This window comes from Sphingomonas aracearum (genome assembly GCF_003345355.1).
In the GTDB taxonomy this organism is placed as follows: Bacteria; Pseudomonadota; Alphaproteobacteria; order Sphingomonadales; family Sphingomonadaceae; genus Sphingomonas; species Sphingomonas aracearum.
In genome coordinates this window covers 779,589-1,003,077 of record NZ_QQNB01000002.1, presented here as the reverse complement: position 1 = coordinate 1,003,077, position 223,489 = coordinate 779,589, and the positions used below count along the sequence as shown (strand labels likewise).

221 protein-coding genes, 3 tRNA genes and 4 pseudogenes (2 of these 228 only partly in view) are annotated in these 223,489 nt (G+C 68.9%); 112 read left to right on the top strand and 116 right to left on the bottom strand.

Translation table 11 applies throughout. The features are described from left to right. Both DVW87_RS12110 and DVW87_RS12105 read left to right on the top strand, forming a co-directional pair. On the top strand, positions 1-570 hold the 3' portion of the coding sequence (locus tag DVW87_RS12110; protein WP_114687995.1) for a FecR domain-containing protein. The gene continues 1,824 nt to the left of window position 1, outside the view; only the last 570 of its 2,394 coding nucleotides appear in the window; the start codon falls outside the window, past its left edge; its stop codon occupies positions 568-570. 118 nt (positions 571-688) lie between these two features. Next, positions 689-2,983 carry a putative bifunctional diguanylate cyclase/phosphodiesterase gene (locus DVW87_RS12105; protein WP_114687994.1) on the top strand — a complete coding sequence of 765 codons (2,295 nt, stop codon included), beginning with the start codon at positions 689-691 and terminating at the stop codon, positions 2,981-2,983. Positions 2,984-3,194: 211 nt separating this feature from the next. Here DVW87_RS12105 and DVW87_RS12100 read toward each other — a convergent pair whose 3' ends face one another. Then, entirely contained in the window at positions 3,195-3,797 is a 603-nt protein-coding gene (locus tag DVW87_RS12100; RefSeq protein ID WP_181814817.1) for a TetR/AcrR family transcriptional regulator, read from the bottom strand. Between the two features lie 108 nt (positions 3,798-3,905). Between DVW87_RS12100 and DVW87_RS12095 the strand changes: the two genes are divergently transcribed. The 4 genes from DVW87_RS12095 to DVW87_RS12080 are packed head-to-tail and all read left to right on the top strand — an operon-like array spanning position 3,906 to position 10,289. Continuing rightward, on the top strand, positions 3,906-5,165 hold the full coding sequence (locus DVW87_RS12095) for an efflux RND transporter periplasmic adaptor subunit (protein WP_114687992.1): 1,260 nt from the start codon (positions 3,906-3,908) through the stop codon (positions 5,163-5,165). Between the two features lie 6 nt (positions 5,166-5,171). Then, complete coding sequence (locus DVW87_RS12090; protein WP_114687991.1) at positions 5,172-8,369, top strand: efflux RND transporter permease subunit; 3,198 nt, start codon at positions 5,172-5,174, stop codon at positions 8,367-8,369. Positions 8,370-8,374: 5 nt separating this feature from the next. Next, positions 8,375-9,919 (top strand): efflux transporter outer membrane subunit, encoded by a 1,545-nt coding sequence (locus tag DVW87_RS12085; RefSeq protein WP_114687990.1) that lies wholly within the window; start codon positions 8,375-8,377, stop codon positions 9,917-9,919. 58 nt (positions 9,920-9,977) lie between these two features. Beyond that, the gene (locus DVW87_RS12080) at positions 9,978-10,289 is read left to right on the top strand and encodes a hypothetical protein (protein WP_114687989.1); all 312 of its coding nucleotides are present in this window, start codon (positions 9,978-9,980) and stop codon (positions 10,287-10,289) included. Between the two features lie 48 nt (positions 10,290-10,337). On the opposite strand, the gene DVW87_RS12075 is transcribed toward DVW87_RS12080, so the two are convergent. The 4 genes from DVW87_RS12075 to hisC form a co-directional block, all read right to left on the bottom strand. Beyond that, complete coding sequence (locus tag DVW87_RS12075) at positions 10,338-11,582, bottom strand: serine hydrolase domain-containing protein (RefSeq protein ID WP_181814816.1); 1,245 nt, start codon at positions 11,580-11,582, stop codon at positions 10,338-10,340. An 83-nt stretch (positions 11,583-11,665) separates the two neighbouring features. Continuing rightward, positions 11,666-12,826: an alpha-hydroxy-acid oxidizing protein gene (locus tag DVW87_RS12070; RefSeq protein ID WP_114687987.1), complete on the bottom strand. Its 1,161-nt coding sequence runs from the start codon at positions 12,824-12,826 to the stop codon at positions 11,666-11,668. A gap of 165 nt (positions 12,827-12,991) precedes the next feature. Then, positions 12,992-13,900: a prephenate/arogenate dehydrogenase family protein gene (locus DVW87_RS12065; RefSeq protein ID WP_114687986.1), complete on the bottom strand. Its 909-nt coding sequence runs from the start codon at positions 13,898-13,900 to the stop codon at positions 12,992-12,994. Next, positions 13,900-14,997: a histidinol-phosphate transaminase gene (gene hisC, locus DVW87_RS12060; RefSeq protein ID WP_114687985.1), complete on the bottom strand. Its 1,098-nt coding sequence runs from the start codon at positions 14,995-14,997 to the stop codon at positions 13,900-13,902. Before hisC ends, DVW87_RS12065 begins: the two co-directional genes overlap by 1 nt. A 78-nt stretch (positions 14,998-15,075) precedes the next feature. Between hisC and DVW87_RS12055 the strand changes: the two genes are divergently transcribed. Beyond that, complete coding sequence (locus DVW87_RS12055; RefSeq protein ID WP_114687984.1) at positions 15,076-16,638, top strand: flavin monoamine oxidase family protein; 1,563 nt, start codon at positions 15,076-15,078, stop codon at positions 16,636-16,638. A gap of 23 nt (positions 16,639-16,661) precedes the next feature. On the opposite strand, the gene DVW87_RS12050 is transcribed toward DVW87_RS12055, so the two are convergent. Further along, positions 16,662-17,489 (bottom strand): WecB/TagA/CpsF family glycosyltransferase, encoded by an 828-nt coding sequence (locus DVW87_RS12050; protein WP_114687983.1) that lies wholly within the window; start codon positions 17,487-17,489, stop codon positions 16,662-16,664. A 530-nt stretch (positions 17,490-18,019) separates the two neighbouring features. On the opposite strand from DVW87_RS12050, the gene metX reads away from it, so the two are divergent. Together metX and metW are read left to right on the top strand one after the other, a co-directional pair. Next, complete coding sequence (gene metX / locus DVW87_RS12045) at positions 18,020-19,129, top strand: homoserine O-acetyltransferase MetX (protein WP_114687982.1); 1,110 nt, start codon at positions 18,020-18,022, stop codon at positions 19,127-19,129. Then, entirely contained in the window at positions 19,126-19,713 is a 588-nt protein-coding gene (gene metW / locus DVW87_RS12040; RefSeq protein WP_114687981.1) for a methionine biosynthesis protein MetW, read from the top strand. Before metX ends, metW begins: the two co-directional genes overlap by 4 nt. A 14-nt stretch (positions 19,714-19,727) precedes the next feature. On the opposite strand, the gene DVW87_RS12035 is transcribed toward metW, so the two are convergent. From DVW87_RS12035 to DVW87_RS11945, 19 genes are all read right to left on the bottom strand, one after another. Continuing rightward, positions 19,728-20,312, bottom strand: coding sequence for a response regulator (locus tag DVW87_RS12035; RefSeq protein WP_114687980.1), 585 nt, complete (start codon positions 20,310-20,312; stop codon positions 19,728-19,730). A gap of 64 nt (positions 20,313-20,376) precedes the next feature. Continuing rightward, entirely contained in the window at positions 20,377-20,778 is a 402-nt protein-coding gene (gene fliS / locus DVW87_RS12030) for a flagellar export chaperone FliS (protein ID WP_181814838.1), read from the bottom strand. 2 nt (positions 20,779-20,780) lie between these two features. Next, on the bottom strand, positions 20,781-22,250 hold the full coding sequence (gene fliD / locus DVW87_RS12025; protein ID WP_114687978.1) for a flagellar filament capping protein FliD: 1,470 nt from the start codon (positions 22,248-22,250) through the stop codon (positions 20,781-20,783). A 42-nt stretch (positions 22,251-22,292) separates the two neighbouring features. Beyond that, positions 22,293-23,420, bottom strand: a complete 1,128-nt coding sequence (locus DVW87_RS12020) for an EscU/YscU/HrcU family type III secretion system export apparatus switch protein (RefSeq protein ID WP_114687977.1) — start codon at positions 23,418-23,420, stop codon at positions 22,293-22,295. Then, positions 23,420-24,199 carry a flagellar biosynthetic protein FliR gene (gene fliR, locus DVW87_RS12015; protein WP_114687976.1) on the bottom strand — a complete coding sequence of 260 codons (780 nt, stop codon included), beginning with the start codon at positions 24,197-24,199 and terminating at the stop codon, positions 23,420-23,422. The genes DVW87_RS12020 and fliR overlap by 1 nt, the downstream gene beginning before the upstream one ends. 175 nt (positions 24,200-24,374) lie before the next feature. Further along, positions 24,375-24,644, bottom strand: coding sequence for a flagellar biosynthesis protein FliQ (gene fliQ, locus DVW87_RS12010; protein WP_114687975.1), 270 nt, complete (start codon positions 24,642-24,644; stop codon positions 24,375-24,377). A gap of 128 nt (positions 24,645-24,772) precedes the next feature. Then, positions 24,773-25,546: a flagellar type III secretion system pore protein FliP gene (gene fliP / locus DVW87_RS12005; RefSeq protein ID WP_239017901.1), complete on the bottom strand. Its 774-nt coding sequence runs from the start codon at positions 25,544-25,546 to the stop codon at positions 24,773-24,775. An 86-nt stretch (positions 25,547-25,632) separates the two neighbouring features. After that, positions 25,633-25,890: a flagellar biosynthetic protein FliO gene (locus DVW87_RS12000; RefSeq protein WP_114687973.1), complete on the bottom strand. Its 258-nt coding sequence runs from the start codon at positions 25,888-25,890 to the stop codon at positions 25,633-25,635. Between the two features lie 6 nt (positions 25,891-25,896). Next, on the bottom strand, positions 25,897-26,187 hold the full coding sequence (gene fliN / locus DVW87_RS11995) for a flagellar motor switch protein FliN (protein WP_114687972.1): 291 nt from the start codon (positions 26,185-26,187) through the stop codon (positions 25,897-25,899). Next, positions 26,184-27,128, bottom strand: coding sequence for a flagellar motor switch protein FliM (locus DVW87_RS11990; protein WP_114687971.1), 945 nt, complete (start codon positions 27,126-27,128; stop codon positions 26,184-26,186). Before DVW87_RS11990 ends, fliN begins: the two co-directional genes overlap by 4 nt. Positions 27,129-27,131: 3 nt before the next feature. After that, positions 27,132-27,428: a flagellar basal body-associated FliL family protein gene (locus DVW87_RS18625; protein WP_420822343.1), complete on the bottom strand. Its 297-nt coding sequence runs from the start codon at positions 27,426-27,428 to the stop codon at positions 27,132-27,134. Positions 27,429-27,756: 328 nt separating this feature from the next. Further along, positions 27,757-30,111, bottom strand: a complete 2,355-nt coding sequence (locus DVW87_RS11980; protein ID WP_114687969.1) for a flagellar hook-length control protein FliK — start codon at positions 30,109-30,111, stop codon at positions 27,757-27,759. A 34-nt stretch (positions 30,112-30,145) separates the two neighbouring features. After that, complete coding sequence (locus DVW87_RS11975) at positions 30,146-30,565, bottom strand: hypothetical protein (RefSeq protein ID WP_114687968.1); 420 nt, start codon at positions 30,563-30,565, stop codon at positions 30,146-30,148. Beyond that, positions 30,558-31,898: a FliI/YscN family ATPase gene (locus tag DVW87_RS11970; RefSeq protein WP_420822337.1), complete on the bottom strand. Its 1,341-nt coding sequence runs from the start codon at positions 31,896-31,898 to the stop codon at positions 30,558-30,560. The genes DVW87_RS11975 and DVW87_RS11970 overlap by 8 nt, the downstream gene beginning before the upstream one ends. Continuing rightward, positions 31,895-32,647: a FliH/SctL family protein gene (locus DVW87_RS11965; RefSeq protein WP_114687967.1), complete on the bottom strand. Its 753-nt coding sequence runs from the start codon at positions 32,645-32,647 to the stop codon at positions 31,895-31,897. Before DVW87_RS11965 ends, DVW87_RS11970 begins: the two co-directional genes overlap by 4 nt. Beyond that, entirely contained in the window at positions 32,640-33,653 is a 1,014-nt protein-coding gene (fliG, locus tag DVW87_RS11960) for a flagellar motor switch protein FliG (RefSeq protein WP_114687966.1), read from the bottom strand. The genes DVW87_RS11965 and fliG overlap by 8 nt, the downstream gene beginning before the upstream one ends. 1 nt (position 33,654) lies before the next feature. Beyond that, the gene (fliF, locus tag DVW87_RS11955) at positions 33,655-35,394 is read right to left on the bottom strand and encodes a flagellar basal-body MS-ring/collar protein FliF (protein ID WP_114687965.1); all 1,740 of its coding nucleotides are present in this window, start codon (positions 35,392-35,394) and stop codon (positions 33,655-33,657) included. A gap of 6 nt (positions 35,395-35,400) precedes the next feature. Beyond that, a complete protein-coding gene (gene fliE, locus DVW87_RS11950; RefSeq protein WP_114687964.1) occupies positions 35,401-35,772 on the bottom strand; it encodes a flagellar hook-basal body complex protein FliE in 372 nt (123 codons plus the stop codon). Beyond that, positions 35,769-37,043: a sigma-54 interaction domain-containing protein gene (locus DVW87_RS11945; protein ID WP_114687963.1), complete on the bottom strand. Its 1,275-nt coding sequence runs from the start codon at positions 37,041-37,043 to the stop codon at positions 35,769-35,771. Before DVW87_RS11945 ends, fliE begins: the two co-directional genes overlap by 4 nt. A gap of 259 nt (positions 37,044-37,302) precedes the next feature. Between DVW87_RS11945 and DVW87_RS11940 the strand changes: the two are divergent. The 4 genes and pseudogenes from DVW87_RS11940 to DVW87_RS11930 all read left to right on the top strand — a co-directional run. Further along, positions 37,303-38,637, top strand: a pseudogene (locus DVW87_RS11940) (flagellin N-terminal helical domain-containing protein); the annotation flags it as partial. A gap of 117 nt (positions 38,638-38,754) precedes the next feature. Continuing rightward, a pseudogene (locus DVW87_RS18330) lies at positions 38,755-39,033 on the top strand (flagellin); the annotation flags it as partial. Positions 39,034-39,174: 141 nt separating this feature from the next. After that, the gene (locus DVW87_RS11935) at positions 39,175-39,351 is read left to right on the top strand and encodes a DUF4169 family protein (protein WP_114687961.1); all 177 of its coding nucleotides are present in this window, start codon (positions 39,175-39,177) and stop codon (positions 39,349-39,351) included. A 64-nt stretch (positions 39,352-39,415) separates the two neighbouring features. Beyond that, positions 39,416-39,640 carry a hypothetical protein gene (locus DVW87_RS11930; RefSeq protein ID WP_114687960.1) on the top strand — a complete coding sequence of 75 codons (225 nt, stop codon included), beginning with the start codon at positions 39,416-39,418 and terminating at the stop codon, positions 39,638-39,640. 190 nt (positions 39,641-39,830) lie between these two features. Here DVW87_RS11930 and DVW87_RS11925 read toward each other — a convergent pair whose 3' ends face one another. The 8 genes from DVW87_RS11925 to DVW87_RS11890 all read right to left on the bottom strand — a co-directional run bounded on the left by DVW87_RS11925 (position 39,831) and on the right by DVW87_RS11890 (position 46,083). Beyond that, entirely contained in the window at positions 39,831-40,574 is a 744-nt protein-coding gene (locus DVW87_RS11925; protein WP_114687959.1) for a sigma-70 family RNA polymerase sigma factor, read from the bottom strand. After that, positions 40,571-42,661, bottom strand: coding sequence for a flagellar biosynthesis protein FlhA (gene flhA / locus DVW87_RS11920; RefSeq protein WP_114687958.1), 2,091 nt, complete (start codon positions 42,659-42,661; stop codon positions 40,571-40,573). Before flhA ends, DVW87_RS11925 begins: the two co-directional genes overlap by 4 nt. Positions 42,662-42,664: 3 nt before the next feature. After that, positions 42,665-43,522, bottom strand: coding sequence for a lytic transglycosylase domain-containing protein (locus tag DVW87_RS11915; protein ID WP_114687957.1), 858 nt, complete (start codon positions 43,520-43,522; stop codon positions 42,665-42,667). Positions 43,523-43,690: 168 nt separating this feature from the next. After that, positions 43,691-44,002, bottom strand: coding sequence for a flagellar protein FlgN (locus DVW87_RS11910; RefSeq protein ID WP_114687956.1), 312 nt, complete (start codon positions 44,000-44,002; stop codon positions 43,691-43,693). Then, entirely contained in the window at positions 43,989-44,294 is a 306-nt protein-coding gene (flgM, locus tag DVW87_RS11905) for a flagellar biosynthesis anti-sigma factor FlgM (protein WP_114687955.1), read from the bottom strand. The genes DVW87_RS11910 and flgM overlap by 14 nt, the downstream gene beginning before the upstream one ends. Before the next feature lie 72 nt (positions 44,295-44,366). Next, entirely contained in the window at positions 44,367-44,891 is a 525-nt protein-coding gene (locus DVW87_RS11900; RefSeq protein ID WP_114687954.1) for a flagella basal body P-ring formation protein FlgA, read from the bottom strand. Next, positions 44,888-45,427: a flagellar motor protein MotB gene (locus tag DVW87_RS11895; protein ID WP_239017868.1), complete on the bottom strand. Its 540-nt coding sequence runs from the start codon at positions 45,425-45,427 to the stop codon at positions 44,888-44,890. Before DVW87_RS11895 ends, DVW87_RS11900 begins: the two co-directional genes overlap by 4 nt. After that, positions 45,424-46,083 carry a motility protein A gene (locus DVW87_RS11890; RefSeq protein WP_114687952.1) on the bottom strand — a complete coding sequence of 220 codons (660 nt, stop codon included), beginning with the start codon at positions 46,081-46,083 and terminating at the stop codon, positions 45,424-45,426. Before DVW87_RS11890 ends, DVW87_RS11895 begins: the two co-directional genes overlap by 4 nt. A gap of 386 nt (positions 46,084-46,469) precedes the next feature. On the opposite strand from DVW87_RS11890, the gene flgB reads away from it, so the two are divergent. The 13 genes from flgB to DVW87_RS11825 all read left to right on the top strand — a co-directional run bounded on the left by flgB (position 46,470) and on the right by DVW87_RS11825 (position 57,635). Next, the gene (gene flgB, locus DVW87_RS11885) at positions 46,470-46,817 is read left to right on the top strand and encodes a flagellar basal body rod protein FlgB (protein WP_114687951.1); all 348 of its coding nucleotides are present in this window, start codon (positions 46,470-46,472) and stop codon (positions 46,815-46,817) included. A 2-nt stretch (positions 46,818-46,819) separates the two neighbouring features. Next, positions 46,820-47,227: a flagellar basal body rod protein FlgC gene (gene flgC, locus DVW87_RS11880; RefSeq protein ID WP_114687950.1), complete on the top strand. Its 408-nt coding sequence runs from the start codon at positions 46,820-46,822 to the stop codon at positions 47,225-47,227. Positions 47,228-47,230: 3 nt separating this feature from the next. Next, complete coding sequence (locus tag DVW87_RS11875; RefSeq protein ID WP_114687949.1) at positions 47,231-47,920, top strand: flagellar hook assembly protein FlgD; 690 nt, start codon at positions 47,231-47,233, stop codon at positions 47,918-47,920. A gap of 24 nt (positions 47,921-47,944) precedes the next feature. Next, a complete protein-coding gene (locus DVW87_RS11870; protein ID WP_114687948.1) occupies positions 47,945-49,204 on the top strand; it encodes a flagellar hook protein FlgE in 1,260 nt (419 codons plus the stop codon). A gap of 160 nt (positions 49,205-49,364) precedes the next feature. Next, on the top strand, positions 49,365-50,108 hold the full coding sequence (gene flgF, locus DVW87_RS11865; protein ID WP_114687947.1) for a flagellar basal-body rod protein FlgF: 744 nt from the start codon (positions 49,365-49,367) through the stop codon (positions 50,106-50,108). A 12-nt stretch (positions 50,109-50,120) separates the two neighbouring features. Further along, complete coding sequence (gene flgG / locus DVW87_RS11860; RefSeq protein ID WP_114687946.1) at positions 50,121-50,909, top strand: flagellar basal-body rod protein FlgG; 789 nt, start codon at positions 50,121-50,123, stop codon at positions 50,907-50,909. Further along, positions 50,909-51,616 carry a flagellar basal body L-ring protein FlgH gene (locus tag DVW87_RS11855; RefSeq protein ID WP_420822336.1) on the top strand — a complete coding sequence of 236 codons (708 nt, stop codon included), beginning with the start codon at positions 50,909-50,911 and terminating at the stop codon, positions 51,614-51,616. The genes flgG and DVW87_RS11855 overlap by 1 nt, the downstream gene beginning before the upstream one ends. A gap of 197 nt (positions 51,617-51,813) precedes the next feature. Continuing rightward, a complete protein-coding gene (locus DVW87_RS11850) occupies positions 51,814-52,917 on the top strand; it encodes a flagellar basal body P-ring protein FlgI (RefSeq protein ID WP_114687945.1) in 1,104 nt (367 codons plus the stop codon). Then, positions 52,914-53,249, top strand: coding sequence for a rod-binding protein (locus tag DVW87_RS18105; RefSeq protein ID WP_181814815.1), 336 nt, complete (start codon positions 52,914-52,916; stop codon positions 53,247-53,249). The genes DVW87_RS11850 and DVW87_RS18105 overlap by 4 nt, the downstream gene beginning before the upstream one ends. Further along, positions 53,246-54,610 carry a flagellar hook-associated protein FlgK gene (flgK, locus tag DVW87_RS11840; protein ID WP_114687944.1) on the top strand — a complete coding sequence of 455 codons (1,365 nt, stop codon included), beginning with the start codon at positions 53,246-53,248 and terminating at the stop codon, positions 54,608-54,610. Before DVW87_RS18105 ends, flgK begins: the two co-directional genes overlap by 4 nt. An 8-nt stretch (positions 54,611-54,618) precedes the next feature. Continuing rightward, positions 54,619-55,530, top strand: a complete 912-nt coding sequence (flgL, locus tag DVW87_RS11835) for a flagellar hook-associated protein FlgL (RefSeq protein ID WP_114687943.1) — start codon at positions 54,619-54,621, stop codon at positions 55,528-55,530. Positions 55,531-55,614: 84 nt separating this feature from the next. Beyond that, a complete protein-coding gene (gene motA, locus DVW87_RS11830; protein WP_114687942.1) occupies positions 55,615-56,478 on the top strand; it encodes a flagellar motor stator protein MotA in 864 nt (287 codons plus the stop codon). A gap of 245 nt (positions 56,479-56,723) precedes the next feature. After that, a complete protein-coding gene (locus tag DVW87_RS11825; protein ID WP_114687941.1) occupies positions 56,724-57,635 on the top strand; it encodes a flagellar motor protein MotB in 912 nt (303 codons plus the stop codon). A gap of 57 nt (positions 57,636-57,692) precedes the next feature. Here DVW87_RS11825 and DVW87_RS11820 read toward each other — a convergent pair whose 3' ends face one another. Both DVW87_RS11820 and DVW87_RS11815 read right to left on the bottom strand, forming a co-directional pair. Then, entirely contained in the window at positions 57,693-57,941 is a 249-nt protein-coding gene (locus DVW87_RS11820; RefSeq protein WP_114687940.1) for a ribbon-helix-helix domain-containing protein, read from the bottom strand. Beyond that, positions 57,938-58,609 (bottom strand): winged helix-turn-helix transcriptional regulator, encoded by a 672-nt coding sequence (locus DVW87_RS11815; protein WP_114687939.1) that lies wholly within the window; start codon positions 58,607-58,609, stop codon positions 57,938-57,940. The genes DVW87_RS11820 and DVW87_RS11815 overlap by 4 nt, the downstream gene beginning before the upstream one ends. Positions 58,610-58,685: 76 nt before the next feature. Between DVW87_RS11815 and DVW87_RS11810 the strand changes: the two genes are divergently transcribed. The 5 genes from DVW87_RS11810 to DVW87_RS11790 are packed head-to-tail and all read left to right on the top strand — an operon-like array spanning position 58,686 to position 61,202. Next, positions 58,686-59,096: a VOC family protein gene (locus DVW87_RS11810; protein WP_114687938.1), complete on the top strand. Its 411-nt coding sequence runs from the start codon at positions 58,686-58,688 to the stop codon at positions 59,094-59,096. A gap of 20 nt (positions 59,097-59,116) precedes the next feature. Continuing rightward, the gene (locus tag DVW87_RS11805; protein WP_114687937.1) at positions 59,117-59,470 is read left to right on the top strand and encodes a DUF1428 domain-containing protein; all 354 of its coding nucleotides are present in this window, start codon (positions 59,117-59,119) and stop codon (positions 59,468-59,470) included. A 12-nt stretch (positions 59,471-59,482) separates the two neighbouring features. Then, entirely contained in the window at positions 59,483-60,262 is a 780-nt protein-coding gene (locus DVW87_RS11800) for a VOC family protein (RefSeq protein ID WP_114687936.1), read from the top strand. Beyond that, positions 60,259-60,747, top strand: coding sequence for a VOC family protein (locus DVW87_RS11795; RefSeq protein WP_114687935.1), 489 nt, complete (start codon positions 60,259-60,261; stop codon positions 60,745-60,747). Before DVW87_RS11800 ends, DVW87_RS11795 begins: the two co-directional genes overlap by 4 nt. After that, the gene (locus tag DVW87_RS11790) at positions 60,744-61,202 is read left to right on the top strand and encodes an SRPBCC family protein (RefSeq protein WP_114687934.1); all 459 of its coding nucleotides are present in this window, start codon (positions 60,744-60,746) and stop codon (positions 61,200-61,202) included. Before DVW87_RS11795 ends, DVW87_RS11790 begins: the two co-directional genes overlap by 4 nt. An 80-nt stretch (positions 61,203-61,282) precedes the next feature. On the opposite strand, the gene DVW87_RS11785 is transcribed toward DVW87_RS11790, so the two are convergent. Then, entirely contained in the window at positions 61,283-61,426 is a 144-nt protein-coding gene (locus DVW87_RS11785; protein WP_114687933.1) for a lmo0937 family membrane protein, read from the bottom strand. Positions 61,427-61,483: 57 nt separating this feature from the next. Then, a complete protein-coding gene (locus tag DVW87_RS11780) occupies positions 61,484-61,771 on the bottom strand; it encodes a hypothetical protein (protein WP_114687932.1) in 288 nt (95 codons plus the stop codon). 162 nt (positions 61,772-61,933) lie between these two features. Between DVW87_RS11780 and DVW87_RS11775 the strand changes: the two genes are divergently transcribed. Both DVW87_RS11775 and gyrB read left to right on the top strand, forming a co-directional pair. Next, entirely contained in the window at positions 61,934-62,686 is a 753-nt protein-coding gene (locus tag DVW87_RS11775; protein ID WP_114687931.1) for an OmpA family protein, read from the top strand. A gap of 142 nt (positions 62,687-62,828) precedes the next feature. Then, complete coding sequence (gyrB, locus tag DVW87_RS11770; RefSeq protein ID WP_114687930.1) at positions 62,829-65,321, top strand: DNA topoisomerase (ATP-hydrolyzing) subunit B; 2,493 nt, start codon at positions 62,829-62,831, stop codon at positions 65,319-65,321. Positions 65,322-65,359: 38 nt separating this feature from the next. Here the strand turns inward: gyrB and DVW87_RS11765 are convergent, their stop codons facing one another. The 8 genes from DVW87_RS11765 to DVW87_RS11730 form a co-directional block, all read right to left on the bottom strand. Next, positions 65,360-65,761 carry an acyl-CoA thioesterase gene (locus DVW87_RS11765; RefSeq protein WP_114687929.1) on the bottom strand — a complete coding sequence of 134 codons (402 nt, stop codon included), beginning with the start codon at positions 65,759-65,761 and terminating at the stop codon, positions 65,360-65,362. Beyond that, positions 65,758-67,815, bottom strand: coding sequence for a S9 family peptidase (locus DVW87_RS11760; RefSeq protein ID WP_114687928.1), 2,058 nt, complete (start codon positions 67,813-67,815; stop codon positions 65,758-65,760). Before DVW87_RS11760 ends, DVW87_RS11765 begins: the two co-directional genes overlap by 4 nt. Positions 67,816-67,919: 104 nt before the next feature. Beyond that, positions 67,920-69,452 carry a sensor histidine kinase gene (locus DVW87_RS11755; protein WP_239017867.1) on the bottom strand — a complete coding sequence of 511 codons (1,533 nt, stop codon included), beginning with the start codon at positions 69,450-69,452 and terminating at the stop codon, positions 67,920-67,922. 9 nt (positions 69,453-69,461) lie between these two features. Further along, on the bottom strand, positions 69,462-70,025 hold the full coding sequence (gene ssb, locus DVW87_RS11750; protein WP_114687927.1) for a single-stranded DNA-binding protein: 564 nt from the start codon (positions 70,023-70,025) through the stop codon (positions 69,462-69,464). Between the two features lie 12 nt (positions 70,026-70,037). Continuing rightward, positions 70,038-71,897 (bottom strand): ferrous iron transporter B, encoded by a 1,860-nt coding sequence (feoB, locus tag DVW87_RS11745; protein WP_114687926.1) that lies wholly within the window; start codon positions 71,895-71,897, stop codon positions 70,038-70,040. A gap of 4 nt (positions 71,898-71,901) precedes the next feature. Further along, positions 71,902-72,150 carry a FeoA family protein gene (locus DVW87_RS11740; protein WP_114687925.1) on the bottom strand — a complete coding sequence of 83 codons (249 nt, stop codon included), beginning with the start codon at positions 72,148-72,150 and terminating at the stop codon, positions 71,902-71,904. A gap of 60 nt (positions 72,151-72,210) precedes the next feature. Next, positions 72,211-72,870, bottom strand: coding sequence for a COQ9 family protein (locus DVW87_RS11735; protein ID WP_114687924.1), 660 nt, complete (start codon positions 72,868-72,870; stop codon positions 72,211-72,213). Continuing rightward, on the bottom strand, positions 72,870-73,793 hold the full coding sequence (locus tag DVW87_RS11730) for a DMT family transporter (protein WP_114687923.1): 924 nt from the start codon (positions 73,791-73,793) through the stop codon (positions 72,870-72,872). The genes DVW87_RS11735 and DVW87_RS11730 overlap by 1 nt, the downstream gene beginning before the upstream one ends. Before the next feature lie 49 nt (positions 73,794-73,842). Here DVW87_RS11730 and DVW87_RS11725 point away from each other — a divergent pair, with 49 nt between their 5' ends. Beyond that, positions 73,843-74,913 (top strand): alkene reductase, encoded by a 1,071-nt coding sequence (locus DVW87_RS11725; RefSeq protein ID WP_114687922.1) that lies wholly within the window; start codon positions 73,843-73,845, stop codon positions 74,911-74,913. Positions 74,914-74,960: 47 nt separating this feature from the next. On the opposite strand, the gene ribH is transcribed toward DVW87_RS11725, so the two are convergent. The 7 genes from ribH to gltX all read right to left on the bottom strand — a co-directional run bounded on the left by ribH (position 74,961) and on the right by gltX (position 80,959). After that, complete coding sequence (ribH, locus tag DVW87_RS11720; protein ID WP_114687921.1) at positions 74,961-75,380, bottom strand: 6,7-dimethyl-8-ribityllumazine synthase; 420 nt, start codon at positions 75,378-75,380, stop codon at positions 74,961-74,963. Positions 75,381-75,482: 102 nt separating this feature from the next. Then, on the bottom strand, positions 75,483-76,763 hold the full coding sequence (gene ribB / locus DVW87_RS11715) for a 3,4-dihydroxy-2-butanone-4-phosphate synthase (protein ID WP_114687920.1): 1,281 nt from the start codon (positions 76,761-76,763) through the stop codon (positions 75,483-75,485). 44 nt (positions 76,764-76,807) lie between these two features. Beyond that, a complete protein-coding gene (locus tag DVW87_RS11710) occupies positions 76,808-77,416 on the bottom strand; it encodes a riboflavin synthase (RefSeq protein ID WP_114687919.1) in 609 nt (202 codons plus the stop codon). Between the two features lie 4 nt (positions 77,417-77,420). Then, positions 77,421-78,404, bottom strand: coding sequence for a bifunctional diaminohydroxyphosphoribosylaminopyrimidine deaminase/5-amino-6-(5-phosphoribosylamino)uracil reductase RibD (gene ribD, locus DVW87_RS11705; protein ID WP_338056378.1), 984 nt, complete (start codon positions 78,402-78,404; stop codon positions 77,421-77,423). Continuing rightward, entirely contained in the window at positions 78,392-78,739 is a 348-nt protein-coding gene (locus tag DVW87_RS11700; RefSeq protein ID WP_114687918.1) for a hypothetical protein, read from the bottom strand. The genes ribD and DVW87_RS11700 overlap by 13 nt, the downstream gene beginning before the upstream one ends. 91 nt (positions 78,740-78,830) lie before the next feature. Then, positions 78,831-79,517: an energy transducer TonB gene (locus tag DVW87_RS11695; protein ID WP_114687917.1), complete on the bottom strand. Its 687-nt coding sequence runs from the start codon at positions 79,515-79,517 to the stop codon at positions 78,831-78,833. Positions 79,518-79,633: 116 nt separating this feature from the next. Then, complete coding sequence (gene gltX / locus DVW87_RS11690) at positions 79,634-80,959, bottom strand: glutamate--tRNA ligase (RefSeq protein ID WP_114687916.1); 1,326 nt, start codon at positions 80,957-80,959, stop codon at positions 79,634-79,636. Between the two features lie 127 nt (positions 80,960-81,086). On the opposite strand from gltX, the gene DVW87_RS11685 reads away from it, so the two are divergent. Beyond that, on the top strand, positions 81,087-82,016 hold the full coding sequence (locus DVW87_RS11685) for a ribose-phosphate pyrophosphokinase (protein ID WP_114687915.1): 930 nt from the start codon (positions 81,087-81,089) through the stop codon (positions 82,014-82,016). Positions 82,017-82,229: 213 nt separating this feature from the next. Here the strand turns inward: DVW87_RS11685 and DVW87_RS11680 are convergent, their stop codons facing one another. Beyond that, positions 82,230-82,550 carry a PilZ domain-containing protein gene (locus DVW87_RS11680; protein ID WP_239017866.1) on the bottom strand — a complete coding sequence of 107 codons (321 nt, stop codon included), beginning with the start codon at positions 82,548-82,550 and terminating at the stop codon, positions 82,230-82,232. Positions 82,551-82,914: 364 nt separating this feature from the next. Here DVW87_RS11680 and sucC point away from each other — a divergent pair, with 364 nt between their 5' ends. The 4 genes from sucC (at position 82,915) to DVW87_RS11660 (ending at position 86,158) form a co-directional block, all read left to right on the top strand. Next, positions 82,915-84,114 carry an ADP-forming succinate--CoA ligase subunit beta gene (gene sucC / locus DVW87_RS11675; protein WP_114687913.1) on the top strand — a complete coding sequence of 400 codons (1,200 nt, stop codon included), beginning with the start codon at positions 82,915-82,917 and terminating at the stop codon, positions 84,112-84,114. Positions 84,115-84,302: 188 nt separating this feature from the next. After that, positions 84,303-85,049: an electron transfer flavoprotein subunit beta/FixA family protein gene (locus DVW87_RS11670; protein ID WP_114687912.1), complete on the top strand. Its 747-nt coding sequence runs from the start codon at positions 84,303-84,305 to the stop codon at positions 85,047-85,049. Next, positions 85,046-85,981: an electron transfer flavoprotein subunit alpha/FixB family protein gene (locus tag DVW87_RS11665; protein ID WP_114687911.1), complete on the top strand. Its 936-nt coding sequence runs from the start codon at positions 85,046-85,048 to the stop codon at positions 85,979-85,981. The genes DVW87_RS11670 and DVW87_RS11665 overlap by 4 nt, the downstream gene beginning before the upstream one ends. Positions 85,982-86,084: 103 nt before the next feature. Further along, positions 86,085-86,158: transfer RNA gene (locus DVW87_RS11660), tRNA-Gly, on the top strand. A gap of 474 nt (positions 86,159-86,632) precedes the next feature. On the opposite strand, the gene DVW87_RS11655 is transcribed toward DVW87_RS11660, so the two are convergent. Continuing rightward, positions 86,633-86,719 (bottom strand) — tRNA-Tyr (locus DVW87_RS11655). 144 nt (positions 86,720-86,863) lie between these two features. On the opposite strand from DVW87_RS11655, the gene DVW87_RS11650 reads away from it, so the two are divergent. The 3 genes from DVW87_RS11650 (at position 86,864) to DVW87_RS11640 (ending at position 90,114) form a co-directional block, all read left to right on the top strand. Then, complete coding sequence (locus DVW87_RS11650) at positions 86,864-88,486, top strand: M20/M25/M40 family metallo-hydrolase (RefSeq protein ID WP_114687910.1); 1,623 nt, start codon at positions 86,864-86,866, stop codon at positions 88,484-88,486. A 138-nt stretch (positions 88,487-88,624) separates the two neighbouring features. Continuing rightward, complete coding sequence (gene rlmB / locus DVW87_RS11645) at positions 88,625-89,377, top strand: 23S rRNA (guanosine(2251)-2'-O)-methyltransferase RlmB (protein ID WP_114687909.1); 753 nt, start codon at positions 88,625-88,627, stop codon at positions 89,375-89,377. Further along, positions 89,374-90,114 (top strand): hypothetical protein, encoded by a 741-nt coding sequence (locus DVW87_RS11640; RefSeq protein ID WP_114687908.1) that lies wholly within the window; start codon positions 89,374-89,376, stop codon positions 90,112-90,114. Before rlmB ends, DVW87_RS11640 begins: the two co-directional genes overlap by 4 nt. Before the next feature lie 48 nt (positions 90,115-90,162). On the opposite strand, the pseudogene DVW87_RS11635 reads toward DVW87_RS11640, so the two are convergent. After that, positions 90,163-91,185: pseudogene (locus tag DVW87_RS11635) on the bottom strand (glycoside hydrolase family 43 protein); the annotation flags it as partial. A gap of 62 nt (positions 91,186-91,247) precedes the next feature. Between DVW87_RS11635 and DVW87_RS11630 the strand changes: the two are divergent. Then, on the top strand, positions 91,248-91,472 hold the full coding sequence (locus tag DVW87_RS11630; protein ID WP_114687906.1) for a hypothetical protein: 225 nt from the start codon (positions 91,248-91,250) through the stop codon (positions 91,470-91,472). Here DVW87_RS11630 and DVW87_RS11625 read toward each other — a convergent pair. After that, on the bottom strand, positions 91,469-91,786 hold the full coding sequence (locus DVW87_RS11625) for a 2Fe-2S iron-sulfur cluster-binding protein (protein ID WP_114687905.1): 318 nt from the start codon (positions 91,784-91,786) through the stop codon (positions 91,469-91,471). The genes DVW87_RS11630 and DVW87_RS11625 overlap by 4 nt on opposite strands. Positions 91,787-91,849: 63 nt before the next feature. On the opposite strand from DVW87_RS11625, the gene DVW87_RS11620 reads away from it, so the two are divergent. The 4 genes from DVW87_RS11620 to DVW87_RS11605 all read left to right on the top strand — a co-directional run bounded on the left by DVW87_RS11620 (position 91,850) and on the right by DVW87_RS11605 (position 95,337). After that, positions 91,850-92,482, top strand: a complete 633-nt coding sequence (locus tag DVW87_RS11620; RefSeq protein WP_114687904.1) for a DNA-3-methyladenine glycosylase family protein — start codon at positions 91,850-91,852, stop codon at positions 92,480-92,482. 61 nt (positions 92,483-92,543) lie between these two features. Beyond that, positions 92,544-93,083: a ferritin-like domain-containing protein gene (locus DVW87_RS11615; RefSeq protein WP_239017865.1), complete on the top strand. Its 540-nt coding sequence runs from the start codon at positions 92,544-92,546 to the stop codon at positions 93,081-93,083. A gap of 123 nt (positions 93,084-93,206) precedes the next feature. Next, on the top strand, positions 93,207-94,565 hold the full coding sequence (locus DVW87_RS11610; protein WP_114687903.1) for an Nramp family divalent metal transporter: 1,359 nt from the start codon (positions 93,207-93,209) through the stop codon (positions 94,563-94,565). A 55-nt stretch (positions 94,566-94,620) separates the two neighbouring features. Beyond that, on the top strand, positions 94,621-95,337 hold the full coding sequence (locus DVW87_RS11605; protein WP_114687902.1) for a cytochrome b: 717 nt from the start codon (positions 94,621-94,623) through the stop codon (positions 95,335-95,337). Positions 95,338-95,391: 54 nt separating this feature from the next. On the opposite strand, the gene acs is transcribed toward DVW87_RS11605, so the two are convergent. After that, positions 95,392-97,329, bottom strand: a complete 1,938-nt coding sequence (gene acs, locus DVW87_RS11600) for an acetate--CoA ligase (protein ID WP_114687901.1) — start codon at positions 97,327-97,329, stop codon at positions 95,392-95,394. Between the two features lie 104 nt (positions 97,330-97,433). On the opposite strand from acs, the gene DVW87_RS11595 reads away from it, so the two are divergent. Both DVW87_RS11595 and DVW87_RS18100 read left to right on the top strand, forming a co-directional pair. Beyond that, complete coding sequence (locus DVW87_RS11595; RefSeq protein WP_114687900.1) at positions 97,434-98,213, top strand: enoyl-CoA hydratase-related protein; 780 nt, start codon at positions 97,434-97,436, stop codon at positions 98,211-98,213. Positions 98,214-98,259: 46 nt separating this feature from the next. Beyond that, positions 98,260-98,430, top strand: a complete 171-nt coding sequence (locus DVW87_RS18100) for a hypothetical protein (protein ID WP_181814814.1) — start codon at positions 98,260-98,262, stop codon at positions 98,428-98,430. A 105-nt stretch (positions 98,431-98,535) separates the two neighbouring features. On the opposite strand, the gene DVW87_RS11590 is transcribed toward DVW87_RS18100, so the two are convergent. Further along, positions 98,536-98,922, bottom strand: a complete 387-nt coding sequence (locus DVW87_RS11590) for a hypothetical protein (RefSeq protein WP_114687899.1) — start codon at positions 98,920-98,922, stop codon at positions 98,536-98,538. Between the two features lie 51 nt (positions 98,923-98,973). Then, a complete protein-coding gene (locus tag DVW87_RS11585; RefSeq protein ID WP_114687898.1) occupies positions 98,974-99,363 on the bottom strand; it encodes a hypothetical protein in 390 nt (129 codons plus the stop codon). Between the two features lie 115 nt (positions 99,364-99,478). On the opposite strand from DVW87_RS11585, the gene DVW87_RS11580 reads away from it, so the two are divergent. Next, positions 99,479-99,718, top strand: coding sequence for a hypothetical protein (locus DVW87_RS11580; protein ID WP_114687897.1), 240 nt, complete (start codon positions 99,479-99,481; stop codon positions 99,716-99,718). A 46-nt stretch (positions 99,719-99,764) separates the two neighbouring features. On the opposite strand, the gene aguB is transcribed toward DVW87_RS11580, so the two are convergent. The 5 genes from aguB to rpsD all read right to left on the bottom strand — a co-directional run bounded on the left by aguB (position 99,765) and on the right by rpsD (position 106,313). Next, positions 99,765-100,625 carry an N-carbamoylputrescine amidase gene (aguB, locus tag DVW87_RS11575; protein WP_114687896.1) on the bottom strand — a complete coding sequence of 287 codons (861 nt, stop codon included), beginning with the start codon at positions 100,623-100,625 and terminating at the stop codon, positions 99,765-99,767. Positions 100,626-100,658: 33 nt separating this feature from the next. After that, positions 100,659-101,549 (bottom strand): NmrA family NAD(P)-binding protein, encoded by an 891-nt coding sequence (locus DVW87_RS11570; RefSeq protein ID WP_114687895.1) that lies wholly within the window; start codon positions 101,547-101,549, stop codon positions 100,659-100,661. Positions 101,550-101,601: 52 nt separating this feature from the next. Then, entirely contained in the window at positions 101,602-102,570 is a 969-nt protein-coding gene (locus tag DVW87_RS11565) for an agmatine deiminase family protein (protein WP_114687894.1), read from the bottom strand. Positions 102,571-102,714: 144 nt separating this feature from the next. Next, positions 102,715-104,343 (bottom strand): M28 family peptidase, encoded by a 1,629-nt coding sequence (locus DVW87_RS11560; RefSeq protein ID WP_114687893.1) that lies wholly within the window; start codon positions 104,341-104,343, stop codon positions 102,715-102,717. Positions 104,344-105,698: 1,355 nt separating this feature from the next. Next, complete coding sequence (rpsD, locus tag DVW87_RS11555) at positions 105,699-106,313, bottom strand: 30S ribosomal protein S4 (RefSeq protein ID WP_114687892.1); 615 nt, start codon at positions 106,311-106,313, stop codon at positions 105,699-105,701. Positions 106,314-106,537: 224 nt separating this feature from the next. On the opposite strand from rpsD, the gene DVW87_RS11550 reads away from it, so the two are divergent. Further along, positions 106,538-106,840, top strand: a complete 303-nt coding sequence (locus DVW87_RS11550) for a chorismate mutase (RefSeq protein WP_114687891.1) — start codon at positions 106,538-106,540, stop codon at positions 106,838-106,840. 59 nt (positions 106,841-106,899) lie between these two features. Here DVW87_RS11550 and DVW87_RS11545 read toward each other — a convergent pair whose 3' ends face one another. The 3 genes from DVW87_RS11545 to DVW87_RS11535 all read right to left on the bottom strand — a co-directional run bounded on the left by DVW87_RS11545 (position 106,900) and on the right by DVW87_RS11535 (position 110,264). Beyond that, entirely contained in the window at positions 106,900-107,379 is a 480-nt protein-coding gene (locus DVW87_RS11545; RefSeq protein ID WP_114688214.1) for a Ros/MucR family transcriptional regulator, read from the bottom strand. Between the two features lie 89 nt (positions 107,380-107,468). Continuing rightward, entirely contained in the window at positions 107,469-109,685 is a 2,217-nt protein-coding gene (locus tag DVW87_RS11540; RefSeq protein WP_114687890.1) for a TonB-dependent receptor, read from the bottom strand. A gap of 108 nt (positions 109,686-109,793) precedes the next feature. Next, positions 109,794-110,264: a hypothetical protein gene (locus DVW87_RS11535; protein WP_147276263.1), complete on the bottom strand. Its 471-nt coding sequence runs from the start codon at positions 110,262-110,264 to the stop codon at positions 109,794-109,796. Positions 110,265-110,431: 167 nt separating this feature from the next. Between DVW87_RS11535 and DVW87_RS11530 the strand changes: the two genes are divergently transcribed. The 5 genes from DVW87_RS11530 to nagA all read left to right on the top strand — a co-directional run bounded on the left by DVW87_RS11530 (position 110,432) and on the right by nagA (position 116,444). Further along, positions 110,432-112,459 (top strand): TonB-dependent receptor, encoded by a 2,028-nt coding sequence (locus DVW87_RS11530; RefSeq protein ID WP_420822335.1) that lies wholly within the window; start codon positions 110,432-110,434, stop codon positions 112,457-112,459. 74 nt (positions 112,460-112,533) lie between these two features. Further along, on the top strand, positions 112,534-113,409 hold the full coding sequence (locus tag DVW87_RS11525; protein WP_114687888.1) for a glucosamine kinase nucleotide-binding domain-containing protein: 876 nt from the start codon (positions 112,534-112,536) through the stop codon (positions 113,407-113,409). Next, positions 113,406-114,293, top strand: coding sequence for an N-acetylmuramic acid 6-phosphate etherase (locus tag DVW87_RS11520; RefSeq protein ID WP_114687887.1), 888 nt, complete (start codon positions 113,406-113,408; stop codon positions 114,291-114,293). The genes DVW87_RS11525 and DVW87_RS11520 overlap by 4 nt, the downstream gene beginning before the upstream one ends. Continuing rightward, a complete protein-coding gene (locus DVW87_RS11515) occupies positions 114,286-115,314 on the top strand; it encodes an SIS domain-containing protein (RefSeq protein WP_114687886.1) in 1,029 nt (342 codons plus the stop codon). Before DVW87_RS11520 ends, DVW87_RS11515 begins: the two co-directional genes overlap by 8 nt. Beyond that, complete coding sequence (gene nagA, locus DVW87_RS11510) at positions 115,311-116,444, top strand: N-acetylglucosamine-6-phosphate deacetylase (RefSeq protein ID WP_114687885.1); 1,134 nt, start codon at positions 115,311-115,313, stop codon at positions 116,442-116,444. The genes DVW87_RS11515 and nagA overlap by 4 nt, the downstream gene beginning before the upstream one ends. 17 nt (positions 116,445-116,461) lie before the next feature. Here the strand turns inward: nagA and DVW87_RS11505 are convergent, their stop codons facing one another. The 3 genes from DVW87_RS11505 to DVW87_RS11495 form a co-directional block, all read right to left on the bottom strand. Next, complete coding sequence (locus DVW87_RS11505; protein WP_114687884.1) at positions 116,462-117,772, bottom strand: porin family protein; 1,311 nt, start codon at positions 117,770-117,772, stop codon at positions 116,462-116,464. Continuing rightward, positions 117,769-119,532, bottom strand: a complete 1,764-nt coding sequence (locus tag DVW87_RS11500) for a HupA family protein (protein WP_114687883.1) — start codon at positions 119,530-119,532, stop codon at positions 117,769-117,771. The genes DVW87_RS11505 and DVW87_RS11500 overlap by 4 nt, the downstream gene beginning before the upstream one ends. Before the next feature lie 73 nt (positions 119,533-119,605). Continuing rightward, positions 119,606-120,994: a helix-turn-helix domain-containing protein gene (locus DVW87_RS11495; RefSeq protein ID WP_181814813.1), complete on the bottom strand. Its 1,389-nt coding sequence runs from the start codon at positions 120,992-120,994 to the stop codon at positions 119,606-119,608. A gap of 99 nt (positions 120,995-121,093) precedes the next feature. On the opposite strand from DVW87_RS11495, the gene DVW87_RS11490 reads away from it, so the two are divergent. The 8 genes from DVW87_RS11490 to DVW87_RS11460 all read left to right on the top strand — a co-directional run bounded on the left by DVW87_RS11490 (position 121,094) and on the right by DVW87_RS11460 (position 129,851). Beyond that, a complete protein-coding gene (locus DVW87_RS11490; RefSeq protein WP_114687881.1) occupies positions 121,094-122,623 on the top strand; it encodes an acyl-CoA carboxylase subunit beta in 1,530 nt (509 codons plus the stop codon). Between the two features lie 96 nt (positions 122,624-122,719). Then, on the top strand, positions 122,720-123,010 hold the full coding sequence (locus tag DVW87_RS11485) for a GIY-YIG nuclease family protein (RefSeq protein WP_114687880.1): 291 nt from the start codon (positions 122,720-122,722) through the stop codon (positions 123,008-123,010). Between the two features lie 117 nt (positions 123,011-123,127). Further along, positions 123,128-123,568, top strand: coding sequence for a methylmalonyl-CoA epimerase (gene mce, locus DVW87_RS11480; RefSeq protein ID WP_114687879.1), 441 nt, complete (start codon positions 123,128-123,130; stop codon positions 123,566-123,568). A gap of 92 nt (positions 123,569-123,660) precedes the next feature. Then, positions 123,661-125,871: a methylmalonyl-CoA mutase gene (gene scpA / locus DVW87_RS11475; protein ID WP_114687878.1), complete on the top strand. Its 2,211-nt coding sequence runs from the start codon at positions 123,661-123,663 to the stop codon at positions 125,869-125,871. Next, a complete protein-coding gene (bioB, locus tag DVW87_RS11470; RefSeq protein ID WP_114687877.1) occupies positions 125,868-126,959 on the top strand; it encodes a biotin synthase BioB in 1,092 nt (363 codons plus the stop codon). The genes scpA and bioB overlap by 4 nt, the downstream gene beginning before the upstream one ends. Positions 126,960-127,089: 130 nt before the next feature. After that, on the top strand, positions 127,090-127,320 hold the full coding sequence (locus tag DVW87_RS17810) for a hypothetical protein (RefSeq protein WP_181814812.1): 231 nt from the start codon (positions 127,090-127,092) through the stop codon (positions 127,318-127,320). Beyond that, positions 127,320-129,386: an acetyl-CoA carboxylase biotin carboxylase subunit gene (locus DVW87_RS11465; protein WP_114687876.1), complete on the top strand. Its 2,067-nt coding sequence runs from the start codon at positions 127,320-127,322 to the stop codon at positions 129,384-129,386. The genes DVW87_RS17810 and DVW87_RS11465 overlap by 1 nt, the downstream gene beginning before the upstream one ends. 54 nt (positions 129,387-129,440) lie before the next feature. Further along, the gene (locus DVW87_RS11460) at positions 129,441-129,851 is read left to right on the top strand and encodes an acyl-CoA thioesterase (RefSeq protein WP_114687875.1); all 411 of its coding nucleotides are present in this window, start codon (positions 129,441-129,443) and stop codon (positions 129,849-129,851) included. 31 nt (positions 129,852-129,882) lie between these two features. Here the strand turns inward: DVW87_RS11460 and DVW87_RS11455 are convergent, their stop codons facing one another. Continuing rightward, positions 129,883-133,059 (bottom strand): PAS domain-containing hybrid sensor histidine kinase/response regulator, encoded by a 3,177-nt coding sequence (locus DVW87_RS11455; protein ID WP_181814811.1) that lies wholly within the window; start codon positions 133,057-133,059, stop codon positions 129,883-129,885. A gap of 209 nt (positions 133,060-133,268) precedes the next feature. Here DVW87_RS11455 and DVW87_RS11450 point away from each other — a divergent pair, with 209 nt between their 5' ends. Further along, positions 133,269-133,754, top strand: coding sequence for a DUF4142 domain-containing protein (locus DVW87_RS11450; RefSeq protein ID WP_239017864.1), 486 nt, complete (start codon positions 133,269-133,271; stop codon positions 133,752-133,754). A gap of 66 nt (positions 133,755-133,820) precedes the next feature. Here DVW87_RS11450 and DVW87_RS11445 read toward each other — a convergent pair whose 3' ends face one another. Next, on the bottom strand, positions 133,821-134,816 hold the full coding sequence (locus DVW87_RS11445) for an SDR family oxidoreductase (RefSeq protein ID WP_114687873.1): 996 nt from the start codon (positions 134,814-134,816) through the stop codon (positions 133,821-133,823). A gap of 63 nt (positions 134,817-134,879) precedes the next feature. On the opposite strand from DVW87_RS11445, the gene DVW87_RS11440 reads away from it, so the two are divergent. From DVW87_RS11440 to DVW87_RS11430, 3 genes are all read left to right on the top strand, one after another. After that, entirely contained in the window at positions 134,880-135,716 is an 837-nt protein-coding gene (locus DVW87_RS11440; protein WP_181814810.1) for an HpcH/HpaI aldolase/citrate lyase family protein, read from the top strand. Between the two features lie 79 nt (positions 135,717-135,795). Beyond that, positions 135,796-136,938 carry a sensor histidine kinase gene (locus DVW87_RS11435; RefSeq protein ID WP_114687872.1) on the top strand — a complete coding sequence of 381 codons (1,143 nt, stop codon included), beginning with the start codon at positions 135,796-135,798 and terminating at the stop codon, positions 136,936-136,938. A 94-nt stretch (positions 136,939-137,032) separates the two neighbouring features. After that, entirely contained in the window at positions 137,033-137,839 is an 807-nt protein-coding gene (locus tag DVW87_RS11430; RefSeq protein WP_114687871.1) for a LytR/AlgR family response regulator transcription factor, read from the top strand. Positions 137,840-137,938: 99 nt separating this feature from the next. On the opposite strand, the pseudogene DVW87_RS18325 reads toward DVW87_RS11430, so the two are convergent. The 4 genes and pseudogenes from DVW87_RS18325 to DVW87_RS11410 form a co-directional block, all read right to left on the bottom strand. Then, positions 137,939-138,934 (bottom strand): annotated as a pseudogene (locus DVW87_RS18325) (acyltransferase family protein); the annotation flags it as partial. 8 nt (positions 138,935-138,942) lie between these two features. Continuing rightward, positions 138,943-139,689 carry a GDSL-type esterase/lipase family protein gene (locus tag DVW87_RS11420; protein ID WP_114687869.1) on the bottom strand — a complete coding sequence of 249 codons (747 nt, stop codon included), beginning with the start codon at positions 139,687-139,689 and terminating at the stop codon, positions 138,943-138,945. 71 nt (positions 139,690-139,760) lie between these two features. Next, a complete protein-coding gene (locus DVW87_RS11415) occupies positions 139,761-140,027 on the bottom strand; it encodes a DUF3297 family protein (protein WP_114687868.1) in 267 nt (88 codons plus the stop codon). A 92-nt stretch (positions 140,028-140,119) separates the two neighbouring features. Then, positions 140,120-140,491 carry a hypothetical protein gene (locus DVW87_RS11410; RefSeq protein WP_114687867.1) on the bottom strand — a complete coding sequence of 124 codons (372 nt, stop codon included), beginning with the start codon at positions 140,489-140,491 and terminating at the stop codon, positions 140,120-140,122. A gap of 236 nt (positions 140,492-140,727) precedes the next feature. On the opposite strand from DVW87_RS11410, the gene dapB reads away from it, so the two are divergent. The 3 genes from dapB to DVW87_RS11395 all read left to right on the top strand — a co-directional run bounded on the left by dapB (position 140,728) and on the right by DVW87_RS11395 (position 142,249). Further along, positions 140,728-141,456 (top strand): 4-hydroxy-tetrahydrodipicolinate reductase, encoded by a 729-nt coding sequence (gene dapB, locus DVW87_RS11405; RefSeq protein ID WP_114687866.1) that lies wholly within the window; start codon positions 140,728-140,730, stop codon positions 141,454-141,456. Further along, the gene (gene nth, locus DVW87_RS11400; RefSeq protein WP_114687865.1) at positions 141,453-142,115 is read left to right on the top strand and encodes an endonuclease III; all 663 of its coding nucleotides are present in this window, start codon (positions 141,453-141,455) and stop codon (positions 142,113-142,115) included. The genes dapB and nth overlap by 4 nt, the downstream gene beginning before the upstream one ends. Positions 142,116-142,172: 57 nt before the next feature. After that, a tRNA-Arg gene (locus DVW87_RS11395) sits at positions 142,173-142,249 on the top strand. 155 nt (positions 142,250-142,404) lie between these two features. On the opposite strand, the gene pnp is transcribed toward DVW87_RS11395, so the two are convergent. From pnp to rimP, 11 genes are all read right to left on the bottom strand, one after another. After that, complete coding sequence (gene pnp, locus DVW87_RS11390; RefSeq protein WP_114687864.1) at positions 142,405-144,741, bottom strand: polyribonucleotide nucleotidyltransferase; 2,337 nt, start codon at positions 144,739-144,741, stop codon at positions 142,405-142,407. A 182-nt stretch (positions 144,742-144,923) separates the two neighbouring features. After that, positions 144,924-145,193 (bottom strand): 30S ribosomal protein S15, encoded by a 270-nt coding sequence (gene rpsO / locus DVW87_RS11385; protein WP_114687863.1) that lies wholly within the window; start codon positions 145,191-145,193, stop codon positions 144,924-144,926. Positions 145,194-145,215: 22 nt separating this feature from the next. After that, positions 145,216-146,109 carry a tRNA pseudouridine(55) synthase TruB gene (gene truB, locus DVW87_RS11380; protein ID WP_114687862.1) on the bottom strand — a complete coding sequence of 298 codons (894 nt, stop codon included), beginning with the start codon at positions 146,107-146,109 and terminating at the stop codon, positions 145,216-145,218. 43 nt (positions 146,110-146,152) lie between these two features. Continuing rightward, a complete protein-coding gene (locus DVW87_RS17805) occupies positions 146,153-146,539 on the bottom strand; it encodes a hypothetical protein (RefSeq protein ID WP_147276261.1) in 387 nt (128 codons plus the stop codon). Between the two features lie 18 nt (positions 146,540-146,557). Continuing rightward, entirely contained in the window at positions 146,558-147,163 is a 606-nt protein-coding gene (locus DVW87_RS11375) for a thymidine kinase (RefSeq protein ID WP_114687861.1), read from the bottom strand. A 15-nt stretch (positions 147,164-147,178) separates the two neighbouring features. After that, entirely contained in the window at positions 147,179-147,571 is a 393-nt protein-coding gene (gene rbfA, locus DVW87_RS11370) for a 30S ribosome-binding factor RbfA (RefSeq protein WP_114687860.1), read from the bottom strand. 51 nt (positions 147,572-147,622) lie between these two features. After that, on the bottom strand, positions 147,623-150,382 hold the full coding sequence (infB, locus tag DVW87_RS11365) for a translation initiation factor IF-2 (RefSeq protein ID WP_114687859.1): 2,760 nt from the start codon (positions 150,380-150,382) through the stop codon (positions 147,623-147,625). Continuing rightward, positions 150,383-151,123: a DUF448 domain-containing protein gene (locus tag DVW87_RS11360; RefSeq protein ID WP_114687858.1), complete on the bottom strand. Its 741-nt coding sequence runs from the start codon at positions 151,121-151,123 to the stop codon at positions 150,383-150,385. It abuts the gene before it with no gap. Continuing rightward, entirely contained in the window at positions 151,104-151,337 is a 234-nt protein-coding gene (locus DVW87_RS11355) for a tautomerase family protein (RefSeq protein WP_114687857.1), read from the bottom strand. The genes DVW87_RS11360 and DVW87_RS11355 overlap by 20 nt, the downstream gene beginning before the upstream one ends. Before the next feature lie 7 nt (positions 151,338-151,344). Beyond that, positions 151,345-152,985, bottom strand: a complete 1,641-nt coding sequence (nusA, locus tag DVW87_RS11350; RefSeq protein ID WP_114687856.1) for a transcription termination factor NusA — start codon at positions 152,983-152,985, stop codon at positions 151,345-151,347. Then, positions 152,985-153,578 carry a ribosome maturation protein RimP gene (rimP, locus tag DVW87_RS11345; protein ID WP_114687855.1) on the bottom strand — a complete coding sequence of 198 codons (594 nt, stop codon included), beginning with the start codon at positions 153,576-153,578 and terminating at the stop codon, positions 152,985-152,987. Before rimP ends, nusA begins: the two co-directional genes overlap by 1 nt. A 174-nt stretch (positions 153,579-153,752) precedes the next feature. On the opposite strand from rimP, the gene DVW87_RS11340 reads away from it, so the two are divergent. Then, positions 153,753-155,006 (top strand): PQQ-dependent sugar dehydrogenase, encoded by a 1,254-nt coding sequence (locus DVW87_RS11340; RefSeq protein ID WP_239017863.1) that lies wholly within the window; start codon positions 153,753-153,755, stop codon positions 155,004-155,006. 49 nt (positions 155,007-155,055) lie between these two features. Beyond that, positions 155,056-155,469, top strand: a complete 414-nt coding sequence (locus tag DVW87_RS11335; protein WP_181814809.1) for a hypothetical protein — start codon at positions 155,056-155,058, stop codon at positions 155,467-155,469. A gap of 116 nt (positions 155,470-155,585) precedes the next feature. Here DVW87_RS11335 and DVW87_RS11330 read toward each other — a convergent pair whose 3' ends face one another. The 4 genes from DVW87_RS11330 to DVW87_RS11315 form a co-directional block, all read right to left on the bottom strand. Next, positions 155,586-156,536 (bottom strand): alpha/beta fold hydrolase, encoded by a 951-nt coding sequence (locus DVW87_RS11330; RefSeq protein ID WP_114687854.1) that lies wholly within the window; start codon positions 156,534-156,536, stop codon positions 155,586-155,588. A gap of 1 nt (position 156,537) precedes the next feature. Continuing rightward, positions 156,538-156,741, bottom strand: coding sequence for a helix-turn-helix transcriptional regulator (locus DVW87_RS11325; RefSeq protein WP_114687853.1), 204 nt, complete (start codon positions 156,739-156,741; stop codon positions 156,538-156,540). Continuing rightward, positions 156,738-157,166 (bottom strand): hypothetical protein, encoded by a 429-nt coding sequence (locus DVW87_RS11320; protein ID WP_114687852.1) that lies wholly within the window; start codon positions 157,164-157,166, stop codon positions 156,738-156,740. Before DVW87_RS11320 ends, DVW87_RS11325 begins: the two co-directional genes overlap by 4 nt. 70 nt (positions 157,167-157,236) lie before the next feature. Next, positions 157,237-158,637 (bottom strand): glutamate ligase domain-containing protein, encoded by a 1,401-nt coding sequence (locus tag DVW87_RS11315; RefSeq protein ID WP_114687851.1) that lies wholly within the window; start codon positions 158,635-158,637, stop codon positions 157,237-157,239. A gap of 183 nt (positions 158,638-158,820) precedes the next feature. Between DVW87_RS11315 and DVW87_RS11310 the strand changes: the two genes are divergently transcribed. From DVW87_RS11310 to DVW87_RS11290, 5 genes are all read left to right on the top strand, one after another. Beyond that, positions 158,821-159,639, top strand: a complete 819-nt coding sequence (locus DVW87_RS11310) for an LD-carboxypeptidase (protein WP_114687850.1) — start codon at positions 158,821-158,823, stop codon at positions 159,637-159,639. Between the two features lie 69 nt (positions 159,640-159,708). Continuing rightward, positions 159,709-161,700, top strand: coding sequence for a threonine--tRNA ligase (thrS, locus tag DVW87_RS11305; protein WP_114688209.1), 1,992 nt, complete (start codon positions 159,709-159,711; stop codon positions 161,698-161,700). A gap of 107 nt (positions 161,701-161,807) precedes the next feature. Beyond that, positions 161,808-162,344 carry a translation initiation factor IF-3 gene (infC, locus tag DVW87_RS11300; RefSeq protein ID WP_114687849.1) on the top strand — a complete coding sequence of 179 codons (537 nt, stop codon included), beginning with the start codon at positions 161,808-161,810 and terminating at the stop codon, positions 162,342-162,344. 254 nt (positions 162,345-162,598) lie between these two features. After that, on the top strand, positions 162,599-165,382 hold the full coding sequence (locus DVW87_RS11295) for a TonB-dependent receptor (protein ID WP_114687848.1): 2,784 nt from the start codon (positions 162,599-162,601) through the stop codon (positions 165,380-165,382). A 208-nt stretch (positions 165,383-165,590) separates the two neighbouring features. After that, positions 165,591-166,085 carry a winged helix DNA-binding protein gene (locus DVW87_RS11290; protein ID WP_114687847.1) on the top strand — a complete coding sequence of 165 codons (495 nt, stop codon included), beginning with the start codon at positions 165,591-165,593 and terminating at the stop codon, positions 166,083-166,085. 40 nt (positions 166,086-166,125) lie between these two features. On the opposite strand, the gene DVW87_RS11285 is transcribed toward DVW87_RS11290, so the two are convergent. Then, entirely contained in the window at positions 166,126-168,867 is a 2,742-nt protein-coding gene (locus DVW87_RS11285) for a [protein-PII] uridylyltransferase (protein ID WP_114687846.1), read from the bottom strand. 56 nt (positions 168,868-168,923) lie between these two features. Next, positions 168,924-171,503 (bottom strand): DNA mismatch repair protein MutS, encoded by a 2,580-nt coding sequence (gene mutS / locus DVW87_RS11280; protein ID WP_114687845.1) that lies wholly within the window; start codon positions 171,501-171,503, stop codon positions 168,924-168,926. Between the two features lie 187 nt (positions 171,504-171,690). On the opposite strand from mutS, the gene DVW87_RS11275 reads away from it, so the two are divergent. Genes DVW87_RS11275 through DVW87_RS11255 form a run of 5 tightly spaced genes read left to right on the top strand, consistent with a single transcriptional unit; the run spans position 171,691 to position 176,416 of the window. Then, on the top strand, positions 171,691-172,644 hold the full coding sequence (locus DVW87_RS11275; RefSeq protein ID WP_181814808.1) for a polysaccharide deacetylase family protein: 954 nt from the start codon (positions 171,691-171,693) through the stop codon (positions 172,642-172,644). Further along, positions 172,641-173,564 (top strand): GNAT family N-acetyltransferase, encoded by a 924-nt coding sequence (locus tag DVW87_RS11270; RefSeq protein WP_239017862.1) that lies wholly within the window; start codon positions 172,641-172,643, stop codon positions 173,562-173,564. Before DVW87_RS11275 ends, DVW87_RS11270 begins: the two co-directional genes overlap by 4 nt. Positions 173,565-173,599: 35 nt before the next feature. Beyond that, positions 173,600-174,226 (top strand): DNA repair protein RecO, encoded by a 627-nt coding sequence (gene recO, locus DVW87_RS11265; protein ID WP_114687844.1) that lies wholly within the window; start codon positions 173,600-173,602, stop codon positions 174,224-174,226. A gap of 49 nt (positions 174,227-174,275) precedes the next feature. Next, a complete protein-coding gene (gene leuB / locus DVW87_RS11260; RefSeq protein WP_114687843.1) occupies positions 174,276-175,319 on the top strand; it encodes a 3-isopropylmalate dehydrogenase in 1,044 nt (347 codons plus the stop codon). Continuing rightward, positions 175,316-176,416, top strand: coding sequence for a glycosyltransferase family 2 protein (locus DVW87_RS11255; RefSeq protein WP_114687842.1), 1,101 nt, complete (start codon positions 175,316-175,318; stop codon positions 176,414-176,416). Before leuB ends, DVW87_RS11255 begins: the two co-directional genes overlap by 4 nt. On the opposite strand, the gene DVW87_RS11250 is transcribed toward DVW87_RS11255, so the two are convergent. Then, positions 176,413-177,723, bottom strand: a complete 1,311-nt coding sequence (locus DVW87_RS11250) for a phospholipid carrier-dependent glycosyltransferase (protein WP_114687841.1) — start codon at positions 177,721-177,723, stop codon at positions 176,413-176,415. The two genes, DVW87_RS11255 and DVW87_RS11250, sit on opposite strands and share 4 nt — an antisense overlap. A gap of 120 nt (positions 177,724-177,843) precedes the next feature. On the opposite strand from DVW87_RS11250, the gene DVW87_RS11245 reads away from it, so the two are divergent. The 9 genes from DVW87_RS11245 (at position 177,844) to DVW87_RS11205 (ending at position 182,693) form a co-directional block, all read left to right on the top strand. Next, entirely contained in the window at positions 177,844-179,049 is a 1,206-nt protein-coding gene (locus DVW87_RS11245; RefSeq protein WP_114687840.1) for a trans-sulfuration enzyme family protein, read from the top strand. Further along, complete coding sequence (gene apaG / locus DVW87_RS11240) at positions 179,046-179,444, top strand: Co2+/Mg2+ efflux protein ApaG (RefSeq protein ID WP_114687839.1); 399 nt, start codon at positions 179,046-179,048, stop codon at positions 179,442-179,444. Before DVW87_RS11245 ends, apaG begins: the two co-directional genes overlap by 4 nt. A gap of 49 nt (positions 179,445-179,493) precedes the next feature. After that, positions 179,494-180,285 (top strand): LysR family transcriptional regulator, encoded by a 792-nt coding sequence (locus DVW87_RS11235; protein WP_114687838.1) that lies wholly within the window; start codon positions 179,494-179,496, stop codon positions 180,283-180,285. Positions 180,286-180,295: 10 nt separating this feature from the next. Next, a complete protein-coding gene (locus DVW87_RS11230; protein ID WP_114687837.1) occupies positions 180,296-180,829 on the top strand; it encodes a GNAT family N-acetyltransferase in 534 nt (177 codons plus the stop codon). Continuing rightward, positions 180,826-181,083, top strand: a complete 258-nt coding sequence (locus DVW87_RS11225; protein ID WP_147276260.1) for a hypothetical protein — start codon at positions 180,826-180,828, stop codon at positions 181,081-181,083. The genes DVW87_RS11230 and DVW87_RS11225 overlap by 4 nt, the downstream gene beginning before the upstream one ends. Before the next feature lie 82 nt (positions 181,084-181,165). Continuing rightward, positions 181,166-181,435, top strand: a complete 270-nt coding sequence (locus DVW87_RS11220; RefSeq protein WP_114687835.1) for a hypothetical protein — start codon at positions 181,166-181,168, stop codon at positions 181,433-181,435. 280 nt (positions 181,436-181,715) lie between these two features. Continuing rightward, positions 181,716-181,925, top strand: coding sequence for a cold-shock protein (locus DVW87_RS11215; RefSeq protein WP_114687834.1), 210 nt, complete (start codon positions 181,716-181,718; stop codon positions 181,923-181,925). Between the two features lie 61 nt (positions 181,926-181,986). After that, entirely contained in the window at positions 181,987-182,181 is a 195-nt protein-coding gene (locus DVW87_RS11210) for a hypothetical protein (RefSeq protein ID WP_114687833.1), read from the top strand. Continuing rightward, positions 182,178-182,693 (top strand): hypothetical protein, encoded by a 516-nt coding sequence (locus tag DVW87_RS11205; protein ID WP_114687832.1) that lies wholly within the window; start codon positions 182,178-182,180, stop codon positions 182,691-182,693. Before DVW87_RS11210 ends, DVW87_RS11205 begins: the two co-directional genes overlap by 4 nt. Before the next feature lie 6 nt (positions 182,694-182,699). Here DVW87_RS11205 and parE read toward each other — a convergent pair whose 3' ends face one another. Both parE and DVW87_RS11195 read right to left on the bottom strand, forming a co-directional pair. After that, on the bottom strand, positions 182,700-184,694 hold the full coding sequence (gene parE, locus DVW87_RS11200; RefSeq protein ID WP_114687831.1) for a DNA topoisomerase IV subunit B: 1,995 nt from the start codon (positions 184,692-184,694) through the stop codon (positions 182,700-182,702). Between the two features lie 301 nt (positions 184,695-184,995). Further along, a complete protein-coding gene (locus DVW87_RS11195) occupies positions 184,996-185,709 on the bottom strand; it encodes a GcrA family cell cycle regulator (protein ID WP_114687830.1) in 714 nt (237 codons plus the stop codon). 62 nt (positions 185,710-185,771) lie between these two features. Between DVW87_RS11195 and DVW87_RS11190 the strand changes: the two genes are divergently transcribed. The 7 genes from DVW87_RS11190 (at position 185,772) to queE (ending at position 192,093) form a co-directional block, all read left to right on the top strand. Continuing rightward, positions 185,772-186,623, top strand: coding sequence for an ABC transporter permease (locus DVW87_RS11190; protein WP_114687829.1), 852 nt, complete (start codon positions 185,772-185,774; stop codon positions 186,621-186,623). Between the two features lie 219 nt (positions 186,624-186,842). Further along, entirely contained in the window at positions 186,843-188,039 is a 1,197-nt protein-coding gene (locus tag DVW87_RS11185) for an aspartate aminotransferase family protein (protein WP_114687828.1), read from the top strand. Positions 188,040-188,180: 141 nt separating this feature from the next. After that, entirely contained in the window at positions 188,181-189,104 is a 924-nt protein-coding gene (gene argF, locus DVW87_RS11180; protein WP_181814807.1) for an ornithine carbamoyltransferase, read from the top strand. A gap of 137 nt (positions 189,105-189,241) precedes the next feature. Beyond that, on the top strand, positions 189,242-190,153 hold the full coding sequence (gene hslO, locus DVW87_RS11175; protein WP_114687827.1) for an Hsp33 family molecular chaperone HslO: 912 nt from the start codon (positions 189,242-189,244) through the stop codon (positions 190,151-190,153). A 69-nt stretch (positions 190,154-190,222) separates the two neighbouring features. After that, entirely contained in the window at positions 190,223-190,615 is a 393-nt protein-coding gene (locus tag DVW87_RS11170) for a DUF3617 domain-containing protein (protein ID WP_114687826.1), read from the top strand. Positions 190,616-190,763: 148 nt separating this feature from the next. Then, positions 190,764-191,456: a 7-cyano-7-deazaguanine synthase QueC gene (gene queC / locus DVW87_RS11165; RefSeq protein WP_114687825.1), complete on the top strand. Its 693-nt coding sequence runs from the start codon at positions 190,764-190,766 to the stop codon at positions 191,454-191,456. 4 nt (positions 191,457-191,460) lie between these two features. Next, positions 191,461-192,093 carry a 7-carboxy-7-deazaguanine synthase gene (queE, locus tag DVW87_RS11160; protein ID WP_114687824.1) on the top strand — a complete coding sequence of 211 codons (633 nt, stop codon included), beginning with the start codon at positions 191,461-191,463 and terminating at the stop codon, positions 192,091-192,093. 98 nt (positions 192,094-192,191) lie between these two features. Here the strand turns inward: queE and DVW87_RS11155 are convergent, their stop codons facing one another. The 3 genes from DVW87_RS11155 to lipB form a co-directional block, all read right to left on the bottom strand. Then, positions 192,192-192,866, bottom strand: a complete 675-nt coding sequence (locus DVW87_RS11155) for a hypothetical protein (protein WP_420822334.1) — start codon at positions 192,864-192,866, stop codon at positions 192,192-192,194. A 205-nt stretch (positions 192,867-193,071) separates the two neighbouring features. Continuing rightward, on the bottom strand, positions 193,072-193,344 hold the full coding sequence (locus tag DVW87_RS11150) for a hypothetical protein (protein WP_114687822.1): 273 nt from the start codon (positions 193,342-193,344) through the stop codon (positions 193,072-193,074). Between the two features lie 87 nt (positions 193,345-193,431). Next, positions 193,432-194,091 (bottom strand): lipoyl(octanoyl) transferase LipB, encoded by a 660-nt coding sequence (gene lipB, locus DVW87_RS11145; protein ID WP_114687821.1) that lies wholly within the window; start codon positions 194,089-194,091, stop codon positions 193,432-193,434. 103 nt (positions 194,092-194,194) lie between these two features. Here lipB and DVW87_RS11140 point away from each other — a divergent pair, with 103 nt between their 5' ends. Both DVW87_RS11140 and DVW87_RS11135 read left to right on the top strand, forming a co-directional pair. Then, positions 194,195-195,013 (top strand): hypothetical protein, encoded by an 819-nt coding sequence (locus DVW87_RS11140; RefSeq protein WP_114687820.1) that lies wholly within the window; start codon positions 194,195-194,197, stop codon positions 195,011-195,013. Continuing rightward, the gene (locus tag DVW87_RS11135; protein ID WP_147276259.1) at positions 195,010-195,753 is read left to right on the top strand and encodes a hypothetical protein; all 744 of its coding nucleotides are present in this window, start codon (positions 195,010-195,012) and stop codon (positions 195,751-195,753) included. The genes DVW87_RS11140 and DVW87_RS11135 overlap by 4 nt, the downstream gene beginning before the upstream one ends. On the opposite strand, the gene DVW87_RS18620 is transcribed toward DVW87_RS11135, so the two are convergent. The 3 genes from DVW87_RS18620 to DVW87_RS11120 all read right to left on the bottom strand — a co-directional run bounded on the left by DVW87_RS18620 (position 195,732) and on the right by DVW87_RS11120 (position 197,403). Beyond that, on the bottom strand, positions 195,732-195,911 hold the full coding sequence (locus DVW87_RS18620; RefSeq protein ID WP_420822333.1) for a hypothetical protein: 180 nt from the start codon (positions 195,909-195,911) through the stop codon (positions 195,732-195,734). The two genes, DVW87_RS11135 and DVW87_RS18620, sit on opposite strands and share 22 nt — an antisense overlap. 141 nt (positions 195,912-196,052) lie before the next feature. Next, on the bottom strand, positions 196,053-196,904 hold the full coding sequence (gene hemF / locus DVW87_RS11125) for an oxygen-dependent coproporphyrinogen oxidase (RefSeq protein ID WP_114687818.1): 852 nt from the start codon (positions 196,902-196,904) through the stop codon (positions 196,053-196,055). Between the two features lie 10 nt (positions 196,905-196,914). Continuing rightward, positions 196,915-197,403, bottom strand: a complete 489-nt coding sequence (locus DVW87_RS11120; RefSeq protein WP_114687817.1) for a tRNA (cytidine(34)-2'-O)-methyltransferase — start codon at positions 197,401-197,403, stop codon at positions 196,915-196,917. 181 nt (positions 197,404-197,584) lie between these two features. On the opposite strand from DVW87_RS11120, the gene petA reads away from it, so the two are divergent. The 4 genes from petA to DVW87_RS11100 all read left to right on the top strand — a co-directional run bounded on the left by petA (position 197,585) and on the right by DVW87_RS11100 (position 201,230). After that, positions 197,585-198,166, top strand: coding sequence for a ubiquinol-cytochrome c reductase iron-sulfur subunit (gene petA / locus DVW87_RS11115; protein ID WP_114687816.1), 582 nt, complete (start codon positions 197,585-197,587; stop codon positions 198,164-198,166). Positions 198,167-198,177: 11 nt separating this feature from the next. Continuing rightward, positions 198,178-199,464, top strand: coding sequence for a cytochrome b (locus DVW87_RS11110; RefSeq protein WP_114687815.1), 1,287 nt, complete (start codon positions 198,178-198,180; stop codon positions 199,462-199,464). A 29-nt stretch (positions 199,465-199,493) separates the two neighbouring features. Then, the gene (locus tag DVW87_RS11105) at positions 199,494-200,336 is read left to right on the top strand and encodes a cytochrome c1 (RefSeq protein ID WP_114687814.1); all 843 of its coding nucleotides are present in this window, start codon (positions 199,494-199,496) and stop codon (positions 200,334-200,336) included. A gap of 207 nt (positions 200,337-200,543) precedes the next feature. Further along, a complete protein-coding gene (locus tag DVW87_RS11100; RefSeq protein ID WP_181814806.1) occupies positions 200,544-201,230 on the top strand; it encodes a peptidase in 687 nt (228 codons plus the stop codon). A gap of 200 nt (positions 201,231-201,430) precedes the next feature. Here DVW87_RS11100 and DVW87_RS11090 read toward each other — a convergent pair whose 3' ends face one another. From DVW87_RS11090 to DVW87_RS11080, 3 genes are all read right to left on the bottom strand, one after another. Then, positions 201,431-202,237, bottom strand: a complete 807-nt coding sequence (locus DVW87_RS11090; protein WP_114687813.1) for an energy transducer TonB — start codon at positions 202,235-202,237, stop codon at positions 201,431-201,433. 156 nt (positions 202,238-202,393) lie between these two features. Continuing rightward, on the bottom strand, positions 202,394-204,709 hold the full coding sequence (clpA, locus tag DVW87_RS11085; RefSeq protein WP_114687812.1) for an ATP-dependent Clp protease ATP-binding subunit ClpA: 2,316 nt from the start codon (positions 204,707-204,709) through the stop codon (positions 202,394-202,396). Between the two features lie 130 nt (positions 204,710-204,839). After that, positions 204,840-205,037, bottom strand: coding sequence for a DUF1192 domain-containing protein (locus tag DVW87_RS11080; RefSeq protein WP_114687811.1), 198 nt, complete (start codon positions 205,035-205,037; stop codon positions 204,840-204,842). 79 nt (positions 205,038-205,116) lie between these two features. Here DVW87_RS11080 and DVW87_RS11075 point away from each other — a divergent pair, with 79 nt between their 5' ends. Continuing rightward, on the top strand, positions 205,117-206,121 hold the full coding sequence (locus DVW87_RS11075; protein ID WP_181814805.1) for an NAD(P)H-quinone oxidoreductase: 1,005 nt from the start codon (positions 205,117-205,119) through the stop codon (positions 206,119-206,121). A 20-nt stretch (positions 206,122-206,141) separates the two neighbouring features. Here the strand turns inward: DVW87_RS11075 and DVW87_RS11070 are convergent, their stop codons facing one another. From DVW87_RS11070 to DVW87_RS11030, 9 genes are all read right to left on the bottom strand, one after another. After that, the gene (locus DVW87_RS11070; protein WP_114687810.1) at positions 206,142-206,849 is read right to left on the bottom strand and encodes a lysophospholipid acyltransferase family protein; all 708 of its coding nucleotides are present in this window, start codon (positions 206,847-206,849) and stop codon (positions 206,142-206,144) included. Between the two features lie 6 nt (positions 206,850-206,855). Next, positions 206,856-207,278 carry a Fur family transcriptional regulator gene (locus DVW87_RS11065; protein ID WP_114687809.1) on the bottom strand — a complete coding sequence of 141 codons (423 nt, stop codon included), beginning with the start codon at positions 207,276-207,278 and terminating at the stop codon, positions 206,856-206,858. 68 nt (positions 207,279-207,346) lie between these two features. Then, the gene (locus DVW87_RS11060; protein ID WP_114687808.1) at positions 207,347-207,757 is read right to left on the bottom strand and encodes a Ros/MucR family transcriptional regulator; all 411 of its coding nucleotides are present in this window, start codon (positions 207,755-207,757) and stop codon (positions 207,347-207,349) included. A gap of 111 nt (positions 207,758-207,868) precedes the next feature. Beyond that, positions 207,869-208,333: a GNAT family N-acetyltransferase gene (locus tag DVW87_RS11055; protein WP_114687807.1), complete on the bottom strand. Its 465-nt coding sequence runs from the start codon at positions 208,331-208,333 to the stop codon at positions 207,869-207,871. Beyond that, positions 208,330-208,962, bottom strand: a complete 633-nt coding sequence (tsaB, locus tag DVW87_RS11050) for a tRNA (adenosine(37)-N6)-threonylcarbamoyltransferase complex dimerization subunit type 1 TsaB (RefSeq protein ID WP_114687806.1) — start codon at positions 208,960-208,962, stop codon at positions 208,330-208,332. The genes DVW87_RS11055 and tsaB overlap by 4 nt, the downstream gene beginning before the upstream one ends. A 28-nt stretch (positions 208,963-208,990) precedes the next feature. Continuing rightward, complete coding sequence (locus tag DVW87_RS11045) at positions 208,991-209,584, bottom strand: malonic semialdehyde reductase (protein WP_114687805.1); 594 nt, start codon at positions 209,582-209,584, stop codon at positions 208,991-208,993. 45 nt (positions 209,585-209,629) lie between these two features. Then, positions 209,630-210,202 (bottom strand): NifU family protein, encoded by a 573-nt coding sequence (locus tag DVW87_RS11040; RefSeq protein ID WP_114688204.1) that lies wholly within the window; start codon positions 210,200-210,202, stop codon positions 209,630-209,632. A 92-nt stretch (positions 210,203-210,294) separates the two neighbouring features. Next, entirely contained in the window at positions 210,295-211,134 is an 840-nt protein-coding gene (locus tag DVW87_RS11035) for a formate/nitrite transporter family protein (RefSeq protein ID WP_114687804.1), read from the bottom strand. Between the two features lie 51 nt (positions 211,135-211,185). Beyond that, positions 211,186-212,058 carry an aspartyl/asparaginyl beta-hydroxylase domain-containing protein gene (locus tag DVW87_RS11030; protein ID WP_239017861.1) on the bottom strand — a complete coding sequence of 291 codons (873 nt, stop codon included), beginning with the start codon at positions 212,056-212,058 and terminating at the stop codon, positions 211,186-211,188. Positions 212,059-212,273: 215 nt separating this feature from the next. Here DVW87_RS11030 and DVW87_RS11025 point away from each other — a divergent pair, with 215 nt between their 5' ends. Next, positions 212,274-215,255: a M16 family metallopeptidase gene (locus DVW87_RS11025; RefSeq protein ID WP_338056376.1), complete on the top strand. Its 2,982-nt coding sequence runs from the start codon at positions 212,274-212,276 to the stop codon at positions 215,253-215,255. A 993-nt stretch (positions 215,256-216,248) separates the two neighbouring features. Further along, positions 216,249-216,611, top strand: coding sequence for a hypothetical protein (locus tag DVW87_RS17800; RefSeq protein WP_147276258.1), 363 nt, complete (start codon positions 216,249-216,251; stop codon positions 216,609-216,611). 194 nt (positions 216,612-216,805) lie between these two features. On the opposite strand, the gene DVW87_RS11020 is transcribed toward DVW87_RS17800, so the two are convergent. Then, positions 216,806-218,587, bottom strand: coding sequence for an AMP-dependent synthetase/ligase (locus DVW87_RS11020; RefSeq protein WP_420822342.1), 1,782 nt, complete (start codon positions 218,585-218,587; stop codon positions 216,806-216,808). A gap of 170 nt (positions 218,588-218,757) precedes the next feature. Between DVW87_RS11020 and DVW87_RS11015 the strand changes: the two genes are divergently transcribed. After that, a complete protein-coding gene (locus DVW87_RS11015) occupies positions 218,758-220,554 on the top strand; it encodes a gamma-glutamyltransferase family protein (protein WP_114687801.1) in 1,797 nt (598 codons plus the stop codon). On the opposite strand, the gene DVW87_RS11010 is transcribed toward DVW87_RS11015, so the two are convergent. Next, positions 220,501-221,529, bottom strand: a complete 1,029-nt coding sequence (locus tag DVW87_RS11010; RefSeq protein ID WP_114687800.1) for a quinone-dependent dihydroorotate dehydrogenase — start codon at positions 221,527-221,529, stop codon at positions 220,501-220,503. The two genes, DVW87_RS11015 and DVW87_RS11010, sit on opposite strands and share 54 nt — an antisense overlap. Before the next feature lie 251 nt (positions 221,530-221,780). Here DVW87_RS11010 and DVW87_RS11005 point away from each other — a divergent pair, with 251 nt between their 5' ends. From DVW87_RS11005 to sufB, 3 genes are all read left to right on the top strand, one after another. Further along, complete coding sequence (locus tag DVW87_RS11005) at positions 221,781-222,638, top strand: helix-turn-helix domain-containing protein (RefSeq protein WP_114687799.1); 858 nt, start codon at positions 221,781-221,783, stop codon at positions 222,636-222,638. Between the two features lie 78 nt (positions 222,639-222,716). Continuing rightward, the gene (locus DVW87_RS11000) at positions 222,717-223,259 is read left to right on the top strand and encodes an RrF2 family transcriptional regulator (protein ID WP_114687798.1); all 543 of its coding nucleotides are present in this window, start codon (positions 222,717-222,719) and stop codon (positions 223,257-223,259) included. A 4-nt stretch (positions 223,260-223,263) separates the two neighbouring features. After that, positions 223,264-223,489: the 5' portion of a Fe-S cluster assembly protein SufB gene (gene sufB, locus DVW87_RS10995; RefSeq protein WP_114687797.1), read on the top strand. 1,247 nt of this gene lie beyond the right edge of the window; only the first 226 of its 1,473 coding nucleotides appear in the window; the start codon lies at positions 223,264-223,266; its stop codon lies off the right edge, out of view.

Sequence of the window (223,489 nt, the reverse complement as noted above, 5' to 3'; positions counted from 1 at the left end):
AAAGATCAGAAGGACGCCGAGAAGGCAGCCGCCGATGCCGCCAAGGGCAACGGCAAGCCGGGCAAGGACGCTGCGGTCGACGGCAACAACGGCAAGGGCAACGACGACAAGGCCGCCGAAGACGCCGCCAAGGCGCAGGAGCAGGCACAGAAGGACGCCGCCAAGGCCGCGGAGGATGCGGCAAAGCAGGCGGCCAAGGATCAGAAGGACGCCGAGAAGGCAGCCGCCGATGCCGCCAAGGGCAACGACAAGCCGGGCAAGGACGCGGCGATCGACGGCAACAACGGCAAGGGCAACGACGACAAGGCCGCCAAGGACGCCGCCAAGGCGCAGGAGCAGGCGCAGAAGGAGGCCGCCAAGGCTGCCGAGGATGCGGCAAAGCAGGCCGCCAAGGACGGGAAGGATGCGGCTAAAGCGGCGGCGGACGCCGGCAAGGACGCGGCCAAACCCGACACGCTCGTGGAAGCGGTTGCCGATACCGTCCGCGGTGTCGGGAAGGGGATAGCCGGCCTCGCAGGAGCAGGTGGCGAGGCCGCTGACGCGATCCTCTCCGGCAAGGGGAAGAGCTGACCGTTCTCGTCGGCGACTTCCGGCCGGCGGAGCGCTGGCGGCGTCGGCGACAGTATTGACACGGCTTTAGGGAAGTTCGTGCCATTCTGACCGCTTCCCCGGACCTTGCGGAGCGGAAATGAAGGTAGCTGTTCGCCCGACGTCGTGGTTGCTGATCGCCAGCACGATCGCCACCCTTTGCCTGCTGCTGGTCGGGGTGGATGGTCCGCTCGACCGCGCGCTGGACCCGTTGCGCATCGTCGCTGCCCCCCATGAGGCAAAGGGCAAGCTTCTGGTCGTCGAGATGGACGCGGAAAGTGCCGCCGCCATCCGCCAGTGGCCTTGGCCGCGCGAGAATTATGCGCAGGTGATCGACCGGCTGCACGCCGCCGGGGCCGCGTCGATCGTCTTCGACGTGGATCTCTCCGCCGCCTCGTCTCCGGCCGGCGACGCTGCCATGGCGGCGGCGATCAAGCGCGCCAATGGTCTGGTCGCGCTGCCGACCTTCGCCCAGCGATCCCGCACCGGCGAGCGCCGCAGCATCGATGCACTGCCGATCGCGATCCTGCGCGAGCATGCCGCTCTCGCCTCCGTCAGCATCGCCCCCGACCGCGACAGCATCATCCGCCAGGCGCCGTTCGGCACCATCACGCAGGGCACGCCGCGGCCGTCCCTTTCCGCGTACATCGCCGGACGCTCGGGAGCGGCGGATACCTTCTTTCCGATCGATTATACCATCAACCCTGCCAGCCTGCCGCGGCTGAGCTTCGTGGCGGTGCGCGACGGGCGCTTCGACCCGCGCCTCGTGCGCGGACGCAACATCCTGATCGGCGGCACGGCCGTGGAGATGGCCGATCGCTACGGCACGCCGCACTGGGGCGTGCTGCCGGGAGTGATCGTCCAGGCGCTCGCCACCGAAACGCTGCTGCGCGGAGTGCCGAGCCAGCCGGGCCCATGGCCCATGCTTCTCCTGGCCGTGGCGCTGGGGTGGCTGATCGCGCGCAGCGGCCGCCCCGCAACCCTCGCTGGCGCGACGCTTGGCGGCGTCCTGCTGCTCTTCGCCGTCGCCGTGGTCCTGCAGAGGAGCGGCGTGGTGGTGCCGCTTGCTCCCGGCCTTCTCCTGCTGCTGCTCGTCTCCGGCGGTCGCGTGGCGCTGCTCGTGCTGGATCGTTTCCGCACGCAGCGCATGGTTGACGAGAGCTCGGGCCTGCCGAACCGAGCGGCACTGCTGGCGGCTCCTGCCGGAAACGAGCGTCCGCAGCTCGCGGTGGTCCGCATCGCCGAGTTCGATCAGCTCGTCGCCGTCCTTGGCGCTCGGCTGGAGGGAGACCTCATCCGGCGGATCGCCGATCGCGTGAGTGTCGCCGCCGGCGGGGCGATGCTTTATCGGCTCGCCGACCGTCTGCTGGCCGTCGAGTTGCCTCCCGTCGGCGATGCCGGGGAGCTGTTTGCGCGGCTGCGCGCGATCATGCTGCAACCGGTGGAGGTGGAGGGGCGGCGCGTTGACGTGATCGTCTCGATCGGGCTGGTGGATGCCGACCCGCGCGACAGGAAAGCCGCCCTCACCAGCGCTGCCCTTGCGGCGGAAGAAGCGGCGCGCGAAGGCGTGTTCTGGCGGGTGGCGGAAGCGGACCAGTCTCAGCTGGAGCGCCAGGTGACCCTGATGGGCGAGCTGGACGACGCTCTCACGAGTGGCGCCATCGAGGTGCACTACCAGCCCAAGCTCCTGCTGTCGGAAAACCGCATCGTCAGCGTCGAGGCGCTGGTCCGGTGGCGACACCCCGAACGCGGCTTCATCGGCCCGGATGCCTTCATCCCGCTGGCCGAGCAGACCGATCGCATCGGTCCGCTGACCGTTCATGTGCTGGAGACGGCCATGCACGACCAGGTGCGGTGGCGCCTGCTCGGCCATGACGTGACCATCGCGGTGAACGTGTCGGCCCGCCTGGTCGCTTCCGCCGATTTCGAGCAGGACGTGCGCGCCATCCTGCGCAAGGATGTCGGCGATCCGTCCCGCATCATCTTCGAGGTGACGGAATCAGCGACGCTGACCGATCCCGAAGCCGCAGTCGCCGCGCTGCACCGCTATCGCGCGCTGGGCATCGGCATCTCCATGGACGATTACGGCACCGGCCAGTCGACGCTGAGCTACCTGCGGCAATTGCCGCTCGCCGAGCTGAAGATCGATCGCAGCTTCGTACAATTCTCGCATCGGAACAGGAACGACGGGCTGATGGTCCGCTCGACGATCGATCTTGCGCATAGCCTGGGGCTGAAGGTGGTGGCCGAGGGGATCGAGGAAGAGGCATGCCTGGCCTTTCTGCGTGAACTCGGCTGCGACTATGCCCAGGGCTATCACATCAGCCGACCGCTGCGCGCCGAGGCGCTCGTCCAACTGTTGAGTGCCCGATCGAACCTCGACCAGGTTGCCTAGAACCGTGATGCAGGCCGCGCACCGCGCCGATCGGCCGTGAGGACGGGGTAATCAGCAAGAGCCTTGGTCCGCTGTCCGCAGGAGTGACGGGCAGCCGATGACTCTCCGGCCCGGCTGAGGCATGCTTTCGTGGCGGGGCGATGTCCTACCATGCCACCGCGCTCGGGAAGGGCCCGCGAGGCTGAGGGCGCCGACCCGTCTCCTGCCCGGGTCATTCGGCCAGCGCGCTGATCCGCTCGTCGATGATCTTGGATACGTAGCGGAACATCGGGTCGTACTTGCGGCCGGGATCAAGCGCGCGTCGCATGGTGATGCCGATGCCCAGCGCCAGGATGAAGTTCATCAGCGCATCCTGTTCTTCCGAGCACTCGCGGTCGGACGTGACCGCGGCAAGCGCGGCGGAGAGGCTTTCGCGAATCCGCACGTCGATGCACCGGTTGAGATCGGCGATTCGCTGGTTGCGGCCGGCTTCCGCGACGATCTCGCTCATCAACCGGCATTCCTCGGCGCTGTCGTCGCTGAAGACGAACCGATCCATCCAGTCCCGAACGGCGGCGAGATCCTTCGCCTCCATCGCCGCGCGCAGCCGATCCTCCTCCAGCCAGGCGGTGACGTCCCGCTCGCAGATCGCGGCGATGATGTCCTCCTTGTTGCTGAAATCACGGTAGATCTGGCCCACCTTGATGCCCGAGGCGGCCGCGATCTGCGCCATGCCGGTCTGGTGAAAACCCTGATCGACGAACAACGAGCGGGCGGTCGCCAGCAGGTGCTCGCGCCGCAGATAGGCCCGCGTCGGCTCGGCGTCTTCGGCCATTTCTTCCTTCTTCCCAGTTCGGGTTGCCATGGCGGCAGCCTCTCCATATAAGCCCGCCACCTATGTGAGTGAGCGATCACTCACAATACCTGTTTACCGGATGGTGGCATGAATAAGATCGCAGTGGCCTTCGGATTGGCGCTGATCGTCGGAGGCTGCGGGGGCAAGGACGCCCAGCAGCAGCAGCAGCAGCAGGCGGCCGCCGGACCGCCGCAGGTGGGCGTGGTCACCGTGCGCGAGGAGCCGGTGACGCTCAGCAACGAGTTGCCGGGCCGCACCAGCGCCTATGAAACGTCCGAAGTGCGCCCGCAGGTGAACGGCATCGTTCTTGCCCGCTTGTTCGCGGAAGGCGATCTGGTGCGCGCGGGCCAGCCGCTCTACCGCATCGATCCTTCTCCCTACCAGGCGCAGGTGGCCAGCGCGCGTGCGGCGCTGGCCCGGGCGCGTGCGTCGATCGCCTCCACGTCCGCTCTGGCGCGCCGCTATGGCGAGCTGGTCCGCATCAACGCGATCTCGCGGCAGGAAGCGGAAAACGCGACCACCGGCGCGCAGCAGGCGCGTGCCGACGTCGCAGCGCAGCAGGCGGCGCTGCGGTCCGCACAGATCGACCTTGCCCGCACGACCATCCGCGCCCCCATTTCGGGCCGCATCGGCCGATCGACCTTCACGACCGGTGCATTGGTGACGGCCGCGCAGACCGAGGCGCTGACCACCATCCAGCGGCTCGATCCGATCTATGTCGACATCCAGCAGTCCAGCGCCGACGTGCTGCGCCTGCGCCAGCAGGTGCTGGCCGGCGACCTGTCGCGCGGTGGCGGCGCGGCGCGGGTGCGCCTGAAGCTGGAGGACGGCAGCACCTATCCCGAGGAAGGCCAGCTGAAGTTCACCGACGTGACGGTTGATCCGACCACGGGCAGCCAGGTGATCCGCGTGGTGTTCCCCAACCGCCGCGGCCTGCTGCTGCCGGGCATGTACGTGCGTGCCGAACTGGTCGAGGGCACGAAGCAGAACGGACTGCTGGTGCCCGGCCGCGCCGTTTCGCGTGATGAAAAGGGCAATCCGACGACCATGGTGGTCGGCAATGACGGCAAGCTCCAGATGCGTCAGCTGACCGCGCCGCGCATGGTGGGGCAGAGCTGGCTGGTCACCGCCGGGCTCAAGCCGGGCGAGAAGGTCGTGATCGAAGGCGCGCAGAACCTGCGCCCGGGTGCGCCGGTCAAGGCCGTGCCGGTGCGCGAGGGCGCGCAGCAGGGCGGCGGCGCCCCGGCGCAGGGCCAGGCTTCGCAGGGGCAGGCACAAGGTCAGGCTCAGGGTCAGGCCCAGGGTCAGGCCCAGGGTCAGGCCCAGTCTCCGGCACAGGCGAAGTAAACCCCCATGTCACGTTACTTTATCGACCGGCCGATCTTCGCCTGGGTCATCGCCATCGTGCTGATGCTGGCGGGTGCCATCGCCATCCGCAGCCTGCCGATCTCGCAGTTCCCGGCGATCGCGCCGCCCACCGTCACGATCAACGCCACCTATCCGGGTGCCGATGCCGAGACGCTGGAACGCACGACAACCCAGATCATCGAGCAACAGCTCAAGGGCATCGACAACCTGCGCTATTTCTCGGCCTCGTCCTCGTCGGCGGGCCGGGTGACGATCACGCTTACCTTCGAACAGGGCACCAATCCTGACATCGCGCAGGTGCAGGTGCAGAACAAGCTGCAGGCGGCCACCTCGCTTCTCCCGCAGGAAGTGCAGCGCCAGGGCGTCACCGTCGCCAAGTCCGCTGCGAGCTTCCTTCTGGTCGCCGCCATCTATTCCGCCGACAACAGCCACACCGCCAACGACCTGTCCGATTATATCGTGGCGCAGGTGCAGGATCCGGTCAGCCGCGTGAACGGCGTGGGCGAACTTCAGGTGTTCGGCACGCAATATGCCATGCGCATCTGGGTCGATCCGCTGAAGCTGCGCAGCTACAACCTCACCGTCGAGGACGTGACGGCCGCCGTGCAGGCGCAGAACGCGCAGGTTTCGGCCGGCCAGATCGGCCAGCTGCCCGCGCCCAAGGAGCAGGAGCTGAACGCCACCGTTTCGGTGCAGACGCGTCTCCAGACGCCGGAGCAGTTCGGCAACATCCGCCTGCGCTCGGTTCAGGGCGGTGCGGTGGTGCGCCTGCGCGACGTGGCGCGGGTGGCGCTGGGCGCCGAGATCTACGGCTTCGACACGCAGTTTAACGGCCATCCGGCGTCCGGCTTCGGCGTGCGCCTGGCCACTGGCGCCAACGCGCTGGACACCGTGGATGCGGTGAAGGCGGAGATCGAGCGGATCGCCAAGGGCTTTCCGTCCGACGTGAAGGTCGTTTACCCGTACGACTCCACCCCGTTCGTCCGCCTGTCGGTCGAGCAGGTGGTGCACACGCTGATCGAAGCGGTGGTGCTCGTCTTCCTTGTCATGTTCCTGTTCCTGCAGAACTGGCGGGCGACGATCATCCCGACCATCGCGGTGCCGGTGGTGCTGCTGGGCACCTTCGCGGTCATGTCCGCGCTGGGCTATTCGATCAACACGCTCACCCTCTTCGGCATGGTGCTGGCGATCGGCCTGCTGGTCGACGACGCGATCGTGGTGGTGGAGAATGTCGAGCGCCTCATCCAGACCGAGCACCTCACGCCAAAAGAAGCGGCCCGCCAGTCGATGGACGAGATCAGCGGCGCGCTGATCGGCATCGGCCTGGTCCTGTCCGCGGTGTTTCTGCCGATGGCGTTCTTCGGTGGATCCACCGGGGTGATCTATCGCCAGTTCTCGATCACCATCGTGTCGTCCATGGTGCTGTCGGTGCTGATCGCGCTGATCCTCACCCCGGCGCTGTGCGCCACCATCCTGAAGGAGCATGATCCCAAGAAGCAGGAAGGCAAGGGCCTGTTCGGGCGCTTCTTCCACTGGTTCAACACCACCTTCGATCGCGGAACCGAGAAGTATGAGGGCGGCGTCAAGCGCACCGCCCGCAGCTGGAAGCGGTCGGCGCTTCTCTACCTCCTGATCGTCGGCATCATGGGCTTTGTGTTCATGCGCCTGCCCAGCGGCTTCCTGCCGGAAGAAGACCAGGGCACGATGATCGCGCTGGTGCAGGCCCCTCCGGGCGCCACCCTGGGGCGCACCCAGAAGGGCCTGGATGTCGTCCGGGATCACTTCCTGAAGGATGAGTCCGCCAACGTCGCCAGCGTGTTCACGATCAGCGGCTTCTCCTTTGCCGGCCAGGGGCAAAGCGCGGGCATGGCCTTCGTCAAGCTGAAGGACTGGGAGGAGCGCAGCGGCGCCGAGAACCGTGCACCGGCCCTGGTCGGCCGGGCGATGGGCGTGTTCTCGCAGTACAAGGATGCCAGCATCTTCGCGCTGGTGCCGCCGGCCGTGCAGGAACTGGGCAACGCGACCGGTTTCGACATGTGGCTGGTGGATACGGGCAATCTCGGCCACGGCGGGCTGCTGGCCGCCCGCAACCAGCTGATGGGCATGGCCATGGGCGACAAGCGCGTGGCGCAGGTCCGTCCGCTCAGCCTGGAGGATGCGCCGCAGCTCAACGTCGATATCGACCAGGACAAGGCGGGTGCGCTGGGGCTGGATATCAGCTCGATCAACAGCGCCATCTCCACCGCCTGGGGCGGCGCCTATGTGAACGACTTCCTGGATCGCGGCCGCACCAAGCGCGTCTACATCCAGGCCGACGAGCCCTATCGTCAGTCGCCGCAGGACGTCAGTGACTTCTATGTCCGCAGCAGCGGCGGGCAGATGGCGCCGTTCAGCGCCTTCTCCACCCTGTCGTGGAAGCAGTCGCCAACGGTGCTGACCCGGTATAACGGGCGACCCGCCATGCAGCTGCAGGGCGCGCCGGGCGAAGGCCTGAGCACGGGTGCGGCGATGCAGGCGATGGAGGAGATGCAGGGCAAGCTGCCGCCGGGCACCTCGCTGGAATGGACCGGCCTGTCGTTCGAGGAACGGCTGTCCGGCGGCCAGGCGCCCGCGCTGTACGGTTTGTCGCTGTTGATCGTGTTCCTCTGCCTTGCCGCGCTGTACGAAAGCTGGTCGGTGCCGATCGCAGTGCTGCTGGTGGTGCCGCTCGGCGTGCTGGGTGCGGTGCTGGCGGCGTGGCTCACCGGGCTGAACAACGACATCTACCTGCAGGTGGGCCTCATCACCACGATCGGCGTGTCGGCGAAGAACGCGATCCTTATCGTCGAGTTCGCGGAAGAACGCGTGCGAGCCGGCATGAACGCCTTCGATGCGGCGGTGGAGGCGGCACGCTTGCGCCTCCGTCCGATCCTGATGACGTCGCTGGCGTTCATCTTCGGCGTGATGCCGCTGGCGATCTCCACCGGCGCCGGCGCCGGCGGCCAGAACGCCATCGGCCGCGCCGTGGTGGGCGGCATGTTCTCGGCCACGGTGCTGGCGATCTTCTTCGTGCCGATGTTCTTCGTGGTCGTGAGCCGATTGTTCGGCCACGGCCGCGAGGACCGGCCGAGCGCCGCCACGGATGCCGCGCCCGATGCCGGCCACACACCCTCCGATCGCGGCACCGCGCCGCAAGGGGCCTGAATACGATGACCAAGCCGATCCTGGCGCTGCTGGCGGGCGCGACGATGCTCGCCGGGTGTAACCTCGCCCCCAAATATGCGCGGCCGCAGGGCGCCGTGCCGGTCGCGCTGCCGGAAGGCGGCACCTATCCGCGCGCCGCGACCGATGCCCCGGACGTGACCGCGATCGGCTGGCGGGACTTCTTCCTCAATCCCCAGCTGCGCCAGGTGATCGAAACGGGCCTGGCCAACAACCGCGACCTGCGGGTGGCGGCCGGCAACGTGCTCCAGGCGCGGGCGCAGTTGCGCACCCAGCGGGCGGCGTTGCTGCCCACGGCGACGGTGAGCGGCAGCGCGACCTACACCAACAACATCGGCGCGGGCGTGGCCGGCGCCGGCGCCGGGGCGGGGGCGGGGGCCGGCACGGGCACCGGAGCCGGTACAGGCACGGGCACGGGCACCGGAACCGGGACCGGAGCCGGCACGGGGACGGGCGCCGGAACCGGCACGACCACCGCGGCCGGTGCGTTGACCGGATCGGGCGATCTGGAGATCTATTCGCTGAACGCGGGCATCTCCGCCTATGAGGTCGACCTGTTCGGGCGCATCCGCAACCTCACGCGCGTCGCACAGGAGCAGGTGTTCGCCAGCGAGGAGGCACAGCGGTCCGTTCGCGTCAGCCTCATCGCCGAGATCGCCACCGCCTGGCTGACCATGGCGTCGGACCAGGAGCAGCTGCGCCTGTCGCGCCAGACGCTGGGCGCGTTCCAGGAGACGTTCCGGCTGACCAGCGAGCAGTTCCGCATCGGCGTCGGCTCCGAACTGGAAGTGCGCCAGGCCGAAACCAATCTCCAGGCGGCGCGCAGCGACATCGCGGCGCTGGAAACCCGCGTCGCGCAGGACCAGAACGCGCTGAACCTGCTCGCCGGCACCACGGTCACGGCCGACCTTCTGCCGGCGGGCTTCGGCACCGAAGCGGTCACGCGCGACGCGCTGCCGGCGAACCTGTCATCGGACGTGCTGCTGCGCCGGCCGGACGTGTTGCAGGCCGAGCATCAGCTGATCGCGCAGAACGCCAATATCGGCGCGGCGCGGGCCGCGTTCTTCCCGACCATCTCGCTGACCGGGCTGGTGGGAACGCTCAGCACGGCCTTGTCCGGGCTCTTCGGCGACGGCAGCTTCACCTATCAGGCGAGCCCCTCCATCGGCCTGCCGATCTTCGATGGCGGGCGTCGGTCGGGCAACCTCGCCTATGCCAGGGCCTCGCAGCAGGTGGCGCTCGCCACCTATGAGCGGTCGATCCAGGTCGCGTTCCGGGAGGTAGCCGATGCGCTGGCGCAGCGCGGGCGTATCGGCGAACAGGTCGGCGCGCAGTCGCAGCGCGCGAACGCCGCCCAGGTCGCCGCCCGGCTTTCGGAAGCGCGGTTCCGGGCCGGGGTGGACTCCTTCTTCACCACGCTGGACGCGCAACGCACCGCCTATGCGGCGCAGCAGCAGCTCGTGACGACCCGGCTGACCCAGGCCAGCAACCTCGTGGAACTCTATCGTTCTCTTGGCGGCGGCCTCAATTGAGCCCATGGTAGGCGGCGAGCGGGGAATACCCCGCCGCGGTCGACCAAAGGAGAGTTGCATGACCTCGACCTACGAAAAGCAGAAGAAGCTGCATTTCGACGTGATGAACGTCGGCCTGCGGGCGCAGGCGACGGCAGTGGGCTTCGTCCAGCTGTGCATCGAACTTCAACGGGCCGGCGTCCTGAACGACGCGGCGCTGGAGCGGATCAAGGGCGCCATCGCCGCCGACGTCTCGCTGGCCGCGCCGCGCGCGATCTCGTGCGAGCGCTACCGTTCGGAGATCAAGGACCGTCTCGATCATCTGTTCGCCGGCGAGCAGGAAGTCGGACCGGCGGATGCGCTCGCCTTCGGGACGACGGCGGACTGCTGAACCGGATCAGCCAAAGCGGGGCGGGCGGTTTCTCCCGCCCGCCGAGGGTCACTTGCGCGGCTTGAGGTCCAGCCAGTCGATCGGCGGCAGGCCGTAGAGCATGTCGAAGAATTCCAGCTGCAGCCGTGACGGCGTCTGCCGCGTGTCGTTCCACAGCATCACGATGCCGCTGCGGTCCTGTGGATCGAACAGGATCAGCGAGCCGTAACCGTCGACGGAGCCGCGATGGCCGACCAGATGGTGCCCGGCATAATCGAAGCTGCGCCAGCCCAGGCCGTAGTGCGCATTGGTCAGCGCGCGATCCATCGCCCCACGCGCGCCGTGCGGCGGCGTCGACACGCGCGGGCGGTGCAGTTCCTCCAGCACGGCAGGGGACAGAACGGTAGGCGCGCCGCCCATCTGCGCCAGCATCCAGCGGGTGAGGTCCTTGATCGACGAGTTCACGCCGCCGGCCGCCGGAATGTTGTAATAGATGTCGTTGTTGTGGATCTCGTGCTTGCCCGGATGGTGCGGCCGCGCCCAGCTCGGCGCGGTTTCCAGGCCCTGGCGGCCGATCGTGGCGCTGGACATGCCCAGCGGTCCGAACAGCAGCCGGTGGGCGGCATCCGCATAGCTGCCGCCGGTCACGCGCCGCACGATCTCCGACGAGGCGTCATAGGCGATGTTCTGATAGGCGTAGCAGGTGCCCGGCTTGCAATAGAGCGGCAGGGTGCCGAGCTGGCTGCGGATCAGCGCCGGATCCTCGCCCGCCTCCAGCCGGTCGTCCCAGGCGTTGCGCACCACGCCCACGCGGTGGGACAGGAGGTTGGCGACGGTCACCCGGCTCCAGTCGCCGGGCAGGGTAAGGCTCGTGCCCATCGACCGGAGCGGCGCTTCGAGCGAGAGCCGCTTCTGCTCGGCCAGTCTGGCGACGAGGGTGGCGGCCACGCCCTTCGAGAGCGATGCCCAGCGGAACACGGTGTCGGGCGTCACCCGATCGCCCGAGCCGGCCTCCGTTTCGCCGAAACCGCCGAGAAAGCGCACCTTGCCGCGCTCCACCGCGCCCACTGCCAGGCCAACGGTGTCCCGATCCTGCATCAACAGCGCGATGCGTTCCTGCAGGCGCTTGTAATCGACGCGCGCGGGCGTGTCCTGCACCACCGGCCCGCCGACGGGCTTGGGCGGCACCATCTGCGTCACGCTGCTGCCCCGGTGCGCAAGGCGCAGCCCGATGGCGAGGGCGATCAGCAGGAGAAGGACGGCAATGGCTGCCCAGAGGACGCGACGGCTGGTCTGCCGGCGCGGGGGGCTCAACGGTGCATGCATTCGTGGGGACACTTCCGGTACGTCTGGGCGGGCTTATGGCGCAGGCGAGGGCTGGCCGCCAGTGCCCTGGATCAAAGGCGGCGCACGCCTTCGCGGCGCAGGTCGGCGATCGTCGGCATGCCGTTCACCGCCATGAACAGGTCCGCCTCCGCCAGGATCGAGCGCAGCACATGGATGGCGCCTGCCGCCCCGTCCAGCGCCAGGCCGTAGACGAACGGGCGGCCGATCCCCACCGCCGCCGCGCCCATCGCCAGCGCCTTGACCACGTCCGTGCCGGACCGCACGCCGGAATCGAACCACACGGGCGTGCTGCCGGCGCCGCGGATCACGTCCGGCAGCATGTCGATCGCCGCAATGCCGCCGTTCGCCTGGCGCCCGCCATGGTTGGAGCAATAGATCGCGTCGGCGCCGAGGTCTGCGGCGCGGGCGGCATCGTCCGGGTGGCAGATGCCCTTGAGGATGATGGGCATGGTCGTGACCGAGCGCAGCCAGGCGATGTCGTCCCACAGCATCGGCCGGCCGAACAGCGCGCCCCACAGCATGATCGCTTCCTGCGGCGCGCTCGCCGGGTCCTTGCCCAGCCGCGCACGGAACACGGGATCGGAGGTGTAGTTGACCAGCACATGCCCGCGAAGCTGCGGAAAGTTGCCGGTGTTCAGGTCGCGGGGGCGGAAGCCGGTGACCCAGGTGTCCAGCGTGACGACGAGGCCGCGATACCCGGCCGCCTCGGCACGACGGACGAGGCTTTCGGCCAGCTCCCTGTCGCGCGGGCAATAGAGCTGAAAGAAGCCGGGCGTCTTGCCGAGGTGCGTCGCCACCTCCTCCAGCGTGTCGTTGCCGAGCGTGGAGACGACCATCGGTACGCCCGTCTGCGCCGATGCCTGTGCGGCGGCGATGTCGCCGTGGCCGTCAGGCGTGGCCATGCCGGTGACGCCGATCGGCGCCAGGAAGATCGGGCTGTCGTACCGGGTGCCGAACAGATCCACCGACAGGTCGCGCGTGCCCGTTTCCACCATCATCCGCGGGACCATGCCCCAATGGTGGAACGCCTCGACATTCTGGTCCTGCGTCCATTCGTCGCCGCAGCCGCCCTGGACATAATGGAGAAGCGAGGGCGCCATCGCCGCGGTGGCGCGCGCTTCCAGCGTTTTCGCATCGACCGGCACCTTCGGCACGATGCCGCGCAGCCCTGCGGCGTAGATCTCGTTCTGATAGGTGCCGAACGCGCTCATTTCCGTCTCTCCACGTACGGCGCTTCTGTGGCGCCGCTGGCTAAGCCTTAGGCAAGTGGGAAGGCGGAAAAAAGGGGGCCGTGTTCCCGCGTAGGCGGGAACCCAGGGCCGCACGGGATGTCTTTCGTGGCTCTGGGCTCCCGCCGGCGCGGGAGCACAACGCGCTCAATCGTGGGCGCGGCCGAAATCGGGCTTGGCGTCGTCCTGGCCCTGCTCGACGATGGAACGGCGGATCGCGCGGGTGCGGGTGAACAGCTCGAACAGTTCGTCGCCCTTGCCCCAGCGGATCGCGCGCTGGAGTGCCGAGAGGTCTTCGGAGAAGCGTTGCAGCATGTCGAGCACCGCTTCACGGTTCGACAGGAACACGTCGCGCCACATGGTGGGATCGCTGGCGGCGATGCGGGTGAAGTCGCGGAAGCCGCCGGCGGAGAATTTGATGACCTCCGACCGGGTCACCTCTTCCAGGTCGCTGGCGGTGCCGACGATCGTATAGGCGATGAGGTGCGGCAGGTGGCTGGTGACGGCGAGGACGCGGTCGTGATGCTCCGGCGCCATGTTCTCCGTCATCGCGCCCAGTCGACGCCAGAACTCGGCCACGCGCTCCACCGCGACCGGGTCCGCCCCGTCGGGCGGGGTGAGGATGCACCAGCGACCGCGGAACAGGCTGGCGAAGCCCGCTTGCGGGCCGCTGTTCTCGGTGCCCGCCACGGGATGCGCCGGGATGACCGTGGCGCCGGGCAGCGCCGCGCCGAGCACCCGCGCGATCTCGGTCTTGGAAGAGCCGACGTCGCTGACGATCGCATCGGACGGCAGGTCGCCGGCGATTTCGGCCGCAACGGCGCCCATCGCGCCCACCGGCACGCACAGCACGACCAGATCGGCGTCGATCACCGCGGTGCCGGCGGAGTCCGCCACGTCGTCGGCCAGGTCGAGCGCGCGGGCGATGTCGCGCACCTCGGGGCTGGCGTCATATCCGGTGATCCGCACCGTCGGCAGATACAGGCGCACCGCGCGCGCCAGGGACGAGCCGATCAGGCCCAGGCCGAGGATCGAGACGCGCGCGAACGGCAGCATCAGGCGGCGCCCGCAAGCTCGCGCAAGGCGGCGATCACGCCGCGGGTTTCTTTCTCGGTGCCGATGGTGATGCGCAGCGCGTCCGGCAGGCCCTGGCCCGGCAGCCAGCGGACGATGTAGCCGGCGTCCATCAGCCCGTGATAGGCGGCCTCGGCCGTCAGCTGGCCGGTGAAACGGACGAGCACGAAGTTCGCCTTGCTGGGCACCGCGACGAGGCCGGCATTGCCGAGCGCGGCGATTTCCCGCTCGAACCAGTCGCGCCAATGCCGATTGTGCGCGCGGGTCGCTTCAACGAAGCCCTCGTCCCCCAGGGCGGCGATGGCCGCGGCCTGGCCAGCGGCGGTGACGTTGAAGGGCGCACGGATGCGGTGCATCGCGTCGATCACCGGGGCAGGGCCATAGCCCCAGCCGATCCGCTCCGCGGCAAGGCCGTGGATCTTGGAAAAGGTGCGGGTGACGAGCACGTTCGCCTCGGTCATGGCAAGCGCGAGGCCGGCATCATCCTCGTCCGGATCGAGATATTCGGCATAGGCCTGGTCGAGCACGAGCAGCACGTCGCTAGGCAGCCCGGCATGGAGCCGGGCAACTTCGGCGCGGGAAAGGAACGTGCCGGTCGGGTTGTTCGGATTGGCCACGAACACCACTCGCGTCTTGTCGGAAACGCAGGCGAGCAGCGCATCGATGTCGGTGCCATGGTCGCGATCCGGCGCGATTACCGGCACGGCCCCGACCCGGCGCGTGGCGATCTCGTACACCGCAAAGCCGTAGCGGACGTGGATGATCTCGTCGCCCGGCCCCGCATAGGCGCCGGCCGCCAGATGCAGCAGTTCGTCCGAGCCGGTGCCGTAGATCACCCGGGCGGGATCGAGATCGTAGCGGGCGGCGATCGCCTCGCGCAGCGCGGCGGCGCTGGCGTCGGGATAGCGCTCCAGCGAACGGGTGGCGCCGTCAAAGGCGGCGCGCGCCGCCGGCGAGGTGCCCAGCGGGTTCTCGTTGGACGAAAGCTTGGCGACCTTGCGCCCGTCGTCCGTGGTGGCGCGGCCGGGAACATAAGGGGCGATTGCCTGGATCCAGGGCTTGGGCTGGGGAGCGGTCATGGCGCGAGGCCATGGCGCGTGGCGTCACGGCTGGCAAGCGGGCAGCGGCCTGCTAAGGGGAGCGCCGGGGGATTTCGCATGCGCGGTGACACGACGATCTGGCAGGCGCTGGCGCGCGCCCGTGCCGAAAATGTGGCGGACGCCGGCGAGCCGCCCGTCCTTCTTGGGGCGGGCGGGCAGACGCGCCGGGCGGTGCTGAAGGCGCTGGCGGCGGTCGGCACGGCGACGGCGATGCCGCGCCACGCCTGGGCGGCGGCGCCGGACGCGCCGGTTGCGATCGTCGGCGGCGGCATCGCCGGGCTGACGGCCTTGTGGACGCTTACCCAGGCGGGGATCGAGGCGCGACTGTACGAGGCGCGTCCCCGGCTGGGCGGGCGCATCTACACGGCGCGGCCGAAAAGCGGCCCGGCGTTCGAGACGGGCGCGCAGTTCGTGAACTCGGACCATGCGGACATGCGCGCGCTGTGCAAGGCGTTCGGCGTCGGCCTGATCGACCGGAAGTCGACCGCCCACCGCACCATGATCCTGGAGAACGGGCGCGAAATCGCCGACGCGCGGCTGGTTTCAGGGATGCGCGGCATCGCGGCGCAGCTGGACGCCGATGCGCAGCGGCTGGACAAGGACTACGCCGGCGTCGCGGCGGAACTCGACCGGCTGAGCTTCGCGACCTATCTCGACCGCTATGCCCGGCTGCTGCCGGAGCCATGGGTGCGCCGCCTGCTGGAAGCGACCGCGCGCACCGAATATGGTGTGGAGCCGCAGCAGGCCTCGGCGATCGAGCTGATCTTCAACCTGCCCACGCTGGAAGGCCGGCGCATCGACGTGCTGAGCCGCAGCGACGAGCGCTACACGATTGCAGGCGGCAGCAGCGCGCTGGTGGAGGCGATGGCAGCCAGGCTGCGGTTGCGCATCGTGACGGGTCGGCGGGTGGCCCGGGTCGATCCGCTGGGCACAGGTGCGCGGCTGGTTTTCGCGGATGGCAGCAGCGTGGGCGCCGCCGACGTGATCGTCACCACACCCGCCTCGGTGACCCGTCGCATCGACTTCCGCATCGCGCTGCCGCCGCTATGGCGCCGGTTCATCGCGGAAGTCGGCCTTGGGCAGAACGGCAAGCTGCAATCGTCGATGGCGACCCGTCCCTGGGATCGCCCGATCGGGCGCGGCGGCGAGCTGTGGCAAACCAATGCGGACGCGCTGATGAGCCAGGGCTGGGACGGCAGCGTCCGGCCGGGCACCGGGAACGTCTGGACCTGGTATCTCGGCGGAGACCAGGTGACGGCGGCCGATGCAGTGGACGCGGGCGTGCTGGCCGGTCGCTTCGCCGCCCATGTCGACGGCGCTGTGCCCGGCATGGTGAAGGCCACGCCCGCCACCGCGCGGCGCAGCGACTGGCACCGCGACCCGAACGCCATGGGGGCGTACGTGAACTTCAGGCCCGGCCAGCTGACCCGCTTCGGCAGCCTCATCTGGACGGAAACCGGCGGCATCGCCTCGCCGCCCTTGCCCTCCGCCCCGGTCCATTTCGCCGGCGAGCACCTGTCCGATGCCTATCCGGGATACATGAACGGTGGCGCGCAGACCGGCAGGCTGGCGGCGGAAGCGGTGATCGCCGCGCGAGCGCCGGCACGGCGGTTCGGCTGAGGCGAGGGCGATCCCGCCGGCCGTCACCGAGGTTCGAGTTCCGGCTCGGCGAAGGGGCTGCGAAACGCCGGCTCCCCGGCGGGGGAGGCGCCTTGCAGGTCGCGGCTCAGCCCCGCCACGAATTGGCCCGCGCCGAGGATGTAGCGGGAGCCCAGCCGGCGCGGCTCCTGCGCCAGCCGGAAAGCCCATTCCAGGCGGGCTCGCTGCAACCACAAGGGGGCTCGCTTCACGACGCCGGCGGTGAAATCCAGGTATGCGCCGACGCACATCACCAGCGCTCCCGTATGCCGGCCGTACCGTTCGGCCCATAATTCCTGATGAGGCTGCCCCATGCCGGCGAGAACGAGATCCGCCTCCGTATCGGCGATGGAGCGCGCGACCGCCAGGCCGTCGCTTTCGGCAAAGAAGCCATGGTGCGTGCCGACGAACAGGTGCCGGGGGTAGCGCTGCTGCAACTTGAATGCGGCGCGCTCGGCCACGCCCGGGCCGCTGCCGAGCAGGAAAACACGCAGGGGCCGCTCCGCCCTCGCCAGCACGGCGCTGGTCAGGTCGGTGCCCTGGAGATTGTCCGGGAACGGCGCGCCGTAGAGGATTTTGCGCGCGATATCGACGCCCACCCCGTCGTTGAGAACCATGGCCCGCCGGAGAGAGGCGGCGAACACGGCATTGGTCCGCGCCAGGTTGACGGTATGTGCATTGCAGAAGGCGATGAAATCGCTTCTCCCGCCTCGCCCCTGGGCGCCAGGGCGCAACAGGTCGTTGATGGCCGCAAGAGCGGCATCGCGTCTGGCGACCTGCACCCTGACAGGGCCGATCAAGCAAGAATCACCGCATTCCGCGAAGTAGGTCATCGCAGTTCGCCCCCTTTTTCGTCCTCCTCGTGATCCCGGCAGCGAAGCACGCGGCGTTCATTGCGCCGTTGAGCTGTAGGCCCCGCCTGATCGGAAACACTCAGACACAATCAATAAAGTTCCGAGGCGGGTCAATTACCACATGGTATTCCTCTAACGGAGGAGCGATACTTCTAAATAATGATGCGGTACCAAGATGTTTAACAATCGCGAACGCGGGTCAGAAACTGCAATAACCTCATTGAATACACAGAACGGGCGAACGGCAATTACGACTGAGGGAGAATAGCGACCTTGTGCGCGTGCGGATTACGCCCTTTTCTCTCTGGCGGATGCCATTGCCCGGTTGCGACAGGGCAGGTTCAGCGGTGCGCTCCTCGGGCGAGCGGATGCATTGCGGCGGCAATCTCGGTACCGACATGGCCTCGACCGGGCTGACCCGCCGGCCCGGCGGGAATGCGCGCCTGCCGCCCCGCTTGAAGCCGCCGCCCGCTTGAACCCGGCGCCGCCGCACCGTAACGGCCCGTCGCATGGACGAACGGTTCGGGCTTGCCCGCCATGTGAGATTGCCCGGGCCGCTGCGCCTCGACGGCGGCGGCGTGCTCGCGCCGGTCGAGATCGCCTACGAGACCTATGGCACGCTGGACTCGGATGGCGGCAACGCCGTCCTGATCTGCCATGCGCTGACCGGCGATCAGCATGTCGCCAGCGCGCATCCGGTGACCGGCAAGGCCGGCTGGTGGACGCGAATGGTCGGGGAAGGCAGGCCGATCGATCCCGCGCGGCACTTCGTCGTCTGCGCCAACGTGCTGGGCGGGTGCATGGGGTCGAGCGGGCCGGCCAGCGTCGACCCGGCCACCGGGCGGCCATATGCCATGCATTTTCCGGTCCTCACCGTGCGCGACATGGTGCGCGCGCAGGCCATGCTGCTCGATCATCTGGGCATCGGCGTGCTGCGCGCGGTGGTCGGCGGATCGATGGGCGGGATGCAGGCGCTCTCCTGGGCGGCGACCTTTCCCGACCGCCTGCGTGCCTGCGTGGTGATCGCGTCGGCCGCGCGCCACAGCGCGCAGAACATCGCCTTTCACGAGGTCGGCCGGCAGGCGGTGATGGCCGATCCGAAATGGCAGGCCGGCGACTATTACGACACGGAGCCGCCCGCGGCGGGGCTGGCGGTGGCGCGCATGGCCGCGCACATCACCTACCTGTCGGAGGCAGGGCTGACCGAGAAGTTCGGCCGGCGATTGCAGGCGCGGGAGGCCAAGTCGTTCGGCTTCGACGCCGACTTCCAGGTGGAAAGCTATCTTCGCCACCAGGGGATCAGCTTTGTCGACCGCTTCGACGCCAACAGCTATCTCTACATCACCCGGGCGATGGACTATTTCGACCTGGCGGAGGAGCATGGCGGACGGCTGGCCAACGCCTTTCGGCCGAGCCGGGCGCGCTTCTGCCTTGTCAGCTTCGACACCGACTGGCTGTATCCCACCGCCGAGTCCCGCGCGATCGTGCATGCGCTGAACGCGGCGGGTGCGCCGGTGAGCTTTGTGGAGCTTTCCAGCCCGTTCGGCCACGACGCGTTCCTGCTGGAGAGCCCGGAGCTGAACCGGGTGGTGGACGGCTTCCTGAGGGCGGGCGAATGAAATTGCGGCCGGACCTGGCGATCATCGCCGACCATGTGCCCGCCGGTGCGCGCGTGCTGGACGTGGGCTGCGGCGATGGCGAGCTGATGGCGGCGTTGCGCGACGAGAAGCAGGTGGACGCGCGCGGGCTGGAGCTCGATCCGGCCAATGTCGCGGCGGCGGTCGGGCGCGGCCTGTCGGTGGTGCAGGGCGATGCGGACCGCGATCTGGCCGACTATCCGGACCAGAGCTTCGATTATGCGATCCTCAGCCAGACGCTGCAGACCGCGCGGCGGCCGGACGTGGTGCTCGACCACCTGCTGCGCATCGGGCGGCGTGGCTTCGTGTCGTTCCCGAACTTCGCGCAATGGCGGGTGCGGTTGTCGCTGTTGTTCGGCGGGCGCATGCCGGTGACGCGGCAGTTGCCGGAACAATGGTATGACACGCCCAACATCCACCATGTCACCGTGGACGATTTCAGGGCCATGGTCGCCGCGCGCGGCATCGCGGTGGAAGGTGCGTGGTTCCTGTCGGGAGAGCGGCGCACGGGCTCCGCGGGCGCGAACCTGCTGGCCGCGCATGCGGTGTTCCTGCTGCGGCGGTAAGCGCCGGGAAAGGCTCAGCCGTGCAGCTGGAGCCGCTCCACTTCCTGGTTGAGGGCATGGATCGAGGCGATCAGCCGCGCGCGATCGGCGCGGGATTCGGCGAGTTCGGTGCGCGTTTCGCCCAGTTCGATGGCACGCGCGGCGATGCGCGCGTCGAGGGCGGCATTGGCGCGCTTCAACTCGGCTATACGCCGCCCGCGGGCAAGCACGCGATCGATCCGCGCGGCGAGCACGTCGAAATCGAACGGCTTGGCGAGGTGATCGTCGGCACCGGCGGCCAGCGCTTCCACGGCGACACCCGGATCGCCGCCGGCGGTCATCATGATGACCGGCAGGTCCGACGTCTCGCGTGCACCGCGGAGCTCGGCCAGCATCTGCATACCCGTCATGCGGGGCATGGCCATGTCGACCAGCACGAGATCGAAGCCGCGTGCCTGGATCCGGGCAAGCGCTTCCGGTCCGTTGTCGCACAGCGCGGTCATGTAGCCGAGATGCGCCAGGCGCTTGCCGATGACGTTCAGCGCGGTGCGGCTGTCGTCCACCGCCAGGATGGTACGCGGCGGCGAGCGGTGCGGATCGGCAGGCTGAGCGCGGGTCATTGGCAGAGCATACCTTGTTGCCGGTGGAGATTTGGTTAACGCGGCGGAAACCACGGATCGGCGGTCAGGCGGCCCGCACCTGGCGCCAGGCGTCGGCGATCTCGGCAAGGTTTTCGGCCGCCGCGCGGAAGGGCGCGGGGTCGTTGCCGATGCTGGCGGCGATCACCTGCCGGCGCGCGCCCGCATACAGGTCGGCCAGCGCCTGCGACACGCTGCCGCCCTTGTCGAAGTCGAGCCCGGCCTCCAGCGCAAAGAGGATGGCGGTGGCGCGCGTGACCTTTTCGCTCTTCAGCCGCGCCTCGCCCCGTTCCGCCGCAATGGCGGCGACCCGCAGGGCGGCGAGCAGTTCGTCGTAAAGCAGCGTGACCAGCCCGGCGCCGTCGCCCGCCTGCGCGGTGCGGCCGACCAGATCGACCTGGCGATAGGTGTCCGCCGGGTTGCGGACGAGGGAGGAGGCGTAGTGCACGATCAATCGTCGTCCGAGTTCCAGGCGGCGATCTGCTGCTCGATATATTTCTGGCTGGCCTGCAGCGCGGATACTCGCGTCTCGGTGGCGGCGAACAGCTTGGTCATGCGCGTGGTGGCGCTGTCCTTCTGCTCGGACAGCTTGGTCTGCTGGTCGGCAAGGTCGCTCTGCTGCTGCGTGTAGCGGGTCACGCTGCCGGCGATGCCGTAGGTGGTGCTGGCGGCGGTGGTGGCGATGGCGGACAGCGCGCCGTTGAGACCGTGGTTGGTCGCGCCCGTTCCGGTGTTGGAGAAGATCTCCTCCACCGCATCGGGATATTGGGCGAGCACGGAGGCGAGCCTGGTCGCGTCCACTTCCAGCGTGCCGTTGCGGTTGGTCTTGACGCCGAGGTCGGAGAGCGTGGTCGGCTCGCCGGGCGTGCCGGCAACCCGTAGCGGCTGGAGCGTGATGCCGCTCAGCGAGCGGCTCATCGCGCGTACGGCCGGATCCTGCTTCAGCGTGCCGTCGACATAGTCGGTCGCCTCGTCGATCACCGCCTTCATCGAATTATAGGTCTCGACGAAGCTGTTCACCGCTTCCTTCAGGCCGTCCACCGGCCGGTCGAAGCCCAGCGTGACGGTGCTGCCCGGCTTTGCCGCGAGCAGATCGATCTTCACGCCGGCAACGAGATCGCTGAAGGAGTTGGTCGCGCGCGTGACGGAAACGCCATCGAGCGTGACCTCCGCATCGCCGGCAACGGTGCCGAGCATGGAGGAGGTCGCGCCCTTGCCGATGTTGACCTGCTCGAGCGGGGAGCCCTCGGCGGCGGTGAGGCTGAAGCCCTTCACCTCGCCCGTGGTGCCCTTCACCATCAGCCGCGCGCCGTTTGCGTCGGTGATGATGCTGGCGGTAACGCCGGCCTTGGCGGCGTTGATCGCATCGGCGACGCCCTGCAACGTTCCGTCGGTCACCTTGATGGTGACGCTCTTCTGGTCGGGATCGGCGGTGAAACCGGTCATCTTGCCGCTGGCGTCCGCACTGGCCGTGCCGAAGCTGAGCGTCAGGTCGCCGGTGCCGATCACCGTGGCCTTGGTCCAGCCGGCGGCGGTGGTGGTCGCGGCCTGGGCGGTGGCGAGCTTGTTGACGGTGATGTTGGCGCTGAGACCGGCGAGCTTGGCGCCGGTCACTGCGCTTGCCTTCAGCACGCTTGTGTCGGAACTCGTCGGTTGCGTGCTCAGCGAGCCGCCGGCGATCAGCGTCTGGAGCGAGGAGGAAAAGCTGGCGATCGAGCTCTTGAGCGTGCCGGCGGTGGAGATCTGTGCGCTGACGGACGCCTGCCTGGTGGTGAGCGCGGCCGTCTTGGCGGCGAATTGCGCGCTGATCAGCTCGGTGGTGAGCGAGGCGTAATCGACGCCGGACCCCGCGCCCAGCGACTTGATGATCGACTGCGCGGCGGTGGACGTCGAGCTGGTCGCAGAAGTGGTGGTGGCCATGGCGCTCCCTTTGATCCGTTAACGGCCGCGGCGGCGCGAGCTTTAGCCCTGCAGCACGCCGTTTTCGTCGAAGCGCGCGGTGTCGGGCACCACCACCTGCGGCGCACGGCCGCCGGCCGCCTGGTTGACGCCAAAGACGAAGGCAAGAACGGCGGCGACGGCCTGGTAGAGGTCGTCGCGGATCTCCTGGTTCTCGCGGCTGGTATAGTAAACGGCGCGGGCGAGCTGCGGATATTCGAGCACCGGCACCGCCATTTCCCTGGCCAGCTCGCGGATGGCGAGCGCGGTTGCGCCGCGGCCCTTGGCGACCACCACCGGCACCTGGTCCGCGCCGCGGTCATAGCGGAGCGCGACGGAGAAGTGCGTCGGGTTGGTAAGCACCACATGCGCGCTTTCCACCGCCGGGCGCATCTTGCGGCCGACGATTTCGCGCTGTTTCTGGCGAATATGCGCCTTGTTCTCCGGCGAGCCTTCGCTTTCCTTGTGCTCGTCGCGGATCTCCTGCTTGGACATGGAGAGCTTCTTGAACAGCTGGAAGATCTGGATCGGTACGTCGAGCCCGGCGAGGAGTACGAGCCCGCCGGCCATGGTGAACAGCACGGTGGTGAAGGTGCCGCCGAGCGCGCCGACCGCGCCGCCGATATCGGCCGCCGCCATGCCGATCACGGTGTGGCTGACGCCCCGCAGCAGGTACCAGCCGATAGCGGCGAGCAGGATCACCTTGGCCAGGCTCTTGCCCAGTTCCACCCAGCCCTGCATCCCGAACACGCGCTTCAGGCCCGAGGCCGGGTTGATGCGCGAGGCCTTGGGAGCGAGCAGCGAGGCGTTGAACTGGAACGAGCCGAGCGCACCCTGGCTGGCCAGCGCCGCCACGATCGCGACAGCGAACAGCGAGAGCATCGCGGGGGCAAGCTTCCACCCCGCCTCGTAGAGCGGGCGGAACGGCTCGAAATCCTCCACGTCGCCGCGGCCGAACGAGAAGCTCGCCGCCATGATCGCCTTGCACGCGCCCATCAGCGAGGAGCCGAACATCGCCAGCCAGCCGCAGCCGGCGAGCGTCACCAGCGCGGTGCCGAAGTCCTTTGACCGGAGGACATTGCCTTCCTTCGCCGCGTCGCGCTTGCGCTTGGCGGTTGGGGCTTCTGTCCGATCCTCCGCTTCCTCCGACATCAGCCGAGCACCAGCGTGCCGGCGGCGGCAAGCGCCTGATCGATGATGACGAGGAGATAGTCGCCCATCGCCGGCATCGCGAGCGCAAGCGCGACGACGCCGACCGCGAGGCTGGCGGGCATGCCGACAGCGAACAGGTTGAGGCTGGGCGCGGCGCGCGAGATCATGCCGACGATGAGGTTGAGGCAGAGGAGCAGGAACCCGACCGGCAGCGCCAGCAGCAGGCCGGCGAGGAAGGTGTAGCCCCCGAACAGGGCGATGTTCTTCACCTGGTCCACCCCCAGCCAGGCGGCGCCGGGGGGCAGGGCGTCATAGCTCTTCACGATCAACTCGACGAGCACGAGGTGCCCGTTCACCGCCAGGAACAGCAGCGTGATGAGCATGGAGAAGAACTGGCCGAGCGCCGGCGTCGAGCGGCCGTTCTGTGGGTCGATCGCGGAGGCAAAGCCGATGCCCATGGAGGTGCCGATCAGCTCGCTCGCCACCATCGGCGCGGCAAAGGCGATCTGGAGCACGAAGCCGAGCGCGAAGCCGACCAGCGCCTCGGCCGCGACCGACAGAAAGGTGGTGAGCGCGAAGATCTGCGCCGGCGGCACGATGCTGTGCGTGCCCAGGACGAGCACGCCGATCGCGCCGGACAGCGATACGCGGACGATCACCGGCATGGTCATGGCGCCGAACACCGGCGCGGCGATGAACGCGGCGCCGATGCGCACCATCACGAAGACCAGGGCCCAAAGCTGGGGCTCGATCGCAAGGCCGGTGCCGAGCGGGGTCATGCCTGCCTGCTAGCCTGCCGTTCGGCCTGAGGAGCCGCTGAGCGGGAGCGAAGTGGCGTCTCGAAGGACGGGTGAGTCGCTTGTCCTTCGAGACGAGCCTTTCCCCGGACCAGGTCCGGGGTCAGTCCCTCCTCAGGGCGAACAGGGCAGGCGGAGGAAAGGCAAGCCAAGTTGCTTACTTCACCAGATCCGGAATGCGCTCGAAGATCGATACCGTGAAGTCGCTGAGCAGGCCCAGGATGAGGCTGCCGAAGATCAGGATCGAAACGGCGACCACCACCAGCTTGGGGACGAACGACAGCGTCTGTTCGTTGATCGAGGTGGCGGCCTGGATCATGCCGGTGATGAGGCCCGCGACGAGCGCCGGCACCAGGATCGGGGCGGCGGCGAGCGCCAGCACCCACATCATCTGGTTGGCCACGGAGAGGAAATAATCGGCGTCCATGTGTCAGGCCCTGATCGTTCCCCGGCAAAGGCCGGGGTCCAGGTGGGAAGTCGGATGCGAGGCGCGGGCGCTCTCCAGGGGACGTCCCCCGATTGGCCCCCGGCCGTCGCCGGGGATCAGGGTGCCGCTCATGAAGCGAAACTGTTGGCAAGAGAGCCCATCGTCAGCGCCCAGCCATCGACCAGCACGAACAGCAGCAGCTTGAACGGCATGGAAATGATCGTCGGGCTCATCATCGCCATGCCGAGGCTCATCAGCACCGTCGCGACGACGAGATCGATGACGATGAAGGGCAGGAACACGAGAAAGCCGATCTGGAACGCGGTCTTCAGCTCGGAGGTGACGAAGGCGGGCAGCAGGACCGAGAACGGAATGTCCTTGGGGGAGGCATAGGGGCCGGACTTGGCGATGTTCGCGAACAGCGACAGGTCCTTGGTGCGCGTCTGCTTGACCATGAAGGCATGCAGCGGGTCGGCGCCGCGCTTGATCATGTCGGTCGCGCCGATCTGGCTGGCGGCATAAGGCTGGATGGCCACGGTGTTGATCTGGTTGATCGTCGGCGCCATCACGAAGAAGGACAGGAACAGCGACAGGCCGATCAGCACCTGATTCGGCGGCGTCTGCTGCAGGCCCAGCGCCTGGCGGACGATCGCCAGCACGATGATGATCCGCGTGAAGCTGGTCATCATCAGCAGGATGCCGGGCAGGATCGTCAGCAGGCCCATGATGATGAGGACCTGCAGCGACAAAGCGAGCGGAGCGTTGCCGCCGCCCAGATCCTTCAGCGCGCGATCCGCGGCGTCGCCCACGCCGGGCGCTGGCACCGCGGCGGGTGCAGCCTGCGCAAAAGCGGGGTGCGCGATCAACAGCGCGAAGAGGATGCCGGCGACGACCAGCAGCAGCTTGCCCCAGCCGAATGGCGGCTTGACGTCATCGTGGGCAAATAGCGGCGTGCCGCCTTCGCGCACCCGGCGGACCTTGACCGAGCTCACTTCGGGTCACTCTTGTCCAGCAGGGTGACGCCGCCGCGCCCGACCGAGACGAGCAGGTTGCGTCCCTCGAACTCCAGCACGGCCAGACGCAGGCCCGGCGAGATCATCATGGTTTCCTTCACCGCCATGGTGCGGTTGGCGGGCTTGCCCGGCATGCGGCTTTCCAGCCGGCGCCAGAGATACAGCGAGCCGATCATCAGGCCGCAGACCAGCGGCAGCAGCACGACGAGCTTCAGGATGTAGGTCCACATCATGGAGGATCAGGCCCGCTTGTCCGGGGACACCAGCTCGGTCATGCGCACACCGAAGCGGTCGCCCACGGTCACCACTTCGCCGCGGCCGATCAGGGTGCCGTTGACGAACACGTCGAGCAGCTCGTTGGCGGCGCGGTCGAGCTCGATCACGCTCGACTCGCCCAGCGCCAGCAGCTCGCGCAGCGTGAGCTGGGTGGAGCCGATCTCCACCGTCAGCTTCACGTCGACATCCTGCAGCAGCCGGAAATTGGCGGCGAGAGCAGAGTCGACCGGAAAGGCACCGGACATGTCGGTCATTGCAGTTCCTCAGGAAGGGTAAGGCTGTTCAGGCGGATGGCGGCCTGGCCGTTGGCGGCGCCAACGGTGCCGCGGCCGAGTTCGTGCGCGCCGACCATCACCGGCACTTCCGCGCCGAAGCTGATCGGGATCACGTCGCCGGGCTTCAGGTCCATCAGCATCGCCAGGCTGACGACCGGCTCGGCGAGGACGGAACGGACGGGAAACTTGACCGTCATCGCCGCGCGGGTGAGCTGGCCGCGCCAGGACGGATCGGTGGCGGCGGGCTTGCTGACGACCTTGCCGGTGAGCGAGGGCGCATGCGGCTTCAGCGCGGCGACCGGATAGAGGATGTCCAGAAACACCGGCTTGGCGGTACCCGCGGCGATGCCGAAGCGGGTGACCACGGTGGCGTCCTCGCCGTCGAAGTCGCCGAGCATGGAGGGGTTCGCCTCCACGCGGCCGGGCACGAAGCGCATCCGCGCGAGCGGCTCCCACGCCTGGCCCAGCGGGGCGGCGATCAGCGCGCCCAGCTTCTCGACCAGCGCCTCGCCGGCCGGCGTGAACTCGGCCGGCAGCGTGGCGGGCACCGCGCCCGTGCCGCCGAAGAACAGGTCCAGGATCTCGTACACGAAGCGGCCGTCCAGCACGCAGAGGCCGTGTTCGCCGTGCGGCGCATCGGCGATCAGCAGCGGCAGCCAGGCGGTCAGTCCTTCGGGCCGTTCGGCGCGGTAATCGGCAAAGCGCTGAACCACCAGCGGCTCGGCCCAGGTCCGCACTTCCCGACGCAGCAGCGGCTCGAACACGCCGCGAACCTGCCGCGCGAGACGCGCCGACAGGTGCTGCAGCGAGTGCAGGTCGCCGAACGGATTCAGGTTCGCCGCGCCCAGCGACACGCTTTCCGCGTGTCTCCGGGGCCGCTCCCTGCGCTCGTTCGCGGTTGGTGAAGGCTCGTTAACCACGCCTCACTGAACAACGAAATTGGTAAAGTAGACGTTACTAATTCCCCCAAAACCCTCTTTTTGCTTCAGCGTGGCGTTGATTGCGGTGGTTAACCGCTTCTGCAGCTGCTCCTTGCCGTTGGAGGAGAACACCTGCTCCTCCGTGGTGTCGCCGAGCGCCAGGAGGACCGCGGAGCGGACCGCGATCTCGTTGGTCTTCAGGTTTTCGATCACCGAATCGTCATAGGGCGTGGAAACGGCGAGCCCGACCTGGACGAAATGCACGCTGTCCTGGAGGTTGGAGGTGAACTCCTTCTCCATCGCGTAATAGTTGGACGCATATTTGTCGCCGCCCGAGCCCGGCGGAGGCGTCCAGTCGCTGCCCGAGCCGCCGCCCTCGCCATGCCCTTCGCCGCCTTCGCCCGCCGCGGCGCGCTTCTGCTCGCTCTTGGGGACGAGCTTGGGGCCATATTCCTCGGCCTCGGCATGGTGGCCGCCGCCAAGGCCGCCCATCGCGAACACGGCGCCGGCCGCGCTGCCGGCGACGAGCACCAGGGCGCCCACGCCGATCAGAACGAACTTCATCGCGCCGCCCTTCTTCTTGGGCGCTTCTTCCTTTGCGTCACTCATGGATGCAGTCCTTCAAGCTTTACGCGACACGCGCGTCGGAGGTTTCGGTGGGGTCTTCGGCCGCCTTCGCGCGGGGCGGGGCGGCGGGAACGGGGGGCGCGGGCCGCTGCGGCGCAGGCTGGCCCTGCTGCTGCGGGTTGGCGGCGGCGCCATTGTCGATGGTGGTGCCGGCAAGCCGCATTCCGCGCGCCTCGGCGATCTCGGCGAGACGGGGCTGGGCTTCGGACAGGAGCTGCGCCGCCTGCGCGGTGTCGGTGCGCAGGTGAACGTGCACCGCGTCGCCCTCGCGGCGAACGGCGATCTCCATGCCGCCGAGCATATCGGGGGATAAACGGATGCGCGTGTCGGACGCATTGGCGAGATCGCGCAACTGCTCGATCCGGTCGACCACCTTGTGGAGGCCGGCATCGCCGCGCGGATCGACCGCCGGCTCGCCGAGGTGGAGCGGAGCGGTGGCGGTGGGCTCCGCCGTCGGCAGAACCGAAGGCGCTGCAACGGTGGCGGTGGCGCCAGGCAGGTCGGCTTGCCCCTGCGCACGATCGGCACGCGCGGCATGAAGCGCCGCCGCGAACACGATCCCTGCGGGGCGAGGCGCGTCGCCGGCGGGCGGAGCGGCGGGGAGCGCCAGGGGTACAAGGGTTGAGGCATCGGCCTTCGCCTGCTCTGCACGCTTCGCCGGCGCTGCGGGCGCTGACGCGGGCATCGGTGTCCCGTCAGGCAATGTCGCGGGCGGCAGTGCATCCCCGGCCGGCGATCCCGACCGCGGCGCTGGTGTCGCTGCCGGCATCACCGGTGCAGGGATTGCAACGCCGCCGCCGGTCCGTTCCGCATACGGGGTCGGCCCGTTCGCGACCGTCGCGGGCGTGATAGCGGCCAGGCCGGCGTCCTGCGCGCGCATCGGCGCTGGAGTGTCGCGGTCGGCCGACTGCGTCGGAACCGTGCTGGCCGGGGTTGAACTCAACCGGGCAAGCGGGATGCCTTCCTCTCGCGCCGGCGGCAGCGTGACGGAGGGAGAGTCGGCCGGCGAGAAGGCGACGTCCGCGGAGGCCGGAGGGATCGGACGCGAGGTAGAGAATGGCGTTGCGGAAACGCGGGCGGTGCCCTTTGCCGGTGCTGTGGGCTGCGGCTCCGCCACCATCGGCTCTGCCGGCGCGGCGATCGGGGAGGGGCCGGACGCCGAGGGCGCAGCTGCGGGAAGCGGGGAGCCGGCGATCGTCTTCAGGGGCGCGTCGCTCGACGCGGGCACGGCCCCGGTGCCGTCCGGAACTTCCGACCCCGTAGCTCGAAGCGGGCGGGCGGGCGCCAGAGACCGAGGCGCAGAGTGCGCCTGCGCCCCAGCCAGGGTCGCAACCGCGGCGGCCGGAGCCGATCGACGCGCAACATTCGGCGCCTGGTCGGAATGGGCAGTGCGTGTCGGTTCAGGGGCAGGCGAGTCGGTCGCTGCGAACTGTTCCGCGAACGGCGGCTGGACGGAACCGGGATCGGGCACGGGCACGCTGGCGAGCGCCGCTTCGGGCGTCGGCTTGTGCTCGCCGGTGGCGGTTCGATGTTCGGCGCGCGCGGCCGGCGCTTCGGCGGAGGTTTCGTCCTTCGCTGCCGGCAGCGCGGAAGCAGCCCGGGCGAAGTCGGCGCCGGAATGTGCCCGCTGGCGAGAAACGGCGGGGTGGAGCCGCTGGCCAGCGGCAGGTTCGGTCGGAACGGCGAGGGGCGGCTCGGCTCCCACGTCGAGAGGAAATGCGACGCCGGAGGCCGGCGCGGACCTCGTGCCGGGCGCGGCGGCTGGCGCGCCGGACGCAGGGACCACATCCACTGCCCCAAGGGAGGGCGGCACGCTCGGGCTTGCGGCGGGTGCCGCCGTCCGGGCGGTCGCCAGGGGAGGCGGAAATTGATTGTCGGTGATGCCGGCGCTGGCCATGTCCACCCGTGCCGCCGGTGCGATCGGCGGGCCAGGCAGGGCGGTATCCTCTCGCATCGCGGTGGCGCATGCGAGCGTCACCGGCGTCGGCGCTGCTGCGCTCGCCGCTTCGCGGTTCGGCACCCGCTCGCCGCGTATCGCAGGAGCAAGGACGGCGGCCGACCGGGCCGCTCCGCTGGGAGCAAGCGGCGGGGTGGCCGCAATTGCCGGCGGTGTGCTGTCGGGAGTTGCGGGCAAAGCGGCAGGAAGGAACGGCAGGGATTTGCCGCTGGCGGCAGGTGCTTGCCGGGCAGGCTCGCCGGCCGGTGCCGCAAACGGCATCACCGAAGCGAGCGGCGTGGCGCCCGTGCCGGCGGTCGAGAGCGCGAGCGAGAACTCGCCCGCCACCGCGAGGGTCGGTGTGGCGGGGGCCGTCTTGCGCGCGGCGGCGTTGGGCAGGATGGACGTCAACTCGATCATGGTTCCCCCTGGGCGCAAGGCGCCCTCCGGGCATTCAGCAAGGATCGTGCCGGATCTTGCGGGTGGGTGGCGCGTCCTCAAGCTTGCGCATCTCGGCGAGCACCGCGTCCTTCTCGGCGCGGGAGAGAAGCTTCTCGATCGCGGTCTGGTCGCGCTTTGCCTCGCGGGTGGCGGCGGAGGCGCGAACCATGCCCGCTTCCGCCTGGCGCACGCGGTTGTCGGCGGCGACGGCGGATTGGTGGAGGCGCTGGCGGAAGTGCGCGGCGGCGATCAGCGACAGGCCGTCCGCGCGGGCATCCGGCACCGGCGAGACGTTGGCGGCCAGCGCGGCGATACGATCGCGCAGCGCCTGTTCGCTGGAGTGCTGCGCATTGGCGCGCGCTTCCTCGGCTTGGGCGAGGCCGAGTTGCAGCGTGCGGACGCGCAGGATGCGGTCGAGCTGCTTCTTATCCACCGAACACGCCGGTCAGCTCGGCAACGGAGTCGGCAAGCGAGACGCGCTCGTCGGGCGCCTGCTTCACGAACTCCATGATCGCCGGGTGGCAGGCCATGGCGGCGTCGATCGCGGGATCGGCCCCGGCGCGATAGGCGCCCATCAGCACGAGATCGCGGTTTTCCTCATAGGTGGCGAGATGCCGCCGCAGCGTCTGCGCGGCACGGGCGTGCTCCTTGGGCACGATGTCGCTCATCACGCGGCTGACCGAGGGGCCGACATCGATCGCGGGATAGACGCCGCGCTCGGCCAGATGGCGGTTCAGCACGATATGGCCGTCCAGGATCGAGCGCGCGCTGTCGACCACGGGGTCGTTGCCGTCGTCGCCGTCCGCCAGCACGGTGTAGATCGCGGTGATCGAGCCGCCGGTGTTCACGTCCACGCCGGCACGCTCGATGATATTGGGCAGCATGGCGATGGCCGATGGCGGATAGCCGCGCGCCGATGCCGGCTCGCCGAGCGCCAGCCCGATCTCGCGCCCGGCATGCGCGACGCGGGTGAGCGAGTCCATGATGAGCAGCACCTTCTTGCCTTCGTTGCGAAAGGCCTCGGCAATGGCGGTCGCCCGCAGCGCGCCGCGGATGCGCAGCACGGGGGAATGATTGGCCGGGACCGCAACAATGACGGAGCGTTTCCGCGCCTCGCCCGCCACCTTGGTTTCGAGAAAGTCGGCAACTTCGCGCGACCGCTCGCCGATCAGGCCGATCACGATCACGTCGGCTTCGGCGGCACGCACGATCATGCCGAGCAGCACCGACTTGCCGACGCCCGAGCCCGCCATGATGCCGATGCGCTGCCCCTGGCCGACCGTGAGCAGGCCGTTGATCGCGCGCACGCCGGTGTCGAGCGGCTCCAGCACGCGCCCGCGATCGAGGGGGGACTGGAGCTTGCCGGCGAGCGGCCAGTGCCCGGCGCCGCGGATCGGCCCCAGTCCGTCGATCGGCTTGCCCGCGCCATCGACCACGCGGCCGAGCATCGCCGCGCCGACCTCCGCCTCGCCGGGCGCGCCGACCGGACGGACGGGGGCGTCGGGCAGCAGCGGAGCAGGGCCGCCCAGGTTCATCAGGATGGTACGGCCGCTGCGGAAGCCGATCACCTCGGCCTCGACGCTACCGTTGACGGCGCCCACCCGGCAGACGGTGCCCACCGGCAGCGACAGGCCGACCGCTTCCATCAGCAGGCCGTCAAAGGAGGACAGCCGGCCGGAAATCTTCGGCCTGGGCGCGAAGTCCAGGCTTTCGAGCGCACCGAGATAGCTGTCGGCGAAGTCGGTCATCATGGAAGCTGCCTTCATCGCGGCATTGCTTGCGGCAGCGCCACGCGGTCGATCGCGTGGGCGAGCTGTTCCAGCCACATGTCCGGACCGTCCTCGACGATGGTGGAGGCGGACTCCAGCACGAAGCTGCCGCGCGCGACATGCGGGTCGCCGGCGGCGAACAGCGTCGCGGGCAGCTTGCCCTCGAGCAGCGCGACATCGTCCGGGTGGACCCGGAGCAGGGCGGATTCGGCATGGTCGGCGAGCAGCTCGGTCGCGGCGTCGATGCGGCCGGCCAGGAGGTCGCCCGATACGCCGACTTCGCCGACCAGGCGGGTGACGAGGTAGAGCACCGTCTGGCGCAGGCCCTTGGCCAGTCCCTCGCGATCAATCCGCGCATCGGTGCCGAGTGCCTTGGCGAGGCCGTCGAGCAGCGCGCGGTCGCGGGCGTGTTCGGCATCCACCGCCGCACGATCGGCGAGCGCGGCGGCGACGCCCTCGGCGAAACCCTCCGCACGAGCAGTGGCGATCGGATCGGTGAACTCGGTCGCGCGCTCCGGATCGGTGGGGTTCCACCCCTCCACCGGATCGGCCTCGCGATCGGCGGGAGCGAAATGCTTCGGCCCCACCGGCTGCGGCGCAAAGGAAACCGGACCGCTCGGCCGAGCACCGGCACGGATGCGCACATCGGCCGCCGCAAATCCTTCGGTCGGGAGCGCGAACGCCTGGGTGAGCGCCTGCGCCGCGGCATCGGCGCGCGCGGAGAAGCCGGCAACGAAATCAGACATAATCGTCTTCGCCGCCGCCCATCATGATGGTGCCGTCCTTGGCCAGGCCGCGCGCGATCTGGATGACCACCTTCTGCGCGTCCAGCACCTCGCTGAGCTTCATCGGCCCGCGGCTTTCCATCTCGTCGCGGATGCCGTCTGCGGCGCGGGCGGACATGCAGCCGAGGAAGCGGTTGCGCGCCGCCTCGTCCACGCCCTTCAGCGCCCGCACCAGGATGTCGCCGTCGATGTTGCGGATCAGCGTGCCCAGGTTCTTGTCGTCGAGCTCCAGCAGGTTCTCGAAGACGAACATCGCTTCCTCGATCTGCCTGGCCACATCGCGGTCGATCTTGAACAGCTTGGGCATCACGCGCTGCTCGGTGGACTTGCGCGCGGCCGACAGGATCTTGGCCGCGTCGCGCGTGCCGCCCAGCGTCATGCCCTGCGCAGGCCCGCGACCGGAGCCGGCGCGCTTGGCCAGCACGGAGCGGAGCAGGTCCATCGCGTCGGGGGTGATCGGGCCCAGGCGGGCGATGCGGTGGAGGATCTCCGGCTGCGTGCCCTCCGGCAGCAGTTCCAGCACCTGCGCCGCGACCGCGGGGTCGAGATTGACGATCAGCACCGCGGCGATCTGCGGATGCTCTTTCTCGATCATCGCGGCGATGTCGGTCGCGTCCAGCCAGTCGAGCAGCTCGATCTGGCAGGCGTCCTCGGCCGGCACGATGCGCGACAGCACGCTGTCCGCCTTGTCCTGGCCGAGCGCGCGGGTCATCACCGCCTCGACCTTCGGCTTGGGGTCGAACGACACGCCGGTGCGCTCGCGGGCGCGGTCGGTGAAATCGTCGAGCACTTCGGCGACTTCATTCTCGGACACGTCGGCGACCTTGAACATCGCCGCGCCGAGCTGTCGCACCTCCTCGGGATCGAGCTTCTGGAGGATGGCCGCGGCCTCCTCCTCGCCGACCAGCATCATCAGCACCGCGGCGCGTTCCACGCCGGTATAGGAGCGCGCGGGGGCGGCGGCCATTTCAGCGGCCCTCCGCGATCATGTCGCGCACGGCGAGCGCGGCGCGGGCGGGATTGTCGCGGGTGAAGCCGCGGACCATGCCGACCCGGTCGTCGAAGTTGCGCGCCTCGACCAGCTGGTCGATCGAGACCGGCGGGCCATCGACGGGGCCAACCACCGTTCCATCGTTGTCGAGCACCACGCCGTTCTCGTCGGTCGCAGCCCCGCCCATCGGCGCGCCGAGCGCAGGCGCCCTGGGCGTCGCGTCGTCCCGCTTCTTCAGCAGCGCCTTGGCGAGCGGCCGCACGCCGAGCAGGAGGACGAGCAGGGCGATGACGATCGCGGTCAGGTTGCGGGCGAGCATCGGCACCCACGCATTGTCGTACCAGGCGGCCTTGGCGCCGTCGTCCGAGGCGCCGGCGAACTTGCGGCTGATAACGGTCACATTGTCGTTGCGGTTCTGGTCGAAGCCGACCGCGGCGCGGACGAGGTTGGTGATCTGCGTGATCTCGGCCTGGCTGCGTGGGCGGGCACCTTCCGGATCGCGCAGCAGCACGGCGACCGACAGGCGCTTCACCGAGCCCGGCGCGACGCGGCTGACCGACACTTCCTTGCCGAGATCGTAGGAGCGGGCGTACTGGTCGGACTGCTTCATCGCGTCCGTCACGGCACCGGCGACCGCACCGGCAGCGGCCTGGGGCGAGCCGGGCGCGGGAGCCGCGCCGGGGGCCGGCGCCGGCTGCGGCGTGGGCGCGGTCACCGTAGCGGCGGGCGGCGGGGTGTTGCTGAGCGCGCCGGGGATGCCGCCGGGCTGCTGTCCCGCGCCGTCCCGGGTCCACTGGCCCTGCTCGGCACGCAGCGCACCCTGCTTGTCGTAGGTTTCCTTGGTCGCCTGCGTCTCGTTGAGGTCGATATCGGCCTGGATCTCGGCGGAGAAGTTGCCCGCCCCGACGAGTGGGGTGAGGAGCTGGTTCAGCTGCTCGCGATACTTGTCCTCCATCTGGCGCTGCAGGCGCAGGCGCTCGTCATTGCCGTCCGCACCCTTGTCGCCGTCGCCCTTGGTGAGCAGGCCGCCCATCTGGTCGACGATGGTGACGGCATCGGGCTTCATCCCCGGCACCGAGGAGGCGACGAGGTTGCGGATGGAAGCGACCTGCGCGTCGGAGAGCGCGCGGCCGGGCTGGAGCTTGACGATGACACTGGCCGAGGGCGCGGCATTGTCGCGCACGAACACGGAGGCCTCCGGCGTGGCGAGATGGACGCGCGCCTCCGCCACGGTGTCGATCTCCTCGATCGAGCGGGCGAGTTCGCTCTCGCGCGCCTGGCGCAGGCGCTCGCCTTCCACCGCGCGGGAAACGCCCATCGGCAGCTGGTCGAGGATCGCGTAGCCGGCGGGCGTCGCCTTGGGCAGGCCCTGGCTGGCGAGCAGCATGCGGGCCTTGGAATAATCCTCGTCGTTGACGGTGAGCGCGCCGGTGCCATTGTCGATGTGCGACGTGATCCCGGCCGCGGTCAGCGCCTGGGTGACGCTCGCCTTGTCGGCGTCCGCCAGTTCGGCGAACAGGGTCTTCTGCGGCGGTGTCGAAAACGCCATCCACGCAAGCGCCGCGGCGGCGACGAGGCCGACGAGCATGACCATGGGCAGCGCGCGGCGAACCGCCGGCTGCGCGAACACGGCCTGGATCTGGCGCAGGGGATTGGCGAACTTCTCCGGCAATTGCGGGAGAGCGGGCGGCGTGGTGGGCGTGAGAGCGTTCGACATGGCGCGTTACACCGGCATGCTCATGATGTCCTTGTAGGCGGACAACAGTTTGTTGCGGACTTGCAGCGTGGCCTCGAACCCTACCGAGGCTTCCTGGCGAGCGAGCATCACCTTGGCGATGTCGATCGTTTCGCCGCGTTCGTAGCTTTCCGACAGGGCGCCGGCCTTGGTCTGCTGCGCGTTGACGCCTTGCAGCGCCTGTTCGAGGCTGGCGGCGAAGCTGGTCGGCTGGGCCTGACCCGTGCCTTGCGGCGCGGAAACGGGGGCGGGATTCGCGGAGGCGCGGGACAGCGCCTCGTTCCGCTCCAGGATCTGCTGGCGCATCTGGAGGATGCGGTCGATCCCCATGCCGCCGCCACCAACTGCGGAAACGCTCATGCCTGAGCCATCCGGTTCTGCGCCGCCCGGGTGATGTCCTCACCCTGTTCGCGCGCCTTGGCGAGGCGATAGCGGAGCGTGCGCTCGGAGATGCCGAGGCGGCGCGCGGTCTCGATGCGGCTGCCGCCACACTCCGCCAGCGTCTCGCGGATCGCCTGGAACTCGTGGATCTGGACGATGTTGCCGAGCGTGGCCTTGGCAACCGGCTGGTCGTTCGCGGGCACCGGCTGGGCGGGGCGATCAAAGACGATATCCTCGGCCTCGATCGTGTCGCCCGCGGCGAACAGGAGCGCGCGCTGGATCACGTTCTCCAGCTCGCGCACATTGCCCGGCCAGTCATGGCGCAGGAGCTTGTCGAGCGCACCCGCCGTCGGCCACGGCACGCTCGTGCGGTTGCCGGCATGGCGCAGGATCATGGTCGCGGCGAGCGCGGGGATGTCCTCGCGCCGCTCGGCGAGCGGCCTGGTGGCGAGCGGAAAGACCGACAGGCGGTAATAAAGGTCGGCGCGGAACCGGCCGGCGGCGACTTCGGCCTGAAGGTCGCGGTTGGCGCAGGCGATCACCCGGACGTCGACCGACACGGGAGTGGAGGCGCCGATCGGGATCACCTCGCGCTCCTGCAGCGCGCGCAGCAGCTTGGCCTGGAGATTGAGCGGCATTTCCGCGATCTCGTCCAGCAGCAAGGTGCCGCCGTGCGCGGCGCGGAAGAAGCCTTCGCCGCCCGACGAGGCGCCGGTGAACGCGCCCTTCTGGTGGCCGAAGAGCAGCGCCTCCAGCATCGTCTCGGGCAGGGCGGCGCAGTTGATGGCGACAAACGGCTTGTCGGCGCGGGCGGAATTCATGTGAATGGCGCGGGCGAGCACTTCCTTGCCGGTGCCGGTCGGCCCGTTGATGAGCACGGTGATGTCCGACCGGGCGACCCGCTCGGCCAGCGCGAACAGAGCGAGGCTCTCCGGGTCCGCGGCGGTGGGCAGGTCGGGCCCGCCGACCAGGGCGCGGACGAAGCCGTTGCCGACCGCCGCATCCGCCGCGCCGAAGGCGACGCGGGCAGGGGCGCCGTCACGGAACGGGGCAAGGGTGCGGCCCTCGCTGCCGAGCAGCACGGTGCGCGCCGGCGCGGTGGCGAGTTCCCCCTCGGCGAGAAGATGGATGTCGCCGGCGGCGGCGCGAGCCTCCGCCCGGTCGCGGACCTGAAACCCCTGCGCACGCAGCGAGGAGACCAGCGCATAGTGGCGGCTGAGCACTTCGGCAGACGGAACGATCGAACGCATGAAACCCCCCTGGTGTGGGAGCCTGATGCGCGGGAGTTGGTAAACGACCCGTTAAACACGTTGCCGGTCGGCAAGATATTTCCGCCTGCGTCGCGCGCGTGCTCCTTTTGCCCGCATCGCGCGCGCGAGGAATGCACCGGGGCGGGGCGCAAAAAGCCGCTAAAGCTCCGGGCCGTCCGGCCGTTACCTGCCCTGACGGCTCTGCTCTTTCGCTGATGGGGGGCGGCGGATCGTCGGATCCTTTACGGAGATCGGACACATGACTGTTATCAACACCAACGTCTCGGCGCTGAAGGCGGCGACTGCGTCGAGCAGCGCCTCCAAGTCGCTGTCGACCGCCATGGAGCGCCTGTCGACCGGCAAGCGCATCAACTCGGCCAAGGACGACGCCGCCGGCCTCGCCATCGCCAGCCGCATGTCCAGCCAGGTGAAGTCCATGGCCGTTGCCGTGCGCAACGCCAATGACGGCATCTCGCTGACGCAGACCGCGGAAGGCGCGCTGGGCGAAGTCACCAACATGCTGAGCCGCATGAAGGAACTGGCGACGCAGTCGGCCAACGGCACGCTGGGCGCCTCCGAGCGCAAGGCGCTGCAGGCGGAAACGGACCAGCTGCTGGGTCAGATCAACGAGATCTCGAAGAACACCAACTTCAACGGCGTGAACCTGCTCGACGGCTCCACCAAGTCGCTGACGCTGCAGACCGGCACCAATGCCGGCGAAACCGTGAAGCTCAACATGTCCAGCATGTCGACGGCGTCGCTGGGCCTGAGCTCCGGCGGTGCAGCGGGTCAGCTGACTACCGGCCGCGTTGATCTGTCCGGGGGCATCACGGCCGGCCAGGTGCAGTTCAATGGCGTCAGCGCCGTAGGCAGCAACGTCACTGCCACCACTGACGACGCTGCCAAGGTGCTCGCCGATGCGATCAACGCCAACAGCGACAAGACGGGCGTGACCGCCAAGGCGTCCAACAACGTGACCACCGGCAAGATCACCGCCGAAACCTTCACTGCCGGTTCGGTGACGGTGAACGGAACGAGCATCGGCGGGGCGAGCTCGGTCGACGAATTGGTCGCCAACATCAACCGCAACAGCGACACGCTGGGCGTCACCGCCACGCTGAACGACGACAAGACCATCACGTTCTCGAACAGCACCGGTGCGGACATCTCGGTAACCGGCTTGACCGGTGCGCCAGTTGGCGCGCAGCAGGGCTTTGTCTCGCTGATGCGTGCGGACGGCAAGAACATCGAGGTCGGCGTGACCGATTTCACGCCGGACGATGGCGACGCCGATACCGCCGCCGCGACCGGGGTTGACGACGTGGATCGTGCGGCCGTGAAGAAGTTCGGCCTGAACATGAGCGATGGTTCGACCTTCTCGGGCACGACCGTGACGGCCGCCGATGCGATCACCGCAGGCAACCTGAAGATCAACGGCGTGACCATCGGGGCAACCACCGGCAAGGGAACCGACGGAACCACCGATCTGACCACCGGCAAGCTGACCGCGGATCAGATGGCTGAGGCGATCAACAAGCTTTCGGACGAAACCAAGGTGAGCGCCACGGTCGATGCCGCTGGTCGCATCACGCTGGCTTCCACCGACGGCTCGCCCGTGCGCCTCGAAGGCACCGATGTCTCCAAGCTGGGCCTTGCCACGCAGGGCGGCACGGCGAACATGGAACAGGGCCTGGACATCACGTCGCAGTCCTCGGCCTCGGCCGCGCTGTCGAAGATCGACGCCGCGCTGGACAAGATCTCGTCGGCCCGCGGTGACCTGGGTGCCATCCAGAACCGCCTGGAAGTGACGGTCAACAACCTGACCACCACCTCCACCAACCTGGACGAGGCGCGCAGCCGCATCGAGGACGCCGACTTCTCGGCCGAGACGACCGCGCTCGCCAAGGCGCAGATCCTGAGCCAGGCATCCACCGCGATGCTCGCCCAGGCGAACCAGACCTCGCAGGGCGTGCTGAAGCTGCTTCAGTAATCCCTCGCGGCTACGTGTAGCCGGTCACGGCACCGCCCCCCATCGAGGTGTCGGGGCCGGACACAAAGGAAGCCCCGGTGGTCGAAAGACCGCCGGGGTTTTCGCTTGTCGAGGCAGGGGTTCGGCGCGCAGGGTGCGGCCATGGCCGAGATCGTCAACCTTCGCCAGGCAAGGAAGCGGCGTGCCCGCACCGAGGCTGCTGCCACCGCCGACGCCAATCGGATCGCCCATGGCCGCAGCAAGGCCGAGCGACAGCGCGCCGAGGCGGCGCGGGAGCGGGCCGACGCCCTGCTGGACGGGGCGAAGCGCGAGGATTGACGGGCCGGGCGGTGCAACGCCGGCCGTGTCACGATCGTTGATGCCCTAGTAGAGGAGAGCGCTCATGCGCGACAACAGCGGGCAGGGCGACGCGAGCACCAACACCGGCGATCCCACGCTGAAGGACAATGAAGGCCGCGGCGGCACCGGCAACCGGCCGGGCGACCAGATCGAGGGCGCCAGCTTCGACATCGGCCAGGACAAGGGCGAGAAGCTGTCGCCGAGCGGCCGCGGCCGCGGCGAGACGACGGCGGGCCAGGGCGAGGCCCCGGTGGACCTGGACGAATGAGGCCGTGCTGCAAGGCGGGCTGACAGGCTTGCTGGCGCACGATCCCGGTTCATCAGCGCCGGACGTGTTTCCGCATCGGCGCCGCCGCACGGTCAGAACCGGATGCGGAACGGTGGAGCCCGGCACCGGGCCGGAGTAAGCTACGACTGGGTCCGCTACGCGCGCTGTCCGGACAGCGCCGGTCGTCGCCTCAACGAACCGCGGCCAGTGCCTTCTTCAGCTTCGCATGGGCGGCGGACTTGATCTGCGAAACGCGTGCCTGGCCGACGCCGAGCACCTGGCCGATTTCCTCGAGGTTGAGCTCCTCGACATAATAAAGCTGCACCACCAGCGCCTCGCGCTCGGGCAGGGCGGCGATCGCGCCGGTCAGGGCGGCACGCAGGTCCCCCTCGGCGAGCTGCTCGAACGCGTCCGGCTCCTCGCTGGCATACCATGGCAGGCTGTCCGAATAGACGTCGTCGATCGCCTCGAAGCGCACCGGCTCGGCCGTGGCATAGTCGCTGCGCAGTTTGTCGAGGGTCACGCCCAGTTTCTCCGCGATCGCCCGGTCGTCGGGCGGGGTTCCGGTGAGTGCGGCCAGGCCGGCGACCGCTTCGGTGTAGAGCTTGCGCCGGCGCATCGCGCCGCGGGTGATCGTCGCCTGCTTGCGCAAGGCGTCGATCATCGATCCGCGCACGCGGGTGGCGAGATAGTGTTCGAACGGCACCTGCCCGCGGTCCTCGAAGCCGTCGGCGGCCTCCAGCAGGGCGACCAGCCCGATCTGCACGAGGTCCTCGACCTCGATCGCATTCGCCATGCTGCCATGGACGTGCCAGGCGATGCGGCGGACGAGCGGCAGGTGCTTCCTCGCCAGCGCGTCGCGGCTCGGCTTTGCGCCGGTGCGGCCGTAGGTGAGCGCGGCGGCGAACGCCTGCGGGTTCGGCTGCGCGGTCATGCGGCGAGCGCCTGGGGCGCGCCGATCACGGCGACGACCTCCACCGCCTTTTCCTCGGGCACTTCGAAGAAGCTCATGACGGGCACGTCGGGCAGGCAGGTGCGCACCAGCTTGCGGATGGCGAGGCGGATGGCAGGCTGCACGACGAGCGCGAAGGGCTTGGCTTCGTTCACCAGCGGCTGCGCGGCCTGGGTCAGCGCATCGACGATGCGGCGGCCGAGATCGGGCTCGATCGCGTGGCGGCGCGAGGGGTCGGAGCGGACCGCCTGGCCGAGCAGGCCCTCCAGTCCGCCTTCCAGCGTCATCACCCGCAGCGGCTCGCGCACGCCGCACAGCTTCTGGATGATGAGGCCGCCGAGCTCGGGGCGGATCAGCTCGATGATCTCCTCGGCATCGGCCGAGCGCTGCGCGGCGACGGCGACCGCTGCGGCGATGCGGCGGAACTCCTTGAGCGGGATGTTCTCGGCGAGCAGGCCCTTTAGCACCTGGGTCAGCGTGGTCAGCGGCAGCGGTTGCGGCGAGAGCGAGGCGACGAGCTGCGGCGAGCGTTCCTTCAGGCCGTCGAGCAGCGCCTGCACCTCGTCCGCGCCGAGCAGTTCGGAGGCATGGCTGCCGAGCTGGTGGTTGAGGTGCGTCGCCATCACCGTGCCGGGATCGACCACCAGATAGCCCATGCCGGTCGCCTCGTCGGCATCGCCCGGCGCGATCCAGGTGGCGGGCAGGCCGAACGTGGGGTCCTGCGCCGTCTTGCCGCGCAACGCCCCGAAGCCCTGACCGGTATCTAGCGCCAGCATCTCGTCGGGCGACACCTGATCCTCGCCGACGATCACGCCGTTGACGAGGATGCGGTAGGTATAGGGCGCGAGATTGATGTCGTCGCGCACGCGCACCTGCGGCAGGACGAAGCCGAGATCCTTGGAGAGCTGGCGCCGCACGCCGGTGATCCGGCCCATCAGCGGCGCGCCGCGGCGTTCGTCCACCAGCGGCACCAGGCCATAGCCGATATCGAGGTTGATCTGCATGCCTTCGCCGACTTCGTCCCAGCCGATGCGCGAAGGATCGACGGGCTCGGCGGGCGCGGCTTCCTCGACCACGACCGGGCGGCGCGCGTTCTGGCGCAGCTTCCAGGCGGTGAAGCCGGCAACCGCGGCGGCGGGCAGGATCACGAGGTGCGGCATGCCGGGCAGCACGCCCATCAGGCCGAGGATGCCGGCAACCGGCGTCCAGGTGCGCGCCGAGCCGAACTGCGTGCCGATCTGGCCGGCGAGGTCCTGGCTGGAGGCGACGCGGGTGACGATCGCGGCGGCGGCGATGGAGAGCATCAGCGACGGGATCTGCGCGACGAGGGCGTCGCCGATCGCCAGCAGCACATAGGTATGCGCGGCATCGCCGATCGTGAGGCCATGGCTGACCGGACCCAGGATCAGGCCGCCGATGATGTTGGCGGCCAGGATCAGCAGGCCGGCGATCGCGTCGCCCTTCACGAACTTGGACGAACCGTCCATCGAGCCGTAGAAGTCGGCCTCGGTGGAGACCTCGATACGGCGCGCCTTGGCTTCATCGGGCGTGATGAGCCCGGCGTTGAGATCGGCGTCGATCGCCATCTGCTTGCCGGGCAGGGCGTCGAGGGTGAAGCGGGCGGACACTTCGGACACGCGGCCGGCGCCCTTGGTCACCACGATCATGTTGATGATGACGAGGATCGCGAACACGAACAGGCCGACGACATAGTCGCCGCCGATCAGGAAGGTGCCGAACGCCTCGATCACATGGCCTGCGGCGCTTTCGCCCTCATGGCCGTGGCCGAGCACCACGCGGGTGGAGGCGACGTTCAGGCCGAGGCGGAACAGGGTGGCGAACAGCAGCACCGTTGGAAAGGCGGAGAAGTCGAGCGGCTTCTGCGCGTTCAGGGCCACCATCAGCACGGCCAGGCTGATCGCGATGTTCATCACGAAGAAGATGTCGAGCAATGCCGTGGGGATCGGCACCGTCATCAGCACCACCAGCAGCAAGGTGGCGGTCGGCAAGGCGGCGGACTTGATCCAGCCGTTTTTCGCAGGCGCGGCGGGGAGGGCGGCAGCGGCCATGGCTTAGCCTCCCATTCCGGCGAGCATCATATAGGCGAGGCGCGCGGTGTCGGGCGTGGGCTTCAGCGGGTTGATCGCGGTGCCGGCCGTGCCGTTCACCCGTTGCAGCATCGCCTGCGCCCAGCTGGACGCGGTGTCGCTGCTTTCGCCATTGCCGGTGACCACGGTGCCGCCGTCGATGTCGAACGCCTGCGTCAATTGTTGGCGGATCGCGTCCACGCCGCTCGCCTGGCCGGAGGCGACACCCGCCCCGGCATCGAGCTTGTTGCCGAAGCGCTCGTAGATTTCGGACAGGGTGCGGGGTTGTCCCCCTGCACCGAAGAAGACGTTGCGGTTGGCGCGAGCGGCGGCGGGGAACAGGCTGGCGCCGGTGCGGTCCGGATTGGCGGCCATGTTCTTGAGGAAACTGCGCGCGCCGCCCAGGCCCAGGAAATGCGCCATGTACAGGTCGGTGCCGGTCGCCTCGCGGCCGAGACTGCCCTCCAGCGCGGCCTTGTTGTCGCCGGCATGTTCGGCGGCCATCAGGCTGGCGGCCTGCGGATCGTTGCGAAGATTGAGGATCGCGCGGCGGGTCGCCGGATCGCTGACCGACATGTGCCCGCCACGACCCTGGTGGATGCTGTCGGCGGCCCAGCCGAGGCCGTGCTCGGCGCCATGCTGCTTGACGACCTTGAGCCAGCTCTGTTCGACGAACTGGTAAAGGCCGCTTGCCGACGATGTGCCGGCCCGCGCGGTGCTGTTCAGCCCGCTCTCGATCTGCGCCTGGCCGAGCAGATAGCTGAAATCGACACCGGTGCGCTGGCTCGCCAGAGCGATGGCCGACTGCACCTGTGCCTTGTTGGAAACTGCGGAAACCGACATGCCTGTCCCGAATGTGCTCGTGTTCGAGCGTCATTCAGCAAGAGGCGTGCCAGTTTGGGATGACTTGTGTCGTCCCCGCGCAGGCGGGGATCCAGACAAACGGGAAGCGCGAGAGCAAGAGACGGCAGCGACTCTGGATTCCTGCCTTCGCGGGAATGACGGGCCTGTTTACGCCACCGCGTAGCCGCCGCGGCCGTAGGACTGGCCGGTGATGCCGGCAAGATTCTGCAGGCGGCGGCGGACGTTTGCCGCCATCAGGTTCACGTAGATGCGGCAGGTTTCGTTCAGCCGGTTCGCCTCGTCGGCCAGCGCGCGCAGATCGGGCTCGGCGGGTTCGTCGCCGAAGCTGGCGATGCGCTCGATGCCGGCGAGCTTCGCCCGGGTCGCCTGCTCCAGCGCGCTGACATCGTTCGCCTTCAGCGCGGCGATCTCCGCATGCAGCGTCTCGATTACGGCGATCAGGGCATCACGCCTGTTCATTCGGGGTCATCCAGTCGATCTTCAGGGCGATCATCGCATCCGCGATCTTGGCGGGGAGGATGGGAAAGGTGCCGTTGGCGATCGCGCGCTTGATCTCCGCGACGCGATCGGTGTTGACCGGCGGCCTAGCGGCCGCAGCGGACGCCTGTGCTGCCACCGTGCTGGCCGCGGCTGCGCTGCCCGTGTCCGCCGGGCTCGCCGTGACGCGGGGCGCCGGCAGCGGAGCATCGACGCGCGACACGGTTGTGCGGTCTGCAGTCAGGACAGGCTTGGTTCCGAGCGGTTCCACCATGTTGCACCCTTGGGCTCTATCGCCACTATGGGGTTTAAACGGCAGCTCTGGCCAAAGCTTTAGCGGAAAAAGTTACCAGCCGGGCAAGGTCGCGCGTCCGCTTTCCACCGCCACCGCCTGCACCGGGGCCTTGGCCGCATCCACGCGCACCAGAAAGCGCGCGCCCGGTGCGGCATCCGCCATGGCGACCCCTTCGCGGGTGATGGAGAAGCTGGCCGCGCCCGCTTCGATGGTGACGGGATCGCCGCGGCGGATCACCGGCTCCGCGCGAACCGGCGCCGCGGCGGCCAAGGCGGGCCGGACGGCGGGCGGCGGCGTGGCGCTGCGCACCGGCACGAACACGCGCCATTGCGGGCCGGTGCAGCTGACCACCACCGCGTCATGCGCGTCGTTGCGCCACGCAAGCGCCAGCGTGGGGCAGGCGGCGAGCTTCAGCCGCGCGTCCACCGTGCTGCGGGCGCCGCCCTCCTCGCCGATCCCGTGGCCGGTAAAGGCGGCAACCGCACGATCGAGCGCGACGGTGTTCTGGTAGCTGCCCGCGGCAAGCGCCGGGGTGCCGGCGGCGAGCAGGAGCGGAAGGGCAGGAAGGCGGATCATGGGTGGCCTCGTTCGGGAACGCCGGCATAGCCGAGCGACAGGGACACGCGGCGGCCCTGCGGCCGGCCGCTGGTGCGGACAAGAAGGCGGTGCGACGGCACGGCCACGGCCAAGGCGACGGCGATGGCGCGCGCCCGGTCGGCGGCAAGCACCGCGGCGCTGCGGGTAAGAGGGTCGACATCGGAAGGGCTGCCGTCGGTCGAGCCGGTCACGGTGAGCAGCACGCGCGGATCGCGCAACGCGGCCTCGGCCCAGGCGACCAGACCATCGGGGCGCGAAGGGAGGGCGGCGCTGCCGGGCGCGAAGTTGAGCATGGCGGCGATGCCCAGCGGCATCGGCTCGCGGGTGGCCGGGGCCGGCGCCGAGACGCCGAACCCGGCCCGCAGGCCACGGGCGAGCGCCTGACGGTCGAGCTGGCGCGACTGGATCAGCACAAAGAAGCCGACCAGCAGCAGGGCAAGATCGGCCAGGGTTATGAGCCAGAGCGGCCGGGCGGGTGCCTCGTCGAAACGGGCCATGTCCATGCGGCCGCTCACGCCGCGAGTTCCGGGCGGGCACGGGGCCGCTCGCGCGCGGCGAGCGACAGGAGCGGGCTCTCGATCCGGCCACGCTCGAACGCTTCCACGCGGGCGCGGCGGCGCAGGCGCGCGGCAAGGGGGGCGAACAGCAGGTTGGCGAGAACGGCACCGTACAAGGTCGCGAGGAGCGCCACCGCCATCGCGCCGCCGATCGCCGCGGGATCGGTCATCGCGGTGAACATGGCGACCAGGCCGACCAGCGTGCCGATCATCCCCATGGCCGGTGCCGCTTCCGCGGCGCCCGACCAGACCTCGACGGCGGCAAGCTGACGCTCGGCACGGGCATCGCGCGCGTGGGAAAGGAGGGCGGCCACTTCGTCCGGCCCGTTTCCGTCGACAATGGCGGCGATCGCCGCGGCGAGGTCGGGATCGGCGATGACGTTGCGGTCGAGCGCGACCACGCCGTGCCGGCGGGCGATGCGGGCGAAGGCGGCGATCTGCTCGATCAGCGGATCGGCGGTGAACGGCGCCGCGGCAAGGCTGCGCAGAGCAACCAGAGCGCGGCCGATATCGGCGAGGCGGTTGCGCAGCAGCGTGGCCGCCACCGTGCCGCCAAGCACGATCGCGCCGGCCGTGGGGTCGAGCAAGGGTCCGAGAAGAGCGGGCAGGGTCATCGTGCGGGCAGGTGTGCAAGGGCCGGGCCAAGTGCGCGGCGTGCGCTGCGTCCGTCTCGGTGGCGTGGTCTGGCGACAAAGGAGTTCGTCACCCCGGCCTTGTGCCGGGGTCCACCGTTCCGAGCATCATGGACGCTGCGTGTGCCGGCGGTGGATGCCGGAACAAGTCCGGCATGACGATTTTGGGAGGGGGCTAAAGGTTCGCGCTCGGCAGCCGTTATCCCTCCTGGCGGCAACCCGCACCGGCAACATGCCCGGCAAGCCTTGCCGGCAGACCGGCAAATCCTTGCCGCTCCTCCGCTTCTCCCCCGTCGAACGCCCGCTACGGCCAAATTGGCACGGGCCTTGCTGTACCTTCCGCATGACCATGTGCGGAGATCGCCCCGGTGCCTGACAACAGCCTTTTCGGCGTCCATGCCGCCGCGCTCGAAGTGCGTTCGCAGCGCATGGGGCTGCTGGCGTCCAACATCGCCAACGCCTCCACGCCCGGCTTCAAGGCCAGGGACCTGGATTTCGGCAAGGCGCTCGCTTCGGTCGAGCAGATGGGGACCGGCGCGAACCTCGGAAGCGCGACCATGTACCGCAATCCGTTCCAGCCCTCGCTCGACGGCAACACGGTGGAGCTCGCCAGCGAGCAGACCGCCTTTGCCGAGAACGCGGTGCAGTATCAGACGACCCTGTCGTTCCTGAACGGCCGCATCGGGCAGATCACCCGCGCGCTGAAGGGAGAATAGCCATGGGCTCCCCGCTCTCCATCTTCCAGGTCTCCGGCCGCGCGATGTCCGCGCAGCTGGTGCGGATGAACACCACCGCCTCCAACCTGGCCAACGCCAACGCGATCACCTCCGACGCGTCCACCGCCTATCGCACGATGAAGCCGGTATTCCGCACGCAGTATGACAACGCGACGGGGCTGGCGACGGTGAACGTGGAGAAGATCGTCACCGCCGGCGAGGAGCCGTCGAAGCTCTACGACCCGTCCAACCCGCTCGCCGACAAGGACGGCAACGTTTGGACCGCCGCCGTGGACGAGAGCCGCGAGCTGGTCGACATGATGGAGACCGCGCGCTCCTACCAGAACAACGTGGAGGTGATGCAGACCGCCAAGTCGCTGATCCTCGATACCCTCAAGATGGGCCGATAAGCGATGAGCAGCACCACCTTCAACGACACGCTGTCCAATCTCGGCATCAAGACGCCGGCGACGAGCGGCACCAAGTCCAACCCCAATCTGGGCAAGACCACCCTCGACCAGTCGGACTTCCTGAAGCTGATGACGGCGCAGCTGAACAACCAGGATCCGTTCGAACCCGTCGACAACACGCAGATGGTCGCGCAGATGGCGCAGTTCTCGCAGGTCGCCGGCATCAGCTCGATGGATTCGACGCTGCAGGCGATCGCCGCCAAGCTGAACGCGACGACGGCCTCCGACGCGCTTTCCTATGTCGGCCGAACCGTGCTGACGCCCGGCACCACCGCCTATCCGCGCACCGCCGGCGGCATTGCCGGGGCGGTGGAGCTCGACGGCGCCGCCACCAGCGTGAAGGTGTCGATCACCGATGCCAACGGCTCGGTGCTGAAGTCGCTGGACCTGGGCGCGCAATCTGCCGGCACCGTCAATTACGACTGGGACGGCAAGACCGACGCCGGCACCGCGGCCGGCGACGGGCCGTACAAGGTTTCGATCGTCGCGCAGAAGGACGGCGCCGCCGTTACCAGCCGCAGCCTCGTCTGGGCACCCGTCGAATCCGTTTCCGCGCCCGCTTCGGGCAGCCCCGTTCTCTCCGTGACCGGCCTGGGCTCGGTCAACATCTCCGACGTCCGCCAGATCGGCTGAACCCTCTCCACAGGAGCAACATCCATGTCCTTCTACACCTCGCTTTCCGGTCTTCAGGTCGCGCAGACCGACATGTCGGCGATCAGCCACAACCTGGCGAACGTCTCGACCAACGGCTTCAAGAAGAGCCGCTCGGAGTTCGCCGACGTGATGGCCTCCACCTTCACCTCCGATCCGCGCCGCCTCACCGGCTCGGGCGCGGTGCTGAAGGAGAATGTGCAGCAGTTCGGCGAGGGCTCGCTGACGACGACCTCCTCGGCGCTGGACCTCGCGGTGTCGGGCGACGGCTTCTTTGCGGTGAAGTCCGCGGGCAACAACGGCACCACCGCCTATACCCGCAACGGCAGCTTCGTGGTGAACGCCGATCGCTACATCGTGGACTCGCAAGGGTCCTACCTGCAGGCGTTCCCGGTGGACGCCAGCGGCAACATCACCGCGACCGGCGCCGACGGCCTGGTGGACGTGCAGATCCCGGAGACCAGCGGAATGCCGGTCGCCACGACCAAGGTGGAGCTGGGCGTGAACCTGGCGACCAGCGCGTCCACGCCGATCGTCTCGTTCAATCGCGCCAACGCGTCGAGCTACAACAACGCCACCTCCACGACGATCTATGACACCAGCGGCAACGCGATGACGATGACGAACTATTACGTTCGCAACTCGGCGGCGGATGCCGGCGGTGCGACCGCGTGGAAGGTCTATTCCTTCGTGGGAGACCAGCAGCTGACCAACGGCGGCGCGAGTGCGATCGACATGACTTTCGATGCGGACGGCAAGATCCTCACCCCCGCGGCCGCGACCGCATTCGACGCGTTCACGCCGGCGGCGACCGGTGTCGCGCAGACGATCACCATGGATTACACCACCTCGCAATCGAAGACCTCGACCTTCTCCGTGCAGAGCCGCACGCAGAACGGCCAGTCGATCGGCCAGCTCTCGGGTCTGGCGGTGGACGAGCAGGGGCTGATCACCGCGAGCTATTCCAACGGCGAGACGCAGAAGCTGGGCAAGGTGGCGCTGGCCAACTTCACCACGCCGACCGGCCTGCGCCAGCAGGGCAACAGCTATTGGGCCTCGACCGGCATCGCCGGCGCGCCGAAATACGGCACCGCCAGCGAGAACGGCTATGGCGCGCTGATGAGCGGCACGATCGAGGGATCAAACGTCGACATCACCGAGGAACTGGTCAACCTGATCGCGGCGCAGCGCAACTTCCAGGCGAACGCCAAGGCGCTGGATACGCAAAGCCAGATCTCGCAGACCATCTTCAACATCCGCAGCTAAGGCTGGCGGGCAAATGACACCCTGACCCGCCCCGTTCGTGCTGAGGAGGTGCTGAGCCGAAGGCGAAGCGCCGTTTCGAAGCACATGCCCTTAGAGACGAGGCTTCGACAAGCTCAGCCTCTCCTCAGGGCGAACGGGGTGGGGAGGTAAGGAAAGAACAATGGACAGGCTGGTCTATACCGCGGCATCGGGCCTCAAGGCGCACATGGCGTCGCAGGCGGCGATCGCGAACAACATCGCCAACGTCAACACGACCGGCTTTCGCGCCGATCGCGTGGTGTTCGATCGCCTGTCGGTCACCGGGCCCGGCTTCGAGGCGCGCGTGCCGGCGTCCGAGCAGGTGATCGACGCGGACCGCAAGGCCGGCGCGATGATGCAGACCGGCCGCCCGCTCGACGTGGCGGTCACCGGCGATGCCTGGATCGCAGTGCAGGCGCCGGACGGCAGCGAAGCGTACACCCGGCGCGGCGACCTTTCGGTCAATGCGTCTGGCGTGCTGGAGACCGGCGACGGTCACCCGGTGATGGGCTCGGGGGGGCCCATCACCCTGCCGCCTTACCAGAAGGTGTCGATCGGCAGCGACGGTTCGGTGTCGATCGTGCCGCAGGGCTCGACCGATGGCGCGGCGCAGGTGATCGACACGATCAAGCTCGTCTCCACCCAGGGGACGGATACGGCCAAGGGGCTCGACAACCTCCTCTACGTCAAGGGCGGCGGCGTGCTGCCGCAGGACATGGAGGCGCAGGTGACCGGCGGTGCGCTGGAGGGCTCCAACGTCGACATGACACAGGCGCTGGTCGACATGATCGAGAACCAGCGCGCCTATGAGGTGCAGGCCAACCTCCTGAAGGAGGCCAAGAACATGGACGAGAGCAGCGCATCCGTGATGCGCATGCCGTCCTAAGGAGTTGAAGCCATGACCACTGCCGCCATGCACATCGCGCGCACCGGGCTGGACGCCCAGGATACGCGCATGCGGGTGATCTCGAACAACCTGGCCAACGTGAACACCACGGGGTTCAAGCGCGACCGCGCCGCATTCGAGACGCTGAGCTATCAGACGATCACCGCGCCGGGCTCGCCCTCCACCTCGGAGAGCAAGTACGCCACCGGCCTGAACCTCGGCACCGGCGTGCGGGTGCAGGGCACTGCGCGGATCGAGACGCAGGGCGCGATGCAGACCACGGGCAACAGCCTGGACCTGGCGCTGGACGGCGACGGCTATTTCCAGGTGCAGCTGCCGGGCGGGCAGCTCGGCTATACCCGCGCGGGCAACTTCTCGCGCTCTGCGGAAGGGCTGCTGGTCACCTCCGAGGGCTATCAGGTGATGCCGGGCATCACCGTGCCGGAGGGCGCGACGTCGATCACCATCGGCAATGACGGCACCGTCTCGGCGACGGTGCCCAACCAGTCGGAAGCAACCGAGATCGGCCAGATCCAGGTGGCGAGCTTCGCCAACGCCGCCGGTCTCCTGTCGAAGGGCGACAATTACCTGACCGAAACCGCGGCCAGCGGCACCGCGAACCTCGGCATCGCCGGGCAGGACGGGCGCGGGCAGATCCGGCAGGGGATGCTGGAGGCATCCAACGTCAACGTCGTCGAGGAGTTGGTCGACATGATCGAGACGCAGCGCGCCTATGAGGTCAATTCCAAGATGATTTCGGCCACCGACGACATGCTCAAATACGTGAACCAGAACCTGTGATGCGCCATCTGACCACCTCCTTCGCGCCGTTCATGAGCGGCTTCGTCGCAGGCTCCATGCTGCTCGCGGCGGCCTTGCCGTCCTCGGCGGATGCCAGCGTGTTCGGCAAGAAGAAGCCGAAGACCGACTACACCGCGGTCATGCCCGCGCCCGTCGCGGCGCCCGCCCCGGCGAACGGCGCGATCTTCCAGGCCGATGCCGGCTATGGCGCGCTCTACGAAGGGCAGCGCGCGCGGCGCGTCGGCGATCCGCTGACCATCGTGCTGGTGGAATCGACCTCGGCGTCGAAGAGCTCGAACTCCAAGCTCAACTCCTCGGGCAGCTTCGGGCTGACGCCGCCGAGCACCGGCCCGTTTAACCTGTTCAAGAACTCGGACGCGAGCGCCAGCGGCAATCGCGGCTTCACCGGCCAGGGCTCGGCCGACCAGTCCAACTCGCTGTCCGGCGAGGTTTCGGTGACGGTGGCTGCGGTCTACCCCAACGGCACCATGCTGGTGCAGGGACAGAAGCGCGTGACGCTGAACCGCGGCGACGAGTTCGTGCAGATCAAGGGCCTGGTGCGCACCGCCGACGTGGACATCAACAATCGCGTGCTCTCCACGCGGGTTGCCGATGCCCAGATCGCCTATACCGGCAAGGGCGACGTGGCACGCGCCGGCCGGCAGGGCTGGCTGAGCCGGTTCTTCCAGGTGGTTTCGCCGTTCTAAATAGCTCCTCGTCCAACCCCGTTCGCCTCGAGTAGCCGTCGAGCTTGTCGAGACGGCGTATCGAGAGGTCGGCCGTAGCGCAGGTCTCTCGATACGGGCTCTCGACAAGCTCGATCCCTGCTCGAGACGAACGGTTTGGGAGATCCTTTCAGCTGCTGGTTTACGCCCCTTTAACCTTGTTCGGGCAGTCTGACCGCATGACCAAGTTCGTCCGCCCCTTGCTCGCCCTCCTCCTCGCGGTGCTCGCCGCCACGCCGGCCCATGCCGATCGCGTGAAGGACCTGGGCGGTTTCCAGGGCATCCGATCGAACCAGTTGACAGGCTATGGCGTCGTCGTCGGCCTGCCGGGCACGGGGGACGACAATCTCGAATATACGGTGCAGAGCCTCAAGGCCGTCGCCTCGCGCTTCGGCCTGCAACTGCCGCCCAACGCCAATCCGGGCATGAAGAACGCCGCGGTGGTGATGGTGACGGCGGACCTGCCGCCGTTCGCCAAGCCCGGCCAGCGGCTCGACATCACCGTCGCCTCCATGGGCAAGGCCAAGAGCTTGCGGGGCGGATCGCTGATCCTCACCCCGCTCCAGGGCGCGGACGGGCAGATCTATGCCATGGCGCAGGGCAACCTTGCGGTCGGCGGCCTCGGCGCGGAAGGGGCGGACGGGTCCAAGATCGTCGTCAACGTGCCTTCCACCGGCCGCATCCCCGAAGGCGCCACCGTGGAACGCGCGGTGCAGACCGGGTTCGAGACCGCGCCCAACCTCACCTTCAATCTTGCCCGCGCCGATTTCACGACCGCGCAGAACGTCGCGAGCGCGATCAATACCCGGCTGGGCCAGGGCACGGCGCAGGCGATCGACGCCGTCTCCATCGCCGTGCGTGCGCCGCAGGGCGCGGACGTGCGCGCCACGTTGATGAGCGAGATCGAGAACCTGTCCGTCACCTCCGCCGAGCCACCGGCGAAAGTGATTGTTAATGCCCGCACGGGAACGGTCGTTATCAACAGCGCGGTTCGGGTCGGTCCGGCCGCGGTGACCCACGGCAAGCTCACCGTGCGCATCGACGAACGCCAGCAGGTGGTCCAGCCCGCGCCTTTCAGCCAGGGCCGGACCGCGCTGGAGCGCAAGTCGGGCGTGTCGGTCGAGGAGGAGAAGCGACCCATGTTCCTGATCCCGGACGCGCCCAAGCTGGCCGATGTGGTGAAGGCGGTGAACGCGATCGGCGCGTCGCCCGCCGACCTCGTCGCCATCCTCGAGGCACTGAAGGAGGCCGGCGCGCTCAAGGCCGAGCTGATCGTGCTGTGAGCGAGGTTCCGGGCCTCCCCTCCGCTGCCTCGACCAGCGGCATTTCGCTCGACACCAGCCGGCTGTCGAACAAGGAGAACCTCGCCAAGGCGGGCAAGCAGTTCGAGACGATCTTCACGTCGATGATGCTGAAGTCGATGCGTCAGGCGAAGCTCGGCGACGAGCTGTTCGACAGCAAGGCACTCGATACCTTTCGCGAGATGCAGGACGGCAAGGTCGCCGCCGCCATGGCCGACCACGCGCCGCTGGGCATCGGCAAGGCGGTGACCGACTTCCTCGCCAGATCGCAATCCGAATTGCAGCCGAACCCGGCCGCGGCGACCGACAAGTGAGCGATCTCCTTTCCATCGGCGCCTCGGGCGTGCGCGCATACCAGACTGCGCTTTCCACCGTGTCCGACAACATCGCGAATGTCGGCACCGAAGGCTATGTCCGCCGCACCGCGACGACCCGGGAGGTGAGCGCCACCGGCATCGGCCTCGCCGCCAAGCCGGTGACGCCGGGCAATGGCGTGGTCGTCTCCGGCATCGCGCGCGCGGCGGACATGTTTCGCGCGGCCGACGTGCGGGCAGCCAGCACCGACCTGTCCAGGACCGCCACCAGCGTCACCTGGATGGGGCGGATCGACGGCGCGCTGACCGGCAACCAGCTTGGCACGCGCATCACCTCGTTCTTCAACGCCGCCACCGCCGTTGCCGCCGACCCGACCGCGTCTGCCCCGCGCAGCGCGATGCTGGAGGCCGGCACCACGGTGGCCAACGCCTTTTCGGCGACCGGCAAGGCGCTGGACCAGCTCACCGTCGAGCTCGACGCCACCGCCGAGGACGCCACCGCACAGGTGGACGCGCTGTCGCAGAAGCTGGCCAGGATCAACGACGGGCTGGCGCGGGCCGCGTCCGGCAGCTCGGCCGCTGCGTCGCTGCTCGACCAGCGGGACAAGGCATTGGAGGACATGAGCGCGCTGGTGGACGTGTCCGCCAGCTTCGACGCGCTGGGCCGCTCGACGGTGAAGATCGGCGGCGCCAACGGCGCGGTGATGGTGGCCGGCCTGGAAGCCGGTCACCTCACCTATGTGCGCGAGGCGGACGGCACCACCAGCTTCGCCGTGCACAAAGCGGGGGAGGTCACGTCTATCAAGCCCGCTGGCGGCGTGCTGGCCGGGGTCGGCGAGGCGGCGACACGGCTGCACGACGCCCGGCGCGACCTGAACGGCGTGGCGGACGGGTTCATGACCGGCGTGAACGCCGTGCAGACGCAGGGCGCGGACGTCTCCGGCGCCGCAGGGCAGCCGTTCTTCGAGCTGGTTCCCGGCGGCACCGCGACCGACTTCCGGCTGAAGCTGACCGATCCCAACGGCATTGCCGCAGCCGGCATGGGCAAGGGGCCGCGCGACAACAGCAACCTGCTCGACATGGATACCGGCCTCGCCGGCGTCCGTGCGAGCGGCGCGTTCGAAACCAGGGTCACCGATCTCGTCGCGGCCAACGCTGCCGCGCTGGCCGGACGGCAATCGGTGGCGGAGGCGCAATCGGCGATCCGCGACGCCGCCGTCGCTGCCCGCGACGGCCAGTCCGGCGTCAACCTCGACAACGAGGCGGTCGACCTCATGCGCTTCCAGCAGGCCTATTCAGCGTCCAGCCGCGTGATCCAGGTTGCGCGCGAAACCTTTCAGACGATCATCGGCATCAATTGAGGACGGCCATGCAGATCAGCACCTCCTCCTTCTACGATCGCTCGACCTCGCTGATGAACAAGCTGTCGGCAAAATCCGACCTTCTTCAGACGCAGATCTCCACGCAGACCAGGCTGCAAGGCGCCGCCGACGACGTGGTCGCCTACAAGCGTCTGGCCGGCATGAAGCAGGCGAGCGCGGACGATCTTGCCTATTCGGCGAACATCAAGCTCGGCCAATCCGTGCTCGCGCAGGCGGACTCGACGCTGGACGGCATGTCCACGCAGCTGCAGCGCGCCAAGGAGCTTGCGGTGCGCGCCGGCAGCGACACGCTGTCCGCCAGTGATCGCAAGGTGATCGCCACCGAGCTCAGGTCCGTGCTGGACGACATGGCGGCGCTGGCGAACACCAGGGACATGCGCGGGCAGCCCTTGTTCGGCGCGGCGACGGGCGACACCGCCGTCACCCAGGCGAGCGATGGCTCCGTCACCTTCACCGGCACCGGCGAGCCCGCCCCGCTGCCGATCGGCAACGGCACGTCTATCCAAGCGACCGACAGCGCCCAACGGGTGTTCGGCTTCACGGGCACGGACGGCACGGCTACCGACGTGTTCGCGACCGTCAAGAGGTTGGCCGACGCGCTGGAGGCGGGCGGCGGCATGACGGAGGCGCCGAAGGCGGCGCAGGACGATTTGTCGCTGGGCCAGACGCAGCTGACCTCCGCCCGCGGCTCGCTGGGCGCGCGGGCGGCGCGGCTGGAGCTCGATGCCGACCAGATGGCCGTGGCGGTGGAGAACCGGGAAGTTGCCCGTTCCGACCTCGAGGATACGGACATCACCTCGGCCATCGCCGAGTTGCAGAAGACGATCACGACGCTGCAGGCGACACAGGCGAGCTTCACCAAACTCTCCTCGCTCTCGCTGTTCGATTACCTCAAGTAGAGGCGCGAGTACCGGCAGGGTTAACCGGATCGAAGGGAAGCCCGGCTAACCCTGCCGCTCGAGAATATCGGGGGTTTCGCGCGTATGTTTCCGATCATCGGCCTTGTGGTCCTGCTGGTGATGATCTTCGGCGGTTTCGTCTTCACCGGCGGCGCGCTCGGCCCCGTCATGGAAGCGATCCCGCACGAGATGATCATCATCGGCGGTGCGGCCGTCGGCGCGCTCATCATCGGCAATTCGGGCAAGGAGCTGAAGGCGCTGGGCGGCGGCCTGGCCAAGGTGTTCAAAGGCCCGAAATACAAGAAGCAGGACTATCTGGACGTCATCTTCCTCGTTTCCAAGCTGATGAAGATGCTGCGCACGGACGGCCCGATCGCGCTGGAGCCGCATGTCGAGGATCCCAAGTCCTCCGCCCTGTTCGCCGAATATCCCAGGCTGCTCGCCGACCATGCCTTGACCAATCTCATCGCCGACACCCTGCGCCTGGTGGTCGTCTCCTCCGGCACGCTGGACGTGCATGCGGTGGAGGAAGTGATGGATGCGGCGATCAAGAACCACCATCACGAGGTCGCGACGCCGCAGGCGATGCTGCAGAACCTGGCCGATGCGCTGCCCGCGCTCGGCATCGTCGCCGCGGTGCTGGGCGTGGTGAAGACCATGGGCTCGATCGACAAGCCGCCCTCGATCCTGGGCGCGATGATCGGCTCGGCGCTGGTCGGCACGTTCATGGGCGTGCTGCTGGCCTACGGCATCGTCGCGCCGCTCGCCAACCGGCTGCAGCAGGTGCTGGATGCGGACGGCGCGATCTATCACACGGTGAAGCAGATCATCATCGCCTCGCTGCACGGGCATCCGCAGCCGCTGGTGATCGAGGCGGCCCGCTCGGGCATCGCGCACAACAACCAGCCCGGCTTCGCCGAGGTGTTCGACGGGCTGCGTGGGCGGTGAGCGTGGCTCCGCAGATGGTGTTCGCGCGAAGCCGCGAAGACGCGAAGATTGTCACGCGCGCAGAGGCGCAGAGGACGCGGAGAGTGCCTCGCCGGATCAGGCTTCCGCGCGTCAGCGCAGGCAGTTCGGAGAGCCGCTGTCGCGGCGGCGTCTACCTTTTGCGGAACACCCCTGCGTCTCTTCGCGATCGAGCCCCCCTTCGCGTCATCGCGCCTTCGCGTGAACCTCTTCGGAGCACCCGATAGATGGCCGGCGCACGCGCTCCCCACGGCTCCAATCAGCCGCCCAAGATCATCATCGTCAAGAAGGTGATCGCCGATGGCCATGGCGGCCATCATGGCGGGGCCTGGAAGGTCGCCTATGCCGATTTCGTGACGGCGATGATGGCGTTCTTCCTGCTGATGTGGCTGCTGGGTGCCACCAGCGAGAAGCAGCGCAAGTCGATCGCCGATTATTTCGCGCCCACGCTGATCGAGTTCAAGCAGAACTCCGCCGGCTCCAACGGGCTGTTCGGCGGTGAATCGATCACCGACAAGGACAATTACCCGCACAAGGCGGCGCAGAGCGGCACGCGCTCGCTGACCATCCCGGCGGACTCCACCGGGGGAACACAGGTCGGCACCGGGCAGAAGGGCACGCTGAAGGACAAGGCCGCGATGCAGGCGGCGGACCAGCAGAATTTCGAGAAGATGAAGCGCACGCTGACCAGGGCGATGGCGCAGAGCCCGCAGCTGAAGAAGCTGGCGCAGCATATCCGCTTCCTGCGCACCCGCGACGGGCTGCGCATCGACCTGATCGACGATGCGGATTATTCGATGTTCGCGCTGGGCACCACGCAACTGGTGCCGGAGGCATCGAGGCTGATCGGCATGATCGCGGAGTCGATCAAGGGTACGGAGAACCCGATCATGATCCGCGGACACACCGATGCGCTCGGCTACGGCAACCCGCTGGAATACAATAACTGGATGCTGTCCTCCGGCCGTGCCGAGGCGACGCGCCGGCGGTTGTTCGACGGAGGCGTGCCTGAACGCCGCTTCTACCGGATCGAGGGCGTCGCCGACCGCGAGCCGATCATCGCCAAGAACCCGACCGATCCGCGCAACCGCCGCGTCGCGATCACCTTGCTCTATCGCGGGGGCGCATTCGGGGAATAGCCCCGGACCTCGTGCCCCGGCGGAGGCCGGAACCCTCGCGTTCGTCGCGGAACAGCTTCATGGAGCGTTTCTCACGAACAGCCAGGTGCGCAGCGCGCTGGCGAGGTTGGGCGGGTCCGCCTCCACGATGCGCAAGGCATCGATCTGCGCAATCAGCGCACTGAGCGGCAGGCGGTGCACGCCCGCCGCCTGCTCCAGCGCGGTCCAGAAGACGGGTTCCAGGCTGATCGAGGTCTGGTGCCCGGCGATCGTCACCGATCGTTTGACCGGGCCGGCAAAGCCCTGCGGCGGGGGCGCGATGGTCATGGCGTGGCGATCTTCGCGGGCAGCGGAAACAGCGTGCGGAAGCGATCGAACAGCGCCTTGTCGCCGTCGACCGTCAGCAATCCTTCGGCGGGCGCGCCGCCATAGATCACCGCGGCAAACGCGGTTGTGGCGCCCGTCAGGCGCAGGTCGGCCGCGGAAACGATGCCCCGCTCCACCGCGATCCCCCGTGCGTCCACTCTCGCCACGAACGGCTCGCCGGTGACCTCCAGCGAAACCGTCATCGGCCGCTCGGCGGCGGCGTGGCGATCGATCATGGTGCGGAAAGACATCATCAGGGAGGCGGGCGACAGCGGCAGGCTGGGATCATGCGCGGGGCTGCGCACCGCCCAGCGACCGAGCTCCTGGATCGCCGTCTCGCTCTGGTAGCCCCATTCCGTCAGTTCGTAGACCTGCACGTTGGCCGGGGAGGGCAGGCGGCGCTTCGAGAGGATGCCGGCACGCTCCAGCCCGTCCAGCCGCTGCGTCAGCACGTTGGCGGAGATGCCCGACAGGCCCGCCTTGATCTCGCCAAAGCGTCGTGCGCCGAACATCAGCTCGCGCACGATCAGCAGCGACCAGCGTTCGCCCACCAATTCCATGGCCAGCGCCGTGCCGCAGGCATCGTCATACCAGCGCTTGGGGTTACTACTCACTTTATCTAACTTCATCGTTGCTTTAGCTAACTACTGGCGACACGCTTTGCAAGTGAGCCGAATCGAACGGCCGCCCCACGGGAGAGAAAGCATGAGCAAGCAAGTCTTTGTCAGCCTGCCGGTCACCGATGTCGCGCGATCCACCGCCTTCTACGAAGCGATCGGCTTCACGAAGAACGCCGCCTTCTCCAATGAGCAGGCGTCGGCGCTGCAATGGTCGGACACCTTCAGCGTGATGGTGGCCAGCCACGATTTCTACGCCACGCTGACCCCCAAGCAGATCGTTGATCCGCGCACGTCCAGCCAGGCGCTGTTCGCGCTTGCCATGGACAGCCGCGAGGCGGTCGATGCGATCAGCGCGGCGGCGGTCGCGGCGGGCGGGCGCGAGGCGCACGGTGCCGAGGACGAGGGCTTCCTGTACAGCCGGGGCTTCGAGGATCCGGACGGCCATGGCTGGGGCCCGATGTTCATGGACATGTCTGCAGCAAGCGAAGCGGCCTGATCCGGGCAGGGAGAAACCGCATGACCTATGTGGACGGGTTCCTGGCGCCGGTGCGCGCGGGCGTGAGCAAGGAGGAGTATCTCGGCTTCGCGGCCAGGGCTGCGCCGGTATTCCGCGAGCATGGCGCCCTGCGCGTGGTGGAATGCTGGAGCGACGATGTGCCGCACGGCACCGTTACCGACTTCTTCCGCGCAGTGGCGGCGGAGGAGGGCGAGCAGGTCGTCTTCTCCTGGATCGAATGGCCGGACAAGCAGGCGCGCGATGCCGGCATGGCAAAGGCGATGGAGGATCCGCGCATGCAGCCGGACGGCCCCATGCCGTTCGAAGGCAAGCGGCTGATCTATGGCGGGTTCGCCGCCATCCTGGACGCCTGAGGGGGAGTTGAGATGAACGGAATGCCGATCTGGTACGAGCTGATGACCCCGGACGTGGACGCGGCCAAGGCGTTCTACGGTGCAGTGGTCGGGTGGACGTTCACGCCGTTCGCGGTGCCGGGCGAGGGGATGGAGTACACCATTGTCGAGGTGGACGGGCAGGGCGTCGCGGGCATGATGCCGCGTCCGGCCGAGGCGCCGATCCCCGCCGGCTGGTACGCCTATTTCCATGTCGAGGACCTGGACGCCAAGGCAGGGGAGGTGACGGCGGCGGGTGGGAAGGTGCACATGCCCGCCAGCGACATCCCGAACGTCGGCCGTATCGCGCTGGTCGAGGATGCGCAGGGCGTTGCCTTCTACCTGATGCGGCCCAGCCCGCCACCGGGGATCGAGGGCGTGGAGAACACCGCTTTCTCCGAAACCCTGCCCGGCCGTGTCGCCTGGAACGAGCTGGTGACCACCGACAGCAAGGCCGCGCTCGGCTTCTACGGCGACCTGCTCGGCTGGACCTCCACCGAAGCGATGCCGATGGGGCCGATGGGCGACTACAGCTTCGTGGATTGCGGCATCACCAGGCTGGGCGCGATGATGGACCAGGCGAGCCCCGACCAGCCGAAACGCTGGGGTTTCTATTTCTCCATACCGGACGTGGACGCTGCCGCCACGCAGGTGGCCGAACTCGGCGGCACGGTGCTGATGGGGCCCATGGAAGTGCCCGGTGGACAGCGGATCGTCGTGGCGACCGATCCGCAGGGCTGTCCCGTCGGCTTCGTGTCGGGGGAACGGCCATGAGCAAGCTGATGACCTGCCTGTGGTTCGACAGGGGCGAGGCGCGCCGTGCCGCGGAATTCTATGCCGCGACCTTCCCCGACAGCCATGTCGGCGACGGCGAAGCGGCGGCGCTCGACTATCCGTCCGGCATGGCCGGCGACGAGATCACGGTGGAGTTCACCGTCTGCGGCCAGCCGTTCCTGGGCCTGAACGGCGGCCCCGGCATCACCGCCAACGAAGCGGTGAGCTTTCAGGTGTTCACCGACGATCAGGCCGAGACCGACCGCTACTGGGACGCGATCGTCGGCAATGGCGGGGCGGAGTCCGATTGCGGCTGGTGCCGCGACCGCTGGGGCTTCAGCTGGCAGATCGTGCCACGCGCGCTGATGGCCGGCATGACCGACCCTGACGGCGAGGCTGCCGCGCGGGTGATGCAGGCGATGATGACCATGCGCCGGATCGACATCGCCGCGATCGAGGCGGCACGGAAGGGAGCGGCGGCATGACCTACGAACTGGCGATCGAGCGGTTGATGGATGCGCCGGTCGGGGCGGTATGGCGGGCCTTTGCCGACCATCTCGGCGAATGCTGGTGCCCCCGGCCATGGCGGGCGGAGATCGTCGCGCAGGAGCTCCGTCCCGGCGGGCGTTCGGCGATGGTGATGCACGGGCCGGATGGCGAGAAGATGCCGCAGGAAGGCGTCTATCTGGAGGTGGTGCCGGACCGCCGCGTGGTGTTCACCGACGCGTTCGCCAGCGGCTGGGTGCCGCAGGGACCGTTCATGGTCGGCTTCCTGGAACTCACGCCCGAAGGGGAGCGGACGCGCTATCGCGCCGGTGCGCGGCACTGGACGGCCGAAGCGTGCGACCAGCACAAGGCGATGGGCTTCGAGGCGGGCTGGGGCGCCGTCGCCGCGCAGTGCGAGGAAGTGGCCCGCCGGCTGGCCGAATCGGGCACCTAGCCCGACCGAGGCCGCGGCCCCCCGCTCCGCGCAGGAGCGCCGGGCCGCGGCATCTCACTGCGCGGGTACGCCGCCCGCGACTAGACCCGTCGACCGCGGAACAGCTGCACCAGGCCGACGATGACGGCGATCACCAGCAGGATATGGATCAGCCCCGCACCGATTTGCAGCGAAAAGCCGAGCAGCCAAAGGATCAGCAGAATAGCGACAATCGTCCACAACATAATAAGCCTCCTTCTCCCAAGGTTCGCTCAACGCGTTCGTGTCGGCAGCGTTCCGATCTAGCGCGAGGAAGGATGCGGCTCGCTGCCGTCGTCCTCGGCGGCGGACAGGCGGCTGTCGCGCTCGGCGCCCGCGCGGCCGGCGTCCACGCCGGTATCGATCGGCGCGTTGGGGCTGGTGCCGGCCACCGCGCGGGCGGCCAGCGGATCGGCGGCGTCCGCGCCGCCCAGGCCGCCGCCGCCGGCATCGTCGCGATCCGCGTCGTGAAGTACCGAGGCGGCGGTTTCCCGGTCCTGCGCATCGTCGGGCAGCGTGTCGGGGGCGCTGTTCGGGTCGGTGTCGGGCATCGCAACTCTCCTTTGCCCTACAACGCGGAAGGGCGCCGGCGCGATCCGGCACATGGCACCGCCGGCTGAATTGCGGCTGACGAAGCGGCTCAGCGGGCGTTCAAGCGGACGGCGGCACCTGGTGTCGCAGCGGGCGGGTGGGCGTGTTGCAAGGAGTGACGTATGCTGAGATTCGCTATGGTTGCCGCCGCCGGGATCGCACTGGCCGGACCCGCGATGGCGCAGGACCGCTGGGACTGGAGCGGCGGCCGGCCCGGCGACCGCGCGACGTATCGGCTTGCAGGAGCGGGCGTGCCGCGGCTGTTCCCCGAACTGCGCGGATCGTTGCGCGGGCGCGCCTTTGTGCTGCGCAACTTCGACTTCAACGATGACGGCCGCATCTCGCCACGCGAGGCGGAGGCCGCGAACCGCGCCTTTGCCGATGTCGCTGGCCCGCGCCGTGACCGGTTCGACTGGCGCTCGCGCGACGTGGTCGTCGTGGAGGAGGTCCGCGGCGGCTGGGATCGCGGCGCGATGCGCGGCTATGGCTTCCGCGACACCGCGCAGGGCGCGCGCATGGTGCTGCAGGACGATGTGCTGTTCGCCACCGACAGCGACGTGCTGCGTCCCGGCGCGATCGACCGGCTGCGGCCGCTGGCCGGGTATCTGAAGGCCAATCCCGGCGTCCGGGTCGCGATCGACGGCTATACCGACTCTCGCGGCACCGACGCGCACAACCAGGACCTGTCCGAACGGCGTGCGGCGGCGGTGCGCAGTGCTTTCGACGCGATGGGCGTGACCCGCGCGCGCTTCCGCGTCACCGGACATGGCGAGGCGAACCCGGTGGCGAGCAACGCAACGGCGGCCGGCATGCGCCAGAACCGGCGCGTGGAGGTAACCCTGCTCGGACAGCGCGCCAGCGCGTTTCGCGGCTGACGCGGTCCGGCCCCGGGCGGAGCGCCACTTCGCCGGGCCTGCCGCATCCGACGTCACGGGAGACGGCTCCCGTGACGTCCTCCCGCGCCGAAAGCGGCCATTTCGCTTTCGTTACAGGCCGTCGCTGCCTATATGCTGATCCATGGCAAACGACCCCAACACGAACGATTACGGCGCCGATTCCATCAAGGTGCTGAAGGGCCTGGATGCGGTGCGCAAGCGGCCGGGCATGTATATCGGCGACACCGACGACGGCTCGGGCCTGCACCACATGGTGTTCGAAGTGTCCGACAACGCGATCGACGAGGCTTTGGCCGGCCATTGCGACCGCATCGAGATCACGCTGAACCCCGACGGCTCGGTCTCCGTCGAGGATAACGGGCGCGGCATCCCGACCGGCATCCACTCGGAGGAAGGCGTGTCCGCCGCCGAGGTCATCATGACCCAGCTGCACGCGGGCGGCAAGTTCGAGAACACCAGCGACGACAATGCCTACAAGGTTTCGGGTGGCCTGCACGGCGTGGGCGTGTCGGTGGTCAATGCATTGTCCGAGTGGCTGGACCTCAACATCTGGCGCGACGGCGAGGAGCATTACATGCGCTTCCGGCACGGCGATGCCGAAGCGCCGCTGAAGGTGATCGGCCCGGCGGAAGGCAAGAAGGGCACGCGCGTGACCTTCCTCGCCAGCCCCGAGACGTTCAAGATCACCGAATATGATTTCGACAAGCTGGAGCACCGCTACCGTGAGCTGGCGTTCCTGAACTCGGGCGTGCGCCTGTTCCTCACCGATGCCCGGCACGAGGAGCCGAAAACGGTGGAGCTGTTCTACGAGGGCGGGATCGCCGCCTTCGTGAAGTATCTCGATCGCAACAAGGTGCCGCTGATGCCGGAGCCGGTGGCGATCACCGGCACGCGCGACGACGTGACCATCGACGTCGCGCTGGAGTGGAACGACTCCTACTACGAAAACGTGCTGTGCTTCACCAACAACATCCCGCAGCGCGATGGCGGCACGCACCTGGCCGCCTTCCGCGCGGCGCTGACCCGCACGCTGAACAATTATGCGGACAAGAGCGGGCTCCTGAAGAAGGAAAAGGTGACGCTGACCGGCGACGACATGCGCGAAGGCCTGTCGGCGATCGTCTCGGTCAAGCTGCCCGATCCGAAGTTCAGCTCGCAGACCAAGGACAAGCTCGTCTCCTCCGAGGTGCGCCAGCCGCTGGAAAGCCTGATGGCGGACAAGCTGGCCGAGTGGCTGGAAGAGAATCCGGCGCATGGCCGCGCGATCGTCGCCAAGGTGATCGACGCCGCCGCCGCGCGCGAAGCCGCCAAGAAGGCCCGAGAGCTGACCCGGCGCAAGGGCGTGATGGATATCGCGTCGCTGCCCGGCAAGCTGGCCGACTGCCAGGAGCGGGACCCCGCCAAGTCCGAACTGTTCCTGGTGGAGGGTGACTCGGCAGGCGGGTCCGCCAAGCAGGGCCGCGACCGGCATTTTCAGGCGATCCTGCCGCTGCGGGGCAAGATCCTGAACGTGGAGCGGGCGCGCTTCGACCGCATGCTCGGCAGCCGCGAGATCGGCACGCTGATCCAGGCGATGGGCACCGGCATTGGCCGCGACGACTTCAAGCTGGACAAGCTGCGCTACCACAAGGTCGTCATCATGACGGACGCCGACGTGGACGGCGCGCATATCCGCACGCTGCTGCTGACGTTCTTCTACCGCCAGATGCCCGAGATCATCGAGGCCGGGCACCTCTACATCGCGCAGCCGCCGCTCTACAAGGCGACGCGCGGGCGGTCGGAAGTGTACCTCAAGGACGATGCCGCGCTGGACGACTATCTGGTCGAGAACGGCGTCGGCGCGTCCGTGCTGGACGGGGCGGGCGGCCCCCGCTCGGGCGCGGACCTGCGCCACCTGGTGGATCATGCGCGTCGCATGCGCACGCTGATGCGCTACGTGCCTCGCCGCTACGATCCGGACATCATCGAAACGCTGGCGCTCGGCGGCGCGCTCGATCCGGAAGCGGAGCGAGAGGCCCGGGGCGAGCGGCTAGCGGAGGTGACCCGCCGGCTCGACCAGGCCGACGAGGAAGCGCGCTGGACGGCGCGTGTGACGGAGGATGGCGGCTTCCACTTCGAGCGCTGGTGGCGCGGGGTGACCGACCACCACATCATCGAGGCGAGCTTCCTCGCCTCGGCGGAAGCGCGCAAGCTCCATGCACTTGCGGCCGAGCAGGCCGACAGCTTCGCCGCTGCCGCGAAGCTGGTGCCGCTGAAGGGCGCGGCGGTGGAGGCGCCGGTCGATGCGGTGCAGACCGACGAGGAAGGCGAGGAAACCGTCACGGTCGGCAAGGGCGAGACTTTGGTCGGCCGCCCGTCGCAGCTGCTCGACGCGATCCTCGCGGCCGGGCGCAAGGGCCTGGCGATCCAGCGCTACAAGGGGCTGGGCGAGATGAATGCCGAGCAATTGTGGGAAACCACGCTGGATCCGTCCAACCGCTCCATGCTGCGCGTCGCCATCGAGCAGGCGGATGCCGCGGACGACATCTTCACCCGCCTGATGGGCGACGTGGTGGAGCCGCGCCGCGAGTTCATCCAGGAGAACGCGCTGAGCGTCGCAAACCTGGACGTTTAAGTTCCTGTTCCCCGGCCTTCGCCGGGGAACAGGTTGCCCTAGCCCGCGCGCTCCACGAACCGGTCCACCAGCTCGGCGGGCACGCGCAGCAACCGCCCGCTCGCGCGGTCCAGCAATGCCCAGGTGGTGACCGCCTCCACCTTCACCTTGCCGTCCGCGCCGGTGAAGCGCACGTGGCGGGCGAAGCGCGCGCCCTTGGGGGGCTCGGGAACCCAGGTCTCACCGGTCACCGTCTCGCCGACCAGCGCGCTGCCGCGATAGTCGATCTCGTGCCGGGTGATGACCCAGACATAGGCGGCATGTTCCTCCGCGGTCGCCACCGCATGCCAGTGCGCCGCCGCTACGTCCTGGATCCAGCGCACCCACACGGCGTTGTTCACATGGCCGAGCTCGTCGATGTCCTCCGCCGCCGCGGTGATCGGGAGGCGGAAGCGGCTCACCCCTCCACGCCCAGCTGCCACAGCACGAAGGCGTGCTCCTCCGCCGCCTCGCGCAGGGACTCGAACCGCCCGGATTTGCCGCCATGCCCTGCGCCCATGTTGGTCTTGAGCAACAGCACATTGTCGTCCGTCTTGGTCGCGCGCAGCTTCGCCGCCCATTTGGCCGGCTCCCAATAGGTCACGCGCGGATCGTTGAGGCCGCCGGAGATGAACAGCGGCGGATAGGCCTGGGCGCGCACGTTGTCATAGGGGCTGTAGCTGCGGATCAGCTCGAAGGCGGCGGCGTCCTCGATCGGATTGCCCCATTCAGGCCATTCGCCGGGCGTCAGCGGCAGGTCGGCATCGAGCATGGTGTTGAGCACGTCCACGAACGGCACGTCGGCGATCACCGCGCCCCACAGCTCCGGATCGGAGTTGACCACCGCGCCCATCAGCTCGCCGCCTGCCGAGCGGCCGGCGATCGCGATCCTGCCGGCGCTCGTCCAGCCCTGCCCGATGAGGCCGCGAGCCACGTCCACGAAATCGTTGAACGTGTTGGTGCGCTTTTCCAGCTTGCCGTCGTGATACCATTGCTGGCCCAGATCGTCGCCGCCGCGGATGTGGGCGATGGCGAAGGCGAAGCCGCGGTCGAGCAAGGAGAGCCGCCCGGTGGAGAAGCCCGGCGGAATGGCATAGCCATAAGCGCCGTACGCATAGAGATAGAGCGGGCGCGAGCCGTCGCGCGGGAAGTCCGCCGGATAGACAATCGAGACCGGCACCTCCGTGCCGTCGCGCGCGGTGATGTGCAGGCGCTCGGTGCGGTATTTCGCGCCGTCATAGCCCGACGGGATCTCCTGTACCTTGAGCACCGTCAGGTCGCCACTGGCCACGTCGTAATCGTAGACGGTGCCCGGCGTGACCATCGACTCATAGCCGAGCCGCAGCACCGACATGTCGTATTCGGGATTGTCGCCAAGCCCGGCGTCGTAGCTCGCCTCCGGGAAGACGATCCGCTGCGGGGCAACCGCGTTCTCGTATCGGTGCAGGTCGATCTGATCGAGCCCGTCCTCGCGCCCCTCCACCACGAAAAAGTCCGCAAAGCAGGTGACGCCCGTCATGTAGAAATGCGGGGAGGGCGCGATCCGCTCGCTCCATTCGCCAGGCGCCGCGATCGGCGCGGTGACCAGCCGCCACATCGGATCCACGTCATTGGTGTGGATGAACAAGGTGTCGCCATGCGTGTCCACGTCATATTCGATGCCGGTCCGGCGCGGGCGGACGCAGAGCGGCGTGGCGGTGGGATCGGCGGCGGGAAGCAGGTACACTTCGCTCGTCACATGGTCGCCGGTCGCGATCACGATCCACTTGCGGTCGCTCGTCTCGGAGACGCCGACGCGGAAGCCCTCATCCTCCTCGTGGAACAGCTCCACATCGTCCGACACCGGCGTGCCGAGCCGGTGGAGCCGGGCATTGTCGGTGCGCCACTGCTCGTTGGCGAGGCCGTAGAGGAAGCCGCCGTCGTCCGCCGTCCACACAATCTCGGACAGCATGCCCTCGATCACCTCCGGCAGGTGCTCGCCGGTGGCAATCACCTTCACCCGCACGGTGAACCGCTCGGAGCCGTTGTCGTCCACCGCATAGGCCAGCAGCCGGCCATCGTTGGAGACGCTGAGCGCGCCCAGGCGGAAATACTCCTTGCCTGCGGCCAGCGCCGGCTCGTCCAGCAGCAGCTCGTCCGGCCCGCCGGCGACGGGCTTGCGCCACCACTTGCGGTACTGCCCGCCCGTCTCGAAGGCGGACCAGTAGAGCCAGTCGCCATCCTTCTGCGGAACGGAGGACTCATCCTCCTTTATCCGCCCCTTCATCTCCTCGTACAGGCGATCGACCAGCGGGCGGTGCGGCGCCATCTGCGCCTCGAAGAACGCGTTCTCGGCCTCGAGATAGCCGAGGATCTCGGGGTCGGTGACCTCGGGATAGTTCGGGTCCTTCAGCCAGGCATACGGGTCCTCGATGGTGTGGCCGTGCGCGGTGAAGCTGTGCGGACGGGTGGCGGCGACGGGTGGCGTGGTGCTCATCGCGTCCGAGATAGGGGGAGTGGAGGGCGGCGTCACCCCAAACCGCTACCAACACCTTCACCGTTCGTGGTGGGGAGGGGCTGAGCGGGGCGCATTCCGCGCACCTACCGCTTCGGGTAGTGCACCGTTACCTGCAATCCCTCGGGCCGCCAGTCCCGCTCCAGTTGCCCGCGCAGCTGGCGCACCGCGGAAAGGTCGATCAGCTTCGAGCCGAAGCCGCTGCCCTGCGGCGGCCGCACGGGTTCGCCGGCGGCTTCGTGCCAGCGGATCACCGTGGCGTCGCCCCGGTCCTTGATGGCGATCGTCACCCCGCGGCCGGTTTCGGCCAGGCCGCCATATTTGGCGGCGTTGGTCGCCAGTTCGTGGAACAGGAGCGCCATGGGCGTCACTTCGTGCGCGGCGATCGGTACGTCGTCGCCGGAAACGGTGATGCGGTTCTCGCCGCCCGTGCTGTACGGCCGCAGCAATTCGCCGAGCAGCGCATGGAGGCTGTCGTGCGAGGCGTCGGCGCTGCTGGCCCCGGGGGTGCGGACGAAATCGTGCGCACGGCCGAGCGCGGCGACCCGCTCGATCAGGTCGGCGCTGGCGTCGCGCAGTTCGGGGCGGGAACGGGCGGTGAGGCCGATCAGGCTGGTGACCACCGCCAGAATGTTCTTGATCCGGTGGCGCAGCTCCTGCGTGACCAGCGCGCGCTCCTCGCTCGCGGTCTTGGTTTCGTGGATCTCGGTGCAGGTGCCGAACCATCGCGTGATCTCGCCCGCCTCGTCGCGCAGGGGCAGGGCGCGGCCGAGCGTCCAGCGATACTGGCCATCGGCGCGGCGCAGGCGATATTCGATCTGATAGAGTTCGCCCGTTTCCAGGCTGTGCCGCCACAGCGCCCAGGCCCGCTCCTGATCGTCGGGATGGAACATGCCGTTCCATTCCACGCCGTCCGTCGAGCCTTCGGGCATGCCGGTGAACTCGTACCAGCGGGCATTGTAGTAATCGTGGTACCCGTCCGGCCGGGTGGACCAGACCATTTGCGGCATGGTGTCCGCCAGCACGCGGAACCGCTCGTGGCTTTCGCTCAGCGCGCGCTGGTTGGCGCGTTGCGATTCGCGCCAGGCGAGCGCGTCGCGCGTGTCCCGCAACCGGGCGAGCACCGCGGAAGCGAGCGTTTCCAAACCCTCCCGCTGAAGCGCGGTCAGGCCGGGGCGCGGCTGGCGATCGATGACGCACAGCGCGCCCAGCGGGGTGCCATCGTCCGCCACCAGCGGCGCGCCGGCATAGAAGCGGATGAACGGCTCGCCGGTAACGAGTTCGTTCTCGGCGAAACGCGGATCGCGCGTCGCATCCGGCACTTCCATGATGCCGGTGCCCAGCATCGCGAACTGGCAGAAGGACGTGCGCCGCGGCGTTTGCGCGGCGTCCAGCCCGGTGCGCGACAGAAAGGTCTGCCATTCCTCCTCCACGATGGAGACGAGCGCGATCGGCGCCTCGCACAGGGCGGAGGCGAAATCGGTGATCTGCTTCAGCCCCTTCGTGTCGCGCAGCGAGGCCAGATCGTAGGCGCGCAGCGTTTCGGCGCGCGCCGCCTCGTCCAGCAGCCAGCCGTTCGCAGCCGGCCGGCTACCTTCGGAGAGTTCGGAATGTGCCAAGAGACGCGCTTAGAACGGCACGTCGTCGTCGAGATCGTCCGCAAAGCCGCCCCGGCTGGCGCCGCCGGAGGAGCCGCCACCACGGCTGCCGCCGAAGCCGCCGCCGCCCGAGCCGCCGCCGCTGCCGAACCCGCCCCTGCCGCCGCCCGAGGAGCCGCCGAAATCGTCGTCGCCGCCGAAGTCACGGCCCCCGCCGCCGCCGCCGACACCCTGGCCGCCGCCCGGGCCGTCGAGCATGGTCAGCACCGAGTTGAAGCCCTGCAGCACGATCTCGGTGCTGTACTTGTCCTGCCCCTGCTGGTCCTGCCACTTGCGGGTCTGCAACTGGCCTTCGATATAGACCTTGGAGCCCTTGCGCAGGAAACGCTCGGCGACGTTGGCGAGGCCTTCGTTGAAGATCGCGACCGAATGCCATTCGGTCTTTTCCTTGCGCTCGCCGGAATTGCGATCCTTCCAGCTTTCCGACGTGGCGATGCGCAGGTTCACCACCTTGCCGCCGTTCTGGAAGCTGCGGCTTTCCGGGTCGCGCCCCAGATTGCCGACCAGAATGACCTTGTTAACGCTGCCTGCCATGAAACGGGTCCCTCAGAGGCCCGCAGCCACGGCGAGCCAGTATGTGATTCCGGCCATGATGTACGCAGCCGCGAACAAATAGCCAACCATGAACAGCGGCCATTTCCACCCGTTGGTCTCGCGCCGCGTCACCGCGATGGTGGAGATGCATTGCGGCGCGAAGACGAACCACATGAGGAACGCGAGCGCGGTGGCCAGCGACCAGCGGCCCTTCAGCCGATCGGCCAGGCGCACCTCGCCGGCATCCTCGTCCGGATTGTCGATCGAATAGACGGTGGCGATCGCGCCCACCGCCGCTTCGCGCGCGGCCATGGCGGGGAGCAGGGCAAGCGCGATGTCGTGGTTGAACCCGATCGGCTTCACGACGACCTCGATGCCGGAGGCGATACGGCCGGCGATCGAATATTCGCTCTGCTTTTGCCCGGAGGGCGCCTGCGGAAAGCTCGCCAGCGCCCACAGGATCACCACGGTGAGCGCGATGGTGGTGCCCGCACGCTTCAGGAAGATGGTGGCGCGGCTCCACAGGCCGATGCCGATGTCGCCCAGCCGCGGCCACTGATATTTGGGCATCTCCATCATGAAGCCCGACGAGGCGCCCTTGGTCACCGTGCGCCGCAGCACCAGCGCGGCAAGAAAGGCGGCAACGATGCCCAGCACGTAGAGCCCGAACATCACCAGTCCCTGCAGTCCAATCAGCGGCGCGAGCCTGGTGTTCGGGATGAGCGCGCCGATGATGAGCGTGTACACCGGCAACCGCGCCGAACAGGTCATCAGCGGCGCGATCAGGATGGTGGTCAGGCGGTCCTTCTCGTCGTCGATCGTGCGCGTCGCCATGATGCCGGGCACCGCGCAGGCGAAGGAGGAGAGGAGGGGAATGAACGCGCGGCCCGACAGGCCGACCTGCGCCATCAGCCGGTCCATCAGGAACGCCGCCCGCACCATGTAGCCGGATGCTTCCAGCACCAGGATGAAGGCGAACAGGATCAGGATCTGCGGCAGGAACACGATCACCGCGCCGACGCCGGCGATCAGCCCATCCACCAGCAGCGAGCGCAGGAAGCCGTCCGGCAGCACGTCCTTGATGCCGTCGGCGAGCGCCGCCAGCCCGGTTTCGATCCAGCCGATCGGCGCTTCCGACCAGCTGAACACCGACTGAAACATGACAAAGAGCAGCGCAAGGAGCAGCACGGGGCCGACCACCGGGTGCAGCGCCACCGTGTCGAGCAGGTGATTCCAGCGCCGGGTCGGCGTCTCGGAAACGGTGGCGGCGGTGGCGATCCGGCGTGCGCGGCGCTGCAGCGTGACGATGTCCTCGTGCAGCGCGGGATCGCTGGGGCGCAGCTTCATCGCTGTCGCGCCGCCCACTGCCGTGGAGAGCTCCTCCAGCAGCAGGTCGATGCCGCGGCGGCGCACCGCCACGGTGGGGATCACCGGCACGCCCAGTTCGCGCGAAAGCACGGCGGGATCGAGCACCAGCCCGTCGCGCTCGGCAAGATCGATCATGTTGAGCGCCACCACCACCGGCAGGCCGAGCGCCAGCAGTTGCAGCGTGAAGCGCAGATGGTTGTCGAGATTGGCGGCGTCCACCACCACCACCAGCGCGTCCGGCAGCCGCTCGCCCGCCTGCGCGCCCGTCACCACGTCGCGCGTCACGCGCTCGTCGGGGCTGCCGGGCTCCAGGCTGTAGGCCCCGGGCAGGTCGACCAGCTCGACCGGGCGGCCATCGGCCAGCGCCAGGCGGCCGGAATGACGTTCCACCGTCACGCCGGGATAGTTGCCGACCTTCTGGCGGGCACCCGTCAGGGCGTTGAACAGCGCGCTCTTGCCGGCATTCGGATTGCCGACCAGCGCGACCAGCGGCAGCGTGCTCACGATATCAGGCGATCAGGGCGACCTGGATGCGGCCGGCCACCGCGCGGCGCAGCGCCACCGTCATGCGGCCGATGCGGCAGGCGATCGGTCCCTTGCCCAGGCTGGCGCGGTGCAGCACCTCCACCCCGACACCCTCGTCGAACCCCAGCTCGCGCAGGCGTCGCGCCTCCGGAACGGCAAGGCGATCCCAGTCGATGGCGGCAACGGTGGCGCGCTGGCGCTGGGGCAGATGTTCGAGGCTACACGCGGACATGAAGCGTCAGATACGCGCCTTGCGAGTAATTATCAATAACGGCTCGTCGTAACTTGGCGGTTAAACCGCCGGGTAGCGCAGGCGACCGATGAAACGCGACAGGCTGGGCCGGTTCTCCGTGCGCGCGAGAAAGCCGGCCTTGGCCTTCTCGAAGCGCATGATCCCGTCGATCCGCCGCTGAAGAAAGGCGCGGGTGTCGGCGTGGTCCTCGCTGTCGTCGTCCAGGAAGACGGTGATCGTAGCAAGGTACACGCCGCCCAGGATCGTGCGCTTCGTGTAGTGGTTGTAGTCGGTGGCCGTATCGCCGGCGAGGCGCCACATCAGATCGGCCGCGTGCCAGCCGAGCTTCGCACCGCGGCCTGCGTTCTGCGGCTGCGCGAGGATCGCCAGTGCGCGGCGCAGCGACTCGCGGTTGGGGGCAAGCGCGGCAAGACGGGCCTCGACCAGCGCGGCGATGCGCGCACGGATCTTCATCCCGGCGAGCGCTTCCCCGGGCAGCGCCTGCACCATCGCGGCGTCGATCGTCTCGAACCAGGCGGCGACCATGTCCGCCTGGCCGTGAAAGGCGAGGGCGGCGATCTCGCGATCCACCCCGGCCATGTCGGCGGCGAGATCGCGGGCGGCGTCGCTCCACCCGTCAAAGGCGGCGTTGGCGGCGATGCCCGGCGCCAGCGCGGCGCGGACCTCGTCAAGCGTGGGATCGGTCGGAAGCGTATTCATCACGCCTGCTTTTGCTCTTCGGCAGCGTCCGGCGCAACCGCCGCGCTGCGATCGCGCACCAGCACCAGCGCGACCGCCACCAGCACCGCGCCGACCGCATCGGCCGCGCCCAGCCGCTCGTCAAAGGCGACCAGGCCGATGATCGCCGCGCACACGGGTTGCAGGAGCAGGGCGATGCCGAGCAGCAGCGGGGAAACCCGGCCGAGCGCGAAGATCATCGCCCCCTGGCCGATCACCTGGCTGACCAGCGCAAGGCCGAACAGCGGCGACCAGTGGCCCGGCCAGAGCGTCTCGCCGAAAGCGACGGCGAACACCGCCAGCGGCAGCAGGCTGGCGGCGGAAGACAGCGCCAGCGCCGGCAGCGGCGGCAGGCGCAGGCGCACCCGGCGCATGGCGATGAAGTAGATGGTGTAGAGCAGCCCGGCGGCGAGGCAGAGAAGATCGCCCGTCAGGTTGCGTGCGCCCAGCTCCAGCGAGCGCCCCATCAGCAGCCCGCCCCCCGCCGCCGCCAGCAGCAGCGCCACCGCCTGCAACCGCGACGGCCAGGCACGCGCGGCGACAAAGCCGTACAGCGGGAAGAACAGCACCGCACAATTGCCGAACAGGGTCGCATTGGCGAGCGTGGTGCGCAGGATGCCCAGGTGCCAGGAGGCAAGGTCCGCCGCGAACGCCACGCCGCCGATCAGGATGGCCGGCCACAGGCCGCGGGTTCCACCGCCCCGCCATCCGCTCGCCCCCGCCAGCACGAACAGGAGCGGCAGCGCCAGCGCGATGCGCCAGAAGGCCGAGGCCACCGGCCCCACATCGGCCAGCCGCACGAACAGCGGGCCAAAAGCGAGCGCGACGTTCGCCACCACCAGCGCCACATAGGCAAGCACGGTTGCCGTGAACAAAGTTTTCCTTGGGGGCCGCGCGTGGTGCATGCGGCCCGATAGCGGCCTATCTCGCCCCCGTCAGCAAAAGGAACAGTTAGTGGCGACCCTCTTCGACCCTATCCGGATCGGCTCCATCTCGGCGGCCAACCGCATCTTCATGTCCCCGCTCACGCGCGGCCGCGCGACAACCGACCATGTGCCGACCGAGATCATGATCGATTACTACCGCCAGCGCGCGTCCGCCGGCCTCATCATCTCCGAAGGAACCGGCGTCAGCCGGCTCGGCCTGGGCTGGCCCTCCGCGCCCGGCCTGTGGACGCCGGAGCAGGTGGAAGCATGGAAGCCGGTCACCGCCGCCGTACACGAGGCAGGCGGCAAGATCGTCGCGCAGCTCTGGCACATGGGCCGCATGGCGCGCCCGGCCGTGACCGGGCAGCAGCCGCTCTCCTCTTCGGCGACGCGCGCGCCGTACCACACGGAGGACAACCCCTATGCCGAAGCCAGGGCGGCGACGCTGGACGACATCGCGCGCGCCGTGGACGAATTCGGCACCGCCGCCCAGGCGGCGATCGAGGCGGGCTTCGACGGCGTTCAGTTGCACGGCGCCAATGGCTATCTGATCGACCAGTTCCTGCGTGACGGCACCAACCACCGCGACGACGACTATGGCGGCTCGCCGGAGAACCGCATCCGCTTCATGGTGGAGGCGGTCAGCCGCGTGATCGAGACGATCGGCGCGGGCCGCACGGGCATCCGCCTGTCGCCCAACGGCGATACGCAAGGGACGGACGACAGCGATCCGGAAGCGGTGTTCGTGCCCGCCGCCAGGGCGCTCGACGAGCTCGGCATCGCGTTCCTCGAACTGCGCGAGCTGAAGCCGGATTCAACCTTCGGCGCGTCCGACGTGCCGCGTCTGAGCCCGAAGATCCGCGAGGTGTTCTCCGGCCCGCTGGTGCTGAACCAGGAGTACGATCTGGAAAAGGCCGAGGCGGACATCGAGTCGGGTTTGGCGGACGCGGTTGCGTTCGGCCGCCCGTATATCGCCAATCCGGACCTTGCCGAGCGCTTCCGCGCGCGGGCGCCGCTGAACCGCGATAACCCCGAAACGTGGTACTCGACCGGCCGGGAAGGCTATACCGACTATCCGGCGCTGGCGGCCGCGATCTGATCGCCGCTCCCCGCCCCCCGGCGCGCAGCCGGGGCGGCGTCAGGCGCTCACCCCAGACGCGAACGCAGCTCCAGCATGGCAACCGCCGCCTTGGCCGCCTCGCCGCCCTTGTCCTTGCGGGTGCGGTCGGCGCGGGCGAGGGCCTGCTCCTCGTTCTCGACGGTCAGGATGCCGTTGCCGATGGGCAGGCCGTCCAGTGTCAGCGCCATGATCCCGCGGGCGCTTTCGTTGGAGACGACCTCGAAATGGTACGTCTCGCCGCGGATCACCACGCCCAGCGCGACGAACCCGTCATAACGCCCGCTCTCCGCCGCCATCGCGATCGCCGCGGGCACTTCCAGCGCGCCGGGGACGGTGACGGTCTCGTGGCTGTGACCGGCTGCCTCCAACGCCGCGCGGGCGCCATCGATCAGCATGTCGTTGAGATGGTCGTAGAAGCGGGCCTCGACGATCAGAAAGCGGGCCATGTCAGTTCTCCGGAAAAGGCTGGGGAGCGGGCGCGCCGCGTCATAGCGGGCACGGCCGCCGGTGTCTCGGCCGGGGCGGCGCGAACACCGGCGACCCTTGGCTCAATGCTCCACCGACAGCGGCCGTTCGCCGACGATGGAGAGGCCATAGCCGTCCAGCGCCACCAGCGTGTGATGCGTATTGGTGAGCAGCACCATGTCCGCCACGCCAAGCTCGGTCAGGATCTGCGCACCGACGCCATAGTCGCGCAGCTCGTCGGCGCTGCCGGTGCCGGCCTTGCTCTCCAGCGCGCGGGTAAAGTCGCTCTGTCCACCCGGGGTGAGCAGCACCACCACGCCCGCGCCCGCCTCGCCGATGATCTGCATCGACCGTTCCAACAGGGCGGCACGGTCGGACGCCTCGCCGAACAGGTCGGCGAACAGGTTCATCGCATGCATCCGCACCAGGGTCGGCTGGTCGGGATCGATGCGCCCCTTCACCAGGGCGATCTGTTCGGTGCCGGTGGCTTTGTTGTAGAACGTGATCGCGCGCCAGTCGCTGCCCCAGCGGCTGGTGAAGCGCGCCTCGGCACGGCGCTCCACCAGATGGTCGTGCTGCCGACGATAGGCGATGAGGTCGCGGATGGTGCCGATCTTCAGCCGGTGCTGTTGCGCAAAGGCGACGAGATCGTCGAGGCGGGCCATGGTGCCGTCCTCCTTCATCACCTCGCAGATGACGCCGGAGGGGTTGAGCCCGGCAAGGCGGGAGACATCCACCGCGGCCTCGGTATGGCCGGCGCGGACCAGCACGCCGCCCGGCTTGGCGGAAAGCGGAAAGACATGGCCGGGGCTGACGATCTCGCCCGGTCCGTTGGCGGCATCGATCGCCACCGCCACGGTGCGCGCGCGGTCGTGTGCGGAAATGCCGGTGCTGATGCCGGTGCGCGCCTCGATCGAGACGGTGAAGGCGGTGCCCAGCGGCGTCCCGTTGTGGCGGCTCATGGGCGCCAGTTCGAGCTGGTCGACGCGCTCCTTGGTGAGCGCCAGGCAGATCAGGCCGCGACCATGCTTCGCCATGAAGTTGATCGCATCCGGCGTGGCCATCTGCGCGGGGATGATGAGGTCGCCCTCATTCTCGCGATCCTCGTCGTCCACCAGGATGAACATGCGGCCGTTGCGCGCTTCCTCGATGATCTCCTCGATCGGGACCAGGGCCGGCCGCGCCTCGCGCTGGTGGAGATAGGCTTCCAGCTTGCGCAGCGTGTCGGCGGTGGGGTTCCAGTCCGGCTCGTCCAGGCTGCGCAGCGAGTTGGCATGGAGGCCGGCGGCGCGGGCAAGCCCCGAGCGGGAGATGCCGCCGGTGCCGACGAGATCGCGAACGCGATCGATCAAATGCGTGCTCATGCCACCAGCGTATCACATCGCAATGTGATCGCAAGCGACAAAGATCACATTGCGGGCTGTAGCTGCCGCATGCGCTGGAGGTATCGCGCGAGCACATCGATCTCGATGTTGATCTGCCGGCCGACGTTCAGGTCGGCAAAGGTGGTGACCTCGGCGGTATGCGGGATGATGTTCACGCCGAACGCCACGCCCTCGGCCGTGTCCTCCACGCTGTTCACCGTCAGCGAAATGCCGTCCAGCGTCACCGACCCCTTGGGCGCGACATAGGGCGCGATTTCCGGCCCCGCGGAAACCGTCACGCGGGTGGACCCGCCTTCCTCCGCCAGCGCGACAACCGTGCCGATCCCGTCGACATGGCCGGTGACGATATGACCGCCCAGTTCGTCGCCCAGCTTCAGCGCCCGCTCCAGGTTGAGCCGCCGGCCTTCGCGCCATTGCTCGGCCGCGGTGCGGCTGATCGTCTCGCCCGACACGTCGAAGGCAAGCCAATGCGGCCCCTTGTCGACCACGGTGAGGCACACGCCCGAACAGGCGACGGAGGCGCCCAGATCGATCGCGCCGGTATCATAGGCGGTTTCCACCGTGACGCGCGTGTCGCCGGGCGTTTCGATCCGGGTGACGGTGCCGATATCGGTGACGATGCCGGTGAACATGGGCCTACTCCTTCCGCTCGCGCAGGTAGAGATGGAGGTGGTCGTTGCCAAGCCGCCGCTCGTCCGCCAGCCGCCATCGGCCATGCGCCTCGCTCAGGTCGTCCAGGCCGATCGCCGGCAGGGTCCGCCCGCCGCCCACCAGGATCGGCGCGCGATACAGGAGCAGCCGGTCGACCAGGTCGGCGTGGAGGAAGGCGGCGGCGGTGGCCGGCCCGCCCTCGACCATCAGGTGGTCGACATTGTGCAGCTCGGCGATGTCGCCGGGCGCGGCGATCCGCTCCCAGCCGGGCACGTCCGGGCCGGCGGAGAGCAGCACGCGGCGGGGCGAGCGGGGCTCGAGGCCGGCGAGGCGCACGTCCAGCGCCGGCGCATCGGCCTCCAGCGTGCCGCGGCCGACCAGGATCGCTTCATGCCGGCTGCGCTCCAGATGCGTATGCGCCCGCGCTTCGGGGCCGGTGATCCAGCGCGAGCGTCCGTCCGCCAAGGCCATCGCGCCATCCAGCGACAGAGCGAGCTTGAGCGTGACGTGCGGCCTGCCGAGCCGCTGCCGCATCAGGAAGCCGGCCATCGCCTGTCGCGCCTGCTTCTCGCCGCATCCGGGGGCCACGGAGATGCCCGCCGCCTGCAACCGCGCGAAACCTCCGCCGGCGGTACGCGGATCGGGGTCGCGCAACGCGCAGACGACGCGGGCGACGCCGGCCGCGACCAGCAGGTCCGAGCAGGCGGGCCCGCGCGGCGAGACATGCGCGCACGGCTCCAGCGTGACATAGGCGGTGGCGCCGCGCGCTGCCTCGCCGGCTTCGGCCAGCGCCACCGCCTCGGCATGGGGACGGCCGCCCGGCTGCGTCCAGCCGCGTCCGACCACCCGGCCGTCGCGCACCAGCACGCAGCCGACGTTCGGATTGGGCGCCGTTCGCCCGCGCCCCCGCTCCCCCAGCGCGAGCGCCGCCGCCATCCAGCGGTCGTCGGCGGTGCTCAGAGCCCCCACTTCGTCAGCTTGTCGTCGATCTGCTTGAACTGCGCGCGGACGGCGGCCTCGCGCTGCTCCTGCGCCTTTTTCGCCGCCGCTTCCTTCGGTGCGTCGAGCTTCTGCTGCGCAATGATCTGCGCATCGGTGCGATCGGCGCGCCAGTTCTGGAAATAGATGATGTCGCGCTTGTACGTGGGCGGCGCATAGCTGTCGATCGCGAAGCCCATGATGATCGCCCCGGTGATCAGCACGGACAGGAAGAAGAAGCCCAGCTCATACGGCTTTCGCTGCGCCAGAAAGCGTCGCAGGTCCTGAAGCGCCTGCCACGGCGCGAAACGGCGAAAGAAGTGCATGGGCGGCAAGATAAGGGCGGGGGCGGGGGGACGCCAGTGGCTTGGCGCTCCTCGCCCCCGGTGCGCGCGCCCGCCCGGGGGCGACGCCGTTTTAGTCGTTCAATTCGAAGCGCACGGACATGGTGCGCCATGCTTCCACGGCGACACCGTCGCGAGTGGCCGGACGGAAGCGCCACCTGGCAAGGGCGCGCTCGCGGGTTGCCTCGAAGAAGGCGTCGGTGGCGGCGGAAACCCGCTCCACCTGCTTCACCCTCCCGTCCGTGCCGATCAGCACGCGCACGGTGACGCGGCCCTCGCGTCCGGCGCGTCGCTCCTCGCCGGGATAGATCGGCTGGAACGCCGCGGCGTAGCGCGGGTCGATCTCCGCGCCGACCATCACCGGCAGCGGGGGCGGGGGGCTCGGCTCGGCGCGTGGCGCGATGTCTGTGCCGGTGCCGGGCTCGCCGATGGGCGGGGGTGGCTGCGGGATGGAGGTGACGGTCAGGATCGAGTCGCTCGGCGTTTCCACGACTGGCCTGGTCACGAAGAGATCCGGCTCCGGCCGCGGGTCGGCCGGCGTGACGCGCTTCATCTCGCGCACGGGTTCGGGCTTGGGCGGTGGCACGGGATCGAGCGGGATGTTGCGCACGTCAAACGGCTTGTCGGTGCGCGGGACGAGCGTCGGCGCGGAGAAAGCGAGGGCGGCGAAGATGGCGGCGTTGATGCCGATCGCCACCAGCAGGTTGGCAGGCTTGATGCCCGGCCGTGCATAACCGGGATGTGCTCGATCTGCGTACATGATCCTCTCCTTCGTTGGTCTCCTTCGGGCGCGCCGGTCTGCGCCGGCGTTGGAGAGGATGTTACATCATTACAGATTTGGCGCCAGCCCTTCTTTCCGGGGCTTCCGCCAGCCTCTCAAGTGCGCGAAAGGCGGGCCAGCGTGCGCTCGCGGCCGAGCAGCGGCAGGAGGGCGTGCATGTCCGGCCCGTGGTCGAGCCCGGTCAGTGCGCGGCGCAAGGGCAGGAACAATGCCTTCCCCGAACGGCCGGTCTCCGCCTTCAGCGCGGCGGTGAGCTGCGCCCAGGGATCGCCGGACCAGTCGAGGGCAGCGGCGAGGCGGGCGGCCGACGCCAGATACTCGCCATCGCCCGCATCGATGGGCGCGGTGACCTCCTCGTGCAGCACGCGCCACCAATCGCCTGCTTCGGCGAGGCGGGAGAGATTGGGGCGGATCGCCTCCCATTCGGCAGCGCTCATGCCTTGAGGGAGGGCGGCGGCGACGCGATCGAACGGCAAGTGGTGGATGATGCGCGCGTTCAACTGCGCCAGTTCCTTCTCGTCGAAGCGCGCCGGTGCCCGCCCGAACCGGGCGAAGTCGAACGTTTCGGCAAGCACGGTCGCGTCGACGATCGGCTCCACGGGATCGCTGGTGCCGAGCCGCGCCAGCAGGGCGACCAGTGCCTCGGGCTCGATCCCCGCCTCGCGGAACTCGGCCACGCCGGTCGCGCCCAGGCGCTTGGAAAGCTTGCCCTCGGCGCCCGTCAGCAGCGCCTCGTGCGCGAAGGCGGGCGCGGCGGCCCCCATCGCCTCGAACATCTGCAATTGGAGCGCGGTGTTCGAGACATGGTCCTCGCCGCGCACGACATGGGTGATGCCCATGTCCACGTCGTCGATGACGGAAGGCAGCAGGTATAGCCACGATCCGTCCGCGCGGCGCACCACCGGGTCGCTCATGGTGGCCGCATCGAACCGCTGCGGTCCGCGGATCAGGTCGTTCCATTCGATCGGGGCGTGATCGAGCCGAAAGCGCCAGTGCGGGCGCCGGCCCTCCGCCTCCAGCGCGGCGCGGTCCGCCTCGGAAAGGTGCAACGCGCTGCGCTCGTACACCGGCGGCAGACCGCGGCCGAGCAGCACCTTGCGGCGCAGCTCCAGCTCCTCCGGCGTCTCATAGGCCGGGTAGAGACGCCCCGAGCCGACGAGGTCGCGGAACACTTCCTCGTAGCGCCCGAACCGCGCCGACTGCCGCTCCTCGCCATCGGGGTGGAGGCCCAGCCAGGCAAGATCGGCGCGGATCGCGTCGGCGAACCGCTCCTCGCTGCGCGCCGCATCGGTGTCGTCGATGCGCAGGAGAAAGCGCCCGCCGGTCTTTTTCGCCCACAACCAGTTGTGCAAGGCCGTGCGGATGTTGCCGACATGCAGCGTGCCGGTGGGCGAGGGCGCGAAACGGGTGACAATGGTCATGCGGGGGCGGTTAGGCGGTGCCGACCTGCTTTGAAAGGGCGTCGTCGGGCACACGGGGCGTCATACTTCTTTCGCAATCGCGGTTTGGACAGTAAGGCGCCCGCATCACCGGGGAAGGGCAAGCGACATGAAACTGATGGCCGGCAACTCGAACATGCCGCTCGCGCGCGCGATCGCCGACTATCTGGAAGTGCCGCTCACCGAGGCGCTGGTGCGGCGCTTTGCCGACGAGGAGATCTTTGTCGAGATCCTGGAGAACGTGCGCGGCGAGGACGTGTTCGTGATCCAGTCCACCGGCTATCCCGCCAACGACAATCTAATGGAATTGCTGATCTGCATCGATGCGCTGAAGCGCGCCTCGGCCAAGCGGATCACCGCGGTGGTGCCGTATTTCGGTTATGCCCGGCAGGACCGCAAGCCCGGTCCGCGCACGCCGATCTCGGCCAAGCTGGTCGCCAACCTCATCACGGTGGCCGGCGCCAACCGCGTGCTGTCGGTGGACCTGCATGCCGGGCAGATCCAGGGTTTCTTCGACATCCCCACCGATAACCTGTTCGCCGCGCCGGTGATGAGCGCGGACATCCTCACCCGCTTCGGCGACCGCAATCTGATGGTCGTCTCGCCGGACGTCGGCGGCGTGGTGCGCGCCCGCGCCCTGGCCAAGCGGCTCGACAACGCGCCGCTGGCGATCGTCGACAAGCGGCGCGAGCGGGCGGGCGAGTCGGAGGTGATGAACATCATCGGCGAGGTGGAAGGCCGGTTCTGCATCCTGATCGACGACATCGTCGATTCCGCCGGCACCCTGTGCAACGCCGCCGCCGCGCTGAAGGAGGCGGGTGCGTCCGGCGTGGTCGCCTATGTCACGCATGGTGTGCTGTCCGGTGCGGCGGTGGCGCGGGTGCAGAACTCGGTGCTGGAGGAACTCGTCATTACCGACTCGATCAGCCATGACATGCCCGCCACGCCGCGCATCCGCTATCTGACGATCGCGCCGCTGCTGGGCGAGGCGATCACGCGCATCGCTGACGAAAGCTCCGTTTCCTCGCTGTTCGACTGAGCGGGGGCAGGCCGCGGCGGCGCGCGTTGTCGCGGACATGAACCGCTTTCCGGCTCGGCAAACTGCCCCGCTCGCCGGTGCAATCCTGCTGGCTGCCTGCTCTCCCGGAACGGAGACGGACGGCGCTCGCAACCACACACCAGCACGCTCGAAAGCGGGGCAACGCCAACCGTGCCCATGCTCGGCTATGTCGAGGGCTGCGCCTGAGCGGCGCTAGCTGACGTTGCCCAGCGCCGTGATGTGGTCGAACACGGCCGGGTGGAGCGGCGCGAAGAAGGCGGCGCCGATCATCGTGCCGCGGCGCCAGGCAACCGTCGCCTCCAGCCCGGCCAGGCCCGGCAGGCTGATCCACACGCGATCGCCCGGATTGAGAACAAAGCTCGCTTCCGCGCGAAAGCCGGTGGGCGACAGATCCAGCACCTCGATGGCGAAGCGGCCGGCCCCCGACTCGCGCAATTGTGCGCGCAGCCGCACGGGTTTGCGCAAGGCGCTGCGCGCGTCTCCGGCGGTGCCGGTCGGAATGCTTCGATGCATGCCCAACATGGGGACGACCATGACGGCAATACCTTACGAAAGCGCAAACCCCATGCGTGTCGCTGGGGCGCCCGGATGCAGGCCCGCTCGCGGCGATCAGTTCGGCCTTGAGGTCTTTCGGGCGCGCCAGGTGGCGGCGCAGCTGGCGTCGGTGCACGATCGCCCATGGAAGCCGGAACGGATCGCGCCACAGGCCGCCATGCTCGCCCGGTAGAAGGGCGCAGGAGGATGCCGGCAGCCAGTCGATACTGCGAAACACTTGCAACAAGCCTGCCGATGTGTCGCGACAGGGCTGGATTCGCGTGCGCGCCTGTGCGAAAGGCGCTGCAACACGTCCCCACAGCATATAGAAGCGAGGCGGCCCATGAACATCCACGAATACCAGGCCAAGGAACTGCTGGCCAAGTACGGTGCGCCGATCGCGCAGGGCTTTGCCGCCTTCACGGTGGACGAGGCGGTGGAAGCAGCAGGCAAGCTGCCCGGACCGCTTTATGTGGTGAAGAGCCAGATCCATGCCGGCGGCCGCGGCAAGGGCAAGTTCAAGGAGCTGTCGCCGGAAGCCAAGGGCGGCGTCCGCCTCGCCTTCAACCTGGACGAGGTGCGCGCGCACGCCGCCGACATGCTCGGCAACACGCTGGTGACGATCCAGACGGGCGAGGCCGGCAAGCAGGTGAATCGCCTGTACATCACCGATGGCGCCGACATCGCCAAGGAGTTCTACCTGGCGCTGCTGGTCGATCGCGCGACCGGCCGCGTGGCGTTCGTCGTTTCCACCGAGGGCGGCATGGACATCGAGGAAGTGGCCCACTCCACGCCCGAGAAGATCCACACGTTCGACGTCGATCCCGCCACCGGCTTCATGCCGCATCACGGCCGCGCCGTCGGCGGCGCGCTGGGCCTGAGCGGCGATCAGGCGAAGCAGGCGGCCAAGGTCGCCGGCGCGCTGTATGCCGCCTTCCTCGCCACCGACGCTGCGCAGATCGAGGTGAACCCGCTCGCCCTGACCGAGCAGGGCAACCTGCTGGTGCTCGACGCCAAGGTCGGCTTCGACGGCAACGCCCTGTTCCGCCACCCGGACCTGATGGAACTGCGCGACGAGACCGAGGAGGATCCGGCCGAGCTGGAAGCTTCCAAGTACGACCTCGCGTACATCAAGCTGGACGGCGACATCGGCTGCATGGTGAACGGCGCCGGCCTCGCCATGGCGACCATGGACATCATCAAGCTCAATGGCATGTTCCCGGCCAACTTCCTCGACGTGGGCGGCGGCGCCAACAAGGAGAAGGTGACGGCGGCGTTCAAGATCATCCTCAAGGATCCGAACGTGAAGGGCATCCTGGTCAACATCTTCGGCGGCATCATGCGCTGCGACATCATCGCCGAAGGCATCGTCGCCGCGGCCAAGGAAGTGAACCTGTCGGTGCCGCTGGTCGTCCGCCTGGAAGGCACCAATGTGGAGCAGGGCAAGGAAATCCTGGCCAACTCCGGTCTGGCCATCGTGCCGGCCAACGACCTGGGCGACGCCGCCCAGAAGATCGTCGCCGAGGTGAAGAAGGCGGCGTGAGCCTCCGGCAATTCTGAAAAGACGGGGGGTCGGGCGGAAACGTCCGGCCCCTTTTTCGTTGGTCCGGCGATCTGCCGCTACGGCAAGGCCATGTAACCGCGCTGCGCCATACCGGACTTGCGAAAACGACCTGAAACAGCCATCTGGAGCGCCGAGATAGGCGCTCAAAGGATAGAAGAGGAGCTCCGATGAAGGTGCTGGTGCCGGTCAAGCGCGTGCTTGACTATAATGTGAAGCCCCGCGTGAAGGCGGACGGAACGGGCGTGGATCTTGCCAACGTCAAGATGAGCATGAACCCGTTCGACGAGATTGCCGTGGAAGAGGCGATCCGCCTCAAGGACAAGGGCGTGACCGAGATCGTGGTCGTCTCCATCGGCGAGCTCAAGGCGCAGGAAACCTTGCGCACGGCGCTGGCGATGGGTGCCGACCGCGCGATCCTCATCACCTCGGAAGAGAAGGTCGAGCCGCTGGGCGTCGCCAAGCTCTTGAAGGCGGTGGTCGACGAGGAGAAGCCCGACCTCGTCATCCTCGGCAAGCAGGCGATCGACGACGACAACAACCAGACCGGGCAGATGCTCGCCGGGCTGCTCGGCGTCGGCCAGGCGACCTTCGCCTCGAAGGTCGAGCTGACGGCCGACAGCGTGACGGTGACCCGCGAGGTCGATGGCGGGCTCGAGACCGAGAAGCTGAAGCTGCCGGCGGTGGTCACCACCGACCTGCGCCTGAACGAGCCGCGTTATGCGTCGCTGCCGAACATCATGAAGGCGAAGTCCAAGCCGCTCGCGACCAAGACCGCGGCGGAATACGGCGTGGACGTGAGCCCGCGCCTCACCACCCTGAAGGTGACGGAGCCGGGCAAGCGCCAGGCCGGCGTGAAGGTGGCGGATGTGGATGAGCTGGTGATGAAGCTCAAGGCGATGGGAGTGGCGAAGTGAGCGTCCTCGTTTGGGTCGAGCATGACGGCAAGGCCGTCAAGGATGCCACGCTGGCCGCGGTGACCGCCGCCGCCAGGCTGGGCGAAGTGGAAGCGCTGGTGGCGGGCCAGGGCGTCGACGGCGTGGCGCAGGAAGCCGCGAAGATCGCCGGCGTCACGAAGGTGCTGGTCGCCGACGATGCGTCGCTCGGCCATGCGCTGGCCGAGAACGTCGCGCCGCTCGTGGTCGAGCTGATGGGCAGCCGCGACGCGTTCGTCGCGCCGGCGACCACCACCGGCAAGAACATCGCGCCGCGCGTCGCTGCGCTGCTCGACGTCATGCAGATCAGCGAAGTGCTGTCGGTGGAAAGCGCCGACACGTTCACGCGGCCGATCTATGCCGGCAATGCGATCGCCACCGTGCAGTCGAAGGACGGCAAGAAGGTGCTGACGATCCGCGGCACCGCATTCGAGAAGGCGGCGGCCGAGGGCGGCTCGGCGGCGATCGAGCAGGTGTCGGCCAAGGGCGACCAGGGCCTGTCCAGCTTCGAGGGCAGCGAGATCGCGCAGAATGCGCGTCCGGAGCTCACCTCGGCGAAGATCATCGTCTCGGGCGGTCGTGCGCTGGGTTCGGAGGAGCAGTTCCACCAGCTTATCGATCCGCTCGCCGATGCGCTCGGCGCGGGTGTCGGCGCCAGCCGCGCGGCGGTGGACGCAGGCTATGCGCCCAACGACTATCAGGTCGGACAGACCGGCAAGATCGTGGCACCGGAAGTCTATGTCGCGGTCGGCATCTCCGGCGCGATCCAGCATCTGGCGGGCATGAAGGACAGCAAGACCATCATCGCCATCAACAAGGACGAGGACGCGCCCATCTTTCAGGTGGCGGACCTCGGCTTGGTCGGCGACCTGTTCAAGGTCGTGCCGGAACTGACCGAGAAGCTCGCCGTCTGATCGGGCCTGGGGAGCGTCTCGCGCTGGCGAGATGCTCCCCGCCATTGACGATCACGCCGTGCCCGTGGCACTGGCATCGCACGCAGGCCGCGGCGACGGGCGTGCGGGTATAGTACAATGGTAGTACAGCAGCCTTCCAAGCTGAATACACGGGTTCGATTCCCGTTACCCGCTCCACCCCTTTCCCGGCGTTTCCGATCCGCGCCTCCTGCGCCGGACAGCGTCGTGCAGCCTCTCCATCCCACGAACGAGCGCCTGCACTTCCGGCAGGCAGACGCTGCCGCGCCGGGCCTCCGCCCGTCCGCATCGATGCAACCGGGCATCGGATCGCGACAGCACGGCGCGGCGTGCTCCTCGATCGGGTGACGGGCCACCTAACTCGTCCGTATCGTGTGCCGAAGGGCGATGGCGGTCCATCCTCCACGCAATATGCTCCGCGCCGGAGACCGACATGGCGCGCCGCCTTGCAGAATTGCCGATGCTGAAATGGGTGATGATCGGAAGCACGATCTTCTGGGTCGTGCTGGCGCTGCTGATCTTCTGACATCGCACCGCCGCGCTCCCGGGCGGCAGTCCTCTGCGGTGTCGGCCGCGCGATAGCGAGGGGAAACCCCTGGTGGACAGGGCTGGGCGATAGCGAGGGGAAACCCCTGGTGGACAGGGCTGGATTCGAACCAGCGTACGGGAAACCCGGGCAGATTTACAGTCTGCTGCCTTTAACCACTCGGCCACCTGTCCAGATGGGCCGCCAAAAGCGAAGCGGCCCAATGCCCGTGTGACGAAGCCGTGTCAACGCATCGCTGACGAAAATAGACGGGCTTGCGCGCGGGCCGGAGAGGGGGCTAGCGTTCGGCAACAATCGAAGCGAATGGGGGAACATTGATGCGCCGTCATCTTCTGGCCGCTGCCGCCGTGCTTGCGCTGTGCGCCCCTGCCGCCCAGGGCATCGGGCAGTCGGTGGATCGCAACCAGGTCAACCGCCTGATCGACGAGGGCACCAACCGCAGCCAGGTGGTGCTGACGGCCGCCTACCTGTCCGATCAGATCGGCTCGCGGCTCACCAACTCGCCCGGCATGCGCCGCGCGGAAGCGTGGACGCAAGCGCAGTTCACCAAATGGGGCCTCCGGAACGTCCACAAGGAAGGCTTCAACTTCGGCCGGGGCTGGTCGATCGAGCGGTCCAGCGTGCGCATGGTTTCGCCCCGCCCGATCCAGCTGACCGCGATCCCGATTGCCTGGACGCCCGCCACCAACGGCACGATCACCGCGCCCATCGTGGTCGCGCCGATGAAGAAGGAAGCGGACTTCGCCAAGTATCGCGGCCAGCTGTCCGGCAAGATCGTGCTCGTCACGCTTCCGGATGCGCTGTCGGACGAGCCGGCGAACAGCCCGTTCAAGCGCTACACCGCCGAGGACATCGCCAAGCAGGACGTCTATCGCGAGGCCCCCTATGATCCCGCGGCGGCCGACCGCCGGCTGAAGCGGCTGGATTATGCCAGGAAGATGGACGCCTTCCTGAAGGCGGAGGGCGCGGTTGCCTGGGCGCAGATGAGCCGCAACGACGGCAAGCTGATCCACGGCGAGGGCTATCTGTTCGGCGCCAACGAGACGCCGAGCCTGCCGGCGGTGGAGATCGCGGCGGAGGATTACCGTCGCCTCGCACGGCTCGCCAAGATCGGCGCGGCGCCCACGCTGGAGATCGCCAGCGACGTGCGCTTCGACGACAGCGACCGCCAGGCCTACAACATTCTCGCCGAAATCCCCGGCAGCGACCCCAAGGCCGGTTACGTGATGGCCGGCGCGCATCTCGACAGCTGGGTGGCGGGCGATGGCGCGGCGGACAACGGCGCGGGCACGGCGATGATCATGGAGGCCGCGCGCATCCTCTCCGCCTCCGGCGTGCGGCCGAAGCGCACCATCCGCTTTGCGCTCTGGGCGGGCGAGGAGCAGGGGCTGCTCGGCTCCATGGCCTATGTGAGCCAGCACCTGGCAACCCGCGGGCCCGCGAACGCCCCGCAGGCGACCGGCATGGCCAGCTATTACGGCTTTTCCAGCCGCTGGCCGATCACGCCCAAGCCCGGCTACGCCGATCTGGCGGCGTATTTCAATCTCGACAACGGCTCGGGCAAGGTGCGCGGCATCTATGCCGAGAACAATGCCGCGGTGGTGCCGATCTTCAACGAATGGCTCAGCCCCTTCAAGGCGATGGGCGCGGGCGCGGTGGTGATGGGCCGCACCGGCGGCACCGATCACGTCTTCCTGCAGCAGATCGGCCTGCCGGGCTTCCAGTTCATCCAGGATCCGCTGGATTATGGCAGCCGGGTGCACCACACCTCGATCGACACCTTCGATCACCTGCGCCCCGACGACATGCGCCAGGCCTCGATCATTCTGGCTTCCTTTCTCCTCAACGCCGCCAACGCCGACAAGGCGCTGCCCAGGCAGCCGCTGCCGACCGAGCCGGTGGTCACGGATCCGTTCAAATATGCCGACGATGAAGACTGATCTTTTCCTTCCCGCAACGGGGAGCGAGACCGTGCGCAGCATGGTGGAGGGGCATGGCCACGAGCGCAACGTCCAGCCGAACCGCCTCTCCAACGCCGCTTGGCGGCGGTCCCCCTCTTCGTGCCGGGGAGGATATTGATGGCGCGCCGTGGACATCGCCCGTCGCAGGGCGTCGGCGGCCGGCCGCGCTTCTGGGGGCGCCATGCGGTGAGCGCCGCGCTCGCCAATCCGGAGCGCACGGTGCGCAAGATCTGGGCGACGCGCGAGGCGGCCTCTCAGCTCGACATCCCGCCGTCGATCACGATCATGTTCGCCGAGGTCGCCGATCTCGGCCGCATGGTGCCCTCCGACGCGCCCCACCAGGGCGTGGTCGCGGAGGTCGATCCGCTCGAGGACATGTGGCTGGGCGACCTGTTGCAGCAGGGCGCGGACGACCGGCGTCCGCTGGTCGTGCTCGACGGGGTCACCGATCCGCATAACGTCGGCGCGATCCTGCGCTCGGCGGCGGCGTTCGATGCGCTGGGCATCGTCACCCCCGATCGCAACGCGCCGCCGGAGTCTGGCACCATCGCCCGCTCGGCCTCCGGTGCCCTCGAACTGGTGCCGTGGGTGCGCGTGGTGAACCTGGCGCGCGCGCTGGAGGAGATCGCGGAAGCCGGCTTCTGGCGCGTCGGCCTGGCCGGCGAGGCGACGCAGACCTTCGGCGAGGCGATCGGCACCAACCGTATCGCGCTGGTGCTCGGCGCCGAGGGCGAGGGCATGCGGCACAACACCGCGCAGCATTGCGACGAGCTTGCCCGGCTGCCGATCTCGCCGCGCGTGGAAAGCCTGAACGTCTCCAATGCGGCGGCGATCGCGCTTTATGCGGTGACGGTGCGGCCGGGCGGGTGAGGCGCCTGGCCGCCCTGCTCGGCCTGCTTCTGCCGCTGGCGCTGGCCGGGTGCCTGCTGGTACCCGGCAAGTTCACCTCCACCCTGGACATCGATGCCGACCGCAGCTTCGTCTTCACCTATGTCGGCGAGGTCGCCGCGATCGATGTCGCCAAGGCGATGGGAGAGGAGCCGGGCGAGGGCCTGCCGGCGGAGGACGGCGACGAGGACGACGGCTCCGGCGCGGGCGTCGACGAGGACGCCGCCGTGCAGCGCATCGCCTTCCAGAAGGAGGCAGCACCTGCGCACGACCACCGAGCCAGGGCCGACACCAGGAACCGCGCCATCGCCGCGGCGCTCGCCAGGGAAGCGGGCTATCGCAAGGTCGAATATATCGGCGACGACACGTTCGCGATCGATTACCGGATCGCCGGCACGCTCGATCGGGGCTTCGTGTGGCCGTACAATCTCGATGCGGAGATGGTTCTGCCGTTCGTCGCCATCGAGACGCGGGGTGACGGCACGGTGCGGGTAAAGGCGCCCGGCTTTGCCAACGAGGGCAAGGCGACAGTGCCGGGCGCCGACGACGCCGCCGCGCTGCTGGACGGAACCTTCACCCTGTCGACCGATGCCGAGATCGTCGCCCACAACAACGAGGGCGGCGCCACGGCCGCGGCGAACGGCCGCAGGCAGATCGCGTGGAAGGCAACGCCGACCACCCGCGCCGCGCCGATGGCGGTGCTGCGGATGGCGCGTTAGACTTCGCGATCACCCGCTCACCCGGCGCCGACCGCGAGCAGTTCAGCTCAGGCGCCCGTTTGCCACCGGCGGGTCGAACACCGGCACGCCTTGCGCGTCGTAGCGGATCGGCTGCACCCGGGTGTGGCGATTGGGATCGAGCAGCGGATCGCCCGTGATCTTCTCGTAATCGCGGGCATGGAATACCAGCATGTCGCGCCCGCGCTCGTCCACGGTGAAGCTGTTGTGGCCGGGGCCGAAGATGCGATGCGCGGGCGAGGTGGTCATCACCGGCACCTGGGACTTGGTCCAGCTTGCCGCGTTCATCAGGTCGGCATCGTCGCGCGCGGTCAGCATGCCCATGCAATAGCGCGCGTCGGTGGCGCTGGCCGAATAGGTGAGGAACACCCGGCCGTTGCGCTGCAGGATCGCCGGCGCCTCGTTCACCTTGTAGCCGCGGACCTCCCAATCGAGCGTCGGCACCGACAGGCGCACGGGCGGCGCGGCGAGCGTCAGCGGCGTGGCGAGCGGCGCGAGATAGAGGTTGGAGTTGGTGCGGATGCCCGGCTCCTTCTGCGCCCAGGCGAGAAAGCGCGTGCCGCGGTGCACGAAGCTGGTGGAATCGAGCGTGAAGCTGTCCCACGGCGTTTCCAGCTGCCCCAGCACGGTCCAGCGCGCGCGCATGGGATCGGGATCGCGTGTCGCCAGCGCATGGGTGCGGATGCGGAACACGTCCGCGCCGCCGCCGCTCGGCCCGGCGGCGAAGTACATCACCCACTGGCTGTCGATGCGGTGCAGCTCGGGCGCCCAGATATAGCCGGACAGCGGCCCCTGCGCGGTGTGCCGCCACAACACCGCCTCGGTTGCCGTGGACAACCCCGCGAGCGTCCGCGACCGGCGCAGCACCAGCCGGTCATATTCCGGCACGGAGCCGGTCAGGTAATACCAGCCGTCCGTATGGCGGAAGACCTGCGCATCGGCGCGCTGCCGGACCAGCGGGTTGACGATGCCGCGGGGCGTGCGCGCAAGCGCGGGCAGCGCCGCGACACTGCCCAGGCCGGCCACGAACAACCGCCGGGAAATATCGTCCATCTGCCCCTCCGTGCCGCCAACCGGCGTTTCGCGCGTTATGGCGCCGATTGAGGAGAACCGCCATGGCCGACGACACCGCCACCCAGACCCGCCGCCGCGAGATGGCGACCGAACACCTGCTGTTCCGCACCATCGAATATGTCGAAGCGCGCCATCCCGGCCTGCTCGATCAACTCGACGCCAGCCTGGAGCATCTCGGCGACCCCGCCACCGACGACACAAAGGACGACGAGGCGGTGCGCACCATTGCGCGCCGGATGATCGCCGGCGCGCGGGCCGCGGGTTAGTCCTCCTCGGCGATGCGCACGCGCAGGCCGTCCAGCTCCGGTCCGAACGGCAGCTGGCAGGACAGGCGCGAGGTGTCGTCGCGGGTCAGCGAGCTGTCGAGCAGGTCGTTCTCGTCCTCGCTCATCTTCGGCAGTTTGGCCGCAAATTCCGGATCGACATGGACGTGGCAGGTGGCGCAGGAGCAGCAGCCACCACATAGCGCCAGGATCTCGTCGATCCCGGCGTCGCGGATCACTTCCATCACCGAAAGGCCGGCCTCTCCCTCAATGGCGCGTTCTTCCCCCTCGCGCGTCGTGACGATAAGTTGCGGCATGCCAGTCTCCACCGAGTTTCCGCCCGCCCATGCCGCCGGCTTTCCCGCAGATCAAGCCGCACCATGGGCCTGAGCGCGGTTGACCTGCGCGCCGCGCTGGAGGCGCTTGCCGCGATCGAGCCGGGCTTTGCCGCCGGGCTGGAACGCGCCGGCTTTCCCGAGCCGCGCATCCGCGAACCCGGCTACGCCACCTTGCTGCGCACCATTGTCGGGCAGCAGGTCAGCGTCGCCGCGGCCGCCGCGGTGTGGCGCAAGCTGGAACAGGTGGTCGGCAGCCCGCACGATCCGGAAGCGATCGCCCGCGCCACCGACGAGCAGCTGCGCGAGGCGGGGCTGTCGCGGCAGAAGGCCGGCTATGCCCGCAGCCTTGCCGAGGAGGTGACGAGCGGGCGGCTCGCCCTCCAGCACCTGCCGGGCGACGATGAAGAGGCGATCGCCGCGCTGGTGCGGGTGAAGGGGATCGGCCGCTGGTCGGCGGAAATCTACCTGCTGTTCGCCGAAGGGCGGCCGGACATCTGGCCGGCGGGCGATCTCGCGGTGCAGGTCGAAATCGGCCACCTGCTTGGCCACCCGGCGCGGCCGAGCGAGAAGCTGGTGCGCGAGCTTGCGGAAGGCTGGCGGCCGCATCGGGGCGCCGCGGCGATCTTCGCCTGGCACCATTATGGCTGGCGGGGAACGTCCGGCGCGCCGGTATAGGCTCGGCAACCATCCCGCCCCCGCGCGGTTATCTGCCTGCCCCTTCCAAGGAGAAAGTCAGATGGCCTCGAGTTACGCCGGCAGCGGTTCGGATGCGATGCGCGAACTGTTCATCACCGGACTGAAGAATGCGCACGCCGTGGAGAACCAGGCGCTGTCGATCATGAAGCCGCAGGTTGCGCGGATCGAGAACTATCCGGAAGTCGCCGAGCGGCTGCGCGCGCATATCGAGGAGACGAACGGGCAGATCGCCCGCCTCGACGAACTGCTGGAAGGCCTCGGCACCAGCAATTCCGCGCTGAAGGACACCGCGCTCAGCATGTCCGGCGGCATGGCGGCCCTGACGCACAGCGTCGCCGGCGACGAGATCCTGAAGAACAGCTTCGCCAACTATGCCTTCGAGCATTTCGAGATCGCCAGCTACAAGTCGCTGCTGACGCTGGCCGGTGACGGCGGCTTCGCGAACGCCACCGCGGCGCTGCAGCAGTCGCTGCGCGAGGAGGAATCGATGGCGCAGTGGATCGACGAGGCGCTGCCCACGATCACCCGCCGTTATGCCCAGCTCTATGCCGAGGGCGGCTCCGCCACCGCCAAGGTCTGAGCCTGTCCCGCGGGCGCCCGCCGGTTCGCGGCGGCGCCCGCGCCGGCAATCGCTTCGCGAGCGCAACAAAGGCGGCGTTCGGCGGTTGACGTTCCGCCCTTGCCTGCCATGTTCCGGAGCCGAATGTCCCCGCCACCCGCCACCCTTGCCGAGGGCGCTCCGCTGACGGGCACCGCTCCTCACGGCAGCCCCCGGCCGAGCCTTGCCGACAGCTATCGCTCGGTGCCGGTGCCCAGCGGCAAGGGCCGGTTCTTCGCCAAGCTCGGGGCCTTTGCCGGGCCGGGGTATCTGGTCGCGGTCGGCTATATGGACCCGGGCAACTGGGCGACCGATCTCGCCGGCGGATCGGCGTTCGGCTACACCCTGCTTGCCGTGGTGCTGTTTTCCAGCCTGATGGCGATGGTGCTGCAATCGCTGTCCGCGCGGCTCGGCATCGTCACCGGGCACGATCTCGCCCAGGCCTGCCGCGCCAATTACAGCCGGCCCGTCACGATCGGGCTGTGGGCGCTGTGCGAGATCGCGATCATCGCCTGCGACCTCGCCGAGGTATTGGGCACGGCGATCGCGCTGCAACTGCTGTTCGGCCTGCCCTTGGTCTGGGGCGTCGTCCTGACCGGGTTCGACGTGTTCCTGATCCTTGCGCTGCAACAGCTCGGCTTTCGCAAGCTGGAGGCGTTCATCGTCGCGCTGCTGGTCGTGATCGCCGGCTGCTTCGCCTACGAACTGTTCCTGGCCCGGCCCGATCCGCTGGCGATCGCCGGCGGGCTGGTGCCGTCGCCGGAGATCGTGACGAACCCGGCGATGCTGTACATCGCCATCGGCATTCTCGGCGCCACGGTGATGCCGCACAACCTGTATCTCCATTCCTCCATCGTCCAGACCCGCCGCTTCGCGCAGGACGAGGAAGGCAAGGCGGAGGCGGTGCGCCACGCCACCATCGACAGCTCCGTGGCGCTGACGCTCGCCCTGTTCATCAACGCCGCCATCCTGATCCTCGCCGCCGCCACCTTCCATGGCCGCGGGCAGAACGTGGCGGAGATCGGCGAGGCCTATCGCCTGCTCTCGCCGACGCTGGGTGCCGGCGCGGCCAGCGTGCTGTTCGCGGTGGCGCTGCTCGCATCGGGGCAGAACTCGACGGTGACGGGGACGCTGGCCGGCCAGATCGTGATGGAGGGGTTCCTCGACCTGCGGTTGCCCGTGTGGCTGCGGCGGCTCGTCACGCGCATGCTGGCGATCGTCCCTGCGGCACTGGTGGTCGGCGCGGCGGGCGACCGGGGCGCAACCGAGCTGCTGGTGTTGAGCCAGGTGGTGCTGAGCCTGCAACTGCCGTTCGCGGTGATCCCTTTGGTGGCGTTCACAGGCGACGCCAGGCGCATGGGCCGGCTGGCCGCGCCCGGCTGGCTCAAGGTCGTCGCCTGGGGCATCGCGGCGCTGCTGGTCGTGCTCAACGGCAAGCTGCTGTTCGATTTCTTCCTCGGTTGACGCCAGCCGCCCGCTGCGCGACCTTCACGGCCGGATCGGGAGCGGAGGGCGCACAATGGACGAAGCGCGGGTGCGGTTGCGCTACACCAACGTGGCGATCGTGCTGCACTGGCTGATCGCGGCCTTCATTCTCTACAATCTTGCCTCCGGCCTGTTGCGGCCGGTGCTGCCGCGCGGCTTCTTCGTGTTCCATGTCTCCTCCGGGATCAGCATCCTGGTGCTTACCCTGGTGAGGATCGGCTGGCGGCTGACGCACCGGCCGCCTCCCTTCCTGCCCATGGTGGGCTGGGAGCGCGGGCTCGCGCACCTTGTTCACTTCCTGCTCTATCTGGCGATGCTGCTGCTGCCCTTCTCCGGCTGGGCGCTGGTGTCGGCCAACCCGCCGGCGGGCTCGCCCGGCGCGGCCTGGGCGGCGGAGCATCGCCCCGGCGCGCCTCCCGCGCCCACGCTCAAGCCGGATGCCACGTCCCGCGGCGGTCCTGCGGGCGAGGGGAAGGGCGGCGGGCAACCCCCTCGCAAGCGCGGCCCGGTGATGGTCTGGGGCCTGTTCCAGCTGCCGCTGATCGCCCCGGTCAACGAGATCGGCCGGACGCCGGAAGGCGTGCCCGAGCAGCGCGCGCTGCACGAGCGGATCGAGACCTTCCACGCGATCGGCGGCTGGGTGATGCTGGCATTGCTGATCCTGCACGTCGCCGGTGCGCTGAAGCATCAGTTGGTCGATCGGCAGCGGGAACTGGCCCGCATGGGGATCGGTCGCCCGCGCGTGGCGTAACCGCGTCCGGGGCAGCACGACCGGGAAGGGTGTCCCTTCCTTTGGAAGGGTCGCTCAGCCCACCCGGTTGGCCACCAGATCGTCCACCACCGCCGGGTCCGCCAGCGTCGAGGTGTCGCCGAGCGACGACACGTCCCCTTCCGCGATCTTGCGCAGGATACGCCGCATGATCTTGCCGGAACGGGTCTTGGGCAGGCCCGGCGCGAACTGAACCGCATCCGGCGCGGCAATGGCGCCGATCTCGTGGCGCACCCAGGTGACGAGATCGCGGCGCAACGCCTCGCTGGCCTCCACGCCGCCGTTCAGCGTCACATAGGCGTAGATGCCATGGCCCTTCACGTCGTGCGGCATGCCCACCACCGCGGCTTCGGCCACCGCTTCGTGCAGCACCAGCGCGGATTCGACCTCCGCCGTGCCCATGCGGTGGCCCGAGACGTTGATGACGTCGTCTACCCGGCCGGTGATCCAGTAATAGCCGTCCGCGTCGCGCCGGCATCCGTCGCCGGTGAAATACTTGCCGCGATAGGTGGTGAAATAGGTCTGGAAGAAGCGATCGGCGTCGCCCCAAACGCCGCGCATCTGCCCCGGCCAGCTCCGCGCGAGGACGAGGTTGCCCTCCGTCGCGCCGTGCAGCACCTTTCCCTCGGCATCCACGATCTGCGGGTCCACGCCGGGAAAGGGCAGGGTCGCGGAGCCCGGCTTCAGGGCCGTCGCGCCCGGCAGCGGGGTGATCATGTGCCCGCCCGTTTCCGTCTGCCACCAGGTGTCCACGATCGGGCACCGGCCGCCGCCGACCACCTGATGGTACCAGCGCCATGCCTCCGGATTGATCGGCTCGCCCACCGATCCGAGCAGGCGCAGCGAGGAGCGATCCGTCGCGTGGACGAAGCCGTCGCCCTCCTTCATCAGCGCGCGCAGGGCGGTGGGCGCGGTGTAGAGGATTTCCACCTTGTGCCGGTCCACCACCTGCCAGATGCGGCTGGCATCGGGCCAGTTCGGCACGCCCTCGAACATCAGGGTGGTCGCGCCGTTGGCCAGCGGGCCGTACAGGATATAGCTGTGCCCCGTCACCCAGCCGACATCGGCCGCGCACCAGAAGATCTCGCCCGGCCGATAGTCGAACACCAGCTCGTGCGTCATGCTGGCCCACAGCAGATAGCCGCCGCTCGTGTGCAGCACGCCCTTCGGCTTGCCGGTGGAGCCGGAGGTGTAGAGGATGAACAGCGGGTCTTCCGCGCCCATCGGCTCCGGCGGACAGGCAGGCGCGGCATCGGCGACGATCTCGTGCCACCACAGGTCGCCCGCCTGCCAGGCGATGTCGCCCCCCGTCGCGCATACCACCACCACCGTTTCCAGCCCCGGTGCATGGGCGCGCGCGGCGTCGACATTCGCCTTCAGCGGGATGCGCTTGCCGCCGCGGCGCCCCTCGTCCGCGGTGATGACGATGCGCGATCCGCAATCCTCGATCCGGCCGGCGAGCGCCTCGGACGAAAAGCCGCCGAACACCACCGAGTGGACCGCGCCGATCCGCGCACAGGCGAGCATCGCCACCGCCGCCTCGGGGATCATCGGCATGTAGATCGTCACCCGGTCGCCCCTGGCCACCCCTTGCGCCTTCAGCGCGTTGGCGAAGCGGCAGACCTCGCCGTGCAACTCGCGATAGGTGATGCGGCGCGGTTCGGCGCCGGGCTCGTCCGGTTCCCAGATCAGCGCCACCTGATCGCCCCGGCTCGCCAGATGGCGGTCGAGGCAGTTGGCCGCCACGTTGAGCCGGCCATCGGCGAACCAGCGGATGTGGAAGTCCGCCTCGTCGAAGGACCAGTCGCCGGCGATCTCCGGCCGCTTGATCCAGTCGAGCCGGCGCGCCTGTTCCAGCCAGAAGCTGCCCGGATCGGCCAGCGAGCGGCCGTACATGTGCCGATAGCCCTCCTGGTCGATCCTGGCGCGGGCCGCCCATTGCTGCGGAACCGGATAGACGCTCTCTTCGGACATCGGCTTCTCCTGTGCGCGGCGTTGTGGCGAGGCGGGGCGGGCGTGGCAAGCCACGGTTGCCAAGCGCCATCTTTCCGGGAAAGGAAGCAACAAAGGAGAGAGGAATGGCCGAGCATATCCTGATCGAGCGGCGCGGCGACGTGCTGGTGCTGACGCTCAACCGTCCCGATCGGCTCAACGCCGCGCCGCCCGCCATGTTCGAGGAGATCACGGCGGCGCTGAACACGCTGGAAGGCGCGCGCGCCGTGTTGCTGGCTGGGGCGGGACGGGCCTTCTGCTCCGGTGCGGATGTGGGGGGCGGTGCGCTGAACGCCGCCGATCCGGGCGAGGCGACCCATGCCGCGCTGACCGGAAGCTACAATCCGGCGCTGGCGACCATCGCCTCGCTGGGCGTGCCGGTGGTTTCCGCCGTGCGCGGCGCGGCGGCGGGAATCGGGTGCAGCCTGGCGCTGGCGGCGGACCTGTGCGTGGCCAGCGAAACCGCCTATTTCCTGCAGGCGTTCGTCAATATCGGCCTGGTGCCCGATGGCGGGGCAAGCTGGATGCTGCCGCGCCTGGTCGGCCGGGCACGGGCGGCCGAGATGATGCTGCTGGGCGAGCGGGTGCCGGCGGCAAAGGCGCTGGACTGGGGCATGATCCACTCGGTGGTGGCCGACGACGCCCTCGATGCGACCGCCTTTGCGCTGGCGGAGCGGCTGGCCGCCGGGCCGACCGTCGCGCTGGGGCTGATGCGTCAGGGCCTGCACCGCGCGCTGGAGGAGGAGTATGCCGCCGCGATGGAGCGCGAGGCACGGGACCAGCGCACCGCCCGCCGCTCCGCGGACTCGGCCGAAGGTGGCCGGGCGTTCCTGGAGAAGCGTGCGCCGCGCTTTACCGGCGCCTGAGGGAACGCCGTGGATCGCCGCCGGTTGACTCCGTCAGGAGGACCCCATGGCCAAGAATGACATCACGCCCGATCTCGCCGGTGAGACGAACCCCAATCTGTCCACCGAGCACCAGAAGGAAGGCGACGCCAAGCAGCCAAGCGACACGCTGGATCGCGGCCAGCCGCCCGCGCGGGACGATGGCGGGCGGAAGACGTCGCTGACGCATAACGACTAGCGGACCGAACGGCGCCGCAGCCCTGAAGGGTTGCGACGCCGTTCGCGTAAATGGGGATAGGAGGTCGGCGGGGACGACAGCACCGCTGTCGCCCCGCGCGCCCGGTCAGCCGCCGATGCCGGTCTGGTTCGCCATCTCGCCACGAGTGGCGCTGAGCGTCGGCGCTGGACCGGTCGCCGGCCGAAGCGAGTCGTATTCGGATTTGTCGGGCACGGCGGTGGGGTCCGGCCGGAAGTCCACGGGCGCGCGCGCGCCGGACCGGCCGGGATCGGGCGCGTCGGCGGCCAGATCGGGCACCGGATGCTCCCCGCCGCTGGTCCGCTCGCGGCGCGCCAGCAGCGCCAGGCCGGCACCAACCGCCACCGTGATCGCGCCCAGCGCCACGCCGCCCCATACCAGCCCGCGGGTGCGCGCCGCGTCCTGCGTCGCCGCCTTGCCCTTGGTGGTCTTGCGGGCGGGGGACTTGGTGGTGCGCTTCTTCGTTGTCGCCATCGGTAACTCCTTTTCAGGCCGACAAACGGGCGGGCGCGGCGGCCGTTCCCGTCACGCGGTCGCCGGTTCGCGCTGGGGCGAGGTCTTGCCCGTCTGGCGGTCGAGCCCGATCGCCGTCACCACGTCCAGCACGGTGGCGCCGACGACAAAGGCGATCGCGCCCCAAACCGCGCCGTTGCGCGGCGCACCGCGCGCGGCGAGGCCCAATGCACCCAGATCCATCGCGTCGCCCGCCACGCGGTTCCACACGTTGGTGGCATGGGCGGGTGCCGCGAGCAGGTTGGCGCCTGCCAGCAACTCGCGCGCGCCGAATGCGCGCACCACGTTCTCCTGGCCGTCCGCCTCCAGCGTGCCGGCGATCCGGCGGGCGGCGAGTAGCTCGGCAAGGCCGAGCGCGATCGAGAACACGCCGAGGCCCAGGCCCAGCTTCTTGTAATCCATGGCGATACCTCCGTGGGATTGCCTCGCCCCAACGGATCGGCGGCGCGGCCGTTCCGCGCGCTTCCGCACAGGCGGGCGCTCTGCTATCCTCCGGCGGTCGCCAGAGGAGTCCGCCATGCTCATCCTGTCGTTTCTGCTCGCGAATGCCGTCGCCATGCCGGTCGTGAAGCCGGGCATGCCCTTTTGCGACAAGGAGCCGTTGACGGTAGCGCAAGGGGGCGTTCCCGCCCGCGCCCGCCCGCTGGGCGAGGAGCCGCCCGCCAGGCGCCTGCTGGCGGTGGCGGACCTCGATACCGATGGCTGCCTGAAGCCGCGGATCATCAGCGAGCAGGTCGGCCCGCCCGCGCGGCGCTGACCGGTTTCGGCGGCGCACCGCCCCCTTCGCGGCGGCGGTCGCCCGCTCAGATGTCGGCGACGAGCCGCCCGTACAGTTCCGGCCGGCGATCGCGGAAGAAGCCGAACGCGGCGCGGTGGCGCTTCACGCGGGCAAGGTCCAGCGTGGCGACGATCACGCCTTCCTCCTCGCGGCCGAGCTCGGCCAGGATGTCGCCGCGCTCGTCGGCGATGAAGCTGGTGCCGTAGAAGGTCTGGCCATGTTCGGTGCCGATGCGGTTGGCGGCGATCACCGGCACCACGTTGGACACGGCGTGGCCGACCATCGCCCGCCGCCACAGCCGGGCGGTATCCAGCGAGGTGTCGTGCGGCTCGCTGCCGATCGCGGTGGGATAGAACAGCAGTTCGGCGCCCATCAGCATCATGGCGCGCGCCGTTTCCGGATACCATTGGTCCCAGCAGACGCCCACGCCCAGCTTCCAGCCCGGTGCGCTCGGCGGGGCAGGCCACACCTTGAAACCGGTGTTGCCCGGACGAAAGTAGAACTTCTCCTCATAGCCGGGGCCATCGGGGATGTGGCTCTTGCGATACACGCCCTGCACCTCGCCGTCCGGCCCGATCATCGCCAGCGAATTGTAGTAATGCGGCCCGTCCGCCTCGAAGAAGCTGGTCGGGATCGTCACCTTCAGCGCCTCGGCCAGCGCCTGCATCGCCAGCACGGCCTTGTGCTCCGCCACCGGCGCGGCGTTGGCGAACAGGCCTTCATCCTCCACGCGGCAGAAATACTCGCCCTCGAACAGCTCGGGCGGCAGGATCACCTGCGCGCCCTTGTCCGCCGCCTCGCGCACCAGGCGGGAGACGTTGGCGATGTTCGCGTCGATGTCCGACGAAAAGGCGAGCTGCAGCGCGGCGACGGTGATCTCGGTCATGGGCGCGCATGTAGGACAGGCAAACGCCGTGCGCTATGCCCCCGCGCGAAGAACCTCGCGCAGATCGGTCCAGCTCATGTCCGGGTAGCGGTCGTTATCGATCGGGGCGGAGGGCGCGCGGCCGTCGAACATGTCGCGCATATATTGCATGCCCTGCCACGCCGGGAACACCGCCTGCTTCTGCGGAGCAACCCGCCGGACCAGGCGGCTGAGCCGCTCGAGTCCGTTCACCGATCCGGCGCGCAGCGGGCGGTAGCGGCGGCCGGACAGTTCGCGCATCAGCGCGGCGATGCTGCGCGCCGTTGCCTCGGTGCCGGCGATGTGCAGGTCGCGCGGTGCCTGTTCGTCCAGCGCGGCAGCGGCGGTGAACGCGGCGGTATCGTCGCGCGTGGTCAGGGCGAACGGCTGGTCGGCGCTTCCCCAGTACAGCACCCGGCGCAAGGGACGCACGATCAGCGGCATCTCGCCGGCCAGCATGTCCGCAAACGCGCCATTGAAGATGGAGGTGGCGCGGATCGGCGCGGCGTTCAGCCGGGCGCGGAAGGTGCGGCGCAGGTCGAAATTGCGGTTTCGTCCCGCGGGCAGGGCCGTATAGTCGATCGAGTAATCGGAGGGGATGAAGCGCGGCACGCCCGCGGCAACCGCCGCCTCCAGCAGGCGCGTCTGCGCGTCGACGATCACCGGCGCCAGCCCGCTGACGGCGGAGACGACCACTGCCGCCCCCTCCATCGAGCGCCGCAGCGCAGGCGCATCGTCATAGGCGGCGATGACGGGCGCGGCGCCGATCGCGCGGAGATGTTCGATCGCCGCTGCTGGCGTCCCCGGCCGAACGAGCGCGCGCACGGCCGCACCGCGGGCGACAAGCGCGCGGGCGGTGCGCACTCCCTGGTTGCCGGTCGCGCCGGCGAGAAGAACCTGGACCATGGCGTAAACTCCCGGACCGGCCTTCAACGCCTCGCCGCGGTTCTCGTGTCCGTCAGGCGGGAATTTGCTGCGAGATGCAGTGGAAGCTGCCGCCGCCGGTGAGGATCGCATCGGCGCGCAGGCCGACAACCGCCCGGTCGGGGAACAGCGCCTGGATCGCCCTCACCGCCGCCTCGTCGTTCGGGGCGCCGTACACCGGCACCACCACCGCTGCGTTGCCGATATAGAAGTTCATGTAGCTGGCCGGCACGATCTCCTCGTCGCGCAGCACGCGGCCGGGGGAGGGGAGCCGCACGACCTCCACTCCCTCCTCCGCAGCGCGTTTGGCGGCGAGCTGGTACACCTGCCAGTTGGGATCGTTCTCCGCCGGCTCCGGGATGGCCAGCCGGCCCGGCGCGACGAACCGCGCAAGGTTGTCGACATGGCCGTCCGTATGGTCCGCCTTCAGGCCCTCGCCGAGCCACAGGACGCGGGAAAAGCCGAGATCGTCGCGCAGGCGGTGCTCGATTTCCTCCCGCGTCAGTTCCGGGTTGCGGTTGGGATTGAGCAGGCATTGCTCGGTGGTGACGACAAGGCCGGTGCCGTCGCCGTCGATCGCGCCGCCTTCCAGGATCCAGTCGCCTGTCTCGGTCGGCAGTTCGCGCGAGGCGCCCAGCCGCGCGCCGATCGTGTCGTCGCCTTCCAGATCGTATTTGCCGCCCCAGCCGTTGAAGCGGAAATCGCGCGCGGTGCCGTCCCCGGTGACGATGGGGGCGGTGTCGCGCAGCCAGATGTCGCCGAACGGCTGGATCAGCACTTCCGCCGCATCGCCCGCCATCTCCTGCGCCGCCTGGGCCGCCTCCGCATCCGCCGCGACCAGGATCACCCGCTCGCCGCGCCCATCGGCATGCACCGCGCGGGCAAAGGCGATCACTTCCTCCCGCGCTTGATCGAGATCCTCCGCCCACAGCTCGGCATGGCTCGGAAAGCCGATCCACACGGCGGCGTGCGGCGCCCATTCGGCGGGGGGAGGAATAGTCATGACACGTTCTCCGTTCGACTCGCTTGCCGTTCGTCCTGAGGAGCCACCGAGCGCAGCGAGGCGGCGTCTCGCAGGACAGGTGGTTCGAGACGAGCCTTCGCGTTCGCTCAGCCTCTCCTCACCACGAACGGGGTGGAGGATGTTCTAGCGCCCCGCCCGGCTCTTGTCGCGGATCGCGCGGAACTCGGCGGTGGGGTACCAGTTCGGCCACGCCGTTCCGTCCGCCAGCTGCCGCCCGAGCGTGTAGTAGAAGCCGACATCCTGCAGCGCGGCGCCCCAGTTCCACGCCGGATCGTACTCGTCGCCCGGCTGGTGGTAACGGTGCTCGGTATAGTCCTCCTCGGCGGCATGGCCGGCCGCAACGCCGCCCTCCACCGCGTCCTCGCCCGCGCTGCCGTCGAACATCGGCACGCCCAGCTTGGCGAAGCTGAAATGGTCGGAGCGGTAGTAGAAGCCCCGCTCCGGCGTCGGCTCGGGCGACATGCGCCGCCCTTGCGCCGCCAGCAGCGGCCGCGCCATGTCCTCCAGCTCCGACTTGCCCGCGCCGGTGGTAACGAAGTCGCGCGTTTCCCCGCGCACCTTCAGCGCGTCCATGTTCACGCCGCCCACCGTCTGCGCCAACGGAAAGACCGGGTTCTCGGCATAGAATTTGGAGCCGAGCAGCCCCGCTTCCTCCGCCGTCACCGCCAGGAACACCACCGACCGCTTCGGCGCGCCCGTCTTGCGATAGGCCTCCGCCATGGCCACCAGCGCGGCGACGCCGGTCGCGTTGTCGATCGCGCCGTTGCAGATGGTGTCGCCGTTCACCGCGTCGCAGCGGCCGAGATGGTCCCAATGCGCGGAATAGAGCACATATTCGTCCGGCCGCTCGCTGCCGGGAAGGATGCCCACCACGTTCTTCGACGCCTGGCGCTTGATCGCCGCATCGAAGCGGACCGACGCCTTCACGCCCAGCGGCACGGCCTTGAAGCCCTTCCGCTTGGCCGCGGCGGACAATTGATCGAAGCTCCGGCCCGCGGAGGCGAACAGTTCCCGCGCCTTTGCCAGCTGCATCCAGCCGATCGCCTGGCTCTGGTCCTGGTGGTCGCCGGGCGTGTCCTGTTCCAGCAGCGGGCCGGTCCAGCTCGACTGCACCACGTTCCAGCCATAGGCCGCCGGCTCCGTCTCGTGCACGATGATCGCCGCCGCCGCGCCCTGCCGCGCGGCTTCCTCGAACTTGTACGTCCAGCGCCCGTAATAGGTCATCGCGCGCCCACCGAACGGGCCGTCGAGCGTCTTGGCCTGGTAATCCGGATCGTTGATGAGGATCACCACCGTCTTCCCGCGCACGTCCACGCCGGCATAGTCGTTCCAGCCGCGCTCGGGCGCGTTGATGCCGTAGCCGACGAACACCACGTCCGAGTTGCTGATCGCCACCTTCGGCTGCACGCGATAGGTCGCGACCACCATGTCGCTGCGATAGGCGAGCGAAACCGGCGCCTTGCCGCCGGTGAAGGTCATCGGCGAGACGTTGCGGTAGGTGAGCTGCACCAGCGGCACGTCCTGGAACCAGCTCCCCTTGTTGCCCGGCTGCAGCCCCGCGGCCTTGAACCGGTCGGCGATATAGGCGGTGGTCTTCGCCTCGGCAGGCGTGGCGGGCGCGCGCCCCTCGAAAGCGTCGGAAGACAGCTCGCGGGTGACGGTCTTCAGCGTGTCGAGGCTGACGGGAGAGGGCGCCTGCTGCGCAACGGCGGGCGCGGCGAGGAGCGGGAGGAGCAGGGCAAGCTGGCGCATGGCGGCGGTGTGGCATCGCGGGGGCGGGTCGCGCAATGGGAAACGTCGCGCACCGCTTGCCGCCACCGAGCCACCCCCGGGGCCCCGTCGTCCCGCTTCTTCCGACGATCGCAGTAAGAGGTTCACGCGAAGACGCGAAGACACGAAGAGGGTTTGTTCACGCGGAGGCGCGGAGGCGCAGAGAGAAGAGGGGAGTCGACGCGCAAAGCGCGTCAGGATTCCTGTTATACGGCCACCCGCTCACCCGACACGAAACCTCCTCCGCGCCTCCGCGCCTCCGCGAGAACCCACCCCTTCCGTTCCCCGGCGAAGGCCGGGGCCCAGCTGGGAAGGCCGGAGTTGCAGCACGGCGACCCCCAACCACCCGCGCCCAACTGGACCCCGGCCTCCGCCGGGGAACAAGAAGCTTGACAACGCGAACCCATCTGGCTATACGCCGCAGCAGTTCAGAACCGCGGTAAGGGCCTGCGGCGGGGTTGGACGAAAGCAGCCGGTGGTGGTGCCGTCACAAGCACCATGCCCGGCGATCGACCGGCGCGGAGCCATCCGGGACTACAAGTCGGATGTCCGTTCATCAGGGTCGGGGAAGGTTTGAAGACGTCCGGAGGGCGAGCGGAACCGGTGACAGCGGTTCAACTCCATCTCCATGCCAGAGCCGGTGCGGCAGAGTACCGGGGGCGTCGCCGATACCCGACAGATACAAGAAGTCTCGATGCTTCGTAGTGTAGCGAGTGTCTCAAAAGTCGTCGAGCCCCGGGTGCAAAACCGTGGCTAGGACGCGCCGGTCGATCCCTTTCCCTCGTGTTCACGGGCGGCGTACGCGCGCGCCCGCTATTCGTGTTTCTCCGCTACCACACGTCACGGGATGACGGACGGGGGGAGCGCGCCGCTCCGCATCCCACTCCCGTCATGCCAGCGAAGGCTGGCATTCATCATTCTACCCACCAACGCCGCCGCTCGCGGCACCAGCCGTGGACCCCGGCCTGCGCCGGGGTGACGGATAAGGGAGGCGTCATCTACTTCGAGCCTGCCCCGCGACCCGGCGCAAACGCAACCCCAGAGCCTCCAGCCGCACCCCGCGAAGCAGTGGACCCCGGCCCTGCGCCGGGGTGAAAGACGGCCGGCAACCAGCCCGTTCCGTCATTCCCGCGCAGGCGGAAATCCAGAACCGCTGACGCCGGTTCTCCTGTCGCAATCTCCGCGCCCGCCCGCACACGGCTGCTGCCAGGCAAAGAAAAAGGGCGGCCCCGCGAGGAGCCGCCCCTTTCTCTCGAAGCCCGCGTCGCCGACGCCGCTTGAGCGTCGCCGGCCGAGCCGCCGATGATGCGCGGGTTGGCGGGCGCCAACCCGATCGCTCAGCGGCTGTAGAACTCGACCACGAGGTTCGGTTCCATCTTCACCGGGTAGGGCACTTCGTCCAGCGTCGGCACGCGGGTGAAGGTCACCTTGGCGGCGCCGTCGGCGGCGACATATTCCGGGATCTCGCGCTCGGCGAGGTTCTGCGCTTCCAGCACCAGCGCCATTTCCTGCGCCTTGTTGCCGAGCGTGATCTCGTCCCCGGCGAAGCAGCGGCGCGACGCGATGTTGCACTTCACGCCGTTGACGCGGATGTGGCCGTGGCTGACCAGCTGGCGCGCGGCCCAGATCGTCGGCGCGAACTTGGCGCGGTACACGATCATGTCCAGGCGCTGCTCCAGCAGGCCGATCAGGTTCTGGCCGGTGTCGCCCTTCATGCGGGCAGCTTCCTCGTAGCAGTGGCGGAACTGCTTCTCGGTGACGTCGCCGTAATAGCCCTTCAGCTTCTGCTTGGCGCGCAGCTGGATGCCGAAGTCCGACACCTTGCCCTTGCGGCGCTGGCCGTGCTGGCCGGGGCCGTATTCGCGCTTGTTCACCGGGGACTTGGGACGGCCCCAGATGTTCTCGCCCATGCGGCGATCGATCTTGTACTTGGCGCTGGAGCGCTTCGACATGCGTGTATTCCTTGGGTAAGTACGAACAACGTTGACCCGCAGCGGATGCCATCCCCTGCTGATCGCGATCCCGGTTCTCGCTCCGGCCACACAGGGCCGGGGCTGCCGCTTCACCGGGGTGCGGAGCCTCTCACGAAGGCGCGGGCGATAGCGGTGCCGGGCACGCCCGTCAAGCCGGGGCGTCGCGCTGGACAGCGGCGGGCGGGCGGGGCACAGCGCGGGGCATGTCCCAGACCCTTCCCGCCGCCGATTGCTCCACCATGATCGAGGTGCGCGCCGGGGTGGATGAACTGGATCGCGCGCTGGTGGCGCTGCTCCGCCGGCGCTTCGACTATATGGACGCCGCCGCCCGCATCAAGCCGGAACGCGGCGCGGTGCGCGACGAAGCGCGCAAGCGGCAGGTGATCGACCAGGCCCGCGCCGAGGCGGCGTCGCTCGGGCTGCCCGAGGCGGCGATCGGCGAGATGTGGGAAACGCTGGTCGAGGCGTCGATCGCCTACGAACTGGCCGCCTTCGACCGGCGCTGAACGGCAACCTGCGGCCGGTTCGCGACCACCCCGGCCCGGGACCGGGGTGGTGCAGGGGCTCAGCCCTCGCTGGCTTCGGTCGCCGTCTTGCGGGCGCCGCGCTTCTGGCCGGGCTTGCGGCCCAGGCCGATCTTCTTGGCCATGGCCCGGCGCTGTTCCGAATAGCTCGGCGCGGTCATCGGATAATCCGCCTTCAGGCCGTAGCGCTGGCGATACTCGGCCGGGGTCAGGCCGTTGGCCGACAGGTGCCGGGTGAGCGAGCGATACGGCTTGCCGTCGATCATGCTGATGATGTGATCGGGGTTGGCGAGCGACTTGCGCACGCTCACTGCCGCCTTGTGCTCGGCTGCGGGCTGCGCCGCTTCTTCCGACGCATCGGCGCCGGGCGCACCGGCAAGGCCGGCCACCGCGGCATGGATCGCCTGGAGAAAGGCGGGCACGTCCTCGGCATTGGCGCGCGTGTTGGGATTGGACAACCAGGCCGCCGTGAGGTCCGCAGCCAGTTCCACGATGCTGACGGTGTCGTTCTGATCGGCCATGAAGTCGTCCCTTTCGTACAATGCGCGCTCGCCCTAACGACGAGCGCGCGCCGACGCAAAGGTGAATTGGAGCTACTACGACCTTTCGCTCAATATTCGAAGGTAAGCGATGCCTTCACCGTACGAGGCGATCCCTGCAACAGGTATCCTCCGAACGCCGAATACCAGTAACGCCGGTTGTCGATATTTTCCGCGCTGACCCGCAGCGTGACCGGATGCTCGTCCGCGACAAAGACATAGCGTGCGCCAAGATCGAAACGCGTCCAGTCCGGCAATTCCTGCAATGCGGAGGTGGTTGTCGGAATGTTGATGGCCTGCTCGCCCGTCATCACGACCCCCCCGGTGAAGGTGAGCCCCTTCAATGCCGCCGGCGACACTTCGGCGCCGAAGTTCACCTGGTAATCGGGCACGCCCACGGCGTCCTTGCCGTTGTTCAAGCCATTCAACGAACGGGTGATTTCCGCCTCATTGATGGTAACACCGCCGAGGAACCGCAGCCAGTTGGTCGGCTCGCCGTTCAGGCTGAGCTCGATGCCGCGATTGCGCTGCTCGCCATCCACCACGAAGCGCGACAGCCCCGCCATCGCAGTGGGCGCGTTGTACGTGCTCGGCTGCCTGGTCTGGTACAGCGCCAGCGTGCCGGTGAGCCCGCGCAGCTCGAGCTTGGCGCCGACTTCGTATTGCACCGACTTGAACGGCGCGAACACCTCCCCGGGGTTGATGACAAGCGCGCTGGTCGGCGCCGTCGGCCCTTGCGCCAGGCCCTCGATGCGGTTGCCGTAGAACGAGAGGGTGCGCGCCGGGCGCAGCACGACGCCCACCACCGGCGTGGTGCGGCTCTCGTCGTAGCGGGTGGTGCGCACCAGGCTGGTGCGGTCAAAGGCGTCGACGACGATGTTCTGGCGCCGCAGGCCGCCGGTGATCAGCACGCGATCGTCGAACAGCCCGATCGTGTCGGACACGTAGACGCTCTTCAGCTCGCTGGAGGAGACGCGCGGCAGCGTGGTGAAGCTGCCGGCCACGAAGCCCGGCGTGGACGAGAAGGGCGGCAGGCCGACCACGGCCGGCGCGTACAGGTTGGTGCAGAAGTTCAGCGCGCTCGTGCCGCAGGATGTTCTGACGCTCGCCGGGAAGTCGCCAAAGGCGAAGGAGTTGCGGTTTTCCTGATAGCTGACGGAGGCGCCGGCGTTGAACTGGTTGGAGATGCCGGCCACGGTGAACCTGCCGCGGATGCCGGCCTGCCCCGCCTCGTTATTGTCCTCGCGCGGCACGTAGAGGCGGCTCGCGGTGGCGGCGCCGGTCGCGCCGTCGGTGACGGTCAGCGAGGAATATTCCCCCGTCTCGCTGCCGTCGCGGAAGCCGGCGGCGGCATAGAGGGTCCAGCCCGCCGCCACGTCCAGCTCGGCACGGGCCAGCGCGTAGATGTCGCGCAGGTGGGTGTAGGTCCAGGGCTGGGCGTAATTGGCGCCTGCGCCCGGCACGCGCGGCACGGCGACGTTCGCGTCGAGCGTCACGGTCGGCCGCGCCTGACGGGCCTGCTGGTCCTCATAGCCGAAATCCAGGAAGAAGCGCCCCGGCCCCTTGCGGAAGTCGAAGCTGGCGCTGGCCACCGTCACCTTGCGATGCTCGTCGTCGATCGCCGTGTCGCCGTTGCGATAAACGCCGTTCACGCGCAGGCCGAACGCGCGATCCGGGCCGAAGCGGGTGCCCAGGTCCACGTTGCCGCCCACCACGCTGTTCGCGCCATAGCTGGCGGTGGCGCGCAGCAAGGTGCGCTCGGCCCGCTTGGGCGTGAGATTGATCGTGCCGCCGATGCCCGATCCGCCCGGCGAGGCGCCGAACAGGAAGGCGCTGGCGCCGTTCAGCACCTGCACGCTTTCATAGGGCTCGGGCGAAACGAGCTGCCGCGGGGTGATGCCGTACAGCCCGTCGATGGCGATATCGTCGCCGTTCAGCGCGAAGCCGCGGATCACGAACTGTTCGGACTGGTTGCCGAAGCCATAGGTCGTGCGCACGGACGGATCGTTCTCCAGCACGTCGCCCAGCGTCTCCGACTGCTGGTCGAGCACCAGTTGCGCGGTGTAGGTGGAGACGTTGAACGGGGTGGCCAGTGCCTCCTGGCGGCCGAGCGCGCCGAGATCGCCGTCGCTCGTCACCTGCTTCTGCGCCTGCTGCGCGCGGACGATCACGTCGGCATCGTTCTGCGCGGCAGCCTCCTGCGCCCAGGCGGGAGCGGCGAGCGCCAGCGCGGCGGCGGCGGTGGGCAGCCCGAGGCAAAGCCCGGCGGCGGCGGAGGAGAGAGGCATGGAACGTGCTTGATCGAAGTTGCGCGGCTGCTTTGGCGATATTGCGAATGACTTGCAACGATAAAGCCGAACCGGAACTGAAATCGGCAGGCTTGTTCCGCAGGCCGGTCAGCAGCGGTCGTAGCGTTCGGTCTTGCCCGTGGCCTGGTCGGTGCGCAGCAGCGCCGTGCCGCCGCTCGTCAGCGCGAACATCTGTCGCTCGCCGAAACCGGCACCGGCCTGCTTGAACGCCAGTTGCGCCGTGACCGTATATTCCGATGGCCGGTCGATCGCGGAAAGCCCGGCTTCGGTGTCGAAGAAGCGCACGCCGTCGGTGTTGATGACCAGCAGGCCGGTCGCCTTGTTGCTGGACGGATCGCAGTCGGCTGCCGTCCGGCCCCATCGGGCGACGAAGGGGGGCGGGAAGGCGGGGCCGGTTCGGGCCGGCGTGGCGCTGGCGGCAGGCACGGGCTTGCCGTTGCTTGCGAGTTCGATGCGGTTGGCAATGGCGGCATCCTGCGCATTGTTGTCGCCGGTTCCGCCGGGCGAGGAGCAGGCCGACAACAGCGCCAGCACGGTCAGGGTCGGAACTGATCTCACCGGCAATCCTCCGCAATGATCGGCACCAACGCCGATCGGAGGCGCGCGATCCCGTTTCGCGCAGGCGACAGGCCGCGCTTTGCACTTGCGTCCTTTCGCGCGCGCCGTTCTTGACCCCGCGGCGCGGTTCCGCGCGTTGACGCCGTTCTCGTTTCCGGAGCACCGCCTTGCGTTCACCCGCCCTGTTCTGTCTTGCCCTGCCGGCCACCGTTCTTGCCACCGCCGCCGGCGCGCAGGAGGTGACCACGCCCGCCGCCCCGCCGCCGGCGAGCAGCGAAGTGGTGGTGCTGGGCCGCGGCCTCGATCTGCCGCCGGGAACGCCCGCCTACGGACAGTCGCTGATCGATCGCGACCGGCTGACGAACGACGCATCCAACCGGGTGGAGGACGTGCTCGCCGATGTCGCCGGCGTGCAGCAGTTCCGCCGGTCGGACAGCCGCTCGGCCAACCCGTCCGCGCAGGGGCTCACGCTCCGCGCGCTGGGCGGCAACGCCTCCAGCCGCGCGCTCGTGCTGCTCGACGGCGTGCCGCAGACCGATCCCTTTTTCGGCTATATCCCGTTCACCGCCTTTTCGCCGGAGCGGCTGGGCGCGGTGCGCATCACCCGCGGCGGCGGCTCCGGCCCGTTCGGGGCGGGGGCGGTGGCCGGCACGGTGGAGCTGGTCAGCGCCGACCGGTCCGACCTGCCGCTCGTGTCGGGCCAGGCAAGCTATGGCAGCTACGATTCCCAGCAGATATCCGGCGTGGTGACGCCCGACATCGGGCGCGGCTTCGTGTCGGCGTTCGGGCGGTACGAGCGCTCGGACGGCTTCTACACGACGCCGGAGGACCAGAGGGTCGCCGCCACCGCCCGCGCCCGGTTCGAGGACTGGTCCGCCGGCCTGCGCACGGTCGCCCCGATCGGACCGGACACCGAGCTGCAGGCCACCGCCCTGGCCTTCCGCGACAACCGCACCTTGCGCTTCGCCGGCGCCGACAGCTCCTCGGAAGGAGAGGACGCCAGCGTGCGCCTGGTCCATCGCGGCGCATGGCAGGTCGATGCGCTGGCCTATCTGCAGGCCCGCAACTTCACCAACAAGGTCATCAGCGCGACGAGCTTTCGCCTGACATTGGACCAGCGCAACACGCCGTCGACCGGCTATGGCGGCAAGATCGAGCTGCGCCCGCCGGTCGGCGGCGACCATGTGCTGCGCCTGGGCGTGGACTATCGCGGGGCCGATGGCGAGCTGTTCGAGGATGCCTACAACGCCACCTCCGGCGCGGTCACCGCCCGGCGCAATGCGGGCGGCGCGCAATCCACGGTGGGCGCCTTCGTCGAGGACGACTGGACGATCGGGCGCCTGGTGCTGACCGGCGGCGGCCGGGTGGATCGCTGGACGATCACCAACGGCTTCTTCGCGGAGCGGAGCGGCGCCGGGGTGCTGACAACCGACACCCGCTACCGGGACCGCGACGGCACCATCGCCACCGGCCGCCTCGGCGCGCTGTTCCATGCGGTGCCGGGCGTGGACCTGCGCGCGGCGGCCTATACCGGCTTTCGCCTGCCGACGCTGAACGAGCTGTATCGCCCGTTCGTGGTGTTTCCGATCACCACCCAGGCGAACGCAGGGCTCGGGCTGGAGAAGCTGAAGGGCTATGAGGCGGGCCTGGACCTGTCGCCGGTGGGCGGTGTCACGCTGGGCGTCACCGCCTTCTACAACCGGCTGGACGATGCCATCGCCAACGTCACGGTGGGCGCGAACCTGCGGCAGCGGCAGAATGTCGATGCGGTGGTCGCCAGGGGCGTGGAGGTGACCGGGCAGGTGCGACACGGCGCCGTGTCGCTCCAGGCGAGCTACGCGCTGAACGACAGCGAGGTTCGCGCACCGGGGCTCGCCTTCAACGGGTTCGTCCCCGCGCAAAGCCCGCGCCATGCCGCCAGCGGCACGCTGGCCTGGGCGCCGCGGCGGGGTCCGTCGCTGTCGGCCACGCTGCGCTATATCGGCCGGCAATATGAGGACGATCTGCAGACGGACGTGCTGCGCGCCGCCACGGTGGTGGACGCGGTGGCCAGCCTGCCGGTCGCGCCCGGCGTGCGCCTGGTCGGCCGCGCCGAGAACCTGTTCGACGAGGAGGTGGTGACGCGCAACGCCGGCGGTTCGATCGATCTGGGCACGCCGCGCACCTTCTGGATCGGGGTGCGGTTCGGCCGGTGACGTGCAGCCAAACGGAATAGGGTAGCAAAGGAAAATAGCGGGACGCGCCGCCTTGCGCGCGGCAAAGGGGCGCCATGGTCTTCTATCTCGGGATCGATGCCGGCGGCAGCCATTGCCGCGCGCGGCTGGTGGATGCGGCCGGCGCCGTCCTGGGAACGGGCGAAAGCGGCCCCGCCAATGCGCGGATCGGCATCGAGCGGCTCCATGCCGTGCTCGCCGAAACGGCCGAACAGGCGGTGCGCGCAGCCGGATTGTCCGGCGGGGCGCAGATCCAGGCCGGCATGGGAATTGCCGGCATCTCGCGGCTGGGCATTCGCGACCAGCTGGCGGCGCTCGACTTTCCCTTTGCCAGCGTGGCGTTCGAGACGGATGCGGTGATCGCCAATATCGGCGCGCATCTGGGCGGAGACGGCGCGACGCTCATCATCGGCACCGGCAGCGTGGCGCAGGTGCGCGTCGAGGGCCGGCGCTTCGCCATTGGCGGCTATGGCTTCCCGATCTCGGACGAAGGCAGCGGTGCGGCCCTGGGGCTCAGCGCGATGCGCCACGCCCTTCGCGCGCTGGACGGCCGTACCTCGCGAACGCCCTTGTCGAGCGCGGTGACCGAGCGGTTCGGCCACGACACGGCGCGCGCCATCGCCTGGATGGATGCGGCGACGCCGCGCGATTATGCCGCGTTCGCGCCGCTGGTGGTCGAATATGCCGAAGCGGGGGACGCGATCGCCCGCTCCATCGTGGAGGATGCCGCGTTGCACATCGAACGCTTCATCGAGACGATCTTCGAACGCGGCGCGCCGGCCTGCGCGCTTGCCGGCGGATTGGCGCCGCGCATGAAGCCGTGGCTGCGCGCGCGCACCGTTGCGCGGCTGCGCGAGCCGCTGGGCGACCCGCTGGACGGCGCGCTGTTGCTTGCCGGACTGCCCGTCGCGGTGCTGGGTCCGCGGCCATGAGCACGGAGGCGATTGATCCCCGCTTCCAGGGGCTGGAATGCTGGCCCACCGAGCAGGCGGTGCGCGCGATGCTGGGCGTGCAGGCCCATGCGATCGAGGCGCTGCGCGGACAGACGAGCGCGATTGCCGACGCTGCGGAGGCCGCCGCGACCCGGCTCGGCACCGCCGGCAGGCTGGCCTATGCCGGCGCGGGCACGTCCGGGCGGATCGGCGTGCAGGATGGCGTGGAGCTCACCCCCACCTTCGGCTGGCCGGAGCGGCGGCTGGCGTTTCTCGTCGCCGGCGGGCCGGGCGCGCTGATGCGCGCCGTCGAGGGGGCGGAGGACGATGCCGAGGCGGGCCGTGCGGCGGTGTCGGCGGAGGCGATCGGGCTGGGCGACGTGCTGATCGGCATCGCCGCGAGCGGCCGCACGCCCTTCGTGCTCGCCGCGGTGAAGGCGGCACGGGACGCCGGAGCGGTCACGGTCGGCCTGTCCAACAACCCGGACACGCCGCTGCTGACCGCCGCCGACTATCCGATCCTGGCCGATACCGGGCCGGAGGTGCTGGCCGGCTCCACCCGCATGGGGGCGGGCACGGCGCAAAAGGCGGCGCTCAACCTCCTGTCCACCGCGATCATGCTGCGGCTCGGCTTCGTGCATGCCGGTCGCATGGTGAACATGCGCATTTCCAACGCGAAGCTGGCGATCCGGGCGCGCACGATGGTGGAGGATCTCGGGCGGGTCGACGCCGCGACCGCCGCCGCCGCGCTGGAGGCGGCAGGCGGCGAGATCGGCCGCGCGGTGCTGATCGCCCGCGGGGTGACGCCGGACGAGGCCGCGCGGTTGCTGAAGGCGCAGGACGGGCGGCTCGGCGGCGCGCTGGAGGCGCTGGGCGATGCTTGACCCTGCGCGCACGCTGATGTTCGCCGAGGCGGCGGAGGCGCCCGCCGCGGTGCGCCGCCTGCTGGACGATCGCGCGGCGCATGCGGCGCTCGCCGCCGGGCTGCGCACGCGCCCGCCTCGCGCGGTCGTCACGCTGGCGCGCGGCAGTTCGGACAATGCCGCCACCGTCGCGCGCTACCTGGTCGAAACGCGGGTGCGGATGCTCACGACCTCGCTGTCGCCCTCGGTCGCCTCCGTCTATGGCGCCGCGCCACGCCTTGCCGACACGCTGCTGCTCGCGGTGTCGCAATCGGGGCGCAGCCCGGACCTGCTTGCCGCGGCCGAGGCGGCGCGGGAGGACGGCGCGCGACCCGTCACGCTGGTCAACGACGAAACCTCGCCTCTCGCGGCAGCGGGTCGCCCCTGCCTGCCGCTCCACGCCGGGCCGGAGCGAAGCGTGGCGGCGACCAAGTCGTTCATCGCGGCGGTGGCGAGCTTCCTGCTGCTGGTCGCCGAATGGTCGGCAGATGACGAACTGCTGGCGGCGACCGACACCCTGCCGGACCTGCTCGACCGCGCCTGGGCGCTCGACTGGTCGCCGGCGCTGGAGCCGCTCGTTGCCGCGCGCCACCTGTACGTCGTCGCGCGCGGGCCGGCGCTGGGCATTGCGCAGGAGATGGCGCTGAAGATGAAGGAAACCTGCGGGCTCCATGCCGAGGCGTTCAGCGCGGCGGAGGTGCGCCACGGGCCGATGGCGCTGGTGGAGCAGGGCTTTCCCGTGCTGCTGCTGGGGCAGGACGATGCCGGGCAGAACAGTGTTGCCGAACTCGCCGCCCTGTTTGCGGAGCGCGGCGCAACCGTGCTGCACGCCGGGATCGGCGCGGCGGCGGGCGTGCGCCTGCCGGTGCTGGACGCGCCCCCCGCGCTGCAACCCCTGCTGGCGGTGCAGAGCTTCTACCGGCTGGCGAACGCCGTGGCGGTCGCCCGCGGGCGCGATCCGGACCGGCCGCCGCATCTGCGCAAGGTAACGGAAACCCGATGATCGCGCTCACCCATGCCCGGGTCCTGCTGCCGTCCGGCTGGCGGGAGGATGTGTGCGTCGTGCTGGAAGGCGAGCGCATCGCGGCCGTCACCGCCGGGCCGCCCGCGGGTGCCGAGCAGGTCCGGTGCGACGGGCGGATGCTGGTGCCCGGCTTCCTCGACACGCAGGTGAACGGCGGGGGCGGGCGGTTGCTCAACGACGACCCGAGCGTCGAGACGGTCGCCGCCATCGCGGCGGCGCATCGCCCCTTCGGCACCACCGGCCTCTTGCCGACGCTCATCAGCGACGACCTGCCGGTGGTGGCGGCGGCCATCGCGGCGGTCGATGCGGCGATCGCGGCACGGGTGCCGGGCGTCCTTGGCGTCCATCTGGAAGGCCCGTTCCTCAGCGTCGCACGGCGCGGCATCCACCGCGCCGACAAGGTCCGCGCGCTGACCGACGAGGCGCTGGCGCTGCTGTGCTCGGCCCGCCGCGGGGTGACGATGGTGACGGTCGCGCCGGAAAGCGTCACGCCTGCGCAGGTCGCGACCTTGGCAGGGGCCGGCGTGATCGTCTCGCTCGGCCATTCGGATGCGCCCTACGAACAGGTTCGCGCGTGCATCGAGGCGGGGGCGACCGGCTTCACCCACCTCTACAACGCCATGTCGCAGCTCGCCGGCCGCGCGCCGGGCATGGTCGGCGCGGCGCTGGAAAGCGACGAGACCTTTGCCGGCGTCATCGCCGACGGGCATCACCTGCACGCCGCATCGCTGCGCGTGGCGATCCGCGCGAAAGGCGAGCAGCGGCTGATGCTGGTGACGGACGCGATGCCCAGCGTCGGCAGCGCCGAAGACAGTTTCCTGTTGCAGGGCAAGCGCATCCACCGCGCCGGCGACATGCTGCACGACGATGCGGGCACGCTCGCCGGCTCCACGCTCACCATGGCCGGCGCGGTGCACGGCGCGGTGGCGCAGGGCAGGGTGCCGCTGGACGCCGCCATCCGCATGGCCAGCGCGACGCCCGCGTCGTTTCTGGGGCTGTCCGGCGACACGGGCAGCATCGCGCCAGGGCTGCGCGCCGACCTCGTGCTGATGGACGATGCCTGCCGGGTGCACGACAGCTGGATCGGGGGCGAGCGCGCGTCTTTCTAGGCGCTCGCGAAGGGCCGTCAGAAGGCGCGAACGATCCCGATATCGCCTGCCACGCGGCGATACGCGTAGAGGCCGACACTCGACCGGTTCCGTTCGAGCGCCAGCCTCAGGGTCGGCGCGAAGCCCCGCACGGCGAGCTGGCGGAGCGTGGCGGAAATCGAGCTGTTCATCAGCCACTCGCGCCGGCGCTCCGGGAACAGGAACAGCCGCTCGTCCCCTTCCAGCCGATTGATGCCGGAGCTCAGGAGAAAGGTCGTGCGGCCGACATCCTGCCACGTGGAGATCGTCAGCCCGCCGGATACCGTCGCATAGCCCCGATCGCGCGCCGTCTGGCGATAGCCCGACAGGGTGAGGCCATAGCCCGATCGCGCGGTGACGGCGCGCTCATAGCCGATCGCCGCATCGAACAGGCCGCCGTCCTGAAGGCTGTTACGCAGATAGGTGGTCTCCGCGGCGCCGCCATGCACCACCAGCTGCGCCTGCCGTCCGAGCGGATGCAGCCAGTCGAGCGTCGCGCTGCGCGTGCGGGCATAGCGTCGCCCGCCATACCAGCGCTGCGTGAAACCGACCGAGGGGCTCCAGCGATCCTGCGCGCGCCGCCATTCCAAACCGACCAGCGCGGAGGCGGACACGTCGTTGAAGTCGCGCTGGCGATAGAAGCTGCCCAGCGCCGAGGCGCGCGGCAGCAGCGAGAGCGTGTCCGTGATCGGCACCCGGACATAGCCTTGCCCCGCGATCCTCGCGCCCAGGCCCGAGCGTGCCCGCGCGTCGCGCGACAGGGTGAGGGGAGCGATCACCGTGTCCAGCGTTCGCGCCTGTGTCGCGCGGTTGATGTTGCTGTCCGGCGCAAGCGCGACCTGCACCGAGCCGCCGAACGGTCGCGTGGAGCGGAGCGCGCGGGCGAACTGGTCGACCGTGGCGGCCACATCGGCGGGCAATCCGGTCGCCTGTGCCTGGCGCACGGCGCGCCGCGCCCCCGCCTCGTCGCCCAGCAGCGCGAGCACGCGGGCAAGCTCCAGCCGCACCCGGGCGACGTCCGGCTTCTCGTCCAGCACCGCCCGGAAGGCTGTCGCCGCATCGGCATAGCGGCCGAGTTCCGCCAGCAGCATGCCGCGGCGGAACCTCGCCTCCGCGCGCACGTCCGCGTCCGGATCCTGTGCCAGCGCGGCGTAGAGCGCCAGGGCATCGTCGAACTGCTTCTCGCCCCTGGCGCTGTCGGCCAGGGCGAACATCTGCGCAGGCGACAGGCCGGTCGCCATCGCCGGCGACCGTTCTGCCTGCTCCTGCACGAGCATCACCGGCGCGGGGCCGACGATCGGCAGCATCATTGCCGCTTGGCGACGGTCGCCCCGGTGATCACCAGCGCGTCGGCCGGCGTCTGCGTGTTGCGCCGGATAAGGAAGCTCGCCGCCATCTCTTCGCCGTCGGGGCCGAACAGCGTCGGCACGATCGTGCCTTGCGCCTCCGTGCCGCTGCGCAGCGCCGTGCTGATCGGCAGCCCATAGGCGAGCGCGTCGGCAAAGCTCCAGTTGCCGATTTGCGCACCGCCGGCGCCCTTGTCGGTCAGCGCGAGCGCGCCGGAAAAGCGCTGCGCCCCGAAATCGACGGCGAAGCTGGACGTGCCGCCGACGTCGAACTCGCGGCTGCCGCCGCGCACGCCGGTGGCGTAGACCACGCCGGCATAGGTCGCCGTGCCCGTGCGCCGGGTCAGGAGATCGCGCGGCGTCTCGATGCCATAGGCGCGATACGCCTTGCCGTTGAATGCGCCATAACCGACGGTCGAGCCACCCTCCCAGATGCCGAAGCTCGCATAGGTGAGCTGGAGTTCCGGGTTGGCCGGACCGGGCCGATACAGCGAGAGCTTGCCCGGCTGGCCGTCCACGGAGCCCTGATAGGTGATGAAGCTGGCGCGCCCGTCCTCCACGCGGTTGGCGGCGGTGAACTGGGCATAGGGGACGGTGGAGATCGCTCCAGTGGCCGAAACGCTGCCGTCCGGCCGCAACGTCAGCTGCGCAATGCCCTGATACGTGCTGGCGAAGGGTACGCCGCCATAGCCGTTCTGCAGCGTGTAGTTGCTTTCCCGCGCGTAGAAGAGCTGCTCGGTGGTCAGGTTGACGAGCGACAGGTTGCTGCGCGCGGCGCCGCCGAGCCGCTGGCCGGTGAGCGATCCGCTGACCGCGGCGCCTGCGGCGTTGTCTCCCGAGAAGGTGGCGCCGATCTCCTCGGCGCCCGGCCCGAAGAATTGCCCCACCAGCGTGCCCGATACGCGCGTGTCGGTGCCGCCATAGGTGAAGTTGCCGGAAAAGCCGTTGCCCGCCGTCAGCCGGCCGCCAGCGGTATAATCGATGCCGCCGCCGGTCCTCGTTTCCGGACTGGTGAGGTCATATTCCAGCACATAAGCGTGGGTCGCGAAGATGCCCTGCGCCAGGTCGACATCGAACGAGCCCGGGCCGGTGAACGCCCGGGGCACCTTGCCCGGCGTCGTCACGAAGCCGAGCGCATCGGTGACATAGCTTGCGGTTCCGGTCCGCGGCACCGCGCCGGCGGGCGTCTCCAGGCCATAGACGAACGAGTCGAAACTGGTGTCCTGTCGGCCGGTGGATACGGTGTTGCGCTGCCAAAAGCCCAGGCCGACATACCGGTTCGGCGTTGTGTTCGTGTAGGGCGTGGTGGCGAGCGTCAGGTAATCGCGAACGCTGCCATCGGGCTTGGCATAGAGCGCTTCGCCGGACCGCGTGCTGGTGACGGCATCGGCCGGCCCGAAACTGGCGGTGCGCCCCTGGCTTTCCACGGTGTAGCTGCGGGTGGCCGCATCGTAGCGGACCTGCAAGGGTGCGCGGCTCGCCGCCGCATTCACCACCTGCGCGGGACTGGTGTTGATCGCGGTGACGGTGCTGGCGGCGGACGCGGCAAAGGTCTGGTTGGCCGTGAGCGCGGCGATGTTCGTGTTGGCCGGCGCGGGAGCGGGCGTGGTCCCCCCGCCGCTGCCCGGCGCACCCGAACCGGCGCTGCCTACACCGCCGCCGCCGCCCCCGCAGGCGCCCAGCAGCACGAAAGCTGCCAGCGGCAGCCCCTTCAGTCCACGCATCGGAAATCCCCCTGTTGCCGAAGGATAGCCGTTCCGGCGCGGGCGTCAATTTGGCGTTGAACTGCCGACCCGATTACCCGAACGAATAGGGCACCACCCCGCGATTGTTCGGGTCCACCCCGATCCGGGCGCTGGCCGGCGGAAAGGCGCGCTGGTCGCAATCGGTGCGCACGCAGATGCGGCAGGACGTGCCGATCGGCGTCGCGGCCCCCTTCAGGTTCAGCCCGTCGGCATAGACGAACGCGCCGGCCTGGTCCGCTTCACAGCCCAGCGCCACCGCATAGCGCCGTGGCGGGCGCGTGTAGCTGCCGGACGGCTTCACCAGCCCCTTGGCCATGGAGACGTAGCGGATGCCGTCGGGCGTTTCCGCCAGCTGCACCTGCACGCGATCGGGCACCGCCACCGCCTCATGGACGATCCACAAGGGACAGGCGCCGCCGAAGCGCGCGAACTGGAGCCGCGTCGCGGAGTGCCGCTTGGTGATGTTGCCGGCCAGGTCCACGCGGCAGAAGAAAAAGGGGATGCCCGCCGCGCCCGGCCGCTGCAACGTGGACAGGCGATGGCAGGTCTGCTCGAAACTGGTGCCGAAGCGCAGCCGCAGCCGGTCGATGTCGTGGCGCACCTCGCGCGCGGCGGCGCGAAAGCGCTCATAGGGCATCAGCAGCGCGGCGGCGGCATAGTTGGTGAGCCCGGCCGCCAGCAGCTCCTCCGCCGCCGGGCCGGCTGCGGCGGCGATCGTCGCGATCGGCTCGGCGAATTCATGGCGCGCCAGCTGGTGGGCGAGCGCGAACAGCAGCGTTTCCGGCGGCTGCGCGGGATCGAGCAGCAGGCGTCCGCGCGCGGGCTGATAGGCGCGCATCCGCCCGTCACCGGGCGCCAGCGTGCCGACCACGACGCCGAAGCGCGCGCTCAGCCGCTCGATCAGCGCCGTTCGGGGATCGCCGGCCAATGTCTCGCCGATCGCCTCCGCGGCGCGGTCGAGCGGATCGACGTAATTGCCCTCGGCGTGAAACCAGTCGCGCACCTGTTCCCAGGGCAAGAGGCCCGGCTCGCGTCCGCCTGCCTCCACCCGGTCGTCGAGCACCGCCACCTGCTCCTGCGAGCGGCGATAGGCGCGGTGCAGTTCCGCCATGCGCCGGGCAAGCTGCGGCTGCTGGCGCACCAGCCGGGCGATCGCTTCTTCGTCCGCCTCCCCGCCGGCAATGCCGGGATCGACGCTCGCCGCCAGCGCATCGACCAGCAACGCCGCTTCTTCCTGCGGATCGACGCCGGCCCAGTCGCCGGGAAACGCCTCTGCCAGAGCGGCGAGCACCTTGGGCGTGACCGGCCGGTCGCCGGCCTCGATCTGCGACAGATAGCTCGCCGAGATGCCGAGCCGCGCCGCCATCGCCGCCTGGGGCAGGCGGTGGCGCAGGCGCAGGTCGCGCAACAGCGGCCCGGCAAAGGTTCGACGACTGGGCATGGGGCTGATCTACTTTGCAAAGCAGACCACTGCAACTTTGCAAGAACACAGTTGTGGCGGAGCGCTAGGCTGTCGCAAAGCGCGTGCGTGAGAGGTGTCATGACCACGACGACGACCGAGGAACTGGAACGCCGGCGCGAGGCGGCGCGCATGGGCGGCGGGCAACGCCGCATCGACGCACAGCATGCCAAGGGCAAGCTGACCGCGCGCGAGCGGCTCCAGGTGCTGCTGGACGAGGGCTCGTTCGAGGAGCTCGACATGTTCGTGGAGCACAATGCCGTCGACTTCGGCATGGATGCGCAGCACATTCCCGGCGACGGCGTGGTAACCGGATCGGGCACGATCAACGGCCGCCTCGTCTTCGTGTTCAGCCAGGATTTCACCGTGTTCGGCGGCTCGCTGTCCGAACGGCATGCGCAGAAGATCTGCAAGATCATGGACATGGCCATGAAGGTCGGCGCGCCGGTGATCGGCCTCAACGACTCAGGCGGCGCGCGCATCCAGGAGGGCGTCGCCTCGCTCGGCGGCTATGCCGAAGTGTTCCAGCGCAACGTGCTCGCCTCCGGCGTGGTGCCGCAGCTCAGCCTCGTCATGGGGCCGTGCGCGGGCGGCGCCGTCTATTCTCCCGCGATGACCGACTTCATCTTCATGGTGAAGGACTCATCCTACATGTTCGTCACCGGCCCAGATGTAGTGAAGACCGTTACCAACGAGATCGTCACGCAGGAGGAACTGGGTGGAGCAGTGACGCATACCACGAAGTCGGGGGTCGCCGATCTGGCCTTCGACAATGACATCGAGGCGCTGCTCGCGGCCCGCGACTTCGTGGACTTCCTTCCGCTTTCCAACCGCGAGGCGCCGCCGGAGCGGCCCACCGACGACCCGTTCGACCGGTTGGAGGAAAGCCTCGACACGCTGATCCCGCCTTCGCCCGCCCAGCCGTACGACATGCACGAGCTGATCCGGAAGGTGGTGGACGAGGGCGACTTCTTCGAGGTGCAGCCGGCGCATGCGGGCAACATCCTCACCGGCTTCGGGCGGATCGAGGGGCGCACGGTGGGCTTCGTCGCCAACCAGCCGATGGTGCTCGCGGGTGTGCTGGACATCAACTCGTCGAAGAAGGCGGCGCGCTTCGTGCGCTTCTGCGACTGTTTCGACATCCCGATCGTGACGTTCGTGGACGTGCCGGGCTTCCTGCCGGGCACGCAGCAGGAACTGAACGGCATCATCAAGCACGGCGCCAAGCTCCTGTTCGCGTACGGCGAGGCGACCGTGCCCAAGATCACCGTCATCACCCGCAAGGCCTATGGCGGCGCGTATGACGTGATGGCGAGCAAGCATCTGCGCGGTGATTTGAACTACGCCTGGCCCACCGCGGAGATCGCGGTGATGGGCGCGAAGGGCGCGGTGGAGATCATCTTCCGCAGCCGCACGCCGGAGGAGATCGCCGAGCGGACGGCGGAGTACGAGGCGCGCTTTGCCAACCCGTTCGTGGCGGCGTCAAAGGGCTTCATCGACGAGGTGATCCAGCCGCACTCCACGCGGCGGCGGATCGCGCTGGGGCTGCGCAAGCTGCGGGGGAAGGCGCTGGAGAACCCGTGGAAGAAGCATGACAATATTCCGCTTTAGACCCGTCATTGCGAGCGCAGCGAAGCAATCCGGAGCCACACCGGCAACCCTGGATTGCTTCGCTACGCTCGCAATGACGGCTAGGTTGGTAAGCTGATGCACCCTGCGATCTACATCATGGCGAGCGGTCGCAACGGCACCTTGTACGTGGGCGTCACGTCCAACCTCCCGCGTCGCGCGTGGGAGCATCGCACGGGTGTGATCGATGGCTTCACCAAGCGCTATGGCTGCAAGCTGCTGGTGTGGTTCGAGGCGGCAGAAACGATGGAGGCGGCGATCCTGCGTGAAAAACAGTTGAAGGGCGGCTCCCGAGCCAAGAAGCTTGCACTGATCGAGACGATGAACCCGCGCTGGCAGGACCTTTACGAGCAGATTGCCCATGGTTGAGCCGACACGACTCTACAGCCTCGTCATTGCGAGCGCAGCGAAGCAATCCAGGGTACTGTGCGCGGCCCTGGATTGTTTCGCTGCGCTCGCAATGACGGCAGAGACGGAGAAGAGCGCATGAACCTCGGCCGGCTCAACCATGTCGGCGTGGCGACGCCGTCGATTGCCGAAGCGATATCGTTCTGGCGCGACGTGATGGGCGCGACCAGCATCGGCGAGCCGTTCGACCTGCCGGCGCAGGGCGTGAAGGTGTGCTTCGTGGATACGCCTCCTTCGACAGGCTCAGGACAGGCGACGCAGATCGAGCTGATCGAGCCGCTGGGTGACGCCTCGCCGATCCGGGCGTTTCTGAAGAAGAATCCGGCCGGTGGGCAGCACCACGTCTGCTACGAGGTGCCGGATATCCATGTGGCGAAAGCGTGGTTCGAGGCGCGCGGAGTGCGCGTGTTGGGCGAGCCGCGGACGGGCGCGCATGGGACGCCGATCTTCTTTCTCCACCCGCGCGACATGGGCGGCGTGCTGACCGAGATCATGGAGACGCCGCGTGGTAACCACTGACCCGTGCTCCCGCGCAGGCGGGAGCCCAGAGCCGCAAGAGTTGTGCTCCGTAACTCTGGGCTCCCGCCGGCGCGGGAGCACGGGAGGAGCGAATGGCTGACATCGAGAACAATACCGGCGAGGACACCGGCGCCGCTCCCCCGCCGCGCGACCTGCCCGAGCCATCCGATCATCCGACGCTCGACAAATGGGCCGCCGCCGCCGCCAAGGAGGTGAAGGGCCGCGACCTGACCTGGCACACGCCGGAAGGCATCGCCGTGAAGCCGCTCTACACGGCGGCGGACGCGGAAGGCTGGGACCCAGGCCTGCCCGGGTTCGCGCCGTTCACCCGCGGCGTGCGCGCGTCCATGTATGCCGGCCGCCCGTGGACGATCCGCCAATATGCCGGCTTCTCCACCGCGGAGGAGAGCAACGCCTTCTATCGCCGCAATCTGGCCGCCGGGCAGAAGGGGCTGTCGGTCGCCTTCGATCTCGCCACGCATCGCGGCTATGACAGCGACCATCCTCGCGTCGTCGGTGACGTCGGCAAGGCGGGCGTGGCGATCGACAGCGTCGAGGACATGAAGATCCTGTTCGACGGCATTCCGCTCGATCAGATGAGCGTCTCCATGACGATGAACGGCGCGGTGATCCCGATCCTCGCCTTCTTCATCGTCGCCGGCGAAGAGCAGGGCGTGGCGCAGGCCCAGCTCGACGGGACCATCCAGAACGACATCCTCAAGGAGTTCATGGTCCGCAACACGTACATCTACCCGCCCGAGCCGAGCATGCGGATCATCTCGGACATCTTCGCCTACACCTCGGCCAACATGCCGAAGTTCAATTCCATCTCCATCTCCGGCTACCACATGCAGGAAGCCGGCGCGACACAGGTGCAGGAGCTCGCCTTCACCATCGCCGACGGCATGGAGTACGTGAAGTACGGGGTCGCTTCCGGGCTGGACATCGACAAGTTCGCCGGGCGGCTGAGCTTCTTCTTCGCGATCGGCATGAACTTCTTCATGGAGATCGCCAAGCTGCGCGCCGCGCGCGTGCTGTGGCACCGGGTGATGACGCAATTGGGCGCCAGGGACGAGCGCTCCAAGATGCTGCGCACGCATTGCCAGACGTCCGGCGTCTCGCTGACCGAGCAGGACCCGTACAACAACGTCATGCGCACCACGATCGAGGCGATGACGGCGATGCTGGGCGGCACGCAATCGCTGCACACCAACGCGCTGGACGAGGCGATCGCGCTGCCCACCGACTTCTCCGCCCGCATCGCGCGCAACACGCAGCTGGTGATCCAGGAAGAGACGGGGATGACCAACGTGGTCGATCCGCTCGGCGGCAGCTACTATGTGGAGGCGCTCACGAAACAGCTGGTGGACGAGGCCTGGGCGATCGTCGAGCGCGTGGAGGCGGAGGGCGGCATGGCCAAGGCGGTCGCCGCCGGCTGGCCCAAGGCGATGATCGAGGAAGCCGCCGCCGCCCGCGCCGCGCGGGTCGACAAGGGCGAGGACGTGATCGTCGGCGTCAACAAGTACCGGCTGGCCGAGGAGCAGCCGATCGACATCCTCGACGTCGACAACCATGCCGTGCGCGAGGCGCAGGTGCGCCGCATCGCGGCGGTGAAGGCGGCCCGCGACGAGGGCGCGGCGCAAGCGGCGCTGATGGCCTTGCAGGAAGGCGCGCGCGGCGACGCGAACCTGCTCGCGCTGGCGGTAGAGGCGGCACGGGCACGCGCCACGCTGGGCGAGATCAGCGCGGCGATGGAAGTGGCGTTCGCGCGCTACGGCACGCAGCCTACGCCGGTCAGCGGCATCTATGGCGGCGCGCATGCCGACGATCGGCGCTGGCAGGGGCTGATGGCGGGCGTGGGCTCGATCGGGCAGCGCCTCGGCCGGCGCCCGCGCATGCTGGTCGCCAAGATGGGGCAGGACGGTCATGACCGCGGCGCCAACCTCGTATCCTCGGCGTTCGGCGACCTGGGGTTCGAGGTGGTGCCCGGCCCCTTGTTCCAGACCCCGGCGGAAGCGGCGGCGCTGGCGATCGAGAGCGATGTGGACGTGGTCGGCGCCTCCAGCCTGGCGGCCGGACACAAGACGCTGATCCCCGAACTGATCGGCCACCTGCGCGATGCGGGCCGTGCCGACATCAAGGTGATCGCCGGCGGGGTGATCCCCGCGCAGGACTATCAGGCGCTGCGCGATGCGGGTGTGCAGGCGATCTTCGGGCCGGGCACGAACCTGGTGAAGGCGGCGGAAGAAGTGCTGCGGCTGCTCGGCCATAACATGCCGCCGCAGGACGAGGCGGCGGCATGACCCGCGCGGAGGAGACCCGCACCGATTGGACCCGCGACGAGATCGCGGCGTTGTTCGACCTGCCCTTCCCCTCGCTCGTCTTCCAGGCCGCCGAGGTGCACCGCGCGCACCACGCGGCGGACGAGGTGCAGCTTTCCACCCTGCTGTCGATCAAGACCGGCGGCTGCCCGGAGGATTGCGGCTATTGCTCGCAATCGGTGGTCGCCGACAGCGGGGTGAAGGCGACCAGGCTGATGGACGTGCGCTCCGTCCTCCAGGCGGCGGCGCAGGCAAAGGATCACGGCTCCACCCGCTTCTGCATGGGTGCGGCGTGGCGCAATCCCAAGGACCGCGACATGGATGCGATCGTCCAGATGGTCGAGGGCGTACGCGGACTTGGGCTGGAGACGTGCATGACCCTGGGCATGCTCACCCCGGCACAGGCCGCGCGGCTGGGCGCGGCGGGGCTCGATTACTACAACCACAACATCGACACCTCGCCCGAGCGCTATGGCGAGGTCATCACCACGCGCACCTTTGGCGAGCGGCTGGACACGCTGGAGAATGTCCGGGCGGCGGGGATCAACGTGTGCTGCGGCGGGATCGTCGGCATGGGCGAGACGCGGGAGGACCGCGTCGGCTTCGTCCATGCGCTGGCGACCTTGCCGGAGCATCCCGGCAGCGTGCCGATCAACGCGCTGGTGCCGGTGAAGGGCACGGTGCTGGGCGACATGCTGGCGGACACGCCGCTCGCCAGGATCGATGATATCGAGTTCGTCCGTACGGTGGCGGTAGCGCGGATCACCATGCCGAAAGCCATGGTGCGGCTGTCGGCGGGACGGGAGAGCATGGGGGAGGCGACGCAGGCCTTGTGCTTCCTGGCGGGCGCGAACTCGATCTTCACCGGCGACAAGCTGCTGACCGCGGCGAATGCGGGGGATGACCGGGATGCGGCGCTGTTCGCGAAGCTGGGGGTAAGGCCGATGGCGGCGGAGCCCGCGCGTCACCCCGGCCTTGAGCCGGGGTCCCGCTGCCTTGATGCGGAGGGAAGAAGCGGACCCCTGGGACGAGTCTGGGGTGACGAGGGGGCTGCTGAGGCGGCAGAGTGACATTTGCTAGCTTGTTCCCCGGCGAAGGCCGGGGCCCAGTCTCGGCGCAATGCGCCGATCACGCTGCCGCGCGAGCTATGGTGAGGGGCTGGGCCCCGGCCTTCGCCGGGGAACATGAAGTAGTTGCCGGATGACCTGGAAGGGTGCGGACAAATGGTTGATTGCAGCCGCCATGGGTACGCTGCTGGCCGGCATAATTGCCTTCGTTTCAGGCATCGTGTGGTGGGGGCAATGCCTTCTATATGCGCAGGGGCGTGAACCAAGCTGGTGCCATTATCTCCCGATGTATCTCAGTTCGTTGTGGATCGCCTGCGTGGCTGTAAGTCGCCGGCTGATCGGTTATCTTGAAAAGGGCCGCTGATGTTCAAGAAAATCCTGGTCGCCAATCGTGGCGAGATCGCCTGCCGGGTGTTCCGTACCGCCAGGAAGATGGGCATCGCCACCGTGGCGGTCTATTCGGACGCGGATGCGCGCGCACCGCATGTGCTGATGGCGGACGAGGCGGTGCGGCTCGGGCCGGCGCCGGCGGCGGAGAGTTATCTCAAGGCGGAGCTGATCCTGCTCGCCGCCAAGGAGACGGGGGCGGACTGCATCCATCCCGGCTATGGCTTCCTCTCCGAGCGCGAGAGCTTCGCGCGGGCGTGCGCGGAGGCGGGGATCGCCTTTGTCGGGCCGCCGCCGAACGCGATCGCGGCGATGGGCGACAAGATCGAATCCAAGAAGCTGGCGCAGGCGGCGGGCGTCAATGTCGTGCCGGGCTTCCTGGGCGAGATCGCCGATACGGACGAGGCGGTGCGGATCGCCGGCGAGATCGGCTATCCGGTGATGATGAAGGCAAGCGCAGGCGGCGGCGGCAAGGGGATGCGGCTCGCCTGGTCCGAGCCCGACGTGCGCGAGGGGTTCGAGGCGACCAAGCGCGAGGGGCTGGCCAGCTTCGGCGACGACCGCGTGTTCATCGAGAAGTTCATCGAATCGCCGCGGCATATCGAGATCCAGGTGCTCGGCGACCAGCACGGCAACATCGTCTACCTCAACGAACGCGAGTGTTCGGTACAGCGGCGCCACCAGAAGGTGGTGGAGGAAGCGCCGTCGCCGTTCGTCACGCCGCAGATGCGGCAAGCGATGGGCGAGCAGGCGGTCGCGCTGGCGCGGGCGGTGGGGTATCACAGCGCGGGCACGGTGGAGCTGATCGTGTCGGGCGCGGATACGACAGGCGAGAGCTTCTACTTCCTCGAGATGAACACCCGGCTGCAGGTGGAGCATCCGGTGACGGAGGAAATCACCGGGCTCGATCTGGTCGAGCAGATGATCCGCGTGGCGGCGGGCGAGAAGCTGTCGTTCGGGCAGGATGACGTGGGCATCCACGGCTGGTCGGTGGAGAACCGCGTTTATGCCGAGGATCCCTATCGCGGGTTCCTGCCCAGCATCGGGCGGCTGGTGCGGTATCAGCCGCCGGCACCAACCGTCCTTGCGAGCGGCAAAGCCGCGCGGCAATCCCGCGACGGCGAGGGCGGCTCTGGATTGCTTCGCTCCACTCGCAATGACGAGGTCGTGACCCGCATTGACGACGGCGTGCGCGAAGGCGGCGAGGTCAGCATGTTCTACGACCCGATGATCGCCAAGCTCATCACCTGGGCGCCGACGCGGGAGGAAGCGATCGATGCGCAGATCGCGGCGCTCGACCAGTTCGAGATCGAGGGGCCGGGGACCAATCTCGATTTCCTGTCCGCGCTGATGCAGCACCCGCGCTTCCGCTCCGGCGAGATCACCACCGGGTTCATCGCGGAGGAATATCCGGACGGCTTCCACGGGGCGCCGGCGAGCGACGAGCTGAAACGCGCGCTGGCCGCGATCGCCGGCTTTGTCGCGACGGCGGAAGCGGATCGCGCGCGGCGGATCGACGGACAGCTCGGCGGCCGCCTGCGTCCGCCCGCCGAGTGGGTGGTGCGGATCGACGGCGAGGACCAGGACGTGTCGATCTCGCCCGACGCCTTGTTCGTGGGCGGCGAGGAGTTGCCGATCGCGCTGGAATATACGCCCGGCGACCGGCTGATCCTGGCCGAGCTGGACGGCGCGGAGCTGGCGGTGAAGCTGCGGCGCACGCGCGGCGGCCTCGTGCTGTCCACCCGCGGTGCGAGCCACAAGGTGCGGGTGCTGCCGGCCCATGCGGCGCCGTTCGCGCGGCACCTGATCGACAAGGTGCCGCCGGACCTTTCCAGGTTCCTGGTCAGCCCGATGCCGGGCCTGCTCGTGCGCCTCGATGTCGCGGCCGGCGACAAGGTGGAGGCCGGGCAGGCGCTTGCGGTAGTGGAGGCGATGAAGATGGAAAACATCCTGCGCGCGGAGAAATCGGGCACGGTGAAGGCGGTCAATGCGCAGCCCGGCGCCAGCCTCGCGGTGGACGAGGTGATTCTCGAGCTGGAATAACGGCCTGTCGCATCCGACTCGCTTCGTTAAGACGCGGGTGCTACTTACAAGCGTGTGAGCACCGCCATTCCGCACCGCGTCTCCATTGGCATCGATCCGGCCGACATCGATTTCATGGGGCATGTGAACAATGCCAGCTACCTGAAATGGGTTCAGGAAGCGGTGATCGATCACTGGCGTGCGCTGGCGCCGGCCGAGGCGGTGGCGCAGCACCTGTGGGTCGCGCTGAAGCACGAGATCACCTATCGCAAGCCGACCTTCCTCAACGACGACGTGATCGCCACCGTCCTGCTCGAAAAGGTGCAGGGCGCGCGCGCCTTCTACGAAACCGTCATCAAGCGCGGGGAGGAAGTGCTGGCGGAGGTGAAGTCCAGCTGGTGCTGCCTGGACGCGGAAACGCTGCGCCCGGCGCGGCTCGCCCAGGGCGTGATCGAGCGGTTCTTCTCGGACAACGACGCCCGCTAGCACTCCCGGACGCGTTCGGAGCGGCGGTTGCCTATTCCTGTGCGCAGCCGCGCAGGATTGCCGCCAGGGCCTCGATCAGCAGACGCCCGGTGAACGGCCGTGCCAGCGTCGCGGTGCAGCGATCCGCCGGCTCGGCGACGATCGCGCGCGCCTCGTCCGGTAGCAGCAGCAGCAAGGGCAGGTCGGCATGGAGCGCCCGCAGTTCGCCCGCGACCGTCTCTGCGGGCTCTGCGCCGATCACCACCGCGTCGTAGCGGCCTCGCGCCGAGCGCAACAGGCTCAGTCCTTCCACCGGCGTCGCCGCCTCGTCCACGGCATAGCCCGCGCCATGGAGCGCCTCCACCGTCTCGCGGCGCGCGCCCTCCGCCGCATCGATCACCAGGACGCGTCCGGTACGGCCGGTGTCGAGCACGTCGCGCACCTTCTGCGCCAGCGCGGCATAGGCGAAGGGCTTGGCGATCATCTCCACGCCCGGATCCAGCCGGCCGCCGTGCACGATGGCGTTGCGCGTATAGCCGGAGGTGTAGAGCACCCGCAGGCCGGGCTGCTGCTCGCGCGCGGCCTGGGCCAGCTCGCTGCCCGACATGCCGGGCATCACCACGTCGGTGAAGAGCAGGTCGATCGGCTCCTCCTGCCGCTTCAGCAGGCGCAGGGCGGACGGGCCGTCATACGCCTCAAGGACGCGGTAGCCGAGGTCGCGCAGGCACTCCACGGTGTAGGCGCGGACGTCGTCGTCATCCTCCACCGCCAGCACCGTCTCCCGCCGCGCGCTTACTTCCAGGCCCGGTGTGACGAACGTCTCCTCTTCGGGTGCCGCGTCGCTGAGCATGCGCGGCAGATAGATCTTCACGGTCGTGCCGCGGCCTTCTTCCGAATAGACCTTCACGTTGCCGCCGGACTGCTTGACGAAGCCGTAGACCATGGAAAGGCCGAGCCCGGTGCCCTTGCCCACCTGCTTGGTGGTGAAGAACGGTTCGAACACGCGGCCGATCGTGTCCCGGCCCATTCCCTCGCCGGTGTCCGTCACCGCGATCACGACATACTGGCCGGGCGCCACCTCCGCCTGCGCGGCGACATAATCGTCGCCCAGCTGCGCATTGGCGGTTTCGATCACCAGTTCGCCGCCGTTCGGCATCGCGTCGCGCGCGTTCACCGCCAGGTTGAGGATCGCGCTTTCGAGCTGGTTGGGATCGGCCTCCACCCGCCAGAGGCCGGGCGCGGTGACGATTTCCAGCCCGATCGTCTCGCCCAGGGAGCGGTTCAGGAGGTCGCCCATACCCGCGACCAGCCGGTCGACGTCGATCGCACGCGGGGCCAGCGGCTGGCGGCGGGAAAAGGCGAGCAGGCGCTGGGTCAGCGTCGCCGCCCGCTCCGCACCCTTCATGGCGTTGTCGAGCGCGCGGCGCGAGCGTGCGTCCTCCACCTGCGCGGCGTCCAGCGCGCGGGTTGCCATGTCGATGTTGCCGGTCACCACCGTCAGCAGATTGTTGAAATCGTGCGCGATGCCGCCGGTCAGCTGCCCCACCGCCTCCATCTTCTGCGATTGGCGCAGGGCGTCCTGTGCTGCCTCCAGCTGCGCCTGGGCCTGTTTCTCGCTTTCGATGTCCCGGCCCACGGCATGGAGGAAGCGATCGTCGGGTACGGCCGTCCAGCTGAGCCAGCGATAGCTGCCGTCCTTGTGGCGGTAGCGGTTCTCGAAGTGCAGCGTGGTCAGCCCGCTTTCCAGCTTGCCGACTTCGCGGGCGGTGGAAGCGCGATCGTCGGGATGGACCATGTCGAGCAGCACCTGCCCGATCAGCTCGCCTTCGTCCCAGCCCAGCATGGTGCTCCATGCCGGATTGAGCGCCTGGATCACGCCGTCGAAATCGGCGACCAGCATCAGGTCGGTGGTGAGCCGCCACATGCGGTCCAGATCGGCCGAGCGCTGCGCCACGCGGGCCTCCAGCGTGGAGTTGAGCTGTTGCAGCTGCTCCTCCGCCCGTTTCGCGTGGGTGATGTCATAGACCACGCCGGCAAAGCGCACGCTCCCGTCCGCTTCCACCACCCGCTCGCCGCTGCGCGCGATCCACCGCCGCTCCCCCGTGTCGCCGCGGCGGATGCGGTATTCGATATAGCCGAGCGCCACCTGGCCGGGATCTTCCGAAGTGGAGCGTAGCCCCGGCTGGTCCTCCGGCTCCAGCATGGCGGCGAGATCGTCCAGCCGCACCTCGTCCGTTTCCGGCAGCCCCCACAGGCGGCAGAACTCCAGCGACACGCTCAGCGTCCGCGTGTCGGGGTAGAGCTCGAACGTGCCCACGCCGCCGGCGCGCTGCGCCAGGTCCAGCCGCTCCTGCGCGCGGCGCAGCTGGCTGACGTCGTAGCCGGTGACGAAGATGCCGGAAACCTGGCCATCCTCCTCGCGCAGCGGCTGGCAGGTGAAATCGAGAAACGCCCGTCGCGGATCGCTGCCGTCCGCCTCGTCCAGCGTCACCGCCATGCCGCGGGCCGAGAAGGGCTCGCCGGAGCGGAACACACGGTTGAGAAGGGTGCCCAGACCCCGTTCCCACAGGCGCGGCAGTGCCTCGCGCGCAGGCTTGCCCACCAGTTCGGTGCGGTGGAACAGCTCCTGAAAGGAGATGTTGGCGAAATCGATCACATGATCGGGGCCGTGCAGCGTGGCGGTGAAGCCCGGCGACTGCTCGAACTTGCGCTGCAACCGCTCGCGCTCGCCCGCCGCGCGCTGCTCCGCGCGGACCTTGGCAGTGGTTTCCACCACAATGGCGATCACGCCGGCGGGCCGCCCTTCCTCGTCGAGGATCGGCGAGTAATCGAGGTCGGTCCACAACGGCTCGGGCGACCCGTTGCGATTGAGGACGAGCGGCTGGTCCTTGTAGCTCAGCGTCTCGCCGCGGCGGAACACCGTCTTGATGACGTGATCGTTGAGATCGGCGACTTCCGGCCAGCCGGAGCGCACCTCCGAGCCGAGCAGCTCCGGGTGCCGCCCGCCCGCGAACACGGCATAGGCATCGTTGTAGAGCATGATGCCCGGCTCGCCCCACAAGGTGACGATCGGCAGCTGCGACTGGAGGATCAACGACACCACCGTCCGCCGATGCGCCGGCCAGCTCTCGATCGGACCGAGCGGCGTTTGCGACCAGTCCCGCTCGGCGATGATGCGGGCAAGATCCGAAGGGCCGGCCAGAAACACCGGACGCGGGGCAAGGCTCATCGCGTGACGTCTTGATCGATGGGGCAGGAGGGCCGGTCGCGGCAATCGGGCATGAAGAAGCGGTTCCGGCTGGTTTCGAACGTGGTAATACATCGCCGCGCCGGTGGTTCCAGCCTGCACGGCCTTCCCGCGCGAAGCAGCTGCGGCTGCCACGGAACGCCGCCCCGGCCCCCGGCGTTGTGCCACTCTCGCTAGGGAGAGAGTGACTCATGAACCGGTTCCTGATGCTCGCGGCCGCTGCCGCCGTTCCGCTTGCCGCTGTCCAGGCACAGGCGCCGATGACGCCTGCCACCTATGTGAAGATGGCGGGTGCCAGCGACCAGTATGAGATCCAGTCGAGCAAGCTCGTGCTGGCCACCACCAGGAACGCCAAGCTGCGCGATTTCGCCAACCAGATGGTCACCGACCATACAAAGTCCACGGCCGACGTGACCGCGGCGGCGAAGGCGGACGGGCTCACGCCGATGCCGCCGATGCCCGATGCGGACGGGCTGAAGAAGCTCGCCGCGCTGCGTGCCGCCAAGGGCGCCGCGCGCGACACGCTCTACGTCCAGCAGCAGAAGATGGCGCACCAGAAGGCGCTGAAGCTGCACACCGATTATTCGAGCGCCGGCACCGCGACCAACCTGAAGTCGGTCGCCGCCCAGATCGTGCCGGTGGTGCAGATGCACTACGACATGGTCAGCGCGATGTGATGCGCTGGTGCGGCGGGCAGCCGCCGCACCGCTTTCACCAGGTCCGGCCCCGCGCCCGCCTTCTTCTCATCCGTCCCGCTTGCGCCGGGCGAGCAGCACGCCGCCCACCAGCGCCGCCACGCCCAGCAGGGGAACGATGCCGCCGCGCTTCGTCGCCTCGCGATAGAGGCTGAACGATCGGCCGGTCTCCACCGGCGAGCGCTCCTCCCCGTCGGTGCGCGGCAGGTCGAGATTGTTGCCGGCCGGGCGGGGACGATCGCGGTCGAGCAGCAAGGGCAGCATCAGCCCGCCGAACTTCGCCAGGAGGCCGGGGAACAGCGACCCGGACAGCACCTGCAGGCGGCCGATCCCGCCCACCGTCACCGCCCGCACCGGACGCACCGCGGCGTCGAGGATCGTCTCGGCCGAGATCTTCGGATCGTAGACGGGCGGCGGGATGAGCGGCTGTCCGTCGAGGTGGTTGGCCGCGTTCTGGTCGATCGGGGTCGCCATGCCGGACGGCTTCACCACGGTGACGGAAACGGGCGCCCCTTGCGCGTTCAGCTCGATCCGCAGCGAATCGACATAGGCCTTCACCGCATGTTTCGAGGCGGTATAGGCGCCCATGCCCGGCGAAGGGATGTCCGCGGCGATCGAGGCGACCGTTATCAGCGCGCCGCCTGACTCCTTCAGGTGCGGCAGCGCGGCCAGACAGCCATGGACCACGCCGAAATAGTTGGTCTGGAACAATCGCTGGTGCTCGTCCTCGGGCACCTGCTCCAGCCCTCCGTAGATGGCGACGCCGGCATTGTTCACCCAGGTGTCGATGCGCCCGAACCGGGCCACCGCCTTTGCCGCGGCGGCCTCCACCTCCGCCGCATGGGCGACGTCGGCGACCGCGAAGTCGGCGCGGTCGCCCAGTTCCGCCGCGATCGTGCGCAGGCTCGCCTCGTCGCGGGCGACCAGCAGCACGCGGGCGCCGCGCTCCACGGCGAGGCGAGCGGTGATGAGGCCGATGCCGGACGAGGCACCGGTGATGACCAGAACCTGGTCGGCGAGGGGTTTCAGGCGGGGCTTGGTCATGGGGCGCGAACAAGCGGCAAGGGACAGGGTTCCGCCGCCCTCCGCCGCCGCTATACCGGCAGCATGACGATCAAGCCCCATCGCAGCGCCCTGTTCCTGCCCGCCAGCAATCGTCGCGCGATCGAGAAGGCGCAGGGGCTGCCGTGCGACGTGGTGATCCTGGACCTCGAAGACGCGGTTGCGCCGGAGGCCAAGGGGGAGGCACGCGCGCAGGCGGTGGACGCGGTGCGTGGCGGCGGATTCGGCGCGCGGCAGGTGGTGGTGCGGATCAATGCGTTGACGACGCCCGAAGGCGCGGCGGATGCGCGCGCGCTGGGGGAGGCGCGGCCGGACGCGGTGCTGCTGCCCAAGGTGTCCCGCCCGGCCGACATCACCCATGCGCAGGCCCTGCTGCGCGACCTGCCGATCTGGGCGATGATCGAGACGCCTGCGGCCGTGCTGGCCCTGCCCGCCATTGCCGCCGTGGCCGGCCTGGAATGCCTGGTGGCGGGCACCAACGATCTGGCCAAGGATTTGCGCTGCACGCCGGGCGAGGACCGGATGCCGCTGCTGCCGCACCTCGCCGCGATCGTCGTCGCCGCGCGTGCCCATGGGCTGACGGCGCTGGACGGGGTTTCCAACGTGCTGGCCGAAACGGAAGCGCTGGTCGCCGAGTGCGATCAGGGTGCGCGGCTCGGCTTTGACGGCAAGACGCTGATCCATCCCGCACAGATCGCCGCCGCCAACCGCGCCTTTGCGCCGACAGAGGCGCAGATCGCCGAGGCAAGGGCGATCGTTGCCGCCTTTGCCGCCCCGGAAGCGGCCGGCAAGGGGGCGATCCGGGTGGATGGCCGCATGGTGGAGCGGCTGCACCTCGTCGCCTCCGAGCGCGTGCTCGCGCTGGCCGCGGCGTCCGCCTGATCCCGGCCCGACTGCGATCGAGGACGCCCGCCGGAGCCGCTTTGCACAGCGCGGAGCGCCCGTGTAAGGGTCGCCGGGCATGACCGAGGCCGTTTCCGCCGCGCTGCCAATCGCGCCCTCCGCCAGCGGGCTGCCGCGTCCGCCGTTGTTCGCCCGGCCTTTCTTCGAACAGAAAAGTCGCGCTTTCTGGACGTTGCAGGCGGCGGGCTGGACCGGCTACCTGATCCTGCGCAGCGTCTCCAGCCTCAACAACGGCCCCAAGCTGGACCTGCTGGTGCCGGTGGTGATCGAGTCGATCGTCGGCTATTGCATCACGCTGCTGCTTTCCACCCTGTACGGCTATTACCGCCGGCTCGGGCGGCTGACCGGCATCATCCTGACGGTGCTGACGCTGCTGGGCGCCACCGTGCTTTATGCCGTGCTGGACGCCTTCTCCTTCTCGTTCCTGCGCCTGTCGGGGCCGCAACTGGACCTCAGCCTAGTGCTCGGCACGGTGTTCCTGAACTTCACGGTGCTGGCAGGCTGGTCGGCGCTCTATTTCGGCATCAACTTCTACCTGATCGTCGAGCAGCAGATCGACGAGATGCAGGCGCTGGAAACGCAGGCGAGCTCCGCCCAGCTCGCGATGCTGCGCTATCAGCTCAACCCGCATTTCCTGTTCAACACGCTGAACTCCATCTCCACGCTCGTGCTGCTGAAGGAAACGCAGAAGGCCAATGCGATGCTGTCGCGCCTGTCCTCGTTCCTGCGCTACACGCTGGCCAACGAGCCCACCGCGCACGTCACGCTGGCGCAGGAGGTGGAAACGCTGAAGCTCTATCTCGAGATCGAAAAGATGCGGTTCGAGGATCGCCTGCGCCCCGTGTTCGAGGTCGATCCGCGCGCCGAGCGGGCACGGTTGCCGTCGCTGCTGCTGCAACCCCTGGTCGAGAACGCGATCAAATATGCGGTGACGCCGCAAGAGGAAGGCGCCGAGATCGCCGTTGTCGCGCGGCTCGCCGGAGACAGGGTGCAGATCACCGTTTCCGACACCGGCCCGGGCTTGCAGGAACACAAAGTTGGCCCGAGCCTTTCAACCGGCGTGGGGCTTGCCAATATCAGGGACCGGCTGGTCCAGGCCTATGGCCCGGACCAGCGGTTCGAAACGCGATCGATCCCGGATGGCGGGTTCGGCGTGGAGATCGAGATACCGTTCCAGCTCGACGAGCCGGAGCGGGGATAGGAGGTTCGGCGCGAGCAGGGCGCGCCGGAAGGATGGGGGCGAATGGTTCAGGCGGCCGGGCGCGATGCGTCCGGACGCGAGAAGAGAGGTTTTGATGACGATTCGCACGATCCTGGTGGATGACGAACCCTTGGCGATCCAGGGGCTTCAGCTGCGGCTGCAGGCGTTCGACGATGTGGAGATCGTCGAGAAGTGCCAGAACGGCCGCGAGGCGATCCGCGCCATCAAGACGCACAAGCCCGACCTGGTCTTTCTGGACATCCAGATGCCCGGTTTCGACGGCTTTTCGGTGGTGCAGGGCCTCATGGAGGTGGAGCCCCCGCTGTTCGTTTTCGTGACGGCCTATTCGGATCACGCGCTGAAGGCGTTCGAGGCGCAGGCGGTCGACTATCTCATGAAGCCGGTGGACGAGGCGCGGCTGGCCGACACGCTGGATCGCGTGCGCCAGCGCCTGTCGGAGAAGCGTGGCGCCGAAGAGGTCGAGAAGCTCAAGGAAGTGCTGGCGGAGGTCGCGCCGGAAGCGGCCGAGAACCTGGCGGACGGTGGCGGCGGCGATCAGGTGGCCGCCAATCGCTTCGAGAAGCTCATCAACATCAAGGATCGCGGGCAGATCTTCCGCGTGGACGTGGACACGATCGAGCGGATCGACGCGGCCGGCGATTACATGTGCATCTATACCGGCGACAACACGCTGATCCTGCGCGAAACCATGAAGGATCTGGAAAAGCGGCTAGATCCCCGCCGGTTTCAGCGGGTGCACCGCTCCACCATCGTCAATCTCGACCTCGTCAAGGAGGTGAAGCCCCATACCAATGGCGAGTGCTTCCTGGTCCTCGGCTCCGGCGCGCAGGTCAAGGTCAGCCGCAGCTACCGCGACGTGGTGGCGCGTTTCGTCCACTGATCGGGGGAGCGGCACCCCGTTCAGCAACAAAGCGAGCAAAGGGGAGCGGCGCACGGCAAGCTGGTGGAACGCCAGGGTCAGCGAACTGCTGAGCACCACCGTGATCGCGAACTCGAAATAGGGATCCCAGGCGACCCGCGCGAAGCCGATGTTGATCGCGGCGATCACGGGCACATGCAGGAGGTAGATCGTGAAGGAAGCGTCGGCGACGGTCTTGAGCACCGCTGGCACGGCCCGCACGCGCAGCGCCGCGCCGAACAGCAGCAGGAACGCGGCCGGCGGGCAGAAGGCCGCGCCGCCAAGCGCGATTAGGTGGCTGAGGATGTTCCGGGCATCGGGCGGGACGAGTGGCGAGACAAGCAGGAACCAGACAACATAGGTTGCCGCCGTCACGCCCACGAACACCATCGGTACGCGCCAGTTCTCGCTTGCGCGTCCAAGCGCTTCCGAGCGGGCGAGGGTGAAGCCGAACAGCGCCACTGGCAGGTAGCCGAGGACGTTGCGCAGCTCGGAAAAGCTCTGGAAATAGGCGATCGGCAGCGCTGCCTTTACCAGGCTCATCGCCAGCAGCATGAGGGCAAACGAGGCAAGTCCGATCAGCAGCAGGGTGCGGCTTAGTTCCGGCGGGCGGCCAAGCAGCGAGACTGCCCGATCCAGTGCGCCGCTTCGCCGCTGCCACCCGTCGAGCAGGCAGAACACGGGCGTATAGAGAAGCAGCGCCACCAGGAACCACAGATGGTACCAGTCATAGGGCAGGGGAGGGCCCCAACTGGCATGGGGCGGCCGGTGCGAGAGAACCCACCCGGTCAGCGGGCACAGGACGAGCAGGCCGAAGACCGCAGGAACGCCCAGCCGTGCCAGGCGGCGCTGCAACCACAGGCGCGGTGATCGCCGCTGCAACGCGACGGCAGCCAGAAAGCCCGAGAGCGCGAAGAACGCCCCCATGCGGAACGAGTGGGACACCAGCGTGATGGCGTCGAACAGAACGCGGGGCTCTTGCCACGAACTGCTGTGCAGAACCACGCCGAGCAGCATCAGCAGGGCACGGGCTGCATCCAGCCCGTCTACACGCCCCGTGCTGTCCTGCGCGCGCACGATCGCTGTCAGATCGACGGAGGTGGCGCTTGCGCGCGGGCGCAGCGGGCCAGTGCCCCGGCGGGCAAGGCCTGCTGCAAGCCGGCCTGCACGTGGCGGGTCCAGATGCGGTAGCCGGCATCGTCCATGTGGATGCCGTCTGCGATGAAATAGGGGCCTGGTCGGCCGTTCACCAGCATCGGCGTCGTTACATCGATAAAGGTCAGATCCGCCCGTTGCTCCGCCAACCGGCGCAGTGCGGCATCGTACGCATTCTGCACACCGAAGAGCGCCGCCCGCTTCGGGCTTGGCTTGATGGACAGAACCAGCATCGGCACGCGCGGGAACCGCTGATCTTTCTCCGCCAGGAACGCGTGGAAATCTGCCACCGTCTTTTCCGCCGAGGCGCCCTTCGCGATATCATTATCCCCGGCGTAGAAGACGATGGCGACCGGCGCGCGTGTGGACTCCGGCTCGTGCGCCAGGTGCCGGGTCAGCTCGGGCAGCAATGCTCCCCCGATCCCGCGGTTGTGCGCCGACCATGACGGCATGTCGCGATCAAGCGTCTTCCACCGGTAGATGGACGAACTGCCAACGAACCAAAGGGGGCAACCGCGTCCGGTTCCGACGACATCCGGCAGCGGCGCGTTCGCCGCCATGCGCAGCTGGGCTCCCACCCAGCCGCCCGTGATCAACAGGAAAACGGCCAGCGCGAGCGCCAGCTTGCCGAGGACGGGCGCGATCGTTCTGGAGGAAAGGGAACGGGAAGGAGGCAAGCGGCAGGCACTCGTGCAACGGCGTGGCCCCCGTTCCTGCAGCCAAAGCCGTTAACGCGTGGTAATCGCGGTCAGCCCTCGCCGGAAACCTCGCCGGCCGGCGGGTTCTGGAACCAGGCTTCCACCGGCCCGGTGAGCTTGATGGTCAGCGGATTGCCGTGGCGATCCACCTTCTTGCCGATCTGCACGCGGATCCAGCCTTCGGACAGGCTGTATTCCTCCACGTCGGTGCGCTCCTTGTCCTTGAAGCGGATGCCGATGCCGCGCTGGAGCACCTCCTGGTCGAAGAAGGGGCTGCGCGGGTTGACGGAAAGGCGATCGGGAGGCGTGTCGGTCATGGCGCGGCTTTTGGCCCAAGTCTCGCCTGTGCGCCAGATGCGAAAACGGCGCGGAAGTCGCCTCCCGCGCCGTTCTCAGATCCGATGGACGGTCAGTTGCAGACCCGCACCCGCACGCTGCGCCCGTAATAGGGATCGAAGCGCCGCTGCGTGTAGCAGGCGGGATAGCGGTCATAATAATAATCGCGGGCATAATAGCCGCCGCGACGGGGCGGGGGCGGCGGATAATAGCCGCGGTCGTAATAGCCGTCATAATACCGGTCGCGGTTGCTCGACGCGATGGCCGCGCCGACGCCCAGGCCGACGATGCCGCCCAGGATCGCGGCACCCGCCGCATCGCCGCCGCGGTGATGCCAGCCGCCGCGATACCCGCGGTACCGCTGCGCCTCGGCCGGCGCGGCTGCGGTCAGCGCAGTGGCGCCCAGCGCCAGCCCCAGCACCGCCTTCTTCACCATGCTGTTCATGTCTATCTCCTCATCGCTGACGCGAATGGCTCCTCCGCAAACGCACGGCCCCGTCAGCTTGTTGCCGGGATAGCCTGGCCGTCCTGAATGCGTGCGGAATGAAGCATTTAGCCGCCATTCAGGAGGGGCGGGCGATCATCATCACCGGCTTGCAACAAACCCCGCGCAGGACAGGTTCACCATTGCCGCGCTTTCGCCTAGGAACGCGCGCACGGCGACACGAAAGGCACGCATCCATGACCGCGATCGGCATCATCGGCAGCGCGGGGCGCATGGGGCAGGCGATCGCGGCCATCGTGCCCGATCTGGGGGCGACGATCGCCGGTGCGGTGGATTCGGGCGGTGACCGGGTGCAACTGGCCCATGACGCCGACGTGCTGGTGGATTTCACCGCGCCGTCCGCTCTGGAGGCGAACCTGGCCGCCGCGCGGCTGGCCCGCACCCCGATCGTGGTGGGCACCACGGGGCTTTCCGCCACGCACCACGTGATGATCGATGCCGCGGCCGAGGAGGTCGCCGTGCTGCAGACCGGGACGACCTCGCTCGGAGTCACGCTGCTGGCCCGGCTGGTGCGCGAGGCGGCGGAGCGGCTCGGCCCGGAATGGGATATCGAGATCGTCGAGATGCATCATCGCCACAAGGTCGACGCGCCCTCCGGCACCGCCTTTCTGCTCGGCGAGGCGGCGGCCGCGGGGCGGGGGACGACGCTGGCCGATACGGCGGTGATCGGTCGCGCGGGGCTCACCGGCGCGCGCGCGGAGGAGACGATCGGCTTTTCCTCCCTGCGCGGGGGCACCGTGGCGGGGGACCACACCGTGTTCTTCGCAGGGCCGGGCGAGCGGCTGGAACTGGCGCATCGTGCCGAAAGCCGCGAGATCTTCGCACGCGGCGCGGTGACGGCCGCCCTGTGGCTCGCGGGCAAGCCGGCCGGACGCTACCGCATGGCGGACGTGCTGGACCTGTGAAGCGCGCCCGGATCGTCGAATTCTACAGCCGGCTGGCCGCCGACAATCCGCATCCCGAAACGGAGCTGGAGAGCGGCAACGTCTTCCAATTGCTGGTCGCGGTGGTTCTGTCGGCGCAGGCGACCGACGCCGGCGTCAACAAGGCCACCCGCCGCCTGTTCGCGGACGTGACCACGCCCGAGCAGATGGTGGCGCTCGGCGAGGACGGGCTGAAGGCGCATATCCGCACGATCGGCCTGTTCAACACCAAGGCCAAGAACGTCATCGCCCTGTCCGAGGCGCTGATCGCCGACCATTGCGGACAGGTGCCGAACGATCGCGCGGCGCTGGAAAAGCTGCCGGGCGTCGGTCGCAAGACCGCCAACGTGGTGCTGAACACCGCTTTCGGGGCGGAGACCTTTGCCGTGGACACCCACATCTTCCGCGTGTGCAACCGCACGCGGTTGGCGCCGGGCAAGACCGTGCTGGCGGTGGAGCTGAAGCTCGACAAGGCGACGCCGCAGCCTTTCCGCCTGCACGCACATCATTGGCTGATCCTGCACGGCCGCTATGTCTGCAAGGCGCGACGGCCGGAATGCTGGCGCTGCGTGGTCGCCGATCTCTGCCCCTTCGAGCCGAAGACCCCGCCGCCTGGAACGCGGGCGGCCGGGCAAGCCTGATGCGGAGCGCAAAACCACTGGCGCACCGTCCCGCGCTTTGCTAACCGGCTCCCTCACGCACCCGTAGCTCAGCTGGATAGAGCGCTGCCCTCCGAAGGCAGAGGCCACAGGTTCGAATCCTGTCGGGTGCGCCATTCTCCCTTTCTTGTCGCCAATGCCGCTCGCCGGCCTTGCGGACGCGCGTGCGCGGAACGCGACGCAGCGGCGCGAGACGTCCACCGGCGTCGCGCGCGAAAAAGGGCCCGGTGCGCTGGCACCGAGCCCCTTCTTGCCAGCCTTGCGGCGTGGATCAGTCGCGATCGCCGGTCAGGAACGACGGGGCGAACTCGGGCTCGGGGCCTTCGTCCTTGCCGCCGGTCGGACCTTCGCGACGCGGGCCGCGGTCGCGGCGGGGGCCGCGATCGCCGCGGTCGCCGCCTTCGCGACGCGGGCCGCGATCGCCGCGGTCGCCGCCGCCTTCACGACGCGGGCCACGGTCGCCGCGCGGCTCGCGCGGTTCGCGGGCCGGACGGGTGTCCTCCAGCTCGGCGCCGGTCTCCTGGTCGACGACGCGCATCGACAGGCGCACCTTGCCGCGCGGATCGATCTCGAGCACCTTGACCTTCACGGCCTGGCCCTCGCTGAGGGCGTCGGAGACCTTCTCCACGCGCTCGTTCTTGATCTCCGAGACGTGGACGAGGCCGTCCTTGCCGCCCATGAAGTTCACGAACGCGCCGAAATCGACCAGGTTGACGACCTTGCCGTCGTAGATCTTGCCGACCTCGGCCTCTTCGACCAGGCCCTTGATCCACTTGATCGCGGCCTCGATCTGCGCCGGATCGGACGAGGACACCTTGATGACGCCCTCGTCGTCGATGTCGACCTTGGCGCCGGTGGTGGCGACGATCTCGCGGATCACCTTGCCGCCGGTGCCGATCACTTCACGGATCTTGGACTTGTCGATGGAGAAGGTCTCGATCCGCGGCGCGTGCGCCGACAGCTCGGAACGGGTCTCGCCCAGCGCCTTGGCCATTTCGCCCAGGATGTGCGCGCGGCCGTCATGCGCCTGTGCCAGCGCGACCTTCATGATCTCCTCGGTGATGCCGGCGATCTTGATGTCCATCTGCAGGCTGGTGATGCCCTCGGACGTGCCGGCCACCTTGAAGTCCATGTCGCCGAGGTGATCCTCGTCGCCCAGGATGTCCGACAGGACGGCGAACTTGTCGCCTTCCAGGATCAGGCCCATCGCGATGCCCGACACCGGGCGCTTCAGCGGCACGCCCGCATCCATCAGCGACAGCGAACCGCCGCACACCGTCGCCATCGACGACGAGCCGTTCGACTCGGTGATGTCGGAGGTGACGCGGATCGTGTACGGGAACTCCTCCTTGGTCGGCAGCACCGGGTGCAGCGCGCGCCAGGCGAGCTTGCCATGGCCGATCTCGCGACGACCCGGCGCCCCGAAGCGGCCCACTTCGCCGACCGAATAGGGCGGGAAGTTATAGTGCAGCATGAAATGCTGGTAGGAGAGGCCGTTCAGTCCGTCGATCATCTGCTCGGCATCGCGCGTGCCGAGCGTGGTGGTGGCGATGGTCTGCGTCTCGCCGCGGGTGAACAGCGCCGAGCCGTGCGCACGCGGGAGGAAGTGGACCTCGGCCTCGATCGGGCGCACCGTCTTGGTGTCGCGGCCGTCGATGCGCACGCCCTCGTTCAGGATCTGGCCGCGGACGATCTCCGCCTCCAGCTTCTTCACGAGCTTCAGCGTGCCGAGATACTGCGCCGGATCGCTTTCCTTGAGGTCCGCGAACGCCTCACGCGCCTTGGTACGGGCGGCGTTGAGTGCGTTCTGGCGCTGCTGCTTGTCCGTCAGCTTGTAGGCGGCGGCGACATCGGCGCCGATCGCGTCCTTCAGCTTGGCCATGGTCGCGGACTTGTCCTCGACGGGCGCGAGCTCCCACGGATCCTTGGCGGACTTCTCGGCAAGCTGGATGATCGCGTCGATCACCTGCGCCGAGGCCTTGTGCGCGAACATCACCGCGCCGAGCATGACCTCTTCCGACAGCTCCTTGGCTTCGGATTCGACCATCATCACCGCGTCCTGCGTGGCGGCGACGACGAGGTCGAGCTCGCCCGCTTCCACCTGCGCATCGGTCGGGTTGAGGATGTACTCGCCATTCTCGTAGCCGACGCGGGCCGCGCCGATCGGGCCCATGAAGGGCACGCCCGAGATGGTGAGCGCGGCGGAGGCGGCGACCATCGCGACGATGTCCGGCTCGTTCTCGCCGTCATAGGAGAGAACCTGGCAGATCGCGTTGATCTCGTTGTAGAAGCCCTCGGGGAACAGCGGGCGGACCGGACGGTCGATCAGGCGGCTGATGAGCGTCTCGCGCTCGGTGGCGCCGCGCTCGCGCTTGAAGAAGCCGCCCGGAATGCGCCCGGCGGCGGAGAACTTTTCCTGATAGTGGACGGTGAGCGGGAAGAAGTCCTGCCCTTCCTTCACCGTCTTGGCCGCCGTGACGGCGCACAGGACCACGGTTTCGCCGAGGGTCGCGATCACCGCGCCATCGGCCTGGCGGGCGACCTTGCCCGTCTCCAGGGTCAGCGTCTTGCCGCCCCATTCGATGCTGACTGTCTGCTTGTCGAACATTTGATTTCCTTCACTCCCATCACCCGATGCGATGGGGGCCTATGAGAGAGCCGTTTGCGGCTCGGGGGACCTGACCGGATTGCCTGGTCCCTTGTGTCCCCGCAAAGGCGGAGACCCAGACTGGGCTTCCGCCTTCGCGGGAGCACATATACGAGAAGGGCGCCGCAAGGGCGCCCTTCGGGTTACTTGCGAAGGCCGAGCTTCGCGATGAGATCGAGATAGCGATTGCCGTCCGACTTGCGGAGATAATCGAGAAGCGCGCGGCGCTTGTTGACCATCATCAGCAGGCCGCGGCGGGAATGGTTGTCCTTGGCGTGGCCCTTGAAGTGCTCGGTCAGGTTGCGGATGCGCTCCGTCAGGATCGCGACCTGCACCTCGGGGGAGCCGGTGTCGCCCTCGACGCGGGCATGTTCCTTGACGAGCTCGTTCTTGCGCTCGGGCGTGATCGACATGTTCTTGTTCCTCGACATCGAACTACAGGTTGAAGCCGCGCACGACGCGGACGTTTCCGTCCTCCACCTCCACCAACGCAACCGGCACATCGTGCAGGCTTGCGAAACGAAGGCCGTCGCTGGCAGCGATCCCGGCCAGAACCCGCCCCTGTCGGAGCGCCCCTGCCTGGTCGGGATCGAGTGCAAGAGCCGGGATGTCGTCCAGCCCTGCGCTCAGCGGCAGGAGATGTTGTTCAAGGCGCCCGCCCTTAGCGGCTTCGTCCAGATTGTCCAGCGATATCGCGTGAGCCAGCGTGAACGGCCCAGCCTTCAGGCGGCGCAGCATGGTGACATGGCCAACCGTGCCGAGCGCCAATGCGATGTCGCGCGCCAGGGAGCGGATATAGGTGCCCTTGGAGACGGAAGCGACCAGCGTGACGCTGTCGATCCCCCCCTCTGCCGGAGAGTCCCGCAAGACAAGCGAATGCACTGTCACGGCGCGCGGTGCCAGCACCACCTCCTCCCCGCGGCGCGCCAGATCGTAGGCGCGCTGCCCGTCCACCTTGAGGGCGGAAAAGGCCGGCGGCATCTGCTCGATCGCCCCGGTGAAGCATGGCAGCATCGCGGCCAGATCGGCGGGGGCAGGGCGCTCGGCCGATGTGGCGACAGCGGTTCCCTCCGCATCCAGCGTGTCGGTCTGCATGCCGAACGCGATCGTGAAGGCATATTCCTTGTCGCTGTCGAGCATGCGGCCGGCCAGCTTGGTGGCCTCGCCGATCGCCACCGGCAGCACGCCCGTCGCCAGCGGGTCCAGCGTGCCGCCATGGCCGACCTTGGCCTTGCCCAAGCCGGCGGTACGAAGCGCGCGCTTCACCGCGCTTACCCCCTGGGTCGAGCCGAGACCCAGCGGCTTGTCGAGAATGATCCAGCCATGCATCCCAAGGGCATTACCGCCGCCGTCCCCTTGCGCAAGCGGCGGGCTACCTCCGGTGACGCTTGGCGCTGCCCGGCTGACCAGGAGGCGGAGCAGAGGTGGTGATGCTGGTGATGCCGCAATTCAATTGAGGATACCGGGTCGACGAAATGCTCGAAAACCGGTCGAGTCGATTACCCGGGCTCGGCCGATAGACGATCGTGTTTTGCGTTGCGTCCGGCAGGCACGGACCGGTCAACGTCACTTTGTACCAGCGCAGTCGGCGATCCTGCAGGTAGACAATGTTGGAGTCGCGGCCTTCGGGCTGGAAGTTGATTATTCCGCCCGCAGCAAAGTCGATCGTCGTTTCTTTGCCTTGAGGCTCTTTCTGCGCGTGCAAGGCGGCAGGCAGGCTAACTGTCGCGGCGAGCGCGAAGGAAACAAGCAGACGCATGGCAATCGTCCTTACAGATCAGTTGGTTGGTTCGAAACCCGCATCGATCCGCAACGTTCCCGCGAGCGCGGCGCTGTGATGCCGGCGGCACAAGGCGACATAGCGGTCGTTGCCGCCGATCTCGGTCTGGCGCCCGGCGGTGACCGCATGACCGCTTTCGTCGACGCGCAGGTTCATGGTCGCCTTGCGCCCGCACATGCACACCGACTTGATCTCCACCAGCGCGTCGGCGATCGCCAAGAGCCGCGCCGAGCCGGGAAACAGCTCGCCCAGGAAGTCGGTGCGCAGGCCATAGGCGAGTACCGGCACGTCGTGGCTGTCCGCCAGCCAGGCGAGCTGATCGACCTGTGCGGCGGTAAGGAACTGCGCCTCGTCCACCAGCAGGCAGGCGGGCCGTTCCTGCGCGGTGACGATCGCGGCAAGATCCGTGTCGGGTCCGAACGGGATCGCGTCCGCCGACAGGCCGATGCGCGAGGCGATGGTGCCGGGCGCAAAGCGATCGTCCACCGCCGCGGTGAACAGGATGGTGCGCATGCCGCGCTCGCGATAGTTGAAGTCGGCCTGGAGCAGGTTGGTCGATTTGCCCGCATTCATGCTGGCATAATAGAAATAGAGCTTGGCCATGGCGTGTGCGCTAGCTCACTCGCCGTCGCTCTCCAAATCGCGCGCCACCTCGGGCTTGCGGAGGAGCGCGTCGATATGGCTGCCCTCGTCGAAGCTCTCGTCGGCCAGGAACTTCAGCCTGGCCGCATATTTCATCTTGATGCGGTGCGCGACCTCGCGCTGGAGATAGGCGGTGTTGGTGCGCAGCGCCTTCAGCACCGCGTCCTCGTCCTTGCCGAGCAGCGGCTTCACGAACACGGTCGCATGGCGCAGGTCGGGCGACATGCGCACTTCGGTGACGCTCACCATGTGGCGGCTCAGCGTCTCGTCATGCACGTCGCCGCGCTGCAGGATCTCGGACAGCACGTGCCGCACCTGCTCGCCGACGCGCAGCGTGCGCACGGATTTTTCCTGTGGGTCTTTGTTCATCGACTTGCATCCGACGCCACCCCGGCGTGAAAACCGGGGTGGCGATGGTGGTTACAGCATGCGTTCGCGCAGCTCGACCTCGAAGGTTTCGAGGTAATCGCCGGCGCGGATGTCGGTGAAGTTCTGCGTGAAGGTCACGCCGCACTCCAGACCCGCCCGCACTTCCGGCACATCATCCTTGAACCGGCGAAGCGAAGCGATCTCGCCCTGGTAGATGATGACGTCGTTGCGCGTGATGCGCGCCTTGAGCGCCTTGCGGATGACGCCCTCGGTGACGAGCAGGCCGGCGGCCTTGCCGATCTTGCCCGCGTTGAACACGTCGCGGATCTCCGCGCGGCCCACCACGGTTTCGAACGCCTCCGGCCCGAGCTCGCCCGCCATGCCGGCGCGGATCTCGTCGATCAGGTCGTAGATCACGTCATAGTATTTCAGCGCGACATGATAGCGCTCGGCGATCTCGCGCGCCTTGGCGTTGGCGCGGACGTGGAAGCCGATGATTGGCGCCCCGGAGGCGGCCGCGGCGTTCACGTCGGACTCGGTGATGCCGCCGACCCCCGAATGCAGGATGCGCACGCGGATGTCCTCGTTGCCGATCTTGCCCAAGCTGGCGACGATCGCCTCCACCGAGCCCTGCGTGTCGGCCTTGACCACCAGCGGGTACTCGATCGCCTGCTTGTCCTTCAGCGCGGAGAACATGCTCTCCAGGCTGGCCGGCGCCGAGGTGGTGCGCTTCTGGGTGAGCACCGACTGGCGGTACTCGGCGACCTCGCGGGCGCGCGCGTCGTTCTCGACCACCTGCAGCTGGTCGCCGGCCGATGGCGTGCCGGACATGCCGAGCACCTCCACCGGCATGGACGGGCCCGCTTCCTTCAGCTGGCGGCCCTTGTCGTCCACCAGCGCACGGACCTTGCCGCTTTCCGCGCCGACGACGAACACGTCGCCGACCTTCAGCGTGCCGCGCGTGACGAGCACGGTGGCGACCGGACCGCGGCCCTTGTCCAGCTTGGCCTCGATCACGCTGCCTTCGGCCGGGCGATCGGGGTTGGCGGAAAGCTCCATCAGCTCGGCCTGGAGCTGGATCTTCTCGATCAGCTCGTCCAGGCCGGTCTTCTTGAGCGCGGAAACCTCCACGTCCTGGACTTCGCCGCCCATCGATTCGACCTGCACGTCCTCCGACAGCAGGCGCTCGCGCACGCGCTGGGCGTTGGCGTCGTGCTTGTCGACCTTGTTGATCGCCACGATCATCGGCTTGCCGGCGGCCTTGGTGTGGTTGATCGCCTCGATCGTCTGCGGCATCAGGCCGTCGTCGGCGGCCACCACCAGCACCACGATGTCGGTCACGTCCGCGCCGCGCGCGCGCATGGCGGTGAACGCCTCGTGGCCCGGCGTGTCGAGGAAGGTGATCTTCGACTTGTCCTTCAGCGTGACCTGATAGGCGCCGATATGCTGCGTGATGCCGCCGGCCTCACCGCGCACCACGTCCGTGCCGCGCAGCGCGTCGAGCAGCGACGTCTTGCCATGGTCAACATGGCCCATGATGGTGACGACGGGCGGACGCGGACGCAGCGCTTCGGGCGCATCCTCCGCGGTGTCGATGGCGAGATCGACGTCGCTGTCGGACACACGGACGATGTTGTGCCCGAATTCGGTGACGAGCAGTTCGGCGGTGTCCTGGTCGATGTTCGCGTTGAGCGTGACGGGCATGCCCATCTTGAACAACACCTTGACCAGGTCCGCGCCCTTTTCGGCCATGCGGTTGGCCAGTTCGGCGACGGTGATCGTTTCCGGCACCTGCACGTCGCGCACCTGCTTGGCCTGCGCCTCGCGCGGGCCGCCATAGGTGCGGCGCTCCTTCTCGCGGGCGCGCTTCAGCGCGGCAAGGCTGCGCGCACGGGCACCGTCCTCGCCACCCAGCGCGCGGTTGACGCTCAGGCGACCGCCGCGGCGCTCCTCGCCCTTGCGGTCGCGCTGCTGCGGCTGCTGCGGACGGGCCGGCTCGGAAGTTCCGAGCGGACGGCGCACAGCGCCGGCGGCGCCTGCAGGCGTGGACGTGCCGGCACCGGCCGGGGCCGAGCCGGCGGCCGCAGTCTGCGGGCGCGGGGCAGGGCGTTCGGGGCGCGGCACCGGCGTGAAGCGACGCGGCGCAGGCATGGAACTGTCGAGCGACACCGTGACCGGCTGCGGCGGAGCGGCAGGCGCAGGGGCCGGCTGCGGCACGGGCGCGGGCGCGGTGGCGCGCACCGGCTCGGCCGCCGGAGCAGCGGGGGTCGGCGCAGCGGGAGCCGGGGCCGGCGTCGCGGCAGGAGCCTCGACAACCGGTTCGGGCGTCGGGGCGGGAGCGGGTTCCGGCTCGGGGGCAGGCGCGGCTTCGGCGGCGGCGCGTTCCTCGGCGCGGCGGCGCGCGTCCTCGGCGGCTTCCTCCGCCTTGCGCTGGCGCTCGGCCTCGTCGCGGCGGCGCGCGTCTTCCAGCGCCTCCATGCGCAGTTCCTCCGCCTCGCGGGCGAGGCGGGCGACGCGCTCCTGCGGAGTCTCGTTGGACGGCGCGGCCGGACGGCGCGGCGGCTCGGGAGCGCGCTGGACGGGGGCAGGCGCCGGTGTCGGCGCGGGCGCCGGCTCGGGCGCGGCGACCGGCGCATCGGCGGGCGCGCCGCCGGCCGGACCCAGCACGCGGCGGCGCTTGGTTTCCACGATCACGGTGTTGGACCGGCCATGGCTGAAGCTCTGCTTCACCTTGCCCGTTTCCACCGTGCGCTTCAGCCCCAGCGGCGCGCGCATGCCCAGTTTCGGCTTTTCGTTGTCCGTATCGCTCACTCAGTGTCCTCGTTCAGTCAAATTCTCGGCCGGCTGGCCCCCACCGGAGCCGGACGCCGATGCGCCCTGCGAGGCCGTTTCGCAAGGCACGGAGTCCGGGTCAGGGCCGATAAAGCGCTGCCAGCGGGCCAGCGCTTCGCGCACCCGGCCGGCGGCATGGGAGTCGGTCAACGCTGCATGTACCACATTCTCGCGGCCCAGCGCCAACCCCAATATGGTGCGCGGCACCGGCAACGCCAAGCCCTGTTCGCCCGAACCTTCGCGATCCCTGCCCACGCGCCAGGCCTGGTCGAGCTTGCGGCGCCCATCCGCGGCCGCATCGCTGGCATGGAGAAGAAGCGCGACCTTGCCCGCGCGTGCGGCGGCATCGATCCGCTCATGGCCGATCACAACATGGCCGGCGCGCGATTCGAGCCCCAGCCGATCCATGGCCGCGCGCTCCAGCGCATCGGCGATGCGCGCGGGCAGGTCGTCCGGGATCTGGAGGTCGCCGGTCTTGAACGCACGGGACAGCGCGCCGCGCAGCCGTCCCTTGGCCTGCGCCGCGACCAGTTCGCCTTGCGACACGCCGATCCACGCGCCGCGTCCGGGCGCCTTGGCGCGCACGTCCGGCAGCACCTGCCCGTCAGGGCCGAGCGCGAGCCGGATCAACCCCTCCCGCGCGTCCTGTTCGCGCGAGAGGATGCAGGTGCGAACCGGGCCTCCGTGGTCCTTCAGCGCCTCATTGCGAGGGTTCCGCATGCGCGTCTCCCTGTGCAGGAGGGGGAGGGGCACGGTCGGCGATCAACTGACCGGCCGCGCCGTAGTTCTCGGTCGGGATCTCCTCGATCACCACCTGCACCGCGGCCGCCGGCTTGCCCAGCCGCTCCACGAGCGACCGGGTCACGTCGGCGACAACGGCGGCCTTCTGCTCGCGGGTGGCGGAGCCGGCCAGGCGGATCGAGACGAACGGCATCTGCGGCTTACGCCTCCTCGCTCGCATTGGCGGCGGCAGGTTCCTCATCGGACCCCTCGGAGCCAGCTTCTGCCGGCTCGGCATCGAACCAATGCGCGCGGGCGGCCATGATGATCTCGTTGCCCTGCTCCTCGGACAGGCCGTACTCGCCCAGCACGCCGCCCTTCGGCTCGGGACGCTTGGGCGCGTCCTCGTTGCGGCGGCGCGGCTCGGCGCGCTTCTTCTCGATCAGCTCGTCCGTGGCGAGATCGGCCAGGTCGTCCAGCGTCTTGATGCTCGCCTTGCCCAGCGTGACCAGCATCGCTTCGGTCAGGTACGGCAGCTCGGCCAGGGCGTCCTCGACGCCCAGGGCCTGGCGCTCCTCGCGGTTCGCCTGCTCGCGGCGCTCCAGCGCCTCGGTGGCCCGGCTCTGCAGCTCCTGCGCCAGGTCCTCGTCGAAGCCCTCGATGCCGGCCAGTTCGTCCAGCTCGACATAGGCGACTTCTTCCAGCGCGCCGAAACCCTCGGCGACCAGCAGCTGCGCCAGCGTCTCGTCCACGTCCAGCTCCTGCTGGAACATCTCGGTGCGCTCGACGAATTCCTTCTGGCGCTTCTCGCTGGCATCCTGCTCGGTGAGGATGTCGATCGACTTGGCGGTGAGCTGGCTGGCGAGGCGCACGTTCTGGCCGCGGCGACCGATCGCAAGCGACAGCTGGTCGTCGGGGACGACCACCTCGATGCGGTCCTCTTCCTCGTCGATCACCACGCGCGCGACGTTCGCCGGCTGCAGCGCGTTGACGACAAAGGTCGCGGTGTCCGGCGACCAGGGGATGATGTCGATCTTCTCGCCCTGCATCTCCTGCACGACGGCCTGCACGCGGCTGCCCTTCATGCCGACACAGGCGCCGACCGGATCGATCGAGCTGTCGTGGCTGATGACGCCGATCTTGGCGCGGCTGCCCGGGTCGCGGGCGGCGGCCTTGATCTCGATGATGCCGTCGTAGATTTCGGGCACTTCCTGCGCGAACAGCTTCTTCATGAAGTCCGGATGCGCGCGGGACAGGAAGATCTGCGGTCCGCGATTCTCGCGGCGCACCGACAGGATCAGGGAGCGGATGCGGTCGTTCACGCGCACCACTTCGCGCGGGATCTGCTGGTCGCGGCGGATGACGCCCTCGGCGCGGCCGAGATCGACCACCACATGGCCGAATTCCACCCGCTTCACGACGCCGGTGATGATCTCGCCCTGGCGGTCCTTGAACTCCTCGAACTGGCGCTCGCGCTCGGCGTCGCGCACCTTCTGGAAGATCACCTGCTTGGCGGCCTGCGCGGCGATGCGGCCGAACTCGATCGGGGGCAGCGGATCGACGATGAAGTCGCCCAGCGCCGCATCCTTTTGCAGCTTCTGCGCGCCCTTAACGTCCACCTGCGTGAAGTAATTGTCGACCGCTTCGACCACTTCCACGACGCGCCACAGGCGCAGGTCGCCGCTGTTCGGGTCCAGCTTGGCACGGATGTCGTTCTCGGCGCCGTAGCGGGCCTTGGCGGCGCGCTGGATCGCGTCCTCCATCGCCTCGATCACGATGGCCTTGTCGATCAGCTTCTCGGACGCCACCGAGTTCGCGATCGCGAGCAGCTCGGCCTTGTTGGCGGAAATGGCAGTGGCCATCAGTGCGTTTCCTCTGTCACGGGATCTTCTGGGTCGGTTTCTTCGTCCGGATCGCCGGACAGCTCGAGAATCTCGTCTGCGCCCTTGGTTTCGAGCGGCACGGTGGCGGCGATCAGCTTGTCGGTGAGCACCAGCTTGGCATCCAGGATGCCGGAAAAGGGCACAACGGCGGCCTCGCCGGTCCGGCTGACGATGGTGATGGCATCGCCGTCAATGCCGGTCAGCTCGCCCTTGAACTGCTTCTGCCCGTCGATCGCCTCGCCCAGCACGATGCGCGCCTCATGGCCCGCCCAGTCGGCGAAGTCCTTCGGCCGGGTGAGCGGACGATCGATGCCGGGGGAGGAGACCTCCAGGCGATAGGCGTCCTCGATCGGATCGCGGCCGGCGGCTTCCAGCTCGTCCAGCCGGTCGGACACGCGGCGCGAAAGCTCGGCGCAATCGTCGATGTTGAGCTGGCCGGTGGCAGGGCGTTCGGCCATGATCTGCAGCGTGCGCTCGTCGCCGCGCCCGAACAGGCGCACGCGCACCAGTTCGAAGCCGAGCGCTTCCGCCTCCGGCTCGATCAATGCGGTCAGTGCGGCGATGTCCGCCAAATCAGCTGCTCCATGACATGTCTGTTCGCGCCGCGGAGCGAACCCCGCAGCCTCTTCACCGCTGACGATGTAGAGAATACGAGGGCGATATAGGCCAGGGCGCCGGCGGAGGCAAGCGCAACCCGCAGCGGCGATGCGGCGTTCTGGCCCCAACCGCCGGGAGAGACCTGATCCATGTTGAAGTTCCTGCTGCTCGCCAGTGCGCCGCTGGCGCTTGCCGCTTCCGCCGCCTGCTCGACGGAGCCGCAGGCGACGCCGACCGGCGCGGCCGGGGAGCCGCAGGGCCCGCAACCGCCTGAGGCTGCACGCCCGGTGCCGAAGAACGCGCCGCTCGACCCCGCCGTGAAGAACGTCGCCGCCACCACCGGTCGCGCGAACATCGCCGAATCCGCGCCGCCGTTCACGGTGGAGACGATCGGCCAGTTCGACCAGCCGTTCGCGCTCGCCTTCCTGCCGGACGGCCGCCTGCTCGTGACGGAGAAAGGCGGCACGCTGAAGCTGCGCGGCAAGGACGGCGCACTGGCGGAAATCGGCAGCGTGCCCGCAGTGGAGGCGGGTGGACAGGGCGGCCTGCTCGACGTGGCGGTGGCGCCGGATTTCGCCACCAGCCGCTCGATCTATCTCACCTATGCCGAGCCGGGTGCGAACGGGCCGGCGCTGGCGCTGTGGCGCGGGCAGCTGCGCGAAGAGGGTGGCGCTGCTGCCTTGTCGGGCGCGGTGATCTGGCGGGCGGGCTCCAACGGTCCCGGCGGGCAGTTCGGCGCGACGATCGCCTTCTCGCCCGACGGCAGATACCTGTTCCTCACCTCGGGCGAACGGCAGCGGTTCACGCCGGCGCAGGATCCGAAACAGGCGCTCGGCAAGGTGCTGCGCCTGACGCTGGACGGCAAGGCGGCGCCCGGCAATCCGATGTTCGCCAAGGGCGGGGTGGAGGCGATGACCTGGACCTCCGGCCACCGCAATCCCTATGGCATCGCCTTCACGCCCGATGGCCGCTTGTGGGAAGAGGAGATGGGTCCGCAGGGCGGCGACGAGCTCAACCTGCTGGAGCCCGGCCGCAACTATGGCTGGCCGCTCGTCTCCAATGGCGACAATTATTCCGGCCAGCCGATCCCCGACCATCCCAGCCGTCCCGAGTTCGCCGCACCGGCCCTGTGGTGGAACCCGGTGATCTCGCCGGGCGGGATGATCGCCTATACCGGCGCGATGTTTCCGCAGTATCGCGGCTCGCTGTTCATCGCGGGCCTGTCCAGCCAGGCGCTGATCCGGGTGGCGGTGAACGGCGCGTCGGCGAAGGCGGCGGACTGGTGGAACATGGGCACGCGCATCCGCGACGTGGCACAGGCGCCCGACGGGGCGATCTGGCTGCTGGAGGATGGCGGCAAGGGGGTCGGCGGCAAGTTGCTGCGCCTGTCGGCAAAGCGCTGAACCCTTTTGGGGGCTTGCGCCGCCCGGCGGGTTCGTGCGTTGAGGCATCATGGCCCAGACACCGTCCTCGACGCCGACCAAGTCCGCGACCGACATCATGCAGGAGATCCTGTTCTCCGCCGTGCTCGACTCCATTGTCGCGTTCAAGGAGGCGTCCAAGGGGCTGCCGAACGCGCTGCTGCGCGATCTCAACGCGGTGCATCGGAACACCACCACCGCCGATCTGCCGAAGGAAGTGCAGGATGCGGTGGGCGCCAGCGTGCGGGCGGCCTTCAGCCGGTTGCAGAAGGAAGGCTATACCGTGGCTCCGGGAAGCGGTGGTCCGGGCGGTCCGGGCGGCGCGCCCCGCTCCGGCCCGCCGCGCACTCCCCGTCCGCCGCAGAACCGCGGCGCGCCGGTGGTGGAAACCCGCCGCCGCCCGCCCACCCGGCCCGGCGGCAAGCCTCCGGCACGGCCGCGGTAAAAGGAGAGAAGCGTCGCGCATGGACCGCCCGTGCTCCCGCGGAAGCGGGAGCCCGGAGAAGCGAACGGTATCGCCTGCGGCTCTGCGCTCCCGCCTCCGCGGGAGCACATCGGCGATCAGCTGACGAGAAACCTGTCCAGCGCGGCGTTGAAGGCGGCGGGCTGGTCCAGCATGACAAAATGTGCGGCGGGGCCGACGCCGACAAAGGTCGCGTTGGCCATGCCCGTGAACTGCCCGCGGAAGAATGCATCGGCCGCGTCCTTGCGCGGATAGGCCTCGTTCCAGGCGTAGACCACGGTCACGGGCGTCCGCACCTTCGGCAGCTCCGGCCGCATGTCGGTGACGAGGTCCTCGTACAGCGCCCGGGCGGTGACCCGCGGATCGGCGCGCATCGCCCATTCGGTCAGGCGCGCACGATGATCGGGGTTCAGCGTCATGCTGGCGACCTGCGCCGCGGCGGCGCCGCGATCGGCGGGCTTGCCGTAGCTGCCGGCGACAGCGTCGCGCATCTGCGCCGCGCGGGGCTCCACCATCGCCGCGGTGATCGGCGTGCCGGGCGGCACTAGGGTCGCGGCGAAGAAGGGCAGCGAGTCGACCATCATCAATCGTCCCATATCCGCCGGATGGCGGGCGGCGAGCATCAGGCCGACGAGCCCGCCCATCGAATGGCCGACGATCGCCGGCCGGTCGAGCTTGCGCGCGGCGATCATCGCGTGGAGATCCGCGACGATGCCGTCGAGCAGCCCGCCGCTCAGGTTGCCGCGCGGATCGTCGCCGGCAAAGCCGTTAACCTGGACCAGGAGCACGCTGTGGCCCCTGGCGAGCGCGGGCGCCACGCCGTCCCAGGCGGCGCGGGGGCTCGCCAAGCCGGGGATCAGGATCACGGGCGTCCCATGCCCGATCGTCTCGATGGAGATGTGCTCCATCTGCACGGGTGCGGAGGTCGCCGGCTGCGCCTTCTGCACCGGGGCGATCTGCGCCGGAGCGGGTTGGTTGAACAGGCCGCAGGCGATCGCCAGCGCGGCCAACAGGTGTACCCGGCGGAAGCGCGGATTGCAGATCGGCATGTCAGTTCTCCCTGGATGGGCTGGTGAAGACGTCTTCGATGGCAAGGCCGAACAACTCGGCGATCTTGAAGGCGAGGGGGAGCGAGGGGTCGTAGCGGCCGGTTTCGATCGCATTCACGCTCTGGCGCGAAACCTCCAGCTTCTCGGCGAGATCGCCCTGGCTCCAGTTGCGCTCGGCGCGCAGCACCTTGAGGCGGTTGATCACGCGCCGTGCCCGGCGTGCCGCTCGCGCAGCCCCAACAGGCACTGGCCGATGCCCCAGCCGGCGCACCACAGGACGAAGGCAAAGTATCCCGGCAGGTGCGGCAGCACGCCGGCCTCTTCCATGAAGCCCCAGGCGGTCATCACGCTGAGCGAAACCGCGATCCCGACCAGCATGCCCGACACCACTCGCTGGCGCAGATACTCGTCCCGCTCCTCGACGATGTAGAGGCCCATCACGCCGATGATCGCGATCACTGGCACAGCGGGAAGGACGGACAGCACGACCAGCGCCGCCCCGGTCGGGTGAAAATGACGCAGCGCCCAGGTCGCGCCGAACAGGGCGACTACATAGCTGATCATGGTGGGCCAGAACCGGCGCAGATAGGCCCGCCCGGCAGGTGTCGAGTTGTTCTCGCCGCGTAGCATGGTGACAAGCTCCCTTTCGAATCAGTGAAGGAAGCTTTACATGCAAGGGATGCTTTACGTCAAGGGCGCTTTACATTCTGGCGCGTAGACTTTCCAGAAGGTCGAGTGCCAGCTGGCTCAGCGTGTCGTCGCGTGCCCCCATGATGACGATGCGGTCCCCGGTACGCGCGTTGCTGGCGAGGTGGGCTGCGGCGGCGGCGCGATCGGGGATGTGCATCGCCGTCCGGCCGGCGGCGGAGACTTCCGCAACGATGTCGGCGCTCGTCACGTCGCGGGCCACGGTGCCGCCCTGGTAGACGGGATCGGGCATCACCAGCACGTCCTCCGCCCCAAGCTTCGTCGCGAAGGTGGCGACCAGCTCGGACCGCATCACCTTGAGCGGGCCGTAGCCATGCGGCTGGAACAGCGCGAGGACGCGGCCGGGAAAGGCGTGCAGCGTGTCCAGCGTGGCGCCGATCTTGTCGGGGTTGTGCCCGAAATCGTCGATCACCGAGACGCCCCCTGCTTCGCCCACCAGGTCGAAGCGGCGGCGCAGGCCGGTGAAGCCGGCAAGCGCCTCGGCCGCCTGCGCCAACGGCACGCCGGCGGCCCGGACCGCCGCCAGTGCGGCCAGCGCATTGGCGACGTTGTGGCGACCCGGCACCGACAACCGCACCGGCAGGCGCTTTCCTTCGGCGAGAAGATCGAAGCCGATGGCGAACGGCTCCGCCCGCAGCCTCTCCGCAACGAGATCGGCCGGTGCGTCGATCGCGAAGGTGACGACGCGATCCTTCGGCAGGGTCATGGCAAGCTGCGCGCTTTCCGCGTCGCCGACATTGACCACCGCCGTGCCGGCCTTGGCGGCGAAGGTGCCGAACAGGTCGCGCAACTCCTCCAGGCTCTTGTGGTCGAGGCTGACATTGTTGAGCACCGCCACGCGCGGCCAGAACAGGGCGATCGAACCGTCGCTTTCGTCCACCTCGCTGACGAACGCCTCGCCCGCGCCCACCAGCGCGGAGGCGAACGGCGCATCGGCCGCCGCGAAGTTCTTCATCACTGCGCCGTTCATCACGGTCGGGTCGCGCCCGCACGCATGCAGGATCCAGCCGATCATGCCGGTGACGGTGGACTTGCCGCTGGTGCCCGCGACGCCGATCGGCAGCGCGCTGGCGTTGAACAGGTCGGCCAGCACTTCGGCGCGCGTGCGGCGGTCGCAGCCGAGCTCGGCCGCGCGCATCATGTCGGGCACGCTCGCCTCGACGGCGGCGGAGGCGACCACCACCTGATCGGGCGAGGTGAGCCCGCTGCCGTCCTGCGGGTAGAGGGCGATGCCGCGCGCCTTCAGATCGTCGAACTTGGCGGGCAGGCGGCCGGCATCGAGCGCGCGGTCCGAACCCGAAACCGCCACACCGCGGGCGGACAGGATCATGGCGAGCGGCATCATGCCCGAGCCGCCGATGCCGACGAAGAAGTGGGGTTTGCGCGGAGCCATGGCGGCGGGCTATCGGCGGATTTGCACGCTCGGGCAATATCCACCGTTCGTCCCCACTAGCCTCCGGGCTTGTCGGGGAGGCATATCGAGAGACATGTCTCGATACGGGCTCTCGACAGGCTCGATCCCTGCTCGACACGAACGGGGTAGTTGAAGGCGGGCTGGTTGAGGAACGGAAACGGAATGAAGATCGGCGTCGTCGCACCAGCCAACCCCATCGATCCGGCGGTGGTCGCCAAGGGGCAGGCGTTCGTCGCGCTCGCCTTTCCGGAAGTGGACCTGGTCATCCACCCGCAGGTCTATCGCACGGACGGCGGGCATTTCGCCGGGCCGGACGACGTGCGCGCCGCGGCGTTCCTGGAGGTCGCCAACGATCCCACGTTCGACGCGATCTGGTTCGCGCGCGGAGGCTATGGCTCGAACCGGCTGCTCACCCGCATCCTGCCGCACCTCAACGATGCGGCACGGGTGAAGTCCTATGTCGGCTATTCCGACATGACGTTCCTCCTGAGCGCCCTGTACGCCGCGCGGATCGGCCAGCCGGCGAGCGGGCCGATGCTGGCGGATATCGGCCGCAAGGACGGCGACCAGACGGTCACCCGCACGCTGCAATGGCTGACGAAGCGGGACACGCGCGGGCTGGAGCCGGGGCTTGCCGGGCAACCCTCCGCGGCGTTCAACCTGTCGATCCTCCACGCGCTGATCGGCACGCCCTACCTGCCGGACCTCGCCGACCACGTGCTCATCATCGAGGAAGTGTCCGAGCCGCTATATGCGATCGACCGGATGCTGTTCCACATGGCGCATGCCACGCAGCTGAAGGGGATTGCCGGCGTCCGGCTGGGCTATGTCACCGCGATCAAGCCCAACGAGCCGGGCTGGCAGGGCTCGCTGGAGGACATGATGCGGCGCTGGTGCGGGGAGATGGGGGTGCCCTATCTCGGCCGCGCCGAGGTGGGGCATGTGCAGCAGAACCATGTGGTGCCATTCGGCTGGCACTGAGCCGAGGCTTCCAGTTCCGCCGCCAGCGATGCTAAGGCGGCCCGGAAACCACAGGAATACCTCATGGACATGCTCTCGATCACGCTCCCCGACGGCTCCGTGCGCGAAGTCGCGACCGGCACCACGCCGGCGGACATCGCTGCGTCGATCGGGCCGGGGCTGGCCAAGGCGGCGATCGCGGCGCGGGTGAACGGCGAGCTGCGCGACCTGTCGCGGCCGCTGACGGGCGACGCGCAGCTCGCGCTGGTCACCGGCCGCGACGAGGCGGAGGCGCTGGAGCTGGCCCGCCACGATTTCGCGCATGTCATGGCCGAGGCGGTGCAGCACCTGTTCCCCGGCACGCAGATCACCTTCGGCCCGGCGACCGAGGACGGCTTCTATTACGACTTCGCGCCGAAGGACCGCCCCTTCACCGAGGAGGACCTGCCGGCGATCGAGGCGGAGATGCGCGCCATCATCGCGCGCAACGAGCCGTTCGTGCGCGAGGTGTGGAGCCGCGAGCAGCTGATCGAAACCTGGAAGAAGCAGGGCGAGACGTTCAAGGCCGAATGGGCCGCCGAGCTGCCCGAGGGCGAGGAGCTGACCATCTATCGCCAGGGTCAATGGCTCGACATGTGCCGCGGCCCCCACATGCCCTCCACCGGCCGGCTCGACCCGCAGGCGTTCAAGCTGACCCGCGTGTCGGGCGCCTATTGGCGGGGCGACCAGAACAACGCGATGCTGTCGCGCGTCTACGGCACCGGCTGGCTCAACAAGAAGCAGCTCGACGCGCACCTGACCATGCTGGAAGAGGCCGCCAAGCGCGACCATCGCCGCATCGGGCAGGACATGGACCTGTTCCACCTCCAGTCGGAGGCGCAAGGGTCCGTCTTCTGGCATCCCAAGGGCTATCTGCTGTGGCGCAGCCTGGAGGCGTATATGCGCCGCCGGCTGGATGCCGCCGGCTATGCCGAGGTGAAGACGCCGCAGCTGATGGACGCGCGGCAATGGGAACAGTCCGGTCACTGGGGCAAGTATCGCGAGAACATGTTCGTGGTGCCGGACGAGATCCCCAACACCGAGGACGATGCCGCGGTGCTTTCCGGCAAGGCGGACCTGATGGCGCTGAAGCCGATGAACTGCCCGGCGCACGTGCTGATCTTCCGCCAGGGCATCAAGTCGTACCGCGACCTGCCGATCCGCATGGCCGAGTTCGGCTGCTGCCACCGCAACGAGCCGCACGGTGCGCTCCACGGCATCATGCGCGTGCGCCAGTTCACGCAGGACGATGCGCATATCTTCGTGCGGCAGGACCAGCTGGTCGAGGAAGTGCAGCAATTCTGCGAGCTGCTCGACAGCGTGTACCGCGATCTCGGCTTCGAGCAATATGCGGTGAAGCTCGCGCTGCGCCCCGACAAGCGTTTCGGCTCGGACGAGATGTGGGACATGGCCGAGGACGAGCTGCGCCGCGCGGTGCTCGACTCGAACCTGCCCGAGGGGATCAAGGCCGGGTTCGAGGAGCTGCCGGGCGAGGGCGCCTTCTACGCGCCGAAGCTGGAATTCCACCTCACCGACGCGATCGGGCGGACGTGGCAGGTGGGCACGATCCAGTCGGACCGCGTGCTGCCGGAGCGACTCGATGCGAGCTACGTGGGCGAGGACGGCGAGCGGCACCGCCCGATCATGCTTCACCGCGCCATCCTCGGCACGTTCGAGCGCTTCATCGGCATCCTGATCGAGCATCATGCGGGCCGCTTCCCGCTCTGGCTCTCCCCGGTGCAGGCGGTGGTGGCGACCATCGTGTCCGATGCCGACGGCTATGCGCGTGAGGTCGAGGCGAAGCTGAAGGCGGCGGGCATCCGCGCCGAAACCGATCTTCGCAACGAGAAGATCAACTACAAGGTGCGCGAGCATTCGGTCGCCAAGGTGCCGGTGCTGCTGGTGGTCGGCAAGCGCGAGGCGGAGGAGGGCAAGGTCGCCATCCGCCGCCTGGGCAGCCAGGCGCAGGAGGTGGTGAGCGTCGAGGAGGCGATCGCCACGCTCGCCGCCGAGGCGACCCCGCCGGACCTCAAGCGCCACTGAAATCGGGGGGAGCGCGGGATCACTTCCGCGCTCCCTTTCGTTTGCGCGCCGAAATCACTATATACGTGACGTAACCAACAACAGGAGCTGTCCCTATACGTCCTCCCATGATGCGGCGCCCGCAAGGTGCCCCGATGCCGATGAACGGCCCGCGCTTCAATGAATGGATCCAGAGCCCCCGCGTCCGCGTGATCGACCAGGACGGCGAGAATCTGGGCGTTCTCTACACGCGCGAGGCGATCGAGCAGGCGCAGGCGGTCGGCCTCGACCTGGTCGAGGTGTCGCCCAATGCCGATCCGCCCGTGGCCAAGTTCCTGGACGTCGGCAAGTTCAAGTACGAGGCCCAGAAAAAGGCCAATCTGGCGCGTAAGTCGCAGAAGACGCAGGAGATCAAGGAGATCAAGATGCGTCCGAACATCGACGACCACGATTACGACGTGAAGATGCGCGCCATCCACAAGTTCATCGGCGAAGGCGACAAGGTGAAGGTCACCCTGCGTTTCCGCGGTCGCGAGCTTGCCCATGGGCAGCTCGGCATGCAGCTGCTGCAAAAGGTTCAGGCCGATTGCGCAGAGGAAGCCAAGGTCGAGAGCTACCCGCGGATGGAAGGGCGCCAGATGCTCATGGTGCTTGCTCCGAAGTAACGGTACGTTTTTTCCGATTGCAAAGAACGCAACGACGCCCGGGCCTGAAAAGGTGCCGGGCGTTGTCTTGTGCGGCATGCCGTAGGGGAAATGCGGCCATGTTGTTGCGCGCGCTGCAACCGGGCTGTGGCAAATCTGCCGCACTCCTTCCGTAAACGGCAGGTTCCTGCGGCGCTTCGACTAGACGGTACGGCGCTATCGGATAATCCAAAGGGGAAAGACCAAGAATAGGTCGCCCAAAAGGAGAGCCCCGAATGCGCAAGTCCGCCTTGCTCGTGTCCGCTGCCGCCATTGTCGCCATCGCGACCCCGGCCTTCGCGCAGGACGCCCAGCAGACGACCCCGCCGACCGATGCCGCCACCACCCAGGCGGAGACGCAGAACACCACGAGCGATGCGACCAGCAACGCCGCGGTCGAGCAGACCGGCGGCGCCGGCGACATCGTGGTCACCGCCACCCGCCGCGCCGAGCGCCTGTCCGACGTGCCGCTTGCGGTGTCCGCGGTGAGCCAGGAAGCGCTGCAGAATTCCGGCGCCACCGACATTCGCGGGCTGACGCAGCTCACCCCGTCGCTGCAGATCTCCTCCACCGGCTCCGAAGCCAATGCGTCGGCCCGCATCCGCGGCATCGGCACGGTGGGCGACAATCCGGGTCTGGAAAGCTCGGTCGCGGTGTTCATCGACGGCGTCTATCGCAGCCGCACCGGCTCCGGCCTCAACGACCTGGGCGAAGTGGATCGCATCGAGGTGCTGCGCGGGCCGCAGGGCACGCTGTCGGGCCGCAACGCAAGCGCCGGCGCGATCAACGTCTACACCAAGGCGCCGAGCTACACGTTCGGCGGCTATGGCGAGGCGACCTACGGCAATTACGACAATGTCCGCGTTGCCGCCGGCATCACCGGCCCGATCATCAAGGACAAGCTGGCCTTCCGCCTGGACGGCGTGTTCGCCGACCGCGACGGCTTCTATTACGACGTCACCAACAACACCGATTACAACGACCGTCACCGCTATGTCGTACGCGGGCAGTTGCTGTTCGAGCCGACCAGCGACATCTCGCTGCGCCTGATCGGCGACTATACCTATCGCGACGAGAAGTGCTGCGGCGCGGTCTATCTCGACCTGCGCGAGAAGCAGGACCTGACGCCCACCGTGCCCGGCGACTATTCGGTGGCCTCCAGCAACCGCATCGTCGACGTGATGCGTTCGCTCGGCGCCGTGTTCCCCAGTGCGGGCGACCCGTTCAACCGCCGCATCGCCAACACGCCGGGCCGCGCTTATTCGAACGTCACCAAGGATTATGGCGGCTCGGCACAGTTCGACTGGAACTTCGGCAACGCCTCGCTGACCTCGATCACCGCCTATCGCGAGTACAAGTCGGGCGGCGCGAGCGACATCGACTATGGCAATCTCGACATCGGCTACCGCCCGGACGATGGCAATTCCTACCGCCAGTTCCATACCTTCACCCAGGAGCTGCGCTTGCAGGGCGAGGCGCTCGGCGACCGGCTGAACTACCTGGTCGGCGGTTACTATTCGAAGGAAGACCTGCAGGTCGTCGACAACCTGAAGTTCGGCAACGATTACGGCGCCTTCGCCGCCTGCCGCATCGTCGCCACCATCAACCCGCTCGCGGCACTTCGTGCGCCGCGCAGCCCGGGCTGTCTCAGCGCGGTCGGCACGGTGGCGCTGAACGGTGCGCTGGGCGCGGGCGCGCCGGCGATCATCCGCGGCCTGAACAACCTGTCGACCCTCAACAATCTCGGCTCGCAGCGGGACGTCTACAACCAGCAGAGCGAGAATTACGCGTTCTTCACCCACAACATCTTCAAGCTCACCGACCAGTTGAGCCTGACGGCCGGCCTGCGCTGGACGCATGAGGAGAAGCGCTTCAACTCGACGTTCAACAACAACAACACCGTCTGCCCGACGCAGCAGGCGCAGCTTGGGCCGCTGCTCACCAACGCGGCGCTGGCGAGCCTTGCCGGCGGCCTCATCACCTTGAGCTGCACCGGCAACTCGACCGCGGCGCTGACCGGGCTGAACCTCAACGACAAGATCAAGGAAAGCCAGCTCACCGGCACCGGCGTGCTCAGCTACAAGCCGACCAACGACCTGATGGTCTATGCGAGCTATTCGCGCGGCTACAAGGCGGGCGGCTACAATCTCGATCGGTCGGACCTGTCGAGCAATGTGTTCACCACGCCGACCGCTGCTTCCGTCACGCGCCTGCGCTTCGATCCGGAAACCGTGAACGCCTATGAAGTGGGCGTGAAGTACAGCAGCCGCCAGTTCACGCTGAACGTCGCGGGCTTCCGCCAGGAATTCCAGAACTTCCAGCTGAACACGTTCAACGGCACCAACTATGTCGTCCAGAACATCGGCTCGTGCTCGGCCAGCCTGAACGGGGCGGACCGCGATCCGTCCTCCACCACCGGCACCTGCTCGGGGGACGTGAACTACGGCGTGCTGTCGCAGGGCGTGGAACTGGAGGCCGGCCTGTACCCGGCGCGCAACGTGGCGGTGAGCCTGGGCTACACCTATGCCGACACGCACTTCCGCAACAACCTCGTCGGTTCCAAGGCGGGCGAGGCGCTCGATGCGCAGCTGTTCCTGCTCGCGGGCAGCCGCCTGTCCAATGCGCCGGAGCATGTCGTCAGCACCTCCGTCAGCTGGACGCCGGAGCTCGGGTCGAGCGGGCTGCAGGGCCTGTTCTACGTCGATGGTCGCCTTTCCAGCGACTATAACAACGGCTCGGACCTGTTCTACGAGAAGGAGCAGGACGGCTTCTTCCTGATGAACGCGCGCACGGGCATCCGCGGGCCGAACCAGCGCTGGGCGGTGGAGTTCTGGGTGCAGAACCTGCTCAACACCGATTACCAGCAGGTGGCGTTCAGCGCGCCGTTCCAGGGCGCAGGCTCGCAGGCGCAGGTGCAGCGGTTCGGATCGGCGGGCGGCTTTGCCACCGGCAACCAGGTCTTCACCTCGTTCCTGGCGGAGCCGCGCACCTATGGCGTGACGCTGCGCACGCGCTTCTGATCGGTTCCGACAAGCAGGCCGGCTCGCAGACACCTGTGAGCCGGCTTTTTGCGTCTGAAGGGATCGCGCCACGCCTGTGGCGAAGTTGTCATGCGCGGTTTTCGTCCTCACGTACGACCAAAGGCGTACGAGCGGACACAGTCCGTGCATGATGTTCTTCGCAAGATTCATATAGTTGAGTTGACTGGAACAGATTGGGGCACCGATCATGGGACAGATCGATCCGCAGTTGGCGACGTTGGTGCATGCGCTGAACAAGATGGTGGACGAGCTCGGCTCGGCGACCCCGCGCATGGCCGACACCGAAAGTATAATGCCGACGGCCGAAGATCAGATCGACCTCGATCAGGTCGCGCTCCGGCGCGCGCAGCACATCTTCGCCGAACGCCGCGCGCGCGAGCGCAACATGCCCGAATGCGCCTCGCTGTTCGGAGAACCGGGCTGGGACATGCTGCTGTTCCTGTATCTTACCACCCGGCGGGGGGAGGAGACATCGGTCAGCAGCGCGGCCTATGCTTCGGCGGTGCCGCCGACAACGGCCCTGCGGTGCCTGCGGGACATGGAAAAGTCCGGTCTGGTCCGCCGCTGGCCGGATGCCTTTGACGGGCGCCGCACGCTTGTGGAGCTCACCCAGCAGGGGCTGACGGCGATCGAGCGCTTCCTGCTCCAGCGTTTCGCCCGCGATACGCGCAAGCCGTCCTGATCGCCGGGGCCACGGCGGCCGGCACCCGGCCCGCCGCGCGTCACGCGGCTTCCACGATCGCCTCGCCGGATGCTGCCTCCAGCAGCCGCTTCTCGATCGTGCGCAGGCGTGATCCGGCGCCGATCTTGTCGCCCAGCAGGTCGGTGAGGTAGAACGTGTCCACCGCGCGCTCGCCATAGGTGGCGACATGCGCCGAGTGGATCGTCACCTTCGACTGGAACAGCGCATTGGCGAGCTGGTGCAGCAAGGCCGGGCGATCGCGCGCGTTGACCTCCACCACCGTGAACCGGTTGGAGGCGTTGTTGTCGATCAGCACGTTGGCCGCGATCGGAAAGGCGCTCGCGCGCGGTCGCGGCAGTGGCTTGGCCATCAGCTTGTCGATCATGCGGCCGCGATTGGCGAGCGCTTCCTCGATCCCGCTCCTGAGGCGGGAGAGCTGGCCCGCCTCGTCGAACGGGCGGCCGACCGGGTCCTGGACCAGGAAATTGTCCAGCGCCATGCCGTCCCGCGTGGTGTGGATGCGCGCGTCGATGATGTTGCCGCCCGCGGCATGGATGGCGCCCGCGACACGGTAGAACAGGCCCGGATGATCCGCGGCGTAGAGCGTGACCAGGGTGGCGCCGCGTTCGGGATAGACCTGCGCCCCGATCCGCAGCTGCGCGTCGCCGGCCTCCTCGATCAGCCGCGCGTTGCGGACCAGCACGTCCTCCGGCTCCGCGATCCAGTAGGGCTCGGGCAGGCGGCGGACCAGCGCCGAGAAGCGCGCCTCGTCCCAGCCCAGTTCGGCGCGCAGCGCTTCCTGCTTGGCGGCGATCCGCTCGCCCCGCCCGATCTGCTTGTGCCCCAGGCGCAGCACTTCCTCGGCGGAATGGTAGAGCGTGGCCAGCAACTGCCGCTTCCAGCCGTTCCAGGTGCCCGGCCCGACCGCGCGGATATCCACCACCGTCAGCGCGGTAAGCAGGCGCAGGCGCTCCGGGCTTTGCACCACCTCGGCGAAATCGAGGATGGTCTTGAAGTCCGACAGGTCGCGCTTGAACGCCGTGGCGCTCATCAGCAGGTGATGGCGGACGAGCCAGGCGACCGTTTCCGTCTCCGCGTCGCCGAGGCCGAGACGCGGGCACAGCCGCTCGGCGACGTCCGCGCCGAGGATCGAGTGATCGCCGCCGCGGCCCTTGGCGATGTCGTGGAGCAGCACGGCGACGTACAGAGCGCGGCGCGAGACGATCTGCGGGAAGACGCCGGTCACCAGCGGGTGATCCTCGGCCAACCGGCCATGCTCGATCCGGCTGAGCAGGCCGATCGCCCGGATGGTGTGCTCGTCCACCGTGTAATGGTGGTACATGTCGAACTGCATCTGCGCGACCACGCGGCCGAAATCGGGCACGAAGCGCCCGAAGACGCCGGCCTCGTTCATCCAGCGCAGCACCGTTTCCGGATCGCGCGGGGAAGTGAGCACGTCCAGGAACAGGGCGTTGGCGCGGGGATCGTCGCGATAGTCGTCGATCCGCTTGGCGTCGCGGGCGGCTGCCCGCATCGCCAGCGGGTGGATCTCCAGGCCCTGCCGGTCGGCGAGCGCGAACAGCTCCAGCAGGCGGACCGGATCGCCGGCGAACCAGTCGTCCGAGGGGATGGCGAGCTGTCCGCGTTGCAGCACGAAGCCATGCAGCTTGCGCGAGGTGCGCCGGAGCGAGGGCAGGCCGAACCGGCGGCCGCGCGCGGCGAACTTCTCGTCCAGATGCGCCAGGAACACGCCCGTCAGCGTGCCAACCGTGCGTGCCTGGAGGAAGTAGAACTGCATGAACCGTTCGACGCGGGACTTGCCGGGCCGGTCGGCGAAGCGCATCCGCTCGGCGATCTCGCGCTGATAGTCGAAGGTCAGCCTGTCCTCCGCGCGACGTGCCAGCAGGTGGAGGTGACAGCGCACGGCCCACAGGAAATTGTCCGCCCGATGGAACTGGCGATATTCTGCGGCGGTCAGCAGCCCGGCGCCGACCAGCTCGGCCGCGCGCTGCACGTCATAGGTGTATTTGCCGATCCAGAAGAGTGCATGCAGGTCGCGCAGGCCGCCCTTGCCCTCCTTGACGTTCGGTTCGACCACATAGCGGCTGTCGCCCATTTTCAAGTGGCGCGCGTTCCGCTCGGCAAGCTTGTCGGCGATAAAGGCGCGCGGGTCGTTCTGCACCTCGGCCTTGAAGCGGGCGGCGGCCTCTTCATAGAGCGGCCGGTCGCCGCACAGGAAGCGCGCTTCCAGCAGGGCCGTGCGAATGGTGACGTCGCCGCGCGCCTGGCGGATCATCTCGTCCAGGCTGCGGCTGGAATGGCCCACCTTCAGCCCGAGATCCCATAGCGCGTAGAGCATGGATTCGATCACCTGCTCGGCCCAGGGCGTCTGCTTGCCGGGCGTGAGGAAGCCGATATCCACGTCGGAAAAGGGCGCCATCTCGCCCCGGCCATAGCCGCCGACCGCGATCAGGACGAGGCGCTCGCCGGCGGTGGGGTTGGTGCTGGGGAACAGGCGCTCCGTGGTGAAATCGTAGAGCAGGGTCAGCAGCTGGTCGGTCAGGAATGCCTGTGCGGCCGCCGCTTCCAGTCCGCGCGATGGGTGCTCGGCAAGCCGCCGGGCGATCTCCGCGCGGCCGGTTTCCAGCGCGGCCTTCAGCTCGGCGGTGGCGGCCCGGCGGAGATCGGCGTTGCGCCCTTCCAGCTGCGCGAGCCGCTCGGCAAGGGCGCGCCGGTCGAAAAGGGCGCGGCGATGGGGAACGTTGTCGAAGCGGCTGGCCATGTCGCCCAGATACGCATTTGCCCCGCCGCCGTCATCTCGCGAAGCGCCAGGCCGCGTCACGCCTCGCGCGTGAGCGCCTTCAGCCGGTAGAGCGTGTCCAGCGCCTCGCGCGGGGTCAGCGCATCCACGTCCAGCGCCTCCACCTCGGCACGGATCGCGTCGCATTGCTCCTCCTCGGCCTGCGCGGCGGCGGCGAAGAGCGGCAGGTCGTCGAGCCCCGCCGCCAGGCCGCCGGTCTGCGCGCGGCCCGCCTCGAGCTTGGCCAGCACCGCCTTGGCGCGCGACACGGTGGCCGGCGGCATGCCCGCCAGCCGGGCGACCGCGAGGCCGTAGCTGCGGTCGGCGGGACCGGCGGCCACTTCATGGAGCAGGACCAGATCGCCCTTCCACTCGCGGGCGCGGACATGGTGGAGGGTCAGCGCGTCGCAGCGCTCGGCCAGCCGCGTCAGCTCGTGATAATGCGTCGCGAACAGGCAGCGGCAGCGATTGTCCTCATGGATCGCCTCCACCACCGCCCAGGCGATCGCCAGGCCGTCATAGGTGGAGGTGCCGCGCCCGACCTCGTCCAGGATCACGAAGCTGCGCGCAGTCGCCTGCGCCAGGATCGCCGCCGTCTCGACCATCTCCACCATGAAGGTGGAGCGGCCGCGCGCGAGATTGTCCGACGCGCCGACGCGGCTGAACAGCCGGTCGACCAGCCCGATCCGCGCGCGCGAGGCGGGCACGAAGGAGCCTGCCTGGGCGAGCACGGCGATCAGCGCGTTCTGGCGCAGAAAGGTGGACTTGCCGCCCATGTTGGGCCCGGTGACGAGCCACAGGCGCGAGCCCTCCGTCAGCACGCAGTCGTTGGCGACGAAGCGCTGCCCGCTTTTGGCAAGCGCGTCCTCCACCACGGGATGGCGTCCGCCCTCCACTTCGAAGCACCCATGGTCTACCAGGGCCGGCCGCGTCCACCCGCCCTCCACCGCCCGCGCGGCGAGCGCCGCGGCGACATCGAGGCGGGCGAGTGCGTCGGCGCTGGCGGCGACCGCCTCGCGCCGGTCCAGCGCGGCCTGGGTGAGGTCTTCGAGGTGGGCGGCTTCGGCGGCCAGCGCATGGGCCCCGGCCTGGCTGACCTTGGCCGCGACGTCGTGCAGGTCGGGGGCGTTGAAGCGCACGGCGCCGGCCATGGTCTGGCGATGGGTGAAGCCGCTGTCCGGCTTCATCAGCGCATCGGCGGCGCGTGCGGGCACCTCGACATGGTAGCCCAGCACGTTGTTGTGGCGGATCTTCAGCGCCGCAATGCCGGTGTCGGCACGGTATTTTGCCTCCAGCGCGGCGATCGCGCGGCGGCCGCCGGCGCCTGCGTCGCGCAGATCGTCCAGCGCGGCATCATAGCCTTCCGCGATGTACCCGCCGTCCGACGCGTCGATCGGCGGCGAGGGGACCAGCGCGCGGGTGAACAGGTCGATCAGGGAGCCGTGCCCGCGGAGCGCCGGCAACACCTCGTCCAGCAGGGAAGGCGCCGGCTCCACCTTGCCCAGCCGCTCGGCCAGCCGCCAGGCGCCGTCCAGCCCGTCGCGCAACTGGCCGAGGTCGCGCGGGCTGCCGCGTCCTGCCGCGATCCGGCCCAGGGCGCGGCCGATGTCGGGCAAACCGCGCAAGGTACCGCGGACCAGCTCGCGGATCGGCGCATCGTCATGGAACAGCTGCACCAGGTCCAGCCGCGCCTCGATCGCGGCGCGGTCCATCAAGGGGGCGCCGATATCCGCCGCCAGCGTGCGCGCGCCGCCGCCGGTCACCGTGCGGTCGATCGCATCCACCAGCGAGCCGCGCCGCTGCCCGGCCGTGGTGCAGGTCAGCTCCAGGCTGTCGCGGGTGGCCGCGTCGATCGCCATGGCGGCGGACGCGCGGGTCAGCCGGGGCGGGCGCAGGAAGGGCAGGGCGCCCTTGGCGGTGTGCTCGAGATACGCGACCAGCCCGCCCGCCGCGGCGAGCCCGGCGCGCGTGAACTGGCCGAAGCCGTCCAGCGTGGCGACGCCGAACAGGCGCCGCAGCCGCTCCTCGCCGGCATCGCTGTTGAAATCGGCGCGGGGCCGCACGGTGGTCGCCTGTTCGGCACCCGCGCCGCCTTCCGGCGCGATCACCTCCGCCGCGGCCAATCGCGCCAGCTCGCCGGCAAGCTCGCCGGGGCCGGTGTCGATCAGCTCGAACCGGCCGGTGGAAACGTCCGCCGCGGCCACCGCGACGCTGCCGCCCGCTTCGCCGATCGCCACGCACCAATTGGCCGCCCGCGCATCCAGCAGCGCCTCTTCCGTCAGCGTGCCGGCAGTGACGAAGCGGACGATCGCACGATTGACCAGCGCCTTGGACCCGCGCGCCTTGCGCGCCGCCTCGGGGCTTTCCGTCTGCTCGGCGATGGCGACGCGGTGCCCGGCCTTGATGAGGCGTTGAAGATACGCCGTGGCCGAATGCACCGGCACGCCGCACATCGGGATCTTCTCGCCGGCATGCTCGCCCCGCGCCGTGAGCGCGATGTCGAGCACCTGCGCGGCGACCTTCGCGTCGTCGAAGAACAGCTCGAAGAAATCGCCCATCCGGTAGAACAGCAGGCACTCGCCCGCCTCGGCCTTCAGCGCGAGATACTGCGCCATCATGGGGGTAGGGGCGGCGTCGGCCATCAGGCGCCAGCCTGGCTGCGCGAGGGTTCCGGCGATTGCGGCATGGCCGGCACTATATGGCGGCAACGCGTGCTTTCCTAGAGCGCCGGCAAGCAACGTTTCGTCACGGGCGAGCCGGCCCGGCTTTCCAAAATGTTCACCTCCACCAGATACCCCATCGGGCATGACTCACGTGTTTCTGACCACCGACACCGAGTTCATGTGGCGCCATCACGCCGAGGGACATGATCTTGCCACCCTGTACGAGCGCTCCATCGAGCCCGCAGGGGTAGGCCTGTGCTTCCATCTCGAGATGCTGATGCGGCACCGGTTGAAGGGCACGTTCTTCGTCGATCCGATGCCCGCCATGGTGTTCGGCCTCGATCCGATCCGGCGCATCGTCGATACGGTGCTGGGCGCCGGACAGGAGGTCCAGCTGCACCTGCACCCCAATTGGGCGGGCGCGGTGGCCGGAGATCGCGGTGCGGCGCATGCCCGGTTCGAGCTGGTCGATTACAGCGAGGCGGAGCAGCACGACCTGATCGCCGGGGCGGCCGAACTGCTGACGGCGGCGGGCGCGCCGCAGCCGCTGGCGTTCCGCGCCGGCAGCTACGCCGCCAACGACGCCACGCTGCGCGCGCTGGCCGCTCTCGGCTTCGACTATGACAGCAGCCACAACGGCGCCGAGGCGCCCTGGCCGAGCGGGATCGGCGTGTGCGCGCAGCAGATCGCGCCGTTGCGCCGGCATGGCCTGACCGAGATCCCGGTTTCCGTGATCGAGGATCGTCCGGACAGCCTGCGCACCTTTCAGGTCTGCGCGCTGTCGAGCGGAGAGATCCGGGCAGCGCTGGAACATGCCGCCGTCGAGCGCCATGCGGCGGTGACCATCGTCAGCCACAGTTTCGAGCTCGCCAATCGCGGCGGCACCCGCATCAACAACACGCATGTGCGCCGGTTCGAGATGCTGTGCGCGCTGCTGGACGAGTGGCGCGAGGCGCTGCCCACCGCATGGTTCTCCGACCGGCCGAACCTTGCCACCAACGCCGCGGACGTGCCGCTCGGCCCCAATGCCCTGCGCACGCGCTGGCGGCAGGCGGAGCAGCTCTGGTCCAACATGGTGGAGGAGCGGGCGGCGTGATCCCGGCCGAGCAGGCTGCCACGCTGCCGCTAAGGTTCCAGATCGGCGCGCGGACGCTGGCGCGTATCGACCGGCGCCTGTGGCTCGTGCCGCTGTCGCTGGCCGATGCGCTGGAAGCGCGGCTGCCCGCCCTGCCGCCGCTGGGACGGACGAACGACGGCTATCTCGTCACCTCGCTGCCGGTGGAGCGTGCCGCGGCGCTCGCCTGGACGGCGGGCGGTCTGATCGCGTTCGAGCGGCAGCGTTATACCCGCCACTGGATCGACCTTACGATCGGGGCCGACGCCTATCTCGCCCGCCTGTCCGGCAACACGCGCTCGGCGATCAAGCGCAAGACCAGGAAGCTGGCCGAAGCCTCCGGCGGCACGCTGGAGATCGCCCGCTTCCGCACGCCGGACGAGCTCGCGGCCTTTCACCCGCTCGCCCGCGCCGTCTCCGCCACGACCTATCAGGAGCGGCTGATGGATGCCGGATTGCCCGACACCGCCGCCTTCCGCACGCGGGCGGCGCTGCAAGCGGCGGCAGGAGAGGTCCGCGCCTGGCTGCTGTCGATCGCCGGCACGCCCGTGGCCTATCTGTTTTGCCCCGTCGAGAAGGGCACGGTGCTTTACCAGTATCTCGGCCACGATCCGGCGTTCAACGACCTGTCGCCGGGCGCGGTGCTGCAGATGGCGGCCACCCGCGACCTGCTGGAGGAAGGCGGCCTGCAACGGTTCGACTTCACGGAAGGAGAAGGGCAGCACAAGCGCCAGTTCGCCACCGACGGCGTGCCGTGCGTCGACCTGCTGCTGCTGCGCGGCACGCTGGCGAACCGCGCGGCTCTGGCATCGCTGCGGGTGTTCGACGGTGGCGCGGCCGCCGCCAAGCGAGCCGTGCAGCGCCTCGGCCTCGAAGAATGGGCACGGAAGGTACGGCGCTAGTTCCGGGGGGCGCCCGCTTCGGCTAGGCAGGCGCGATGCACCTGCGCGCAGAGGCCATCCTGTTGTCGATCCGCTCCCATGGCGAGCATGGCGCGGTGGTGCGGGCGCTGACGGAGGAGCATGGGCTGCTGCCCGGTTATGTGCGCGGCGGCCGGTCGCGGCGCCTGCGCCCGGTGCTGCAACCCGCCAACATCGTGCTGGGCGACTGGCGCGCGCGTACGGAGGAGCAGCTCGCCGCGCTCACGGTGGAGCCGATCCGCAGCCGGGCGGCGCTGTTCGCCGAGCCGCTGCCCGCCGCCGCGCTGGAATGGGTCACGGCGCTCGCCGCCGCGACCTTGCCGGAAGGACAGCCCTATCCGCGGATCTGGGCGGCGCTGGACGGGGTGATCGGCGCGGTGGAGGCGGCGCCCTCGGCACGGGGCTGGGCGTTGCCGCTGGCGCGGTACGAACTGCTGTTGCTGGCGGAACTCGGCTACGGGCTGGATGCCGACCGGCTGCCGCAGGAGCTGCGCGAGGGCGGGTCGGCGGACTGGCCGGCGATCTTCGCGGCGCTGCGCACCACGGGCGAGGCGCTGGAGCGAAACCTGCTGGCGGAGCGTCGGGCGGACCTGCCGTCCGCGCGCGCACGGCTGGTGGAGCGGCTGCAAAGGGCGGTTGCGTGAAAGCGGCCGCTTCGGCATGGCCGCGTCCAACCCAGCCAGCGGAGCCCGCATGACCCTGATCGCCTTGTTGCCCGGAGACGGGATCGGCCCCGAAGTGATCGCGGAGGCGCGCCGCGTGCTGGAGGCGCTCGATCTCGGCCTGGTGTTCGAGAAAGCGCCGGTGGGTGGCGCCGCCTACCGTGCCGCCGGGCATCCGCTGCCGCCGGCCACGCTGGACCTTGCGCGGCGCGCCGAGGCGATCCTGTTCGGCGCGGTGGGCGATCCGGAGTGCGACCGGCTGGAGCGCGCGCTGCGTCCCGAACAGGCGATCCTGGGCCTGCGCAAGGAGCTGGGCCTGTTCGCCAATCTGCGGCCCGCGCGCCTCTTTCCCGGGCTGGAGGACGCCTCCGCGTTGAAGCCGGAGGTCGCCGGCGCAATCGACATGGTGATCGTGCGCGAGCTGAACGGCGACGTCTATTTCGGCGAAAAGGGCATGCGCACCACCGCCGGGGGCCTGCGCGAAGGCTATGACCTGATGAGCTACAACGAAGCGGAAGTGCGCCGCATCGCGCATGCCGGCTTCCGCACGGCGGAGGCGCGGCGCGGCAGGTTGTGCTCGGTGGACAAGGCCAACGTGCTGGAAACCTCGCAATTGTGGCGCGACGTGGTGATCGAGGTCTCGGCCGAGTATCCGGACATCGAGCTGACCCACATGTATGTCGACAATGCCGCCATGCAGCTGGTGCGCAATCCCGGCCAGTTCGACGTGATCGTCACCGGCAACCTGTTCGGCGACATCCTGTCCGACCAGGCGAGCATGTGCGCGGGCTCGATCGGCATGTTGCCCTCCGCCGCGCTGAACGCGGAGGCCAAGGGCCTGTACGAGCCGATCCACGGCTCGGCCCCCGACATCGCCGGGCAGGGCAGGGCCAATCCGTGCGCCACCATCCTGTCGGCGGCGATGATGCTGCGCCACACGCTGGACCGGGCGGAGGCGGCCGACCGGATCGAGAATGCGGTGACGGCGGCGTTGAAGGCGGGCGCGCGGACGCCGGATCTGGGCGGCACCCTGTCCACCGCCGCGATGGGTGAGGCGGTGCTCGCGCGGCTATGAGCGACCTGCTCGAGCTGGCGGTCGTCATCCCGACGTTCAACGAGGCCGCCAATGTCCCCACGCTGATCGCCCGGCTCGACCGGGCGCTGGCCGGCCGCGTGTGGGAAGCGATCTTCGTCGATGACGACAGTCCGGACGGCACGGCGGATGCGGCGCGTGCCATCGGCCGGCTCGACAGGCGGGTGCGGGTGATCCAGCGGATCGGGCGGCGAGGCCTGTCCACCGCCTGTATCGAGGGCATGCTGGCGACGGCGGCGCCGTGCGTGGCGGTGATCGACGGCGACATGCAGCATGACGAGACGATCCTGCCGGCCATGCTGGACGCGTTGCAGGCCGATCCAAACCTCGATCTCGCCATCGGCTCCCGCTTCGTCGAGGGCGGCGGCACCGGCGAATGGGACCGCGATCGGGTGGCCAAGTCCGCCTTCGCCACGCGCCTGTCGCGCGGCGTGCTGAAGGTCGATGTCAGCGATCCGATGAGCGGCTTTTTCCTGATCCGCACGGACGTGGCGCGCGGCGTGGTGCCGCACCTGTCCGGCATCGGCTTTAAGATCCTGCTCGACATCCTGACGACCAGCGCACGCCCGCTCCAATATCGCGAGTTCGGCTATGTCTTCCGCGTGCGCACGGAGGGGGAAAGCAAGCTCGACCATGTGGTGGCGATGGAATATCTCATCGCGCTCTACGACCGCCGCTTCGGCAGGGTCGTGCCCGTGCGCTTCGCCATGTTCTCGGCGATCGGCGTGCTGGGCGTGGGCGTCCATATGGCGGTGCTGTCCGCGCTGTTCCTGGGGCTTTCCGCGACGTTCCTGTCGGCCGAGATCATGGCCACGCTGGCGGCGATGACGCTGAACTTCTTCCTCAACAACGCGCTGACCTATCGCGACCGGAGGCTCAAGGGCGCGCGCCAGCTGTTCGACGGCTGGGTCTCGTTCTGCGTGGTCTGCTCGGTCGGCGCGGTGGCGAATGTCGGCATCGCCGCCTTCCTGTACGACGTGCGCGAAGGCGGCTGGGCGGTGTCGGCGCTGGTCGGCGTGCTGGTCGGCGCGGTGTGGAACTATGCCCTGTCCTCCCGCTTCGTCTGGGGCCGCTATTAGGGCCAGCCCGGCAGCCACATCCAGTGCTTGAACGAATCCGCCGCCGGCAGCGCCGCGGCGGAGAGGATGGGGTAGAAGAACACGAATAGGCCGATCGCGAAGGTGGCGAACGCCTCGTCCCAATGCACGCGGCGGCCGTTGCCAGCGAGATTGGGCCTGGCGAACTCCCCGAACGCGGCGGCGAGCGGCAGGCAAAGCAGGATGCTGGGCACGTAGTAATAATAGAAGAAGCCCAGCGACTTGGGGATCGCCGCCCAGATCAGGAAGGACGCGGCCCAGAGCAGCACCACCGCCAGCAGCTTCACGTTTTCCCCGCGCACCCAGCCATAGACGCAGGCGGCCACCGCCAGCAGCCCGCCCCACAGGATCGCGGGATTGCCGAGCATCAGGATGCCGCGCTGTGCCCCATCCACCGGCTCGTACAGATACCAGATCGGCCGAAGGTCGAGCGGCCAGCTCCACCAGCTCGATTGATAGGTATGCGCCGGGAGCACCTGCGTCTGGAGGGCGTACATGGTGCGCTGAAGCGGCAGCAGCGTGGACAAGGTCACCGTATCCGTGCGCAGCAGGAACGTGGGCAGGAAGCACAGGAGATAGGTGAGCACGCTCACCAGCCCCAGCGTGAGCATCGCCCGCCACGCGGAGAGCCCGGGCCAGTGCCGCTGCCGCCAGCCGCCGAGCGCTTCGGCGAGCGGGCGCCTGTCCAGCCCTCCGTCGCGCAGCCGGGTGGCAAGAAAGGCGATCCCGGCAAACGCGACATAGGGCGCGGCGGTCCATTTGCAGCCCACCGCCAGGCCGAGCAGGACGGAGCCGAGCAGCCAGCGCCGGCTCGCCTGCCGTGCCGTTTCGGCGCGCATCGACCAGAGCAGGGCGGCGATGCCCAGCAGCAGGAACGCGGCCATGTAGCTGTCCAGCATGGCGATGCGCGCCTGCACGTAGACGGTGAAGTTGACGCCGGCGAACAGCGTCGCGAGCACCGCGGTACGCAGCCGCGCGAACAGCAGCCACGCGATCCAGAACACCGCCAGGATCGTCAGCGTCCCGGCAAGGGTGGAGCCGATCCGCCAGCCCAGGCTGTTGTCGCCGAACAGGAGGATGCCTCCCGCGATCAGCGCCTTGGCGAGCGGTGGGTGCTCCGGGTTGGCCAGGTGGGTCCGCCACAGCAGCGCGCGGGCGGCGGAGACGTAATGCACCTCGTCGAACACCAGCTTGTGCGGCCGGGTGACGAACAGCGAGAACAGGAACTGCGCCGCAACGGCGAACAGCAACGCGACCTGGGCGGGACGGAGCGGGCGCGCGGCGGGCATGGCATCCGCCTTTCCCCAAAGCCGCCGCGCACGCAAGCGGCGCCGTGACAGGCTCCGGTCGCGCCACGCGGGCGCGCGGGCGGTTGACGCACGCGGGCGCGCGGGCGCAAAGCGGCGGGCATGAAGCGTCGCACCGGACAAGACCTCTCGATCACCCGCAACTGGCGGCTCGCCACCCAGGCCGTGCGCGGCGGCACCGCGCGCAGCGAATTCGGCGAAACCAGCGAGGCGATCTTCCTCACCTCCGGCTACAGCTACGACCGGGCGGAGGACGCCGCGGCGCGCTTCGCCGGCGAGCAGGGAGGAATGACCTATTCGCGCCTGCAGAATCCGACGGTGGAGATGCTGGAACAGCGCATCGCCCTGCTGGAAGGCGCGGAGGCCTGCCGCACCATGGCGTCCGGCATGGCGGCGATGACCGCCGTTCTCCTGTGCCAGTTGCAGCAGGGCGACCATCTGGTGGGCGGCCGTGCGGCGTTCGGCTCCTGCCGCTGGCTCACCGATACGCTGCTGCCCAAGTTCGGCATCGAGACCACCATCGTCGATGCGCGCGATCCGCAAGCGTGGCAGGATGCGCTGCAACCCAACACGCGCGTTTTCTTCTTCGAAACGCCGGCCAACCCGACGATGGACGTGGTGGACCTGGAGGCGGTGTGCGGCATTGCGCGCGCGAACGGCGTGACCAGCGTGGTCGACAACGCCTTTGCCACGCCGGCGCTCCAGCGGCCGATGGAGTTCGGCGCGGACGTGACCGCTTATTCCGCGACCAAGATGATGGACGGGCAGGGGCGCGTGCTCGCCGGTGCGGTGTGCGGCACGCAGGATTTCATCGACAACACGCTGCTGCCGTTCACCCGCAACACCGGGCCGACGCTTTCGGCCTTCAATGCCTGGGTGGTGTTGAAGGGGCTGGAAACGCTGGACCTGCGCATCCGCCGGCAGAGCGAGAGCTCGCTGGAGGTCGGGCGGTTCCTCGAGGCCCGTGTGCCGCGCATCCTCCATCCGGGGCTGGAGAGCCATCCGCAGCATGCGCTGGCCGCCCGGCAGATGAGCGCCTTCGGCCCGATCTTCGCGTTTGAGGTTGCCGACCGCGCACAGGCGCATGCGCTGCTCAACGCGCTGGAGCTGATCGACATCTCCAACAATATCGGCGACTCGCGCTCGCTGATGACGCATCCCGCATCCACCACCCATTACGGCGTTTCCCCCGAAAAGCGCGCGGAGATGGGCGTGAGCGAGGGGCTGCTGCGCCTCAATGTCGGGCTGGAGGATACGGACGACCTGATCGAGGATCTCGATCAGGCGCTCAGGCAGGTTGGCCTGTGAAGGCGCTGTTCCCGCATGTCGCCGAGACGCGCGGAATCTCCGTGCGCGTGGCGGTGAGCTATCTGCCCGAACAGTCCGAGCCGGGGCGCGGGCGCTGGTTCTGGGCCTATCACGTGCGGATCGAGAATGACGGCGCGCAGGCGGTGCAGCTCCTCACCCGCCACTGGATCGTGACGGACGGGCGCGGCGCGCGGCACCCGGTGGAAGGCGAGGGCGTGGTGGGCGAGCAGCCGCTGATCGCGCCGGGGGCCAGCTTCGATTACGTGTCCGGCTGTCCCCTGGCGACGCCGACCGGATCGATGCAGGGCAGCTATCATGTGGTGGCGGAAAGCGGCGAGCTGTTCGATGTCGCGATCCCCAAGTTCGCGCTGATCGCGCCGGCGGTGGGGCCGTGAGGGTCGCATCGCGAACGGGGGCCGGCCTCTCCGATCAGGGCCGGCCGGCATGAAGCGCACGCATCTTCCGCTCAACGGCCTGCGCGTGCTGGACGCGGCCGCGCGCCATCTGTCCTTCACCCGCGCCGCCGACGAGCTGGCGGTGACGCCCGCCGCCGTGGGCCAGCAGATCCGCGCGCTGGAGGACACGCTGGGCGTGGTGCTGTTCCGCCGGACCACCAAGGGCCTGGAGCTGACCCCGGAGGGGGAGGCGGGGCTGGAGGCGTTGCGCCAGGGCTTTCTCCAGTTCGAGGAAGCGGTGCGCGCCATGCAGGCGGGGCAGACCTCCAAGTCGCTGACCATCGCCGCACCCCGCGACCTCACCGAAAAGTGGCTGATGCCGCGCCTGGCGGAGATTGCGCGGCGGGACGGCGAGCTGCGCTTCGTGCTGGTGGCGGCCGATGCCGAGATCGACTTCACGGAGGCGAACCTCGACCTGGCAATCCGCTGGGGCGCGGGACCGGGCGAGCATGAGGGCGAGGCGCTCGAGTCCGACGGGCTGGTGACGGTGGAGCGGGCCGGCGGCGGGATCGACACCGCGATCGCCTGGCCCGGCTGCCCGGGCGAGGACGGCGGCGCGCTGGTCCGCGTGGGCGATGCCGGCCTGGCGCTGGATGCCGCCGCCGCGGGGCTGGGTCGGGCCACGGTGCCCGAACTGCTCGCCGCCGCGGACATCGCGGCGGGGCGGGTGGCGGTGATCGGCAGCCCGCGGCCTTCGACACTCGGCTACTGGCTGGTCGCGCCGCTGCCGCAATGGCGGCAGAAGAAGGTGCGCTCGCTGGTGGACGCGCTCACCGCCTGAGCAGGATGGCATGAGCCTGCCCGCCTCTTTCTCCAGCGCACGGCTGCACCTGCGCCCGATCGACCTGGACGATGCCGCCAGCCTGCACGCCCTGTTCGGAGAGCCGGCGGCGATGCGCTGGTGGTCGCATCCGCCGCTCGCCGACGTGGAGGACACGCGGGCGAAGCTGGAGCAGATGCGCGGGACGCCGGGCTGGTGCAACTGGGCGATCGTCCCGGCGGAGGGCGGCGCGGCGATCGGCACGCTTTCCGCGCACGAGAAGCGGCAGGGAAGGGTGTTCGAGATCGGCTATGGCCTGGTGCCGGCGCACGGCGGCCACGGCTTCGCCCGGGAAGCGGTTTCGGCGCTGCTCGACCAGCTGTTCGGACCGGCAGGTGCACGGCGCGCCTTCGCGGATACCGACCCGGACAACGCCGCCTCCAACCGGTTGCTGGCGGCGCTCGGCTTCCGCCAGGAGGGCCGGCTTCGCGCCGAGTGGGAGACGCATATCGGCGTGCGCGACAGCCTGATCTGGGGCCTGCTGGCAGGGGAGTGGCGCGGGTGACCCCGCCCGATCTGTCCACGCCGGAAGGCCGCGCGCTCTACCGGCGCGAGTTGCAGGGGGTCGCCCGCCCGTTGCGCCATACGGGGGCGATGTTCGCCGTGCTGGGCGTCGTCCTGGCGCTGGTGCGCGTGGTCGCCGTGCCGGGCCTGCCGGCGGCGGTGCCGCTGGGCGCGCTGGCCCTGGGGCTGCTCAACCTGCTGGCGGCAGCCGCATTGCGGACGCGCTATCACCTGATGCGCATGCGCGACGACTGAGAACCGCCGCCGCGGGAACAAAGCGCGGCACTGATATTTGTTACCCTTCAGTCACGATCTCTCGTGCCGTAAGGGGAATTCGATGAAAAAGCTGTTCGTTCTCGCCGCCGCCGCCGGTCTGGCCTCGCTTGCCGCCTGCAACTCCAGCCCGCGCGAGCAGACCGCCGACAATATCGAGGCCAATGCCGATGCCGTGGCCGACAATATCGAGGAAGCGGCGGACAACGCCAGCACCTCCGCCACGGAAGCCAGCCTGGACAACCAGGCCGATGCGGTGCGCGCGACCGGCCAGAACCAGGCCGAGGACATGCGCACGCATGATCCGGACACCAACCTTTCCAACGGCATGTAACGCCTGATCCGTCGGTAACGACAGGCCGGGCCGGGGGGGGGCACCGCCGATGCGGGCGCCTCCCGTTTCGGCCATGTCCGATCCGTCCGGATGCGCCCGCCGGAGTGCTTCCTCCGATTAATTTGCCGGCCGCCCCTTACAAGTGCGTCCGCGGCGTGCGATATATCGGAGGCTGAAGTCGCAAATCGACGGTTCTCTGCTTTGCGGCTCGTTCCTTCTTTCCCTGCACCGCGGCTCCGGCCTGCCTTCTTGCGGGCCCGACAAATCGAAGGAAGCACACATGAGCATCACTGGCACCGTCAAGTTCTTCAACGCCGACAAGGGCTACGGCTTCATCGCGCCGGAAAACGGCGGCCCGGACGCCTTTGTCCATATCAGCGCCGTGGAGCGCGCCGGCCTCGTCACGCTGAACCAGGATCAGCGCGTCACCTACGAACTGGAGCAGGATCGCCGCGGCAAGATGGCCGCCGTCAACCTGCAGACCGCGTAAACCGGGCGAGGCAGCGGCCGCGCCGGTCGCTGCCTCTTCCTCTCCCACGAAAGGACGACCCATGTCTCGCGATGCCGTTTTCTTCCGCAGCCAGGCCTTGGTCGAGCGCAACAACGCCGCACAGGCGACGTTGCAGAACGTACGCGAGCGATGCGAGCGCGCGTCCGCCTCGTGGGATGCAATGGCGGTCCGCGCCGAGCGGGCGGACGCCGGCCGGCTGCGCAATGCCGCCGGCGCCCCAGTGATCGAGGATTGATCGCCCCGACGGTGGACCGGGCGCGGGGTACGCTGTTCGCCGGCACCCGTTTCCTGTCGCTCCGTGCGGAACGCGGCTGGCTTGCGACCTCCGGCGACCCGGACGGCGCAGCGGAGATACGCACGCGGCATCTCGGCAACTGCCTGGCGGAGCTTGACCGCTTTCTCCACGTCCTCATGGACACGCTCGATCCGGCCGCGCCGCACGGGCGACACAATGCGGCCAACAAGCTCGCCGCCCTGCGCGGCGATGAAGGCGAACCTGGCGGCGATGGCGGCCGCCTGCGCGCGCTTGGCCGCTCCCGCGCCTGTTTGCGCTATTGCAACGGCGCCGTCCTGCGCCCGGATGCGCCGGGTCTCGCCTGGATGACCACCGGCTGGACCGATCCGTCGACCAACGCCCTGCGCCGCTACGACCTGGGCCAGCGGCTCGCGCTGGAAAGCCGCGACATGCTCGACATCTGCCGCTTCTACGAGGCGCTCGCGACCGACCTCATCGGCGGGCGGGCATAGCGCCCGTCACGCGTCCAGCGCTTCCTCGTCCACCCGCGCCGCATTCTCCTGAATGAAGGCAAAGCGGTGCGCCGGATTGTTGCCCATCAGCCGGTCGACCAGATCCTTGACGCCCGCGCGCTCCTCATATTCCTGCGGCAGGGTGATGCGGATGAGGCTGCGGCTCTTGGGGTCCATGGTGGTTTCGCGCAGCTGCATCGGGTTCATCTCGCCCAGACCCTTGAAGCGGGCGACCTCCACCTTCTTGCCCTTGAACTCCTTGGCCTCGATCCGCGCGCGATCGGCATCGTCCATCGCGTACAGGCTCCTGGTGCCGGCGGTGAGGCGGTAGAGCGGCGGCTGCGCCAGGTAGAGGTGCCCGCGGCGGACCAGCTCGGGCATCTCCTGGAAGAAGAAGGTCATCAGCAGCGTCGCGATATGCGCGCCGTCCACGTCGGCATCGGTCATGATGACGACCTTCTCGTAGCGCAGCGCATCCGGCCGGCATTCCTTGCGCGTGCCGCAGCCGAGCGCCTGGACGAGGTCGGCGATCTCCTGGTTGGCGAAGATCTTGGCCGAGCTGGCCGATGCCACGTTCAGGATCTTGCCGCGGATCGGCAGGATCGCCTGCGTCTTCCTGTCGCGCGCCTGCTTGGCCGAGCCGCCGGCCGAGTCGCCCTCGACGATGAACAGCTCGGTGCCGGCAGGGTCGTCGGCGGAACAGTCGGTCAGCTTGCCCGGCAGGCGCAGCTTGCGCGCGGAGGTGGCGGTTTTGCGCTTGACCTCGCGCTCCTGCTTGCGGCGCAGGCGCTCGTCCATGCGATCGAGCACATAGCCCAGCAGCGCGCGGCCGCGATCCATGTTGTCCGACAGGAAATGGTCGAAATGGTCGCGCACCGCCCGCTCCACCAGGGTGGCGGCCTCGGGCGAGGTCAGGCGGTCCTTGGTCTGCGACTGGAATTGCGGCTCGCGGACGAACACCGACAGCATCAGCTCGGCGCCCACCATCACGTCGTCGGGCGTGAGATCCTTGGCCTTCTTCTGTCCGACAAGGTCGCCGAAGCCGCGCAGGGAGCGGACCAGCGCCTGGCGCAGGCCCTGCTCATGGGTGCCGCCATCGGGCGTGGGGATGGTGTTGCAATACCAGCTGAAGCTGCCGTCCGACCAGAGCGGCCAGGCGACCGCCCATTCGACCCGGCCCTGCGAGCGGCCGGAGGCATCGGCGGGGAAATCCTGGCGCCCGGCGAAGAAGTCGGCGGTGGCGCATTCGCGGCCGGCGACCTGCTCGCGCAGATGGTCCGCCAGCCCGCCCGGAAACTGGAACACGGCCTCGGGCGGAACGTCTCCTTCCGCCAGTTCCGGCGCGCACTTCCAGCGGATCTCCACGCCCGCGAACAGATAGGCCTTGGAGCGCACGAGCTTGTAGAGCCGGGCAGGGCGGAACGGCATCTCGCCGAAGATCTCGGTGTCCGGCACGAAGCTGACGGCGGTACCCCGCCGGTTGGGCGTCGGCCCGACATGCTCCAGCGGCCCCAGCGTCTGCCCGCGGGAGAAGCGCTGGCGGTACAGCTCCTTGTTGCGGGCGACCTCGATCACCGTGTCGGAGGACAGCGCGTTGACCACCGAGATGCCGACGCCGTGCAGGCCGCCGGACGTGGCATAGGCCTTGCCCTCGAACTTGCCGCCGGAGTGCAGCGTGGACAGGATCACCTCCAGCGCGCTCTTGCCCGGGAACTTCGGGTGCGGATCGACGGGGATGCCGCGGCCATTGTCGGTGATCGTCAGGCGGTTGCCCGGCTCCAGCACCACTTCGATGCGGGTGGCGTGGCCGGCCACCGCCTCGTCCATGGCGTTGTCGAGCACCTCGGCGGCGAGGTGATGCAGCGCGCGCTCGTCGGTGCCGCCGATATACATGCCGGGACGGCGGCGGACCGGCTCCAGCCCTTCCAGGACTTCGATGGCGGAGGCGTCATAATCGGTGCCGGCCTGGCTGGAGGAGGCGGCAAAGAGATCGTCGGACATGGAGGAGAACGTATAGGGGGCAAGGCCTGTGCGCAATGTTGCCGCAGCCGAACACCGGCAGGATGATCGCGAACTCCACCACGGACGTGCCGCGCGGATCGCGGGCAAGCTGGCGGATCGGGCGGGGAATGGCGGGCAACCAGGCCATGGCCGGCACTATCGCGGCGCGCGGTTGCCCCGCGCCAAACATGGCCAGGGGTCACGGTGCCGGATTTACCATGCCGATGCGAAAACCCCCGCCCGGATCGTCTCCGAACAGGGGCTGGCAACCTAAGCGGTCTGCAATCGCGGTAACGGCGCGTCAGCGTCCGCGCGGCGACCCGAACGGCAGCGGCGGGGCGGGGCGCCGGTCGCGGCGGGGCAGCTGCGCCTGATAGGCATGGCCGCAATGCGCCACGCAATACGGGAAGCCCGGGTTCACCTTCTCGCCGCAGAAATGGAAGTCGGGCTCGCCGGGGTGGCCGAGCGGCCATTTGCAGATCTTGTCCGACAGGTCGAGCAGGCTGGTCTTGCCCGCAATCTCCGGCGATGGCTTGGCCGGCACCAGCCGACGCGGCGGGGCGGGCGCGATCGGCGGCTGCTGCTCGCCGGGGGACTGGCGGACGAAGCCGCCCGGACCCACCGAGCGAAGGACGGGCTGCGATGGGGCGGCGGGAGCCGGGGCCGTGGCCGCCGGAGCCGTGTCGGCGCTCACCGGGGCGGCGGGCCTCGCTTCGGGCGCGGGCGCGGGTGTCGGCGCCTCGACGGCGGCGACGGGCCTGGCGGCGGCGGGCTGACGTGCCTCGCTGACCGTCGGGGCCGGCTCCTCCGCACGCACCTCGGCGGCGGGCGCCTCGGCAGGCCGGGCCTCGTTCGGGCGCACCGGGGAGGGGCGGGACTGAAGGCCCAGGCGATGCGCCTTGCCGATCACCGCGTTGCGGCTGACGCCGCCCAGCTCGTCGGCGATCTGGCTGGCGGTCTGCCCCGCTTCCCACATCTTCTTGAGCGTTTCGATCCGCTCGTCGGTCCAGGCCATGTGACTTCCTTGTCCTTCGTGCCGACTTGCGGGCGGCGGCGGCAATCTCTAGCGCAAGCGCCATGAGCAGCCAGCCCCCCATCGGCGAAACATCTTCGGCGATCCGCCACGCCCCCGGCGAACCGGTGATCCGGCGCGTCAACTGGGGCGGGCTGTGGACGCTCTATATCAAGGAGGTGCGCCGCTTCTTCAAGGTGCAGTTGCAGACGGTGTGGGCGCCGGCCGTTACCACGCTCCTGTTCCTGGTGATCTTCACCGTTTCCACCGGCGCCCGGCGCCCGGTGATGGTCGGAGCCACCGAGGTCGCCTTTGCCGATTTCATCGCCCCCGGCCTGATCGTGATGGGCATGCTGAACAACGCGTTCCAGAATGCCAGCTTCTCCCTGCTGGTGGGCAAGATGCAGGGCACCATCGTCGACTATCTCCAGCCGCCCCTGTCCACGGGCGAGCTGTTGACGGCGCTGGTCACCGCCTCCGTGACGCGCGCGGTGCTGGTGGGGTTCGCGGTCTGGTTCTTCATGCTGTTCTGGCCAGGCGTGCACGTCACCCCGCATGCACCCCTCGCGATCCTGTGGTTCGGCCTGCTTGGCGCGACGTTCCTGGCGCTGGTCGGCGTGCTGACCTCGATCTGGGCGGAGAAGTTCGATCATTCGGCGGCGATCACCAATTTCGTGATCTCGCCGCTGACGCTCCTGTCCGGCACCTTCTATTCGGTGGACCACCTCGCGCCGGCGTTCCGCACGTTCAGCCACGTCAATCCGTTCTTCTACATCATCTCGGGCTTCCGTTACGGTTTCCTCGGCACCGCCGATTCGCCGATCGCGGTGGGCGCGGTGCTGATCCTGGTGCTCGACGTTGTGCTGGCGGCAATCTGCTACGCGGTGCTGGCGCGCGGCTGGAAGCTGAAGAACTGACGTCAACCGTCACCCCGGACTTGTTCCGGGGTCACTGTGCCGCCCACGCTGGGCAAGAGGCTCCGGCCTTGCACCTCGCCGCGGAATGGACCCCGGCACGAGGCAGGGGTGACGTCTGGTGACGCAAGGGTTTGACGCACCCGGCCACCCCCGTGTAAATGCCCGCTCCGGCGGTCCTGCCTGGGGCCGCCTTTTTTGTTTGTTCAAAGGAGAAGTGCCGTGGCCACGCCCGCCCTCATGCCCGTCTACCCGCGGTGTGACGTGCGCCCGGTGCGAGGCGAAGGCGTCTACCTGATCGGGGAACGCGGCGAGCGCTATCTCGATTTCGCCGCCGGCATCGCGGTCAACGCGCTGGGCCACGGCCATCCGAAGCTGGTGCAGGCGATTGCCGACCAGGCGGCGACGCTGATGCACGTGTCCAACCTGTACGGCTCCCCGCAGGGCGAGCATTTCGCGCAGCGGCTGGTGGATTGTTCGTTCGCCGACACCGTGTTCTTCACCAATTCGGGCACCGAAGCGATCGAGTGCGCGATCAAGACTGCGCGCCGTTTCTTCTACGTCAAGGGCGAGCCGCAGCGGCACAAGCTCATCACCTTCAACAACGCGTTCCACGGCCGCACGATGGGCGCGATCTCCGCGACCAACCAGCCGAAGATGCGCGACGGGTTCGAGCCGCTGCTGCCGGGCTTCGCCTATGCGCCGTTCAACGATCTCGAGGCCGCGCTCGCGCTGATCGATGACAACACGGCCGGCTTCCTGGTCGAAACGGTGCAGGGCGAGGGCGGCGTTTCGGCGGCAACGCCCGAGTTCCTCCAGGGCCTGCGCCGCGCCTGCGACGAGCACGGCCTGCTGCTGATCCTGGACGAGGTGCAGTGCGGCTACGGGCGCACCGGCAAGATGTGGGGCTACGAGCATTACGGCATCACGCCCGACATCATGACGGTGGCCAAGGGGATCGGCGGCGGCTTTCCGCTGGGCGCGTGCCTCGCCACCGAACAGGCGGCAAGCGGCATGGTGTTCGGCACCCACGGCTCCACCTATGGCGGCAACCCGCTGGCGATGGCCGCGGGCGAGGCGGTGCTGGACGTGATGCAGGAGCCCGGCTTTCTCGACCGGGTGACGGCGATGGGCGAGCGGCTGCGCGCCGGGCTGGAGCAGCTCATCCCCAACCACGACCACCTGTTCGTGGGCGTGCGCGGCAAGGGCCTGATGCTCGGTCTCAAGCTGTCGGACGCGGCCGAGGCGCGCAGCTTCGTCGCCCATGCGCGCGACCATCACGGGCTGCTCACCGTTTCGGCGGGCGAGAACGTGGTGCGCGTGCTGCCGCCCCTGGTGATCGAGGAATCGCACATCGCCGAATGCCTGGAGAAGCTCAGCGCGGCAGCGCGCAGCTATGCGATGCCGTCCGACGATTGACGAGCTGATCCTCCCCGGCACGGGGAGGGGGACCATGCGCAGCATGGTGGAGGGGGATCGCCGCGAGTGGTCCGCTGGAGGAGAGCCCCCTCCACCACTCGCTTCGCGAGCGGTCCCCCTCCCCATACTGGGGAGGACAAGATGACCATTCGCCACTTTCTCGACCTCTCCGACGCCGGCGGCGACGCGATCGCCGCGATGCTGGCCGACGCCATCGACCGCAAGGCCGCGCGCACCGGATTCCCCAAGGGCAAGGCCGATGGCGACGCGCCGCTCGCCGGGCGCACGCTGGCGATGATCTTCGAGAAGAACTCGACCCGTACGCGCGTGTCCTTCGACATGGCGATCCGCCAGCTCGGCGGCACGTCGATCGTGATGGACGCCGGCTCCATGCAGATCGGCCGCGGGGAGAGCATCGCGGACACCGCGCGCGTGCTGTCCGGCTATGTGGACGCTATCATGATCCGCACGGACGATCACCAAAAGCTGGTCGACATGGCGGAACATGCCACCGTTCCGGTCATCAACGGGCTGACGGACGCTTCTCATCCGTGCCAGATCGTCGCCGACCTGCTGACCTTGGTGGAGAGCGGCAAGGCGCTGCCCGGCCTCAAGGTCGCGTGGCTGGGCGACGGCAACAACGTGCTCGCCTCGATCATGGAGGCCGGCGGGCTGATGGGCTTCGACGTGGTCGCCGCCTGTCCGCAGGGGTTCCAGCCGAGCGAGGCCGATGTCGCCCGCGGTCAGGGTCGGGCGCGTGTCGTCGGCAGCGCAGGCGAGGCGGCGGACGGCGCGGACGTGATCGTCACCGACACTTGGATCTCGATGGGCCAGGCCGAAGCGGACAGCAAGCTGAAGGCGATGGCGCCGTTCCAGGTGGACGTGGGCCTGATGGCGCGCGCCAAGGCCGACGCGGTGTTCCTCCACTGCCTGCCCGCGCATCGCGGCGAGGAAGTGGTGGAGGCGGTGATCGACGGGCCGCAGTCGCTGATCTGGGCGGAAGCTGAGAACCGGCTGCATGCACAGAAATCCGTGCTGCGCTGGTGCTTCGGGCAGATCGGTTGATCGGAAGGTCGCGCCTCCTATCTTGGGGCGGACATCGCCTGTCGCCTCCCTCCCGTTCGCCCTTAGCTTGTCGAAGGGCCGTTCTTCCTCGCGAAGAAGGGCAGGGTTTCGACAGGCCCAGCCCGAACGGAACGACCATGACCGACGAACCCCGCAACATCGATCTCGACCGCGCGATCGGCTTCACCATCCCGGCGCAGCATGCGCGCGGGCGGATGGTGCGCGTCGGCCCGGTGCTGGATGCGATCCTGTCCGCCCACGCCTATCCCGCGCCGATCGAGGCGCTGCTGGCGGAGGCGCTGACGCTCACCGCGCTGGTCGGCTCCACGCTCAAGGATGCCGGCGGGCAGCTGACCTTGCAGACACAGACGCAGGGTGGCGTGGTCAGCCTGCTCGTCTGCGATTATCGCGGCGGCGAGCTGCGCGGCTATGTGCAGTTCGATGCCGATCGGCTGGCCGAGATGCCGGAAGAGCCGACCCTGTTCGCGCTGTTCGGCAAGGGCTATCTGGCGGTGACCTTCGACCAGGCGTCCAGCGGCGAGCGCTACCAGGGCATCGTGCCGCTGGACGGCACGTCGCTGTCCGAGGCGGCCGAAAGCTACTTCCTCCAGTCCGAGCAGATCCCGACCACCATCCGCATCGGCATGGCGCGGCAGGGTGGGCGGTGCATGGCGGGCGGGCTGTTCCTCCAGCACCTGCCCGAGGGCGAGGACGGGCGCGAGCGGCTGCATACCCGGCTGGACCATCCCGAATGGGACCATGTCCGCGCGCTGGCCGAAACCACGTCCGAAGCCGAGCTCGCCGACCCGGCGCTGCCGCTGGAAACCCTGGTGTGGCGCCTGTTCAACGAGGAGGAGCGGGTGAACCTGCTGGCCGAAACGCGGCTGGTGCGCGGCTGCCGCTGTTCGGCCGACTATATCGGCTCGGTGCTCGCCAAGTTCTCGGCCGAGGAGCAGCAGGAGATGGCCGACGAGACCGGCTTCATCCAGGTTGACTGCCAGTTCTGCTCCACCAAGTTCCCGGTCCGTGCCGCGGAGGTCGTTGCGTAGCCGTTGCAATCTGCCGGCGGGCTTCCCAGATGCGCGGCAGGCGCACGGGGGCGCCGGCGGGGCAAGGCAATGCGGCAGGTCGTTCGGCTGGGAACATTGGCGCTGGCGCTTGCCGGCGTGACGGCGGCGGCGCCGCGCATGGCGGCGCTTGCCGGCATCGAGCGGGGGCAATGGCAACTCCGCGAGGCGGGCGGCGCCGTGCAGACGGTCTGCGTGGCGGACCCGGCCCTGCTGTTGCAGCCCGCGCATCGCGGGGCCGGGTGCAGCCGCTTCGTGGTGGAGGATGCGCCCGCCAGCCTGGTGGTGCATTATACCTGCCCGGGCGCCGGCCACGGCCGCACCGAACTGACGGTGGAAACTTCCCGGCTGGTGCACATCCAGACATCCGGCATCGCCGCCGGGCAGCCCTTCGAATTCGACTATGAGGCGCGGCGCACCGGCACCTGCGCCCCGCCTCGTTAAGCAAGGGTTTACCCTCGCTGCCCTAGATCGAGCACCACGTCGTCTCTGGTGGACACGTTTTCTCCCTAGCATGAACTGGGCCGCTTCCGGGCGGCCCTTCTTTTGCGGGCGGCTTGCGATCCGGCGCTGCGCCCCCTAGCTGCCGCCGATGACTACTTCCCCTACCTACGCCGTTGCCCTTGTTTCGGGCGGGCTCGATTCCATGGTTTCCGCCGCGCGGGCGCGCGAGGACGGGCATCGCCTGCTTGCCCTGTCGGTGGATTACAACCAGCGCCATCAGGTCGAGCTGGCCGCCGCGCGGCGCATCGCCGCGGCGCTCGGCGCCGAGCGCCACATCGTCTTGCCGCTGGACCTGTCCGCGTTCGGCGGCTCGGCGCTGACCGCCGATATGGACGTGCCGAAGGGGGGCGTGCAGCCCGGCATCCCGATCACCTACGTGCCCGCGCGCAACACCATCTTCCTCAGCCTGGCGCTCGGCTGGGCGGAGGCATCCGGCGCGCGCGACCTGTATATCGGGGTCAACGCGCTCGATTATTCGGGCTATCCCGATTGCCGGCCCGAGTTCATCGCCGGGTTCGAGCGGCTGGCGGAGGTGGCGACCAAGGCCGGCGTCGAGGGAAAGCCCTTCCGCATCCGCGCACCCCTGCAGCACATGAGCAAGGCGGACATCGTGCGCGAGGCGGCGCGGCTGGGGCTGGACGCGGGGATGAGCTGGTCCTGCTACGATCCCGCGCCCGGCGGCCTGCATTGCGGCGAGTGCGACAGTTGCCGCCTGCGCGCCAAGGGGTTCGAGGAAGCCGGGCTGCCCGATCCCACCAACTATGCGGTCACCCCGGCCTGATGCGATGAGCTACGCCGTCAAGGAAATGTTCCTCACGCTGCAGGGCGAGGGGGTCAATGCCGGGCGCCGCGCGGTGTTCGTGCGCTTCGCCGGGTGCAATCTCTGGTCCGGCCGGGAAGAGGATCGCGCGCGCGCGGTGTGCCGGTTCTGCGACACGGACTTCGTCGGCACGGACGGGCTGGGCGGCGGGCGCTTCGCCGATGCGGCCGCGCTGGTCGCGGCCGTGGTCGGCTTCTGGGGCGAGGGCGAGGCCGAGCGGTTCGTCGTGCTGACCGGCGGAGAGCCGATGCTGCAAGTGGATGACGCGCTGGTGGAAACGCTGCACGCGCACCGTTTTCGTATCGCGATGGAAAGCAACGGCACCTTGCCCGCGCATCCCGGCATCGACTGGCTGTGCATCAGCCCCAAGGCGGGCAGCGAGGTGGTACAGCGGCAGGGCGACGAACTGAAGCTGGTCTGGCCGCAGGCGGGCATCGACCCGGTTGCGCTGGAGGAATGGCAGTTCGGCCATTTCCTGCTCCAGCCGCTCGACGATCCCCGCGCTCGCGAGAACCACCACGCAGCGATCGACCTCGTCATGGCGCGGCCGAAATGGCGGCTGACGTTGCAGACCCACAAGCTGTTAGGGCTGCGCTAGGCGAGATCGGCCGGCACTCCGCCGACCGCCCGGTGACGCGACGCTGGTAGATCGGCGCCGCGCCTCGCCCGTCCGCTTTCGCGGCAGACCGGGGGTCCTTACCGCTCGTACAGCGTGTACGGCCCGCACTTGCCGTTCCAGGCAGCCTTCTTGTCGTAGCAGCGCGCGTCCAGGCTGGGCAGGGAAACCCGGCCGTTGAACTGGTTGCCGCGCGGAAACTGCTGCTCGCCCCAAGGCACCAGCGAGTTGCGCAACTCCTGCATCCGCTTTTCGGCCACCGTGTAGAGCTGGCCCCGCGGCGTGAACAGCGCGTCGCGTTCCATGGAGGCGGCCGTCTGGCAGAACATGTACGGCGTGGCGGTGGAAAAGCTGGAATAGACCTGCGTGCCGTAGCTATCCAGCGCGGTCTGCGCCGCCTTGGGCGCCTTGTTCACGCGCTGGAAGTATTTGGTCAGCGTCGCATAGGCATTGTCGAGCTCGGCGCGGTGGTCGCGGAACACGTCGTTGTAATTGTCCACGCTCAGCAGCGTCGGCTCGAACTGGCATTGCAGCGCGGCATAGTTCATCGCCGCGCGCATGTGCCACACCAGGCTGGCGCGCAATTCGGCGGGCGTGCCGCCGGGCAACGGGATGAAGCCGGGCTCGTCGCCCTTCACCGGCGGCGCGGACAGGTCGTGCGACTTGAAGAAGAACTGTGCCTGCGCGGGCACCGCCGCGATCGCCATTGCCGTTCCCAGAGCGGCCGCCACCAGCCGGATCACACTACGCTTCACGCTCATACACCCTCTCGCATTGGCTTTGCGCCGATACGGCTTTTCACGGTTAATCCCAAGCGCTTTCAACAGGCTTGTCGCATCGAGCCGTCGAGGGCGACCGCGACGCGGCAGCGGGAGGGGCCTGGAATCGAAAAGGCCGCCCGGTCGCCCGGACGGCCCTTCACCTCACCCGATCGGCGGCCGGGCCGCCAATCGTCTGCGATTACATCGCGTTGGTGGTGGTGGTGCTGTTGGTGGTCATGGTGGTGTCGTTCGACATCATGCTGGTGTCGTTCGCCATCATCGCGTCGTTGCCCATCGTGGCGTCGGTCGCGGTCATGTTGTCGGTCATGGTGTCGCCCATGCCCTCGGTGGCGTTCATGTCGGTGACGACGGTGTTCTCGGTGGTTTCGGTCTTCGAGCCGCAAGCCGACACCGCGAGCGCCGCCGCGGCGATCGCCGAACCCGTCAGGACCTTGGAGATGAGTGCACGCATTTGGAAAGCTCCCTAGATGATGGGCTTGGAAGGCTGTGCCCTTAATACCCAAACCGTGATGGACATTAGCTGCAACCCGTGGTGCCCTCAAGCCTCGATTTTTCGCGCACAGGACAGACTTTCCGCGAATGCGCGCCACCCCAACGCCAGCGCTTCGTCAAAGGTTGCGAAATCCGCCGACTTTCCCAGCAGGGCCGCGCTGGTGACGGGAAACTCGCCCAGACCGCAGGGCACGATGCCGCCGAAGTCCGCCAGGTCGGGGGCCAGGTTCACGGAAAAGCCGTGCAGAGTCACCCAGCGCTTCACCCGCACGCCGATCGCACCGATCTTCGCTTCCGTTCCGCCCTCGCGCGTCCAGATGCCGACCCGCCCCTCCACCCGGAACGCTGGAATGTCGATCCGCCCCAGCGCGCCGATCAGCCAGTCCTCCAGCGCATGCACGAAGCAGCGCACGTCGCGGCCGCGCCGGCCCAGGTCGAGGATAAGGTAGCCGACGCGCTGGCCGGGGCCGTGATAGGTGTATTTGCCGCCCCGCCCGGTCTGGATCACCGGAAAGCGGGGGTCGAGCAGATCCTCGGCAGCGGCGCTGGTGCCGGCGGTATAGACCGGCGGGTGTTCGAGCAGCCAGACGAGCTCCCGCGCCTCGCCCGCCGCTACCGCGGCCGCGCGCGCCTCCATCTCGGCGAGCGCCTCCTGATAGGGGGTAAGGCCAGCGGAGACGCGCCATTCGATATCGTCGGGGATCATGGCGCGTGATGTGTGCCGCGCGGGGCTTGTTGGCAAGCGGGGCGGGGGCAGCTAAGCGGGCCGCGGCTGCACGGAGCGGCCGGGAGCCGGCCGGATGGTGTTGATGGGCGATGTGTGGGACCGGACGACCCGCTTCCTGTCCGACCATGCCGGCGCGACAATGGCCCTGGCGCTGCCGCTGGTGTTCCTGCCCACCGTTCTCCAGGCCCTGCTGGTGCCCGCCGCCGCGGCGTGGCCGGCGATGGGCTATGCCTTATCCCTTCTCAACCTCCTGCTCTCGATCGTGTCGCTGTGGGGGCAGCTGGCGGTCACGGCGCTGGCGCTGATGGCAGTGCCGGCGCCCGGGCCGGCGCGCCGCCTGGCAGGGCAACGGCTCCTCCCCGCGCTTGGCATCGTGATCCTCCTGCTCGCCGTGCTCTCGCTCACCTTCGTGCCCGCGGTGGCGATCCTGTCGGCCAAGGGGGCGGACCTGTCGGCGCTGGCCGAGCAGGGCATGGCGGCCATGCCGGAGGAGGCGGCCGGACCCTTCGGGCTCTACAGCCTGATCTGGAGCCTTCTCTGCCTGTTCGTTCTCGCCCGCCTGCTCGTGCTGTTCCCGGTGGTGCTGGAGGAGCGGCGCGGCCTGCGCGCGTTCGGCCGGTCGTGGCGGCTGACGCATGGCCTGAGCTGGCGACTGTTCGGCACGCTGCTGCTGTTCCTGATCGTCGCGAGCGTGGCGGTGATGGCGGTGCAGAGCGTGGCGGGCACCGTGCTTGCCCTGCTGGCCGGCGGGGAGGGGCCGTTCGCCCCGGCCAACATCGTCACCCCGATCCTGGTGGCGGCCGTTTCCACCGCCTTCACCGTGCTGGCGCTGGTGTTCACCGCGCGCCTTTACCTCCTGGTGCGGCTGCGCGCCGAGCAGCGGGCGGCCCCCGCGGCATGAGGCGCTCGCTTGCTGGCACGCTGGGCCATGCGTGGCGCATGGCGGTGCGCGATCGCGACCTGCTGCTCGCGGTGGCGGGCGTGTTCCTGTTCCTGCCGCTGTTCGCGCTGAACCTGCTGGTGCCGCCCATGCCCGCATTGGTGGTCAGCGAGGGCATGACCAATGCGGAGCAGCGGCTGCTGGCGGAAACCATCGCCCAATGGGTGCTCGCTTATGGCCACTGGTATGGCCTGGCTGGGCTGTTCACCCAGTTCGGCCAGCTCGCGGTCCTGAGCCTCTATCTCGACCGGGAGCGCCCGGCGACGGGGGCGGCGCTGGCGCGGTCGATCCGGCGCCTCCTTGTCTTCCTCCTCGCCTCGATGATCGTGGGCGTGCCGTTGACGCTTGGCATGTGGCTGGTGGTGCTGCTGATCCCGGCGCTGTTCCTGTCGGGGCGGCTGATGCTGACCGGCCCGGTGATCGTGGCGGAACGGCCGATCGGCCCGCTTCAGGCGATCGCGCGCGGGTGGCGGCTCACACGGGGGAACGGGCTGGTGCTGGCCGGCATGGCGGCGATCCCGATCCTCGGCGGGCTGGTCGCGGCACCGCTCCTGTCGCTCGACCGCTGGCTGCGGCTGGAGGGCGGCGGCAATCCGGTGGCGGTGACCCTGGTCGATGCCGGGGCCGCGGCGGTCGCGGCGGCGGCGTTGCTGGCGACCACGCTGATCCAGGTCGCGGCCTATCGCCGCTTGGCGAGATAGGGGATCTGCGGCGCGGCGTCCTCCGGCAGCAGCCCCAGTGCGCGCGGATCGGCAAAGGTCTCGATCGTCCGCGATACCGGCACGAAGCCCTGCGCACGGTAGAAGTTCAGCGCCGACGGATGGTCCAGCGTGCAGGTATGCAGCGCCACGCGCCGCACGTCGCGGGTCCATGCTTGGGCCAGCGCACCAGCCGCAACGGCGAGGAGGGCAGCGGGCGAGGGCGGGGGCGCTCCGTCATCTCGAGCGCGGTGACGACCGTCGCCAGCTCGCCGTCAGCTACCGGGATCAGCGCCACCGCGTCATTCCCAGGCGGCGAGCGGCGGCAGGCTCATCAGGATCGCGTCGATGTTGCCGCCGGTCTTGAGCCCGAACAACGTGCCGCGATCGTAGACGAGGTTGAACTCGGCATAGCGCCCGCGCCAGCGCCGCTGCTCGGCCAGCTCCGCCTCGGTGAAGGGCAGGGCCATGCGCCGCCGGACGATGCGCGGGAACACGTCCAGGAAGGCGCGGCCGACATCTTGCGTGAACGCGAAATTGGCCGCGAAATCGCCTTCCAGATGATCGAAGAAGATGCCCCCCACGCCGCGATGCACCTGGCGGTGCGGAATGTAGAAATATTCGTCCGCCCATTGTTTGAAGCGCGGATAGTGGCCGGCATCGTGCGCGTCGCATGCGGCCTTCAGCGTGGCGTGGAAATCGTCGGTGTCCTCGGCGATCGGCAGCGGGGGGTTGAGGTCCGCACCGCCGCCGAACCAGCGCCTGGTGGTGACGAGAAAGCGCGTGTTCATGTGCACCGCCGGCACATGCGGGTTGGCCATGTGCGCGACCAGGCTGATGCCGGTGGCGAAGAAGCGCGGATCGTCGGCGGCGCCGTGGATGGTGCGGCCGAACTCGCCCTCGAACGCGCCGCCGACTGTGGAAACGTTGACGCCCACCTTCTCGAACACGCGCCCCTTCATCACGCCGCGCACGCCGCCGCCGCCGTTCGGCACGCCCGCGGCGTCGGTGCGGTCCCACGGCGTGTAGGCGAAGGCGGCGTCGGAGCCGGCCTCCCGCTCGATCGCCTCGAACTCCGCGCAGATCAGGTCACGCAGGGATTCGAACCAGGTGCGGGCGGCGGTCTGTTCGGGGTCGAGCGTCAGGGCAGGCATGGCCCGCGCCTTAGCCTCCGCGGGCCGCCGAAGTCGAGGGCGCGGGCGGGGGCGCGGGCCAGCCGCCGGTCTGGCGCAGCGCCTCCGCCAGCACCACCGCAACCGACACCGACAGGTTCAGCGAGCGCAGCGGGGGAGCCATCGGCACCACCACCGGGGCATCGGCGCGCGCATGCACCTCCTCCGGCACGCCCGCGCCTTCCTGGCCGAACAGCAGCACGTCGTCGGGACGGAAACGGAAGTCGTGGAACGGGGTCGCCCCGCGCGTGGTGAGCAGCACGAGGCGGCCTGCCGCCTGCCGCTCGAAGGCCGTCCAGTCGGCATGGCGGGCGATGGCGACATGGTCGATATAATCCATGCCGGCACGCGCCACGCGCTTGTCGTCCCACGCGAATCCCAGCGGCTCGACCAGGTCCACCGGCGTCGCCAGGCAGGCTGCGGTGCGTAAGACGGCACCGACATTGCCGGCGATCTCGGGCTGGAACAGGGCAACGCGCATAAGGGCGCCTTAGCCGCGGCTGCGAGCGGTTCGCAAGGCCGCTAAAAGCAGTTGGCAACGCCGCCGCCCGCCGTCTATGGAGCCGGTTAACCTCCGTGGGGACTGGGGGTCGCACGGGGGCATCTTCTTGTTTCGCCCCATGATCTTGTGGCCGCCGAAAACGAAGTGCAAGGGCAAGTGAATGGCAATTGATACCGCCGTACCGCCTGGGGAAGACCCGGCGCCGTTTCAGGAAGAGGTGAGCGATCCCCGTCGCCGCGATTTCATCAACATCGCGGCCGTCGCCTGGATCGGCGTGGGCGCGGGCGTGGTGGTGCTGCCGCTGGTCAACCAGATGAACCCCTCGGCGGACGTGCTGGCACAGTCCACCACGGAGATCGACATCTCCAAGATCGAGCCCGGCCAGGCGATAAAGACCACCTTCCGCAAGCAGCCGCTGTTCGTGCGCAACCTGACGCCCAAGGAAATTTCCGAGGCGGATGCGGTGGCCGTGTCCTCGCTGCGCGACCCGCAGACGCTGGAAGAGCGCACCAAGACGGGCAAGAAGAACTGGCTCATCACCCTGGGCGTCTGCACCCACCTGGGCTGCGTGCCGCTGGGCGCGGGCGAGGGCGAGAACAAGGGCCCGTTCGGCGGCTATTTCTGCCCGTGCCACGGATCGGCCTACGACACCGCGGGCCGCATCCGGCAGGGTCCGGCGCCGCGCAACCTCGAGGTGCCGCAATACACGTTCAATTCCGACACCGTCGTGACGGTGGGTTGAGGTAGCAGCAGATGAGCTTTCCCTGGGCCAAGCACTACGAGCCGAAGGTGCCGCTGATGCGGTGGCTGGACGAGAAGCTGCCGCTGCCGCGCCTCGTCTACAACGCGATCGGCGCCGGCTATCCGGTGCCGCGCAACCTCAACTATTTCTGGAACTTCGGCGTGCTCGCCGGCATGGCGCTGGTCATCCAGATCGTCACCGGCGTGGTGCTGGCCATGCACTATGCCGCGAACGGCGGCGTGGCGTTCGGCTCGGTCGAGAGCATCATGCGCGACGTGAACGCCGGCTGGTTCCTGCGCTATGCGCATGCCAACGGCGCGTCCATGTTCCTGGCCGTTGTGTACATCCATATCGGCCGCGGCCTTTACTACGGCTCCTACAAGGCGCCGCGCGAGATGGTGTGGCTGCTCGGCGTGGTCATCTTCCTTCTCATGATGGCCACCGCCTTCATGGGCTATGTGCTGCCGTGGGGCCAGATGAGCTTCTGGGGCGCGCAGGTCATCACCGGCTTCTTCTCGGCCATCCCGGTGGTCGGCGACACCGTGCGCATCTGGCTGCTGGGCGGCTTCGCGCCGGACAATGCCGCGCTGAACCGCTTTTTCTCGCTCCACTACCTGCTGCCGTTCGTGATCGCGGGCGTCATCATCCTGCACATCTGGGCGCTGCACATCCCGGGCTCGTCCAACCCGACCGGCGTTGAGGTGAAGAGCGAGCAGGACACCGTGCCGTTCCACCCTTATTACACCGCCAAGGACGGCGTGGGCGTGGGCGTGTTCCTCCTCGTGTTCGCCTGCCTCATGTTCTTTGCGCCGAACCTGCTCGGCCATCCGGACAATTATATCGAGGCGAACCCGCTTTCGACGCCGGCGCATATCGTTCCCGAATGGTACTTCCTGCCGTTCTACGCGATCCTGAAGAGCTTCACGGCCGACTTCTTCCTGCCGGCCAAGCTGTGGGGCGTGCTGGCGATGTTCGGCTCCATCCTGCTGCTGTTCTTCCTGCCGTGGCTGGATTCGTCGCCGGTGCGCTCGGCCAACTTCCGGCCCAAGCTGCGCATCTTCCTCGGCATCCTGCTGCTCGACGTGCTGCTGCTGGGCTATGTCGGCGGGGCCGAGGCCAATGCGCGCAACGTCATCCTGGGGCAGATCGCGACGGCCTATTACTTCGCGCACTTCCTCATCATCCTGCCCTGGGTCGCCCGTTCGGAGCGCCCGCGGCCGATGCCAAACTCGATCATGGAAGCCGTGCTGAACAAGCAGGAAGGCACCTCCATCACGCACAGCGCCGCGACCGCGTGACCGGAACGGACTAGGGGATAACAACAACAATGGTTCGTGCACTCTCAACCCTGGTCGGCGCGGTGTTCGTGTTCGTCCTCGGCATCGCGCTGTGGGGCACCGTCTCCACCGCGATCACCGAGCCGGCGCCGCCCACGGCCGAGCATGAGTTCCACCTGTCTCCGCGCGAGGCCGGGCTCTCGTCGGCCGGTCTGTTCGGCAAGTTCGACCTCCGCCAGGTGCAGCGCGGCTTTCAGGTCTATCAGGAGGTCTGCTCGGCCTGCCACTCGCTGAAGTACGTGTCCTTCCGCGACCTGAAGGAGATCGGCTACAACGACGGCCAGATCAAGACGATCGCCACCGAGTGGAAGATCGAGCAGCCGTCGGTGAACCCGGAAACGGGCGAGGCGACCACGCGCAAGAACCTGCCGTCCGATCGCTTCCCGTCGCCGTTCGCCAACGACGTCGCCGCGCGCGCTGCCAACAACAACGCGCTGCCGCCCGACCTGTCGCTGATGACCAAGGCGCGGCATGACGGGCAGGATTACGTGTATTCGCTGCTGACCGGCTATCGCCCGCAGCCGGCGGCGCTGCTGAAGCACTTCCCGGATGCCAAGACGCCGGCGGGCCTGCACTACAATCCGTATTTCCCGAACCTCAACCTCGCCATGCCGCCGCCCCTCACCACCGAGGGCCAGGTCCAGTACCAGGACGGCACCAAGGCGAGCGTGGACCAGATGTCCAAGGACGTGTCCGCCTTCCTGACCTGGACCGCGGAGCCCAAGCTGGAGGCGCGTCACCAGGCCGGCTTCGCTTCGGTGATCTTCCTCGTGATCTTCGTGTTCCTCGCCTGGGGCGCATACAAGAACGTGTGGCGCGATCAGGCGCACTGATCCTCGCCGGATGCGGAGGAAAAAGGGGGCGGCTCGAGCGATCGGGCCGCCCTTGCCGTTGGCGGGGCGCGGGCACGACCATCGGCCAGCCGCTCGTTCAGCCTCCCGCCAGCGTTCACCGTGTAGGAACAACGCTTTCGCGGAGTCGTTCGATCGTTGGTACGGCGCGTCCTGCCGTGTTCTTCCGCGTATCGGGGAGAGTTTTCGATGAATGCCAAGCTTCTGTTCGCCGCCGCTCTCGGCGCGGCCGCCCTCGGCCTGTCGGGCTGCGATGACTATGCCTATGGCGGCGGCAGCGTCGCCGTCGGTTATGGCGCACCGGGCTACGGGTACGGCTACGTCGATCCCTATTATGACGGCTACGGATACGGCTATGGCGCGCTGGGCGGCTCCTATGGCTGGTACAACGACTTCTATTATCCCGGCTCGGGCGTCTATGTGTACGACCGCAACCGCCGCCCCTTCCGCTGGAACGATGGCCAGCGGCGCTATTGGGAAGGCCGGCGCGGCAACGGCTATCGCGGCCAGCCGAACTGGGGCGGGTTCTACCGGAATGACCGGCCGGGGTATGGCCGGCCGGGCCAGGGCCGTCCCGACCTGAACGGTCGCCCCGGTTACGGCCGGCCCGGGCAGGGGCGCCCCGATTTCGACGGCCGGCCCGGCTATCAGGGCCGCCCCGGCAACGGGCAGGACGGACGCTGGAACGGCAACCGCGGCACGTGGCGCGGCAATCGCGGCGACCGGCCCGCCGGCGGCTGGCAGGGTCGTCCGTCGCAGCCCAGCGCCGGTGCTCCAGCACCGCAGGCACCCGCTGCCACGACGGCGCCCAGCCAGGGCCGTCCGTTCCGCTGGGGCGGCAGCCAGGGCCGCGGCGGCGGTCGGCGCGGCAACTGACCGCGGAAGCGCCCGGCGCGCCGTTGTGGGCGCCGGGCGTTCTCGCTCAGCCTTGCGACAGCGGCGCGCTGGAGCTGGTGCTAGCGGAGTGGTGGCAGAGCTTTTCCGGCCCGTTCCTGTATTATTCCGGCCGGCGCCTGCTTCCCCGACCTTGCGCGCGTTCGTGGATCACCTTCGAGGCCGGAAACGCGCGGCAACCGTCAGGGCAGTGCCCAATAAACGGCGAAAAGCTGCGGAGAGACGACCGCCTGCCCGCTGGCATCACGGGCAGGGCGATAGCGGGCCTTGGCAAGGAGAACGGCGCAGGTGCCCTCGTCCAAGCTTGGAAAGCCCGAACTCACCAGAACGAGGCAATCCGCCACCGTCCCGTCCTTGAGGATGCGAAAGCGACCGGCGACGCGTCCCTGCTCGCGGGCGCGGCGCGCTTCGGCGGGATAGGACTCTGGTACGAACCAGTCGCGCGGGCTGGTCAAGGGCCGGGCGAAGGTGGCGATCCGGGCATAGTCGCGTCGCGCGATGCCGGCATGCGCAAGCAGTGATTCCTGGCAGGCCTGCAACGACGTGAGCGCCGCTGCCAGGCGCTCCACCGGCAGATCGACCAGCATGTCGTTCTCCGACGAAAGTCGCAGCGCCGACACCGTCTTGGCCTTCAATTGTGCTCGCTTCACGGAAAGGCCGATGGTCTGGGTCGGACCCCTGCCCGGCGCAAAACCGTCGGCCTGACCTTGCAGCACCGTGCCCGATGGCTGGAGCACGAGGCGGACCGGCGCGCCGTAAGGCACATCTACGGGTGCGGGCAGGGTGAAGGTCAGGAGCGTCTCGTCCGACAGCGCGCGATCGAAGAGGCGCAGCGCCGGCTCGCTGGCGCCCGAAGCGGTGAAGCTGGCGTTGCAAACCGACGCGCCTTCGTTCACCGTCCACCCCGGTGGCGTCGCGGCCGTGGTCTGCGCCCCGGCGGCAGAACCGACCGCGCTGGCGCCCAGAAGAACCGCATACCCGAAACCCATGCCGCCCCCTTGCAGGAGCGGCCTCAAAGCGCCGGCAGCTCCCGTCGCCAAGCCTACGAACCGCCGCGCACGATCGCAACGGGCAAACGCCCGCGCGGTTTCCCGCACGGGCGTTTCCGGTCAATGGAGGGAAGGCCGATCGCCCGGCCGCCCCGCTTATTCCGCTTCGGCAGGCAGCGTCTTGCCGCCCTTCTTCTTGGGCTTTTTCGGCGCGGCCGGCTCGATCGCGAAGGACAGCGCGCCGTCCTTCATCTTCACCGTCACCTCGCCGCCATGGACGAGCTTGCCGAACAGCAGTTCCTCGGCCAGCGGCTGCTTGATCTTCTCCTGGATCAGGCGGCCCATCGGGCGCGCGCCGTACAGGCGATCATAGCCCTTGTCGGTGAGCCACTTCTTGGCCTCGTCGTCCAGGTTGATGTGGACGTTGCGGTCGGCCAGCTGCAGCTCGAGCTGGAGGATGAACTTGTCCACCACCCGCGCCACCACTTCGCTCGGCAGATAGCCGAACGGCACGATGGCATCGAGCCGGTTGCGGAATTCCGGCGAGAACATCCGCTGCACCGCCTGCTCGTCCTCGCCCTCGCGGGTGAGATTGCCGAAGCCCAGCGTCTCGCGCGCCATGTCGGCGGCGCCCGCATTGGTCGTCATGATGAGAATGACGTTGCGGAAATCCACCGTCTTGCCGTGCTGGTCGGTCAGGCGGCCATTGTCCATCACCTGCAACAGGATGTTGAACAGGTCCGGATGCGCCTTTTCGATCTCGTCCAGCAGCAGCACGCAATGCGGGTTCTGGTCGACGGCATCGGTGAGCAGTCCGCCCTGGTCGAACCCGACATAGCCCGGAGGCGCACCGATCAGCCGGCTGACCGAATGCCGCTCCATATATTCGGACATGTCGAAGCGCTGGAGCGGGATGCCCATGATCGCGGACAGCTGCTTGGCGACCTCCGTCTTGCCGACGCCGGTGGGGCCGGTGAACAGATAGTTGCCGATCGGCTTTTCCGGATCGCGCAGGCCCGCCCGCGACAGCTTGATCGCCGACGCCAGCTTCTCGATCGCCTCGTTCTGGCCGAACACCACGCGCTTCAGGTCCGTCTCCAAGCCTTCGAGCAGCTTGGTGTCGTCGGTGGAGACCGATTTCGGCGGAATGCGCGCCATGGTGGCGATCACCGCCTCGATCTCCCGCGCGGTGATGGTCTTCTTGCGCTTGCCCGGCGCCACCAGCATCTGCATCGCGCCCACTTCGTCGATCACGTCGATCGCCTTGTCGGGCAGCTTGCGGTCGTTGATGTAGCGCGCCGACAGCTCCACGGCCGACTTGATCGCGTCGGGCGTGTACTTCACCGAATGGTGGCTTTCGAACGCGGAGCGCAGGCCGGCGAGGATCTTCACCGTGTCCTCGATCGAGGGCTCGTTGACGTCGATCTTCTGGAACCGGCGCAGGAGCGCGCGGTCCTTTTCGAAATGGTTGCGGAACTCCTTGTAGGTGGTCGATCCGATGCAGCGGATGGTGCCGCCCGACAGCGCCGGCTTCAAGAGGTTGGACGCGTCCATCGCCCCGCCGGAAGTCGCGCCGGCGCCGATCACCGTGTGGATCTCGTCAATGAAGAGGACGGCGTGCGGCAGCTTCTCCAGCTCATTGACGACCGCCTTCAGCCGCTCCTCGAAATCGCCGCGATAGCGCGTGCCGGCGAGCAGCGCGCCCATGTCGAGCGAGTAGATCACCGCCTCGCGCAGCACCTCGGGCACCTGGCCCTCGACGATCTTGCGGGCAAGGCCTTCGGCGATGGCGGTCTTGCCCACGCCCGGATCGCCCACATAGAGCGGGTTGTTCTTGGAGCGGCGGCACAGGATCTGGATGGTGCGGTCCACCTCCGCGGTGCGGCCGATCAGCGGATCGACCTTGCCGATCTTGGCCTTCTCGTTGAGGTCGACGGTGAACTGCTTCAGCGCACTTTCGCCCTTCTTGTCGGCGGGCTTGGCGGCCTTTTCCTCCTCGGCGCCCTTGGGCGTGGCCGCCTCGGCCGGCGAGCCGCCCTTGCCGACGCCGTGGCTGATATAGCTCACCGCATCCAGCCGGCTCATGTCCTGTTGTTGCAGGAAGTAGACGGCATAGCTTTCCCGCTCGGAGAACAGGGCGACCAGCACGTTGGCGCCGGTCACCTCGTCGCGGCCGGACGACTGGACGTGCAGGATGGCGCGCTGCACCACCCGCTGGAACCCGCTGGTGGGCGAGGGATCGGTGGCGGCGTCGACCTTCAGGCTGTCGAGCTCGGTGTCGAGATAATGGGCAACGGTGGCCTTCAGCTCGCCCAGGTCCACGCCGCACGAGGACATGACGACCGAGGCATGCTCGTCCTCGACCAGCGCGAGCAGAAGGTGCTCCAGCGTCGCATATTCGTGGCGGCGCGAGGATGCTGCTTCCAGCGCCTTGTGGAGGGTGGTTTCGAGCGCGGAGGCGAAACTCGGCATTCTGTGAACTCCTGTCGGGCCACCAAACGCGCGGCCCTTTCCTGTCATATCGGGAGGGGGTGGACCTGCATCAAGCACCGCACCCGAAACCAGAACGGCGCGCCGTCGACCCGAAGGGCGCGCGTCGCGATCACCGGCGGAACAACGCGTCGGCGCTGGCCTTGTGGCTGCTGGCATGGGCGATGCGGGTACGAACGCGAGCGATCTCCGCCTCCAGAACGGCGATCCGCTCCTCCAATTCCGCGACCGACAAGGGATCGAGGTCCTGGGTGACGATCGCCGCGAGAGGATCCCCCGGCTTGCGGGCGAGAATCTCGTCCAAATCCATCCCGGACAACGTTGACCCTGGCCGGCGCGATGTCAATAAGCGCGATCACGCAGGAAGCCTGCGTTGGGGGCAAGCAGAAATGACCGCGATACCGGCGACCATGCAGGCGATCGATCCGGCCGAGCCGGGTGGGCCGGAGGTGCTGACGCTTGTGGAACGGCCGGTGCCGCGGCCGGGCGCGGGCGAGGTGCTGATCCGCGTTGCCGCCGCGGGGGTGAACCGGCCGGACGTGCTGCAACGAAAAGGGGGCTACCCGCCGCCGCCGGGTGCGCCCTCGATCCCCGGCCTGGAGCTTGCCGGCGTGGTCGTCGCGGTTGGCGAGGGCGTGGTGGCGGAAGCGGTCGGCCAGCCGGTCTGCGCGCTGGTGGCGGGCGGGGCCTATGCCGAATATGCGGTCGCGCCCTGGGGCACCTGCCTGCCGGTGCCCGAAGGCCTGTCGCTGGTGGAAGCGGCGGCGATCCCCGAAACCTTGTTCACCGTGTGGACCAACCTGTTCGAGCGCGGCTACGCGGTGGAGGGCGACACCGTGCTCGTCCATGGCGGCACCTCCGGCATCGGCACCACCGCGATCGCGCTGGCCGGGGCCTTCGGGCTGACGATCATCGTCACCGCCGGCTCCGACGAGAAATGCGCGGCCGCCCGCCGGCTGGGCGCCGACCACGCGATCAACTATCGCACCGAAGATTTCGTAGCGCGGGTGAAGGAGATCACCGGGGGCAGGGGCTGCGCGGTGGTGCTGGACATGGTCGGCGGCGACTATGTGCCGCGCAACCTGCAATGCCTCGGCGAAGACGGCCGCCATGTCTCCATCGCGGTGCAGGGCGGGGCGAGCGCGACCATCCCGATCTTCGACATCATGCGCCGTCGCCTGACGCTGACCGGCTCCACGCTGCGCCCGCGCGATGCCGGGTTCAAGTCGATGGTGGCGGACGAGCTGTACCGCACGGTGTGGCCGCACGTCGCCGCCGGCCGCGTGCGCCCGGTGATCGACCGGACCTTTCCCTTCGCCGAAGCCCCCGCCGCCCATGCGCGGATGGAGGCGGGCGACCATGTCGGCAAGATCGTGCTGGTGATGCACGGCTGAGGCGGGCGCCGGCGCCAGCCCTAGGCAACCGCCTCCATCCGCCGCCGCACCTCGGCGGCGGTCGCCTTGCGGTCATCGCCGGGCACGAACGGCTCGAGGAAGCGCAAAGTCACCGCGAACGAGCCCGGACGACGCAGGACGCGCCGCGCGTGGCTCGCCCCGCCTTCCTCGCCCGCCCAGGCCAGATCGGGCGTCGCCGCGCCATAATCGAGCAGCACGGGCTGCACCTGCACGCCCGGCGGCGGCGGGCTGGCGACCTGGAGCAGCGCCGGCTTGAACGGCAGCAGCGTGCGCCCGTCGCCCGTCGTGCCTTCCGGGAACAGCGTCAGCGGCCATCCTTGCGCGAGTGCCGCGGCGATGTCCTGCACCTGTTCGGTCACGGCGGCGCGCGTGCGGCGGATGAACACCGTGTGGTTCAGGGCCGCCAGCCAGCCGACCAGCGGCGCGTCGGCCAGCTCGGCCTTGGCGACAAAGGCCGTGCCGGTGGCGCCGGCCAGGATCGGGATGTCCGTCCAGCTGACATGATTGGCCACGAGGAACACGTCATGGGTCCGGGCGGCCCCGACGATCCGCACCCGCGCACCGATCACCCACGCAACCGCGCGCAGGAATCGCCGCGGCCAGGGAGAGCGCCGGCGCAGCAGCCGCCAGCACCCATGCAGCGGCAGCGCGACCGATAGCAGCAGGAGAAGGGCGAGCAGCCTGCCGCAAAGCCGCAAGGTGCCCACCGGCGCTCAGTCCTTGCGGGTGAGGGCCACGCCGTAGAGCTCCATGCGGTGGTCGACCAGCCGGAAGCCCAGCCGCTCGGCGATCTGCTTCTGCAATTGCTCCAGCTCGGGATCGACGAACTCGATCACGCGCCCGGTCTCCACATCGATCAGATGGTCGTGATGCGCCTCGGGCGAGGGCTCGTAGCGCGCGCGCCCGTCGCCGAAATCGTGGCGGTCGAGAATGCCCGCCTCCTCGAACAGGCGCACGGTGCGGTACACCGTGGCGATCGAGATGCCCGGATCGATGGCGGAGGCGCGTTCATACACCTTCTCCACGTCCGGATGGTCCTCCGCTTCGGAGAGCACGCGGGCGATCACCCGCCGCTGCTCGGTGATGCGCAGTCCCTTCTGGTTGCACAGCGCTTCGAGATCGATCTTGCGGGCCATGGCGCCAATGTAGGGCAGGGCGGCTTATTGCGAAAGAGGAGAGTCGTTCGCAACAAGCCGGCCGCCGCTCATCGCGGGCGCTTGGTGCCCAGGCCGATGCTCTTGGCCAGGTTGCGGCGCTGCTCGGCATAGTTGGGCGCGACCATCGGGTAATCGGCCGGCAGGCCCCAGCGCGCGCGATACTGGTCCGGGGTCAGCCCGAACTGCGCCATCAGGTAGCGCTTCAGCATCTTCAGCTTCTTGCCGTCTTCCAGGCAGACGAGATAGTCCGGCTTCACCGACTGGCGCACCGGCACCGCCGGCTCGCGCTTTTCCGCCGCCTCGACCGGCGCCTCGCCCAGCCCGCTCAGCGCGCCGTGCACGTTCTGGATGAGCTCGGGCAGGTCCGACACCGCCACGCTGTTGTTGCTGACATGGGCGGCGACGATCTCGGCGGTCAGGGTGATCAGGGTATCGCGGGGCTCGATCAACGCTTCCATTCAACTTCCTCGTGCGGCCGTGCCGCGGCCAGAAAAACGACACCCCTGTCGGCGCGCGCTATCGGCCCATCTCCTCGCGCTTGCAACAATGTTTCAAGGTTACCGGCGCGGTCAGGAAAGATCGCGACGAAACGTGTAGGCGTCCCAGCTGCGCCCGGCATTGCCGCGGTAATAGGAGGGGCGCTGCCCCACCTTGGCGAAGCCCGCGCCCTGGTAGAGCCGGATTGCCTCGTTGCCTTCGCGTACCTCGAGATGGATCATCCGGCAGCCGCGCCCTTCCGCCTCGTGCAGCACCGAGCGCAGCAGGGCGGCGCCCACGCCCCGCCGGCGGAAGGCGGGATGCGTGGCGAGCAGCAGCAGCTCGGCCTCGTCGGCCATCTGGCGGGACAGCGCAAAGCCCGCCGGCTCCTCCCCGATCAGCGCGAGCGTCAGCCACACGCCGGGCATGGCCAGGATGCCCAGGCACTGGTTGCGCGTCCAACCCTCGCCGAAGCGCGGGTCGAACGCTTCCCCCATGATCGCGTCCACCGCGCCCAGATCGGCGGCGTTGCCGGCGCGCAGGTCGACGGTGCTCATCGCGCGCGACGCTCCGCGGCGGGCACGGCATCGGGCGCACGACCGTAAAAGGGGCGCGGCGGCAGTGTGGCCAGCGAAGGCGGCAGCAGGATCACGTCGGCCGCGGCGGGCAGCGCCTCCGTTGCCGGCAGATCGGGGCACAGCGCTTGGAGGCGCGCCAGGCCGCTGCCGACCACCGGCCGCGCGCCGATGCTCGCCAGCGCGGCGTCGGGGCGCAGCGAAACGGGGGCGGCGCCGGGCACGAGCGGTTGGGCGAAGTTCTGCACGAACAGCTCGCCATGCCCGCCTTCCAGCACGGCGGCGAGCTCCGGCCAGTGCGGATGGTCGGCCAGCCCGCGGGCGGCGACCAGCGCCAGCGACGAAAAGCCGTGCACCGCCGCGCCCCAGCCCAGCGCCAGCCCGCGCGCGGCGGCAAGCCCCACGCGGATGCCGGTGAAGCTGCCCGGACCGACATCGACCAGGATGGAGGGCGCGTGCCCGCCGTCCGGCAGCTCGGCGATCATCGGCACCAGCCGCTCGGCATGGCCGCGGCCGACGATCTCGTGCCGCGCCGCGACCACCGCGCCATCCTCCAGCAACGCCACCGAACAGGCGGCGGTGGCGGTTTCGATGACAAGCGTGCGCGGCATCCGACCCGGCTAGCCGAGGCGCGGGGGCTTAGGCAATCGTGTTGAACTTCTCGAAGGCCGGCCGCGGCAGGCGCGGATGCAGCGAAGCGGGATCGCCATGGCCCAGCGTCGAGATGAAGTTGGACCGCACGCCCGGCTGGTCGGCAAAGAATGCCTTGTCCACCGCGCCGTTGTCAAAGCCGGACATCGGCCCGGTATCGAGCCCCAGCGCGCGCGCCGCCAGGATGAAATAGGCGCCCTGCAAGGTCGAGTTGCGCATGGCGGAAACCTCGCGCAGCTCCGTGTTGCCGTCGAACCAGGCCTTGGCGTCGGTGTGCGGGAACAGCTCGGGCAGATGTTCGTGGAAGTTGATGTCCATGCCGACGATCACGGTGACGGGCGCGGCCAGGATCTTGGGCTTGTTCGCGTCCGACACGCACGCCGCGAGCTTCGCCTTCGCCTCGTCGGATACGCACCAGACGAGGCGCGCCGGCAGCTGGTTGGCGGAGGTCGGCCCCCATTTCATCAGCTCCCAGATGGCGTGCAGTTCCGCTTCAGGAACCGGCTCGTCGGTGTAGCTGTTGAAGGTGCGCGCGGTGCGGAACAGCGCGTCGAGCGCCGCGTCGGAAAGCTTCTCGGTCATGGAGGCGATTGTCCGTGATAGGTGCGGAAGGGAAGGGTGGCGCGATCAGACCGCGCGCACCTCGGTGACTTCCGGCACATAATAGCGCAGCAGCTGCTCGATGCCGTTCTTCAGCGTCGCGGTGGAAGACGGGCAGCCGGCGCACGCACCCTGCATGCGCAGGAACACCTTGCCCTTGTCGAAACCGCGATAGATGATGTCGCCCCCGTCATTGGCCACGGCGGGGCGCACGCGCGTTTCGATCAATTCCTTGATCTGCACCACGATATCCGCATCGGCCGGATCTTCGGCGAACTCCGTTTCCTCGCTCGGCACGGAAAAGCCGGCGGCGGCCGGCTTGAACAGCGGCATCTGCGCGGAAAAGTGATCCAGCAGCACGTCCAGCACATCGGGCTTCAACGCCGCCCAGTCGGTGCCCGGCACCGCCGTGACGGAAACGAAATCGCGGCCGAAGAACACGCCCGTCACGTCGCCCAGCCCGAACAGCGCCTCGGCCAGGGGCGAGCTTTCCGCTTCCTCCGGCGTCGCGAAGTCGCGGGTGCCGGCGTCCATCACGGTGCGTCCCGGCAGGAATTTCAGCGTCGCCGGGTTGGGCGTGGCTTCGGTTTCGATCAGCATGGCCGCGATGTGGGCCGATCGCGGCACCGGATCAAGCGCCAAGGGGGAAAGCATTTGTTTCCCCTCCCGCGCGTTTCGGCAGGCCATGCCGGTCAGAGTTCCTGGCGCACCTGGATATGCGCCAGCAGCGCGAACATGCCGGTGCCGCCGATCACGTTGCCGATCAGCGCGGGCAGGATCATGCCGCCGGTCGCGCGGCCCCAGCTCGCCTCGCCCGACAGCGCGAGCAGCCACGCCTCGCCCGATCCCGCCACCACATGGGTGAAGCCGCCGAGCGCGATCAGATAGGTCAGCGCCACCACCACCCAGAATTGCTGGCCCTGCGCCGCCGGCAGCGACCAGGGGATCGCCGCCACCAGGAAGCCGGCGGGAATGCCCAGCTTCAGCGTGTCGGTCCAGCCATGCTCCAGCAGCTTGCGCGACACGGCCAGCATCGCTTCGCGCCCTTCCGCCGAGCCGATCAGCACATTGTCCACCAGAGCGGCCACCAGCAAGGTGCCGGCCAGGTTGGCGCCCAGCACCAGGCCCCATAGCCGCAGCAGCCGCCCGAGATTGCCGGGGCTGAAATGGGTGGCGACCGGGATCACCGCCGACAGGGTCGATTCGGTGAAGAGCTGCAACCGGCCGAGAATGACGATAAGAAAGCCCAGGCAATAGCCGAAGCTCGCCACCAGCGGCGCCCAGCCGGCCTTGGGCAGCAGATGCTCGATGGTGCCCTGGCCCAGGATCGAGACGCTGATCGCCGCGCCTCCGACCAGTCCCGACGCCAGCAGCGATCCCGCCGGCCGGCCCAGTTCCTCGTCGCCCGCGCGGCGGATCACCTCGTGCACGACGATCGGGCTCGCGGCTTCGCGCTCGTCGACCTCGCCCTTCTGGTCCTCGGAGAGGTCGATATCCTCCTCGCGCGCCTTTTCGCCGTTTTCCGCCACCATCGTCTCCCGTTCCGAGGAGCGGGAACGCAGGGGAAGGCGGCGAAGGTCCGCTCAGATGTCGAGCTGCTTCACCGCGTCGTTCCAGCTGGCGATGTTGTCGCGCGCTTCCTGCACGAAGGCGGAGCGGCGGACGACCTTCAGGAACATGTCGGCGATCCAGCGGCCGGGCTGCTTCAGCGGCCGCTCGAACTGGATCAGGAGCACCACCCGCGTGCCGACCGTGTCGTTCCACACCTCGTGGTCATAGGTGTCGTCGAACACCAGCGTCTCGCCTTCGGCCCAGCGGACGATGCGATCGTCCACCCGCATCCGCACGTCCCCGTCGCGCGGCACGATCAGGCCGAGATGGCAGGTGATCAGCCCCTTGGTCACCCCGCGATGCGCAGGAATGTGCGTGCCGGGCGCCAGGATGGAGAAGAACGCGCTGTTGAGGCCGGGGATCTGCTCCACGATGCGCGCGGTCTGCGGGCATTGCGCCAGATTGTCCTCGATCGGGAAGCTGTAGCCCCACAGGAAGAAGGACCGCCACTTGTTGACCTCCGCGATGGAGCGGTGGTCGGGGGAGATGGTGGCGAGGCTCGGTGAGCGCTCGCCTTGCAGCGCAACACGGATCGCCTCGTCGCGGACCGCTTGCCAATTCTTTCGCAGGTCAGCCGTCCACGCGAAGTCGCGCACGTCCAGCACCGGATCGTTGGAAACGAGCGAGGAGGAGGCGATCATCCGGTCGAACACGCCGCGCAGATGCTTGCCCGCCCGGATGATGAACGGGCGGTTCTTCTCCGCCTCCATCCTGGCGCCGGGCGCCGGCGCGCCGGAAATGACGTTCAGGTCGGGCACGCGGATCGTGCGCGGCTCGCTTCCCGTTTCGCCATTGCCCGGTTGCGGCCACAATCCGCCGGTGCCGGTCCTCGCTTGCACGGTCACTGTATTCACCTGCCTCGATCGATTCCGCAGGCGCGAATGCCCGCAAGGGAACGGATGAGAAGGGGCGCTACACCGCAATCTGGGTCCAAATCATGGCGGACCCGTCTGAATCGCGATTTCGCGGCGGCGGTGGTGCTGGCGGTAGCCCCGGCGGGGCGCTACAAAGGGGTATGTCGGCTTACCCGCGCGCGTTCCGCGCTTCGCTTCTCCTTTCCGTGTCCCTGCTCCTGTTGCCGCCCGCGTCGGCGCAGAAGCGGGTGGCCGCCCCGCCGGCGTCGCGTCAGGCGCCCGCCGGCGGCAAGGACGTGGCCCGCACCACCGCGCCGGCGACCGAGTGGCAGGCGATGCTCGCCGACCGCTCGGCCTGGCTCTACAAGGGCAGCGACATCACCCCCGATCCGGCGTGGCATTTCGGCACGCTGAAGAACGGCCTGCGCTTTGCCGTGCGCAAGAACGGCGCGCCTCCCGGCCAGGTGTCCGTGCGCGTGCGGATCGACGCCGGCTCGCTGAACGAAAGCGACACCGAGCGCGGCTTTGCGCACTTCATGGAGCACCTGTCGTTCCGCGGCTCGCGCTATGTCGCGGACGGCGAGGCCAAGCGCACCTGGCAGCGCATGGGCACCACCTTCGGCTCGGACACCAACGCCTCCACCGGCTTCGTGTCGACGGTGTACAAGCTGAACCTGCCGGGCGACTATACCCGCCCCGCGCAGATCCAGGCCAATCTCGACGAGAGCCTCAGGATCCTGTCGGGCATGATGGAAGCGCCCACGCTCACCCCGGCCGTGATCGATTCCGAGCGCCCGGTGGTGCTGGCCGAACAGCGCGAGCAGCCGGGGCCTCAGGTCCGGGTGGGCGACGTGACGCGCGCCACCTTCTTTGCCGGCCAGCCGCTCGCCGAACGCTCGCCGATCGGCACCATCAAGACGCTGGGCGCGGCCACCGCCGACAGCGTGAAGGCGTTCCACGATCGCTGGTATCGGCCGGAACGCACGGTGGTGGTCATCTCCGGCGATATCGATCCGGCGGTCGCCGAACGCATGGTGGTGACCAATTTCGGCAGCTGGAAGCCGGTCGGCCCCGCGCCGGCCGAGGTGGATTTCGGCAAGCCCGATCCCAAGGCGCCGATGACCGCCGCCGTTGCCGAGCCGAGCCTGCCGGCGGTGGTCCAGCTCGCCTGGCTGCGGCCCTGGAAGTTCAACGAGGACACCGTTCTGTTCAACCAGAACCGCATGGTGGACAGCCTGGCCGCGCAGATCATCTCGCGCCGGCTGGAGAACCGCGCGCGCGGCGGCGGCAGCTTCCTGTCGGCGCAGGTCAGCCTGGAGGATGTCGCCCGCTCGGCCAACGCCACCTTTGTCAACATCGTGCCGCTCGGCAAGGACTGGGAAGCGGCGCTGCGCGACGTGCGCGCGGTGATCGCCGACGCCCGCGTCACGCCGCCCAGCCAGGCGGAGATCGACCGCGAGCTGGCCGATATCGATGCCGGCAACCGCACCCGCGTGGAAACCGCGCGCGTGGAAGCCAGCGCGGTGCAGGCCGACAGCATGGTGGAGGCGCTGGACATCCGCGAGACCACCACGGCGGCGGAAACGAGCTACAAGATCTTCACCGACGCCCGCGCCGCCAATTTCTTCACCCCCGCGCGCGTGCTGGCGTCCACCAACAAGCTGTTCGAGGCGGACGCGGAGCGCGCCGTCATCAACACGCAGACGCCCGACACCACCGCCACGGCGAAGCTCGCCACCCTGCTGAAGACGGACGTGCAGGCGGGCGACGCGGCCAAGCGCACCGCGCAGCGCAAGGTGGATTTCTCCGCGCTGCCCCGGCTCGGCGCGCCGGGCAAGGTCGTCTCGCAAAAGACGCTGGGCGCCACGGGCATCCTGTCCGAGCTGAAGGTGCAGGACGTGTCCTTCGCCAACGGCGTGCGCGCGCAGGTGATGCAGAACGACTCGGAAACGAACCGCGTCTATGTGCGCGTGCGGTTCGGGCGTGGCTACAATGCGCTGCCCGCCGATCGCGACACGCCGATCTGGGCGGGCGAGATGGCGCTGGTGCAGGGCGGCATCGGCAAGCTGTCGCAGAACGACATGGAAGCGCTGGTCGCCGGTCGCCGCATCGGGCTCGACTTCGACGTGGACGACGATGCGTTCAGCTATTCGGCGCTCACCTCGCCGACCGACCTGGCCGATCAGTTGCGCCTGATCGCCGCGCGGATGGCCGCGCCCGGCTGGGATCCCAAGCCCGTGGAGCGCGCGAAATCGGTGGTCACCGCGACCCTCGGCTCGCTGTCCGCCTCGCCCGACGGGGTGTTGCAGCGCGACCTCGAAGGCCTGCTGCGCGCTGACGATCCGCGCTGGGGCACGCCGACGCCCGCCGAGATCGAGGCAACCACGCCGGCCAGCTTCCGCAAGGTGTGGGAGCCGCGCCTCGCCGCCGGGCCGATCGAGGTGCAGGTTTACGGCGACATCGCGACGGACAAGGCGGTGGCGGCGATCGCGGCCAGCATCGGCGCGCTGAAGCCGCGTGCCGCCGATGCCGCGCCTGCGCCGGCGGTGAAGTTCCCGGCGCACAATGCGACGCCGGTGGTGCGCACCCATGACGGGCCGGACAACCAGGCCGCGGCCGTGATCGCCTGGCCCACCGCGGGCGGGCTGGCGCAGGTCGCCGATGCGCGCACGCTGGACGTGCTCGCCAACGTCTTCACCGATCGCCTGTTCGACCGCCTGCGCACGGAAGCGGGCGCGAGCTACAGCCCCAACGTGCAGAGCCAGTGGCCCACCGGCCTGGCCGGCGGCGGCGGGCGGCTGGTGGCGATCGGGCAGGTGCCGCCGGAAAAGGTCGAGTTCTTCTTCAAGCTCGCGCGCGAGATCGCCGCGGACCTCGCCGCGCGGCCGGTCGGCGCGGACGAATATGCGCGCGTGATCGGGCCGATCAAGCAGGCGCTGCTCCGCCAGGTGAACCTCAACGTGTTCTGGATGCAGCAGCTCGCCGGCGCCAGCTACGATCCGGCGCGCGTGGCGGCGGTGGAAACCTATTTCGACACGGTCCGCAACATGTCGCCGGAAGCGATCCAGGCGGCCGCCGCCAGGTATCTCGACCCGAACAAGGACTGGACCATGGCGGTCCTCCCCAAGGTGGTGGCGGCAAGGCAGGGCACCGGCCTGGCCGTCGCGCCCGGCAACTCAGCCCGATAAGGACGGCCAGCGGCGCAGGTAGCGCGATCGAACGGGCTCATGCGAAGACGCGACGAGGTTTGTTCGCGCGGAGACGCGAAGAAGGTTTGTTCACGCGGAGGCGCGGAGACGCGGAGAAAGAGGGGAGTCGACGCGCAAAGCGCGTCAGGAATCCTGTTAGACGGGCACCCGCTCCCCTCAAGAACAACTCCTCCGCGCCTCCGCGTGAACCCTCTTCTTCTGCCTTCTCTTCGCGTCTTCGCGTCTTCGCGTGAACCACCCCTCTCCCCTGTTCCCCGGCGAAGGCCGGGGCCCAGCTGGGAAGGCCGGAGTGATAGCACGGCGACCCCCAACCACCCGCCCCCAACTGGACCCCGGCCTCCGCCGGGGAACAAGAAGCTTGACAACGCGAACCCATATGGCTATACGCCGCAGCAGTTCAGAACCGCGGTAAGGGCCTGCGGCGGGGTTGAACGAAAGCAGCCGGTGGTGGTGCCGTCACAAGCACCATGCCCGGCGATCGACCGGCGCGGAGCCATCCGGGATGGAAGCCGGATATCCGTTCATCAGGGTCGGGGAAGGTTTGAAGACGTCCGGAGGGACGGGTTGGCTGAGTGAGAGCAGCCAGACCATCCCTCCATGCCAGAGCCGGTGCGGCAGAGTACCGGGGGCGTCGCCGATACCCGGCAGATACAAGAAGTCTCGACGCTTCGTAGTGTAGCGAGTGTCTCAAAAGTCGTCGAGCCCCGGGTGCAAAACCGTGGCTAGGACGCGCCGGTCGATCCCTTTCCCTGTTCCCACGGGCCGCGTACACGCGCGCGCCCGCTATTCGTGCATCCGAAACGAACGTCCGCTTGCGCCCAGTAGCGGGCATTCCGCTTTCGCCCAAAAGCGGACATTGACATGTAATTGTCGTGGCCGACACTGAGCCGCTCAGAGCCCCATTGCCGCATCGGATTGCTCATGCCCGCGAGATCGCTTCGAATCATACAACTTATCGCAAGCGGAGCCCTCTTGAGCGCTGCTGGGGCACCAGAGCTTGTGGGTGACACTGTTTCACCGATTAACGTCAGCATCTCCGCTGTCTGCAAAACCAATTCGATAAGGATCACCTATCGCAATAGCTGGATTGACGGCACCGGACCGGTGGGATTGCGGAAGGTTGAAGTGAACGGCCGCGATGCGCCTGAAGCACTTTCAGCGATTACTCGTATTATCAAGAACGCGCGTATAGACCGCCTGTCTTTCCTGCACTGCTTTGCTGATAGAAACATTTTCAACATCTACATCAAGATCGATTCATCCGACGTCCGGCGACTTAATTTGAAAGAAATTTACGTCTTGGCTGTCGATCAACGGTCCGCTGAGGAAACGTAGGAGCAGCCATAGGAGCCATTGAGGCTGGTCAGACGAGCATTGCTGAACGGCACCTATCCACCCAATAGCGGACGTTCCGCTCTTATGCGCAACCATCGCGAACGCCCCGCCGCGGCAAAGCCGCGTCGTCAGTCGGAGGCTGCGCCCCCGCTGGCCGGGGCCGGTTCGAGGCGCGAAATAGCGCCGCTATTTCGCTAACCGGCCCGGTACAACGCGTCCAGCCTTTCTCCATAGACCTGCTTCAGCACATGGCGGCGGATCTTCAGGCTCGGCGTCAGCTGCTCGTTCTCGATCGCGAACGCGCCATCGGCCAGGATGAAGCGGCGCACGCGCTCGGTGACGGACAGGTCCTTGTTCACCCGCTCCACCGCCTCGCCCAGCGCGGTGCGGAAGGCGGAGTTCTCCTCCAGCCGCTTGAAGTCGCACTGCGCGCCGCCCTTCGCGCACCATTCCTGCACCCAGTCGGGATCGGGCACCAGCACCGCCACCATGTACGGCTTGCGATCGCCATAGATCATCGCCTGCACGATCTCCGGCTGCAGCGTCAGCATGCCCTCGATCTTCTGCGGCGCGACATTGTCGCCCTTGTCGTTGACGATGATGTCCTTCTTGCGGTCGGTGATCCTGATGCGGCCCGCCTCGTCGATGATGCCGATATCGCCGGTATGCAGCCAGGGGCCTTTCTCGGGTGCCGCCGGATCGAGCCGCAGCACGCGCGCGGTTTCCGCCTCGTTGCGCCAGTAACCGTGCATGACCAGCTCGCCGCGCACCAGGATCTCGCCGTCCTCGGCGATCGCCACCTCGGTATCGGCCAGCGGGGGGCCGACCGAGTCCATGCGCACGCCGGCCTTGGGGCGGTTGCACGAGATCACCGGCGCCGCCTCCGTCTGGCCATAGCCTTGCAGGAAGGTGAGGCCGAGCGAGTGGAAGAACAGCCCGATCTCCGCGTTCAGCGGCGCGCCGCCGGACACCATGGCCTTCATCCGCCCGCCGAACCGCTGCGCGATCCTGGGCTTGAACAAGGCGGCCACCGCCAGCTGCCTCGGCCGGTCGCGCCAGCGCAAGCGCCCCTCATAATCGCGCGCGCCGACGTCCAGCGCCACCTTCAGCATGGTCGCGGGCAGGCCGCCCTGCTTCTCGATCGTCTTGGTGATGCGGGTGCGCAGGACCTCGAACAGCCGCGGCACGACGAACATGATCGTGGGGCGGGTTTCCTCGATGTTCGCGGCGAGCTTGTCGAGCCCCTCGGCATAATAGATCTGCCCGCCCAGCGAGATCGAGAAATGCTGCCCGCCGGTATGCTCATAGGCATGGCTGAGCGGCAGGAACGACAGGAACACCTCGTCCCCCCAGCCGAAATCCTCCGAGATCACCGCCGCGCAGCCCGCGCAATTGTGCAGGATCGCGCCATGGTGCTGCATCACGCCGCGCGGGGACCCGCCGGTGCCGGACGTGTAGATGATGCAGGCCAGGTCGCTCCGCGCGAAGGTCGCCTGCGCGGCAACCGTCGCCGGATCGGCGGGATGGTCGGCGATCAGCTTGTGCCAGCCATGGCATTCCAGCGGCCCGCCCTGCGAGATGCGCACGTCCTCGATGCCGATGATGATCTTGGCGTCCGACGCGCGGATCGCCGCCGGCAGCAGCGTGCGGGCGAGCTTGTTGGTGGAGACGATCACCGCCCGCGCGCCCGAATTCTCGATGATGTGCGTGTGGTCGCGCTCGGTGTTGGTGGTGTAGGCCGGCACCGTCACGCAGCCCGCGGCCATGATGCCCAGGTCGCTGATGCACCATTCCGGGCGGTTCTCGCTGACCAGCATCACCCGGTCGCCCGGTTGCAGCCCGATCGCGCGCAGCCCCGTGGCCAGGCTCGCCACCTGCCGCGCCGCCTCCGCCCAGGAGGTCGCCACCCAGGCGCCGTCGCGCTTTCCCCACAGGAACGGCTTGTCGCCCCCTTCGGCGGCGCGCGTGAAGAACATCTCCACCAGGTTGTTGAAATGTTCGAGCGTCCGGCTCACTTCGCGCATCCTCCCGGCGTTTGCCGCCCTGCTTTCCTGCCCTTGCTACCGTTCCGTAACGTCGCGCGCCAGCCCGGCAACAGGGCCGGCTCAGGTGGACGCGCCCCGAACCGCTGTCTATCCGGGGGCGCATGACGTTGCTCCGCTCCCTTCTCGCCGCCGGTGCCGCCGCCCTGCTGGGCTCCTGCGCCGCGACCGACCGTCCCGCCGCGCCGCCGGCCGCCGTTGCCGCACCTGCGGCTGCGAAGATCTTCTCGGTGGTGGCCAATCCGCTGGCGGCGGAGGCGGGCATGGCGGTGCTGCGGCGCGGCGGCAGCGCGGTGGACGCGGCGATCGCGGTGCAGGCGATGCTCTCGCTGGTGGAGCCGCAGAGCTCGGGCATCGGCGGTGGCGCGTTCATGACCTATTACGACGCGGCCACCCGCAAGGTCACCGTCTATGACGGGCGCGAGACGGCACCGGCGGGCGCGACACCCGCCATGTGGCTGGGCGCCAACGGCCAGCCGCTGCCGTTCGACACGGCGGTGCTGTCCGGCCGGGCGACGGGCGTGCTGGGCGCGGTGAGGATGCTGGCGCTGGCGCATGACGAGCATGGCCGGCTGCCCTGGCGCGACCTGTTCGGCGATGCCGAGCGCACCGCGCGCGAGGGGTTCATCGTCTCGCCGCGGCTCGGGCGGATGCTGCGCGGCGGCTTTGCCGAGCTGTCCGCGCCCGACGTGCAGGCCTATTTCGCGCGGCCCGGCGGCGGGCTGCTGACCGCGGGCGACCGCCTGCGCAACCCGGCCTATGCCGGCTTTCTCCAGCGGCTCGCGGCGCAAGGGCCGGACGCGCTCTATGCCGGCGAGACCGCGCGGCGGATCGTCGCGCGGGTGGCGCAAGGGCCGCTTGCCAGCAGCATGACGCTGGCCGATCTCGCCGCCTATCGCCCGGTCAAGCGCGAGCCGATCTGCGACAGCTGGCGCGTGTATGTCGTCTGCGCGCCGCCACCCCCGGCCAGCGGGGTGGGCCTGCTCGAACTGCTCAAGATCCTGGAGCGCACCGACATTGCCGCGCGCGGGCCCGCCGATCCGCAGGGCTGGTTCCTGTTCGCGGAGGCGAGCCGGCTGATGTACGCCGACCGCGACCGCTATGTCGGCGATCCCGCCTTCGTGCAGGTGCCGGTGAAGGGGCTGCTCGACCCGGCCTATGTCGCCCGCCGCGCCGCGCTGATCGGGGCGCAGGCAGGCGCGCCGCCGGAAGCGGGCCAGCCCGCCGGCGCCGTGCTGGCCGGGCGCGACGCCACGCGCGAGCCGATGGGCACCTCGCATTTCATCGTCGGCGATGCCGCGGGCAACGTGGTGTCGATGACGACCACGGTGGAATCGATCTTCGGCTCCGGCCGGATGGTCGACGGCTTTTTCCTCAACAACCAGATGACCGATTTCTCCTTCGCCCCCGTGGATGCGCAGGGCCGCCCCGCCGCCAATGCGGTGGCGCCCGGCAAGCGGCCGCGCTCGTCCATGACGCCGCTGGTGATGCTCACCGCCGACCGCCGCTTTGCCGGCGCGTTCGGCTCGGCCGGGGGCAATGCGATCCTCGCCTATGTCGGCAAGTCGATGGTCGGCGCGGTGGACTGGAGGCTGCCGACGCAGGAAGCGCTGGCCCTGCCGAACCTGGTCGCCCGCGGCCAGGCGTTCCAGGGCGAGGTGACGAAGTTCTCGCCCGCGCTGCTCGCCGGCCTGGCGGCGCGCGGCATCGACCTGAAGCCGGGGCAGGGCGAGGATTCGGGCCTGCAGGGCCTGCTGGTCCGCGGCGGCCTGTATGACGGCGGGTTCGATCCGCGCCGCGAGGGCCGCGCGCTGGTCGAGCCGGCGCCGGGCTCGGCCCGTGTTCTGTCAGGAAACGCCGACCGCGTCGCCCACGCGCGCGAAACCGTCCCGGCGCAATAGGGCCGCCAGCTCGCGCGCCATGCGGGAAGGCAGGCCGGGCCCTTCGTAGATCAGCGCGGAATAGACCTGCACCAGGCTGGCCCCGGCGCGGATGCGGGCATAGGCTTCCGCCCCGCTGTCGATCCCGCCGACCGAGACGAGCGGCAAGCTGCCGCCCGTGGCCGCGCGAAAGTCCGCCAGCCGTGCCCGGGCCAGCGGCGCCAGCGGCACGCCCGACAGCCCGCCGGTCTCGCCGGCATGGCGCGAGGCGAGGGACGGCCGCGACACCGTGGTGTTGCTGACGATCAGCGCATCCACCCGCGCCTCGATCGCGGCCCGCGCGATGTCGTCGATCTCGTGCGCGTGCAGGTCGGGCGCGACCTTCAGGAACAGGGGCGTGCGGCCCCGCGCCTGCGTGCAGGCGGCCAGCAGCTCGCGCAGCGCGGCGCCATGCTGCAGGTCGCGCAGGCCCGGCGTGTTCGGCGAGCTGATGTTGATGGTCACGTAATCGGCCAGCGCCGCCGCACGGGTGACGCCGTGGACATAGTCCGCGACGCGATCGGTCGCCTCCTTGTTGGCGCCGACATTGATCCCGAGCACGCCCGTTCCCCGCTTCAGCCGCGCCAGGGCGGCGTCGAGCCCGCCATTGTTGAACCCCATGCGATTGATGATCGCGCCGTCCTCCTCCAGCCGGAACAGGCGCGGGCGGGGATTGCCCGGCTGCGGCCGCGGGGTGAGCGTGCCCACCTCCACGCTGCCGAAGCCCAGCGCCGACAGCCCGCGGATCGCCCGCGCATTCTTGTCGAGCCCGGCCGCCAGCCCGATCGGGTTGGGAAAGCGCACGCCCGCCACCTGCGTTTCCAGCACCGAATCGGGGCGGTTGGCGCTCATCGGCGACCCGGCGGCGCCCCAGGCGGCCAGCGCATCGATCGTCAGATCATGCGCCTGCTCGGCCTCCAGCGAGAACAGCGCGCGGCGCAACAGGGGATAGACCATGCCGCCTGCATGGCAGGACCGCGTGTAAATTGCGAGTGTGTCGCATCCATCCAATACCGCCCCGGCTCTTTGTGGAAGAGGAGCGATGCGACCCGAGGGTTTCTCTCAACAGGGGGAACCTTTTCCTGCGGCCCGGCGGCTCTGCTGTCCGGGCCGCCTTTATATGCGCACAGTAACATTTGCGCCGCATTCCCTTTCTACCTTTGTCGCAATAGAGCGGTGTTCGGGGTAGAAGAGAGGGGAGTCGCACTGTGCCGGGACTTCGGCTGGATTATGCTGTGCCGTCGCCGGACCTCGCCGACTATGTGGCCTTGTTCTACGACTTCGCCGTCGAGGACGAGGTGTTCGCCGATGTGGAGCGCGCCGGCCACGCGCAGTTCCGCTTCATGCTGGGAGGCGAGGGCAGCGTCTACACCTTCGCGGACGGCGTGGAACAGGACGCGCCGCTCGCCCATTTTCGCGGCGCCACGACGGGGGTCACGCGCATCCGCATCCTCGGCCCCGCGCAGGTGCTCGGCTTCGGGCTCCTGCCGGGCGGGTGGGCGGCGATGGTGGGGGTGGATGCGGCGGGGCTGCTCAACCGGCGCATCGATGCGGGCCAGCTGCTCGATCCCTCGCACCTGGCCCGCACCGTCACCGCGCTGCGCGAGGCGGACGATCATCCGGCGCGCATCGCGGTGCTGGAAAGCTTTGTGCGCGAAACGGTGCGTGCCGAGGCGGGGGCGGCCGTCGCCTTCATGCGCAGCGTGGACGCCTGGCTGTCGGACGATCCCTCGCCGGACATGGCGTCGCTGATCGCGGGGACGGGGCTTTCCGCGCGGCAGATCGAGCGCAAGTGCAACGCCTTGTACGGCGCGCCGCCCAAGCTGCTTGCCCGCAAATACCGCGCGCTCCGCGCCGCGGTGGCGCTGGCCACGGCGGGCGAGGCATTGCCCGACCTGCTGGCGCGCGGTTTCTACGACCAGAGCCACCTGATCCGCGAGCTGAAGCAGTTCACCGGCCTTACCCCGCGCCAGATCCTGGAACAGCCGACCCTCCTCGCCCAGGCGACCATGGCGCAGCGCTCGGCGCTTGCCGGACAGGTGCATCCGATCACGTCGGCGACATGATTGGCGGTTGACGCAAGGGCCGGCCGCGCCCACATGGTAATCGGATCGGGATGGTCCGATTTGAGAACTGCTCGCAACATGCGCCTTTCCTCCCTTGCCGATTATGCGGTGGTCATGATGACCGCCGCCGCGCGGCGTGCGCCCGATTGCCACCTGGCGAGCGAGCGGGGCGGCGGGCTGGCGCGCTGCAACGCGACGATGCTGGCGGAGGAAACCGGCGTGCCGCTGCCCACCGCGCAGAAGCTGGTCAGCCGCCTGTCGGGCGCCGGCCTGCTGCAAAGCACGCGCGGCACCGGCGGCGGCTTTCGCCTTGCCCGGCCGGCGGGCGCGATCAGCCTGGCCGACATCATCGAGGCGGTGGAGGGGCCGATCGCGCTCACCACCTGCGTCGATGCCGATCGCCACGATTGCGCGCTGGACGGGCATTGCGCGGTGAAGCCGCATTGGGGCGTGGTGAATGCGGCCGTGCGCGGGGCGCTGGCCGGCGTGTCGCTCGCCTCTCTCGTCGTCCACCCCGGCGAGAGCCGGGGTCCGGCGTCGGTGTCTCCCGAGGCGGAGATCGACGCTCGCCACCTTTCGTCTCGCAACTGGACCCCGGCCTTGGCCGGGGTGGTGAAGTAAGATCATGGCCACCAAGAACGCCGAGGCCTATGAGGCCGTTTCCAAGAAGTACGAATGGGGCTTCGCCACCGACATCGAGCAGGAGTTCGCGCCCAAGGGGTTGAGCGAGGACACCGTGCGCTACATTTCCGCCAAGAAGGGCGAGCCCGAATGGATGCTCGACTGGCGGCTGAAGGCGTTCCGCCTGTGGCAGACGATGGAGGCGCCGGACTGGGCCAAGCTCAACGTGC

Bases quoted from the DNA above. Each gene is read 5' to 3' on its own strand.
- lipB (WP_114687821.1), bottom strand. From the start codon at position 194,091: ATGATCCCCGACGATATCGAATGGCGCGTCTCCGCTGGCCTTACCCCC.
- DVW87_RS11135 (WP_147276259.1), top strand. From the start codon at position 195,010: ATGAGGCGCTCGCTTGCTGGCACGCTGGGCCATGCGTGGCGCATGGCG.
- fliN (WP_114687972.1), bottom strand. From the start codon at position 26,187: ATGACCGACATGTCCGGTGCCTTTCCGGTCGACTCTGCTCTCGCCGCC.
- DVW87_RS18625 (WP_420822343.1), bottom strand. From the start codon at position 27,428: ATGGAGAAGGAGTTCACCTCCAACCTCCAGGACAGCGTGCATTTCGTC.
- DVW87_RS11045 (WP_114687805.1), bottom strand. From the start codon at position 209,584: ATGACCGAGAAGCTTTCCGACGCGGCGCTCGACGCGCTGTTCCGCACC.
- DVW87_RS11445 (WP_114687873.1), bottom strand. From the start codon at position 134,816: ATGACCAAGCCCCGCCTGAAACCCCTCGCCGACCAGGTTCTGGTCATC.
- DVW87_RS11170 (WP_114687826.1), top strand. From the start codon at position 190,223: ATGCGGCAGGTCGTTCGGCTGGGAACATTGGCGCTGGCGCTTGCCGGC.
- DVW87_RS11695 (WP_114687917.1), bottom strand. From the start codon at position 79,517: ATGTACGCAGATCGAGCACATCCCGGTTATGCACGGCCGGGCATCAAG.
- fliD (WP_114687978.1), bottom strand. From the start codon at position 22,250: ATGGCCACCACCACTTCTGCGACCAGCTCGACGTCCACCGCCGCGCAG.
- DVW87_RS11505 (WP_114687884.1), bottom strand. From the start codon at position 117,772: ATGATGCTGCCGATCGTCGGCCCCGCGCCGGTGATGCTCGTGCAGGAG.
- mutS (WP_114687845.1), bottom strand. From the start codon at position 171,503: ATGATGGCGCAGTATCTCGCGCTGAAGGCCGAGGCGGGCGAGTGCCTG.
- queE (WP_114687824.1), top strand. From the start codon at position 191,461: ATGAGCTACGCCGTCAAGGAAATGTTCCTCACGCTGCAGGGCGAGGGG.
- DVW87_RS11015 (WP_114687801.1), top strand. From the start codon at position 218,758: ATGACGTTGCTCCGCTCCCTTCTCGCCGCCGGTGCCGCCGCCCTGCTG.
- tsaB (WP_114687806.1), bottom strand. From the start codon at position 208,962: ATGCCGCGCACGCTTGTCATCGAAACCGCCACCGCCGCCTGTTCGGTG.
- DVW87_RS11410 (WP_114687867.1), bottom strand. From the start codon at position 140,491: ATGAACAGCATGGTGAAGAAGGCGGTGCTGGGGCTGGCGCTGGGCGCC.
- DVW87_RS11680 (WP_239017866.1), bottom strand. From the start codon at position 82,550: ATGCATCGAAGCATTCCGACCGGCACCGCCGGAGACGCGCGCAGCGCC.
- flgF (WP_114687947.1), top strand. From the start codon at position 49,365: ATGGACAGGCTGGTCTATACCGCGGCATCGGGCCTCAAGGCGCACATG.
- DVW87_RS11590 (WP_114687899.1), bottom strand. From the start codon at position 98,922: ATGGCGACAACGAAGAAGCGCACCACCAAGTCCCCCGCCCGCAAGACC.
- DVW87_RS11340 (WP_239017863.1), top strand. From the start codon at position 153,753: ATGTTGAAGTTCCTGCTGCTCGCCAGTGCGCCGCTGGCGCTTGCCGCT.
- DVW87_RS11035 (WP_114687804.1), bottom strand. From the start codon at position 211,134: ATGGTGGCGGAAAACGGCGAAAAGGCGCGCGAGGAGGATATCGACCTC.
- DVW87_RS11625 (WP_114687905.1), bottom strand. From the start codon at position 91,786: ATGCCGCAACTTATCGTCACGACGCGCGAGGGGGAAGAACGCGCCATT.
- DVW87_RS11140 (WP_114687820.1), top strand. From the start codon at position 194,195: ATGGGCGATGTGTGGGACCGGACGACCCGCTTCCTGTCCGACCATGCC.
- bioB (WP_114687877.1), top strand. From the start codon at position 125,868: ATGACCCGCGCGGAGGAGACCCGCACCGATTGGACCCGCGACGAGATC.
- DVW87_RS11760 (WP_114687928.1), bottom strand. From the start codon at position 67,815: ATGAGCACCACGCCACCCGTCGCCGCCACCCGTCCGCACAGCTTCACC.
- petA (WP_114687816.1), top strand. From the start codon at position 197,585: ATGGCAATTGATACCGCCGTACCGCCTGGGGAAGACCCGGCGCCGTTT.
- DVW87_RS11615 (WP_239017865.1), top strand. From the start codon at position 92,544: ATGGCCTCGAGTTACGCCGGCAGCGGTTCGGATGCGATGCGCGAACTG.
- DVW87_RS11870 (WP_114687948.1), top strand. From the start codon at position 47,945: ATGTCCTTCTACACCTCGCTTTCCGGTCTTCAGGTCGCGCAGACCGAC.
- DVW87_RS12050 (WP_114687983.1), bottom strand. From the start codon at position 17,489: ATGACCTACTTCGCGGAATGCGGTGATTCTTGCTTGATCGGCCCTGTC.
- DVW87_RS11785 (WP_114687933.1), bottom strand. From the start codon at position 61,426: ATGTTGTGGACGATTGTCGCTATTCTGCTGATCCTTTGGCTGCTCGGC.
- DVW87_RS11100 (WP_181814806.1), top strand. From the start codon at position 200,544: ATGAATGCCAAGCTTCTGTTCGCCGCCGCTCTCGGCGCGGCCGCCCTC.
- DVW87_RS12080 (WP_114687989.1), top strand. From the start codon at position 9,978: ATGACCTCGACCTACGAAAAGCAGAAGAAGCTGCATTTCGACGTGATG.
- DVW87_RS11595 (WP_114687900.1), top strand. From the start codon at position 97,434: ATGGCCGAGCATATCCTGATCGAGCGGCGCGGCGACGTGCTGGTGCTG.
- DVW87_RS12065 (WP_114687986.1), bottom strand. From the start codon at position 13,900: ATGCTGCCGTTCGCGCGCGTCTCGATCCTCGGCCTGGGCCTGATCGGC.
- DVW87_RS11935 (WP_114687961.1), top strand. From the start codon at position 39,175: ATGGCCGAGATCGTCAACCTTCGCCAGGCAAGGAAGCGGCGTGCCCGC.
- DVW87_RS11065 (WP_114687809.1), bottom strand. From the start codon at position 207,278: ATGGCCCGCAAGATCGATCTCGAAGCGCTGTGCAACCAGAAGGGACTG.
- fliR (WP_114687976.1), bottom strand. From the start codon at position 24,199: ATGACCCCGCTCGGCACCGGCCTTGCGATCGAGCCCCAGCTTTGGGCC.
- nagA (WP_114687885.1), top strand. From the start codon at position 115,311: ATGATCGCGCTCACCCATGCCCGGGTCCTGCTGCCGTCCGGCTGGCGG.
- DVW87_RS11855 (WP_420822336.1), top strand. From the start codon at position 50,909: ATGCGCCATCTGACCACCTCCTTCGCGCCGTTCATGAGCGGCTTCGTC.
- DVW87_RS11485 (WP_114687880.1), top strand. From the start codon at position 122,720: ATGCACCCTGCGATCTACATCATGGCGAGCGGTCGCAACGGCACCTTG.
- DVW87_RS11630 (WP_114687906.1), top strand. From the start codon at position 91,248: ATGGCCGACGACACCGCCACCCAGACCCGCCGCCGCGAGATGGCGACC.
- DVW87_RS11605 (WP_114687902.1), top strand. From the start codon at position 94,621: ATGGACGAAGCGCGGGTGCGGTTGCGCTACACCAACGTGGCGATCGTG.
- DVW87_RS11810 (WP_114687938.1), top strand. From the start codon at position 58,686: ATGAGCAAGCAAGTCTTTGTCAGCCTGCCGGTCACCGATGTCGCGCGA.
- DVW87_RS11360 (WP_114687858.1), bottom strand. From the start codon at position 151,123: ATGCGGAACCCTCGCAATGAGGCGCTGAAGGACCACGGAGGCCCGGTT.
- DVW87_RS11275 (WP_181814808.1), top strand. From the start codon at position 171,691: ATGACTCACGTGTTTCTGACCACCGACACCGAGTTCATGTGGCGCCAT.
- DVW87_RS12085 (WP_114687990.1), top strand. From the start codon at position 8,375: ATGACCAAGCCGATCCTGGCGCTGCTGGCGGGCGCGACGATGCTCGCC.
- DVW87_RS11565 (WP_114687894.1), bottom strand. From the start codon at position 102,570: ATGACTATTCCTCCCCCCGCCGAATGGGCGCCGCACGCCGCCGTGTGG.
- parE (WP_114687831.1), bottom strand. From the start codon at position 184,694: ATGTCCGACGATCTCTTTGCCGCCTCCTCCAGCCAGGCCGGCACCGAT.
- leuB (WP_114687843.1), top strand. From the start codon at position 174,276: ATGACCCTGATCGCCTTGTTGCCCGGAGACGGGATCGGCCCCGAAGTG.
- DVW87_RS11255 (WP_114687842.1), top strand. From the start codon at position 175,316: ATGAGCGACCTGCTCGAGCTGGCGGTCGTCATCCCGACGTTCAACGAG.
- DVW87_RS11970 (WP_420822337.1), bottom strand. From the start codon at position 31,898: ATGAAGGCAGCTTCCATGATGACCGACTTCGCCGACAGCTATCTCGGT.
- DVW87_RS11285 (WP_114687846.1), bottom strand. From the start codon at position 168,867: ATGGCCAGCCGCTTCGACAACGTTCCCCATCGCCGCGCCCTTTTCGAC.
- DVW87_RS11515 (WP_114687886.1), top strand. From the start codon at position 114,286: ATGCTTGACCCTGCGCGCACGCTGATGTTCGCCGAGGCGGCGGAGGCG.
- scpA (WP_114687878.1), top strand. From the start codon at position 123,661: ATGGCTGACATCGAGAACAATACCGGCGAGGACACCGGCGCCGCTCCC.
- DVW87_RS11040 (WP_114688204.1), bottom strand. From the start codon at position 210,202: ATGCTGATCGAAACCGAAGCCACGCCCAACCCGGCGACGCTGAAATTC.
- DVW87_RS11000 (WP_114687798.1), top strand. From the start codon at position 222,717: ATGCGCCTTTCCTCCCTTGCCGATTATGCGGTGGTCATGATGACCGCC.
- DVW87_RS11315 (WP_114687851.1), bottom strand. From the start codon at position 158,637: ATGGCTCCGCGCAAACCCCACTTCTTCGTCGGCATCGGCGGCTCGGGC.
- rpsD (WP_114687892.1), bottom strand. From the start codon at position 106,313: ATGTCGAAGCGCTCCAGCGCCAAGTACAAGATCGATCGCCGCATGGGC.
- rbfA (WP_114687860.1), bottom strand. From the start codon at position 147,571: ATGAACAAAGACCCACAGGAAAAATCCGTGCGCACGCTGCGCGTCGGC.
- ribH (WP_114687921.1), bottom strand. From the start codon at position 75,380: ATGGCCCGCTTTCTGATCGTCGAGGCCCGCTTCTACGACCATCTCAAC.
- clpA (WP_114687812.1), bottom strand. From the start codon at position 204,709: ATGCCGAGTTTCGCCTCCGCGCTCGAAACCACCCTCCACAAGGCGCTG.
- DVW87_RS12055 (WP_114687984.1), top strand. From the start codon at position 15,076: ATGCGCGGTGACACGACGATCTGGCAGGCGCTGGCGCGCGCCCGTGCC.
- DVW87_RS11320 (WP_114687852.1), bottom strand. From the start codon at position 157,166: ATGCTACGCGGCGAGAACAACTCGACACCTGCCGGGCGGGCCTATCTG.
- DVW87_RS11330 (WP_114687854.1), bottom strand. From the start codon at position 156,536: ATGCCGATCTGCAATCCGCGCTTCCGCCGGGTACACCTGTTGGCCGCG.
- DVW87_RS12100 (WP_181814817.1), bottom strand. From the start codon at position 3,797: ATGGCCGAAGACGCCGAGCCGACGCGGGCCTATCTGCGGCGCGAGCAC.
- metX (WP_114687982.1), top strand. From the start codon at position 18,020: ATGGACGAACGGTTCGGGCTTGCCCGCCATGTGAGATTGCCCGGGCCG.
- DVW87_RS11560 (WP_114687893.1), bottom strand. From the start codon at position 104,343: ATGCGCCAGCTTGCCCTGCTCCTCCCGCTCCTCGCCGCGCCCGCCGTT.
- DVW87_RS12020 (WP_114687977.1), bottom strand. From the start codon at position 23,420: ATGTCGGAGGAAGCGGAGGATCGGACAGAAGCCCCAACCGCCAAGCGC.
- DVW87_RS11455 (WP_181814811.1), bottom strand. From the start codon at position 133,059: ATGAGCCTTGCCCCGCGTCCGGTGTTTCTGGCCGGCCCTTCGGATCTT.
- DVW87_RS17805 (WP_147276261.1), bottom strand. From the start codon at position 146,539: ATGCGTCTGCTTGTTTCCTTCGCGCTCGCCGCGACAGTTAGCCTGCCT.
- DVW87_RS11735 (WP_114687924.1), bottom strand. From the start codon at position 72,870: ATGAATACGCTTCCGACCGATCCCACGCTTGACGAGGTCCGCGCCGCG.
- recO (WP_114687844.1), top strand. From the start codon at position 173,600: ATGCACCTGCGCGCAGAGGCCATCCTGTTGTCGATCCGCTCCCATGGC.
- DVW87_RS11945 (WP_114687963.1), bottom strand. From the start codon at position 37,043: ATGCGTTCGATCGTTCCGTCTGCCGAAGTGCTCAGCCGCCACTATGCG.
- DVW87_RS11440 (WP_181814810.1), top strand. From the start codon at position 134,880: ATGACGATCAAGCCCCATCGCAGCGCCCTGTTCCTGCCCGCCAGCAAT.
- DVW87_RS11105 (WP_114687814.1), top strand. From the start codon at position 199,494: ATGGTTCGTGCACTCTCAACCCTGGTCGGCGCGGTGTTCGTGTTCGTC.
- DVW87_RS11890 (WP_114687952.1), bottom strand. From the start codon at position 46,083: ATGACCCTGCCCGCTCTTCTCGGACCCTTGCTCGACCCCACGGCCGGC.
- DVW87_RS11875 (WP_114687949.1), top strand. From the start codon at position 47,231: ATGAGCAGCACCACCTTCAACGACACGCTGTCCAATCTCGGCATCAAG.
- DVW87_RS11700 (WP_114687918.1), bottom strand. From the start codon at position 78,739: ATGCACTTCTTTCGCCGTTTCGCGCCGTGGCAGGCGCTTCAGGACCTG.
- DVW87_RS11775 (WP_114687931.1), top strand. From the start codon at position 61,934: ATGCTGAGATTCGCTATGGTTGCCGCCGCCGGGATCGCACTGGCCGGA.
- DVW87_RS11190 (WP_114687829.1), top strand. From the start codon at position 185,772: ATGAGCAGCCAGCCCCCCATCGGCGAAACATCTTCGGCGATCCGCCAC.
- DVW87_RS11965 (WP_114687967.1), bottom strand. From the start codon at position 32,647: ATGTCTGATTTCGTTGCCGGCTTCTCCGCGCGCGCCGATGCCGCGGCG.
- metW (WP_114687981.1), top strand. From the start codon at position 19,126: ATGAAATTGCGGCCGGACCTGGCGATCATCGCCGACCATGTGCCCGCC.
- DVW87_RS11080 (WP_114687811.1), bottom strand. From the start codon at position 205,037: ATGGATTTGGACGAGATTCTCGCCCGCAAGCCGGGGGATCCTCTCGCG.
- ssb (WP_114687927.1), bottom strand. From the start codon at position 70,025: ATGGCAGGCAGCGTTAACAAGGTCATTCTGGTCGGCAATCTGGGGCGC.
- nusA (WP_114687856.1), bottom strand. From the start codon at position 152,985: ATGGCCACTGCCATTTCCGCCAACAAGGCCGAGCTGCTCGCGATCGCG.
- flhA (WP_114687958.1), bottom strand. From the start codon at position 42,661: ATGGCCGCTGCCGCCCTCCCCGCCGCGCCTGCGAAAAACGGCTGGATC.
- fliF (WP_114687965.1), bottom strand. From the start codon at position 35,394: ATGTCGAACGCTCTCACGCCCACCACGCCGCCCGCTCTCCCGCAATTG.
- DVW87_RS18100 (WP_181814814.1), top strand. From the start codon at position 98,260: ATGGCCAAGAATGACATCACGCCCGATCTCGCCGGTGAGACGAACCCC.
- motA (WP_114687942.1), top strand. From the start codon at position 55,615: ATGTTTCCGATCATCGGCCTTGTGGTCCTGCTGGTGATGATCTTCGGC.
- thrS (WP_114688209.1), top strand. From the start codon at position 159,709: ATGCTCTCGATCACGCTCCCCGACGGCTCCGTGCGCGAAGTCGCGACC.
- DVW87_RS11230 (WP_114687837.1), top strand. From the start codon at position 180,296: ATGAGCCTGCCCGCCTCTTTCTCCAGCGCACGGCTGCACCTGCGCCCG.
- DVW87_RS11430 (WP_114687871.1), top strand. From the start codon at position 137,033: ATGACGATTCGCACGATCCTGGTGGATGACGAACCCTTGGCGATCCAG.
- DVW87_RS11525 (WP_114687888.1), top strand. From the start codon at position 112,534: ATGGTCTTCTATCTCGGGATCGATGCCGGCGGCAGCCATTGCCGCGCG.
- DVW87_RS11375 (WP_114687861.1), bottom strand. From the start codon at position 147,163: ATGGCCAAGCTCTATTTCTATTATGCCAGCATGAATGCGGGCAAATCG.
- DVW87_RS11910 (WP_114687956.1), bottom strand. From the start codon at position 44,002: ATGAACAGGCGTGATGCCCTGATCGCCGTAATCGAGACGCTGCATGCG.
- hslO (WP_114687827.1), top strand. From the start codon at position 189,242: ATGACCGACGAACCCCGCAACATCGATCTCGACCGCGCGATCGGCTTC.
- DVW87_RS11550 (WP_114687891.1), top strand. From the start codon at position 106,538: ATGTCCCAGACCCTTCCCGCCGCCGATTGCTCCACCATGATCGAGGTG.
- DVW87_RS11580 (WP_114687897.1), top strand. From the start codon at position 99,479: ATGCTCATCCTGTCGTTTCTGCTCGCGAATGCCGTCGCCATGCCGGTC.
- DVW87_RS11245 (WP_114687840.1), top strand. From the start codon at position 177,844: ATGAAGCGTCGCACCGGACAAGACCTCTCGATCACCCGCAACTGGCGG.
- fliG (WP_114687966.1), bottom strand. From the start codon at position 33,653: ATGGCCGCCGCCCCCGCGCGCTCCTATACCGGCGTGGAACGCGCCGCG.
- DVW87_RS11570 (WP_114687895.1), bottom strand. From the start codon at position 101,549: ATGGTCCAGGTTCTTCTCGCCGGCGCGACCGGCAACCAGGGAGTGCGC.
- DVW87_RS12090 (WP_114687991.1), top strand. From the start codon at position 5,172: ATGTCACGTTACTTTATCGACCGGCCGATCTTCGCCTGGGTCATCGCC.
- DVW87_RS11075 (WP_181814805.1), top strand. From the start codon at position 205,117: ATGACCGCGATACCGGCGACCATGCAGGCGATCGATCCGGCCGAGCCG.
- DVW87_RS11215 (WP_114687834.1), top strand. From the start codon at position 181,716: ATGAGCATCACTGGCACCGTCAAGTTCTTCAACGCCGACAAGGGCTAC.
- flgM (WP_114687955.1), bottom strand. From the start codon at position 44,294: ATGGTGGAACCGCTCGGAACCAAGCCTGTCCTGACTGCAGACCGCACA.
- DVW87_RS11090 (WP_114687813.1), bottom strand. From the start codon at position 202,237: ATGGGTTTCGGGTATGCGGTTCTTCTGGGCGCCAGCGCGGTCGGTTCT.
- DVW87_RS11585 (WP_114687898.1), bottom strand. From the start codon at position 99,363: ATGGATTACAAGAAGCTGGGCCTGGGCCTCGGCGTGTTCTCGATCGCG.
- gyrB (WP_114687930.1), top strand. From the start codon at position 62,829: ATGGCAAACGACCCCAACACGAACGATTACGGCGCCGATTCCATCAAG.
- DVW87_RS11250 (WP_114687841.1), bottom strand. From the start codon at position 177,723: ATGCCCGCCGCGCGCCCGCTCCGTCCCGCCCAGGTCGCGTTGCTGTTC.
- DVW87_RS11295 (WP_114687848.1), top strand. From the start codon at position 162,599: ATGCGCAAGTCCGCCTTGCTCGTGTCCGCTGCCGCCATTGTCGCCATC.
- DVW87_RS11610 (WP_114687903.1), top strand. From the start codon at position 93,207: ATGTCCCCGCCACCCGCCACCCTTGCCGAGGGCGCTCCGCTGACGGGC.
- flgC (WP_114687950.1), top strand. From the start codon at position 46,820: ATGGGCTCCCCGCTCTCCATCTTCCAGGTCTCCGGCCGCGCGATGTCC.
- DVW87_RS11795 (WP_114687935.1), top strand. From the start codon at position 60,259: ATGAGCAAGCTGATGACCTGCCTGTGGTTCGACAGGGGCGAGGCGCGC.
- mce (WP_114687879.1), top strand. From the start codon at position 123,128: ATGAACCTCGGCCGGCTCAACCATGTCGGCGTGGCGACGCCGTCGATT.
- DVW87_RS11815 (WP_114687939.1), bottom strand. From the start codon at position 58,609: ATGAAGTTAGATAAAGTGAGTAGTAACCCCAAGCGCTGGTATGACGAT.
- DVW87_RS11210 (WP_114687833.1), top strand. From the start codon at position 181,987: ATGTCTCGCGATGCCGTTTTCTTCCGCAGCCAGGCCTTGGTCGAGCGC.
- DVW87_RS11490 (WP_114687881.1), top strand. From the start codon at position 121,094: ATGACCACGACGACGACCGAGGAACTGGAACGCCGGCGCGAGGCGGCG.
- DVW87_RS11020 (WP_420822342.1), bottom strand. From the start codon at position 218,587: ATGTTCTTCACGCGCGCCGCCGAAGGGGGCGACAAGCCGTTCCTGTGG.
- DVW87_RS11545 (WP_114688214.1), bottom strand. From the start codon at position 107,379: ATGGCCGATCAGAACGACACCGTCAGCATCGTGGAACTGGCTGCGGAC.
- DVW87_RS11310 (WP_114687850.1), top strand. From the start codon at position 158,821: ATGAAGATCGGCGTCGTCGCACCAGCCAACCCCATCGATCCGGCGGTG.
- DVW87_RS11290 (WP_114687847.1), top strand. From the start codon at position 165,591: ATGGGACAGATCGATCCGCAGTTGGCGACGTTGGTGCATGCGCTGAAC.
- sucC (WP_114687913.1), top strand. From the start codon at position 82,915: ATGAACATCCACGAATACCAGGCCAAGGAACTGCTGGCCAAGTACGGT.
- DVW87_RS11620 (WP_114687904.1), top strand. From the start codon at position 91,850: ATGGGCCTGAGCGCGGTTGACCTGCGCGCCGCGCTGGAGGCGCTTGCC.
- DVW87_RS11710 (WP_114687919.1), bottom strand. From the start codon at position 77,416: ATGTTCACCGGCATCGTCACCGATATCGGCACCGTCACCCGGATCGAA.
- hemF (WP_114687818.1), bottom strand. From the start codon at position 196,904: ATGCCTGCCCTGACGCTCGACCCCGAACAGACCGCCGCCCGCACCTGG.
- DVW87_RS11850 (WP_114687945.1), top strand. From the start codon at position 51,814: ATGACCAAGTTCGTCCGCCCCTTGCTCGCCCTCCTCCTCGCGGTGCTC.
- DVW87_RS11110 (WP_114687815.1), top strand. From the start codon at position 198,178: ATGAGCTTTCCCTGGGCCAAGCACTACGAGCCGAAGGTGCCGCTGATG.
- DVW87_RS12035 (WP_114687980.1), bottom strand. From the start codon at position 20,312: ATGACCCGCGCTCAGCCTGCCGATCCGCACCGCTCGCCGCCGCGTACC.
- DVW87_RS11820 (WP_114687940.1), bottom strand. From the start codon at position 57,941: ATGACCATCGCGCCCCCGCCGCAGGGCTTTGCCGGCCCGGTCAAACGA.
- DVW87_RS11925 (WP_114687959.1), bottom strand. From the start codon at position 40,574: ATGACCGCGCAGCCGAACCCGCAGGCGTTCGCCGCCGCGCTCACCTAC.
- DVW87_RS11980 (WP_114687969.1), bottom strand. From the start codon at position 30,111: ATGATCGAGTTGACGTCCATCCTGCCCAACGCCGCCGCGCGCAAGACG.
- dapB (WP_114687866.1), top strand. From the start codon at position 140,728: ATGACCGCGATCGGCATCATCGGCAGCGCGGGGCGCATGGGGCAGGCG.
- DVW87_RS11805 (WP_114687937.1), top strand. From the start codon at position 59,117: ATGACCTATGTGGACGGGTTCCTGGCGCCGGTGCGCGCGGGCGTGAGC.
- flgL (WP_114687943.1), top strand. From the start codon at position 54,619: ATGCAGATCAGCACCTCCTCCTTCTACGATCGCTCGACCTCGCTGATG.
- DVW87_RS11730 (WP_114687923.1), bottom strand. From the start codon at position 73,793: ATGCACCACGCGCGGCCCCCAAGGAAAACTTTGTTCACGGCAACCGTG.
- DVW87_RS11450 (WP_239017864.1), top strand. From the start codon at position 133,269: ATGAACCGGTTCCTGATGCTCGCGGCCGCTGCCGCCGTTCCGCTTGCC.
- DVW87_RS11790 (WP_114687934.1), top strand. From the start codon at position 60,744: ATGACCTACGAACTGGCGATCGAGCGGTTGATGGATGCGCCGGTCGGG.
- DVW87_RS11500 (WP_114687883.1), bottom strand. From the start codon at position 119,532: ATGCGTGGACTGAAGGGGCTGCCGCTGGCAGCTTTCGTGCTGCTGGGC.
- gltX (WP_114687916.1), bottom strand. From the start codon at position 80,959: ATGACCATTGTCACCCGTTTCGCGCCCTCGCCCACCGGCACGCTGCAT.
- DVW87_RS11540 (WP_114687890.1), bottom strand. From the start codon at position 109,685: ATGCCTCTCTCCTCCGCCGCCGCCGGGCTTTGCCTCGGGCTGCCCACC.
- DVW87_RS12070 (WP_114687987.1), bottom strand. From the start codon at position 12,826: ATGAGCGCGTTCGGCACCTATCAGAACGAGATCTACGCCGCAGGGCTG.
- acs (WP_114687901.1), bottom strand. From the start codon at position 97,329: ATGTCCGAAGAGAGCGTCTATCCGGTTCCGCAGCAATGGGCGGCCCGC.
- DVW87_RS11670 (WP_114687912.1), top strand. From the start codon at position 84,303: ATGAAGGTGCTGGTGCCGGTCAAGCGCGTGCTTGACTATAATGTGAAG.
- DVW87_RS11825 (WP_114687941.1), top strand. From the start codon at position 56,724: ATGGCCGGCGCACGCGCTCCCCACGGCTCCAATCAGCCGCCCAAGATC.
- infC (WP_114687849.1), top strand. From the start codon at position 161,808: ATGATGCGGCGCCCGCAAGGTGCCCCGATGCCGATGAACGGCCCGCGC.
- aguB (WP_114687896.1), bottom strand. From the start codon at position 100,625: ATGACCGAGATCACCGTCGCCGCGCTGCAGCTCGCCTTTTCGTCGGAC.
- rpsO (WP_114687863.1), bottom strand. From the start codon at position 145,193: ATGTCGATCACGCCCGAGCGCAAGAACGAGCTCGTCAAGGAACATGCC.
- flgG (WP_114687946.1), top strand. From the start codon at position 50,121: ATGACCACTGCCGCCATGCACATCGCGCGCACCGGGCTGGACGCCCAG.
- DVW87_RS12105 (WP_114687994.1), top strand. From the start codon at position 689: ATGAAGGTAGCTGTTCGCCCGACGTCGTGGTTGCTGATCGCCAGCACG.
- DVW87_RS11650 (WP_114687910.1), top strand. From the start codon at position 86,864: ATGCGCCGTCATCTTCTGGCCGCTGCCGCCGTGCTTGCGCTGTGCGCC.
- DVW87_RS11740 (WP_114687925.1), bottom strand. From the start codon at position 72,150: ATGTCCGCGTGTAGCCTCGAACATCTGCCCCAGCGCCAGCGCGCCACC.
- DVW87_RS11465 (WP_114687876.1), top strand. From the start codon at position 127,320: ATGTTCAAGAAAATCCTGGTCGCCAATCGTGGCGAGATCGCCTGCCGG.
- rlmB (WP_114687909.1), top strand. From the start codon at position 88,625: ATGGCGCGCCGTGGACATCGCCCGTCGCAGGGCGTCGGCGGCCGGCCG.
- DVW87_RS11780 (WP_114687932.1), bottom strand. From the start codon at position 61,771: ATGCCCGACACCGACCCGAACAGCGCCCCCGACACGCTGCCCGACGAT.
- DVW87_RS11150 (WP_114687822.1), bottom strand. From the start codon at position 193,344: ATGCGTGCACTCATCTCCAAGGTCCTGACGGGTTCGGCGATCGCCGCG.
- DVW87_RS11800 (WP_114687936.1), top strand. From the start codon at position 59,483: ATGAACGGAATGCCGATCTGGTACGAGCTGATGACCCCGGACGTGGAC.
- DVW87_RS11930 (WP_114687960.1), top strand. From the start codon at position 39,416: ATGCGCGACAACAGCGGGCAGGGCGACGCGAGCACCAACACCGGCGAT.
- DVW87_RS11520 (WP_114687887.1), top strand. From the start codon at position 113,406: ATGAGCACGGAGGCGATTGATCCCCGCTTCCAGGGGCTGGAATGCTGG.
- fliQ (WP_114687975.1), bottom strand. From the start codon at position 24,644: ATGGACGCCGATTATTTCCTCTCCGTGGCCAACCAGATGATGTGGGTG.
- DVW87_RS12095 (WP_114687992.1), top strand. From the start codon at position 3,906: ATGAATAAGATCGCAGTGGCCTTCGGATTGGCGCTGATCGTCGGAGGC.
- DVW87_RS11010 (WP_114687800.1), bottom strand. From the start codon at position 221,529: ATGGTCTATCCCCTGTTGCGCCGCGCGCTGTTCTCGCTGGAGGCCGAG.
- DVW87_RS11120 (WP_114687817.1), bottom strand. From the start codon at position 197,403: ATGCGCGTTGCCCTGTTCCAGCCCGAGATCGCCGGCAATGTCGGTGCC.
- DVW87_RS11685 (WP_114687915.1), top strand. From the start codon at position 81,087: ATGAAACTGATGGCCGGCAACTCGAACATGCCGCTCGCGCGCGCGATC.
- DVW87_RS11335 (WP_181814809.1), top strand. From the start codon at position 155,056: ATGGCCCAGACACCGTCCTCGACGCCGACCAAGTCCGCGACCGACATC.
- DVW87_RS17810 (WP_181814812.1), top strand. From the start codon at position 127,090: ATGACCTGGAAGGGTGCGGACAAATGGTTGATTGCAGCCGCCATGGGT.
- ribB (WP_114687920.1), bottom strand. From the start codon at position 76,763: ATGAGCACGCATTTGATCGATCGCGTTCGCGATCTCGTCGGCACCGGC.
- pnp (WP_114687864.1), bottom strand. From the start codon at position 144,741: ATGTTCGACAAGCAGACAGTCAGCATCGAATGGGGCGGCAAGACGCTG.
- argF (WP_181814807.1), top strand. From the start codon at position 188,181: ATGACCATTCGCCACTTTCTCGACCTCTCCGACGCCGGCGGCGACGCG.
- fliE (WP_114687964.1), bottom strand. From the start codon at position 35,772: ATGAGCGTTTCCGCAGTTGGTGGCGGCGGCATGGGGATCGACCGCATC.
- DVW87_RS11900 (WP_114687954.1), bottom strand. From the start codon at position 44,891: ATGATCCGCCTTCCTGCCCTTCCGCTCCTGCTCGCCGCCGGCACCCCG.
- truB (WP_114687862.1), bottom strand. From the start codon at position 146,109: ATGCATGGCTGGATCATTCTCGACAAGCCGCTGGGTCTCGGCTCGACC.
- queC (WP_114687825.1), top strand. From the start codon at position 190,764: ATGACTACTTCCCCTACCTACGCCGTTGCCCTTGTTTCGGGCGGGCTC.
- DVW87_RS11060 (WP_114687808.1), bottom strand. From the start codon at position 207,757: ATGGAAGCGTTGATCGAGCCCCGCGATACCCTGATCACCCTGACCGCC.
- DVW87_RS11195 (WP_114687830.1), bottom strand. From the start codon at position 185,709: ATGGCCTGGACCGACGAGCGGATCGAAACGCTCAAGAAGATGTGGGAA.
- DVW87_RS11435 (WP_114687872.1), top strand. From the start codon at position 135,796: ATGACCGAGGCCGTTTCCGCCGCGCTGCCAATCGCGCCCTCCGCCAGC.
- DVW87_RS11220 (WP_114687835.1), top strand. From the start codon at position 181,166: ATGAAAAAGCTGTTCGTTCTCGCCGCCGCCGCCGGTCTGGCCTCGCTT.
- DVW87_RS11915 (WP_114687957.1), bottom strand. From the start codon at position 43,522: ATGTCGGTTTCCGCAGTTTCCAACAAGGCACAGGTGCAGTCGGCCATC.
- DVW87_RS12000 (WP_114687973.1), bottom strand. From the start codon at position 25,890: ATGATGTGGACCTACATCCTGAAGCTCGTCGTGCTGCTGCCGCTGGTC.
- DVW87_RS11415 (WP_114687868.1), bottom strand. From the start codon at position 140,027: ATGACCGACACGCCTCCCGATCGCCTTTCCGTCAACCCGCGCAGCCCC.
- DVW87_RS11235 (WP_114687838.1), top strand. From the start codon at position 179,494: ATGAAGCGCACGCATCTTCCGCTCAACGGCCTGCGCGTGCTGGACGCG.
- DVW87_RS11495 (WP_181814813.1), bottom strand. From the start codon at position 120,994: ATGCCCAGTCGTCGAACCTTTGCCGGGCCGCTGTTGCGCGACCTGCGC.
- DVW87_RS11355 (WP_114687857.1), bottom strand. From the start codon at position 151,337: ATGCCGTTCGTCTCGATCCGCCTGGCCGGCTCCGCCACCCGCGAGCAG.
- DVW87_RS11055 (WP_114687807.1), bottom strand. From the start codon at position 208,333: ATGAGCACCGTCGACCTGCGCGCCGGCAACGCCGCCGATCTGGGCGCG.
- hisC (WP_114687985.1), bottom strand. From the start codon at position 14,997: ATGACCGCTCCCCAGCCCAAGCCCTGGATCCAGGCAATCGCCCCTTAT.